Source organism: Microcoleus sp. FACHB-672 (assembly GCF_014695725.1).
GTDB lineage: Bacteria > Cyanobacteriota > Cyanobacteriia > Cyanobacteriales > Oscillatoriaceae > FACHB-68.
Genome location: NZ_JACJOU010000002.1, coordinates 1 through 184,690, shown reverse-complemented (window position 1 = coordinate 184,690; position 184,690 = coordinate 1). Strand labels below are relative to the sequence as shown.

The 184,690-nt window shown below is 46.1% G+C and carries 171 protein-coding genes, 28 tRNA genes and 2 pseudogenes; 110 read left to right on the top strand and 91 right to left on the bottom strand.

Going from position 1 to position 184,690, the window contains the following annotated elements:
- Positions 1–62 precede the first annotated feature (62 nt).
- The 3 genes from H6F56_RS01050 to H6F56_RS01040 all read left to right on the top strand — a co-directional run bounded on the left by H6F56_RS01050 (position 63) and on the right by H6F56_RS01040 (position 1,598).
- Positions 63–776 (top strand): pentapeptide repeat-containing protein, encoded by a 714-nt coding sequence (locus H6F56_RS01050; RefSeq protein ID WP_309236412.1) that lies wholly within the window; start codon positions 63–65, stop codon positions 774–776.
- Positions 777–825: 49 nt separating this feature from the next.
- Positions 826–1,185: a hypothetical protein gene (locus H6F56_RS01045; RefSeq protein ID WP_190664942.1), complete on the top strand. Its 360-nt coding sequence runs from the start codon at positions 826–828 to the stop codon at positions 1,183–1,185.
- Positions 1,186–1,304: 119 nt separating this feature from the next.
- Positions 1,305–1,598 carry a hypothetical protein gene (locus H6F56_RS01040; RefSeq protein WP_190664941.1) on the top strand — a complete coding sequence of 98 codons (294 nt, stop codon included), beginning with the start codon at positions 1,305–1,307 and terminating at the stop codon, positions 1,596–1,598.
- Positions 1,599–1,637: 39 nt separating this feature from the next.
- Here H6F56_RS01040 and H6F56_RS01035 read toward each other — a convergent pair whose 3' ends face one another.
- The 3 genes from H6F56_RS01035 to H6F56_RS01025 form a co-directional block, all read right to left on the bottom strand.
- Positions 1,638–1,814 carry a hypothetical protein gene (locus H6F56_RS01035; RefSeq protein WP_190664940.1) on the bottom strand — a complete coding sequence of 59 codons (177 nt, stop codon included), beginning with the start codon at positions 1,812–1,814 and terminating at the stop codon, positions 1,638–1,640.
- Between the two features lie 95 nt (positions 1,815–1,909).
- The gene (locus H6F56_RS01030) at positions 1,910–2,761 is read right to left on the bottom strand and encodes a hypothetical protein (protein ID WP_190664939.1); all 852 of its coding nucleotides are present in this window, start codon (positions 2,759–2,761) and stop codon (positions 1,910–1,912) included.
- A gap of 74 nt (positions 2,762–2,835) precedes the next feature.
- On the bottom strand, positions 2,836–3,198 hold the full coding sequence (locus H6F56_RS01025; RefSeq protein WP_190664938.1) for a thermonuclease family protein: 363 nt from the start codon (positions 3,196–3,198) through the stop codon (positions 2,836–2,838).
- 114 nt (positions 3,199–3,312) lie between these two features.
- Here H6F56_RS01025 and H6F56_RS01020 point away from each other — a divergent pair, with 114 nt between their 5' ends.
- Complete coding sequence (locus H6F56_RS01020) at positions 3,313–3,762, top strand: hypothetical protein (protein WP_190664937.1); 450 nt, start codon at positions 3,313–3,315, stop codon at positions 3,760–3,762.
- Positions 3,763–3,818: 56 nt separating this feature from the next.
- Here H6F56_RS01020 and H6F56_RS01015 read toward each other — a convergent pair whose 3' ends face one another.
- The 6 genes from H6F56_RS01015 to H6F56_RS00990 all read right to left on the bottom strand — a co-directional run bounded on the left by H6F56_RS01015 (position 3,819) and on the right by H6F56_RS00990 (position 12,056).
- Positions 3,819–4,130, bottom strand: coding sequence for a hypothetical protein (locus H6F56_RS01015; RefSeq protein ID WP_190664936.1), 312 nt, complete (start codon positions 4,128–4,130; stop codon positions 3,819–3,821).
- Between the two features lie 489 nt (positions 4,131–4,619).
- Entirely contained in the window at positions 4,620–7,568 is a 2,949-nt protein-coding gene (locus H6F56_RS01010; protein WP_199312507.1) for an NACHT domain-containing protein, read from the bottom strand.
- On the bottom strand, positions 7,561–8,856 hold the full coding sequence (locus H6F56_RS01005) for a CHAT domain-containing protein (protein WP_190664935.1): 1,296 nt from the start codon (positions 8,854–8,856) through the stop codon (positions 7,561–7,563). The genes H6F56_RS01010 and H6F56_RS01005 overlap by 8 nt, the downstream gene beginning before the upstream one ends.
- Positions 8,853–10,742, bottom strand: a complete 1,890-nt coding sequence (locus tag H6F56_RS01000; protein WP_190664934.1) for a hypothetical protein — start codon at positions 10,740–10,742, stop codon at positions 8,853–8,855. Before H6F56_RS01000 ends, H6F56_RS01005 begins: the two co-directional genes overlap by 4 nt.
- On the bottom strand, positions 10,735–11,721 hold the full coding sequence (locus tag H6F56_RS00995; RefSeq protein ID WP_190664933.1) for an AAA family ATPase: 987 nt from the start codon (positions 11,719–11,721) through the stop codon (positions 10,735–10,737). The genes H6F56_RS01000 and H6F56_RS00995 overlap by 8 nt, the downstream gene beginning before the upstream one ends.
- The gene (locus tag H6F56_RS00990) at positions 11,688–12,056 is read right to left on the bottom strand and encodes a CU044_2847 family protein (protein WP_206753383.1); all 369 of its coding nucleotides are present in this window, start codon (positions 12,054–12,056) and stop codon (positions 11,688–11,690) included. Before H6F56_RS00990 ends, H6F56_RS00995 begins: the two co-directional genes overlap by 34 nt.
- Positions 12,057–12,338: 282 nt before the next feature.
- On the opposite strand from H6F56_RS00990, the gene H6F56_RS00985 reads away from it, so the two are divergent.
- A complete protein-coding gene (locus H6F56_RS00985) occupies positions 12,339–12,506 on the top strand; it encodes a transposase (protein WP_190664931.1) in 168 nt (55 codons plus the stop codon).
- A gap of 134 nt (positions 12,507–12,640) precedes the next feature.
- On the opposite strand, the gene H6F56_RS00980 is transcribed toward H6F56_RS00985, so the two are convergent.
- The gene (locus tag H6F56_RS00980; RefSeq protein ID WP_190664930.1) at positions 12,641–12,835 is read right to left on the bottom strand and encodes a hypothetical protein; all 195 of its coding nucleotides are present in this window, start codon (positions 12,833–12,835) and stop codon (positions 12,641–12,643) included.
- Positions 12,836–12,921: 86 nt separating this feature from the next.
- Between H6F56_RS00980 and msrA the strand changes: the two genes are divergently transcribed.
- Positions 12,922–13,383, top strand: coding sequence for a peptide-methionine (S)-S-oxide reductase MsrA (gene msrA / locus H6F56_RS00975; protein ID WP_190664959.1), 462 nt, complete (start codon positions 12,922–12,924; stop codon positions 13,381–13,383).
- A 120-nt stretch (positions 13,384–13,503) separates the two neighbouring features.
- On the opposite strand, the gene H6F56_RS00970 is transcribed toward msrA, so the two are convergent.
- The 13 genes from H6F56_RS00970 to H6F56_RS00915 all read right to left on the bottom strand — a co-directional run bounded on the left by H6F56_RS00970 (position 13,504) and on the right by H6F56_RS00915 (position 20,217).
- Positions 13,504–14,172 carry a DNA cytosine methyltransferase gene (locus H6F56_RS00970; protein ID WP_190664929.1) on the bottom strand — a complete coding sequence of 223 codons (669 nt, stop codon included), beginning with the start codon at positions 14,170–14,172 and terminating at the stop codon, positions 13,504–13,506.
- Complete coding sequence (locus tag H6F56_RS00965) at positions 14,169–15,011, bottom strand: phage Gp37/Gp68 family protein (RefSeq protein WP_190664928.1); 843 nt, start codon at positions 15,009–15,011, stop codon at positions 14,169–14,171. Before H6F56_RS00965 ends, H6F56_RS00970 begins: the two co-directional genes overlap by 4 nt.
- A 58-nt stretch (positions 15,012–15,069) precedes the next feature.
- Complete coding sequence (locus tag H6F56_RS00960) at positions 15,070–15,807, bottom strand: hypothetical protein (RefSeq protein ID WP_190664927.1); 738 nt, start codon at positions 15,805–15,807, stop codon at positions 15,070–15,072.
- 77 nt (positions 15,808–15,884) lie between these two features.
- Positions 15,885–16,346, bottom strand: a complete 462-nt coding sequence (locus H6F56_RS00955; RefSeq protein WP_190664926.1) for a hypothetical protein — start codon at positions 16,344–16,346, stop codon at positions 15,885–15,887.
- A 63-nt stretch (positions 16,347–16,409) separates the two neighbouring features.
- A complete protein-coding gene (locus tag H6F56_RS00950) occupies positions 16,410–16,685 on the bottom strand; it encodes a hypothetical protein (RefSeq protein WP_190664925.1) in 276 nt (91 codons plus the stop codon).
- A 119-nt stretch (positions 16,686–16,804) separates the two neighbouring features.
- Entirely contained in the window at positions 16,805–17,002 is a 198-nt protein-coding gene (locus H6F56_RS00945) for a hypothetical protein (RefSeq protein ID WP_190664924.1), read from the bottom strand.
- 3 nt (positions 17,003–17,005) lie between these two features.
- Entirely contained in the window at positions 17,006–17,332 is a 327-nt protein-coding gene (locus H6F56_RS00940) for a hypothetical protein (protein WP_190664923.1), read from the bottom strand.
- 62 nt (positions 17,333–17,394) lie between these two features.
- Entirely contained in the window at positions 17,395–17,904 is a 510-nt protein-coding gene (locus H6F56_RS00935; protein ID WP_190664922.1) for an SLOG family protein, read from the bottom strand.
- A 2-nt stretch (positions 17,905–17,906) separates the two neighbouring features.
- Entirely contained in the window at positions 17,907–18,068 is a 162-nt protein-coding gene (locus tag H6F56_RS00930) for a hypothetical protein (protein WP_190664921.1), read from the bottom strand.
- A gap of 66 nt (positions 18,069–18,134) precedes the next feature.
- Entirely contained in the window at positions 18,135–18,263 is a 129-nt protein-coding gene (locus tag H6F56_RS26680) for a hypothetical protein (RefSeq protein WP_255513657.1), read from the bottom strand.
- 170 nt (positions 18,264–18,433) lie between these two features.
- Positions 18,434–19,225 (bottom strand): hypothetical protein, encoded by a 792-nt coding sequence (locus H6F56_RS00925; protein ID WP_190664920.1) that lies wholly within the window; start codon positions 19,223–19,225, stop codon positions 18,434–18,436.
- Between the two features lie 231 nt (positions 19,226–19,456).
- The gene (locus tag H6F56_RS00920; protein WP_190664919.1) at positions 19,457–19,795 is read right to left on the bottom strand and encodes a hypothetical protein; all 339 of its coding nucleotides are present in this window, start codon (positions 19,793–19,795) and stop codon (positions 19,457–19,459) included.
- 50 nt (positions 19,796–19,845) lie between these two features.
- Positions 19,846–20,217, bottom strand: a complete 372-nt coding sequence (locus H6F56_RS00915) for a hypothetical protein (protein WP_190664918.1) — start codon at positions 20,215–20,217, stop codon at positions 19,846–19,848.
- Positions 20,218–20,317: 100 nt separating this feature from the next.
- On the opposite strand from H6F56_RS00915, the pseudogene H6F56_RS00910 reads away from it, so the two are divergent.
- The 4 genes and pseudogenes from H6F56_RS00910 to H6F56_RS00895 all read left to right on the top strand — a co-directional run.
- Positions 20,318–20,827, top strand: a pseudogene (locus H6F56_RS00910) (C39 family peptidase); the annotation flags it as partial.
- Positions 20,824–22,260, top strand: coding sequence for a hypothetical protein (locus H6F56_RS00905; RefSeq protein WP_190664916.1), 1,437 nt, complete (start codon positions 20,824–20,826; stop codon positions 22,258–22,260). The pseudogene H6F56_RS00910 and the gene H6F56_RS00905, both read left to right, overlap by 4 nt.
- Before the next feature lie 4 nt (positions 22,261–22,264).
- A complete protein-coding gene (locus tag H6F56_RS00900) occupies positions 22,265–24,847 on the top strand; it encodes a hypothetical protein (protein WP_190664915.1) in 2,583 nt (860 codons plus the stop codon).
- Between the two features lie 30 nt (positions 24,848–24,877).
- Positions 24,878–25,399 carry an HU family DNA-binding protein gene (locus H6F56_RS00895; protein ID WP_190664914.1) on the top strand — a complete coding sequence of 174 codons (522 nt, stop codon included), beginning with the start codon at positions 24,878–24,880 and terminating at the stop codon, positions 25,397–25,399.
- Between the two features lie 98 nt (positions 25,400–25,497).
- Here the strand turns inward: H6F56_RS00895 and H6F56_RS00890 are convergent, their stop codons facing one another.
- From H6F56_RS00890 to H6F56_RS00830, 14 genes are all read right to left on the bottom strand, one after another.
- Positions 25,498–26,010 (bottom strand): hypothetical protein, encoded by a 513-nt coding sequence (locus H6F56_RS00890; RefSeq protein ID WP_190664913.1) that lies wholly within the window; start codon positions 26,008–26,010, stop codon positions 25,498–25,500.
- Between the two features lie 89 nt (positions 26,011–26,099).
- A complete protein-coding gene (locus H6F56_RS00885; RefSeq protein WP_190664912.1) occupies positions 26,100–26,513 on the bottom strand; it encodes a DUF1257 domain-containing protein in 414 nt (137 codons plus the stop codon).
- Positions 26,510–26,806: a hypothetical protein gene (locus tag H6F56_RS00880; RefSeq protein ID WP_190664911.1), complete on the bottom strand. Its 297-nt coding sequence runs from the start codon at positions 26,804–26,806 to the stop codon at positions 26,510–26,512. The genes H6F56_RS00885 and H6F56_RS00880 overlap by 4 nt, the downstream gene beginning before the upstream one ends.
- Complete coding sequence (locus H6F56_RS00875) at positions 26,787–27,038, bottom strand: hypothetical protein (RefSeq protein ID WP_190664910.1); 252 nt, start codon at positions 27,036–27,038, stop codon at positions 26,787–26,789. The genes H6F56_RS00880 and H6F56_RS00875 overlap by 20 nt, the downstream gene beginning before the upstream one ends.
- Positions 27,019–27,195, bottom strand: coding sequence for a hypothetical protein (locus tag H6F56_RS00870; RefSeq protein ID WP_190664909.1), 177 nt, complete (start codon positions 27,193–27,195; stop codon positions 27,019–27,021). Before H6F56_RS00870 ends, H6F56_RS00875 begins: the two co-directional genes overlap by 20 nt.
- Positions 27,180–27,383: a DUF2997 domain-containing protein gene (locus tag H6F56_RS00865; protein ID WP_190664908.1), complete on the bottom strand. Its 204-nt coding sequence runs from the start codon at positions 27,381–27,383 to the stop codon at positions 27,180–27,182. The genes H6F56_RS00870 and H6F56_RS00865 overlap by 16 nt, the downstream gene beginning before the upstream one ends.
- 85 nt (positions 27,384–27,468) lie before the next feature.
- Positions 27,469–27,840: a hypothetical protein gene (locus tag H6F56_RS00860; protein ID WP_190664907.1), complete on the bottom strand. Its 372-nt coding sequence runs from the start codon at positions 27,838–27,840 to the stop codon at positions 27,469–27,471.
- A 4-nt stretch (positions 27,841–27,844) separates the two neighbouring features.
- A complete protein-coding gene (locus H6F56_RS00855; RefSeq protein WP_190664906.1) occupies positions 27,845–28,021 on the bottom strand; it encodes a hypothetical protein in 177 nt (58 codons plus the stop codon).
- 251 nt (positions 28,022–28,272) lie between these two features.
- Positions 28,273–28,674: a DUF6876 family protein gene (locus tag H6F56_RS00850; RefSeq protein WP_190664905.1), complete on the bottom strand. Its 402-nt coding sequence runs from the start codon at positions 28,672–28,674 to the stop codon at positions 28,273–28,275.
- Positions 28,675–28,878: 204 nt separating this feature from the next.
- Positions 28,879–29,298 carry a hypothetical protein gene (locus H6F56_RS00845; RefSeq protein ID WP_190664904.1) on the bottom strand — a complete coding sequence of 140 codons (420 nt, stop codon included), beginning with the start codon at positions 29,296–29,298 and terminating at the stop codon, positions 28,879–28,881.
- Between the two features lie 44 nt (positions 29,299–29,342).
- Entirely contained in the window at positions 29,343–30,917 is a 1,575-nt protein-coding gene (locus H6F56_RS00840; protein WP_190664903.1) for an AAA family ATPase, read from the bottom strand.
- A gap of 75 nt (positions 30,918–30,992) precedes the next feature.
- Positions 30,993–31,601, bottom strand: a complete 609-nt coding sequence (locus tag H6F56_RS25670) for a hypothetical protein (RefSeq protein ID WP_199312505.1) — start codon at positions 31,599–31,601, stop codon at positions 30,993–30,995.
- A complete protein-coding gene (locus H6F56_RS25665) occupies positions 31,598–32,023 on the bottom strand; it encodes a hypothetical protein (protein ID WP_199312504.1) in 426 nt (141 codons plus the stop codon). The genes H6F56_RS25670 and H6F56_RS25665 overlap by 4 nt, the downstream gene beginning before the upstream one ends.
- Positions 32,024–32,108: 85 nt before the next feature.
- On the bottom strand, positions 32,109–32,447 hold the full coding sequence (locus H6F56_RS00830; protein ID WP_190664902.1) for a helix-turn-helix domain-containing protein: 339 nt from the start codon (positions 32,445–32,447) through the stop codon (positions 32,109–32,111).
- Between the two features lie 103 nt (positions 32,448–32,550).
- On the opposite strand from H6F56_RS00830, the gene H6F56_RS00825 reads away from it, so the two are divergent.
- The 5 genes from H6F56_RS00825 (at position 32,551) to H6F56_RS00805 (ending at position 35,207) form a co-directional block, all read left to right on the top strand.
- Positions 32,551–32,736 (top strand): hypothetical protein, encoded by a 186-nt coding sequence (locus tag H6F56_RS00825; protein WP_190664901.1) that lies wholly within the window; start codon positions 32,551–32,553, stop codon positions 32,734–32,736.
- Between the two features lie 52 nt (positions 32,737–32,788).
- Positions 32,789–33,421, top strand: a complete 633-nt coding sequence (locus H6F56_RS00820; protein ID WP_190664900.1) for a helix-turn-helix transcriptional regulator — start codon at positions 32,789–32,791, stop codon at positions 33,419–33,421.
- Positions 33,399–34,262 (top strand): hypothetical protein, encoded by an 864-nt coding sequence (locus H6F56_RS00815; RefSeq protein WP_190664899.1) that lies wholly within the window; start codon positions 33,399–33,401, stop codon positions 34,260–34,262. Before H6F56_RS00820 ends, H6F56_RS00815 begins: the two co-directional genes overlap by 23 nt.
- On the top strand, positions 34,243–34,692 hold the full coding sequence (locus H6F56_RS00810) for a hypothetical protein (RefSeq protein WP_190664898.1): 450 nt from the start codon (positions 34,243–34,245) through the stop codon (positions 34,690–34,692). The genes H6F56_RS00815 and H6F56_RS00810 overlap by 20 nt, the downstream gene beginning before the upstream one ends.
- 245 nt (positions 34,693–34,937) lie before the next feature.
- The gene (locus H6F56_RS00805; RefSeq protein WP_190664897.1) at positions 34,938–35,207 is read left to right on the top strand and encodes a hypothetical protein; all 270 of its coding nucleotides are present in this window, start codon (positions 34,938–34,940) and stop codon (positions 35,205–35,207) included.
- Here the strand turns inward: H6F56_RS00805 and H6F56_RS00800 are convergent.
- The 4 genes from H6F56_RS00800 to H6F56_RS00785 form a co-directional block, all read right to left on the bottom strand.
- Positions 35,173–36,291, bottom strand: coding sequence for a tyrosine-type recombinase/integrase (locus tag H6F56_RS00800; RefSeq protein WP_190664896.1), 1,119 nt, complete (start codon positions 36,289–36,291; stop codon positions 35,173–35,175). The two genes, H6F56_RS00805 and H6F56_RS00800, sit on opposite strands and share 35 nt — an antisense overlap.
- Positions 36,292–36,439: 148 nt before the next feature.
- Positions 36,440–36,513 (bottom strand) — tRNA-Val (locus H6F56_RS00795).
- A gap of 71 nt (positions 36,514–36,584) precedes the next feature.
- Positions 36,585–38,549, bottom strand: a complete 1,965-nt coding sequence (locus H6F56_RS00790; protein WP_190664895.1) for a serine/threonine-protein kinase — start codon at positions 38,547–38,549, stop codon at positions 36,585–36,587.
- 916 nt (positions 38,550–39,465) lie between these two features.
- Positions 39,466–40,785: a hypothetical protein gene (locus H6F56_RS00785; RefSeq protein ID WP_190664894.1), complete on the bottom strand. Its 1,320-nt coding sequence runs from the start codon at positions 40,783–40,785 to the stop codon at positions 39,466–39,468.
- Between the two features lie 372 nt (positions 40,786–41,157).
- Between H6F56_RS00785 and H6F56_RS00780 the strand changes: the two genes are divergently transcribed.
- The 3 genes from H6F56_RS00780 (at position 41,158) to cysC (ending at position 43,767) form a co-directional block, all read left to right on the top strand.
- The gene (locus tag H6F56_RS00780) at positions 41,158–42,600 is read left to right on the top strand and encodes an SLC13 family permease (RefSeq protein WP_190664893.1); all 1,443 of its coding nucleotides are present in this window, start codon (positions 41,158–41,160) and stop codon (positions 42,598–42,600) included.
- 2 nt (positions 42,601–42,602) lie between these two features.
- On the top strand, positions 42,603–43,034 hold the full coding sequence (locus H6F56_RS00775; RefSeq protein ID WP_190664892.1) for a hypothetical protein: 432 nt from the start codon (positions 42,603–42,605) through the stop codon (positions 43,032–43,034).
- A 199-nt stretch (positions 43,035–43,233) separates the two neighbouring features.
- Positions 43,234–43,767 (top strand): adenylyl-sulfate kinase, encoded by a 534-nt coding sequence (gene cysC, locus H6F56_RS00770; protein ID WP_190664891.1) that lies wholly within the window; start codon positions 43,234–43,236, stop codon positions 43,765–43,767.
- Between the two features lie 324 nt (positions 43,768–44,091).
- Here cysC and H6F56_RS00765 read toward each other — a convergent pair whose 3' ends face one another.
- Positions 44,092–45,159, bottom strand: coding sequence for a RuBisCO accumulation factor 1 (locus H6F56_RS00765; protein WP_190664890.1), 1,068 nt, complete (start codon positions 45,157–45,159; stop codon positions 44,092–44,094).
- A 199-nt stretch (positions 45,160–45,358) separates the two neighbouring features.
- On the opposite strand from H6F56_RS00765, the gene H6F56_RS00760 reads away from it, so the two are divergent.
- Complete coding sequence (locus H6F56_RS00760) at positions 45,359–46,207, top strand: alpha/beta fold hydrolase (protein WP_190664889.1); 849 nt, start codon at positions 45,359–45,361, stop codon at positions 46,205–46,207.
- Positions 46,208–46,226: 19 nt separating this feature from the next.
- On the opposite strand, the gene H6F56_RS00755 is transcribed toward H6F56_RS00760, so the two are convergent.
- Positions 46,227–46,802, bottom strand: a complete 576-nt coding sequence (locus H6F56_RS00755) for a thioredoxin family protein (protein ID WP_190664888.1) — start codon at positions 46,800–46,802, stop codon at positions 46,227–46,229.
- Between the two features lie 234 nt (positions 46,803–47,036).
- On the opposite strand from H6F56_RS00755, the gene H6F56_RS00750 reads away from it, so the two are divergent.
- From H6F56_RS00750 to prmC, 5 genes are all read left to right on the top strand, one after another.
- On the top strand, positions 47,037–47,555 hold the full coding sequence (locus tag H6F56_RS00750) for a hypothetical protein (RefSeq protein ID WP_190664887.1): 519 nt from the start codon (positions 47,037–47,039) through the stop codon (positions 47,553–47,555).
- Positions 47,556–47,743: 188 nt separating this feature from the next.
- Positions 47,744–48,784, top strand: coding sequence for a pentapeptide repeat-containing protein (locus H6F56_RS00745; protein WP_190664886.1), 1,041 nt, complete (start codon positions 47,744–47,746; stop codon positions 48,782–48,784).
- A gap of 792 nt (positions 48,785–49,576) precedes the next feature.
- Positions 49,577–49,650: transfer RNA gene (locus H6F56_RS00740), tRNA-Pro, on the top strand.
- 892 nt (positions 49,651–50,542) lie between these two features.
- Positions 50,543–51,325: a Tic22 family protein gene (locus tag H6F56_RS00735; RefSeq protein ID WP_190664885.1), complete on the top strand. Its 783-nt coding sequence runs from the start codon at positions 50,543–50,545 to the stop codon at positions 51,323–51,325.
- 52 nt (positions 51,326–51,377) lie between these two features.
- Positions 51,378–52,262, top strand: a complete 885-nt coding sequence (prmC, locus tag H6F56_RS00730) for a peptide chain release factor N(5)-glutamine methyltransferase (RefSeq protein WP_190664884.1) — start codon at positions 51,378–51,380, stop codon at positions 52,260–52,262.
- A gap of 356 nt (positions 52,263–52,618) precedes the next feature.
- On the opposite strand, the gene H6F56_RS25660 is transcribed toward prmC, so the two are convergent.
- The gene (locus tag H6F56_RS25660; protein ID WP_199312503.1) at positions 52,619–55,054 is read right to left on the bottom strand and encodes a beta strand repeat-containing protein; all 2,436 of its coding nucleotides are present in this window, start codon (positions 55,052–55,054) and stop codon (positions 52,619–52,621) included.
- Between the two features lie 189 nt (positions 55,055–55,243).
- Between H6F56_RS25660 and H6F56_RS00720 the strand changes: the two genes are divergently transcribed.
- Positions 55,244–55,831 carry an L-threonylcarbamoyladenylate synthase gene (locus H6F56_RS00720; protein WP_190664883.1) on the top strand — a complete coding sequence of 196 codons (588 nt, stop codon included), beginning with the start codon at positions 55,244–55,246 and terminating at the stop codon, positions 55,829–55,831.
- Positions 55,832–55,928: 97 nt separating this feature from the next.
- Entirely contained in the window at positions 55,929–56,879 is a 951-nt protein-coding gene (locus H6F56_RS00715; protein WP_190664882.1) for a sensor histidine kinase, read from the top strand.
- On the opposite strand, the gene H6F56_RS00710 is transcribed toward H6F56_RS00715, so the two are convergent.
- From H6F56_RS00710 to H6F56_RS00690, 5 genes are all read right to left on the bottom strand, one after another.
- Positions 56,827–57,297 carry a GNAT family N-acetyltransferase gene (locus tag H6F56_RS00710; protein ID WP_190664881.1) on the bottom strand — a complete coding sequence of 157 codons (471 nt, stop codon included), beginning with the start codon at positions 57,295–57,297 and terminating at the stop codon, positions 56,827–56,829. The two genes, H6F56_RS00715 and H6F56_RS00710, sit on opposite strands and share 53 nt — an antisense overlap.
- Before the next feature lie 730 nt (positions 57,298–58,027).
- On the bottom strand, positions 58,028–59,008 hold the full coding sequence (gene hemB, locus H6F56_RS00705; RefSeq protein ID WP_190664880.1) for a porphobilinogen synthase: 981 nt from the start codon (positions 59,006–59,008) through the stop codon (positions 58,028–58,030).
- 156 nt (positions 59,009–59,164) lie between these two features.
- On the bottom strand, positions 59,165–59,455 hold the full coding sequence (rpmA, locus tag H6F56_RS00700) for a 50S ribosomal protein L27 (RefSeq protein WP_190664879.1): 291 nt from the start codon (positions 59,453–59,455) through the stop codon (positions 59,165–59,167).
- 133 nt (positions 59,456–59,588) lie between these two features.
- Positions 59,589–59,987, bottom strand: a complete 399-nt coding sequence (gene rplU / locus H6F56_RS00695; protein ID WP_190664878.1) for a 50S ribosomal protein L21 — start codon at positions 59,985–59,987, stop codon at positions 59,589–59,591.
- Between the two features lie 325 nt (positions 59,988–60,312).
- Positions 60,313–60,630: a DUF6464 family protein gene (locus H6F56_RS00690; RefSeq protein WP_190664877.1), complete on the bottom strand. Its 318-nt coding sequence runs from the start codon at positions 60,628–60,630 to the stop codon at positions 60,313–60,315.
- 571 nt (positions 60,631–61,201) lie between these two features.
- Between H6F56_RS00690 and yidD the strand changes: the two genes are divergently transcribed.
- The 35 genes from yidD (at position 61,202) to H6F56_RS00515 (ending at position 72,233) form a co-directional block, all read left to right on the top strand.
- The gene (gene yidD, locus H6F56_RS00685) at positions 61,202–61,663 is read left to right on the top strand and encodes a membrane protein insertion efficiency factor YidD (protein WP_190664876.1); all 462 of its coding nucleotides are present in this window, start codon (positions 61,202–61,204) and stop codon (positions 61,661–61,663) included.
- Positions 61,664–61,705: 42 nt separating this feature from the next.
- A complete protein-coding gene (locus tag H6F56_RS00680; RefSeq protein ID WP_190664875.1) occupies positions 61,706–62,896 on the top strand; it encodes an FAD-dependent oxidoreductase in 1,191 nt (396 codons plus the stop codon).
- Positions 62,897–63,398: 502 nt separating this feature from the next.
- Positions 63,399–63,471: transfer RNA gene (locus H6F56_RS00675), tRNA-Asp, on the top strand.
- Between the two features lie 35 nt (positions 63,472–63,506).
- A tRNA-Glu gene (locus H6F56_RS00670) sits at positions 63,507–63,584 on the top strand.
- 3 nt (positions 63,585–63,587) lie between these two features.
- A tRNA-Cys gene (locus H6F56_RS00665) sits at positions 63,588–63,663 on the top strand.
- Positions 63,664–63,670: 7 nt separating this feature from the next.
- Positions 63,671–63,746 (top strand) — tRNA-Met (locus H6F56_RS00660).
- A 3-nt stretch (positions 63,747–63,749) separates the two neighbouring features.
- A tRNA-Trp gene (locus H6F56_RS00655) sits at positions 63,750–63,822 on the top strand.
- A 6-nt stretch (positions 63,823–63,828) separates the two neighbouring features.
- A tRNA-Glu gene (locus tag H6F56_RS00650) sits at positions 63,829–63,901 on the top strand.
- 125 nt (positions 63,902–64,026) lie between these two features.
- Positions 64,027–64,113 (top strand) — tRNA-Ser (locus tag H6F56_RS00645).
- Positions 64,114–64,118: 5 nt separating this feature from the next.
- Positions 64,119–64,192: transfer RNA gene (locus H6F56_RS00640), tRNA-Phe, on the top strand.
- A gap of 7 nt (positions 64,193–64,199) precedes the next feature.
- A tRNA-Asn gene (locus H6F56_RS00635) sits at positions 64,200–64,271 on the top strand.
- Between the two features lie 12 nt (positions 64,272–64,283).
- Positions 64,284–64,383, top strand: a tRNA-Gln gene (locus H6F56_RS00630).
- Positions 64,384–64,388: 5 nt separating this feature from the next.
- Positions 64,389–64,464, top strand: a tRNA-Gln gene (locus H6F56_RS00625).
- Between the two features lie 6 nt (positions 64,465–64,470).
- Positions 64,471–64,547: transfer RNA gene (locus tag H6F56_RS00620), tRNA-Leu, on the top strand.
- Positions 64,548–64,558: 11 nt separating this feature from the next.
- Positions 64,559–64,637, top strand: a tRNA-Leu gene (locus H6F56_RS00615).
- A gap of 4 nt (positions 64,638–64,641) precedes the next feature.
- Positions 64,642–64,714: transfer RNA gene (locus H6F56_RS00610), tRNA-Pro, on the top strand.
- Between the two features lie 114 nt (positions 64,715–64,828).
- Positions 64,829–64,902, top strand: a tRNA-Leu gene (locus tag H6F56_RS00605).
- A gap of 51 nt (positions 64,903–64,953) precedes the next feature.
- Positions 64,954–65,307 carry an HNH endonuclease gene (locus H6F56_RS00600; RefSeq protein WP_309236410.1) on the top strand — a complete coding sequence of 118 codons (354 nt, stop codon included), beginning with the start codon at positions 64,954–64,956 and terminating at the stop codon, positions 65,305–65,307.
- Positions 65,308–65,332: 25 nt separating this feature from the next.
- A tRNA-Leu gene (locus H6F56_RS00595) sits at positions 65,333–65,406 on the top strand.
- A gap of 11 nt (positions 65,407–65,417) precedes the next feature.
- A tRNA-Met gene (locus H6F56_RS00590) sits at positions 65,418–65,495 on the top strand.
- 8 nt (positions 65,496–65,503) lie between these two features.
- Positions 65,504–65,576 (top strand) — tRNA-Thr (locus tag H6F56_RS00585).
- A 53-nt stretch (positions 65,577–65,629) separates the two neighbouring features.
- Positions 65,630–65,701: transfer RNA gene (locus H6F56_RS00580), tRNA-Gly, on the top strand.
- Between the two features lie 5 nt (positions 65,702–65,706).
- Positions 65,707–65,782 (top strand) — tRNA-Val (locus H6F56_RS00575).
- Between the two features lie 6 nt (positions 65,783–65,788).
- Positions 65,789–65,861: transfer RNA gene (locus H6F56_RS00570), tRNA-Arg, on the top strand.
- A gap of 354 nt (positions 65,862–66,215) precedes the next feature.
- Positions 66,216–66,286: transfer RNA gene (locus tag H6F56_RS00565), tRNA-Ala, on the top strand.
- 55 nt (positions 66,287–66,341) lie between these two features.
- Positions 66,342–66,415 (top strand) — tRNA-His (locus H6F56_RS00560).
- Positions 66,416–66,569: 154 nt separating this feature from the next.
- On the top strand, positions 66,570–66,734 hold the full coding sequence (locus H6F56_RS00555; protein ID WP_190664874.1) for a hypothetical protein: 165 nt from the start codon (positions 66,570–66,572) through the stop codon (positions 66,732–66,734).
- Between the two features lie 35 nt (positions 66,735–66,769).
- Positions 66,770–66,842 (top strand) — tRNA-Lys (locus tag H6F56_RS00550).
- Between the two features lie 672 nt (positions 66,843–67,514).
- The gene (locus tag H6F56_RS00545) at positions 67,515–67,715 is read left to right on the top strand and encodes a hypothetical protein (protein WP_190664873.1); all 201 of its coding nucleotides are present in this window, start codon (positions 67,515–67,517) and stop codon (positions 67,713–67,715) included.
- Positions 67,716–68,342: 627 nt separating this feature from the next.
- Positions 68,343–68,418, top strand: a tRNA-Ile gene (locus tag H6F56_RS00540).
- A 122-nt stretch (positions 68,419–68,540) separates the two neighbouring features.
- Positions 68,541–68,930, top strand: coding sequence for a 50S ribosomal protein L7/L12 (gene rplL / locus H6F56_RS00535; RefSeq protein WP_190664872.1), 390 nt, complete (start codon positions 68,541–68,543; stop codon positions 68,928–68,930).
- A 222-nt stretch (positions 68,931–69,152) separates the two neighbouring features.
- The gene (locus tag H6F56_RS00530; RefSeq protein ID WP_190664871.1) at positions 69,153–69,590 is read left to right on the top strand and encodes a hypothetical protein; all 438 of its coding nucleotides are present in this window, start codon (positions 69,153–69,155) and stop codon (positions 69,588–69,590) included.
- A 169-nt stretch (positions 69,591–69,759) separates the two neighbouring features.
- The gene (locus H6F56_RS00525) at positions 69,760–71,193 is read left to right on the top strand and encodes a vWA domain-containing protein (protein ID WP_190664870.1); all 1,434 of its coding nucleotides are present in this window, start codon (positions 69,760–69,762) and stop codon (positions 71,191–71,193) included.
- Between the two features lie 58 nt (positions 71,194–71,251).
- Positions 71,252–71,653, top strand: a complete 402-nt coding sequence (locus H6F56_RS00520; protein WP_190664869.1) for an ADP-ribosylation/crystallin J1 — start codon at positions 71,252–71,254, stop codon at positions 71,651–71,653.
- 121 nt (positions 71,654–71,774) lie between these two features.
- Positions 71,775–72,233, top strand: coding sequence for a DIP1984 family protein (locus H6F56_RS00515; RefSeq protein WP_190664868.1), 459 nt, complete (start codon positions 71,775–71,777; stop codon positions 72,231–72,233).
- A gap of 431 nt (positions 72,234–72,664) precedes the next feature.
- Here H6F56_RS00515 and H6F56_RS00510 read toward each other — a convergent pair whose 3' ends face one another.
- Positions 72,665–73,045 (bottom strand): hypothetical protein, encoded by a 381-nt coding sequence (locus H6F56_RS00510; RefSeq protein WP_190664867.1) that lies wholly within the window; start codon positions 73,043–73,045, stop codon positions 72,665–72,667.
- A 384-nt stretch (positions 73,046–73,429) separates the two neighbouring features.
- Positions 73,430–73,777, bottom strand: a complete 348-nt coding sequence (locus H6F56_RS00505) for a hypothetical protein (protein WP_199312502.1) — start codon at positions 73,775–73,777, stop codon at positions 73,430–73,432.
- Positions 73,778–74,105: 328 nt separating this feature from the next.
- Between H6F56_RS00505 and H6F56_RS00500 the strand changes: the two genes are divergently transcribed.
- The 9 genes from H6F56_RS00500 (at position 74,106) to H6F56_RS00460 (ending at position 84,453) form a co-directional block, all read left to right on the top strand.
- A complete protein-coding gene (locus H6F56_RS00500) occupies positions 74,106–74,954 on the top strand; it encodes a hypothetical protein (protein ID WP_190664866.1) in 849 nt (282 codons plus the stop codon).
- Positions 74,955–75,420: 466 nt separating this feature from the next.
- Positions 75,421–76,101, top strand: a complete 681-nt coding sequence (locus H6F56_RS00495) for a class I SAM-dependent methyltransferase (RefSeq protein WP_190664865.1) — start codon at positions 75,421–75,423, stop codon at positions 76,099–76,101.
- 63 nt (positions 76,102–76,164) lie between these two features.
- Entirely contained in the window at positions 76,165–76,713 is a 549-nt protein-coding gene (locus H6F56_RS00490) for an RNA 2'-phosphotransferase (RefSeq protein ID WP_199312501.1), read from the top strand.
- Between the two features lie 97 nt (positions 76,714–76,810).
- Positions 76,811–78,019: an ATP-binding protein gene (locus tag H6F56_RS00485; protein ID WP_190664864.1), complete on the top strand. Its 1,209-nt coding sequence runs from the start codon at positions 76,811–76,813 to the stop codon at positions 78,017–78,019.
- 387 nt (positions 78,020–78,406) lie between these two features.
- Positions 78,407–79,108 carry a hypothetical protein gene (locus H6F56_RS00480; protein WP_242031821.1) on the top strand — a complete coding sequence of 234 codons (702 nt, stop codon included), beginning with the start codon at positions 78,407–78,409 and terminating at the stop codon, positions 79,106–79,108.
- A 123-nt stretch (positions 79,109–79,231) separates the two neighbouring features.
- The gene (locus H6F56_RS00475; protein ID WP_190664863.1) at positions 79,232–80,068 is read left to right on the top strand and encodes a hypothetical protein; all 837 of its coding nucleotides are present in this window, start codon (positions 79,232–79,234) and stop codon (positions 80,066–80,068) included.
- A 239-nt stretch (positions 80,069–80,307) separates the two neighbouring features.
- Positions 80,308–80,946 carry a ThiF family adenylyltransferase gene (locus H6F56_RS00470; RefSeq protein ID WP_309236414.1) on the top strand — a complete coding sequence of 213 codons (639 nt, stop codon included), beginning with the start codon at positions 80,308–80,310 and terminating at the stop codon, positions 80,944–80,946.
- Positions 80,947–80,985: 39 nt separating this feature from the next.
- Positions 80,986–81,570 carry a DUF924 family protein gene (locus H6F56_RS00465; protein ID WP_190664861.1) on the top strand — a complete coding sequence of 195 codons (585 nt, stop codon included), beginning with the start codon at positions 80,986–80,988 and terminating at the stop codon, positions 81,568–81,570.
- Positions 81,571–81,648: 78 nt separating this feature from the next.
- On the top strand, positions 81,649–84,453 hold the full coding sequence (locus tag H6F56_RS00460; protein WP_190664860.1) for a CHAT domain-containing protein: 2,805 nt from the start codon (positions 81,649–81,651) through the stop codon (positions 84,451–84,453).
- A 31-nt stretch (positions 84,454–84,484) separates the two neighbouring features.
- Here H6F56_RS00460 and H6F56_RS00455 read toward each other — a convergent pair whose 3' ends face one another.
- The 3 genes from H6F56_RS00455 to purE form a co-directional block, all read right to left on the bottom strand.
- Entirely contained in the window at positions 84,485–85,333 is an 849-nt protein-coding gene (locus H6F56_RS00455; protein WP_190664953.1) for a GDSL-type esterase/lipase family protein, read from the bottom strand.
- A 227-nt stretch (positions 85,334–85,560) separates the two neighbouring features.
- Positions 85,561–87,147: an ammonium transporter gene (locus tag H6F56_RS00450; RefSeq protein ID WP_190664859.1), complete on the bottom strand. Its 1,587-nt coding sequence runs from the start codon at positions 87,145–87,147 to the stop codon at positions 85,561–85,563.
- A gap of 1,070 nt (positions 87,148–88,217) precedes the next feature.
- Positions 88,218–88,739, bottom strand: coding sequence for a 5-(carboxyamino)imidazole ribonucleotide mutase (gene purE, locus H6F56_RS00445; protein ID WP_190664858.1), 522 nt, complete (start codon positions 88,737–88,739; stop codon positions 88,218–88,220).
- 86 nt (positions 88,740–88,825) lie between these two features.
- Here purE and nagA point away from each other — a divergent pair, with 86 nt between their 5' ends.
- Complete coding sequence (gene nagA / locus H6F56_RS00440) at positions 88,826–90,028, top strand: N-acetylglucosamine-6-phosphate deacetylase (RefSeq protein WP_190664857.1); 1,203 nt, start codon at positions 88,826–88,828, stop codon at positions 90,026–90,028.
- 115 nt (positions 90,029–90,143) lie between these two features.
- On the opposite strand, the gene H6F56_RS00435 is transcribed toward nagA, so the two are convergent.
- Positions 90,144–91,922 (bottom strand): hypothetical protein, encoded by a 1,779-nt coding sequence (locus H6F56_RS00435; protein ID WP_190664856.1) that lies wholly within the window; start codon positions 91,920–91,922, stop codon positions 90,144–90,146.
- A 308-nt stretch (positions 91,923–92,230) separates the two neighbouring features.
- Between H6F56_RS00435 and bchM the strand changes: the two genes are divergently transcribed.
- From bchM to H6F56_RS00420, 3 genes are all read left to right on the top strand, one after another.
- The gene (gene bchM / locus H6F56_RS00430) at positions 92,231–92,917 is read left to right on the top strand and encodes a magnesium protoporphyrin IX methyltransferase (protein ID WP_190664855.1); all 687 of its coding nucleotides are present in this window, start codon (positions 92,231–92,233) and stop codon (positions 92,915–92,917) included.
- Positions 92,918–93,114: 197 nt separating this feature from the next.
- Entirely contained in the window at positions 93,115–93,492 is a 378-nt protein-coding gene (locus tag H6F56_RS00425) for a DUF423 domain-containing protein (RefSeq protein WP_309236413.1), read from the top strand.
- 284 nt (positions 93,493–93,776) lie between these two features.
- The gene (locus H6F56_RS00420) at positions 93,777–93,926 is read left to right on the top strand and encodes a hypothetical protein (RefSeq protein ID WP_190664854.1); all 150 of its coding nucleotides are present in this window, start codon (positions 93,777–93,779) and stop codon (positions 93,924–93,926) included.
- Between the two features lie 145 nt (positions 93,927–94,071).
- Here H6F56_RS00420 and H6F56_RS00415 read toward each other — a convergent pair whose 3' ends face one another.
- Positions 94,072–94,734, bottom strand: coding sequence for a diacylglycerol/polyprenol kinase family protein (locus tag H6F56_RS00415; protein ID WP_190664951.1), 663 nt, complete (start codon positions 94,732–94,734; stop codon positions 94,072–94,074).
- Positions 94,735–95,047: 313 nt separating this feature from the next.
- Complete coding sequence (locus H6F56_RS00410) at positions 95,048–96,694, bottom strand: ATP-dependent nuclease (RefSeq protein WP_190664853.1); 1,647 nt, start codon at positions 96,692–96,694, stop codon at positions 95,048–95,050.
- Between the two features lie 445 nt (positions 96,695–97,139).
- Between H6F56_RS00410 and H6F56_RS00405 the strand changes: the two genes are divergently transcribed.
- From H6F56_RS00405 to H6F56_RS00395, 3 genes are all read left to right on the top strand, one after another.
- Entirely contained in the window at positions 97,140–99,452 is a 2,313-nt protein-coding gene (locus H6F56_RS00405) for a 6-phosphofructokinase (protein WP_190664852.1), read from the top strand.
- A gap of 729 nt (positions 99,453–100,181) precedes the next feature.
- A complete protein-coding gene (locus H6F56_RS00400; RefSeq protein WP_190664851.1) occupies positions 100,182–101,201 on the top strand; it encodes a PEP-CTERM sorting domain-containing protein in 1,020 nt (339 codons plus the stop codon).
- Positions 101,202–101,692: 491 nt separating this feature from the next.
- Entirely contained in the window at positions 101,693–103,936 is a 2,244-nt protein-coding gene (locus H6F56_RS00395) for a Calx-beta domain-containing protein (protein ID WP_190664850.1), read from the top strand.
- Between the two features lie 105 nt (positions 103,937–104,041).
- On the opposite strand, the gene H6F56_RS00390 is transcribed toward H6F56_RS00395, so the two are convergent.
- Both H6F56_RS00390 and rimO read right to left on the bottom strand, forming a co-directional pair.
- A complete protein-coding gene (locus tag H6F56_RS00390; RefSeq protein ID WP_190664849.1) occupies positions 104,042–105,427 on the bottom strand; it encodes a DEAD/DEAH box helicase in 1,386 nt (461 codons plus the stop codon).
- A 307-nt stretch (positions 105,428–105,734) separates the two neighbouring features.
- Entirely contained in the window at positions 105,735–107,090 is a 1,356-nt protein-coding gene (gene rimO, locus H6F56_RS00385; RefSeq protein ID WP_190664848.1) for a 30S ribosomal protein S12 methylthiotransferase RimO, read from the bottom strand.
- Positions 107,091–107,267: 177 nt separating this feature from the next.
- Between rimO and H6F56_RS00380 the strand changes: the two genes are divergently transcribed.
- Together H6F56_RS00380 and H6F56_RS00375 are read left to right on the top strand one after the other, a co-directional pair.
- Positions 107,268–107,408 (top strand): hypothetical protein, encoded by a 141-nt coding sequence (locus H6F56_RS00380; protein WP_190664847.1) that lies wholly within the window; start codon positions 107,268–107,270, stop codon positions 107,406–107,408.
- 400 nt (positions 107,409–107,808) lie between these two features.
- Positions 107,809–109,653, top strand: coding sequence for an ABC transporter ATP-binding protein (locus H6F56_RS00375; protein ID WP_190664846.1), 1,845 nt, complete (start codon positions 107,809–107,811; stop codon positions 109,651–109,653).
- A 216-nt stretch (positions 109,654–109,869) separates the two neighbouring features.
- Here H6F56_RS00375 and H6F56_RS00370 read toward each other — a convergent pair whose 3' ends face one another.
- Positions 109,870–110,082, bottom strand: coding sequence for a hypothetical protein (locus H6F56_RS00370; protein WP_190664845.1), 213 nt, complete (start codon positions 110,080–110,082; stop codon positions 109,870–109,872).
- Between the two features lie 103 nt (positions 110,083–110,185).
- Between H6F56_RS00370 and H6F56_RS00365 the strand changes: the two genes are divergently transcribed.
- The gene (locus H6F56_RS00365) at positions 110,186–112,243 is read left to right on the top strand and encodes a DICT sensory domain-containing protein (protein ID WP_190664844.1); all 2,058 of its coding nucleotides are present in this window, start codon (positions 110,186–110,188) and stop codon (positions 112,241–112,243) included.
- A gap of 137 nt (positions 112,244–112,380) precedes the next feature.
- Here the strand turns inward: H6F56_RS00365 and H6F56_RS00360 are convergent, their stop codons facing one another.
- Both H6F56_RS00360 and ebsA read right to left on the bottom strand, forming a co-directional pair.
- The gene (locus tag H6F56_RS00360) at positions 112,381–113,472 is read right to left on the bottom strand and encodes a phosphotransacetylase family protein (RefSeq protein WP_190664843.1); all 1,092 of its coding nucleotides are present in this window, start codon (positions 113,470–113,472) and stop codon (positions 112,381–112,383) included.
- 415 nt (positions 113,473–113,887) lie between these two features.
- The gene (gene ebsA, locus H6F56_RS00355) at positions 113,888–114,286 is read right to left on the bottom strand and encodes a type IV pilus biogenesis protein EbsA (RefSeq protein ID WP_190664842.1); all 399 of its coding nucleotides are present in this window, start codon (positions 114,284–114,286) and stop codon (positions 113,888–113,890) included.
- 44 nt (positions 114,287–114,330) lie between these two features.
- On the opposite strand from ebsA, the gene H6F56_RS00350 reads away from it, so the two are divergent.
- The 3 genes from H6F56_RS00350 to H6F56_RS00340 all read left to right on the top strand — a co-directional run bounded on the left by H6F56_RS00350 (position 114,331) and on the right by H6F56_RS00340 (position 117,627).
- Entirely contained in the window at positions 114,331–114,588 is a 258-nt protein-coding gene (locus H6F56_RS00350) for a hypothetical protein (protein ID WP_190664841.1), read from the top strand.
- A gap of 560 nt (positions 114,589–115,148) precedes the next feature.
- The gene (locus H6F56_RS00345; protein WP_190664840.1) at positions 115,149–116,129 is read left to right on the top strand and encodes a radical SAM protein; all 981 of its coding nucleotides are present in this window, start codon (positions 115,149–115,151) and stop codon (positions 116,127–116,129) included.
- On the top strand, positions 116,077–117,627 hold the full coding sequence (locus H6F56_RS00340; RefSeq protein ID WP_190664839.1) for a glycosyltransferase: 1,551 nt from the start codon (positions 116,077–116,079) through the stop codon (positions 117,625–117,627). The genes H6F56_RS00345 and H6F56_RS00340 overlap by 53 nt, the downstream gene beginning before the upstream one ends.
- Positions 117,628–117,855: 228 nt before the next feature.
- Here H6F56_RS00340 and H6F56_RS00335 read toward each other — a convergent pair whose 3' ends face one another.
- The 7 genes from H6F56_RS00335 to psb27 form a co-directional block, all read right to left on the bottom strand.
- Positions 117,856–118,992: a glycosyltransferase family 2 protein gene (locus H6F56_RS00335; protein WP_190664838.1), complete on the bottom strand. Its 1,137-nt coding sequence runs from the start codon at positions 118,990–118,992 to the stop codon at positions 117,856–117,858.
- 205 nt (positions 118,993–119,197) lie between these two features.
- Complete coding sequence (locus H6F56_RS00330; protein WP_190664837.1) at positions 119,198–120,430, bottom strand: WecB/TagA/CpsF family glycosyltransferase; 1,233 nt, start codon at positions 120,428–120,430, stop codon at positions 119,198–119,200.
- A 432-nt stretch (positions 120,431–120,862) separates the two neighbouring features.
- The gene (locus H6F56_RS00325) at positions 120,863–121,021 is read right to left on the bottom strand and encodes a hypothetical protein (protein ID WP_190664836.1); all 159 of its coding nucleotides are present in this window, start codon (positions 121,019–121,021) and stop codon (positions 120,863–120,865) included.
- Between the two features lie 198 nt (positions 121,022–121,219).
- Positions 121,220–123,463 carry a GumC family protein gene (locus H6F56_RS00320; RefSeq protein ID WP_190664835.1) on the bottom strand — a complete coding sequence of 748 codons (2,244 nt, stop codon included), beginning with the start codon at positions 123,461–123,463 and terminating at the stop codon, positions 121,220–121,222.
- Between the two features lie 100 nt (positions 123,464–123,563).
- Positions 123,564–124,244: a hypothetical protein gene (locus H6F56_RS00315; protein WP_190664834.1), complete on the bottom strand. Its 681-nt coding sequence runs from the start codon at positions 124,242–124,244 to the stop codon at positions 123,564–123,566.
- Between the two features lie 555 nt (positions 124,245–124,799).
- Complete coding sequence (locus H6F56_RS00310; protein ID WP_309236407.1) at positions 124,800–126,416, bottom strand: family 10 glycosylhydrolase; 1,617 nt, start codon at positions 126,414–126,416, stop codon at positions 124,800–124,802.
- Between the two features lie 352 nt (positions 126,417–126,768).
- On the bottom strand, positions 126,769–127,167 hold the full coding sequence (psb27, locus tag H6F56_RS00305) for a photosystem II protein Psb27 (protein ID WP_190664833.1): 399 nt from the start codon (positions 127,165–127,167) through the stop codon (positions 126,769–126,771).
- 159 nt (positions 127,168–127,326) lie between these two features.
- Between psb27 and H6F56_RS26675 the strand changes: the two genes are divergently transcribed.
- The 3 genes from H6F56_RS26675 to H6F56_RS00295 all read left to right on the top strand — a co-directional run bounded on the left by H6F56_RS26675 (position 127,327) and on the right by H6F56_RS00295 (position 129,069).
- Complete coding sequence (locus tag H6F56_RS26675) at positions 127,327–127,458, top strand: hypothetical protein (protein ID WP_255513656.1); 132 nt, start codon at positions 127,327–127,329, stop codon at positions 127,456–127,458.
- A gap of 37 nt (positions 127,459–127,495) precedes the next feature.
- Complete coding sequence (locus H6F56_RS00300) at positions 127,496–128,551, top strand: YheT family hydrolase (protein ID WP_190664832.1); 1,056 nt, start codon at positions 127,496–127,498, stop codon at positions 128,549–128,551.
- Positions 128,552–128,802: 251 nt separating this feature from the next.
- Complete coding sequence (locus H6F56_RS00295; RefSeq protein WP_190664831.1) at positions 128,803–129,069, top strand: hypothetical protein; 267 nt, start codon at positions 128,803–128,805, stop codon at positions 129,067–129,069.
- 63 nt (positions 129,070–129,132) lie between these two features.
- Here H6F56_RS00295 and H6F56_RS00290 read toward each other — a convergent pair whose 3' ends face one another.
- Complete coding sequence (locus tag H6F56_RS00290) at positions 129,133–129,279, bottom strand: hypothetical protein (RefSeq protein ID WP_190664830.1); 147 nt, start codon at positions 129,277–129,279, stop codon at positions 129,133–129,135.
- 262 nt (positions 129,280–129,541) lie between these two features.
- Between H6F56_RS00290 and H6F56_RS00285 the strand changes: the two genes are divergently transcribed.
- The 4 genes from H6F56_RS00285 (at position 129,542) to cobT (ending at position 133,305) form a co-directional block, all read left to right on the top strand.
- On the top strand, positions 129,542–130,249 hold the full coding sequence (locus H6F56_RS00285) for a Crp/Fnr family transcriptional regulator (protein WP_190664829.1): 708 nt from the start codon (positions 129,542–129,544) through the stop codon (positions 130,247–130,249).
- A 337-nt stretch (positions 130,250–130,586) separates the two neighbouring features.
- Positions 130,587–131,093 carry a universal stress protein gene (locus tag H6F56_RS00280; protein WP_190664828.1) on the top strand — a complete coding sequence of 169 codons (507 nt, stop codon included), beginning with the start codon at positions 130,587–130,589 and terminating at the stop codon, positions 131,091–131,093.
- A gap of 193 nt (positions 131,094–131,286) precedes the next feature.
- Positions 131,287–132,084, top strand: coding sequence for a DUF2232 domain-containing protein (locus tag H6F56_RS00275; protein ID WP_190664827.1), 798 nt, complete (start codon positions 131,287–131,289; stop codon positions 132,082–132,084).
- 114 nt (positions 132,085–132,198) lie between these two features.
- Complete coding sequence (cobT, locus tag H6F56_RS00270; protein ID WP_190664826.1) at positions 132,199–133,305, top strand: nicotinate mononucleotide-dependent phosphoribosyltransferase CobT; 1,107 nt, start codon at positions 132,199–132,201, stop codon at positions 133,303–133,305.
- A gap of 131 nt (positions 133,306–133,436) precedes the next feature.
- Here the strand turns inward: cobT and H6F56_RS00265 are convergent, their stop codons facing one another.
- Positions 133,437–133,805: a hypothetical protein gene (locus tag H6F56_RS00265; protein WP_190664825.1), complete on the bottom strand. Its 369-nt coding sequence runs from the start codon at positions 133,803–133,805 to the stop codon at positions 133,437–133,439.
- A 575-nt stretch (positions 133,806–134,380) separates the two neighbouring features.
- Here H6F56_RS00265 and H6F56_RS00260 point away from each other — a divergent pair.
- Entirely contained in the window at positions 134,381–134,920 is a 540-nt protein-coding gene (locus H6F56_RS00260; protein ID WP_190664824.1) for a phycobiliprotein lyase, read from the top strand.
- Positions 134,921–134,923: 3 nt separating this feature from the next.
- Positions 134,924–136,120, top strand: coding sequence for an extracellular solute-binding protein (locus tag H6F56_RS00255; protein ID WP_190664823.1), 1,197 nt, complete (start codon positions 134,924–134,926; stop codon positions 136,118–136,120).
- Positions 136,121–136,415: 295 nt separating this feature from the next.
- On the opposite strand, the gene H6F56_RS00250 is transcribed toward H6F56_RS00255, so the two are convergent.
- From H6F56_RS00250 to H6F56_RS00240, 3 genes are all read right to left on the bottom strand, one after another.
- Complete coding sequence (locus tag H6F56_RS00250; protein ID WP_190664822.1) at positions 136,416–136,934, bottom strand: hypothetical protein; 519 nt, start codon at positions 136,932–136,934, stop codon at positions 136,416–136,418.
- A gap of 260 nt (positions 136,935–137,194) precedes the next feature.
- Positions 137,195–138,322 (bottom strand): aldo/keto reductase, encoded by a 1,128-nt coding sequence (locus H6F56_RS00245; RefSeq protein ID WP_190664821.1) that lies wholly within the window; start codon positions 138,320–138,322, stop codon positions 137,195–137,197.
- Between the two features lie 116 nt (positions 138,323–138,438).
- Positions 138,439–138,945 (bottom strand): bifunctional nuclease family protein, encoded by a 507-nt coding sequence (locus H6F56_RS00240; protein WP_190664820.1) that lies wholly within the window; start codon positions 138,943–138,945, stop codon positions 138,439–138,441.
- Positions 138,946–139,311: 366 nt separating this feature from the next.
- On the opposite strand from H6F56_RS00240, the gene H6F56_RS00235 reads away from it, so the two are divergent.
- Positions 139,312–140,019 carry a riboflavin synthase gene (locus tag H6F56_RS00235; protein ID WP_190664819.1) on the top strand — a complete coding sequence of 236 codons (708 nt, stop codon included), beginning with the start codon at positions 139,312–139,314 and terminating at the stop codon, positions 140,017–140,019.
- A 114-nt stretch (positions 140,020–140,133) separates the two neighbouring features.
- Here H6F56_RS00235 and H6F56_RS00230 read toward each other — a convergent pair whose 3' ends face one another.
- Together H6F56_RS00230 and H6F56_RS00225 are read right to left on the bottom strand one after the other, a co-directional pair.
- Positions 140,134–141,807 carry a M23 family metallopeptidase gene (locus tag H6F56_RS00230; protein ID WP_242031820.1) on the bottom strand — a complete coding sequence of 558 codons (1,674 nt, stop codon included), beginning with the start codon at positions 141,805–141,807 and terminating at the stop codon, positions 140,134–140,136.
- A 277-nt stretch (positions 141,808–142,084) separates the two neighbouring features.
- Positions 142,085–142,900 (bottom strand): biotin--[acetyl-CoA-carboxylase] ligase, encoded by an 816-nt coding sequence (locus H6F56_RS00225; RefSeq protein ID WP_199312499.1) that lies wholly within the window; start codon positions 142,898–142,900, stop codon positions 142,085–142,087.
- Between the two features lie 107 nt (positions 142,901–143,007).
- Here H6F56_RS00225 and pgeF point away from each other — a divergent pair, with 107 nt between their 5' ends.
- Together pgeF and H6F56_RS00215 are read left to right on the top strand one after the other, a co-directional pair.
- A complete protein-coding gene (gene pgeF, locus H6F56_RS00220; RefSeq protein ID WP_190664817.1) occupies positions 143,008–143,844 on the top strand; it encodes a peptidoglycan editing factor PgeF in 837 nt (278 codons plus the stop codon).
- A 604-nt stretch (positions 143,845–144,448) separates the two neighbouring features.
- Positions 144,449–145,057, top strand: a complete 609-nt coding sequence (locus tag H6F56_RS00215) for a CPP1-like family protein (protein WP_190664816.1) — start codon at positions 144,449–144,451, stop codon at positions 145,055–145,057.
- Between the two features lie 248 nt (positions 145,058–145,305).
- On the opposite strand, the gene hppD is transcribed toward H6F56_RS00215, so the two are convergent.
- From hppD to H6F56_RS00200, 3 genes are all read right to left on the bottom strand, one after another.
- On the bottom strand, positions 145,306–146,454 hold the full coding sequence (gene hppD, locus H6F56_RS00210; protein ID WP_190664815.1) for a 4-hydroxyphenylpyruvate dioxygenase: 1,149 nt from the start codon (positions 146,452–146,454) through the stop codon (positions 145,306–145,308).
- A 163-nt stretch (positions 146,455–146,617) separates the two neighbouring features.
- Positions 146,618–147,328, bottom strand: coding sequence for an SDR family oxidoreductase (locus H6F56_RS00205; RefSeq protein WP_190664814.1), 711 nt, complete (start codon positions 147,326–147,328; stop codon positions 146,618–146,620).
- Positions 147,329–147,639: 311 nt separating this feature from the next.
- Entirely contained in the window at positions 147,640–149,046 is a 1,407-nt protein-coding gene (locus H6F56_RS00200; RefSeq protein ID WP_190664813.1) for an NYN domain-containing protein, read from the bottom strand.
- A 65-nt stretch (positions 149,047–149,111) separates the two neighbouring features.
- Between H6F56_RS00200 and H6F56_RS00195 the strand changes: the two genes are divergently transcribed.
- On the top strand, positions 149,112–150,620 hold the full coding sequence (locus tag H6F56_RS00195; RefSeq protein ID WP_190664812.1) for a UbiD family decarboxylase: 1,509 nt from the start codon (positions 149,112–149,114) through the stop codon (positions 150,618–150,620).
- 125 nt (positions 150,621–150,745) lie between these two features.
- On the opposite strand, the gene H6F56_RS00190 is transcribed toward H6F56_RS00195, so the two are convergent.
- Together H6F56_RS00190 and H6F56_RS00185 are read right to left on the bottom strand one after the other, a co-directional pair.
- Positions 150,746–151,189 (bottom strand): GAF domain-containing protein, encoded by a 444-nt coding sequence (locus H6F56_RS00190; protein ID WP_190664811.1) that lies wholly within the window; start codon positions 151,187–151,189, stop codon positions 150,746–150,748.
- A 227-nt stretch (positions 151,190–151,416) separates the two neighbouring features.
- Positions 151,417–152,241, bottom strand: coding sequence for an SDR family NAD(P)-dependent oxidoreductase (locus tag H6F56_RS00185; RefSeq protein WP_190664810.1), 825 nt, complete (start codon positions 152,239–152,241; stop codon positions 151,417–151,419).
- Between the two features lie 810 nt (positions 152,242–153,051).
- Between H6F56_RS00185 and H6F56_RS00180 the strand changes: the two genes are divergently transcribed.
- Together H6F56_RS00180 and H6F56_RS00175 are read left to right on the top strand one after the other, a co-directional pair.
- Positions 153,052–153,321, top strand: a complete 270-nt coding sequence (locus H6F56_RS00180) for a hypothetical protein (RefSeq protein WP_190664809.1) — start codon at positions 153,052–153,054, stop codon at positions 153,319–153,321.
- A 582-nt stretch (positions 153,322–153,903) separates the two neighbouring features.
- Positions 153,904–155,406 carry a WD40 repeat domain-containing protein gene (locus H6F56_RS00175; protein ID WP_190664808.1) on the top strand — a complete coding sequence of 501 codons (1,503 nt, stop codon included), beginning with the start codon at positions 153,904–153,906 and terminating at the stop codon, positions 155,404–155,406.
- A 12-nt stretch (positions 155,407–155,418) separates the two neighbouring features.
- Here H6F56_RS00175 and H6F56_RS00170 read toward each other — a convergent pair whose 3' ends face one another.
- Positions 155,419–155,898 carry a GNAT family N-acetyltransferase gene (locus H6F56_RS00170; RefSeq protein WP_190664807.1) on the bottom strand — a complete coding sequence of 160 codons (480 nt, stop codon included), beginning with the start codon at positions 155,896–155,898 and terminating at the stop codon, positions 155,419–155,421.
- A gap of 245 nt (positions 155,899–156,143) precedes the next feature.
- Between H6F56_RS00170 and H6F56_RS00165 the strand changes: the two genes are divergently transcribed.
- From H6F56_RS00165 to H6F56_RS00155, 3 genes are all read left to right on the top strand, one after another.
- The gene (locus H6F56_RS00165; RefSeq protein WP_190664806.1) at positions 156,144–156,695 is read left to right on the top strand and encodes an NYN domain-containing protein; all 552 of its coding nucleotides are present in this window, start codon (positions 156,144–156,146) and stop codon (positions 156,693–156,695) included.
- Positions 156,696–156,784: 89 nt separating this feature from the next.
- Positions 156,785–156,856 (top strand) — tRNA-Asn (locus tag H6F56_RS00160).
- Positions 156,857–156,945: 89 nt separating this feature from the next.
- Complete coding sequence (locus H6F56_RS00155; RefSeq protein ID WP_190664805.1) at positions 156,946–158,130, top strand: aminotransferase class V-fold PLP-dependent enzyme; 1,185 nt, start codon at positions 156,946–156,948, stop codon at positions 158,128–158,130.
- A 315-nt stretch (positions 158,131–158,445) separates the two neighbouring features.
- Here the strand turns inward: H6F56_RS00155 and petA are convergent, their stop codons facing one another.
- Together petA and petC are read right to left on the bottom strand one after the other, a co-directional pair.
- Positions 158,446–159,411 carry a cytochrome f gene (gene petA, locus H6F56_RS00150; protein ID WP_416360979.1) on the bottom strand — a complete coding sequence of 322 codons (966 nt, stop codon included), beginning with the start codon at positions 159,409–159,411 and terminating at the stop codon, positions 158,446–158,448.
- 155 nt (positions 159,412–159,566) lie between these two features.
- A complete protein-coding gene (gene petC, locus H6F56_RS00145) occupies positions 159,567–160,106 on the bottom strand; it encodes a cytochrome b6-f complex iron-sulfur subunit (protein ID WP_190664804.1) in 540 nt (179 codons plus the stop codon).
- 350 nt (positions 160,107–160,456) lie between these two features.
- On the opposite strand from petC, the gene H6F56_RS00140 reads away from it, so the two are divergent.
- A complete protein-coding gene (locus H6F56_RS00140) occupies positions 160,457–160,774 on the top strand; it encodes a DUF3067 family protein (RefSeq protein ID WP_190664947.1) in 318 nt (105 codons plus the stop codon).
- Positions 160,775–160,850: 76 nt separating this feature from the next.
- Here the strand turns inward: H6F56_RS00140 and H6F56_RS00135 are convergent, their stop codons facing one another.
- The 3 genes and pseudogenes from H6F56_RS00135 to H6F56_RS26035 all read right to left on the bottom strand — a co-directional run.
- Entirely contained in the window at positions 160,851–162,038 is a 1,188-nt protein-coding gene (locus H6F56_RS00135) for a PAS domain-containing sensor histidine kinase (RefSeq protein WP_206753382.1), read from the bottom strand.
- 606 nt (positions 162,039–162,644) lie between these two features.
- Positions 162,645–163,388, bottom strand: a complete 744-nt coding sequence (tatC, locus tag H6F56_RS00130; RefSeq protein ID WP_190664946.1) for a twin-arginine translocase subunit TatC — start codon at positions 163,386–163,388, stop codon at positions 162,645–162,647.
- A 336-nt stretch (positions 163,389–163,724) separates the two neighbouring features.
- A pseudogene (locus H6F56_RS26035) lies at positions 163,725–164,381 on the bottom strand (HMA2 domain-containing protein); the annotation flags it as partial.
- Positions 164,382–164,416: 35 nt separating this feature from the next.
- On the opposite strand from H6F56_RS26035, the gene H6F56_RS00125 reads away from it, so the two are divergent.
- The 5 genes from H6F56_RS00125 to H6F56_RS00105 all read left to right on the top strand — a co-directional run bounded on the left by H6F56_RS00125 (position 164,417) and on the right by H6F56_RS00105 (position 178,174).
- Complete coding sequence (locus H6F56_RS00125; RefSeq protein WP_190664802.1) at positions 164,417–164,644, top strand: hypothetical protein; 228 nt, start codon at positions 164,417–164,419, stop codon at positions 164,642–164,644.
- 564 nt (positions 164,645–165,208) lie between these two features.
- The gene (locus H6F56_RS26030; protein ID WP_242031819.1) at positions 165,209–169,252 is read left to right on the top strand and encodes a GAF domain-containing protein; all 4,044 of its coding nucleotides are present in this window, start codon (positions 165,209–165,211) and stop codon (positions 169,250–169,252) included.
- Positions 169,253–169,487: 235 nt separating this feature from the next.
- Positions 169,488–174,536, top strand: coding sequence for an MHYT domain-containing protein (locus tag H6F56_RS00115; RefSeq protein ID WP_190664801.1), 5,049 nt, complete (start codon positions 169,488–169,490; stop codon positions 174,534–174,536).
- Between the two features lie 88 nt (positions 174,537–174,624).
- Positions 174,625–176,460: a GGDEF domain-containing response regulator gene (locus H6F56_RS00110; RefSeq protein ID WP_190664800.1), complete on the top strand. Its 1,836-nt coding sequence runs from the start codon at positions 174,625–174,627 to the stop codon at positions 176,458–176,460.
- 406 nt (positions 176,461–176,866) lie between these two features.
- Positions 176,867–178,174 carry a sensor histidine kinase gene (locus tag H6F56_RS00105; protein WP_190664799.1) on the top strand — a complete coding sequence of 436 codons (1,308 nt, stop codon included), beginning with the start codon at positions 176,867–176,869 and terminating at the stop codon, positions 178,172–178,174.
- 88 nt (positions 178,175–178,262) lie between these two features.
- On the opposite strand, the gene H6F56_RS00100 is transcribed toward H6F56_RS00105, so the two are convergent.
- The 3 genes from H6F56_RS00100 to rpmI all read right to left on the bottom strand — a co-directional run bounded on the left by H6F56_RS00100 (position 178,263) and on the right by rpmI (position 179,826).
- Positions 178,263–179,087 carry a transporter substrate-binding domain-containing protein gene (locus H6F56_RS00100; protein WP_199312498.1) on the bottom strand — a complete coding sequence of 275 codons (825 nt, stop codon included), beginning with the start codon at positions 179,085–179,087 and terminating at the stop codon, positions 178,263–178,265.
- Between the two features lie 76 nt (positions 179,088–179,163).
- Positions 179,164–179,517, bottom strand: a complete 354-nt coding sequence (gene rplT, locus H6F56_RS00095; protein ID WP_190664798.1) for a 50S ribosomal protein L20 — start codon at positions 179,515–179,517, stop codon at positions 179,164–179,166.
- 111 nt (positions 179,518–179,628) lie between these two features.
- A complete protein-coding gene (gene rpmI / locus H6F56_RS00090; RefSeq protein WP_190664797.1) occupies positions 179,629–179,826 on the bottom strand; it encodes a 50S ribosomal protein L35 in 198 nt (65 codons plus the stop codon).
- Positions 179,827–179,870: 44 nt separating this feature from the next.
- Between rpmI and H6F56_RS26670 the strand changes: the two genes are divergently transcribed.
- From H6F56_RS26670 to H6F56_RS00080, 3 genes are all read left to right on the top strand, one after another.
- Positions 179,871–179,993 (top strand): hypothetical protein, encoded by a 123-nt coding sequence (locus H6F56_RS26670; protein ID WP_255513655.1) that lies wholly within the window; start codon positions 179,871–179,873, stop codon positions 179,991–179,993.
- Between the two features lie 86 nt (positions 179,994–180,079).
- Entirely contained in the window at positions 180,080–181,786 is a 1,707-nt protein-coding gene (locus H6F56_RS00085) for an ABC-F family ATP-binding cassette domain-containing protein (RefSeq protein ID WP_190664796.1), read from the top strand.
- A gap of 181 nt (positions 181,787–181,967) precedes the next feature.
- Positions 181,968–182,813 carry a RusA family crossover junction endodeoxyribonuclease gene (locus H6F56_RS00080; protein ID WP_190664795.1) on the top strand — a complete coding sequence of 282 codons (846 nt, stop codon included), beginning with the start codon at positions 181,968–181,970 and terminating at the stop codon, positions 182,811–182,813.
- Positions 182,814–182,904: 91 nt separating this feature from the next.
- Here H6F56_RS00080 and H6F56_RS00075 read toward each other — a convergent pair whose 3' ends face one another.
- Positions 182,905–184,353 (bottom strand): bifunctional orotidine-5'-phosphate decarboxylase/orotate phosphoribosyltransferase, encoded by a 1,449-nt coding sequence (locus tag H6F56_RS00075; protein ID WP_190664794.1) that lies wholly within the window; start codon positions 184,351–184,353, stop codon positions 182,905–182,907.
- Between the last annotated feature and the right edge of the window lie 337 nt (positions 184,354–184,690).

Below are 184,690 nucleotides of genomic sequence, written 5' to 3'. Positions count from 1 at the left end.
TCTGGAGTTGATGGTTTAATTAAACTAGCACTTCAATTAATGAATCTCGAACATCTCAAAAATTGGTTTACACATTGCTGCTACTGTACCTCATAGACTTCGAATTTGCTGTAAGATGTGCAAAGTTAAAATATTTTAATTTTAGTGGTAATTTCTCAAGAGCTAATTTTTATAAAGCTCAGATGGAAGGTTCTACTTTAACAGGAGCAGTTTTTGAAAGTTCCTTATTTAAAGAGGCAAATCTTGATAAAGCTGATCTTAGTTATTCTAATTTTCAAAAAGCTAATTTTACAGACGCCAATCTTAGTCACGCTAATCTTAATCGAGCTAATTTTCAAGAAGCTAATTTTACAGATGCTAACTTAGACTCTGCTAATGCTACTGATGGAGATTTCGCTTTTGCAAAATTTAATGGAGCTTTTCTTTACCTCGCTGACTTTACTAGATCTAGACTTCAAGAAATTAATTTGAGCAATGCTCACATAAAAGCAGCGATATTTATGGAGACTGATCTTGCACGCTCAAACTTCTCAGGGACTATTTTCTGGGATTTTAAGAAATGGGAGGAGCGCCATACAAAACCACAAAAATCTTATGAAGATGATTATTTTTTCAATCGTGATTTAACGTATGATGATTATAAAAGGCATTCTAAACCTAATTTTAGGCTAGCTAAAAATTTAACTATAGACCAGATTCGAGTTGCGGATAATTATAAAAAAGCTATCTACAATGACGATTTATGTCAACTATTAAACATAGATAATACGAACTAAATGATATAAGAAATTCACCTCTTAAAAGGAGGTTAAGGAGTCTACAGTAATGCCTAGCCCATTGATTCAGTTTAGGCTCAAAGTTGATGCCAGACAAGCATTAGAAGCTTTAGCGCTACCTGGCGAAAGCTTAAGTATTTGCGCTCAACGGCTGGTAATAGAAGCTTTGCAAATGTCTACAGATGTAGACAGAGCAAATAAAAAAGCTACAAGTGTAGACAAGAATGTAGACAATAGAAGAAAGGTAGTAGACAGCGCTGTAGACGAAGAATCTTTAATTGAACGGCTGATACCGGCGATTGCCGAGAGCGTGAGGGCAGAGATTGAATCGCGCCTGGGGGACTTGGTAAACAATCTCATTGATAAAAACCTGCCGGCAGCGCTAGATGAACGCCTGGGAAAAGAGTAAGCCCGGAACAGTCCGGGCAAGAAATCAATGACTTACAAGAGCAACTCGCAGCCATCCAACGGGAACGAGACGAGCTAGACCGAGAATGCAACGAAATCCAAGAAAAGCACCGTATAGCAGTGCTGAATATTCAAAAGCTGGAAGAGAAAATCGAGCTGTTGGAGGAGCAAACTGCGATTTTCCCCAGCGAACAAGCACTTGCGACTTCTGAGTTTTTGGAGGAAATCGAAGGGCTTCGCCGGCAGGTGGCGGACTTGCAGCAAGAACCGGCACACCGACCAAGCGCACCGGCACCGGCAATCGGCGATCTACCAGAGCCGGCAATCCTTCTCAACCAGCTCAAGGACAAGCATCCAAAATCCAAGGTCAGCCTGAAGGATGTTGAAGCAATCTTAAAGCTACTGGAAGGCTAAGCTCACGGAGTTTCGTGAAACTTTGAAATTGATTGTCTGTTATCTAAGGATGGCATTGAGGAAGGTTGTGAAAGCCTTATGTATCAGCAGGAAGTAATAGATACCAAAAGCAGCCCGGCTTGCCAACCACAGCAGTGGATCTTTTAGATAGTCAGCTATACCAATGAACGTACCCAGGATGATTGAGCCAATGATAATGGTGTGGATGTCGAGCATAAGACAGACCCCCATGAAGGTTGAAACATTTGCAATACCAACATAGAGGGGCTGCTCAAGCGTCGGATGAAGCGCGATCCAGATTTGAAGTTTTGTTAAGGTTTGAGGTAAATACCACCTGCCCCAGTCTCAAGCAACTCGCCTTTTTGCCATGCCCAGCCGCGCATTCTGTAGCTAGCGGTCACGGCTAAACTCAGCGCTTCTTGCTGAGCTTTGTTGTACTCCACCAATTTCTTCATCAGCAGTGGATCATTTTCTGCCTCAAATTGACACGTACACAAAACCATCCCGATCCAAGAAAAACCGACTTTATTCCAGACCAAATTTGTTTTTAGTGCCTGCTCTTCTTTTTTGCTAAGTTCTGGGTAAATGCCATTTGGCCCAGCTTTCTCAAAAATTTCAGTGTATTGCTTAGCTGCCTTTCTCCACTTTTTTATCGGAACCTCATAGTAAGATTCCAAGCAAACACAGAAAGTATCGTCAACTTGTTCCTTTAAAGTCTTTACAAGTAAATCATAAGCTGAATTAAAAGGATACTGTTTTAAGCTAGCGTCATGAAAAAACTTGTACCATGATTGGACAAAAGGTTTGGGTAAAGTCTTCACAAAATCTGTTGAATCTTGAAGAAATTGGTAGAGTTCTTTGACAGATTTTTCGGCGACCTTGCAAAGTTCCCACAAAGCTTTGTACTCATTAACACAGCAGTTAATTAAGTCAGCTTTTCGCTGACAAATTTCTTGCCGATCTAAAGCCTCATCTACTGGGTAATATCCCTTTTTTAAATATTTAGCTCTCCAGCACTCAGCTACAAGAAGCTGGGTTTTTCGCTGCTTCTCCCATTCTTCTATCTGAGCCGGCGTCTTAGCCTGCTGTCGGAGGCTATCGCTAGGCAAGCTGGCTATAAGTTGGGCAATTTTTTCCTTTGTTTTAGGAGTTTTTCGGCTCATTGGGTAACTCGATATGAATGGACAAAACTTAGGGCAGCCTTGATCGCTCTCTGATGGACAATTTATCTGACGTTCTAATTTTGAGTTTTTCTATAGTCCCAAGGCTTTACCGCGCCGGCAGTTCTCCACACGCCAAACCGGCCTGTTCGCGCAACTTCTTCGGCTGCTTCTATCGCTGCTTTATTTGGACAATTACCTGAATATTTCGCGTAATGGTAGGCCATGCCGAGGCTGACCATCTTTTCATTCACGAAGATTTCTTTGGGGTCGCCGGTCGTCACTGCAAGCTCCGCGATTGTGCGCCCGTAGCGGTCTTGCTCAATTGCATAGAATTCTACTTTTCCGTTCTTCAATAATTCTCTTAGTTTATCGCGTGATTTTATGCCGAGTGGCTGATCCGTTTCCGGTGCATCTACACCGCACATTGCCGCTGCCATCAAAGACATTTACAAACAAAATATTACAGCATATTGCATCCGAGTTTGAGTGTAAGTCGTGCCGGTTAAAGTAAAACTGCTGCATAACTAACAGTGGAGTTGATAAGCACGACCATGAATCTTGCAAAAACTGGTTTGCCGGCTGTTCTCGGAATCGGGTTGTGTCTCAGTGCCTTAATAGTTCTGCCAACTCACTTAGCCGTTGCTCAGGAACGGCGCTTGGTGGAAGATGAAAATGGTGATTACTACATTGAAGGAGGACGCGGCCCCCTTCCCTACGAGTGGGAAGTCGTAGACCCTGATCCCAACGGGTTAAACTGCCGGCTTGCAGACCGCCTCAGTCCTCAAGGCCAGGATTTTTATAACTTTCCGCTGGGCAACAACACATTCAAGCAAGGAGAACTGATTCGCGGCCCTCTTATTGCTCTAGATGACCGGGGGATGCCTTGGATTTGGATCGGTACATCTGTGAGCCGATACCACTGCTGGGTTAGGGCAAATAGCCGATTCGTGCGTCCCGTAAGGCAGCTAAAACAGGGATGTATTGATTCGGGAAGGTGTTAAAACTCAACAAAAGTAGCAAACAAATCAGTAGACCTGATTGATGGTGCTTTTTGCTGTTAGTCTGCCAACTCTTTAAAAGCCACGTATGACGAATAAAAGGGTTTGCGCCCTGTTGGATGCTTGCCGCATCCACCCGAAACTGACCAATATTGCAGCAGGCAGTAATGGCCATGCCGGCAAGTTGTGCTAGTGACCACCAAAGGTTTCCGTTCTGCTTGACTGACAAAACTAGGAAGGTGGAATGCGTCTGAGGACAGTGAATTCACGATTAAAGAGCAATCAAATTGTCCTTTGGAAACAATCGCAGGTTGGGGGTCAGGCAGACTGGATAGAAACCGATAAACCGGAATGTTCCACTGCTGGGTCATGGCAAGATGAACCCAATTCTAACCAAGTTTGGGGGAACTTATCCTCCGCATCTAATGAGCATCGGCTAAACGACACTTACTGGACGCGACGACTTGCCCCACTGGAATACCAAAAACAACATCCTCAACACAATCACCCCACACAACTGAGTGAGGGCAAACAGATCTCACAAGTGGGAAGCCTCCAGGTTTTAACCATTAGACTTACTGGTTGTCACATTGAGGCAGAAAATCATTCAACGCATCATAGAGTCGAGAGTTGGAATCATTGTTTCTGCTGATTGGTGTGGTAACTTCTCAGCTTAAACGATACTCCTCTTCCCGCCTACTTACATTTCAGAATCTATCACTCTTATCAACCAAGCAGCCTAAAGCCAAATATTACCTCTGTAAAAGCTTGATTTTTGTCTCTTTTATCAATCTTTAAAAATAAATTAAAATTTTAATTATAGTAAAATAAAAAAAGCAATCCTTAATAAAAATATCGATTTAGTGATACTCATTTTCAAGGCTTTCTGGCTCAATAAGAATGGGTTCCTTAGAGTTCTTGGAATAAAAATCAATATAGTCTATTTCGCCAAAACACAAATTGTATGAACTATCTCTAAAGAAAATAAGCTCAACTTCTACAAGACGTATAACTTGCTGGTGAACTTCCTCTTTAATAAATTCGGTATTATAATACAATTGATCTTCTTTGTCAAAAATAGCCGATTCTAAACTCTCGTAACTAATATTTGCTGTATAAGAAATATTAACTTTCAATTCAAATGTGACTAGGTGATTTTCAGGTTCCCAATCATCAGCACTTACGATAAGTTTGTCAATTATTTCAACGGAATCTACTCTAACTTCTTCTATATTGTCACTATCAAAATCCATATTAAAATCAGCACTCACAATAAACTCTAAATGACCAAAATTGCTTATAATTACTTGTTTTATTTCCTCACTAGCTTCTTCTAAACCTTCATAAAATTGGGTGTACGAAGAAGAAAATTCACCTAGAGGCAGCAAGAGCGTATCCTCTATTTCTTGTTGCACTTTTTGGCTGACATAGCAATCGCTATTTAAACAATCTACTAGCAAATTATTAGCATCGTAATATTCCTTGAGCAATCCTTTTTGTTGTTCATCAAATTGCCAATCATACCCAATGCCGTGATATTTAATTATCACAGCTTTTAATCTGTCAGCCCAAGCTTGCCCCTGAGCTTTCCGCCATACATTGAATCTTTCCTTGTCTTTATAAGGATCAGGTAGTTGCCCTTTGAGTTCTTGGAGCGATTGCTTCAGTTCAGGAGCAATGTCACTGCTGCCGTCAGCTTCAAAGGCAGAGGCATCAACAAGTTCGGGAGCAAGGGCACGGGCAAGGACAAGGACGTTGTAAAAAGCATGGTCAAGATCAAATGTAGGCGTTATAGCAAAAGCGCGATCCAGAGTATAAGCCAATTTAAAAACCCTAGAGACACGGGCACTAACTGTGTTGTGAGCGCGATCAAGCTCAAAGTGAAAGTACAAAGCCCGGACAGCTACAGATTTAAAGGGAACTTCAACTGAAGCGGATTTCTGGCTGACCCATTCTAAAAACTGCTGTAACCTGTTATCGGAAGCTACAAGCATATCAATCTGCTGCTTCATTAGTAGCAAAAGCCGGTCTGCACTTGGCAACATCCCAACTGCCAGTAAAAAGACTTCGCGCCAGCGTGCTTTGGTGATGTGGCTGACTAGATTTTGCAATGCTTCGTCTGATGATTGTTTGCCGACAATAATCTCTCTAGCAGTGAAATACTCATGAAAAGCTAGGTGGTGGAATGAATAAATTCCTTTAGCCCTTTCTACTAATAGCCCATGTTGAGCTTCAATCGATTGTAAAACTTTCTCGCTGTCTAGTTCCAAGGCTTTCAAATCAGAATTAACATCAGGTAGAGTACGAAGGTAATCAGCAATATATTGCTCTACTACTCTCTGTTTAAAGAAATAATCCCCTTGTACAAACGTAGTTAGAGCTATTTTACTGAGTAAATCTTCCTTGCGCTGAACTGATAGCTTTTTGTAAATCTGATGGCGCTCAATTCCGCGCTTGGCATCCCATTTTTTCAGCAGCGCATCCAGTCCTTCTTTGTACAGTTCAGACCGATTCGCTGGAAAATCTCCGGATTCTTCAAATACCAAACATAACAGAGTCAGCCATAGCGGATCTCTGGCAAGCTCTGTGACCCGTCGATTGTATTGAATACGTTCAAGAAAAATTTCCGGTTTTATCGCTTTATCCTTAAACCAGTTGTTCGCAAAAGTGGCAATTTGCTCATTGTCAAAATCAGCTAGTTCCACCTCTGTAAATTTATCAAAAGTATATTCTTGCGCTGCGATGCGGCAAGCTATTACAAAATGACTATCACGATACTCGTCAGAGAAATCACGAATTTCGTTTAAAACACGTTTGCTGTCCTCTTCTCTAACTTCATCTAAGCCATCAAGTAAAATTAACGTTCTGCCGTGGGTGATCACCTCTTGCATAGACGCAAAATTTTGTGTTTCTGCACCGGCGTTAGAAAGTTGCTGGCAGATGTATTCCAGTAATCCTGGTTTATTTCGAGCTTCCGCAAAGTCGTAGAGGGTGACAAAAACCGGCACCCGCTCAGCCTGAAAATTTCCTGCAATACACTGCATCGCTACATACTTCAGAAACGTGGTTTTTCCCGCTCCCGGCTTTCCCAAGATCATCAGCTTGGTATATTTCTCGACGGCTTTCAGTCCTGACACTCGTTTTTCAGCGATTTTACCAAGTCCAAAACGCTCAAAATCCGCTGAGTTACACTCTTGCAGTAATTCAGCAATTTCTTTGCGCCGGCGTCCTGTGATTTTCTCCAGAATATTGACGTTGGTGTAGATATGATTCAACTCGATAGGCTGAGTCATATCCAGCACCTGCATTGTTCCACAATGTTCTTGGATGCTGCTTTTTACCTTTTGGCGTAGCTCCTTTACTAAGGAATTAATGTCAATCTTGTTATCTTGTTCTTGTTGGATCTCAAACTCTGCTACCTTGTTGTTTGGCAGACGAGTCAACTCCTGTTTAACTTGTAGATCAACCAGATTAAGCACTTTAACTGGTACACCCCAAGCATTAACCAACGTTACCCTAATCTCTCCCTCCATCTCTTCCTGGGCTGCTGTCAGCAAAAACTTAGCAGCTCCATAACTACCGCCAAAACGATGCAGCACTACTGCTGGCTCTCCCACAGGCTTGCTGCTGAACAAAGGCGAAGTGTCCAACATACAGTAGATGGGATACTCCTCCTCTTCATAAAGCCACTTACCATCCCCAGACGGTTGCAGGTCAATTGTCATCAGGTAAGTCTTACCAACCTGCGCTTCACGCGGGTAGCTAATTACTGGTTGAACAGATAGGGGTAGCTGCTGAGTATCAGACATTGAGCTGTCCTCCTGATGGGGTGAGCCGGAGTACCGTCATTGGATTGCCGTAGTAGACATACATAAATGTATAAATAAAAGATTCCCACTCTTCGTTAGTTGGCTTATCGGGAAAATTGGCAACCATCTTAAACCGCAGTTCTTGCAGCAGTGCTGCTACTGAAAGGTTAGGCGATCGCAAAGACTCCTGAATCAAGTCATAGGCAAACTTAGCCGCATAGGAATCTCCTACAGTACCCAGCGTACCAATCACACCCCGCGCCCCACTTGCTAAAAAAAGCTCAATAAACCCCATGCGATAACTATGAGGGATAGAAGAATGAGCTTGCTCACGACCCGAATGACAAGCATTAATAAAGACAATTCCCTGAGAATTTTTAACCAAATTAAGCTGACAGTTGCGTAAAGCCAGTAACTTTAACTGTTGCTGTTCATCCTTACCTGAACCGAGAGTAAATTTCCGAAAATCACTTCCATAAGTTCCATGACAAGAAATATAAACAAAACCACAATTAGCATCATTCCGCTGTAAATGAGCCTGGAATAATTTGATATTATGCTTACTACTCCGGTATATGGATGCCTGCAATTGCTCTAAAATATCAAGCTCTGGTCCCACTCCATTTAGCTCTGTATCAAGTACATAGGCAACAGCATTACCACAGCACTCATCTGCTTTAAACTCCAACACTACATAATCATCCCCACTAATAATTTGTCGCCAGCGCACCGTTGTAATCAAAGCGCCCAGATACTCATTCGGCGACTCGTAGGGTGATAGTTCAAACATTTCCCAAGGAATTTCAAAATCTGTGTGATCGGCAATCACTAGACAAAGCTGCTTACCCAACCTGCGTCGCAACGTCTTCAACCACTTGCGAATCTCCAGATTTACATGGGAAAAATACCTTATATCAACCTGAACATCTTCGGGAAGCTTGTCTTTTTCCATTAGTTGCCCTAAACAAAGATCGGGCTTTTTATTTGGCTTAGTTTGTTGTAGCTCATTTTCAACATTACCACCCCATACAGAATATTCATCCGTCCCATTCTGATAAATATGCAGAATAGCAACCTCTTGCGGTAGCTTCATCGTGATGTAAAGCTCATTGGGTGGGAAGAGTTTTTTTTCTGTTGCAGTTTCTAAATCCTCTGGTAGAGGTGGTGCAGTTTGTTTCGGTGCTGCTGCCTCTGAAGCTTTAAAGGGTAGCTCTTTGGTTCGACTTAAACCTGTTGGTGAAGTTATTGCCCGTTGCGTGATTGAAAGCTTTGATTTATCAGCCATCATTCCACCTCGACTGCCTCCAGAGGTGGTATCAAAACCACAGTTGCCCCAATAGCCTCAGCCAGTTCCAGGGGTAAATCCGCATATTGCTTTGGTTGTGGATTCAGGAGAACTGCCTTCACTCCATCCAAACCCCGGATGCGTTCAGCCACCTGCAACGCATCTTCAAACCCTTTTCGTCCAACAGGCGGCGCAATCCTACCCAAGAGGCTGGCTTCCAGTGGCACATTCCCCCGCCCATCACTAATCACCACCAGCACGGCTTGCTGCACTGTGCTAAGTCCATGTTGCAACGCATGGCGTAGAGTCTGCAATGCCAAATCCAAACCATGAGCTAGAGGTGTAGCCTTACCCCGTCCTGCCTCAATTCCAGCACTGATGCGAGGCACCAAAATGCTTTGCGCCATGACCCGTTCAGCTCGTAACTCATGCTGCGCATCCACCGCACCCACTTGGATTAGGCAAACGCTAGCCCGTTCCACATACGCCCAACTCAGGTAGGGCAACAATTCCTCCTGCCAATTACAATCCCGTAGACAAGTGTGATCGAGTACCAGCATCAGCATTTGTTCTGCTACAGGCGCTCGGCGATAGCAATGCAAATCTGTAGGCGACAGCACCAGTCGCCGATTACCATTAGCTGTTGACTGTTGGCGAATCGACTGAAATTTTGCCGCTTCCAGTAACGTCCTCACCAACGCTAAATCCTGAAAAGTCGCCGCCTTCTCCACCCCGACAATGGGGCCACGAGCAGCCGCAGATGTCCGAAACCGACGAGGCGGCAACCGTAGCGAAGCCGCTTCCCGCTCAACAGGTGCTTCATCTTCTGGGTAAGGATTGAGTGGTACTGTTAGTTGCGTGGTTGGTTGCGGCTCAGGTTTATCCGACTCATAAACAGGCTCCCTAACTGTAGATGGCTCAGGCTTGTCTGTTAAAGGAGATGTTGAAGTCGGTGTTGCCTCTGTAGGTTTGGGGAGATCGGGCTGTGGGGTTACAGGCTCAGAACCCACCTTTGATGAGTCTTCTGTCTGCTTGGCAACTGGTTTTAACCCAATCATTCGGGCGGCAGCATCAACGTGTGCTGCCATCATCTCGGCTGCACCCTCCAGTCGCGCATTTGCCTGAGCCAGTCGTCCTAAAGCAATCTCTCGACGAGGACTGTACACCTCCAGCGTTGATGTGTAATCTAGTATCCGGGCTGTGGCTTGGACTGTAATTGCGGAACAAAGTAGGAGAGCTTTTTGGAGGTGATCACGAATCTCAATTGGCAAAGACTCAAGCTCCGTTTCCTTCCCTAATTCCCGCTCATCAATCAATTCCAGAATTTCCGCTACTCTGTCTGTAGTTTTTGTACTCTGTTCACTCAACCGCAGGGCAAAGCGGTCTAGCAGGTGAGGAGAAACCACGCCCACTTCATCACTGGCACAGCCAGCCAACCAGCAGAGATTGGGTTGCCAATTCGCCTGCTGCCCGTGACGCTCCAGATGTGCTACATCTGCCCCCATCAACACTACACAAGCGCGTGCTGCTGCTAAACTCAGCTTAGTCAAATCTGGAATCACTACTAGCCGCAATTGGGAATTATTCTGCCCTGCTGCCAGCAAACCCTGTTTCCATTGAAAGGGCTGTTCTCCTGGCTTACCGCACAACCCCAAACTTCCCCACAATTCATCCTCAGCTTCAAAGGTTCCCAACGTCACCGACACAACTGGATACCCAGTGATAACTTCCAGCATCTGGGTTGCGGTTTGAGCAGCCAGCCGCAGTGTCTCAGGAGAGGCATCGAACACCAGAATATTTCGCAGTCCTGGACTGATAGCAGCACAAGCTAGCGATCTTGTAAATGCATCGGTCAAACTCAGTTGGGATGATTTAGCCGAATCACTCACCGCTCAAAATCTCGGTCACGCGCTTATAATCCTCTTTACTCCACGGCATCTGGTTGCTATGGAGGACTTCAGGGCGACGATGCTGAAGTGCCAATCGAGCTACTTTTGCCACATGGTTGTTTGTTACCTGTTCCGCCCCCTCAAGCGCAGCGTAGGCACGAGCCGCCAACGCGATAATGTAGTCACCCCGATTCCCTTCTGCATGGAAACCCGCCGCCAACCCCACGCAGTTTCTAACGATGTTCGCTGGCACCTTGACGCTGTAAAAATTCTGCTGCGCTTTCTCTAGTAAAGTCTTGCATTTGCTATCTTTTTCTAAGGCTTCATTGATATAGGCTGACGGTTCATCTGCTTTGAGCCGAGATACCGCTTCATCAAACTCCAAAACGGTTTGTAAAATCATCGTGCGCTCAGCTTCATTCGTTTCAGCCGTCACACTCACCATTAAACCAAAGCGATCAAGCAACTGCGGTCGCAGTCCCCCCTCTTCTGGGTTCATGGTTCCAACGAGGGTAAAGGAAACAGGCTTTTGGTTGCTTTGCCCTTCCCGCTGCACTACCAGTACCCCAGTCGAGGTCACATCAAGAATGATATTAACGATATGGTCATCGAGCAGGTTAACCTCATCGATATAAAGTAACCTACCATTCGCTTGTTCCAGCAATCCTTCCTGGGGAACTGCCTTACTCTTCATCAATTCATCTATCTGCCAGCCCCCCACCACCCGGTCTTCCGTTGCGTTAATCGGCAGAGTAACCGGAAGGCAACCATACATCATCTGAGCAAAAGCCCGTGCTGCGGTAGACTTGCCCGTTCCCCGTTGCCCACTGAGCAATACCCCACCAATGCGCGGAGCAATGTAAGCCAGTTCCAGTGCCAGCTTAATTTGCTGCTGACCGACAATCAGCGTGTAGGGCAATATCGGAATTGCCAATTTTCCAGTCACTAGGGTTGTCTGGGCGTTTCTTTCACTGTCCATTTCATTGTGACCTGCATCTGTGCTTCGGAACTAGCTTTAACAATTGCTGCACCGATTTCAGAATCCAATTTGATTGCTAGTTGAATCTCAAACTCATTCGGTCTTGTACCATCATCCATTTGCTTGACACTCTCTACAACTTTAACCGCGCATTTACGAGTGAGGTCTAAGCCATTTCCAAATAAGTCGCCCACTGCTTTAACAGTTTTTTGAGCAGGGCTGTCTCGCGTATCCCGATAGAAACCTTCTGTCTTAGAGACGTCCGGAACTTTATCTACTTCAATGTAAATCTCGACTTCTTCGCCACCAACCTGACTCATACTATTGATAATCACCACGGATAGCTCTCCACTTAAGAATTTGATTATTTTCCTTATAGTAGTTACACATTAGTCTTAGAGTACATTTCTACATAAAAGTTAAGCGAACGGAGGTGGTAGACGAATTAGAACAAGATCACAAAGTATTGTATCTAGCTCTTGGGACAATGGTAACAACCTTTAAGCCTCGTTGTTTTAGTTAGCCCAGTGAACGTGCTGCCAAACGCTCTAGTAGCGGATTAAGTGAGCGAGAGTGGGAAATAATTCATCCGCTACTGCTACTGCCGCCACCCTCTAATGGCCGAGGCCGCAAGCGATGCGGTCAATGAACGGGAAATTCTCAATGCTATTTTCTACAAAATTCACAAGGGCTGTATCTGGAGTGATCTGCCCAAAGACCTGCCGGCATGGCAAACAGTATATAAATACTTGCGATGCTGGCAACGTAAAGGCTTCTGGGAATAGATACATGAGCAATTACGCCGTCAAGTGCGTGTATCAGTGGGCAAACAGCCCAATGCAACTGCTGGCAGTCTCGATAACCAATCCGTCAAGAGGACGGAAAGAAGGGGAAGTCTATGGCTAAGAGTAGGGACAAATTAATCAAAGGATGCAAACGGTTCATTCTGGTACATACGCTCTAATTTATTTTGTGCAATCGTAGCAATAGCCGCACCAACAGAAGTTTCTGTTGTAGGGTTAGCCGGTGGTGAGGATTGCTCGTTTACAGGCGTTTCAGAGTTTGTGCCGGCTGTAGCAAGCAGTAGCAATGCAGTAATTAACTGATATTTCATCAAAATTCTCTTCCTAATGCCGTCGTACCCAGCATTCTCAATTCAATCAAACTATGACCAGCCTCTATAAAGGAAACGAAGAACAAATGGAACAAGCAACTTTTGCAGCCGGCTGTTTCTGGGGTGTTGAGAACACTTTTCGTCAAGTCAAGGGTGTCACCTCCACCACAGCCGGTTATACGGGTGGTCATTTTCCGAATCCTTGCTATCTCGATGTCTGTGCCAGGATAACAGGTCACGCCGAAGCAGTTCGGGTAGACTATGACCCGGCCCTGATTAGTTATGAGAAGTTGCTAAAAGTTTTTTGGAATTGCCATGACCCCACCCAGTTCAACCGGCAGGGGCCAGATCGCGGCGAACAATACAGGTCTGTCATCTTCTACCACAGCCCAGAGCAAGAACAAATGGCAAGGGCATCCAAGCAGAAGTTACAAATAGCCGACAACTACGACAAAGATATCGTCACCGAGATCAAGCCGGCTGGTGAATTCTATTTAGCAGAGGAATATCACCAGCAGTATATAGAGAAAAAGCGCAGAAAGTCTTGATAGTTAGCAATCAAGGATTTGAAACGCTGGTTTAGCCTTGCTAAAAAAATTCAGTCTCCAGCAATTATCTCATCTGAAAAGTGAGCAATCTCAACCAATCAATATAAATAATACTTTTATTCATAAACGATTGTAAATATCACAATTGCTCAATTGATTTAACATTTGACCGGCAATCCAGCGTGTGAATGCCGGTGGAATACATTGAGCTATTTCACTCTGGCTCATCCAAGGAACCCCCATCGCTTGCCGATAGATTGCTAATCCTGCGAAGTGACCAGCCGGCCTAGCCAAAAGTCTTGTTTCCTCTGGCTTCCTGCCACACTTCTGAGTTTTTAAATTTGTCTGACACCGTGGCGGCGAGAGAATAATAGGCCGGCATTCAAACAATCGATGTCCGTGCATGGGAATTCCAAAGTTTAACCCGCACAACGTAATAGGAAATTCCAGAGGCGCACCGACAACATTTTCAATGCAGTAAGGCTTTCCTGAAGCCTTAAACCGGCCTCTCGTTGCTTCGATAAAACAAGGGTATTCTTTCCCCGCGACTGCCTTGAGTACGCTGTGCTTCTGGCAGGGCGGACTCGCATGAAGAAAGTTAAATTCATGCCCGTGTCTATCGAAGAATTCTAACGCGTCTCCCTGACAGCAGTTGAAGGGATAGCGGGGCTGGTGATTAATGTCAACCCCAGTAATGTCTACACTGAAACCGGCCTCAGAGAAGCCTTGAAAATAGCCGGCAGCTGCGCCACCGGCCCCACAAAAAAGGTCAAGAATCTTTAGATTCATTGAGGAAATTCTCTAATTTTCAAGTCTTCAGGAAATTCCTCCATATTTCCTCCCTTACGGTCTTTTGTCTTGAAGTGATAATACGTTGAAGCCACCCCATCAATATAAAGATTAGAAGCAATAGATCGGCGACCCAGTTGCTTGACAAACATCGGCACACCGGCAGCCTTGCACTGGTGAACAATTGAGCGAATCCAATCAATATGGCAAACTCGTGCCTTATCTCCAGACTCACCACCGACAATTACCCAATCAATGCCGGTTAAATCTAGTTTCACTTCCTCTAATAAAGGCTCACAGCTCAGAAATCGCAGGGCTGCCGGTGCTTCCCTTAAAAGTGGAATGCGCTCATTAGCGGCTTCTTGATTCTCAACACTGACTCCGAACCAAACATTTGATAGCGGCATTTTGCGACGCAAATTAATGGCACATCTTAATTGATTGAATTGAACCCAATTCACAAACTCCTGCTGATAGTCAAAGTACATCAGCATTTGGTGAAGGCGCTTAGTTAATACTTGGAAAGTGTGCCGTTCAGAAAGTGCCATAATTCCAAGTATTTGATCAATCCAATTAAACTGATTATTTTCGTGAAACAAGTCGCTCATGCTGCAAGTAAATATTTTCTGAGGCTGCTTCCAGCTAAGAGGCTTTAACAATTGGGATTCTACGAATGTAGTTTTTCCGTTCCACTCCTTGACTTCTTGATACTGAGGAAACTGCTGCAATCTCGCAGACTTTGCCGCATCTGCCGCATAGCAGTTACGGCAACCGGCAGAAATCCTGCTACATCCAACAATTGAATTCCAGGTTCTATCTGTCCACTCAATGTTAGTCATGTTATTTGTCTCCTGTAGGTAAAAAAATGAGCCGGGATTGCTCCCGACTCTGTGAAAATTAAGCTTTTGGCTTTAACAACTTGGCAGGTTTGGCTGCCGGCAGTTGTGCGGTTGCTTCATCTGGAGAAGCCAATGCTGCCTGACAAGAAGCCTGATTATCTTCCAAACGCGGATCTGTACAGTAACCTAATCCCGCAATTTGTCCTTCATAAATTTGCTTGGCTGCTTTGAGCGCAGCTTGCTCAAATTCATTGTCACTTGCCTTGCGATAAGTCGCTTGGACATAGAAATAAGCCCCGTAACCGCCTTCCGTCTGTACCATTTCAAAGCGGAAAATGTTACTGAAATAAATCTCAGCGGCTTTCTGAATGGCATAGTCATGAGCATCACCTTTCATGCCTTCAGAAACCCACTGATTGAAGGCTTCTCGCCCAAACACTTCAATCAATCCGTTCATCTTGTCTTTCGATTGCCGGTGAATCAGAAATGTTGAAAGCTCTGAACATTTCTCATGAAAGTTGCTTTTCATTTCACCGGCAACCGGAATTCCCCAAATTTCCGTGAATGATTCGTTGATGTAATGCGGCTCAAATGTTAGAACCTTATTATCAACCCAGCAAAGTGCCATCTCGACAAAATTGCCGCGAGTGAAACCGGCTTTCTCTGCTTGAGAACAAGTCATCTTACTGGTTTCGCCGGTGACAAAGCAGCCCCATTCTTTAGAACAATTTGCTCGATAGCGTGCGGGAATTTCAGGAATGCGGAATGCAAACCAATCTTGAGTAATTACGTTCATCTTTCGTTTTGGTTTGAGGTTAAAGTTTCAGATTTTGTTGAGAATCAAAGTCTTGAAGCGAAAGCATTAATTACATTTTACTCCAAGAAAACTGACAGACTTGGCGTGAAAAGAATGCTCTCTTCATTCGCTATTTTTAGCTCTCTTCTCAGTCGAGAAAGATAGCGAGAGGATAGCAAGTTATCGCGTTTTGCTTCTAGACTTTCAATCTCTTCCTTGAGTTTTGCTATTGTGCTATTCAGTTCAGAAATTTGTTCAGCATTCTCTTCGGCAAGTCGTTGAGTTTCGACAAGAATATCCTGCTTAATTCGCTCAAGCTTTGGCGTTTCCGAGAATTGCCGGCGAAACACCAGAACAATTCTAGAGTCAGCATCTCGGAAAACTACCTTGTTAGATTTGCTGGGATTAGAGCAAATATCTAAGGCTTCACAAATTGCTTCTGGCATAATTTCTTCAGCCTTAGAATGCCACCTGTCCATTTGCCTTCTGTACAATGAAAGCTTCTTGAGCGCTTGGAATTGTTGTCGCTGTTGTATCATGAGAAAATATCCTGTAGGTTGCCCGTTGGGGGAATGAACACAGACATCCCCCCAATTTTTTGCTTATTCGTCAAGTTCTTCTAAGTCGAAAGGCTCTGGAAGATGCTGGATGAATTGCTTAGAACAATGAGCATTGATGAACCAATCCGGATCGGCTTCAATGCTATCAACCAATGATTTGAACCATTGGGCTAGAGCATATTTGACTTCATGAGTGGGCATTCGGTCACAATCACAGAATTGCTTCTTTTGCAAAATTTCTATGATGGCTTCAGTATCTAAAACACAGAATTTTTGTAACCATTCTGGAATTTCTTTGGTCTTGACTTTGAGTTGCATGGTAAAATTAGTAAGGTAAGAAAAGGTTGACCCGACATCACAAAGCGACAGCATGGATAGCAAAAGTAGCGCTATTCATGCTGTTTCTATTTGGGAGTAGCGCTATGGTTGCTATGCTTCTAGACTCGACCCAGAAGTTGAAGGAAAATAGCCCCGGCAGCAACGGTAGAAACTTTGCGCTCAACGAGTTCTCCTTGCTTGCGAATAACATAAGAATCTTCATCTTTTATGTATTCACACTCAGCCAAATTAGCTTTTGTAACTTCCTTAGCTAGTTCAGCAACGCGTGAATGAATGATTGAGATTTTCTTTTTCATCAATTACCTCAGTTGGATATGTTGTTTTGCTTCTCGATGTTGACGAGATATGTCTTTGAAAACATCTTTCACATCAGAGATTCTGAGATTAGTAAGATTGGTGCTGCCTACGCCTAACCTTCTCCACACACCAATAGAGTGGAAATAAAGGCACAGATAATAACCGTAGTCAGGAAGAATGAGTGCTGGGCATTTCAAGCCGGTGTAATAAGGTTGAAACTCTTTGATAGGCTGGCCCAAACTTTCCAAACTGCCTTTATTGATCAGCCAGAAATCCGCTTCAGGAAAGTTGGTTTTAATCATCCAATCAAAGTGTGATGAATTTTGCATATCGCCTCTTGGGAAAAGCAAAACCCAGAGGCGATAGCGTCAGAACAAACTCAATTGATTAATTATTCGTAAAAATCAAACTCAAACAGACTTAGCTGCTGATACCGGCTTTGAAACAAGCAGAAATCATGATTTAGCGGATTAATGTTGACAACTGGAATGCCTCGCGCAGCAGCAGTTTGCACAGTCATTGCTGTCCCGCCAGATTGCTTGCCGGTATAAATTGAAAGACACAAATCTGAACGTTTTATCATCCATAGATTTCTCGCTTGCATCACACCAGGACTGTAATAGTCATAGAGAATGATTTGTTTAGGATTCGTCTTGAGAACTCTGGCATATCGGTTGCGCTCTTTCAGTTTCCAAAGTTCATCTTGATTGCGACAAGGAATCACCGCTGTCCAGTCTAGATTTCTTCGGATTAAACACTCTGCTGCTAGCAAATCAGTACCAAGCGCCATGCCTGAATAAAAGTGTTTAACACCTCGGCTTAGCGCATAGTCAATCAATTTGTTAATTTCTTTCCGCCAGTTATCATCAATCCATCGGTGGCCAGTGAAGAATGCTTTCATGATTAATCCTCCAAGAATGTTTCAATCGCGTGTACAGCTTCTTGCAACTTATCCATTGCTTCTTGAGTGAGAAAATTATTCATGTCGGCATCCATGAGAATTTCCTCAATTTCTGCTTTGAGATTTTCCAGTCTTTCTGTCATTTCTTCAATGAGTTCAAGCATTTTCGTTTTTGGTTAAGTTCATGGAGATGAGCAATTTATTGACTTGCTCATCTCTTGGTTAGCTAGTTAAAATTCTTCAGATTCATCTATGGAATATGCCGTTTCTTGCTCGATATTCTCTGCATATTCTGGTTCCCAAGCATATTCGGGACAGGGAACACCGGCAACTTCAACCCATTGTCTGATGTAGTACATAAGCCTCGTGAAAAAACACCAAGCTCAATAAGCGATAGCATCCGTGCCGATTAGAAAAGACTCTAAGTTTTGTTAGAGAACTTCCTAGATTTTGTTAGCAAGTCCCTAGCTTTTGCTTAATCTTGAATTCAAAGCGAAAAAAGATCCTAGAAACCTAGGATCTTCTCGACTTACCTAATTCTTTTCACAAACTCATTGACTTCGATTTCATCTTCACCATATTCGCTGATGCCGGTGATGCTGAATTTGTGAACGACTCGCTTTGTTATATGGCGATAGATTTTCTTGACTTCAAACTCGTCACAGAAAGTCGTCTGATAAACGCCTTTATCGATGGGATCGCCATTCTGACAGACTGGCAATTCACAGCTAAATGGCTCCCAACCGTCGCTTCCACTCATGCTGATTATGCCTTCGCTAAAGCTCAATCCTTCTAGAGTTGGATCGATATCAAACTTTGCACACCAATCGCTCTTGAAATTGTCACTGAATTTCCAGAAGATTAAACTAAATCTTTCTTTGCTTAGAATTTGCTCAACACTATGAAGCTCTTTACAATTGAATTTGATGATGTCTCCATCTTCGAGTTGATATTGTTTATCGCCATAGCCAAAAATGCACCGGCCAAGATTTACTAACACAGCGCGAGGGCTTGCATACGCATGATCTCGATGTTTACCGATTAAGCCGGTGCTACGAATCCCATTGACTTTGCCGCCAAAAGTTAACAACCCAACTTCACAGCCGGGATAGACTCTTTGGCTAAACTGATAAATTCTGCTATCGAAATAACCGGCTTTGACATCACCGTTCGCTAAGTTTATTTCGTTGAATAGCCAGAGTCTACGCCGGCCTGGTGCGTAGCGACTGACATCAAGAGTCATGTCATTTACGCGATTCCTACACCAATTTCTCAATTCTTCGAGATTATTTCCGCTGACTTTACTAATCTTCCTAATCATTTTGAACATGATTTTGATCCTAACTAACTAATTTCTTCCCGTGATAGCGCTATCTATGAGTCCCAACGAAAGCTCAAACTCAAACTCTCTTCGCGGTAGCGCTATCTATGAGTCACCACAGAAAACCTCTCAGATTCGCTTGCGAGGGTGAGAGGTTTGTTTAGATGTCGGTGTAATAAAAAAAGCCCCAATCTCTAAAGAGACTGAAGCTTTATATTTACTTGGCTAAAACTAGAATTCTGGTTCGTCTGTTGGTGCCGGCGGAGACATGGTTTGTGAAGAAGAAACTGGAATGCTAGCTAATCCTTCAGCTTGATTTCGCTGCTTGTAATATTCACTTCGGATTTGAAGCAACTCAGATGTTGTGTACTCTAAGCTCTTAATTAGCTTTGTGAGTCCTTTCATATCCATGTCTTGAATCTCATGAGCGTTCCACTCTTCAGCGAATAGCTCATAAGCTTCTAAACCTTTGACTTGATTATCAATCTTGTACTGTTGCCAAGCGAGAATTCGGACTGCGTCTTTGAGCTGAGAGAGTTGTTTATCAGATTTGGAAGGAATGCTAATCATAAGAAAAGGTTAAACTCATCACTTTCCTTATGCGATAGCATTCCTAGAGACTAACTCAAGCAATCTGGGGCCTTTGCTAGTTTGGCAACAGATTTAGCCGGCAATCCCCTCACTTTAATCTCAAGCGGAAAATGCCGAACTCGCTTAGATGGGCGTGGCTTCTCACCACTTTTATCGAAATATCCACCGGCTTTGATTACCCAGGCTTTGATTTTGTCGAACTCTGCCGACGAATTCAAACCGATGTAGGTAATAAAACTTTCAAAGCCAGACTGTTCTTCTGGTGATATCTCCCAATCGAATTGATTGCTGTAAGTTCCGCAAATTGTGATGCGCTTGCTAAGCTCAACAACCAGATAATTACCATGTGGAGAGGATTCTAGGATAGTGCCGGTGATGCCAACAAAAGAAATGGTATTCATAACAAAAGTTAAAAACATCATTGCCAATCGGCGACAGCCGCTATAATTAAACTCTGTTTTTGTGGTAGCCAATATGACAACACTCGCCTCTTTTTACCACCTAAATGTTCCTTATAAATCTCAACTCGACAACTGGCATAATCCCAGCGGTTCATGCAATGTTACATCGCTGGCTATGTGTCTAGAATTCCTGAAAGCCGAGCGCAATTCCCGATACTTTCGGTTTGAGCAATTCGAGGACGAACTGTATCAATATGCCCTTGATAACAATTTAAGCCGGCATGATCCCCAGGATTTAGCAAAGATTGTTCGCGCTTATGGGTGCTGCGATAACTTCAAAGACAATGGCAATATCGAGGAAGTGAAAGAATGGTTAGCCGGTGGCAATCCCTGCGTCACACATGGCTATTTCACCTCTTTTGGTCATATCATTGTCATCGTTGGTTATGACGATGGTGGGTTCATTGTGCATGATCCCTATGGAGAATGGTTTGCCAGCGGATACCGTACCGACTTAACCGGCGCTTTTCTCCACTACTCCTATAACTTGATTTGGGAAACCTGCATTCCTGACGGCAAGTTCTGGGTTCATTTTATTAACAAGCAATGAACAGCCTGACTTACGAAATTCTCAAAAGTCGAATTTCTAATAACTGCTGGCTGGGAAAAGAATTATTTTCTATCTCTGAGCAAGTCAGCCGAGCAATCCAATCTCCAGTTGATTGGTTTCAATCATTGACGCCCATTCAATCTGTGAAATCTCAGACTGACTCGGCTTTTTCTCCTATCCATCAGGTTATTGATTCCATTAAAGAAAGTTCTGACATTGTTACAAGTGTCGGCCTACTTTTCCTTGAATCCAGTTATTCAATTAACAAAAGCTTCAATTCTAGAACTCATTCCTTTCTAAGCTCTAAAGGAAGTGAGATTTTAGCCAATCTTAAAATTCGAGAAGCTGATAAAAGATTTTATGGATTAGCACTTGAAGCTCACAATGAAACTCTAAATTTACCGGCACTCAGCACCAAGCTTGAGGAAGTTGAACTACAAATTCAATCAGTGCAGAATTCAGGGCAGCAGGTTTTGGATGAATATCGAGATAGAGCAACAAGCCGGTTGAATGAAATTAAATCTGATGTAGAGGCGCAAATCCAATATTTAACAGGTGAAGCTAAATTAAAAGCACAGAGAATTTTATATCGCATCAATTCAATTTTTAAAAGAATTCAATCTTGGGGCGGTGCAAGTAGTGGCGGCAGTAATTCATCAACCGCACCTTACATTTTTAGCAGCCGGTTTAGCCGAGGCATTACTTCAATCAGAAGATATCCAGATATTCAGATGAGTCTGGCACCGATTGCTGGGGGTGCGATTGCAACGATTCCGACAATTATCTCAGTGATTAAATCAATCTCAGATTGGCTTTTGGGAAGTTTTCTTCTGAAAGCGGTGGCTGGGTTTCAGCAAGTTTTACTCCCGGCATTAACCCATACAGTTACATCAATCGTTGTTAAATTCTTCAGCATTTCTGGGGCAGAAGCTTGTCGATATTTAGCTGCCGGCGTGCTGAAACAAAATATTGCCTTACTGCCGGCTATATTCGCTACAACCGGCACCGCAGGCAATGCTTGGGCATTCCTAACCGCTTATGCCCCCTACATCCTGATTGCCGCAATCATCATTATTGCTGCTATTAAACTAAGCCGATCTACACAGCTTGGAAATCTTCTCTATGTGTTCGCAATTGCTTCACCCATTGCCAGCTTTTCTAAAAACAATACTAGCTTTGCATTCGGGCAAGCTAGAGTTTCCGGGGAGCCTGAATCGGTAATTCGTCAAGAGTTGAAGACTGTCGCAGAACGAATCTTGGTTGATAGTACCTCTTCTTATGTTGAAATTTATGGTTTTGCTCTAGAGGATGATAAGACGGTAACTCTAGGATTGAATCTAACAAATTTAAATCTTCCCATTCCTATCCCAGAAGGAGAAAGAGACGGAATTTTTATGAAACTTAATGATGCCATTGAAAACTTTTGGGAGTAAAGAAATGCCAACAGATTTCCGAAAGATTGTTTACTGTGAAACCAGTGGTGAAATTAGAACAATTACAGATTTATCGGTCTGGCTTTGTAACAGTAAAAAATGGGCGTCGGTTCCGCCTGTCGTTATTAGGAACGCTTTGTTATTTGCGCTGCATCCAACCTTAGAGTTCTGCATTGGAGAAATTCCCAAAACTGAAACGAATCCGAAAACGCTTGACCCGTTTAAATCAGCAACCGGCAATCCCTATTTTCTAGACTTGGCTAGCAACAGCCGAACTCATGGGCGCTTCACATTCTGTCAGACGCCGGTGGGCAAGTTTTATTGTGGTGAAGACTGGAAGCGGATTATTTATGGATCGATTCTGCACACCGGCTGCAAGAAAATGGTTTACAAGCCGATCAAATATGTTGTGGTTGATGACGAGAACCGCGACAGTGACGGCAATCCACTGGATGATCCAACTAATAATCGACACTGGCAAACCGGCGACTCTCATGCCAAAGCCAGCCGTAGTTTGATGATGCTTTTGGGACTGCCAACTGACTTAGAGCAAGGAACCGGAGAACCAGATCCAGATAAGCCGGTGCAATTCAGAATGGCAGAGTGGAAGAAGTGGATCGGCAAAGGCACGATCGCTCATAACCCAGAACTTGATAACTCTGGTTTTGATTTGGTAATCCCGCAGTCTTCACTCAAGGGCATCAAACCGGCACTGGGCAACTATGAAGGCAAGCTATTGATGGGCTTGGTTTTCGAGGCTGAGGAGCGACGGGCTAAACCGGGTTGGATGCTGTTCCAATGGTTTGACTTTGCCACGCTGGAAGCCGATAACATTATCAGCCGGCTCAAAGAAAAGTGTCAGCGCCTTTCACGGGCTTATAACAGCATCACGGAACTCGCCGAAATCCTCAGAATTGACCAATCCATTGCTGAGGCTGAACTAGAAGAAGGCAGCGACAAACTCCAGTCTGAAGCTGAGTACGAAAACACGATGATGCGGATCATTCAGGCAGATCAGCGGGGGTTACTTCTCCTACACCCGTATGTCGTACGCCGTGTGAAGGAACGCCTGCAAGCCTTATGGCTGAACTTGGCTAAGGCTGCCGGTGTTAGATTCTACTCCCTGATGGCCCAACCCGATGAAAGTTTGGCACATTATCACTCTGTCTTGCCGGATGGCAGAATTATCGGGCGGCGCGTGTTCTGTGCTCCAGACTTTGAACCGGGTGAATATATCGTGTTTTGTAACCCGATGCGACACTGGGGCGATTGCCAGCTTTGGGAAAACCGGCACGAGGGAATCTACACCAACTCGACCGGCATTATGGCTGCACCCCGGTTGCTGTTGCTCAACCTTGGGCGGGACACTGACGGGGATTTTGTACAGCTGATCAAGAGCAACGCTTACCCAAATATGCGGGAGGCGATCGCCAATTTTAGCCAGTCTCCAATTGTCGATAAACTCCCCAAAGTTGCGCTACAGGGGAACTTACAGCAGATCGCGATCCGCTCAATGAACGACTTAACCGGCGTGGTTGCCTCCCTGTTGGGCAGAGCCAGGGCTGCCGGTGCGGAACAAATTGTTCTTCTCATTCCACCTGGCGGCGAGCAAAAAGAAACCAAGGAGATGAAAATTATTGACTTCCTTTCACAGGAGTTGCAAATTGCCGTCGATAGCTTGAAGTCTGCCTATCCCAATAATGTGGCCGGTTTGGATGCCGTCAAGAAATTTTTGGATGAACTGGGTGCAGAGTCGCCTTGGTTGAAAGACTTCAAAGACCCAGCCTGTTATCGTGACAGGCCCTGTGCGGTTGATACGGGTGCCGGTGATACAATCTCTCGTCTCGTTCAGACTGTGAACCAATACTGGAAAGCACCAGACCTCAAGATTGAAAGCAGCCCGCGCACCTATGAAAATGTCCTGTTTGGCGACGTGCCACATTCAGCCGAACAGTTTCAATACGCTATGGATCATCGGACGCGATACCGAGCTGACATGGCAAAAGCGATTGCTTGGAAAGATGAAAATGAGGGCGATACTCGGCTGATTCGAGAAGTTGCTGAAGCAACCAAAGCCAGCAGTCAAAGTATTCTTGAAACTCCCAAACCAGATGGTAGTCTTTATGACCCGATTAGTTGGGTTAGTGCTTATTGGAAAGCCGCACATCAAGCAGAAACAGGTGATGCCGGTTTGGTATTTATGATTTTTGGTAATGAAGTAATTGCTTATCTCAAAGAGATGAAACCGCAAGAAGCTAAGGTTATTGTTTGCTATGGATGTCAATATTCCCAATGGTCGCCACAGGGGTGGTATTGGTCTGGGCAGGAAGTACAGACACGCGCTTATCTCAATACCAGCCGACAAAAACTTGCAATCGAGATGAAATTGGAATCAGCGAAGCGGTTGCTCGGATTTCATCATCTTGGTTTAGTTGCTGAGAAATCAGTTCCTTACTTAAAAGCCGGTGAAACCCGCACGATGAAAATTTACTCGACTAGGGCTAAAAATAATCAAACAACTGAAGTGACTCTATTCGATCCCACCCTATCTCAAGAAGAAATTAACAATTTTCTAAATTTCAGATAATAATGAAATTGTAGCTTCGCTTTTCTTTTTATGAGTCAGTCTCTTTTCGAGTATCTTGAACAATCTACCGGCTACACACAGCCCGTTGTTTCTAGCATCCTTAATGGATTTTCCAACTTTGTCGAACTTTCCCTACGTCAGGGTTCAGAAGTCAGGCTAGAGAATTTTGGCAGTTTCGCCTACAAAGATATCCCTGAACGTCAGGCTCGAAACCCACGTACGGGTGAACCCATTATCGTTCCGCCCAAGCGCAAGCCAACATTTAAGTTTTCTAAGAACTTTGCCCAAAAAATCGTTAACAGTTTTGAGGAATCACCACCCCAAAACGATGAGCCGGTCACTTCTTTGGAGCCGCAGTCGCCAGCTACCCCACCTCCGATTCCAGCCAATCTGATAGCGCAGTCTAAACCGACGTGGTTCATGGGCAAACCAGATGGAACGATCAATCAAATCTCTGAATCTGAGATGACTGCGGTGAGTCCGGATACGCCAATCTGGAGCGAAAAGACCGGCTGGAAACTTGCCAGAGACATTCCTGAATTCAAATTCTAAGAGCCTAAATAGCTAAAACAAAAGGATGGGATTGCTGCTAACCCCATCCTTATTTTTTTTGCAACCGGCTCGTGACTAGATTTGAAGTAATTACTTACCTAAGTTTGAACTAACAAGGCTCTAGCGTAAACCGTTTCCCCATCTTCACCCGTTCCAATGATAAACAAGCCGGTGTAAGGATCGTTATTGCCGGTGGCGTCCGCTTTATCAGAAACGTAACAAACTCTAGCATCTGGCAGTAGTTTGAAGGCAGCGTAAAGCTGAATATAGTATTCAACGGCTTCTGCCGGCACCTCCAGGTCTTCCATCTTTCTGCTGCTATCGCGGACTGCACCCGCAACCGATTGCAGTTCTAATAAGCTGTTAGCAACGATGGGTTTGAATACCTCATCCAGAGTTTTAGTTTGTACAGTCCTTTCAGGAGCTACATACTTATCGATCCCTTTTGCTTTGGCTCTCATTGATTTGTCAAAGCTTAGAATCTTTGCCTCATCTACTAGCCCTTTAGTTCGCTTAATTTCTAAGGGGGTATCAGACTCGCTCTCTGCCCAATAATTGAAGTCCTTGACCGCTTCTCGCAGAATCTTTGCGACGGTTGCTGCTGTTGCCATATTTAACCTCGAAATGATTTGTTGTAGTCTATCATGTCTAAAAAAATCTCTCTAATGTTAGAGAGATCTTGCACAAGGTCATTACAATTTTAAGCCCATTTTCCGGCCACTATCTTAATAACTCCATCCGCTTCAAATTGAGATTCAATTTCAAATCCCTGATCCGCTAGTGCAGCAATGGTATTTGCCCGTGCATATTGAGGCATGAGTGCTTCCATGAACTTTTGAGCAGCTCGCTTACTGCCATCCCGTGTTAAGAATTCAAACTCTCCTAAATCAGTCAATTTGAAGCCAAAATCATATCCTCCCTGATAGTTTTGTTTTCTCCTAATAACAAATTCTGCTATCTTGCTATTCCCGAACGGATCATGGATAGCGCTATTGGTTTCGAGATATGCGCCGGCCAGAATCCCATCTAGGCCGGTGGCAATCATGTCATTCAGAACTTTCTCCAGTACCGTTGCATTCTTGATTTGAGTCTTGATGTGAGTTAAATGGCTCATTTCCCTAATTTCCTCATTACTTCATCAACAGCAGCGTTAAATGCCTCATCAGTCGGTTCATTCAAAGCACCAATAAGACACAGCCACCTCAGTTGAATTTCGCGTCCACCCCGGCAGATTTTCTGGTTATCAACACTATGACAAAGATGCTGACCCTGCCCGAATAGATTGGCCAGAAAATGTTGATATCTTTCTGGTAACAGTTCTATTGGGTTTCTGCCGGCAAACGGACAGGTACGGCAGGGCTTTGGCTGCACAGGATAAGTCCGTAAATCAGTCGGGTTTAGAGTCATGTAATTTATCCTGAATTAATTTCTGGATTGATTGCTGCCATTGCTGGTGATTTGCTAATTCAATTAAGTCCTCTGCCGTCGTCTCTCTCTGCAACAGTCGAATCCAAGGTTTCTTTGAATTCATAGCGCCTCTTTCACCATCCTTAACTTCCTTTTCTGCCAGCATAAAAGCCCCAGAACCAAATCGTTCGTCAGCTAACTTTTTAAGCTGTTCAAGCTTCAATTTGTTCATCTGTGTCATTGTCCAGTCTGTCTTTGATCAGGGATTGTGCAATTTCCATTTTTTCTGTTTCTGGCAGGTCACTAAACAGATAAAAGCTTAGTCCATCCATGAAAGCATCTAATTCTTGGGGTGAAAGAGATTTGGGGTTATTTACATTTGATTCCATAATTCCTCAGATCCCGTACTTTCAATGTCAGGCTGATTGTATTGGGGCAAAAACTCTTGTGATTGCACTTCACCAATTGCTGCCTCTATCCCTTCGGTTACTGCTGTACAATTCGGGCCGGTGGCGATAACTTTCTCGGTGACAATCCCATCTGCGTTAATCGTGAATTCGATTCTGTAATATTTCATGGGTTTATTCCAGTATTGGGGCAATGTACAGGCTGGGCCGTCGTCGATAACACGTTCTATGACCTTGCTATCAAACTTTCCATTCTCAATCGTGAATTCGATTTTGTAATATCTCATCCCACTTAATCAAAACTCTCTGTCTTTTAGTCTCAGCTTTAAAGAACTTTAAAAAATCTGAGAAACTTTCAAATCCATCGTCTTTCGCAAACTTTGTTTTCTCTTCTAAACTGTCAATCAGGTTGCCGTCAACAGTTAGAGAAGAACCGAGAATTTCAACCGGCAACACTTCAGTGCAAATTGCTTCCCCTAAAAACTCACGTTCTGGAGTGCGAGATTTCCACCAAAGATATAAAGTATCTCCCGGTTTAATCGGGTATTTCCGCAATTCTCGGATTGTCTGTAATTTTTCACCTGACAGGATTTTGTCTTTGAAGACTGAAAAGCTAATTAATGGCATATACTTAGATTGGGAGAAATCCAAAAGTGTGATAAAGCGTTTCTGCGGCTAACCAGCCGGCCTCAAAGCTAACTGTGTAAGATGTGGGCATATCTTCTCCCCATCTGTAATGCTCATATCCTTCTACAAACTCAAAGATGTCTAGGTTCTGGTTCTGTTTGTTGGCGAATTGTCTCAACATATTCCCTATCCAATTTAAAGAATTCAACCAGGAAATCTATTAAAAAGTCGTAATCACTGCCTCGAATTTCAATCCGGTCATTCTCAATTTTCGATAACAGGATGTAATCAATTGTTTTTATCTCTGCTGCTAACTCTCTTTGAGAGAGTCCCAGATTACGCCGGCCTATCCAAATCAATCTTCCCAAAGTTATTTTGCAACACTGCATGATGAATTAAGGCGGAAGCGACCCGCCATTACGCTAACTTGGCTTATCTTTCACTTGGCAGCATCAAAACAGAATTTTCTAAATAAAATTTGATGACTGGCAAGGGGAAATCAGTAAATTCAATCTGCTGGGTAATAGGTGGCTTGACTCCCAAAACAGGTGTATCTTCCCAGCACGTTAGAATGGCGTTATTTCCTGGGCTAGGTTTGATGAACTCATGGCTGTCACCAACCGCTAATATCCAAAGTTGAAAGTCTTTCAATCTTGGATTCTTTAATGCCTTGATTTGGTGAGAAGCAATCGCATCAATCAACCAATAACATTCAGCATTTTCTGCTAGGAATTTAAGGCCATCTGTATAGCTCAATCCCAAGATGTGCTTGAAGTAAGTGTTTGTGCCATTGAATTGCGGCAATGCGGCTTCGAGTTTTTCTGCTTCCAGCATGATTTTCATGGATTTTCACAACATCAAAATCTGGAAGCGATAGCATTACTCCTCATCCTCTTCATCTTCGCTTTCATCATTTTCTGGGGGAGTAATCCACTCATAACCAGGCATATAGTCAATTAGTTCTTGCATTGACATTTTCTTGGATTCAGTCATTGTTTAATTCTCGACAACATCAAAATCAGCAAGCGAAAGCATTCCCTAAAACAAAGGCATAGAAAGCTGCTTATACTTTCGCTTTACAGAATCCTTACACTGTTTAACAAAGATGCGTGAGCGTTGGTTGCAATTATTTTGCCAATTAATCAAGCTAGCGGCAATACCAAACTTATTTAAGTGGCAAAAAACTCCCACTTTTTTAGCCATTGCGACTAAGTTCTTCTTTTTGTGAAGGCTTGCTATAACTGCCGGCTCATAAGAACCACAGTCATAAAGAAACTTTCTGACCTCACAAGTTGCTTTCAACCGTTCGATTTTCTTTGCTTTGGTGCCGCTGTGAGGAATGCCCACAAGCTGGCACAGTCCTGATAGATCATCTCCATCAAATTGACCAATCTCTTCCCACTTCCAATCCCACATCGGGTTTTTGATACATTCACAAAGAGTGTAGTAATTCTTCATCGATTGAATTTAAAGTATCAAAATCGGCAAGCGAAAGCATTAATTCAATCAACTTCCAAAGACCTAAGTTTGCAGTTTTGAATCTCTATTTCTTGAAAACTGGAAGATTTAGCTCCGCTTCTCACTGCCCACGCTTTGAGTGCTTCAATCTGAGGTTGGGCAATTCGCGCTAGAGGAATACAACCGGCAATCGCATCTAGCAAATCGCCTTGGGTAAATTCTTCTTGCCGGCTGAATCCCTGGTGCATGGCCTCGTAGATAACTTGCTCAATCTCAGCCCCAGAGAAGTCTTTAGAACGTGCAGCGAGCAGTTGCAAATCAAATTTCTGTAGTCGGTTTGGACGTAACCGGGATAGGTGAACTTGAAAGATTTGTGAGCGCTCTACTTCGGTGGGTAATCCAATCCAAAAAATCTCATCCAGCCGGCCTTTGCGAATCAATTCTGCCGGCAAAACTTCGGTATTGTTGGCAGTCGCAATGATGAACACCGGAGCCGTTTTCTCTTGCATCCATGTCAGTAATGTCCCAAAGACGCGCCTGGATGTACCAGAGTCCCCGTCAGTGCCGCTGGTGATATTGCCAAATGCTTTATCAATTTCATCTAGCATCAAACAACACGGTGAAACGGCTTCTGCCAACTTAATCACCTGCCTGATCCGCGATTCAGACTCACCAACAATTCCACCGAACAATCGACCGACATCCAGACGCAACAAAGGTAGTTTCCATTGGGCCGCGATGGTTTTCGCTGACAAACTTTTGCCGGTGCCTTGAATCCCTGCCAGCAAGACGCCCTTGGGTGCGGGTAAACCATAGGCACGGGCGGCGTTGCTGAAACTATGTGCCCGGACTTGAACCCACTGCTTGAGATTTTCCAATCCTCCAACGGATTCTAGGCCGGCAGCGGCAGGGATAAATTCTAAGATGCCGGTTTCTCGGATGGTTTGCCGTTTCTCATTGATGACAGCATCCAATGCCCTGGAATCAACTTTTCCAGATTGGGCGAGACACTTCGCTAGCACACGGGCGATGCGACACCGGCTCAATCCCTGGCAGGCTTTGACTAACTGCTCTCGCCCCTCATCTGATAGCTTGAGTTTCTTGCCTACCAGTTCATCGATGAGTTTAGAAATCTCTCGCGGTGCCGGCAGGGAGAAGTCCACAATTGTTGTTTCTTCCCGCAGTTCCACCGGCAGGCGCAACTGATCTGACAGAATCACCAACGTCCGCCGATCCCGCGCCATCTCCCGCGCTAGATTCTTGATCTCCCTCACCAACGGCAATTGAGCTGGTGTTATCTGCCTATTGCTACCGGCTGCTATCAGGGTTGCCAAATCTTTCAGAACAAACAGTGCCGGTTGTTCCCCTGGCATTTTTCCCACACGGGCCAAAGCATTCATCGGGTTGCCTTTGTCTGCACCGTCTTTGTCACTCCAACCTCTGGCAAAATCCCAGAAATAAATCTGTGACTTCCTCGCCTGACAGGCGGCTAACAATTCTTCCTCTGCGATCTCTTCCTCTGGCGTCACGACGTAGAGCAACGGATATCGAGCCGCCAGCATCAATTCCAATTCTGATTTACTCTGGGCTACCTGATAAAGCCCTTTCTTTTCTGTCATGATTACCACCCTGATTCTCATTCCCCATAGCAACTCTCTCGCTCTGCTATGGGGGATAACATTCTCTGCAATCTGCTATTTGCTATCTGCTAGGACAACAGCTTTTCCATTTTTCTTGGAAAGTTTAGATTGAAGTTCGGAAATGAGGGCATCTTTTTCAGCAATCAAAGCATCCACATCTACATCCACTTCTAACGCTGAGGTAGATTTTTGCTGTGCTTGCAATCGGGTCACGGTTTCACTGGCCTCTTTTAACTGATTCTGCAAAACTGAAACTTGAGACTCCAGAACTTGCTTTTCTCCCACTTGAGTTTGTAGGGATTGAATCTGAGAATGCAAGCTGGAAATTTCCCGCTCTCGTGCTTCAATCTGACCATTCAAACGGGAGATTTCCCCATGACGCTCCCGCTCTCTGGCTTCTAAATCAGCTACCTCCGCTAAGCGTTTTTCAGCCTCAGATAGTTGGCCGGCTAAATCATTTCTCTCTTGATACAGCGAATCTAACTGTTTGCGGAATTCCTCAGCCTCAGCCAACTGCTGTTTATTCAGATTCATGTAGGCTTCCCGCAGTTCGTTACGCTGGCGTTCGTACTCTGATTTGTAAAAATTTAACTCAAGCTGCAACTGTGGGAAATCTTTAAGCTGCTGGCGCATCAAATCGTTCTCAGCCGCCAGAATTTTCATCCGATCCCCACTGACTGATGTATCCGCTTTTGGTAAGCCAATTTGTAGCCGGCAACTGCCATCTGACGCATCACAGTCAGATAATCCTCTGGAATATCCGTCTCCTCCAAAAGACCATCATCCGTCGCTTCAAGGATTGCTGAAGCGATATCTTTCTCACCTCTGCCCTGCTTTAACGCCGCTAGGTTCTCCGACCGCCACTGTTTGAGCAGTTGGCAAATTGTATCTGCACTGCCGCCAATGCCATAAATATGCTTCAGCGCCGCCTGCACTGAGCGCGTCACAATGCCGAGCCGGTTTTTCTGCAAGACCGCACAGGCCACATCCACCATCTCACGGTTAATTGTGGTGTACTGGCGAGACCCGTCTATCTCAAATCCTTGCAAGTCAAGGGTTGTAAATGCTGTTGGTAGTTTTGCCATTGTTGCTTGGTAATCTACTTGCCACCTGTAGTTACCAAATTACCATGTTTACCATTTTTGGAAAATACGCAAATGCAAACTTTTATTAAGTATTCTCAATCCTATCGGCAATCGCTCGAAGCACTTGAGCCAAATCATTCATAGGAATCCCTTGAATTTGCTGGATCAGCCGCTGTAGAGAAGTTGGCTGCCTTGTGCCGGCAAGAAATTCCCTAAACTCAGAGAGCGTCTCCCCTCTCAATGCTGCGATTCGCTCAAAGCTTTGCACATCTGGCACGACCTCTAAGTTTTCCCAAGCTTTGATTGTCGGGTGTGACACGCCGAGAATCTTGGCGAAGGATCTATAAGAACGATTGCCTCTAAGCTCCGTTACTACTTGAGCGAATCTTTGTCGAGCTTCTGAATCCACTGAGCGAACAACCATAGTAGATGCACAGTTAATTTACAAAACTTTGTGAAATTAGTAGTTTCCACAAGTGGTAAATAAGATGATATGGAAACTTAGTTGCCAGTCATGGAAGTTGGAAATGGAAGAGCCAAGAACTAAAAGAACTTTGACGCTACCAGAATCTCTAGATAAACAGTTAAGGCTTGAAGCGGCAAGTAAAAGAATTTCAGTTGGAAAAATTGTTGAAGAAGCGGTTGCCGCTCACTTTCAAAGAGTTCCCCAAGAAAAAGAAGAACCGCAAATATTGAAGGGGATCGCATCTTAGCACGGTGAGCAAAAACCTACTACTGAAGTCAAGGATTTTTCTTGGATCAGCCATGAGCGGATTAACTGTTCACTCAGCTAAAGACCTGCCCAATGGACTGCGGCCAGGTTTGGCTCACGGATGGTGCTTAGCCTGCCGCGACCGCACCGGCACTCGCAAGTTCCGTCAGTTAGTCAACGGCATCTGTGCGGAATGTCAACGGAAGGCAGGGATCTTGCCGGTTGAAACGCCACCAGAGGAACCTCATCCCCAACCCCCTAAACCCCAGCCCTCTCAGTGTTCTCAACCCCTCAACAGCACAGAAGAGAAACGGCTACTTGAGGAACAGCAGCTTGCCTGTGCGCTTCCACAAGTTCACGTTGGCCACCGCCAGTGGATCAGTGAGATGGCCGCACTCCTGGGTTGGACAAAAGAACGTACCCGCACAGTTGGCAGGCGGCTGAGGAGGAAAGGAATCATCATTCCTCCGGTAAACCCCTCTGACTCGATATTGCAAGCACTACAGAAATCTCACAAACCCCTATCCGTCTCTCAGCTAGCTGAGGTTTTGCCCTGTGATGCAACTGGCATAACCCAAGCCTTGACCAAACTCGAACAAGCGGGACAAGTTGCAGTTATCCGCAGAGTTGGATTTCCCAACTTGTACTTTGCTCATCAAAACCATGACCCACACACCAAAGCCTAAGCAGCATTACCGCTTATCGCTGGATCAGGCGATTCGAGATTACGAAGATGGCATCATCACAGCCACTGGACTCGTTTTTTACGCGGTCGGGATTTATCGAAAACCTGGTCAAAAACTGAGAGTTCGAGACATTGAGCGCTTCTGCAAAGAGATAGGAATTAACCGTGCCACCTTCTACCGAGCAATCAGCAAACTCAAGCTTAAGGGGCGCTTGGAATGGGAAACAATTGCCGGTCTTGACTTGTGGATTCCTACTTCAAATGTGGTCGAACTCCAGTCAGAGCAAGAAGTTTCGCCAAGCTGCGAAAGTTTGTCGCCACCTTGCGAAATCCAGTCGCCAACCTGCGAAAGTTCGTCGCCATCAGGCGAAACCCAGTCGCCAACCGGCAACAAAGAAACCCCAAAACTCTTGCCGACAAAAGCTTCCAGCGACCTCTCAAATATCTTTCAATCTTCTTATCAAATATTTTTCAACTCTCTCTCAGAAAGCGAGAGAGAGTGTTTTGAAAACTTCTGCCGGAATGAAGTTGCCGGTCTACCTCGACCTGTTGTGAGCCTTCAGGATTATCTCGCCGCCGGCGACGCATCAGGTCAGCCCAGATACCTAGATTTTTATCGGCGGTTCGCCGGCACCGCAGCTGCTGCCCAAATCCGAACGCAGCAAGCCGCCGACGAACTGACCGAGGAACTGTACCAGCAGTTTGACCGAGAGTTTCGGGCGATTAATTGCGAATACATCGACTTCGTCAAAGATTGTGATCCAGGAAGCCTAGAGCGGGATATCAGGGTGAAATTTCTAGAGGAATGGGATCGAAGAAATAATGCTGTGTCCGTATTGTAAAGACGAGGGTGGTGGGCATCTACCGTGCATCCAAACGCTGCTACCGACCCCCCAGCGGCTTGATAGAGTTCTAGTTCGCACCGGCCAATGGGAATGCGACTGCTGCGGATTCACTAAGGCTATCTACGCCAAGCAGCCGGTTAACACAGACCCGAATGAAATTTTTAAGAGCATCAGTTGTTTTTGCTGTAACGACACCGGAGCGATTCACCACCAATTCATCCAATCCAGTATCATGCCGGATTACCTCAGCACCGACCCGCCCATTCCCTGCCGCCGGTGTAATGCCGGACTCAAAGTTCAAGGCTGGGATATCGCCACAAAAGCTGACTGTGAACAAATCCACCGCGCTCAACTATCCAAAGTGAAATTTTCCCCCACACAAGAAGATGTTTCTACTCTCATTCGCTCTGCTATCAAATCAATATGAAGTACGGACTTTGCAGCCGATGTCAATCTCCGATAGAAATCCCCGGTTTAGATGCTTACAAATGCCCGTTGTGTGGATGGACTAGATATGGATGTAAACCAACTATCAAGGCGAGAGAGAGACAAAATACTTCTAGAGTGTCAGGCACTTCTACTCAAAATTTCCAAACATCGCTATTCTCTCAAGCTTCTGATTAATGCCAAAAAAGCTTTAGAAATCATTGCTGATTACAAAAGGAGAAGATAATGTTTATTGACAAGAAGCAAGCCGGAGAAATTCTTTCAAAGAGTCCGAGAACTCTAAATCGATATCGTAATCGTGGGATTCTCATTGAAGGCATTCACTGTGCTTATGTAGGCAACGAGTGGCTTTACAACGAAGAATTACTTAAGGATTTGATTACCTGCGGCATGAATCCCAATCATCCTGACCATCAGAGAGCAATCGCTTACTACCAATCCCAGAAACTCGGTAATCAACTTAAGGGGCGTCAGAAAAAATATCAGGCAACCTAGTTTTGCTAACACTGCCGGCATAATGTTGATAAAGAGTCCTCACGTTATGACCCGTCAGTTCAGCCACATTCACCGGGTTCATCCCTTTTTCAAGCGCATGGGAAACTAAAGTGTGTCGGGTTGTGTAAGGTTTTCTATAGGGAATTCCCAGGCTATTTAGCACAGGTTTCCATGCCCGGTTGCGGAAATTATGATCATCAATTGCTCCTCCCTGTGGAGCTGGGAAAACTAAATCTTCCATACTAAACTGCTCTCTCACCCTCGCAACCGACTGACGAGCTAAAAGCATCTGTTGAAGATGAGAAGTCAGCGGAAGATAACGATCACTTCCCGTTTTAGTTTCCTTCCGCCGGCCTCGACTCACACTTTCTCCAATCCAGGCAATTGAGCAGTCATCATTAAGGTGTTTCCATTGCAAGCCAATTGCTTCGCCCGTTCGAGTGCCGGTGCCAAATAAAAACTCTACAAAATCAGCATAGTTGGGGAATTGCTCACGAAAGGCAATGAGAATTTTCTGAATTTCACTTTTAGTGAAAGGTTTAGATTTTTGCTTAACCGGCACCCGAACTTTGATATCAGCCCAAGGATTCTCTACAACTAGCTTTTTTTTTATTCCCCAATTCCAGCAAGCTTTGAGCAACGCAATTCGTTCCCGCAGGGTAATAGGAGCTATCACAGTTGCTAAATTTTCCTTAAACTTCTCAGCCTCAGTTTCAGAAATAATAATGGCTGGTTTGTTGGCAAAAAACTCTCGCAGTTTTGTTAACAGCCCTTTGTATTTTTCCAGCGTCCGGTCATAGACTTGTTTTGACCTAGACTCCATAAATCGCTCAAATAGCGCAGCAACAGAAATCTGATTTTGACGCTCTGGCTTGTACTTAGCGAGAGACGGGTCAAAGTTCCCTGTCGCTAAGTCGCCTTCTATGACCTTAGCTTTGCCCTCGGCCACAATTCGATTTAGGGGGGTATCAGCCAGCCCACAGTAGAGATAATGCTGTTTCCCCCCATACGACCAAACCAATCTCAAAACGCCCTTAAAACTCTGAACAGTAACCGTTCCCTTTCGATTCCGTTGTCCAGCCATCCCTCAAACCCTTGAAAGCTCGTATCTTAAACTTATCCTTTAAAGTGGCTGAAACTGGCATTCTTTGTCATACCCATCAATGCTATGTACCAGCCAGCGGAACTGAGGTCAAAACGATAGATTCCTTTCCCTGACGGCTTCTATTTAATGGACACAACTGGACTCGAACCAGTGACCCCTACGATGTCAACGTAGTGCTCTAACCAACTGAGCTATGCGTCCCAACGGTTCATAACCATAACATACCCTTAGACACCGGCGCAATACTTTACTACTTAAAATTTTTCTTCACCTTACCCTTCCACCACCGGCGACATCCGCCAAATCTTAATCGTCTTATCTTCACTGCCACTCACCAGGGTTTGACCATCCGGACTGAAGGCGACTGAATTCACTGAATAAGATTCTCCAGAAAGCGTGTGCAACAGCTTGCCGGTGGGCAAATGCCAAATTTTAATCGTCTTATCCCGACTGCCGCTTGCGAGGATCTGGGCACGGGAACTCATGGCGAGGGTATTCACCCAGTTGGAATGACCGGCAAGGGTGCGGAGGGATGTTTGTTGCAATTGCCCACCATTCCCCAACTGCCACAGTTTAATCGTCTTATCCTCACTGCCACTGGCAAGGGTGAGGGAACGGGGACTAATTGCAATGGAACTTACCGGATCGGTATGACCGGCTAACGTGTGCAGCAGTTGCCCATTCGCCAAATTCCATAAGTTAAGGGTTCTATCCCAACTACCACTAGCAAGAATCTTCCCATCGGGGCTAAAGGCGATCGCTCTCACGCCGTCAGAATGCCCCGTCAGGGTGTAGATCAGCTTTCCAGTCGCCAGATGCAAAACTTTAATCGTCTTATCCCAACTCCCACTCGCCAGCGTCTTGCCATCCGGACTGAAAGCAACTGACAGCACCCAATCTGAATGACCGGCTAGCGTACATAATAGTTTGCCGGTATAAAGCTGCCACAGTTTAATCGTTCTATCCAAACTGCCACTGGCGATCGTCTGCCCATCTGGACTGAAGCAAACCGAGGTGACATCATCTGAATGACCTGTGAATGTACCTAGATGCTCGCCGGTTGCTAGCTTCCACACTTGAATCGTTTTGTCAGAACTGCCACTAACAAGAATCTCACCATCTGGACTAATGGCAACCGAATTAACAAAGCGTGAGTGTCCCGTGAGAATCTGAACCCGTTTCCACGTCGTCGGTGCGTTGAAAGGAAGGAAGCTATCTGCGGTACTGGTAATCAGGGGTTGGGATGCCGGCCTAACAGTGAGGGGTGGAGTTGGCGGCATTTGAATGCCTCTCACCGGCAAGGTGGTCGGCACATAGGGTGAAGTTGCCGGTTTCAAGGGTTCTGCTTTCAAATCTTTCAGCACTTCCGATGCCGACTGATAGCGATCATTCACCCACTCTTTCAGCATTTTGTCTAAAACTTGCGCGAGTTGAGCGCTGACATCTTTCCCTTTTAGCCTCAGCACCGAGCGCCACAGCCACCGCCCCGTCATTGGATCAAATAGTTCATCTAGAGCTGTATGAGTCAGCAAATGAATGCAAGTCACGCCTAAACTATAAAGGTCGCTGGCTGGATAGGCTTTGCCACTGCGAAGCTGTTCGATGGGTGCATAACCTTCTGTGCCGGCTCGCGTTCCCGTGCCGGCAAAACCCGTACTGCTCAACTGTTTGGAGATGCCAAAATCAATCACTACTAGCTGGCCATCTCTGCGGCGTCTGACAATATTCGTGGGTTTGATGTCGCGATGGATAATTTGGTTTTCATGGACAAACTCCAACACCGGCAGCAAATCATTTAATAGCAGCCGGATCTGTTCTTCACTAAACGCCCCTTGTTCTTCCAACTCCTGCCACAAATCTTGCCCTTCAATTAGCTGCTGCACCAAATACAAGCTTTTGTCTTGTTCAAAATACGCCAGCAACCCCGGAATTTGCGAGTGCTGTTCCCCCAGTTCCAGCAAGCGTCTGGCTTCTTGCTCAAACAGCCCGACAGCCTTGGCCATTGCATTAGAATTGCCTTGAATTTCCGGTGCCGGTAAAAATTGCTTAATCACGCAACGAGCACGCAGCCGGTGTTCATCGACCGCCAAAAAGGTTCGCCCCATACCCCCCTGACCAATGGGCTGAATGGCACGGTAACGATCTTTGAGGAGTAATTTTGTCCCACAACTCAGACAAAACTTAACCGTAACCGGATTCTGCGGCTGCGGGCAGCTCGGATTGAGGCAGTAGCTCATATTGGCAAGGAATCAGCAGATTGAATCTATGTTAAGTTTTTCCGTACCCCAGGTGAGCGTATCGCCGGTGCGCGGTTTGAGTAACGCCCTTGGGCTGTGTTGGGATGTTAGCGCTTGATGGTTATTTGTTGGGGGATGTTCCAGCTTGATGCCGGCAGCAAATTTTAGGTCTTGGCAGTGCAGTATTAAATCCTACTGCATCTTTTCAAAATATTTGCCCCTTTGATGCCGGTGTCCATAACTCGATGTTTTCATCACTTAACCGCTTAAAAATATTCGATTTTACGCTATTAGGTAAAAGTACCCCAACTGCTTTGGGGCTGTGTTGTAACTTCTGCAACAAATTCTGCTCCTTCTTACACTGCTGCACCCAGCCTAAATGCTGTGATCAATTAAAGTATGGTATTTTAGCGCGAATATGCAGATGTTGCATCCCCTTCCAATGTCGAATTTTACAGTTTAGATTGCCAATTTTATAGGAAAAGTCTTGGTTGCTAAAAAAAATGAGTATATATTTCTCTTTAAATGGGGTGAGGAATCATATACCGTTTTAGTTTAAATATTATTTTGCCAGATATAGCAATCCTAAATAGGTAGTCAGATTTCTAGTCGGCAGCTTGCCGGCTCATATTATGACAATTAATTGAGAAAAGTGATAGCTCGCTACTCAACCAGGGAGCCAGATGTTTGCGCTGACGCGCACGCTACGCGAAAGCACTCCCTAAAAAATTGTCTGAATAATTTTATTTAAAATATCTTGTAGTTAAACATATTTTAAATAAAATTCTTGAATGTTGTAGTTTAAATCTCTATCAGGTTTTTCATATATAAAATTGTTTAAGAAAAAAAAGCCGACTTACTGGAATTGTAACAAGCCGGCTTTGCTTTCAAGTAACTAAATTACTTTAAATTAAAGCTACTTAAGTTTTGCTCGTGCAAATTTCAACAAATCTTGGGCTTCTGAATAAGCGGTGGTGCCGGTTTTAACATTTTCTAAATCAGTGATAATTTCCTGTATTTGGCCGGCTATAGCGCCACTCTCAGTTTCAGCATTGGCTAATCGTTGCAAGTTTGGAATCTGGCGTTTTGCCTGTTGTAATGCTTCCACAGATTCTTGCTCAGCTTTCTGGCGCGTTGTGACAATTCCCAAGTTTTTCTGATACTGAGCAATTTTTGAAACAGCATCAGTGTAGCCAGAATCTTGTAATGGCACGAGCTTGAGTTGATTAATTGCTTGCTCCCATAAATCAGCAATCTGGCCCCACTCATCTGCACTATGGGGCGGATTTTGGGAAGATTCGGCTGCTGCCATCGCAAATGTTTTGGCAGCTTCAATTAATGTATTTGTACGCTGACGCCCATCTGTATCACCCACAACTTCTGCAAAATCGCGTTGAGCAGCTTGCAGTTTTTTCCGCGCCATTAGATTTGCTAAAGTAGATTCTGGAATCTCTCCCATTTGGTCGATACTGACTTGCCAAGCCGCAATCGCTTTTTGTTGATCTGCCCCTGGTTTAGCCTGCTGATATTGCTGTTTGGCTGCGTTCAGTCCTTCTTCTGCTTGAGATAACAAAGTTTGAGCATTCTTTTCTTGGAAGATTGTTGCTTCCATGCGCCCGATCTGTTTACGGGCTATTTCAAATTCATCATAGGTAAACTTCCAACTACAGCCAAAGAAACTGCAATAAAACTTCGGTTCATAGCCCAAAAACCACACCGGCAGTCCGTTCAGGTGTTTTTGTGCTTTCGTAACTTTTTCTGCGCCTAAATTAATATCAGCCGGCCCGCTTGCTTTGTTAACCAGTTGGTCGGCTTGTTCCACCAAAGAGATGGCTTGCCGGTAGTCGTTATCCATCTTAATGTAGCTTGGCAGCAAGATCAGAGGTGCCACCGAAGCCACCGGCTTACGAATCATCGGAAACGGTAGATTTGCCACCCAGATAAACCCAGCAGCAGCGGCAACGGAAGCGGTTGCAAACATGAGTAAACCGAACATTCCCTTCGGCTTATTAGCATTTGCCGCCTCTTTCAGCACTTTCTCATTGAAATTCGGCAAAATATCGCTGACTGTCTGACGCAGTTCTGCAAATGTAGCCGGCGATCCATTTTGCATCCGCAGTTTTTCTAACCGCTTCAGGGCAATATCCCGCTGTACTTTGCCGGCTATATCATTTCCAGAGCATTTAAAGACTTCGACACGCAAAATTTCAAAAGCGCGATTATTGAGGCGAGACATAACGACACAACCTTACTTTGATTGCTTTTAGAGTGCCCGCCAGAAGGCCGCTAAGCTACAGCAATCTAGCGTGAGCTAAAGAAATGCTTTTTACTGTATAACTCTGATTAAACAATTTACCCCTATTGGTTAAATTTTCTTAATATAAAATGAGCCGGTTTAAAGTCGTGCTTCACTCTGTTAGTATTCTCAAGCTGCCACACCGGCCAAGTTTGCGTGCCAGAGGCAATCGAGATTTAAGAAAAATCTTGGAATGCTGATAGTAAATAACGCGAGTTCTAAGCGAATAAAAAGCCGAATTTCCATAACAAACTTCGCCCATCACTTCAAAAGTGAAGCGACAGAATGGCTCAGTAAATTTTCAAAACAGGCATGGACAGCAAACCGATTTCTTCGTTGATATTGGAGCGTCTGCGCTCTTTTGGGCGCTTTTGTCGCTCTGAAGAGGGCCGCTGGCTCTGGTACATAATGGCAGCGGCAATTTACGCAGCCATCCTGGTGTTACCGCTTCCAGGTTTTTCAATTGAGGCTAGGCGCTCCTTAGCTGTGTTTGGCGTCGCTGTTTTCTTGTGGGCGACCAATACCCTACCGCTTGCCGTCACCGGCTTGTTGATTCTGTTCTTATTACCCTTTAGCGGTGCGATTTCCACGAAAAGTACCTACGTTTACTTTGGCGATCAAGCGGTGTTTTTCGTGTTGGGCGCACTGATCCTCACCAGCCCGATCATGCGATCCGGACTCAGCACTCGTTTAGCCTTAGCCGTGGTGAGCCGGTTTGGCCGTAATCAAAGTGCGCTGATATTGTCTATTTTGGGTTTGGCGGCGGTGATGTCTTGTTTTATTAACGCCCACGCAGTTGCCGCGATGCTGTTCCCAATCGTGCTTGAGGTCGTCCGTGCTGCCGGTGGCAAGCCGGGAGGGAGTTTTGGTTTTGCGGCTTTTTTGGCGATGGCGTGGGGTGCGGTGATTGGCTCTAATACAACATTACTAGGTGGCGCAAGAGGGCCGCTAGCTTTGGGGATCTTGCAGAATGCCACCGGCGAGACGATTAGCTTCGTACAGTGGACACTGTGGTCAATTCCAGTAGTGCTGGTACTGTTGCTGGCAGCCGGCATCGTGCTGCTGATCGCGGGGCGAGGCGAAGAGGTCTCTCTACCGGCAGCACAGCAGTTTCTAGAAGCCCGCAATAACAAGCTGGGTCCCATTTCTCAGCGGGAAATTTATACTGCCGGTGTGATGCTGCTGACGATTGTTTTATGGATCTTTCAAGGAGATCGTTTAGGACTGGCAACAGTAGGATTTTTAGGGGTGTCCTTGGCATTTGTGCTGGGCATTGCCGATTGGCGCGAGGTAGAGGAGGATGTCAATTGGGGAATTTTCGTGATGTATGGCAGTGCGATCGCCCTGAGTGCTGCATTGCGAGATACCGGCGCAGCGGAAGCGCTGACAAAGCAACTGCTTGCTTTGGGAATTGAATCACCCCTAGTAATTTTTGCTGCGGTTGTACTCATCGCGCTTGGCCTGACAGAGTTTATGAGCAATGCGGCAACGGTGGCAATGCTGATGCCGGTGGCGCTATCTTTGGCATCTAACTACGGCATCGATCCCCATGCGATTACACTAGGTGTTGTTGTGCCTGCCGGCTTGGGCTTCATGTTTCCCGTTAGCACGCCGGCGATTGCGATCGCAGTCGGCAGCGGGTTTGTTCGCCCCCTAGCCGTCTTGCGCTTGGGAATTTGGCTAGATATTCTCACTTTTTTGTTTTTTTTAGCGATGAGTAAACTGTACTGGCCTCTCGTGGGTTTGAGGTGGTAGGAATGGCAACCCAGGTGCTCGTGTTGACGAACCTCTATGCTTACGAAAAAGGACTGAATCGGGCGCTGGAGGCAGCTAAGCTTGCCGATGCCGGCATGAATGTGGTGTTTTTAATCGATCCGGGTTCTGTCGCTGATATAGTGCGCGGCTTGGGCCAGCAAGGTTGGCTAGGTTCTGGGGCGTTGCGAAATCTAGAAACTTCGATGTTAGAAGGCTATCGCGCATTGGCTACAGACATTCTACAGGAAGCGCAAAGCCGGTTTTCTCAAGCGGGGATTGCTGTGGAAACGAATGTTAAAGAGATGTCGCCTCAAAAATACATTCAAGAGCTTTTAAATCAGAAACCCACAACGGTTATGGTGAGCGGTTCCTCGTCGCTTGCCGGCAAATTAGAGAAGATGTTAGGACAAATTGAATGGATTGAGGAAGAGTAATTGACACTGGATGCCAGTACGATTGCCCAAACGCGCAGTGATGGAAAGGTGGATTTTTAAGCCATGTCCGAAAGTGACCGGCCACCTAATCCGCACTTTTTGTACCGGCTTGCAGTATATTTTGGATTTTGGACTGCACGCAAGGCTAAAATCTAAAGTCTAAAATCTAAAATCGCAAAAAGTCGAGAGTTGAGCAAAGATGGAACAACGTGGGGTGACAGTGTGGTTTACAGGACTCAGTGGTGCCGGTAAGACCACGATTAGTCGCGCAGTGGAGAAGAAACTGCGAGAGCGCGGGTACTTAGTAGAAGTTCTCGACGGCGACATTGTGCGTGAGAACTTGACCAAAGGGTTAGGTTTCAGTAAAGAAGACCGTGATGAGAATATCCGCCGCATCGGCTTTGTAGCGCATCTGTTGACGCGTAATGGAGTGATTGTCTTAGTTTCTGCGATCTCGCCCTATCGTGAGATTCGAGATGAGGTGCGCGGACGGATTGGGGATTTTGTTCAGGTTTATGTCAATGCGCCCCTGCAAGTGTGTGAAGATCGCGACGTGAAAGGGCTTTACAAAAAGGCGCGGGCGGGACAAATTAAGAACTTCACCGGCATTGATGACCCTTATGAGTCACCCACTGACCCGGATGTGGAATGTCACACCGATCAGGAGAGTGAGGAAGAAAGTGCGATGAAAGTTTTGCAGAAGTTGGAAGCCGCCGGCTATCTTCCTAAGTGAAATGTGAAATCGGGCCGGCAACTGTCTAGCAATGATGCCGGTTATCTCTTCAAATGCGAAGGGTGCGGCAGGAGAATTCTCTATAAATTCTGACTGATCAGTTCTCAGTTTTGAGTTGATTTTCTTCTCACCCTTTGCTTTTTTAAGCATGATCCTAAAGGTGAATGCTGTGGAAAAACAGTTGAAGCGATAGAGAGGGATTGAGGAAGTATCAAGAAAACTTTTTACTTCCTCAATCCCTGTCCCCTGCTTTATTCCTCAGTTAGGGTAAAGGACGACAACAAAAGCTATCCCTCTTGGTGGGCGTAGTTTTGCCCCATACCTTTATTCATCAATTTGCCAAGGATCTTTTGTAAACTCTTCATCCAAAACTTTTTTCGGACGCATGATTAAAATCACTCGCCCGATAATGGGGATGTCTGGGCTTTCTGGAAACCAATGCAATTGCAACTGGCCGGCAGTTTCTACTAAAAAGTAGTTGTTGGCATCCCATTCTTGCTGGGTTCTGTCTACAACGATTAACACTTCTTCGGGTTTGCCCGGAAGTGGACTGGGCAGTTGTTCGCTGTCACACAAAATGACGATGGGATCTTCGGCTTGGCGCAGCACTTGCCAGCCAGGAATCGGAACCCAGGCTTGGTTTGCGACTGAATGAATGATTTTAAATGGCCCAGTTTCCTGCACCGGCGTCACAGCTTGCAATTCTGCGGATGTCAGGGGCATCTTCCCGACAATTGGCAAAACGCGGGGCAGTTCATCGGAGGTTTCCAGACGGTAAACCGGCAAGCGAGGGGCCGGTTGTGATGACACTACGCTAAAGTCTGTCAGCAGTTTCTCTACTTGTTGCCTAGCTGTCTGCGTGTGTGCAAACCTCAAGCCTTGAGCAATGAAACGTGATCGCTCTTGTAAATCGGCTTTTTGTTTGGCGAGTTTCCAAAAGTAATAAGCAGTGGCATCACCCGGATGGTTGGTAAAGCCTTCTGGTAACTTCCCAAGCCGGGAGAAGTCTTTAATTGCTTTAGCAACGTCACGGGAGGCTTCGATATCTAGCGATTGGGCAACGATTAATTCGGCGGCGGCGGCACGTTCCGGCTGCGTCAGAATGCGTAATTCATACAGGATCTCGCTGCCGCGACGCTCAAAGTATTCTCGCGCTGCCTCTGAAACGCCGGTACTCACCATTGAGCTGTAGACTTGAGCACCGACGATTACTTGATTTTGCTGGATCGGTTCAAAGCCGGTTTCTTCAAATATTTCCTGGGGGTTGTAACCGGCTTTTTGCAGGGTTTGGCAGGCTTGTCCCCATTCTACCCAGGTGCCTTCTTTGCGCCGTAGGGAGAATATTAAGTCTTTATGTTCGGGATTTGGGCTGTCTTGTGGTGTTTCAGTCATCGTAGGAGCCAGCAAACAAAGGTTTTATCACTTAGCAATTTGCAATGCGTTTGCCAAAAGCTAACGACTAAGGGATTTATTCAATTTAGCGCGATTGCGTTCCCCTGCCTTGGTTTATCTGACTAACAAGCGGCTTGCTCAGCAATCCCGTTGGGCGGTAAGCTCGAACAGTTAGCGAGCACCGGCATGGGGAGACATCGTGGCAATTGACGAACAATTGATTGAGGTAGGGAAGCTGAAGTGGTTTTACCGGCAAGCTAAGCCCATTGGCAAGAGTGATAAGCTGCCGGTGCTGTTGCTGCACGGTTTACCCTCCCAGAGTTACAGCTGGAATGAAGTTTTGCCGGCTTTGGCAGAGCAAGGTTTTCGCGCAATTGCTCCAGACTGGATCGGGTTTGGCTTATCGTCTAAACCAGACCGGCGCGACTTTGCCTATACCCCAGATGCGTTTATTGACGCCCTTGCCGGCTTTATTGCAGCTTTGGAAATTGAGCGATTTTATTTAGTGGTTCAGGGATTTTTGGGTTCTGCCGGTTTGCAATATGCGCTGCGTCATTCAGAGCAAATTGAGCGCTTAGTGATTCTCAATACGCCAGTGACGACAGATGCCAAGTTGCCTTGGAAGATTAAGCAATTGGGTTTGCCGCTTGTGGGAGATATGATGACGCAAGACCCGCTACTGGTTGACCGAACGCTGGAAGGCGGTAGCGGCTACCAAATATCTGATAAAGATTTAGATGTGTACCGGCGTCCATTTCTCAAGAGTTCCGACGCCGGACGCAGTTTGCTCTACACCGTCAGAAATATACAGATGGTTCCGGCAATGGCAGAAATTGCCGCCGGCTTTCCTGCATGGCAGCAACCCACGTTGATGATCTGGGGAATGAATGATCCTTGGCTGCCTTTCTCCCAGGCACAAAGCTTCGCTAACAGCCTTCAAAATGCAGAAGTTGTCAAACTAGAAGAAGGCCGACATTACCCACAAGAACATTGGTCTGAAAAGGTGTCTAATGCACTAATTCCATTTTTGCGCCGGCAAGAAATTTAGCCCAGTCTTTTCCATTTTGCTAATACCCCGGTTCATTCCCTGGTTTCCACTTAATATTGCAGCCGATGCTAGGCTTTTGTTCTGGGTTGACTGGCTGATCGGCTAGCACCGCATCAAGCGCAGATCGCAAATCTTTGCCGGTGACAGGCAGCCCGTTGCTGGGCCGGCTGTCGTCCAATTGGCCCCGATACACCAGTTGCCGGTTGGCATCAAATACGAAAAAGTCTGGTGTGCAAGCGGCTGTGTAAGCTTTGGCTGTTTCTTGGCTGGGGTCATAACCGTAGCGGAAGGTGAAGCCAAGTTCTTGCGCCATTGTTTTAAGTTTATCGGGGGCATCCTCCGGATGGGTTGCCGCATTGTTGGCGCTGATCGCCAGGATGCCAACATTTTCGCCGGCATAGTCTTTGCCAATTTGCGCGAGTTCTGTCTGTATGTGCTTGACGAAAGGGCAGTGCCGGCAAATAAACATCACCAGCAGCGCTTTTTTGCCGGCAAATGTGGCCAGAGATATTGTTTGACCGGAAACGACATCTGGCAGATGAAAATCCGGCGCTTGAGTTTTTAGCGCCAACATTGTTGACGGGGTTAATGCCATAACATTCGCTGCTCAATCTTTAATTTATTTCATCAGTTTAAAGGCAGGCGATCTAGGCACACAAGTGAAAGTTTGCTTTGCTATCAGTTGAAAGGAAAAAATAAATTTAAACGCTGAAAATTACTTTTCAAAAATATCTGCAAATCTATCTTTAGGAGGATTTAGAGACCACACCCGCACCCTTAGATGTAGAGCATCAGATAAATAAGGGCGCACTCCCAGTTAAAAACAACAATGATAAATTTTTTAAAGCCGAACTCCTCAGCAGTTCCAGAGGGGTTCATCACTCCTGCTAGCTTGATTATTCAAGCCACCACAGACACAGAACGCATTCATCTATCGGGTTATTGTATGTCTGCTAGTGGGGTGCTTATGGCGATTTCTCAAACCTTGCAGGAACACGGCGGTAGCATTACCCACTGCACGATGCAAACGGACACACTCAACCGGCAGATTGTAATGGAGCTAGAGATGCCGGCGCTTTCAACACTGGAAGTTATTCGCCGCGCTATCCACTCAGCCGATGGCATTATTCAACGGCTTCAGATCGACTACGGTATCCGGCCAATGATGCCGACTTCGGCGGAGGGCAGCGATCAGGGAGAACACCGCAATGGCCGGTTGAAGGCTTCGCCTAAGCCTTGTTTAGGCTGCCGCTATTATCATGGTCAGCACTATGGGGGCCACTACTTAATTTGTGCCATTCATCCTTATGGCCCAGAGGAAAAAGAGTGCCGGGATCGGCAAGAATAAAACGCTGGAAGTATGCAGAAAATCCCTGAAATTTTAACGTAATGTTAATTTTTATTAAAAAAATAAATAATTTGAGACGTTTAAATAGATTTTAATGAAAGTTCAGGGAATTTGCGGTTTATACTGAGTTGTAATTTTCAATACAATTTGAATAGAACCATAAACAAATTTAACAAAGTGTACTTATTATGATAGCTAACGTGATTACTGGGCCAAGACAGAGCTTCACCCGTGATGAACTGCTCCAACGCTACGCATCAGGGGCGAGAGATTTTAGTCGGGCTAGCTTAAGTAAAGCGGATCTCAGTGAGACAGATTTGAGTGGGGCGTATCTCAGTGGAGCCGGTTTAAGCAAAGCCGATTTGAGGGGAGCCAAACTCATTAAAGCTAACCTGCATGGAGCAAGTCTCAGCGGGGCGAATCTGAGTGGAGCCGACTTGAGTGGAGCGGATCTGAGCGGCGCACACTTAAACTGGGCTGATTTGAGCGGAGCCAACTTGACTGGAGCGATCCTGACGGGCGCAGATGTGAGCGGCGCTAGCCTCAGCGGAGCCAATCTCAGCAAGAGCCACCTTAGTCACACCTACTTGATTGGCACCAATCTCAGCAAAGCCGATTTGAGCGGAGCCAATCTCACCCAAGCCAGTTTGAACAAGGCAGACTTGAGTAAGGCTAACCTGAGCAAGGCAAACCTCCGTGGGGCAAAGCTACGGCAAGCAAACCTGAGCGAGGCTGATTTATCTCAGGCAAACTTGGCAGGCGCGAACCTAAACTCAGCGAATCTAAACAACGCGCATTTAAATGGGGCGAATCTCAGCGAAGCCGATTTAAGTGAAGCAATGTTAGGACGTGCCAATTTGAGTAAGACAAACTTGAGTAAGACAGACTTAAGAAATACTTGTTTAAAGCAGGCTAATCTGAGTGGGGTTAATCTGAGTGGGGCAGAATTGAGTGGCGCTGATTTAAGTGGAAAACTGCTAACCGGCGCGAACTTGAGTGGTGCCGGCTTGAGCTTAGCAAATCTCACTGGCGCTTATTTGATTCAAGCGAACTTGAGCGGTGCTAATCTTGCCGGCGCGAACCTGAGTGGCGCACATCTAATTGGCACCAATTTGTCTGAGGCAGATTTGACGAGAGCGAACTTGCGAAATGCGAATGTAGCGGACGCAAATCGTCAGGGAATCAAGCTCAAGGGAGCCATCTTACCCAATGGCAAAATATATCAATAGCAGATTTTAACAAGAAAAATTGCGAGTTTACCTGAATATAAATACTCGATTTAACAGTTCAATTTTAAAATTGGGCTAACTTTTTGATGCGGTTTTTCAGTAATTCTTTAATTCAAGTGGGTGCCGGCGTAATTGTTCAAGTGTCTATTCATTCGCTTCTGATTCCGTTTCTTCCTTGCTTATCGCCCGATTGACGCTACGGATATAGCAATCCTAAATTGCTTGTAAGATTTCTAGCGAGCAAGATGCCGGTACTCCGAGCTTTTGGTGGTCATGAGCATTAACCAATCACAGAGTAGGGCTATAGCTGCTTCATTTAGTTCTCTTCCTATGTGGTTACCCGCGCCAAATTTTCCGCAGCCGGGAATTTATTTACATCTCTCGCTTGCTCTTGAGGGCAAAGTGTACTATAATATAAGACTACTGGAATATAGCGCGGCTTGGTAACTGGCTTGGCAAGTTCTATGAAACTTTGCAAATCCTGTAAGACCGAGCAACCTGAAGAAAACTTCGGGTTCTCTGCTACCGTTAACGGCAAAACTTACAGGCGTCATCAGTGCCACTCTTACCAACAAGCACGGCAAAACAAGCGAAGACAAGAAACATCCACTTGGGTTGCTGAGTTTAACAAAACCTTGTATCGTGTGAGATGCGGGTCTGCTGATTATCGCGCCTTGAAGCTTCGTCACCTTGACCCTAGGGAAGCGGTGCGTCGTTAGCTAAAATCAGAAGAAAGATAAAAAAGTGTATCATTCTGTGGGCAAACTGCCATAGAATAGAACAAGAGAAAAACGGGATGTAGCGCAGCTTGGTAGCGCGCCTGCTTTGGGAGCAGGATGCCGCAGGTTCAAATCCTGTCATCCCGATTTAATTTTTAGACTGACTAGCCTTCACCGGCACTTCTGTTGCCGGCTTGAAAGCTATTGTTTAAACAACTTAGTAATTCCCTCATCCTAAAGATAGATATTTTTAGATCATCGGTTAGGAAAATTGCCGACTCTCCCAAAGAGGGAGATGATAATTTATTAATGATTCCGTTTAAGTAGTGTTTGATGATTAAACGGCCAATATCTGTTTATTCTGCTAAGGACAGGATAAAAAGGATATTTATTCGCATATTTTAAATAAAGTGATAGCACTAAGGCATGATTGATTAACCATAAGTTTAAACATTCAGAGAGAAAATAGAACGATCCGGTAAAATTTCCTCTCAGAAAAACTAAATAGAGGCAATCCTCTGAAAGGAGTATGATTTCCAGCAATCAAAGAGCGGCGTTTGTGTTAACATCCTACCAGCAAGACCCAGCCAGTTACCGAGGGATAAAGATAATTCTTATGCCTTGAAAGGCAATTGGGTTCAACTTCTAAGTGGAACTCTTTCCTAAAGGGCTGAGTCAAGTACGGTTGAGTCCTCCAAGCCGGCAGCACTGTATAGATTCGGGAAAAATTAACGGATCTGAACGATTCTGTAGTGGATAACAATTTTGTGTTAGCCTGAGCGGGTTGTTTTATCAGGCAAGGGGTGGCATCATTAACGCTCAGAGCAGTTACAGCAAGCGGCAGAGGTTATAAACCAGTAGCAGGAGTATGGAATAAATTAAACGCTTGACGATGAGTGAGCAACCTGAAAATATATTAAGGAAAATTTGCAACTCAGTCGTTCAGCCAGATAAATCTGAGAAAAAAATAAAGATGTTTTGATCGTACAAAAGTTCCGCTTTTTCTTACACAGTTGCAATATCAAGACTAGGAGAAATTATGAAATCACTGATTCGGTGGAGCGCTACGTTGGGTTTAATTGGCACTGTTTTGCTAGCTCCGCTAACCGGCAGCATCAAAGCGCTGGCATTGCCCGAAGATCAAATTATGGAAAAGCTGAAACTGGTGCCGGTCTTTACCATTACTGACGCACAGGGAGCACCCCTAACAGCAACCGTTCCCAATGGAGACAAGCAAACTTCAGTTGCCGGCATTTTTATTAGTCAGCTGGATGCTCAGGCATTCATTGATAAGCTAAAAGCCAAAGATCCTCAACTGGCTGGAACGGTGAAAGTCGTGCCGGTGTCCCTAGCTGAAGTTTACCAGATGGGTCAAGACAGCGAAGACAAGCCAGATGAGCTGGAAATTGCTTATGTGCCGATGAAGCAGCAAGTAGATGCTGCCGTGGCATTGCTAAAGCAACAGGGGCAGGACGTTAGCCAATTTAACGGGGTGCCAATGTTTGTGGCGACAGGTGGGCCAGATAAAGGCTACCTGACGATTCAACAGGGTGAGCAAAGCGTGATCCCTATCTTCTTTAACAAAGATGACTTGCAGACGATGGTTGCCCGCTTTGAGCAACAACAGCCTGATTTAGCCGGCAAAGTGCAAATTAAGGTTGTGGATCTCGAAGGCGTCATTGAGACGCTGCAAAAAAGTGATGATCCCCAACTGAACCAACTGGTGCTGATCCCACCCCGCGAGACAATTGAGTATTTACGCGCCAACCAACCGGCAGCCCCAGCAGGTCAAGCTGCACCTGCGCCGGCTCCTCGACGATAGGAATTTTGGATTTTAGTTTTAGAATCATCTAAAATCTAAAATCTAAAATTGCATGGTTGTCTCAGGGTTAGAGCTTTGGCATTGGCGAGTTGAGGCGAAGGCGGGTGCAGTGGCGGCAGATATCCCACCGGCAGAAGTGGACTGGCTACTGCAAGAGGTAGCCGGTCTTGACCGCTTAGCGTTGCGGCTGGAATCTTTTAAGGAGCGTTCGCAAATTCTCCTGCAACTACCTTTGCCTGAACTCACCCAACTATGGAACCGGCGCTTATCTGAACGAGTGCCGGTTCAATATTTAGTAGGACGCGCACCCTGGCGAAATTTTTCCCTAACTGTTTCACCGGCAGTCCTGATCCCACGTCCAGAAACCGAGTGCCTTATCGATTTGACGGTTGCCTGTTCTACAACCGAGCTACAGCAAGGACATTGGGCAGATTTAGGCACCGGCAGCGGAGCAATCGCAATCGGGCTAGCAGAAGCATTGAGAAATACAACAATTCATGCTATAGATTTCAGCCCCGCTGCTTTGGCCATCGCGCAACAAAACGCCCAGCAGTTAGGGTTTGCAGACAGAATTCAGTTTTATCAAGGTTCTTGGTTTGAGCCTTTGGACGCTTTAAAAAACCGGCTCAGTGGCATGGTTTCTAACCCGCCCTATATTCCCGCCGGCATCATAGCGCAGTTGCAACCCGAAGTCACCAAACACGAACCACACCTGGCGCTTGCCGGTGGTGAGGATGGCTTGGACTGCATCCGGCATTTGGTAGAAACCGCGCCGACATATTTGCGTCCCGGTGGGATTTGGCTGATTGAAATGATGGCAGGACAGGCTGAGGCTGTGCTGGAATTATTAAGCCGGCAAGGGAGTTATGAGAAAATTCAAATATTCCCTGATTTAGCCGGTGTTGAGCGCTTTGCGATGGCCTTTGTCACCGATTAGTTAAGATTAGACGATATTTGCACAATTAGCAGCCACTTATAAGTTGAATATTCATACTAAGCATTCCATGTCCTATGAGCCTCGTAACTTAGTGCAGCAAAAAATATTGCTTCTTGCTTCGCTCTGCCCTATTTTATAAATTGGGATGTTAAGAAAGTAATTATTTGTTAGATTTAAACCTTCCATACCAATTGTGTGAATAAAAAAATCATTAATTAAGCTAAACCTGGATGTTTTATTGCCATTTAAATAGATATAGTGCAGCGCTTCTTATAAATTGTTGACCCTCAACAAAATTACTTTAAAGCGCTGGCACTATCGGTAATGGAAAATCGCTGGATTGTCAGAATCATTACCTAAATCTGAATCATGAAGTCTGTGCCGGCTAAGGCAGGAGCACCGCTTAAAGTGGCAAATAAAGCACCTGTTCCAAAGCCAGCCGCACTTCCATTCTGGTTGTAGAATAAGTTGCCATTGGCTGAGTTATAGACAATATCTGCTGTACTTGTGGCAGCAGCAGCATCACTTCCTACACGGGCAAACTCCGAAGCTAGGCTAAACCCAGTTCCCGCAGCACTGCTAATCGCTGTAAACGTTGTCCTGTCAAGAAGGATTTTGTCACCGGCAGCAGCGCCGGCAAAGTCTGTGAGAATATCTACACCGACACTGGCTGCTGTAAATGCAGCATTTGTGTTGTAGATAAACTGATCGCTACCACTTCCGCCTGTTAGGCTGTCATTGCCGGCCCCTCCGGAAAGCGAGTCATTACCGGCACTGCCATTGAGGCTATTATTGGCACTATTGCCATTAATTACGTTATTGAGTATGTTGCCGGTGCCATTGATCAGGGCGCTGCCGGTGAGGGTAAGATTTTCGACATTGGCTGCCAAGGTGTGTGTAACCGAGGAATTGACGATATCTGTGCCCGCGCTGGCTGCTTCGGTGACAATATCGCTGGCGCTGTCTACCACGTAGATGTCATTGCCTAGTCCACCAATCAAAGAGTCGATGCCAATACCGCCATTGAGAGAGTCGTTACCATCACCGCCATTGACGGTGTCGTTGCCACTATTGCCATTAAGAGAGTCATTACCGACACTGCCGCTGAGGCTATTATTAGCGCTGTTGCCATTAATTACGTTATTGAGTGTGTTGCCGGTGCCATTGATCAGGGCGCTGCCGGTGAGGGTAAGATTTTCTACATTGGCTGCCAAGGTGTGTGTAACTGAGGCGTTGACGCTATCTGTGCCAGCAGCGGCTGCTTCGATGATAATATCGCTGGCGCTGTCTACCCCATAGGTGTCGTTGCCCAGTCCACCAACTAGGGAGTCGATGCCAATGCCACCATCAACAGAGTCATTACCATCACCCCCATTGAGGCTATCGTTACCGGCATTGCCTAGAATGGTGTCGTTGCCGGCTAAACCTTCAATAACACTATTAGATGCGCTTCCCACAAGACTATCGTTGCCGGCTGTTCCAAGGGTTTGATTCAGGGCCAGTGAAATATTGCCTTCACTTGGATTAAATCCATCAACAGCAATTCGGTAAGTTGTGCCGGCGACTGCATTAAACGTGACTTGACTTTGAGTTCCAGCGTTAGTATCGTCGTTGCCAGCAATTGTCGTCAACGCTGATACGGAAGAGCCGGTGTATACTCCTAACATGGTGTCAAAGCTACTGCCAAACGTGTTGATGGTGGTCTCGCCGTTACCTGTCGCTGTCCATGTCCACCAAGCAGATTCGCCCCCTGTGAATCCTGCATGGTTGGGTTCACCGGCTTCTTTAGTCGCATTAATGTTATCTCCCGTTGCAGTGAGCCGGCGATTATCAGTCCCACTTAGCACAGCGCTATTAACAAAGTTGTCATTAGCCGGTTGATCAGCTTGATCTAGTGTTAGTGAAATATTTCCTTCATTTGTACTATACCCATCAACAGCAATTTGGTAAGTTGTGCCAGCAACTGCATTAAATGTGACTTGGCTTTGAGTTCCACCATTACTATCGTCAATGGCGGCAATTGTAGTCAAACCTGATACGGAAGAGCCAGTGTGTACTCCTAGGAGTGTGTCAAAGTTACTGCCAAACGTGTTGATAGTTGTCTGGCGGGTTAGGGGTGCTGTCCATGACCACCAAACGGATTGACCCTCTGTGTATCCTCCATGATTGGGTTCACCGGCTTCTTGAGTAGCCCCAAAGTTATCCCCCGTTGCGGTGATCGCTGCGGCAGTAGGACTTGCGATCAGCACAGAGCTATCAATAAAGTTGTCGTTGGTTGGTGCCTCAATCTGATAGTTCAGTACGATGTTTCCTTGGGTTGCACTAAAACCATCAACAGCAACTTGGTAAGTTGTGCCGGCGACTGGATTAAATGTGACTTGGCTTTGAAGCCCATTCGTATCATCATTACTAGCAATTGTCGTCAAGCCTGATACGGAAGAGCCGGTGTACACTCCTAAAAGTGTGTCAAAGTTACTGCCAAACGTGTCGATCGTTGCCGCGCGGTCTACTGGAGCTGTCCATGACCACCAAACAGATGTACCCCCTGTGAATCCTGCATGGTTGGGTTCGCCTGTTTCTTTCGTGGCATTAATGTTGTCACCTATCGTCGTTCCGTTACTTCCGTAAAGCCCAAAGCTATTAATAAAGTTGTCGTTGAGCGCCATGATCTTTTCCTCTTTCTTAGGACTTTCTTGTTGTATTTTTAAGGGAGTGAATGAGGTATCTTTTCCCATCAAGTCAGCGATTGCACTACAGCCTGCTTGAGCGAGATTGCAACGCTGTCGGGTCAAAACCTCATGTATTTAGAATCTTTTATTTGCCAAGATTTCACTAGCTCAGATTAAGATCAAAAAACACTCAGTAGTAAACTGATCTTGACAATACTCTAAAAATATGTATAAAACCTCAAAACCTTTAAGCAAGGACTCGCAAAAATTAAGGAAATTGGAATAGGACATTCTTGAATCTAAAATTGCTAAATGACACAAGTTTCCATAGAGCATCTCGTAACCGGCGCAAAATCTGGCAAATTAGTCAGCTTTCCTACGGATACAGTGCCGGCATTGGCTAGTCGGCCTGACTGTGCGGAATTGATTTTTGCCGCCAAGCGGCGCACACCGAACAAACCTTTGATTTTAATGGGGGCAAACGCAGCCGATCTGTGGCCTTATGTCACCGGCACCCCAGAAGAATTGCAAATTTGGCAACAAGTGGCGGATCAATACTGGCCCGGTGCCCTGACATTGGTGCTGCCGGCAAGCGAGCGCGTCCCCGCAGTAATGAACCCACTCGAACCCACAACGATTGGTGTGAGAGTGCCAAATTACGCCCTAGCACGGCAAATTCTAGCCCAAACCGGCCCGCTGGCCACGACTAGCACCAACCGCAGCGGTGAGCCGGCGTTGCAAACAATGGCAGAAATTGAAGCACACTTCCCTGAAGTTTTCACGCTGCGATTAGATAAAGCCGAGTTAATCTCACCAAACGCTGGTATTCCTTCCACCGTCGCCAAGTGGACTGGCAGCAGTTGGGAAATCTTGCGCCAGGGAGCGCTAAAGTTAATCTAAGCGTAATGAAGATCAGTTATGAGTTAGCGGCCAGCGATTCGCTAATTGCTAATTGTTAATACTAGTTATTAATTGCTAATCGCTTTAACTCAAAACTATGGACTGGAGTAACTGGGTATATCTACTTTTTGGGCTGGGGCTTGGGGTTGGCGGAAGTTGGCTGTTGCGCTCACAAAGCTCGATGCCGGAATCTAACGAGCCGGTTAGCCCGGAGGTTACAGCGGCTAATCAAGACGTGCCGGCGCTCCTGGAGGAGTTAAAACAAACGAAATTAGCTTATGCAATGGCATCAGAAATGAGCCGGTTTAAAGGGGGGTTTTTAGCCAGAACTTCTCATGAGCTGCGCTCGCCACTTAATGGCATAATCGGTGCCTATCAACTAATTTTGGCTGAGTTGTGTGACGACTTAGATGAAGAGCGAGAATTTTTAGCGCAAGCTCATGAATCAGCCTTAAAACTGTTAGGACTTTTAGATAGTATCCTTGTTGTTGCTAAAACTGAGCATGGCTCAGATAGGATGCAGATTCAGCCCCTTCAGTTAGTTGCAATTTTAAATGACGTTAAAGATTTGACTCATTTGCCGGCAGAAAATCGCAATCTGCGTCTGAAAGTCACACTGCCCGATCCTGACATTTACATTTTAGCCGATGCTCCTCGGCTCACCCAAGTGTTAGTTTATCTAGTAGACAACGCTATTACTGAAATGCAACACGGCAGCATTGGTATTTCAGCCCATGCGTCACCGGCATCAGGAGTCGCTCACATTTGGATTGATACTCCCCTGCCGGCAACTTCGGATAAAGGTGTTTGCTTGGGTTGGAACGAACCTTTAGACTCAGTGCCATTAGTGCCGGCGACAGAAGGTGACTTTAGCGCCAATTTTGATCTATCAACCGGCATGAAGCTGCTAATGAATCAGAATCTCCTGGAAATGATGAGTGGGCGCTTAGAAGTTGTAGCGCCACCGGAATCTTCTTCAGAAACTTCCAATCTTATCAGAATTCAATGCTCGCTTCCACTGGTAATTCCTGAGCCGGAATTTGACTAACGAGCAGAGGATTGTGCAGTACCATTGTTGTACTTTGGTTTTCCTCGAAACCAATGCGTTCGTAAAACTTTTGCTGGTGAGTTGTCATCAGGTAAACCCGCTCAACGCGACTCAGCCGAGGATGGCTCAACACAGTTTGCACTAACTTGCGTCCCAAGCCGGCACCTTGATAGCCTGGATGAATCACCACGTCCCAAATCGTCCCTCGATAGATTCCATCGGATGTGGCGCGAGCAAATCCAATCATGCGATCCCCATCCCAAACACTAATGGCGGGTTCGCTATTGGCAATTGCAATGGCTAAATCTTCGATTTGTCGTTCCTGTGCCCAAAAAGCCGCTAACTTAAACAGCTCTTGAAGTTGCTTGAGATCGATTTTTGACTTACGGTCGCAAAATTGAATATGACTGCAATCCATTGTTTTTAATTCCCTGTCACCTGGATTTGCTCTGATACTAACTATATCTTGCACAAACTCATTTTTCCGCACATCCCCCTGTAGAATAAATCTTTCAATAGAAATATTTTCTATATTTCGCATGGGAACTAGCAAGCGTGCGGCTATGAATGTTAGAAGATGCTCATAAATGCACGGTCAAAAATGTTTAAGTTTATGATTGCCCTGATGTCTCACTATAGAATGCTTAGCGCGGTTTGGAGAACCAAGGGTTGTCATTAGCTATTTTTACTCATTTAGTCTCGACAAGCTTTTTAATGACGGTATACTCGCCATGATTGCGCTGTGTAAGCCGTCTTTAAAACTTTAAATTGACATAGATAAATTTTGATTCTCTATCCAAAATAGTATTATTTTTTACAAAAACTTTCAACCTTAAGAAAGATTCTAGAGGAGATTTTTATTGAGATTTCCTGACATTTAATCATGCGCTTTAATTAGAAACTGTAAATATTAGCTTATAGATGAGAGAAGTTTTTTTAATGTGTTCAAAGATAAAAATAAAGACGCGGTTGATCGCGCCTTTACTAAATGAGATATTGGGAATGGGGCATGGGGCATGGGGCAAGGCTTCGCCAACCTAAAGGTATGGGCAGGGGGCATTTTCTTTTGTTCCTACTCTCCCACTCTCCCGCTCTCCCTCTCAGCACTCGGCACTCAGCACTCAGCACTCAAAAAAGCACTCAGCACTCTAACGTATCCAGCGGGCGGCGTCTTTGGCGTGGTATGTGAGAATCAAGTCAGCACCGGCACGTTTGAAGCCGGTTAAGGTTTCCATCACCACTCGCTCTTCATCAATCCAGCCATTGAGGGCAGCGGCTTTAACCATCGAATATTCGCCAGAAACGTTGTAAGCAGCCACCGGCAGGTTTGTTGCTTCCTTGACGCGCCAGATGATATCCATATAAGCCAATGCCGGTTTTACCATCAGCATATCTGCCCCTTCTGCGATATCTAGGGCAATTTCCTTCAGCGCTTCGCTTCCATTGCCTGGGTCCATCTGGTAAGTGCGACGATCGCCAAACTGCGGCGCAGAGTCGGCGGCATCGCGGAACGGCCCATAATAAGCCGAGGCGTACTTAGCAGCGTAGGACATAATCGGCGTGTCCTGGTAGCCGGCAGCATCCAATCCTTCCCGAATGGCTTGCACAAACCCATCCATCATCCCAGAAGGCGCAATAATATCTGCACCGGCTTTTGCTTGGGCTACAGCGGTCTTTTTCAGCAACTCTAGGGTGGGATCGTTCAAAACTCGACCTGTCAAGTCGCCGACTTCCAGATAGCCGCAGTGACCGTGGCTGGTATATTCACACAAGCAAGTATCCACAACCACAACCAGATCCGGCACCGCTTCTTTAACGGCTGTCGTGGCTTTTTGCACAATTCCACAATCGTGCCAAGCGCCGGTGGCGTCTATATCCTTATCTTCGGGAATGCCAAATAAAATAATAGCGGGGATGCCGAGGTCATAGACTTCCTTGGCTTCTTGTACGATTTTGTCTACCGAGAGTTGGTAAACTCCGGGCATGGATTTGACCTCTTTGGCAATCCCCTCTCCTGGCACGGCAAATAGAGGGTAAATCAGATCGCTTGTGGTCACTACATTTTCACGTACCATCCGACGCACCTGAGGATGGCTGCGAAGGCGGCGAGGGCGATGGATTGGAAACATGGCGTTTGTTAACGGTCAAAAAATATCAAAGATCCAGTCTAAAACTTGTCGCTGCCCTAACAAACCGTATTTAGGTAACGTTCTGTAACATTTCCATAAAAAGAGGGGCGCACAGCCATGCACCCCTCACGATTTATCTTAACTGGCCAATGACGTTTAGACTTGAGCCGCAACGGGTTCAGTCTCAGCAACTGCGTTGGCGTAGACGCTTACTTTCTTGCGGGTTTTTCCTTTGCGTTCAAAGGTGACAACGCCATCAATAAGGGCAAACAAGGTATCGTCACAACCAATGCCGACATTGTTGCCTGGGTGAAACTTGGTGCCGCGCTGGCGTACCAAAATATTGCCGGCTCGGACGGTTTGGCCACCGAAGCGCTTGACGCCTAGGCGCTGGGCATTAGAGTCGCGTCCGTTGCGTGTACTGCCGGTTCCTTTCTTATGAGCCATAGTTTCCTCCGAGTCTCTTTACAAATTGTTTTCGGGGCTAAAGGTTAGGAAAGAGGAAAAGAAAGACTTCTCAATGACCGTACCTTTAGGTTGGCGCAGCCATGCCCTATCCCCTATGCCCCATTCCCTTTACTTATTCTGCCGCAGTTTCATAGGCGTCTTCTGGCTGAGACGCTGGCACGGTAGATGCCGACTCGTCGGCGCTGAACACTGAGCCATTCAGACTGATGGAGTTAATCATCAGGCGAGTGATTTCTTGCCGGTGTCCCCGCTTATTACGGGTTTTCTTTTTGGGCTTCATCTTGTAGACGAGCACTTTCCGGCCCCGTCGGTGTTGTAGCACGGTGGCTTCGACGGTTGCGCCTTCGACGAAGGGCTGACCGATACTAACACCGCCGTCGTGCTGAACGAACAAGACTCTGTCGATGGTGAGGTCTACGTCTGGTTCTACAGGAAGCAGTTCGATATCATAGAAGCGACCCGGTTCTACCCGTAGTTGTTTGCCGCCGGTTTCGATAATTGCGTAAGTCATGGATTTGTTGAGTAAATTGCCGTACAGGTAGCTGAGCGATCCCGCTCATGGGGCGAGGGCCAGCTTTTGCTTTGCCAATTGGCGCAGCCTGACCGTAGGCCATACCTGATCCGAGCTTGAATAGACAGCCAACCTACAATTGTTATAAATTTTTACCGATTGTGTCAAGAAATTGGCTGGATTAAAAGAATGTGGCCAGCTTTGCCAGTAATAATTGTCTTGCACAGAGTGGTGCCGGTGGACAAATCGAGGCAAACACCGAGCTGCTAGTGCGGGTAAAAAATCCGGTTGATTAACCAATTTAAGTAGACTGGCCGGTTAAAAATTAAAGTCCAAAATTGATATCCTCTCGTGGTTGATACTGAGGACAATCCTGACATGGCCCTATAGGATTAACCGCACAGCGAATATAAGCCGATTTGGCATTAAATCGGCACGAAGGATCGCCAAGGAATTGGCCCATTCTTTCGGGATGATGTGTATCTGTGGAAAGTGCGAGGCTTCGCAGCCCCCTTGTTGCTGCTGCTTCCCTCGCCGCCCTCAACCGCGAGGTTGCCCGCGCTTCTGCCAGCCGCCGGCTCCATAAAGATAGCAAGGGCGGTGTTAAACCCAAGATAAAAATTAAGAAAATCTCTAACACCATAGGCTACCGTAAAAATTTTAAATTAAACCTTAAAACAAGGCTTTTATAGCTTGTTGACTTTCCACTTATATTTTTTATCTATTTTCAAGTGTTGTCAAGTCTAAAGATTAAAAGGACTGTAAAAAATTAATTTAGGCTTTTAATAAATAACTTAATTTAGCCGAATTTTCATAGTTGAAGTATAAAATTCCCACAAGAAAAATTGGCTGACTGCAAATCTGCCGACACATGACACTTAGGCTAGCTCGGCTTGGCTAGCCTTGAGCATTTCCTGATTGATTCCAGCTTTATTGAATTTATTCTATCTTAAGAACTCGCTACGTTTTATCCAACTCCCACTCTCAACTAGCATAGTCTTACTATGAACCGTAGTTCAGGAGAGGAAAATCATAAAACCCACACTTAAGAAAATAAAAGCAAAGGATAAAAAGCTCAGCGTCAAAATATAATACAAAGGTAGGAGGTTTACCCTCACCACCGGATAATGAATAAGTAAAGCTAAAGAGTGGATCTCAGCATTTGTTAAACGCTCCCAATTGTAGATTTTGGTATTAAGCTCAACATCTAATAGATGGTTATCACAACAGTTGACTCAGTCCCTCGTAGCTCAGTTGCTGCTTTGATTGGTGGGTATCAAAAGCATATTTCCCCAAAAAAGGGGTTTTCCTGTGCGTATCGGGTACTACATGGAAAAGAGTCTTGCTCGGAATTTATCAAACGTACCATTTTGGAGCAGGGTTTAATTGAGGCGATTCCTGCTGCTCGACACCGGCTACAAGCTTGCAAAGCTGCGAATCAAGTTCTGAGAGCCACGATTGAAACGCCAAATCCAAACAAAGAAGCACAACGCCGGCATCGCGGCAGGAATTGCGACACTCTAGCAAACAGTAGTTGTTCGGAGTGTATAGAGAGTAGCTGTTTAGCGATTGACACCGGCTTAGGAGATTCGGAGGGATGCGTCGGCTGCCATTCTGACCTTGACTATGGAATACTCAATTGTAGCGGTGCAGATTGTGGAAGTTGTGGTGGATAATCTTTTGATCGAAGTATTTAACGTTTCAGCACTGGCTCTTTAATGCAGGAAATCTCACAACCCATTGATCAAGAGTTAGTGCTGATTGGCGGCGGCCACAGTAATGCGATTGTACTGCAATTGCTGGGCGCAAAACCTCTTCCGGGAGTCCGTATAACGCTGATTGCCAATACGCCTCATGCGCCTTATTCGGGGATGCTCCCTGGTTATGTAGCCGGCTTTTATAAATTTGATGAGTGTCATATAAATTTACGAAAATTAGCACAGTTTGCCGGAGCTAAACTAATCATTGACGAGGCAATCGGTTTAGATTTAGCAAATAATAAAGTGTTGTGTGCGAATAGTTTGCCGGTGGCATTCGATGTAGTATCAGTTGATATTGGCAGCACTCCCGCCACAATATCAGTACCCGGTGCGACTGAATTTGCAATTCCAGCGAAGCCGGTGCCGCAGTTGCTAGAAAGTTGGCACCGGCTGCTTGAGGAAATTATAGTAACTCCCAAAAAACCCCACAGTCTTGGCATTGTCGGTGGGGGTGCCGGCGGTGTGGAACTGGCATTGGCTATGGATGCACGCTTACGGCAAATTTTTAAGAAGACTGAATTGCCGGCAGATATTCTACAAATTCATATCTTCCATCGCGACGGTGAAATTATGCCCAGCTATAACCGATGGGTACGCCGGCACTTACAGAAAATTCTGACGAAACGCGCTATTCAACTACATCTAGGGGAAACCGTCTGTGCGGTAGAAAAGCAGAATTCATCTTTAATGATTCATTCTGAGTCGGGTTTGAGTGTGGAGTGTGATCGCATTTTCTGGGTAACTCAGGCATCCGCACCGGCTTGGCTTCAAGATGCCGGTTTAGCGACGGATGAGCGCGGCTTTATCCAAGTGAACGAATTTCTGCAATCTGTCTCTCACCCCCAGGTTTTCGCTGCCGGTGATGTTGCCACCATAATACAGAATCCTTGCCCCAAGGCCGGGGTCTTTGCAGTGCGGCAAGGCAAACCTTTATATGAGAACCTGCGGCGAAGTTTGCTAGGAGAGTCCTTAAAGCCGTATCAGCCGCAGAAGCAATATCTCTCTTTAATTGGCACCGGCACAGGTTCGGCAATTGCATCCCGTGGCGCTTGGGGTTTTGGCCCTTCGCCATTGCTGTGGTGGTGGAAGGATTGGATTGATCGACGGTTTATGGCCCAGTTTAGTGAGCTGCCGGTGAAGCCGCAGTAATTTTTGGTGTTTCAAACTGAGGACTGTTCCTTCCTCAATCAGCGAAAGAGGAGTGAGCTGTCTTTATATATAGGCTGGGTTGCACGATGTCGGCTTTGTGATCTGCCGGTGTAGTACGGTGCTGGTGTAGTACGGAAGAAATTTTTCGCTTTTGTGCCTTTTTGCCGGAGAGTTTCGCTGCCATAAAACCGTATTATCCCCGATTTACAAGGCTTTCCGACTTTAGATAGCTGGCTAAAAAAACTTTTGCACAAACCCTTGACACTTTTTGTATTATGCTTGTAGTATATAAATGTAGGGCGAGAGAGAAAGAGCTGAAAAGCTTATCTCAAAAGCAATACAAGCTCTGAACCTTGAAAATTGAATAAGTAAAAGGCCATGTCATTAAAAATTGGACAACGGCGGTTCGTACTACAACCTTGAGGATAGCCCCCTTGGGTCATCTTCCACCGAGTCAACCGCCGAGATGTCCAAACACCAGAAGACAAACTGCTGATTTCATGGGGCTGTAGCTCAGTTGGAAGAGCATCTGTCTGTCGAACAGAAGGTCGCGGGATCGAGACCCGTCAGCCTCGTTCAGCAGTGATTCTGGGAAGGCAATTAAATTTAAAGTCCCGTGGGCGAATTCGTTTAAGCCGTCACCCTCTCAAGGTGGAGATTGCGAGTGCAAATTTCGTCGGGACTTCCAAATGGCTGAGTAGCCAAGTGGTTGAAGGCGTCAGTCTGCAAAACTGATTTTCTCGTGGGTTCAAATCCCACCTCAGCCTCTGGCATCGCATCGTAGCTTAATCGGTAAAGCGCCGGCCTCATAAGCCGGGTGATGCGGGTTCAAGTCCCGCCGGTGCTACCAAATGTGGGAGTGGTGTAACTGGCAACACGTCGGTCTCCAAAACCGAAGAATTCGGGTTCAACTCCCGCCTCCCGCGTCACATCGCCCTATCGTCTAGCGGTCAAGGATCTCTGAATTTCAACCAGAAGACACGGGTTCGAGTCCCGTTAGGGCGATTGTTTTGGGTCGGCTCCCTATTGGCGCAGGTAAAGGTCTGTAAAACCGGAGCTATCAGCACTGCTGGTTCAAATCCAGCCCGACCCTTTGCGGGAGAAGGAATTGTTCTCCCGCATCCAAACATGGAGAGGTGGCCGAGAGGCTTAAGGCGCTTTCCTGCTAAGAAAGAGCGGTTTAACGACCGTCGAGGGTTCAAATCCCTCTCTCTCCGCTTTTCCCCCGGTAGCTCAGTTGGTAGTAGCGCCTGTCTGAAGAACAGGAGGTCGTCGGATCGAAACCGACCTGGGGGGCTGGCATTGCCTCATAGCTCAATGGCAGAGCAAGCGGCTGTTAACCGCGAGGTTGTAGGTTCAAGTCCTACTGAGGCAGCCTTTCATTGATTGCCGGGTAGACGAATTGGTAAAGTCCTCTACCTCTGAAGTAGAAGTCATGCAGGTTCGTTAGCGAAGCGGTGCGAAGCACTTCCCTGCCCCGGCACCCACTCATTGCCCTGTGGTGTAATTCGGCAGCATATCTGATTTTGACTCAGACGATCCAGGTTCGATCCCTGGCGGGGCAGCCAAAACATACTTCTGTAGCCCAACTGGAAGAGGCGGCTGTCTCAAAAACAGTCTGTTGTGGGTTCAAATCCCACCAGGAGTACCAAATCTTACATTGCTCCTGTGGCGGAATTGGCAGACGCGGCAGACTTAAAATCTGTTTTCTTTGTTGTGGGTTCAACTCCCACCAGGAGTATCAACGGGATGTAATTCAGCGGCCAGAAGCCTTGGTTTGGGACCAAGGAGTCGTTGGTTCAAATCCAACCATCCCGACTTTACCACTGTGATGTCATTGGAAAACATCACTTGCTCAGAACGAGTGTTTTTTGCAAGTTCAACTCCTATCAGCCGGTAGGTTCTTGGGCCAAGCAAAATCGGTAAATTCCAGCTCTCGTGGCGGAACGGAAGACGCGCTAGGTCGAGAACCTAGTCTTTTACAGGTTCAAATCCTGTCGGGAGTATTAAACTACAAGAAAGAGAGGAGAAACTAATAGTGTCGAGGAAGAAAGTACGTGAAGCGCAGCTATCCCATAGCGAATTGCACGAAGTCAAAGTGCGAGAATTTCAGCAATTTTGAGCAGCCGGCTTTGATCTGTGAGTTATGCGAACGCGAGGTGAAGCGTTTAACAATTCATCACTTAATTCCACAACAGTACATTAAGCGAAAAAAGTTAGGCACAAGCCCTACCACTAATATTTGTTCTGCTTGCCATAGACAGATTCATGTTTTATTCGACAACAAGCGTCTAGCCGAAGAACTCAATACACTAGAACAGCTAAAAATTGAGCCGCAAATGCAAAAATTTTTAGCTTGGGTGAGCAAGCAAACCTCTAGTAAACGAGTTAAAGTCAATCGTCGCAGATAGCAAAGAGAATTCGCTGCAAAAAATTGCCCCAGTAGCCCAACGGGAAGAGGTGCCTCGCTTAGAACGAGGAGGTTGCTGGTTCAAATCCAGCCTGGGGTATCTGGTGACAACGCGGGGATGGAGCAATGGTTGGCTCATTAGGTTCATACCCTAAAAATCAGCAAGTTCAAATCTTGCCCCCGTCACCAAAATCAGTGCTGGTGTAGCTCAACTGGCAGAGCAACTGATTTGTAATCAGTCGGTTGCAGGTTCAACTCCTGTCACCAGCTTCAGAATGCGGATAGGGTATGCACAAATGCTTTACTTATCCGTTTTCCACAATGCGGGTGTGATGTAGCGGCTAGCATCTGAGTCTGCCAGTCTCAGCGCATGGGTTCAAATCCCATCACTCGCTTTTGTAGTCCTGTAACTCAGTTGGGAGAGTGCCTCTCTTACAAAGAGGATGTCACAGGTTCAAACCCTGTCAGGACTACCATTTGTTACCCCTATAGCTCAGTGCATAGAGCAGCGCCCTTCTAAGGCGAGTGTCCCAGGTTGGAATCCTGGTGGGGGTGCTTGATTCAGTTCAAAAAGGAGGTTGTCTTCTTCTGCTATTAATTACATGGGATGGAGCGATTGCACATTGCAGCGTGACCCAATCTTCAGAGCTTACATACTTTAGTACGAGAGGAAAAGTAACACTGTTCTAATACAGTGGGCGTTTGCGAACGAGGAGTGCAAAGAACCCGATAGGTGGGCTTAGAAGTAGCCATCCTTTAAAGAGTGTGTAATAACTCATCGGCGGAGTCCCTTTAGTAACTGAGAAAACGCAAAATGCTCTAATAACTTGCACGCTATCTTTCGGATGTGCAATCGCACATTATTCTCGGTTGTCTTTAAAAGTTGCTTGATTAACTAATCGTTTTCATGGGTACTTGGTGTAACGGTAACACACGACTCTTGCAAAGTTGAGATAGGGGTTCAACTCCCCTAGTTTCCATTGTTGTGGAGAGTATAAGGTTTACGCAAATTTTAGTCTCTCTACTAACAAAATGGTGTCTGAAGTCAAAGCGGTCGAGACGCTGGTTTGTGAAGCCAGTAAAAGCGGGTTCGATTCCCGTTAGACACCCTCAAGGAAGGTGCCGCCGAATGGCCGGCAAGCGGTCTTGAAAACCGTGGTACGGCTGATAACCGTAGGAGTTCGATTCTTCCACTTTCCATCAAGCGTTTCCTTTAGAAGGATCCTGCTTTTTTACCCACCAGAGGCCGAAAAGTGAGGCACCGTGCTGATAACGCGGCAACAGGAGGGGCAGTACCTCTCTGGTGGATTTCCCTCTGCCAATGGAAATGGCGCTGGTGCTACGAACGCCGGCTGTGATGGTTCGATTCCATCCAGAGGGGCTTTTGTTGCCGGCGGGAGGCTGACTTGTCCCTTTGGCTACAGATGAAGGAGTCCTCTAGCTTCCGTTGGCATCAACTTGATGGGTGGTTGGCAGAGCGGTTATTGCAACCGGCTTTTAACCGGTACTAGATAGGTTCAACTCCTATACCACCTACTCGATTCACCGGCATGACTGTTGGAGAAGGGGCACCTTCCCAGTAGTGTGCAGGTGTAACTGCTCTCGCGCTAGAGGATGCCGGTTGGGGCAAAGTCCACAGTCATGTTGCCTCAGTTAAAGATATGTAGTCTTTGAACTACATCGTTTTTGAGGCTCTGAAAACTTTTTTTCCCAATCCATTGACAAATTTGTAGTATAATTGTAGCATACAAACATGACGAACAAAAAAGAGGCACAAACTTCGATATTTAGTTCGACCAGTGAACCTTGACAATCAAATAACGAATTGGGATTTAATTGTTGTAGCTCAGGAAATCTCGTAACAGAGATTACAGTGTTATGTTGTTACTTTACACCAGATTGAGCAGTCGTGACGAGACTGATTCAGCGTCAAAACTTAGACTGTATCACTTTAATTTCAGTCAAAATGGGACCGATTTAACCCAAGAAAAATTTACTGTCTCTAATCAGAGCAAATGCGGGGAACAAATCCGGAGCATTCAGCAAGTCTATCATTTAGAGCGGCGGTTTCTGCTGTAAAATTTATCAGTATCTTGAATATTTTAAGTGCTGGCAAATTCATTAAACTGAGCGTACTCGTTCCAAGATAGACAGTTCAGTTGAAATCCCTTGAATTATTTAAAATCCAGTTTTTAAGGAGGTGCCGGCATGGTTCACATTCGTTTTGAAGGACGTTCTTATGATGTTACTGAAAGTCAGCTAGGCGTGGCTGCCGGCATGAACGACAACGCAATTAAAGAACGCCTCGCACAGCATTTTGATGTCAACCGCAATCGCTTTGATTCTTATGTCTTAGATCGGCGTCCCAGCGGTGACTTAATTGTACGTCCAGAAGCCGTTTACGGCTAAATCGATTTTAGATTTTAGACAGGTAATTTATCTCAAATCTAAAATATCAAAAGATTTCTTTCCCGTACCCTAACAGGTAAAGCTTACACACATCTGGTTTCGTAGCCAGAGGTTATAGGTTCGAGTCCTATCATCCCCTCTTTTTGGGGATGTAGCTCAACGGATAGAGCGCATATGTTCAAAGCTTTAGCAACTTGTGCGGGGGAGAAATCAGGTAGTTGAAAGTTCACTTCGCGCCCTAACTCAGGAAGCTTACATACTAGCTCAGTGGTAGAGCATTTCCCTCTTAAGGAAACTGTCACGGGTTCAACTCCCGTATATGTCACCAAGGCTTTCTTAACTTGCGCGAAGTGACTTTCTCTCATACAAAACTTGAAGTTTTTGAAATTTATGTAATTTTTTTCTGTTTTTAAAATTTCCACTTCGCGCCCTAACCGGCAAAGCTTACATACTCGCCCAAATGGATAAGGCACTTGATTGCAATTCAAGCACTTGCAGGTTCAACTCCTGCGTATGAACAAACGGCTTTGGCAACTTGCGCGAAGTGATATTTTATTCAAGTTTCATTCTCCTTCTCAGCTAGACGAATTTTCACTCTGCGCCCCAATCGGCAAAGCTTACATACTAACTAGCCGAATTGGTACAGGCGCTTGACTGATAATCAAGTCCCGCAAGGGATGTGGGTTCAATTCCCACGTTTTTAGCAAAGGCTTTGTTAACTTGCGCGGAGTGATTTTTTTATTTTAATCAAAAGGCTGTTTTGAGTGATGTCTGAATAGCGGCACGCTTTTAGGATGCCGCAAATAAGTTCGGTGGAGGGCAATTATGTCTATTAAAAATGTTGAAATTTTAGAACAATTAAAAACCCTAACCATGCTGGAGACGACTGAACTGGTGAAGCGTATTGAAGAAACCTTTAACGTTGATGCTTCAACACCTAAGCTAATCGTTCCAGTTTTACCAGGAAAGGATGATTTTATCACAGATGAACCACTAGAACAAACTGAGTTTACTGTGTTCTTGCAAGAAGTGCCGGCAGATAAAAAGATTGCGATTCTAAAGGCAGTTCGGGAAATACTGAGCTTGGATTTGAAGGGTGCAAAAGACTTTGTTGACTCGGCTCCACAGGTGGTTAAGTATGCGATCAATCTTCAGGATGCTGAAGAAATTAAGCAAAAGTTAGAAGCTGCCGGCGCGAAGGTTTCCATTTACTAGGAATCAACTGTTCTTGGCAAATCTAATTTGCATAATTCGGTGGTTATCACCGCGTCCCGACAGAGAGAGCTTACATACCCTACCAAAACAAAAAAAGGTGCGTACAAGGGTTGTACGCTGCAAGCCGGAACCGATAGCCGGCATTAAAAAAGCTCCCTTAACTTGCGCGGCGATGTCCTCATCTTGAAGTTTACACATGGCAAGAGAGGCGAGTACCCAACAATGAGTAATAATACCTTAATATTTCAAACGTTTAGTGAGATAGAAAGTCTAATTCGGAATTTCGAGAGCTGTACGCTTCCTCGATGCGAATGGACTCATCATGCACATTTAATTGTGGCGTTGTGGTATCTCACTCGTTATCCAGAGCAAAAGGCAATAAATCGCATTCGTGAGAACATTCAACGGCTTAATCGAGCCAATGGAGTTCTAACTACAAAAGACAATGGTTATCACGAAACAATCACCCTCTTTTGGATACAAATAGTGAGCCGGCATCTCTTGAGTGAAGGTGAAAACCAAACATTTGTAAATCTGGCTAACAGTCTAATTCACAATTGTGGGAATCCCTCTCTGCCGCTTGAATATTACAGCCGTGATCGACTGATGTCTTGGAAAGCTCGGATCACCTGGGTGGAACCAGAGTTGAAATCTCTGTAATGAGATAAAAGTTTTTTGTAGTAATTTAGGTAGCTGTCGCTGCGCCCCAACTGAGAAAGCTTACATACCTTGTAACGGTAAAACAAAAAGCTTTCTAAACTTGCGCGGCGTCTTTAAGACGTGCGACATCTATCTCCTCAACACTCTTCATTTTAAGGAGGTAGTTCCGATGAATAAGGATGAGCGCGATCTGCGTTTAGAAATGCTAAATAGTCTGCTAACTACACCTCACCGGCAGCTCGAAAAAGTTGCAGAAATTCACAAATTAATTGTTGAACTTGACCCGCTTTTTTACGGTCATTTAGCGGTTTGGTATCAGCGAAACGGTGATGTGCGCGATCACAAGGAAGTCTTTATTGGCAACTTGCTAACTTCTCCGGTGATTGAACACCGAGATGCCGGCTTTGTGATGCTGCAAGAGTTCCCGCCTTACCAAGTGTCTCGGATTGTGGACTTTATGAAGCAGCACCAGAACAAGCTGCCACGTTCCGCACGCACGGCTGTAACACGCTATCTGAAGGCGCGGGAAAAGAACCCGCAGTTCTTTGATCGCGCTGCTGCACGGGGACGCAAGGCGATGAAGCACCTGTATGCCGGCTTGCACATCAAGCCTGGTGCGCGTGCGGATGCAGTGCTGTTCAAGGAAAAGCCACCAGAAGACAGCCTTGCTTTTATGCTGAAGCGGCTTGCCAAGGCAGAGTCGCCGGCAGAACAAGCGGCGATTATTGTCGAGCACAATATCCCTTACACCGTGGCAGTGGGCGCTGTCAAACAGCTAACACCGGCTGTACTGGTGGCGCTGATTAATTCAATGTCACCGCAGGAAATCATCAACAACCTCAAGTCTCTCCAGACTCGTGGTGCGATGGATCACCCGGATGTGAAGGCGCTGATCGATGAGAAGCTTGACAAGGCGGCAAAGAGCGATCGCGTGTCTGCATTCAAGGCGCGGGTTGCGGCTGACGTTACCGAGTTGGATGAAGCGACGGCTGCAAAGCTAGAACGAGTCACCAATGAGCAGGTAAAGAAGCGGGGAGCGATCGCAAAGGCAACGGCGCTGTTAATTGACAAGTCGGGTTCGATGGAAAATGCGATAGAAGTTGGTAAGCGTCTCGCTTCGCTGATTTCTGGTATTTCCCAAGCGGATCTGTTTGTCTACGCCTTTGACACGATGCCTTACCCAGTGAAGGCTGAAGGTAAAGATTTAACTGACTGGGAGAAGGCGTTTAAGCTAATTCGTGCCGGCGGCGGTACAAGTTGCGGTTGCGCTGTGGAGGCAATGCGGCTCAAAAAGCAGGCAGTTGAGCAAATCATTCTGGTGACAGATGAAGGCGAAAACGCTGCGCCTTACTTCGCGGATGCTTACACAACTTATTGCCGCGACTTGGCGGTGATGCCAAATGTGGTGCTGATTAAAGTCGGACACATCAGTGGTTATGTGGAGGCTCAGTTAAAGGCGAAACAGGTGCCGGTGGAGACGTTTACCTTTGCCGGCGACTATTACTCGCTGCCAAATTTGGTGCCGCTGCTGTCTCGTCCATCACGTTTAGAATTGCTGATGGAAATTATGGAGACATCGCTCCCGGTGCGCGATGATAAATAACCGTTGTAGGGTGTGTTTTGCACACCCTACTTCAATACGATAGGAGGCTAGGAAGGCGATGAAACTCTACCGGCCTGTTGGTTTAAGAGAACTTGAACTCATTGCTAAAGCTGACTTTAAGGCATTTCCCCCTCGACTGCCCGAACAGCCTATTTTTTATCCTGTTCTCAATTTTGAGTATGCCGAGCAGATTGCACGGGATTGGAATACCAAAAGCAATCCTTTTGCCGGCTTTGTTACAAGGTTTCAGGTTGAAGATAAATATGTGAAGAAGTTTGAGGCTCATGTAGTAGGCAGCCGGATTCATCAAGAATTGTGGGTGCCGGCTGAAGAACTGGCAGAATTTAACCGCCATATCATTGGTAAAATCCACATTGAAACAGCTTACTACGGCGAGAATTTCAAGGAGGAGATCGATCCAGAAACCAACCTGCCAACAATCCTCAAAACATTCTTGTAGCCTAAGCCTAAGTTGCCTATAGCAGCCCAGCCGTCGGCACTTTATCAAATCTTTTGGCAAATTAGATATTGCTAATTGTTTGCCAAAATTTCACCGTTCCATTATTATCAGGTAAAAACTGATGAAATTATCTGAAGCTTTAATTTTAAGAGTTGATTGCCAAAAGCGGATTGAACAACTGCGGCAACGACTGATCCGAAGTGCCCAAGTGCAAGAGGGAGATCAACCGCCAGAAAATCCGCAAGCATTAATTGCAGAATTAGAGGCGACAGTGAATGAACTCGCAGATTTGATTAAGAGAATTAACAAAACCAACTCTCTGACAAATTTGCAAGAAGGGAGCACCATTTCAGATGCGTTAGCTGCTAGAGATACACTTTTACTAAAGCGAAGTGTGTATGATTCTTTAGTGAATGCAGCCGCTGTTAATCAAAGCCGGTATAGTCAAGCTGAAATCAAGTCCTTCAGTACCGTCAATATTGCGGAACTGCAAAGCTACATGGATCGGCTTGCTAGAGACTATCGGGAGTTGGATACTAGAATCCAAGAAGCAAACTGGAATACTGAATTATTAGATTGAGCAAGTCGGTAGCCAATACAGCAGAAGTGAGTACAACCCGCCGACTGGGTTAAGTTGGACTGTGGCCTGAAAAGCTACCTAATTGGCATGATGGGCCATGCCGCAAACTAACAAGTTAAGCCCAGTATTGTTACAAACGTACAGGGCATTGTTAAAGTTACTACCGCGTACTGATCTGTTGCAATTGGTGAGGGTGGGTTAGGGGATGCTCAATTTTGATGCCGGCAGCTAAAAATACTGGATTCTTCAGGGGGTGCCGGTTCATGCATTTACACAACAAAAAGACTGGAGTCAGAGCAAACTCCAGTCTTTTGAAATGCCAACTCAGCGTTTTAAATCACTTTTCCGTTCATGATGCAGAAGAAATTTTCTATGACTTTGCTGCGCCACAACTTAGATAGATGCTTGTATTTATCTAACTAGCACAAAAGCTAATTACCTCCAGAATATCCGTAAGTTCCGCCATCACAAACTTCAACTGCGGACTCAATCAATTCTCCAGAACCAACTGTGCCGTCTTCTGAAGGACCAAGACGGCCTTTGAAGTCATATTTGCAGTCTTCGCGTCCGTCGTTAATGGTTATCTTGACGGATTCTCCAGGAGCCAGGACGTCCACCCCTAAGATATCTTCTTCCCAATCGTCTGTAGAGGGAGGCGAGGCATAAAATGCTTCGAGAACACGAGTGCTGTTGTTAGTAAGGGTAAAGGTAACAGCTTCAGTTTCAGCTAAAACACTTTGGATGCTCAATGCAACGAGTGGTAGTGCTAGGAGGGCAGATGCTGTAATGAAGCGGAAAGATTTATGAATCATTATTTTATTGTTATGTCTCAACTAAGGCTGTACTAATGCTGTCGTTACATCCATATCAGAACATAATTTTTTGGTTTCAGAATCCGTAGATTCACGGAGCTTAGTACAGCTAATGAAAAGATTGTTAATTCATTTTTTTAGAGAAAAACTTTATCAAATTAAATAAGTACATTTCGACAATCGGCACTTACAGGCATTTATAAAAACCGCTTTTATTAAATAAATTAACTGGAACGCCTGCTAATTATAACTTGGCTTTCCGCAAGTTTAGCAAGACATATCCTGTTAGATTTTATTACAGTGTTATTTAGACACTTTCGAGGCGCAGTCGTGCCTAAAAAGAATAGATTGAAATAATTTAAAATGACTGGTTCAACTAGATGACTATTCAGTATAAGTGTAGGAGCCTAATTCGCAAAGATTTAGTTTGTAGTCTTCCGTCCTTGACCCATCCGCCCAAACGCCGAGGATGTCATAAACACAAGTCGTTTTGCCATCGGCAATTGTTACCACCCCCGATTCTCCAGGTTTTATATTCTGGCCTACAAGAAGATTAGAACCCCAGCTATCTTGATCGGAAGGCTCCACATAAAACTCTACTAGCGTCCCAGAAGTTTTGTTTTTTAGTGTAAAGTTCAGATCCTCTGCTTGGGCGGGTTGGACGCTCAAGGAAACAATAGGTAGCGAGAGAACTGTAGCTACGATAACGTGACGAAAAGAACAGTGAAACATGGTGTAACGTTCTTTTAAGGATTAACCAGCAATGAACTTTTCTTATTAAAGCATCAAAAATTTATGGAGTAAATAAAATGCCGATTTTCTTAAGTTAACCTTTTTTCAAGAGAATAAGCCATTTCGATCTAGATTTAATAAAACCTTGGTGATGCCTTATGAATCATAAAAAATTGCCATGACCAGGCGGTTATCGGCTTTTTTGAACCGGCTTGTCTTCTAAACTTCAGTGTTACATCCTGCTCTGGTTTATAGCTTCTCAGAGAGTTTGGTGTCAATCAGCCGGTAAATACTAAATTTCAGCTAGATATATTGTGGAGATAAGGTCATGAACGATATGCAAATTGCTTATAAAGTTGCAGCCATAGCGGTGCGCCAGCGCTTTGCAGAGCAGCATCCAGAGGATTTGGCTGTTCTAAACCGGCTCCTCCTTGGCGATGTAGCCGTGTTCTGTGGTAGCTTTGATCGCGTTGAGGATATTTTGAGTTGCCTTAAAGTGCCGGTGGTGATGAACCCCAAGCTCAAGAAAATATCCGCGCAGATCATTTTTGTCAACTGTTCTAGTTCCTATGAAGAGGCGAAGGTTGTCTGGTTGAGAGATTACGTTAAAAATGGCAAGTGGCTGGTATCTTCTGACTGGGCGCTGGGTCATTTTATTGCGAGGGCATTTCCCAACACAGTCGGCTGGAATCACCGATTAACCGGCGATGAGGTGATCTCTGTTGAGCCAAGTTTAGACAGTTTATGGTCGGAAGTGGTTGTGCTGGGCGCAGAACCGCAGTGGTGGCTGGAAGCAAGCAGCCATGCCATTGAGGTACTCGATCCTCAGAAAGTGCGGATCGAAGCAGTCAGCCATGAGCTACTGGTGAAGTATAATGCGCCGGTGGTCGCGGTGAGCTTTAATTGGGGTAAAGGCCATGTGTTCCACGTCATTAGCCATTTTTGGTGCAAACGCAGCCGTTCGCCGAGTGCGCGACACCAAGGTTCTTGCACGGATTTTCTCAAAGCAGGGATGCGCTTGAGTGATGAGGGTGTGGAAAAAGTGCTGCGCGATGCTGGCATCGAGGCAAACACGCTCAACTTCGCGCAGTTACAGAGTGCGGCAACCTCAACCGAGTTAGTTGCCCAACTGTGTGTGCGTGCAATTTCGCGCCGGCATACCCCAGTGAGTGCATAAATGCCGGCTCCAAAGATAGCCAGTAAACTTGTAATGTAGTACGATATAATACGAATACCTGCGTACCCCAACCGGCAGAGCTTACATACTTAGTACGAGAGGAAGAGTAACGACACCATAGTTGTCGGGCGTGAAGCGAGGAAGGCACAAGGAACCCGGTAGGTTGGCTTAAAAGTAGCCATCCTTTAATAAGTGTGTAATAACAAGCCAGTGGAGTTCCTTCTGAGTGAAGAAACCGCATTGCTCTAGCAACTTGTACGCAGGTTATTTACTAAACGATTGAAGCTGTTTCATTCTCCGAAAAGAGAAGTCGTTGTAGGGGTGAGTTTTGAGAAAAAATTGTCTTTCCTAGCAATCAATTATCAACTAAGCCCGACCTTACACCAGCACTGTTATAGCTCTGATAGTGATAAATGGGTTTGATGCTTTTCTCTCACGGTTGCGAAAGTTTCAGGAGGATTAGTCTGTGCATCTAGACGTAGTACGTGCCCACTTTGAGGCAGAAGCATTTGATTATGATGGCCTGATTCCCCGGCTAATTCCGCACTATCACGAGCAACATGGCTTGATGCTAGAGCTGATTCCGTTCGAGCGCGATGCTAGCTTAAAGGTGCTTGATTTAGGAGCCGGGACAGGGGTTTTATCCTGCCTAATTCTTCAGGCATTTCCGAATTCAACGGTCGTGGCATTTGACATTGCTGAAAATATGCTCGCAGCTTGCAAGAAAAATCTTTCAGCGTATCAAGAACGGGTGAAATTGCATCAGGGAAATTTTGCGGAAGATGATGTAGGTTCTGAGTACGATTTAGTAATATCGGGGTTAGCCATACATCACCTCGACGAGCCGGAAAAACAAAAGCTGTACCAGGATCTTTTTCATGCTGTAAATCCTGGCGGTTTACTGCTGATTCGAGATACCGTTACAGGTGCGACTCCCCAGCTAACGCAGCAGTATGAGCGATTGTGGCGTCACTATATGAAAGCGAATGGGGAAGATGATGAAAAGTGGTTTCAGAATTACCTTAAAGAAGATAGGCCATCTTCAGTTGAAGATCAACTTCAGTGGTTAAAGTCAGCCGGTTTTGAAGAGGTCGGTTGTCATTGGCGTTATCTCAATTTTGCAATTTTTGGAGGAAGAAAGCGGTGAATTTAAAATAGAATTGATTTAATAAAATTTAGATGTGTTTAAGTTTTTAGGGTAAAAAATCTCATGATAAACGAATCTCGCGCCATTAAAATTAGCAAATTCTTGAGTTATCATCTACGACATCGGCCTGATAAAATTGGACTTGAACTTGCGCCTGGTGGCTGGGTGTCAGTGGATGAACTCTTAGCTGCATCTAAAAAACATTCGTTTGATATTGAGCGTGATGAACTTGATGAAGTCGTTGCTTCTAATGATAAAAAACGATTCTCATTCAACTCCACCGGCAGCCTAATTCGCGCCAACCAAGGGCACAGCCTCGAAGTTGATTTACAGTTAGAGGAAGCTGTTCCGCCAAAGGTGTTATATCACGGAACAGGACAGGGTGCAGTTGAGTCAATTATGCAAATGGGTTTGAGCAAAATGTCGCGGCACCACGTTCATTTATCGGTCAATATGGCAACTGCCATAAAAGTTGGTAAACGTCACGGACGGCCCGTTGTATTTGCGGTGAATGCTGCTGCCATGCATCAGGCCGGTCATAAGTTTTACTGTTCTACTAATGGAGTTTGGCTGGTGGATCATGTTCCTTCTAAATATTTGCAAATAACGTGATCTAAAAAATAGAAACATCTAGTTAAAAAAAACAAGAAAAAGTGAGTTTTTATCTTGAATTGAAGATTTGCCAGTCATTAGCGGATATACAAGATTTATGGCATCAGGAAACTTTGGACATGAGGACGCCTCCGGATATAACAACCCTCAAAGCCGAGGCTTATTAGGGGCCGGCTGGCGACCGCTAAATCGAGATATTGATTGGGGATTTTTGTGGCATATTGTGTCTACAGACACATGGGAACTGAGCCGAAAAGCCTTGGATATCGCCAGTGATATTGCAGATGCTTTGGGGCGCAATGAGTTTACTTGGTGGGCAAATATTTTAAACGTTTTTTCTGAGCATACGCGCTACGAACTTGATGAGTTTTGGAATTACATTACTCCAGAACCCCCAGCGCCAGATTATCGGTTTAAAGACGTTTTAAATATTGAAACGCCGGTCGCTCAACTTGTCAGCCGCACAAGTATTCCTATCGATTATGTGCTGAATAAGCTACAGGAAATTACCATTCTCAAAATTTTGGAATTATTGGGAAAACCAGATATTATTACTCAATACTATTTGGAGCGGTATTTTTACTATCCTGTTGAACGCTTTGTTAATTGGGAACGTTTGGAAACCATCGGCACGGTTTTTGCCTATTGGTCTAAATACGGGGTTTGGCTACAAATTGACAGATTCGATAGAGGTCGCAAACAGTACACACTCATCGCTCAAAATTTAGCCCCGTTAATTAATAAAGCGACTTATAATTTAGCGGTTATTCTCAGTGGTTACAAAAGCCGTGTGGGACAAGTTCACAGCCAATTTCCAATTCGTACTTTCCCGGCAGACATTCAAAGCTTTACCGACACTGTACAACAGGCAATTCTTGACCAAAATCAGCTAGCTGTACTGGTTTATGGAGATCCTGGCACAGGTAAAACTGCCTGGACGCAAGCGGTGGCGAAAGAAATTCTCGTACCTCTAGGATATGTCATTTTTATTCTAGACCACGATGCTGTGGAAAACTTTGTTCCACCCAGTTACTTAGAGCGGATTTGTATCATTATTAATGAAGCTGATAATCTAGCTCAAAATCGAGCCAGCTTAGCCGCTCAAGGTAATACTAAAACTGAACATATTCTCAGTTTGCTGGATGGAACTTTGTATCAAAGCGTGGTTGAAGAATCGGGAATTCAATCACAGCAAAAGCTGGTAATCTTGATGACTTGTAATACAACTGAAAGGCTCGATCCTGCCGTTTTACGCAAAGGAAGAGTTGATTTAATGTATGAATTTCATCACCGATTTGTAGAATAGCTCATTTCACCGGCTCTTGAAATTTTGAGGTGAGACAAAGGCAAAACCGGCAATTGCACGGGTGTTTCATTCTGTTAAAATTGATACGATTGTCAGGGTGAGTTTAGCCGGCTGATAAGGTTGAGCGCAAAACCCACCCTAACTTGCTGCTTGTTGAGTTTAGCAACGATGGCTGTCCTTGCTGAATGGACAGAGAAACAGGTGGCAACAGCCGAACTGATTTTCAACCCCCTACATTAAATTATTATTTTTTTTTCCTTTACCGGCTTAGATCGATTTACCATTTTAATACTCCCTTTCCGAACCTTCCTGGTAAAGCCTGAGAATTTAGGAAAGTGAGCAATTCCGCAACCCACCGAAATAGAAAGGGTTTATTGGGGGTTTTGTATGAATAAAGATTTTTCTAACAGACGATTAGATAGATTTGGTGTTATCCCTTATTCATTTTTAGAAGAATTTCGGAGTAAAGATGCCAGCACTCGGCGTTATTTATTAAATTCCATGACTTTGTTTGCCAGTATTTCCCCTGAGCAACAACATCAAATCTTAAATGATTTAATTCAATCGGAATTAATGAATTTAGCCGAGCAATCTAAAAAATACTTACATCAAAATGTAAAAGTTGTATTAAAAAGGATGTTTATTGAAAAACCTTTGTCAGAAAAAGAAATTGCAGAATATTATTATAAATATTATACAATCACAGGCGTAATTCCTGAAGAAGTAACTAATGAATACTTAAATATTTTAGTTAACTTTATTTTAGGAATTGAAATGTCAAAGCTATTATTTCTTATGAGTTTTGTAGAACAACAACGATTTTTTGAATTGCAAGAAAATTATTCAGCTCAAGTTGTATTATTTTATCGTTACATTAAACCAATTCGTTCTAAACTGATTAAAGAAAAAATTGTCAATCGAGATATTATTGGTAATTATTATTATAATCGTCCTTGGGTTAATGAACATGAGTTACTAGATTATATTTTTGATTTATTTGATCTCGATAAAATTATATATCTTGGTAACTGTGCTAAAGTTTTTACTTTTGAAAAAGAATACATTTATAAAGCTCCCGATTTTGAGTAGATTTTATAATATTTTTATCAATAAGAGAGTTAAATTTTTACAAATGCGGCAACTTTTAAATATTTGTTTTGAAACAAATAGAGCTAATTCTATATACATTAATTCAACAATGAGGTAAAAGCTATGACAGATATTCGCAAACTTCTTAAGCAAATTTCCGCGCAGGAAGATCAACTGCGCGACACTCAATTTTTGGCACCCTGCGTACACAGAGGACGGGTGCGGACAAAAGTAGCGGGAATCGTGTATACCTTCACCCCTGATCCGCGAAATTTTGAAGGTTGGGGCATTTTTCAACCGGCTACCAGTAAAGTCGCCAAAGTCGTTGAAGAAGCCGAGTTACAGCAGGTGACAGAATATCTACAGCAGATGCCGGCGGTGCGCTTGTCGCTAGCGTATCAGTTGCAAAAACAAACGTGGTTGGCTTACCCCGTCAATGAATCAGATGTCCGTCAGCGCATAGGTTGTGTCAAGCCGGTGCCGGTGTATTTGGTCAGTGAGGGTGCGACATTTGAGCCAATTATCGCTCGATGGGATGGATGCAGTTGGTGGTTTGAAGAAATTGATCGCCGCGCCGATCCAATCCCGGCTGAAGCGTTAAGAGAAGCGCTGAAGCAGGTGACACCGCCGGCAGAGGTACGCTTTAAAGGCATGACTCCCGAAATGCGGACTGTTTATCAATTGGTGGCGCAACAAACCAAAGAATTTGAAGCTCAAATGCAACAGCAATGGGATGAAAAGCGCCTGCAAAAAGCCCTAAAAATGGGTGGGGGTCAGTTGCAAAAATTCCATGATCGTGATGATTACTGGATCGTTGAGTGGACAACCGGCAATGGCGAACAACATACCAGTGCGATTTCCAAAAACGATCTCACCGCCATTAGTGCCGGCATTTGCCTCAGCGGATTTGATCGTAATTTTGATCTGCAATCTCTCGTTGGAGTTGTTGAAGATCGGTAAAGATAGTATTAGCACGTTAAATATAAAAACGGCTAACCTATCTAATCTAAGTAGTTTGAAAGGATTGCGACAACTCATCATTGTTGTTTTTTCTGTAATTATAAATAAATAATCATGAGTTATAAATTATATGTTTGCAATCCTTTCAGTTACTTTAGTGCTATTTTTTATAATTTTTATAAATGTGCAGTTATTTAATAAAAAAATATCAATTTTTTGTTAACAAGTAGGAGGTAATGGTGTCTATTTTTTTTCACGAACAACTTCACAGAACACCGGCAGTCATGGCAAAAATCCGTGACTTGCCTGTAACCGTATGCGGTGCCGGCGCATTAGGTGCCAATATTACTGAAAATTTAGCTCGTGCCGGCTTCGCTCAACTCAAAGTCATTGATCGTGATCGCATTGAGGAACGCAACCTTTCCACTCAACCTTACTATCGCTCAGATGTAGGAGCTTTTAAAGCCAAAATTCTGGCAAATACGCTTTACCGTGCTTTGGGCGTAAAAGTAGAGGCACAATGCAAGGAATTAACCGATCACAACACTACTCAACTATTAGGAGAACCCGCTATTGTTATCGATACGTTTGACAATAGCACAAGCAGAAATGCCGTAAAAAATTACTGTGCCGGCGCATCTGTTCCCTGCCTGCACGTTGGGTTAGCGTCAGATTATGCCGAAATCATTTGGAATGAAAAATACCGCGTTCCTTCCCCTGCCAATGATGACATCTGCGACTACCCACTCGCCAGAAATTTAGTTATGCTAACCGTAGCAGTCGCTTGTGAAGTGATTATTACCTTCGCCGGCACCGGCACCCAACAAAATTACACCCTCACCCTCGGAGATTTCGCCATCAAATCTTACATTCCCTAAATCCTGGCATCATTTTCTCACCTCTACCTAACAAATACTATGAATCTACATCCACAAGTGAATGAAATCTTGAACTTCTGGTTCGGCTATCCTGAAGATGCAGAATATGGCAACACTCGGAACGTCTGGTATACCAAAAATCCAGCATTTGATGAAGAAATTCGTTCGCGTTTTTTCACGGAATACGAATTAGCAGCAGCCGGCAAATATGATTCTTGGCAAGAAGTGCCCCAAAGCTGTCTGGCGTTAATTATTGTGCTTGATCAATTTCCCCGCAATATGTTTCGCGGTCAACCACAAGCCTTTGCGACGGATTACAAAGCGTTAGCAGCCGCTCAGTATGCCGTTGACCACAAGTTTGATCAACAATTGCTGCCGGTGCAGCGACAGTTCATTTATTTGCCATTTGAACACAGCGAAAACTTAGAACATCAACGCCGGTGTGTTGAACTTTTTCAACAGTTAAAAGATTCTCCCGACAGTGCATTAAGTCTTGATTATGCAATTCGGCATCTAAAAATCATTGAGCAATTTGGGCGCTTTCCCCACCGCAACGAAATTCTGGGACGGGAATCTACAGCAGAAGAAGTGGAATTTCTCAAACAAGCCGGTTCATCTTTCTAGTGTCCGTAACCGAACAGGGGCAAGTGGTAGATAAGATGAGATCACCCGTTTATGACCTGTTGCAGGAGGCATCTACCTATGCGCCGGCCTTTCTTTTCTCTCAGTTCACTCACCCTTATTCTGCTAACGAATGCCGGCATTCCCCTGCTGCCGATCAGTTTAGGACAGCCGACAATTGCTGTGCCGGTGCCAACCACGCAAGACCGAAAAAACGAAGCGATTCGGCTTAACCAGATAGGGCTTCAGCAGTTAAATCAAGGTCAGTTTCGAGAAGCGTTAGAGACATTTGAGCGAGCTTTAGCCATTGTTAAAGAAGTTGGCGATCAAGCGCAATACGGCACGATTCTCAACAATATTGGGAGAGTTTACGACAATCTAGGACAGTATGCTAAAGCTTTGGAATTTTACACCCAAGCTTTAGCCATTAAAAAAGAAATTGGCAATCAATCGGAATACGGGGCGGCTCTCAAGAATATTGGGGAAGTTTACAATAATCTGGGACAGTATGCCAAAGCTTTGGAATTCTTCAACCAAGCTTTAAGCATTGCCAAAGAAATTGGCGAGCAAGAGGGCTACGCGAACACTCTCACTGGTATTGGGTTAGTTTACAGCCGCCTGGGACAGTATGCCAAAGCTTTAGAATCTTTCAACCAAGCTTTAGCCATTGCCAAAGAAATTGGCGATCAAGAGGGATACGGGACGATTGTGGGCAATATTGGGTTAGTTCACAATAATCTGGGACAGTATGCCAAAGCTTTGGAATTCTTCAACCAAGCTTTAGCTATTGCTAAAGAAATTGGCAATCAATGGGGATACGGGGCGGCTCTCAACAATATTGGGGAAGTTTACAATAATCTGGGACAGTATGCCAAAGCTTTGGAATTCTTCAACCAAGCTTTAGTTATTGCCAAAGAAATTGGTGAACACCAAGGATACGCGACAACTCTCAACAATATTGGGACTGTTTACCGAAGCCTAGGACAGTATGCCAAAGCTTTGGAATTCTACAACCAAGCTTTAAGCATTGCTAAAGAAATTGGCAATCAAGCTACATACGGGACTACTCTCAACTATATAGGGTTAGTTTACGAAAATCTGGGACAGTATGCCAAAGCTTTGGAATTCTACAACCAAGCTTTAGCCATTGCTAAAGAAGTTGGTAATCGGGCGGGATACGGGACGACTCTTAACAATATTGGTTTAGTTTACAGCAGCCTACAACAGTATGCCAAAGCTTTGGAATTCTACAACCAAGCTTTAAGCATTGCTAAAGAAATTGGCAATCAAGCGGGATACGCAGCAACTTTTAACAATATTGGTTTAGTTTACAGCAGCCTACAACAGTATGCCAAAGCTTTGGAATTCTACAACCAAGCTTTAAGCATTGCTAAAGAAGTTGGCGAGCAAGCGGGATACGGGACGACTCTCAACAATATTGCGAGAGTTTACTACAATTTGGGACAATATGCCGAAGCTGAAATCAACTTCTTGGCTGCTCTTGAAGTTCGGGAGTCTCTGCGCCCCAATTTAACTGATGCTCAGAAAATTTCCCTTTTTGAAACGCAGCAGGCAACTTACGCATTTTTGCAACAAGCGTTAGTCGCCCAAAATAAAATTCATTCGGCTTTAGAAGTTGCGGAACGAGGACGCGCTAGAGCTTTTGTTGAATTATTATCTCAAAAACTCTCTAATACTCGCAACAATTTACCAGCTATCAAACCCACTCTCACCCAAATTCAGCAAATTGCCAAAGCGCAAAATGCCACCTTGGTGCAATATTCAATTGTTCGCGAAGAGTTCAAAATTGGGGACAAACAAGAATGGCGAGACTCAGAACTTTATATTTGGGTTGTTAACCCGGCAGGTGTTGTCACCTTCCGCAAAGTCGATCTCAAACCCCTGTGGCAGCAAAAAAATACTAACTTAGCTAAACTTGTTACTGTTACCCGCCAATCTATTGGTGTAAGAGGATTGGGAATTATTAGTGTTGAACCCAGCCCGGAAGCGATTCAAAAACAGCAAGCCAATCAAACTCAATCCTTGCAAAAACTCTATCAACTGCTGATTGCACCGATTGCGGATCTCTTGCCCTCTGACTCAAATTCCCCAGTGGTTTTTATTCCCCAACAAGCCTTATTTCTTGTTCCTTTCCCGGCTTTACAAGATGAAAAAGGCACTTATTTAATTGATAAGCATACGATTTTAACCGCTCCATCTATTCAAGTTTTGGAACTTACCCGAAAGCAGCGGCAAACTGTATCAGGTAAAGAAATGCTTATTGTGGGAAATCCGACGATGCCAAGCATTTCCCCGCAAGTTGGAGAGGAGCCGATTAAATTGTCAAACTTACAGGGTGCGGAAGCAGAAGCTCAGGAAATCGCTAAACTTTTTAATACACAACCACTCATCGGAAGTCAGGCGACAGAAACGGCGATAAAAGAGCAAATTTCTGGGGCTAAAATCGTTCATTTAGCAACACATGGATTAATTGACAATTTCGGCTTTGATGTTTCCGGTGCAGTTGCCCTTGCTCCTAGTGGAAAGGAGGATGGATTGCTGACTTCTGGGGAAATTCTGGATTTAAAGATTAATGCGGAATTAGTGGTTTTAAGTGCCTGCGACACCGGCAGGGGAGAAATCACCGGCGATGGGGTAATCGGCTTATCTCGCTCATTAATTAGCGCCGGCACCCCAACGGTGATTGTGTCTTTGTGGGCAGTTCCAGATGCACCCACAGCAGATTTAATGAGTCAATTTTATCGAAATTTACAGCAAGAGCCGAATAAAGCCCAGGCATTGCGGCAAGCAATGTTAACAACCAAGCAGCAACATCCCAACCCCAGAGATTGGGCAGCATTCACTGTGATTGGGGAAGCTCAGTAAAGCGCCAATGCCCCATGCCCCATTTTGAGATTTAATACTGTGCCGGCGGTTGCCGATCTAGTTCCAGTTGGGTAAACAACTGTAATGCAGAGCGCCAAACTAAGTAGCCTTGCTCATTCAAATGCAACCCATCGCTACTGAGTTCAAGACGCAGATTTCCCTGAGTATCTGTAAATAACTGGTACAAATCAAGAAATTTCACGCCTTCTTCTTGGGCGAGTAAAGCCAATTGCCGGTTAAGTTCGCGAATGCGGCTATTCGGAATTGCTAGCAAGCGATCGCGTCCCTCCCAAGTTGCCTTAGCTCCACTGTGGGGCAAAATCGACTGGATAATAATTTCTACATTGGGATGAACCCACCGAAGATCCTGAATAATCAATCGCTGATTATCTAAAATTGCTTCATCGCTTACTCCTCGAATCAAATCATTAATGCCGATCATCACGAAAACCGTTTCCGGCTGAGTGCGATCTAGCAGTGTCAAACGCCTTAGCAAACCATTCGAGGTTTCTCCAGAAATACCCTGATTCAGCCAAGCGCGACCGGCAGGCAGTAGCTTAGCAGGAAACCACAGACTGAGGGAATCACCGGCTAGAACCGTTAAACGTTCGGGTTTATTTTGCGCTGCTGCTTGCGCTTCCCGTTCTAGTTGCGCCACCCACTGCGGGTAAGTCCAAAGGTGGCGAGGACCCAATTCAGGAGGCACCGGCTGTTGCTGTTTTTGCTCAAGCTTTGTTGGATTTTTCACCTCATTCGTTTGCAAGCTAGCTGACCGAATTTCATTTCGGAGCAGCAGCCCAAAGACAGCCAAGATTAATAGGCCGTTCGTTAGAAGAGATAGCAATGCCCATGCAGGAGCTTTTTTTAAGGCAATGGACACACGCTCAGGAATAGGGTTCGCAGCAGATTTTAATTGCAATGGCTCAACCCTCTCTTAACAAGAATCAGTACCGCGTCTCCCACTAGACTACGACACTCAACAAGAACCTTTCAACCAGCGCTTAAGTTAACTACACATAAAAAATGCGGTTAGGAGGGGCTACTAGCCTGAAAAACACTCCTACCGCAGATTTAATCGTTAAATAATGAAGAATTAAGCGCCGCTTACTACCCGCGATTATCCTTCAGGAATCCGCTGTAGGCTTCCATGCCATGTTCGCCGATATCCAAACCTTTCTTCTCTTCCTCTACAGACACCCGAATGCCGAGGGTTGACTTGAGTACCAGCCAGAAAATAGTTGATAGGAGAACGGTGAAACCACCTACGGATAGAATCCCGACGATTTGAGGGATGAGTTGGGTCAAACCGCCACCGAATAACAACCCTGCTGCCGGCCCTGCACCTTCAGCATAGAGTTCAAGTTCCCCGATCCGAGATCCTGGCCCTAAGGCAAACAGTCCGACGGCTAGAGTTCCCCAGACCCCATTAACCAGGTGGACTGAGATTGCACCGACGGGGTCATCAATACCCAACTTGTCGAAGAAGGGCACCGCGAACACAACTAAAACGCCGCCAATTGCACCAATGATGGCAGCGGAGGGAATGTTAATGAAGGCGCAAGATGCGGTAACAGAAACTAAGCCGGCGAGGACGCCGTTAATGATCATCGAAAGATCCGGTTTACCCAGATAGAGCCAAGCGACAATGGTCGCCGCAATACCGCCGGCTGCTCCTGCCATGTTGGTGGTGACTGCAATGTGAGCCATCGTCCAGCCCACACTCATTGTGGAACCTGGGTTAAAACCAAACCAGCCCAACCAGAGAATCAAACAGCCCAAGGTGGCGATACTCATGTTGTGCCCCGGCATCGCAACGGGTTGACCGTCTTGATATTTACCGATACGAGGGCCGAGGATGGCAGCCCCCATCAGCGCCGCCCAGCCCCCAACCGAGTGAATGACGGTTGAACCGGCAAAATCCCAGAATCCAGGTCTTCCAGCGGCAACGGACAGCCAGCCGCCGCCCCAAATCCAGTGGCCGGTGATGGCATAGGAAATCCCTACCAGCAGCAGGCTGAAGATTAAAAAGTCAATAAACTTAATCCGCTCAGCGACAGCCCCAGACACAATTGTGGCGGCGGTGCCGGCAAAGACGAGTTGGAAAAAGAATTTGGCGGCAAGCGGCACGCCCGTCCAATTGAGCGCGTCGAAAACGCCATTATAGGCGTCTGCTGTGGCGGGGCTGTTATCTGCGCCGGCTAAGAAAAATCCGCTGGTTCCAAAGAAGGGATTTCCATCACCAAACATCAAGCCAAACCCGATTGCCCAGTACGCTATCGTAGACAGCGCGAATACGATCAAGTTTTTGGCGAGTACGTTGACCGCATTTTTCTGCCGGCAGAAGCCGGTTTCTAGCATACAGAAGCCGGCGTTCATAAAGAACACCAACATCGCAGCCACCATCACCCACATGGTGTCTAGTCCTACCTTCAGGTCTGCTGTTGCTTGGGCCAAGTCTACCGGCGCGGGTGTGGTTGTGGTTGTCGTATCTTGGGCAACGGCTGCGTAACCCCAAATCAGCACGATTATTGCTGCTAAAGGGATACAAGCTTGCCAACTCGGAGATAGCCGTCCAATTGCTATTTTCAACTGATTAAACAGCTTGGCAGTTGCGGGAAACTGGGTATCCCAGCGGGCTGACTGCGGCCTGTTTCTAGTTTTTAACTTCTTTTTGTGCGTTAGTTTATACGTCATCAGTCAACGTTTCCCTCAAGCGGCAATAGACATAACAGTTTGATTGAGGAGACTGGCAATCAGGTGAAACTCAGCCAGAGCCGACATTTTCCTGAGTGCAGTTTTTCCGAGGCGAGGGGCGGGTGCTTCTGTGTGACACCCCAAAGGTCTGGTTATCTCTAAGTGGTCGTGTTACAAAAACAACTCAGTACAGCTCAACCCGCTACGAATCACAACGATTGCACCAATTCTCGACCTTTTGATTCTGTATCCTAGATCACATTTCCCAAACTACTTGCTCAAAACTTATCTGAGCGTTTCTCGTTTAGAGGGAATCGGGGGCTGCTGAACCTGATGGCTCATGATGAGTAATTAAGCGTACTTGATCCCAAACACGGTTAAGTCAGTTTACCTGAAACTGTGGAGTTTGATCGTTGTTGTTGGTTGCCAGTTGAGAGTAGATGGCTCAGCCGGCTCGAAATCAAGGCTGTGAGGAACGTGAGTGGAATTTGGAAATTGCCGGCACCAGCAATGCCTAAGCAAATACAATCTGTAGATAATACTCCTTTTTTTTCTAATTCAAGCTGGCTTCTACCTCCCAATTAAATGTTTCAATTTCACTCATATTTGGCACCACTATTCAATTGAAGTGAAGCTTTATTTTCTTGTCCCCAAAGTGCAACGCTGTTTCACATAATGTCCCGCGGCAGCAAATTTTTGGTTTAATCAATCACCCTTCATTTTTATTGCCGCAGAACCCCCAGTGATTCCAGCGTTTCAAACAACCTGTTAATTTGCATTCAAATTCTTCAATCGCCTGGGTTCTGGCTGCCTTTTCAAAAAAATGTTGCCTCCCTATCCAATACTATTTTTCTTGTCAGATCGAAAATTTCTCTCCAGCCACTCCGGACAAAAAAGCTCGTCTGTTGAAGCAAAATTTTACCCTGACTTTTTTCGAGTTATGGAAACAACCAATTAAATCAATTGCTAGCCGAGAAAATCTGTATTTTATAAAACATTTTTTGAATTTTCTGCCTGAGAATTTTAACTCAGACAGGGGTTGGAGATTTAGGCAGACAGCCGAAAAAATCTCAGCTCATTTGAGTGAGATATTCCTGATAGCCCACCTGATCCAGATGTTTTTGCTTGTCCATCACGGATTGGGCTAAGTTTTGCCGATATTGCTGCACGCGCTCTAATAAATCTGGCTGGTGGGCAGCTAAAATTTGTACGGCTAGTAAACCGGCATTTTTTGCATTGCCGATGGCGACGGTGGCAACGGGGATGCCAGCCGGCATTTGCACGATGGAATAGAGAGAATCAACACCCTGTAAGTGCCGGCTTGCTACAGGCACCCCAATCACCGGCAGTGGTGTTAGCGATGCTACCATTCCGGGTAGATGAGCCGCACCCCCAGCGCCGGCGATAATCACTTTTAAGCCGCGTATGTGAGCGGTTTCGGCGTATTCTACCATGCGTGCCGGTGTGCGGTGGGCGGAGACAATGGCAACTTCGCACGGGATGTTAAATTCTTCACAGACAGCGATCGCAGCCTGCATAGTGGGCAGATCGGAATCGCTGCCCATGATAATGCCGATTTGTGGTTGACTCATGGGATTTTCAATTTTAGAGTGTGGATTTTAGAGCACTGTGCTCCTGAAAAATCCTAGGACTGGTTTGTTATCCTCTCGCGAAAGTGATGACAGAAGCAACAAGGCAATTAACCTCAACCGCTAACACTGGCTTGGTAAATGTGGAGATTATTAACGCCCGACTGCCGGGATACGAAGGTTTACACCGGCTTGAAATCGATGCTAACAGTATTATTCGCTCAATTGAGCCGATGGGCGTGTCTGCCGGCACCTCCTCAGAATCTGATGTTTTGGATGCCGGTGGCGACTGGATTTCTTTAGGTGGTGTCGATCTTCAAATTAATGGGGCGCTAGGTTTAGCGTTTCCAGATTTGAACTCAGAAAATAGTCACCAACTGCCGGCGATATGTGAGTTTTTGTGGCAGCAGGGTGTTGATGGATTTTTACCGACGTTGGTTACAACTTCGGTAGAAAATTTTCAGCGATCACTGGCGACTTTGGCTGATTTTATAGAACGTTGTTCTCAAGATCATACGCCGGCGGCGAAGATTTTGGGGGTACACTTAGAAGGGCCATTTCTTAATTTTGAAAAGCGCGGTGCTCACCCGGCTGAATATTTATTGCCGCTGACGGTTGAAAATGTAAAACGTTTGTTTGGCGAGTTTGCCGGCATCGTTAAAGTTATCACTTTAGCGCCGGAATTAGATGCCACAGGCGAAGTGATTGCTTATTTACGATCTTTGGGAATTACTGTTAGTTTGGGGCACTCGCAAGCCACCGTAGCCCAAGCTGAGCAAGCTTTTGACTTGGGTGCTTCGATGGTGACTCATGCGTTTAATGCAATGCCGAGTTTACATCACCGGCAGCCAGGATTGTTGGGCGCGGCAATTGTTCATCCCGGTGTTTATTGTGGGTTAATTGCGGATGGGGAACACGTTTCACCAACGATGGTTGATTTATTATTGCGTGCCGGTGGTTATGAAAAAGGGATTTTTTTGGTGAGTGATGCTTTAGCGCCGGTGGGTTTGTCTGATGGGGTTTATCCTTGGGATACTCGGCAAATTGAGGTGAAAGGCGGCACTTGTCGTCTATCAGATGGTACGTTGGCAGGGACAACTTTGCCGTTGTTGGTGGGTGTGCAGAATGTGGTGAAGTGGGGAATTTGTGAGGTTGAAAAAGCAATTTTACTGGCAACTGAAGCACCTCGGAAGGCGATTGGGTTGCCGGGATTTTCTGTTGGGGTGCCGGCTTGTTTGTTACGTTGGCATCTGGATGAGGTGACGGGGGATGTTTGTTGGTGCCGGTTATGATTTGAGGTGAGGTTGGGTTGGAAGATTTTTAACCGCAGATAAACGCAGATAAACGCAGATGGGTTTAGGGTTGGGATGATAGGTTTGTTGATGATGGGGGATGTTTGGCGTAGCTTTAATGTTTGGGTACACAGTGGGCGAGGATGACTCGCACGATGCTGCTTGTGGCGTTACATCTGAGTGGGAGTTGTAGGACTTCTCCTTGCAATGCTCCTCTACTTTTTAAGCTACGGACGTGTTTATATATGCTATGGCTGACGCTGCCGTTGATTAAGATGATTAAGTTACAACTGGTTAATTTATCTTTGACTTTTTTTTCGGTCATGTTTGGATGTTCAATTTCACTATAATCTCGCAATCCATAGTTTTTAGATAATTCTGAAAGCACGCACTGTCGGATTTTTGGTTGTCCTCCGACTAATCCTAAATGGATGTGTGATAAATCGATAGCCGATGAATTTTCTACTACTTTATCAGCACAGTCGTGAAGTTGTTCTTCTAATTCTCCAATGGTTTTACAAGCTTCCTCATACTGGTGCTTGAGTTCTTCGCATTCAGTTTGTAAATCTTTATAATTGTTTTCTAATTTCTCATAATCTTTTTGATATTCTTGCCAAAAATATTCTTCTCTGGCTACTGCTTGGGCTTTTACTGATTCAGATTCAGCTAGTTGCTCCTCTAGCAACCAAGTTTCTTGTTCGGTTTCTTCTAATTTCTTAGATAAAGATTGAATAAGATAATTTTTTTCCTCTACTTGAGTCTCAAACGCTAAAGTTTTTATTTTGGTTTCTTGCAGTTCCTCTTCCAGCTTTTTTAAAGTTCGCAGTCTTTTGTGCTTTTCTGCTTCCCAGGCTACAAGTTGATTTTGAAGCTTTTTGAGCGCTTCTTCATACTCGTGTATTCCTTCTTGAGCTAGATTCTGAGACTGCCGCATCTCTATGAGTTCGGTTTGCAGTTTCTCTAAGGTACTGCTGCCTTGTTGCTGTTGTTGTTCTTTTTGCGTGAGTTGGTTTTCATAATCAGCAATTTCGGTTTCTAATTCCTGTATTGTCTGCTCTTGCTCTATTTGGCAACGCTTCATCTCAGCAAGAATTCGCTCTTTTTGAGCGATTAGTTTAGGCGCGATTAGGCTGACTAAGCGCATTCGCTGATTTTTTTCTTGTAACTCGCGCTGCACCCGGTTGAGTTCATCTTGTACTCGTTTTTGCTGTCGGCGCTTGCGGCAGAGAATTGTTTCAATAATTGCCCAGCAGGCAATCCCACTGGCTAGCAGTAAGCCGACTGTTAAGGAGTAATATTTATAAATACCGCTAAGATTCCACGGTTGAAATAACCAGCTTGTGTAGTTAGCAAAAAAGCTTGGGGGATTTTCTCGAAAATAGTACACGCGCCCGATAATTTCACCGATTTGTTCTCGACTACCGGCTTCTATATTTGCATCTTTTTTAGGGGCAGATTCTCTTCCCGCTAGCAGAGGTGTGGGGTTTCGCAGCAAAGCGTAAGGGTAACTGGATAAATCTGCGACTTCTATCGGCTTTTGGGTTACAAAATATGAAGGGGAAGCATAAATAATTTGTTGAGCGGGGCAATCTTTTCTTTCGAGTTTGCAGTTGGTTACTAGAATGCCTAGTTTTCCCTTATTGCTGTTGCCGGCTCCCCCAATCTCTGATTCATTTCTTGACAGTAAAGCAGCCCATAAATTAGCCGGAAGTTGACGCGCTAAAATCTTGAAATCTGTAGTCTGGCTTCGGTAATGGGTTCCATTCCAATAACCGTTATATCTTCCCCAGTTCAAGACGGTTGCCAAACCAAAAGTTGCTGATCCTATCAGCGCAAGTCTTGCCAACGTGCGAAGAATTATGCCTCGGTTTACATTAGCGAAGATGTGCTTCATGATAAGCCTGTGGCTGTGCTTTGATGCTTTAACTTATGCCAAGTTTTCTATCTCTACGGCTTGGCATGAGTTCGGGTTATTTCGCTCTATCGCTTTCTGTTTTAAACAAGTCGTTAGGGAAAATCCCACACCTAGATAGCTGTGATATATCATTTAGAATGTATCTTTGTCAAGAAGGGGTTCTCACTGCATAGGGAGGATACCCATTGATTTTGGCTTGGTTACAGATCTGCGCTGCCGGCTAGCTTCAAAGGGCAGTTAAGCAATAAGATTTAACGGGTGAGAGCTATTGGGAATCAAAAAAGTAGATGAACGCAGTGGATGATAAGACCGTTGTTAAAGAATATTTCAATGCCACCGGCTTTGATCGCTGGCGGCGAATCTATGGCGATGGCGAGGTTAATAAAGTCCAGCGTGACATCCGCGAGGGACATCAGCGCACAGTTGATACTGTGATTAGCTGGCTGAGTGCTGATGGCAATTTGCCTGGGTTGTCGGTGTGTGACGCCGGCTGCGGAGTAGGCAGTCTCAGCATTCCACTCGCACAAGCCGGCGCGAGGGTTTACGGCAGCGATATTTCTGAAAAAATGGTGAGAGAAGCTTATGAAAGAGCTGAGGCTGTAATGCCTCAAATGAATAATCTTGCCTTTACAGCGCAGGATTTAGAAAGTTTGAGTGGGCAATATCATACGGTTATTTGCTTGGATGTGTTGATTCACTATCCGCAAGAAAAGGCAGGGGAGATGATTGCTCACCTTTGTTCTTTGGCAGAATCTCGGTTGATTCTTAGTTTTGCGCCGAAAACTTTAGCGCTGACGATGCTAAAAAAAATTGGGGAGTTTTTTCCAGGACCGAGTAAAGCAACTCGCGCTTATCAGCATCGGGAAGCGGATGTTGTAAAAATTCTGGAAACTAACGGGTTTTCAATTCAGCGGCAAGGAATGACAAGTACAAGTTTTTACTTTTCGCGCATTCTGGAAGCGACTCGCCGGTAATCGATGATCGGGTGCTGCTGGGGGGATAGCCGTTCTTTAAAGAGCCGGTTAGAATCTCAGCAATACTAAGATGCCGGCAGCAATGATGAAGCGAATTAAAAAAGTGGCAACGGGTTAATTGGTACTATTTTAAATTCGCTTAACCCGATGTTTCTTTGCACTTTTAAATTAACAAGTTTTGAGGCGATAGTGACGTGATTGTTCGGCTTTTTATGGTGATTGCGGCGATTTTAGCCGGCTTGTCCGTGGCAATTGGGGCGTTTTCAGCTCATGCCTTGAAGGATAGACTTAGCGCTCAAGCGCTAACGATTTTTGAAACCGGCGCTCGCTACCAAATGTATCACGCCCTAGCCTTGCTGTTGGTGGCTGTGCTGTTGAGTCGTGCCGGTGAACCCCCAACGAGCTTAGTCGTTGCTGGATTTGCGTTTATTGCCGGCATTGCTTTGTTTTCAGGCAGCTTATATACCTTGAGTTTCACCGGCATTTCTTGGCTAGGTGCAATTGCGCCGATAGGGGGAGTTGCATTTATGATTGGTTGGGCTTGCTTAGCTGTTGCCGGTTGGAACTTTAAGTAGTAAATGGGCATGGGGCATAGGGCATGGGACTCAAAACTCATTCCTCAAAACTCAAAACTCCTCCCAGATTGTTGCAAAAAATTAAAATAGACACAGGTTTTTAAACTTTTACAACAAAACTTAATTAATAACAACAAAAATCAATAATTAATCATTGATCCGTTGTTAATTTACGAGAATCTTATCAAATTATTGAGAGTTTAACGCAGGGCTTCTCTAAACCCTTACACTACTATTTATAGACCAGTTGAAATGGTTAACTCATTGATCCCAGCGGAGGGTTTATGAATATTTCTCAATCGCTTTCTAGTGCCATGCAGTATATTTTTGCTGCGGTTGCTCGCATCTTCAGCCCCAGTGATGATGCGTATCCAATGGTCGGTGTTCAACCGTTTGATGGAGATCCTTACGAAGGTTCTCAGTGGATGGAGTAATAGGCGTTAAGGACAGATAATTTTGGCTTTAGGTATTAATCACTTGTGTTGTGGCGAACTCATGTCACCGCAATCGTTTGGTGGATTTCATAAAAATCGGTGGAGACAGTATTTGTCCCCACCGATTTTTATTGAGTTGATTCACTCACAAAAGAATTGACAGCAGGAATTGATTTAAGAAAAAGGCAACAGCGGCGCTGCCGATAGGAACAGTAAGGTTGTCAATGCCATATTTAGAGAAAGCTTCTAAGCTGGTAGCCGAGATCGCAATGACTGCCGGCACTAACCAAGTGGGCCATATAGCACCTTGAACTGCAAGCAAAATCAAGCAGCTAACCACATAGCTGACGAGTGCCATTGTCACAGATCCTTCCCAACTTTTTTGTATCCCCCAGAGTTTGTAAGGATGTTTGCCAAATTTCTGGCCAATAATGGCGGCTAATCCATCGCCATAGGTCATTACCAAAATCCCCAAAGCGGCATACTGGGGTTGTTGTAGCGGCCAGAACCACGCAACTAAAACGCCAATACTGATGGCGTAGAATAATGTGCCAAAGCTGAGCCGGCCAACGCTGTTGACGCCAGGGAGGATAGGAAGCCGGTAGGATAAAAGGGCGATCGCACTAGCTAAAACTGCTGCTGTAATCCCAACCCATGCCGGGATCTGCAACCACCACGCCAGTAAGATAACGTTGCCGGTGCCAATGTGAACAATTTTTCGGGTAATTTCTGAATCTACAGAGGCAAAGCGGTTTAACGACTCCGCCAACAACAACACCCCTCCCATCCAGACTCCAACGACGGTCATTTGAAGCCACAATTGAGGGTCAGATGCTAGCAAAGGAACTGTAGTAAGTAAGGACACGGTGAAGGTGATTGGGTAGAACGCTTCCTTTCACTTTATTAGATTTAGATCATTTAAAGTCTGTTTAAGCAATCTCTTCGATAAATTTTGATTGGGGGAGGCCGGCATTCGGGAATTGATGTCTGTTATGAGGAGGGCCGGTTGACTCGAATTAATGTGTCCGTTAAGGTTTCTAAGGAATGCCGATTTCTTCCAGCATGAATGAACAAGGGTAATTTAACCTGATCAAGGCGCGATTTTGGCATTCGTCCCGGTTTCAGTTTGTCGTTGACTCTATTCCACACAAATTTTTTATAAATTTACCCAGGTCGGTTGCTTCTAATTCCTCTTTGCTCATCTCTTGCGCTATCCGCCAATTCTCTGCTTTTTTCCAGCCATGTGGTGCGTTTTCCAGTTTATCGTAGGGACCCAGAACCCCATATTTCTCTCCTTTAACTTGCTTAATAGCCCTATCTGTAAAGTAGTTTTCAGTAGCTCGGCGCTCAAGCACATGGCAGTTAATTTCGATTTCTTGGCACATTTCCAAAAAATCTTGTCTTTTTAGTTCTAAGGGAGCGTCCATAGATTTTTTTTCACTATCAATTAGAACGAAAATATTTTCAGAAATACGTTTAACTTCCTCAAGTTCAGATTGAGAGTCCGGGGTAATAAAACTGCTTCCACCCAACGATAAAATTAAAATTTCATGATCTTTTCCATATTTGCGTAGGAACTGCTGCATTGTTTTAATCTCAGTTCGGCCTTCAACCATCAAAACTTTATCAAAACCAAACTCTCTATAAGTGGAGAAGCTAAGCTCTCCCAAGAACTCTACCAAGCTCGGACTTTTTTCGTACTCAATAACCTCGCTGCTCTCATCACCCTTACGAACTGTATAAATTCGCTCGGCACTAGCTCTGGCTAGCCCAATGCTGTGCGTCGCAAAGAAAACTCCTTGGCTAGCATATTGACCCAGAGTCGTTAGAAAGTCTAATTGGAGCGAGGGATGAAGATTAAGTTCAGGTTCATCGATAAGAATATAAGATGGCTCTTTTATAGCTGCATTAGCAAGAACCAAAAAGAATTGGGATAGTCCGGAGCCTAGCTCTGAAATTGTGTAGGGTTTTTCATCTATAAAAAATTTCAGTGTTTGATCATCATTAGATGCATTAATTTCTACTTTTTTATATTTAAAGAAATCTTGAAGAAAATTTGTAATTTCCATACTTATTGAATTGAATTTTCTGTCAGGTCCTGTTTTTAACCACCGCCACTGTTGAATAAAAGCTTGCCCTACTTTAATATCAAAATAATCTAAGTATCCTAAAGTAGTTTGAGAGCCGGCAATAAGACTAAGAACATTTCTAAAGGGGCCTATATAGAGAGTATTACCTAAATCTCTCAGACTTTTAATAAGATCGGATACATTTGCTAAAGGCGTATCCTCTGCTAAAGGCCTATTCTCTTCCATCCATACCATGTGATTTAATCTGTGCTTAGCTGAAGAAGGCAAAATTTTGTTGGCTGAATAAAGTTGGGCAGTGTAAGTATTATTTCTTGGAATGGTGAAGACTATTTTTTCAGCTATTGGTAGATTATCTTTCTCTACAGCACCATCTTCACTAAAAAAAATCACTTGAATTGTTAGTGGGCGCTCATTAACGTTACAGAAAACTTCTTGCATATCTAAAACTTCTCTAGGAAAAGAGAAGCTTTGCATGGTTCCGTATATGGCATTCTGAAAGCTGCTGGGGTCTGCAACAGAAGTAAAGAGAGAGCGAAACTCATAGAAAAACTTAAGTAGAGAAGACTTTCCTGAGTTGTTTACTCCTATAAAAGCCGTGAAACCTTTTTGAATAATAAAACGAGCCGGATTAGAATCAGAGAAGCACCGATAGTTCTTAATTGTTATCTCAAGTGGCATATCAACTTATGAGTTCAAGATGGCATTATAGTCAACATAGCATAAATGTCCAAGTTTTATTCAACCTGAACATTTCCAGAACTGTAAGAAGCTAGGTATTGCTCTCAGCAGTTCTGATGCTGACAATTTCTAGTGACTTGCAAACGCGAATTTATTTAATTAATGCTGGTTATCAATATCTCATAGTCGGCACTTGTTTTTAATAAAATTTTATTCACTTTTGATTTTTCAAACCATCAAATAATCCAAACATAAAAAAAGCCCACCGGCAGGTGAGCTTAACTATTGCAGAGGGACACTTTTCTTAGGAAGCCAGCAACTTACCAGTCCTATTGTAACTATCTATAAGCAGTCGCTAAGTTAGCTACCAACTAAATGAAGCTATTACGATATACTCCTGATTGAGTTCTGCGGTGCCTGTGCCGATTGTGCGGAGAGTCCTTATATGTCTATGCCTAAAAAGCGACTTGGTGTCTTAACGAGTGGTGGCGACTCGCCTGGAATGAACGCTGCCGTGCGGGCAGTGGTTCGTTCAGCACTGGCGAAAGGTGTTGAAGTATATGCAATCTACGAAGGCTACCAAGGCATGGTGGATGGGAGCGAATGCCGTATCTCTGAAACAGCCGCAAGCCCATCTCGTAACATTCGCCCCTGTATCCGTCAACTCAACTGGGACGACGTGGGCGGCATCTTGCATCGAGGCGGCACGATCATCGGCACAGCACGCTGCCTGGAATTTCGCAGCAGAGAAGGACGTCGGGTGGCGGCTCGAAATCTTTTACAAAACGGGATTGACAGCTTAGTCGTGATTGGAGGCGATGGCAGCCTCACCGGCGCAGATACGTTCCGAGCAGAATGGCCGGAATTACTGGCAGAATTGGTAGAGCTTGGCGAAATCGACCGGCAACTGGCGGATCAACATCCTTACTTAGCAATTGTCGGACTGCCGGCTTCTATCGATAACGATATGTATGGCAGCGATATGACGATCGGCACGGATACGGCGCTACACCGGCTCACCGAAGCCGTTGACGCCATTTCTTCAACAGCTGCCAGCCATCAGCGCACCTTTGTTGTGGAAGTGATGGGGCGTCACTGCGGTTATTTAGCACTAATGGGGGCACTGGCAACCGGCGCGGATTGGGTGTTGATTCCAGAATGTCCCCCAGAAACAGACAATTGGGAAGAGCAGATGTGCGCCGTGCTGAAAGCCGGTCGTGAATCCGGGCGTCGGGATAGCATTGTGATTGTGGCGGAAGGCGCAAAAGACCGGCAGGGCCACCCGATTCACTGCGATGATGTCAAACGGGTTCTAGAAGAACGACTCGATGAAGATACCCGCGTCACAATTTTAGGTCACGTACAGCGCGGCGGCTCTCCCAGCGCCTTTGATCGCAATTTAAGCACCTTATTAGGTCATGCAGCTGTTGAAGAACTGCTGTCTGCCACGCCGGCAAGTGAGCCGGTGTTGATTGGAATGCGAGGCAACCGCATCACCCGTCCGCCTTTAATGCACTGTGTCGAGCAAACCCACGCAGTTGCCGAGGCGATCGCAGCCGGCGACTACGAAAAAGCAATGGATCTGCGCGGCAGCAGCTTTAAAGAAGCTTTTCACACGCTGCACACTTTAATGCAGGCTTCGCCTTCCCAGGAAAGAAATACCGAAGAAAATAGCCTTTCCCATTCACCCTTGCGGATAGCCGTCCTCAACTGTGGCGCAGCAGCACCCGGAATGAACACCGCAGTTCGGGCTGCTGTCAGGTTGGGAATTGACAAAGGGCAAACCATGCTGGGAGTCGAACACGGCTTCCGAGGACTGATTGACGGCAGTATAAAAGAATTAGATTGGCTAAGCGTCCGGGGTTGGGCCACAACCGGCGGTTCTGAATTGGGAACCAGCCGAAAAATTCCTCAAACTAAAGATTTCTACGAGATCGCACGGCACATCGAAGCGCAAAATATTCAAGCATTATTGATCATCGGCGGCTGGAGCGGTTACGAGGCAGCTTACCAGCTTTACGCTCAGCGAGATACCTTTTCGGCGTTCAACATTCCTATTTTGTGCCTGCCGGCCGGCATCAATAATAATCTCCCCGGCTGCGAACTGAGCATTGGTGCAGATACGGCTTTGAACAATATTATTCAAGCGGTCGATAAAATTAAGCAGTCTGCCGTTGCTTCCAACCGTTGCTTTATCGTGAAAGTTATGGGGCGCTACTGCGGTTATTTAGCCCTAATGAGCGGTTTAGCCACCGGCGCTGAACGAATTTACCTTCACGAAGAGGGCGTGAGCCTGAGTAACTTGCAGCAAGACTTAACTAATCTAATAGACGGGTTTAAGCAAGGCAAACGGGTGGGATTAATTATCTGTAATGAAAATGCTCATACAGTGTACACCTCAGATTTTATCTGCGCCCTATTTGAAGAAGAAGGCCGGCAGCTCTTTCAAGTCCGTCAAGCGATTTTAGGACACCTGCAACAGGGTGGCGATCCCTCTCCATTTGATCGCATCCAAGCGACCCGCTTTGCCGCAAAAGGTCTTGATTTCCTGCTCGAACAAGCTCAAAAAGCATCGCCGATGAGTGCTTTCATCGGCTTACAGGCGGGGCAAATAAAGTTCTTTGACCTGGGCGATCTTCCCCGCATGGTGGACAAAGATCACCAGCGACCTAAAGAACAGTGGTGGCTAGAGTTGCATACCCTAGCGAGAACTCTGTCTCAACCGGCACCCCAGTCGGCAGACTCATCTCAAGTTTGAAAAGAGAAATCTGTACAACCGGCGACCTGTAACTGGGGTATTCAGCCGATTGGCCTGCCTCTGCCGTTGCCTTTACTTACGTGTTTGTCACAGGTCATTGTTAAGTTTCTAAATATTCTGGCACAACTCCTACTTCAGTTGGGCCGGCTTATTAATGCCTTGCCGGCAAAGCCTTTTAGCCTCTGCCGGCGCGGAGACTGTATAAGTAGCGGGGGGTTTCGCCCCCTAGGCTTTATCCAACCTACAAAATACCGAGTTTTTCTCCTGCCCTTTTCAAAGTTTTTTCAAACATTGATCCGTACAAATCAATAAATTAAACCTTAAACTTTTGCTTTATTGACTTTTAATTATTAGTTACCACAGTAATACTACGGATTTTTTTCTTTTTAAATCAATCTTCAATCAGATATCAAGAAATATATTGTTTGATTAAAGATGGCGATTAGCTCTTGTCAGTTCCCAACAACAAGTGTCAATATAAATTTAACAAGAGAAAGCAAAGGAACGCGACGCCCACAAGCTAAACAATCCTTTAAAAGACATCTAACCACCTTGTTTTAGGAATTCTTAAGAAAAGTCAGGACATCTACCCGCCTTGTTTAGAAACTGCTAGTAAAGTCAGAAAAAATATTTTCGACTTGCTTTTATTAACTCAAGCTCTTGCATCTACCGCTCTCAACCGCTCAGTTTTTGAAATTCCACCCTACTAAGTCACAGAGGTTCAATACAATGAAAGTCACTAAATTTTTTGCATCGAAGTCTAGCTTATTGGCCGTTGGTTTGTTGAGCGCCTCTGCTGGTTTAATGGCCCTGCCGGCATCTGCTGAGACTGTTACAGTCAACCTTACCGATAAGACAAATACTAATACTGCCGACTACCCCACAGTTAGCGTAACCCTAGACGATACCAGCAACCCTGGAAAAATTACCGCCACAGTCAACGTTGTATCTGGTAAAACCGGCTATACCGGCGACCTCCGGGGTGTTTATTTCAACCTCCCTGGGGTTAGCGGACTCGCAATTACACCTATTGCCGGTGGCCCACTCAGCCATATCTCTACAAATGGTGATTTCAGCGCCTTTGGCAACAGCGCTGGCTTGGAAGGCACAAAGCTAGACTTTAATGCCGGCGTAGAAGTTGGAAAGCAAGGAATCGCTAAGGGTGACGACTATCAAAGCACTAAATTTACGATTTCTGGTACTGGTTTGACCCTGAGTGCCTTTTCTTCTACAACCATTGGCGCTCGCCTGATGAGTGTGGGAATCGGCAAGAATCGCGATCTCAGCAGCAAAACTGCCGGTACAGCTCCAGTGATCGTAGCCGCCACTCCACCCAGTAGCCCCAGCGCTCCCGCAGCCCCGGCACCGGCGGCTGAAGCTCCTGTAGCCCCGACAGCCCCGGCACCTGTTGCTGAAACTCCTACAGCCCCGACAGCCCCGGCACCTGTTGCTGAAACTCCTGTAGCCCCGACAGCCCCGGCACCTGTTGCTGAAACTCCTACAGCCCCGACAGCCCCGGCACCTGTTGCTGAAACTCCTGCAGCCCCGACAGCCCCGGCACCTGTTGCTGAAACTCCTGCAGCACCTGTCGTACCTGGTGAGCCTTCCGGAACTCCCGCACCTTCCAACCCAGGACCGGGTGGAGAAGCTGAGCAAGTTCCCGAACCCGCCACAATGGCCGGTTCAGCATTAGGTTTGGCCGCTTTGATGAAATGGCGCAAAAACAGAAAGGCTAGCAAGAATAATTAGTTCTAACGCTTGCAGTCCAATTAGAATGAATTGAAAAAAGAGAGGGAAGTATAAAAGTGCTTCCCTCTCTTTTTTTGTGCTGCTTCACTCCTAATTGGCTATTGACCAAAATTATATTTTTTAGTGTCTAGACGCTAAATTCATTTTTTAAAGATAGAAATTTTAGGATTTTCAAATTTTCACTGAGAGAATCCTATTAAAAACTCACAACAATTCTACCTCTGAATCGTAGGATTCATTTGCGCTAACTAAGTTGAACTCAATAAAAGCAAAACCTTTCGATCCCATATCCTTACCGTTCTGGTTTCCTTAGCTTAGCGCCATGCCCCCTATCTGTTAATATCATCAAGTTGCCTCCAAACTTGCCACTTGAGAGGGCATCACAACAAAAAAAAATCGACCAGGAAACTTCAAGCCCACCCTAAATCCTGGCCCATACCCACACAATTAGACAGGTCGAATACATTCAGCAGTAGCGAGGAACTTCCATCATGGCCAACTTTACCGGCACTTTTGAGAGCGATCTGATTGTAGGATTGCCAGAAAACGACATTACCCTAGGCTTAGGTGGCAATGACACCTTGCGTGGATTAGCAGGAAATGATTATTTCGACGGCAATATCGGTGCCGATCTGATTGAAGCAGGTGACGGTGACGATCAGGTAGATGCCGGTGAAGATAATGACGGCGTGACAGGCGAAGCAGGAAATGACACCCTCTTTGGTAACGAAGGTAGTGACACCATTGATGGCGGGTTGGGCAACGATATTATCATCGGCAATGAAGATAATGACTGGCTCATCGGCAATGAAGGAAATGACTTGATATTTGGCAACATGGGCAGCGATACTCTCCAAGGCAGTGGAGGTAATGAAACCTTACTGGGAGGCAGAGACGAGGATCGGCTGTTTGGTGAAGATGGGGATGATTATCTCAATGGCAACTTGGGGAACGATACGGTTGAGGGCGCTTCAGGCAAAGATATCGTGCGAGGCGGGCAAGGCAATGACCGGCTATTTGGGGATGCCGATGACGATCTTTTGTTTGGCGATCTGGGCAGTGATACCTTAACCGGCGGGGATGGAACGGATTACTTTTTCCTGCGGCAAGGGGTTGGCGGGGCAACGATTGCTGAGGCGGATTTTATTACCGATTTTGTGAATGGGGTTGATTTTATTGGGTTAGAAGGAAATGTCAGATATGAGGATCTCAGCATCAGTCAAGGCATCGCTGAATATGCCGGCAGCACGGTTATACAAAATGTTTTCTCACAAGAGATATTAGCGGTATTACAAGGGGTTAGCAGTAACCAGATCAACAGTTCTGATTTTTCAAATCCTGGCACTTTAGCGTTTAGTAATGTCAGGTTCCAGGTTAATGAGAATGGAACCGCGATTGCTGCGGTGACGGTGACTCGCACCGGCGGCAGTAGTGGGGCAGCGAGTGCAGTTGTGACGCTAAGCGATGGAACTGCAACTGCGCCGGCAGATTATAATGCGACGCCGATAACGGTTAATTTTGCAGATGGGGACGCCGCACCTAAAACCGTGACGATTCCGATTGTTAATGATACCTTGCCCGAAATTACTGAAACGGTTAACTTGAGCTTAGACAGGCTAACCGGCAATGCGTTTGTTGAACAAAATACAGCGGTTCTGGAAATTGTGGATGATGAGGCAAAGTCTACTCCGAAAGTGACTTTCCAAAACCCTGACGGGGCTAAGAGTTTTGGTTCAACTGTTGTAGGTGCGGGCAACGAGGTGCTGATTGGATCGGCAAGTGATGCTGTTTATTTATTTGACAGTTTCACCGGCACTCTGCTGAGGAAGTTTAGTCTGCCGAACCAAAATCAGGGGCAATCTTTTTATAGAACGGATGCCATCGCGACACTTGGCAATAATGTTTTGATTGGGGCACCGTTTGATGACAGTGCCGGCACAGATGCTGGCGCAGTTTATTTGTTTGATAGGAATACTGGCGCAGTTCTGCGAACATTTCTCAACCCGACTCCAAATGCCGGTGATGGATTTGGTGCATCCATTACGACTGCCGGCAACAATGTTGTGATTAGCGCAGGGGGTGACGACACTGCCGGCGAGAATAAGGGGGCGGTTTACTTATTTGATGGCAACACCGGCGCACTCTTGCAAACATTCCTCAGTCCGAACCCAAGCCAGTCGCTGATTGGTTCTTCAATTGCCGGTATTGGTAATAATGTTTTAGTGGATGCAAGTAGTTTTGACCCAGTTACGGGTAATACGACTACCGGCATCCTTTATCTATTTGATGGTGCAACGGGTGAGGTTCTGAGAACGTTTGTGAATCCAGTTCCCTTAAAATCTGATAGGTTCGGCAATGAAGTTGACGTAATTGGCAATAATATTTTGACGATAGGAAGCGAATTCGTGGGGACTGCCGGCCAAGAAGTTGTTTATCAGATTGACAGCGCCGTGGGCAATTTTGTTCAAACCTACCGCAGTCCGCGTCCAGGTCAATTTATAGAGTTTGGGAATTCTATCACGCCTGTGGGCAATAATATTCTGTTGGGCGCACCCAGCGAGGACGTGGTGCGCTTTGATGCCGGTGCCGCTTACCTATATAACGGAACAACGGGCGCTTTAACTGACACGTTTATCAGCCCTAGACCTTCTGAGGATAATAATTTTGGGATGTCGGCTGCTGCCACTAACAATGGCATCGTTATTGGCAGTGACAATGGGGCTTATTTGTTCTAGAAATTTCTTAATCTCCCCGACATCATAAGAAGTCTGTCCGAGCAACAAAAACACAGAGGCGCGGCAATGCCGCGCCTCTGTAGGTGCCGATTAATTAATTGCTACTTAGTCAGCGTGTGCAGAAGTTTTCATCCGCTTGATCAACTTCGGCTTAGGAGCACCAGATTGGTCATCCACTGGCGCATCTGTACGCAGCCATGAAGGACGGGTTTGATCATAAGCCATTTGCAGGGCAGCCGCTGCGATCGCATGAGCATCATACTCTTCGCTTAGCTGGGCCACAATTGGTAAGAAGGAGGCAAGGCGTTCGCCGGTTAAAGCATCTAGCACCTTGTTTTTCAGTTTTTCCAACTGACGACCTTCGATTTGTGACCGGCTAGGCACCGTTTGAACTTTCAGCGCTTGACGCACATGGCGCTCAATTTGCTGCAATTTGCGGCGATCAAAGGGCTGAACCAGGGAAATTGCAGTTCCTGCTTTGCCAGCGCGCCCTGTACGACCGATCCGGTGTACATAGCTTTCCACACTGTCCGGCAAGTCATAGTTAATGACATGGGTTAAGTGTTCCACATCTAAACCCCGTGCCGCAATATCTGTAGCGACGATCCACCGCACTTGCTGCTGACGGAACCGATACAACAACCGCTCGCGCTGAGCTTGGTTGAGGTCGCCGTGATACTCATCTGCACTGTGGCCGGCTGCTTGCAATTCGCTCGTCAACTCGGCTGCAGCACGTCGTGTCCGCACAAAGATAATTGCTGTTTCCGGATCTTCCAATTCCAAGATTGGCTGTAAAGCTTTGGCTTTTGTCCAGCCACGAGGCACCATGTAAACAACCTGATTGATTTGCTTTGGTGTCGCTTTCGGTTGTTTGATGCTGACGTTAACCGGCGAACGCAGGTGCTTGCTGACCAGCGCCCGAATGGAGGGTTCCATTGTGGCGGAGAAAAAGGCCGTCTGCCGGGTTGCCGGTGCTTGGCTGAGAATTTTCTCTACATCATCAATAAAGCCCATGCTGAGCATTTCATCGGCTTCATCCAGCACCAGCCAGCTCAGCTGGCTGAGCTTGAGGTTGCCGCGATCAAGTAAATCAATTACCCGTCCAGGCGTACCCACAACAATTTGTGCGCCGCGCTGTAAGGTGCGGATTTGGCGATCAATCGCTTGACCTCCGTAAACGGCTAACACACCCATCCGACGATCTCCACCAATATCGCGGATGGCGTCAGATACTTGAATGGCTAACTCACGAGTGGGTGTCAGAATCAGCGCTTGAACCGCTGAATTACTGACATCAATTTGATCCAGCATTGGCAAAGAAAACGCTGCCGTCTTGCCTGTGCCGGTTTGTGCTTGTCCTACCACATCTCGACCCGCCAACAGATGGGGAATCGCTTCAGCTTGAATTGCGGTCGGGGTCGTGAAACCTAGGGTCTCTAGATGGCTAACACGCGAATCAGAAAGACCTAGATCCTTGAATGACAAATCCATTTAATCTCCGTTATAAACGTAATATTTCAATGCGGTTCCAGAAATCGCCAGACTTCGAGCTGAGCGTTGCAATCTGAAGGCAGGTATAAAGGAAGCGTTTAGATAACACTTTTGCTCACACCGGCAAAGGTTTTCGTCAGCTCATTGTTGAAGAGCGCAGTTTGAAATGGATCGGGATGGAGCGGCTGCTGAGTCTGGATAGTTGGGTTTCAAACCCTCTGTACTCTCTCCACTATTACCAGATCCTTGCGGAATATTAACCCAACAATAAACTTTTGTTAAGCAACGCGCAACAAATTGGCAAATCTTACCGCTTTACCAGCTGGGGAGCCGGCAAGAGGTCTGCCGCCGTGGCGACATAACCGTACAAATCGTAGATGTCCGCATCGGTGATCGCTACCGGAACCAGAGAACCCAGCCGTGCGGTTCCCTGAACGTAGACTAATCCATCCACCTCTGGAGAAAATCGAGCCGAACGACCTATCATCTCACCCGTTTCCGGATGCTCTTGCTCAATCAAAACGTCTACCACTTTCCCCACCTCAGCTTGATTTTTCTTCAGAGAGATGGGTTGCTGCGCTTCCATCAGGGCGTCCCGACGGGCGTCCATAACATCTTGAGGCAGCTGATTTGGCAAGCTGTAGGCAGGCGTTCCCTCCTCTGGGGAAAATGTAAAGACACCTACATGGTCAAATTCATGACGCTTTACAAATTGTAGCAAATTCTCGAAGTGTTCATCCGTCTCACCTGGAAAACCTACGATAAAGGTTGTCCTGAGAACGGCTTGAGGTAGCGCTGTTTGAATCCGCTTTATGATTGTATCATTAACCTGCCCCTGCCAAGGACGATTCATTGCTCGCAGAATTTCTGGGTGGGAATGCTGCAAGGGTAAATCCAGGTATGGCAAGACGTTGGGGGTTTCCTGAATTGCGGAAATAACTTTAGGAGTCAGGCCGGTTGGATAGGCATAGTGCATCCGAATCCAAGGCACATCCACTTTACCTAACGCCTGCAGCAATTCTGCAAGCTTAGGTTCGCCATAAAGATCGAGTCCGTAGTTAGTGGTGATTTGGGAAATTAAAATAATTTCCTGCACACCCTCAGCCGCCAATTTCTCGGCTTCTGCCACAATAGACTCTATCGAGCGCGACCGCTGAGCACCCCTGAGATGGGGAATGATACAGAAGGCGCAACGATAATCGCATCCTTCCGCCACGCGCAAATACGCCACCCCTTCAGATGTGGTGCGATAGCGCGGTGTGGTTTCATCCGCTATATAAGTCGGTTCAGCCGTAACTTCGCTGACGCGTTCGCCGGTTTCCACCCGTTGAATGACATTGACGATTTTGTTATAGTCGCCGGTGCCAACGAGGGCCACCGCTTCTGGCAATTCATCCAGTAGCTGGTCTTGGAAATGCTGCGCCATGCAGCCGGTGATAACAATTTTTTTATTGGCCTCTGCCAGTTCTACTAGAGTCCTAACCGACTCTTCCCGTGCGGCTTGAATAAAACTGCAAGTATTAACGATGACGTAATCGGCTAATTCTTCGTTGCTATCTACCTGGTAGCCTGCTTGCACTAGCAGGCCGAGCATATGCTCCGTATCGATGCGATTTTTTTCACAACCTAAGTGAGATACGGCAATGGTTGGCTTGTTGCCCATCTAGTATTTAAGAATCCGTCGTAGTTGCTTGGTGTTGGTATATTACACTACTGCCGGCCATTTGTCCCATCCTTGGGAGAATCAGGACTTGCTGAACGACGCAATGCCACACCAATTTATTTATAGTAACATAAATTAATGTAAAGTATCTCTTTTACAGAGGGAGAATCACGGGCTATGTCAGATTTAAACCGTGGAATCATGAAATTCAAGGGAGCCGATAACCCGATCATCATTACGATCTCGGCGATTCTGGTGTTGGGTGGCATTGCCTTTCTCATCGTTTGGGGTCTGCAATCGGCCTACGCGTTCAACTAAATCTCATTTCATTATCGGGCCGAAGAAAATTAAGGCAAGCGCCTGAGACACCTGGGTGCAGTGGGTAACATCAATTCTGCACCGGCAGCAAGAGCACCTATCACCAGCAAAACGCTGCTTTATGAGTTCCCAGTGTTAGTGTCCCATAAATCTAATGTGCAGGAGCGTGCCGATCAACAGAAAGGCAGGGGAAACAAGATATCCCCTGCTTTTCTCATTCAAATATGCAATTTAACCGCACAAAAGCTTAAACTTAACCCAATTTTTAACTTCTGTTAGGCAGAAAAAATCTTTTAAGGCAGGGTTTTAAATTACAATGTAGTACAAACACTACAAAAAGCGACTGCTTGTGAAGAATTTCCCCTCAAGTTCTGCATGAGCCGCTTTGAAAAGGAGGGCTATGGCAACATTTCGGGATATCCTTAACTACTATCGGCAGTATTCAAGAGGCGCAATTTTTAGCATCACGACCTCTAGCGCCTTTGAAATCATTGATTTGGTTGTCCCCTACACGATAGGCCAAATTCTCAACGTCCTTTCTGATGGCGAAGTAGATCGGATCACTCAAAACTTAATTGCAACCATTGGAAAAATTAGCGACTTACCGGCAGGGAAACCCCTGTCATTAGGCGTGTTGATGGGGTTAACTTTTTTGGTAACAGTGGTCAAAGCGCCGGTGCAACCTTGGGCAGGATCTTGGTTTCACTGGGATATTGCGCTGCGTACCCGCCGGGATCACTCTCAAAGTGTCCTGGCAAAAATCCTCACCCTGCCACTAGAATTTTACGACGAAAATAACCCCGGACGCATTGCCGGTCGGGTTGCCAGAGGTCTCGCCAACCACACCTGGGGGTATCCAGAAATTGCCGGCCAACTAATTCCCAAACTTTGCCGGCTGATAGGAATTTTTGCAATTATCTGGTTAATGCAGTGGCAGATCGCAGTATTTTTTCTGCTTTCCTTCATATTTGTCCTTAGCTTCACGATCAAAAATCTCAAACAACTCATTGAACGAGAGCAGATTTTAGATCGCTACATGGAAAATACCGAAAGCCGTACCTCAGAAATTGTCACCAACATCAAAACTGTTAAAGCCTTTGCCACTGAATCTGTCGAACTCAACCGGCAGCGCCAGCGTTTAAATCGCGAGTTCGCCGTTGTTGACTATCGCATCCACCGGGGTTACACCCAATTAAGCACTTGGCAAACCACCTTTGTGCAATTTTGTCTGTTTTCAGTTCTCGGCTTCACCCTCGTTGCCACACTTGGCGGACAAATGTCTCTGGGACACTTTGTTACCACCTTTACCTTAGCCAGCATGGCTTACTCAGAACTCAGTCCTCTCAGTCAACTGGCTGAAACCTTTGCGCGGCGCTATGCCTCGATGATGCGGTTTCATGAATTTATGCAGATGCCAGATGGAATTGATGCCGCTACCTTATCTAAACCGGCACCCCCAACCTTAGAAGGCAAAGTTAATCCTTCAGAATCGTTCTATCAGTTCACCGGCAAAGTAGAATTTTCCCATCTTACCTTTGGCTACGATCCCGCACGTCCCGTATTGCAGGATGTGAACCTGTTAATTGAACCTTATCAAACGGTTGCGTTAGTAGGGCGATCCGGTTCAGGTAAGTCCACCCTGGTAAAATTGCTGTTTCGGTATTTTGAACCGAATTCAGGCCGCATTTTGATGGATGGCGAGGATATTCGCACCCTTGATGTCAGCCGGTATCGGCGCAGATTAGCGATCGTTCACCAAGATGTGGATATCTTTAACGGAACTTTGCTCGATAACCTTACCTATGGCAACAAACAAGCAACGTTTGAGCAGGTGCAAGAAGCTTGCCGTATTGCCAGAGCAGATGAATTTATCAAGACCCTTGACAAAGGATATTACACAACGGTGGGTGAGCGAGGTGTTCGACTCTCAGGCGGTCAGAAACAGCGGCTGGGAATTGCACGAGCGTTGCTAGTTGAACCCGACGTGCTGATTTTTGATGAAGCGACTTCCAGCTTAGATTACGAATCAGAACGCTCGATTCAGCTGGCGATGGGTTCCATTCTCGGCACCCGCACCACAATTATTATCGCTCACCGACTTAGTACGGTAAGGGAAGCTGACAAAATTGTTGTACTCGATCAGGGGCGAATTGTGGAAGTTGGTAGCCATGAAGAGTTGCTGCGCCAAGAAGGCATTTACCAAAGACTTCACACCCTGCAAGAAACAGGGGAATTACTCGCTTAGAGATAGCTAGGTTCATGATGGGCAATTGCGCCCATCCTCAGCCTGACTCTACCGGCTCAAGCTAGAAAAATAGCGAGATATAAACATTTACCCGCGAACTGTAACGGTTCTTCAACATTGTTAACGAGCGTTAATAATTCAGACTGGGTAAGTAATTATTGCTCAAACGATTAAGTTTTAAGTACGGCAAACATCTTTCGTCGGCTCTTCTTTGGCTTATAACAGCTGTGCGATCCCGGAAAATGTATAGTTAGCTAATAGCCGATTGTTGCGCTTATCCACGGCAATTGCATCAACAGCGCTCCAATAACTAAAGGAGGCTTCGGGTTCATGCCAGCCAAATGCCCACCGCTGTCGGGCACTCACAGGTGGCCGGTGATGCCGAGCTTTACTGGCTGCCGTGGAGTGCCCAGATGTGTGAATGGCCAACGAGCAAGAGGGTAGCTGTATGTGGGGCTTGGGCGTCAGATACAGCCATCGCCGCGCCGCTGTGTCATGGATTTTGCCCAGATTGGATTGACATAGACGATCGATGAGCTTCTCTAATTCCTTGCTCGAAAACCTGCTGCAAGCCTTGCCCCAGCTGCGGTCACAGATTTATTTCAAGTCTTCCTTAACGGCGCTTTCTCATGCAATGGAAGACCAAGTTCTGGCCGGCTCAGAGCAGCCTTTGGTGATTGCGAGTTTCCAGCGAGAGCGCTTTTACCGGCAGGAGGCGCACCGTTATCGGCGCATCGCCCAAAAAACCGATCAGGTTTATGTGCTGGCGGCACCCGAAACCGATTTCACCAATGCCTCAGATGTCTATGAGACGGTGGCATTCAACCCGACTGATCGGTTGAGTCAGGAGTGGCATTTAATCGTGATTGCGCCGGCTTATGCCACCTGCTTGATCTGTCAAGAACGAGAGACGCCAGCCAGCAGCAACCTTAGCACTGGCCAGACTGGCAAGCTTCCCGATCTGGCGGAAATGGATCAAGCTCGTCGGTTTGAGGGGATTTGGACATTTGACCGGCAGGTAACTTCCACCGCCGCTGGGTTAATCCTGAGTCAAATTTTGAAATACCGGCCCGAACTTGCTGACAAAATAGAGCGGGCACGAAATTTTTATAATCTTGCAGCATCATCACAAATAGTAGGAGATCCGGGATTTCAAAACGTCGATCCTGGCCCATTCGCCCAGCGCTTAGTGACTTATCTGCAAGCAGGACAGCACAAGTTGCTCAAGACTTATGGCTCGATTGCCGCCCAAGAGCGGAAAGAGCGTATGGTTAACTCGATTACTGCGGCAATTCGGCAATCACTCAATCCAGCAGAAATATTTAAAGTCGCAGTACAAGAATTGGGACAGGCGCTGAATGCGTGCCGGTGTTTGATTTATCGGTGCAAGGCAACGGATGCCAATGCAACGATTTTGTACGAGTTTTTAGGCACCGACATCAAGCCCCTAGCCGGCCAAATCTGGCCAATTCAAAGTAATCCCCTATTTCAAGAAGCGGTGAGACACGGGGAGCGAGTTTATGTGGAGAATGCCAAGACAGACACTCGGTTAGCCGGCACAAAAATGCAAGCCCTTGTGCGTCAGTGGCAAATTGGTTCGTGGTTAATGGTGCCGGTGTTGCATCAAAGCCAGTTAGTCGGCATGGTGGAATTGCATCACTGTAGCTCAACCCCCCGCCTTTGGGAAGAAGAGGAATTGGCGCTGGTAGATGCCATTGCCGCCCAAGTCGGCGTTGCTTTGATTCAAGCAGAAGCCTACGCCAACCTAGAAGACCTCAACCAGCAGTTAGAAGCCCTTGACCGCACCCGCAGCAACTTAATTGCCATCACCGGCCACGAACTCCGCACGCCCCTGTCCACAATCCAGGTTTGCCTGGAAAGCATGGTCAGCGATCCAGATATGCCGATAGAAGTGCGACAGGTGATGCTGAGTTCGGCTGTAGCAGACGCTGATCGGCTCCGCAAACTGGTGCAAGACTTTCTCACCCTGTCCCGCTTAGAAAGCGGACGCGTAGAATGGCATCCAGAACCCTTGCCCTTACAAGAGTGTGTGGAACTCGCTCTCAGCAGTATCCGCGCCCGCCGTTCTGAGGAAGCGCCGATCCAGATTACAACGCAAGTGCCAGAAGATTTGCCTTTGGTGCAAGCTGATGGCGAGTGGCTGGTGGAGGTGCTGGCGAAACTACTTGATAATGCTTGCAAATTTAACCAATCTCAGGGTCAGGTGAGGATCGAAGCACACTCTAACGGCTCGCAACAGGTTGAAGTTCTGGTCGCAGATACCGGGCGCGGGATTGAACCCAATCGGCTGGATGCCATTTTCGACCGATTCTATCAAGAGGAAGGGGCTTTGCGGCGCACTGCCGGCGGCACCGGCTTAGGACTGGCGATTTGCCGGCAAATTGTTACGGGCTGGGGTGGCCAGATTTGGGCAATTTCTCCTGGAAAAGACCAGGGCAGTGAGTTTCACTTTACAATCCCAATTGCACAAGGGGGTCAGGAAACCGCGCCTAAACCCGAACCTCAACCGCGAGGGGGCCGCTCTCGGCGTAGTGCCGGTTCGGGTCGCCGTCGAACGACGCTGAGTTAATCTGCCGATGATGTGGGGAAGATTGGGGGGCGAGGGTGAGGGAAGTAATAGCGTCTTTTTTGCGACGATTCACCTTGGCCTCCCCCGCTATATTCGCTACTTTGGGTTAGCGGTGGGAGGATGTCAACTTCTGGGTTCTACTTCCTTGCCGCCACCGGCTCCAATCCCAGCCGCGCCAGCAAGCGGTCGATATCGAAATGCTCAGCCATCATTTGACGGATGTATTCTACCTTCACCGGCTCTTGAAGCCGCACCTGGCCCAAAGCGTGTTCAATAATTTCCACCGTTGTCAAAGTATCCAAATCAACCGACAGCACCGGCACTTCCATTTCTTCAGCCCGGTTCAAAACAATTTGAGATGGAGCCATCGAGCCGGTTAAAATCAAACATTGCGTGTAACTGTCTAGGGCCGCAATCTGAATATCACTGCGATCCCCACCCGTTACCACCGCCATATTTCTCCCTTCAGAAAAATACTTAATGGCGGAATTAACATTCATCGCCCCAATCTTGAGACTTTCTACCATCAAATCCAAGCGATCAGGCCGGCACAGCACCTCTGCTTTCAGCCGCTGTGTCAACTCAGTCACACTCACACTTCGCAACAGCGCACTCCTGGGCAGCATTCCTAACACCGGCACTCCCTGAGACTCCAGAAAAGGGCGCACCAGCGTTTCGGCAAACTCCATCTGTTGCGGAGGAATATCATTGAGCAACACCCCTACCAGCCGATCGCCCAACCGCTGTTTAGCCGCCAGAACAATTCCAGCAGTCAAGGCTGATCGGAAACGTGTCACCAATAGAACCGACGCGTCCAGTGTTTCCGACACTTGCAACAAAGACAAATTCAGCAAAATGCCTTCATCCATTGTGCCGGCACCTTCCAGCAAAACTAAAGATCCTGCTGGACCCTGCATCGATTGGGCCAGCGCTTCTGAATAATTTGTTCGATCTTCCCCTTGCAGGCGTTTAGTAATCGTCTCCTCATCCAGAAACACCAGAGGAGATAGCAGCCGGTTGCCGGAAAGGTTCAGAGTTTCCCCCACAAACCGCACATCCTCATCTATCTTATCTACCTGATTCTCACTAGGACAGGTTCCTAGGGGTTTGCCGTAAGCAATATCGACTCCTTTTTGCTGTAGCTGATGGGCGATACCCACAACCGTTGCTGACTTGCCGCTATAAGCTTCTGTCGAGCCAATCACTAGATACTTAGCAATTTTTGGCACATCCTAACTCCTTATTTCAAAATCTACACGTAGGCCGGTCTTTTACCCAATTTTAAAGACTCTTTATCAACTGCGCTCCAACCGGCACGGGATAAACCCAACTCAAAAGCTAGCATTGTCCCAGCAGCGCTTTATTTCAAGACTTTTAAAATCTTTCCCTCACAAAAGTGAAACCGAGAAAAAGGGGAATAGCAAGTATGGTGCTGTCAGAGTCTATTAAAAAACAACTGCCGGTGAGCATTCCCCTTCCCGGATCAGATTCCTGATGTCTCTACCTCTTTCAGCCCCTCTTGCCCTACCCTCACTAATGACCACAGGTTCGCTCAAGCGCCCCTATGCGTCTCCTTTGCTTTTCATCCCTAGGTTCTAGCCTCCCGCCGCCAGTCACCCCAACAAAGGTTCTTTGACCGAAAAATCATTCATCCCGGCGCAGAAGCTTACGGTAAAACGCTGTTGAAAAATCCACCAGCCGCGAATTTTTTTCAGAACGCTTGTAATTGACAATCATATCGATCAAAAAATCGATAAACTCAAAATTGGCCATTGTCACCACATAACTCAGCTGCTCCCCCTTGGTATCAAACTGCATCCGGCAATTTGTCAGATCTGCAGGAATGGTTGAAACATTCCAAGTCGCCACAAATGGAATATTCTCACCGCCCTCAATTTTTCGCGCCCCTTCCAAATTTCCCCGCATATACAGGCTAATTGCCAAGGGCAGAACATTGCGCTTGTTGCCTTGGTAGTAGGGCACATAAAGACTGTACTGCCGGTTATCTGCCGGCTGAAGTTGATCAATTACCGATATACTCATATTTTTCTGTTTTTCCTTTCCCTGAATTCTTTACAGTAGGGCAATTGTGCGAGTTTGCTGCCGGCGCTGATAGTGCCGGCAGGGTTAACGGATCACAACTGGGCAAGCGCACCGTTTTGTTTGCATTCAGCCTCAGTAGCCGCTACCCGTTCAGATCGGGTTGGTTGCGCCTCCGCCTCCCTCACCCTTACCGTCAACCGATCTTAGCCTTAGCTCAGGCGAAAAAGCCGACCATCGGCAACCAACCCGACTGCTTTTTCCCAATTAATATAAATGTTGACTGTTTTTCAACGCAGCCTTAATTTTTATGAAAAACTGTGAACGACCCGGATCACATACAATCCCGGCTTCTTTTCTCCTCTCCGTTTTTCAAAAAAGTTCTGCAAGCCGGTGTCAAGTTGAGTATGGTTGCTTGAAATATCTGACTGTAGCACTCGCGCCGGCATTTATACTTTCTCTTCAGCCCTGACAGCAATGGGTTGAGAGCAGATTGTCCAAGTCCCTTGCCGGTCTTCCTGCACACTTCTATGGACTCATTGATCGCAAATTTTACCACCAACGAACACAGCCAAAGCTCTGAGCTAATGTAGTGTTGTTACTCATTACGGTAAATGCGGCCTTTGACAACCTTCCTCGGCCTTAATAATTTTAGGGTTTATTGCTTAAGGCAGTAATCCCGATGAATAAAACAAACATATTGGATGAGTAGCGTAAGATATTGGCAGTGTTCGGGCACACTTACCCCTCACCTGGCCTTGAGGAGTTCATCTATCAAGGGCGTTCACTTTTTCGGGTAAGCGCGGGGGCGATTACTCCCCAAACCCTCATTGGTTAACACTAAGCAACAAAACGATAGGAACCTATGGCCCCACTCGTAGCCAATTACTACTTAACATATCGCTGCAACGCCCGTTGTCATTTTTGCAACATCTGGGCGCTAGAACCCAACAACGAAGCTGATTTTGCCACAATTCAACAAAATTTAAAAGATTTGCGGCGCTTAGGCGTTAAATATGTGGACTTCACCGGAGGCGAACCCCTGCTGCGCCAAGATGTTGGCCAGATTTACACGGAAGCCAAAAAACAGGGTTTCGTGACCAGCATGACCACGAACACCATCCTTTATCCCAAAAAAGCCAAAGAAATTCAGGGTTTAGTAGACTTCTTGAATTTCTCTTTAGATGGTGGGGATGCAGAAACGCACGACCAATCAAGGGGCGTCAAGATTTTTGACACTTTAGTAGAATCGGTCAAAATCGCCATTTCTCTGGGTGAGTATCCCGTGCTCAACCATACCGTTACTGCCCAAAACTACAACCGTCTGGCTGAAGTTGCAGAACTCGGCCAGCAGTTGAATGTTCGGGTGTGGCTCAACCCTGCTTTTACTGCTTACGACAACTATAACTCCAAGAAAAACCCGACTCCAGAGATGGTGGCAGCAATAGAAGCAGCAGCTAAGAAGTACAGCAATCTTGGCTACAATAAGGCTGCATTAGCTTTCATTGAAGCTGGGGGCAACGACACCAACAATCCTCGCTGCAAAGCGGTGGAAGCTGTAATTGCGATTTCGCCAGATAACAAACTGTTGCTACCCTGCTACCACTTTGCCCAAACCGGCGTTCCCATTGATGGAAAGCTTTATGAACTCTACCGCGAGTCAGAAGAAGTGGAAAAATTCCGCGTTTCTCAAGGGAAGTTATCCGTGTGCGAAGGTTGTACGGTATGGTGTTACTTGATCCCCAGTTTCTTTAAGGGTGTTGATAAATATTGGTTTTTGAATCAAATAACCTATGCCGGCGAATTCGTGGCCCGAAAACGATTCTTACAGCGAGCTGTGGTCTGATCTTGCTGATCCAGCTGAGGCAGAACTCTTGCGTAGGGAAGCAGAGGAGCGAGTGAGTACAGGAGCGGGAAATTTTTCACCTGTGTCAGAATCCTCCTCTGCTGCTGAACCCACACAAGACTCAGAACTCAAAACAGGGCAGTTCTCTGAGGGTCGCAGACGCAAGGCGGCTGTTGTCTTAACGATTGTCTGGAGCGGTACAATCGCTCTCCATTTACTGTCTTGGGGCACCTGGCTTGTGCTGGGTTTTACAGGGGCGATGGTGATTCATGGGGTGCGTGTCTTGCGAACCAAGCCCGGTGAAACCCCTGAACCGCTATCAGATGACAGCCGCGATAATTGGCCCTCCGTCTCTTTATTAGTTGCGGCCAAAAATGAGGAGGCGGTCATTGCCCAGTTAGTGAAGACACTGTGTGATCTCGACTACCCAGCAGATCGTTACGAGCTTTGGGTTATTGATGATCACAGCACAGATCGTACACCAGAGCTGTTAGATCGACTGGAAACTGAATATGAACAGCTTAAAGTGTTCCATCGGGCTGCCGGTGCCGGCGGGGGGAAATCTGGGGCTTTAAATCAAGTCTTACCGCTTACCCGTGGCGAAATTTTGGCCGTGTTTGATGCTGACGCCCACGTTAGTCCCGATATACTGCGTCGGGTGCTGCCACTGTTTGAACGCGAAGAAGTGGGGGCGGTGCAGATGCAAAAAGCCATTGCCAACACGGATGTTAATTTCTGGACTCGTGGCCAAGCGGCTGAGATGGCTTTAGACTCTTACTTTCAGCAGCAGCGCATAGCTATCGGTGGTGTTGGAGAACTTCGGGGTAATGGCCAGTTTATTCGCCGGTCTGCTTTAGAAGGCTGCGGCGGCTTTAATGAACTGACGATCACGGATGATCTGGATTTAACCGTGCGCCTGCACCTGGAAGGGTGGGACATTGAATTTACCTTGGTGCCGGTGGATGAGGAAGGTGTTACCCATCCCTGGGCGCTATGGCATCAGCGTAACCGCTGGGCAGAAGGGGGTTACCAGCGCTATCTCGACTATTGGCCGCTGATTTTCCGCAACCGCCTGGGTTTTCGGAAAACTTGGGATATGTTTATGTTCTGGATTATCCAGTATTTCTTGCCGATGGCGGCGGTGCCAGACAGTTTGATGGCCCTCGCGCTTAAACGGATGCCGGTGTACAGTCCGATTAGTGCTGTGATGTTGGTGATGTCTGTAGTGGCAATGTTTACCGGCATCAAGCGCATCCGTCTACGGCGAGATCAATTAGGAACAAAGAAGGATGAGTCTCAACTTCACTCTCCTTCTTTGCTTTCTCGGAAGAATTTATCGCTTCATTCTTCTTCCTTTTTTGTCACGCTGTTGCAAACGCTGCGTGGGATGTTATATATGTTCCACTGGATCGTTGTGATGGTGAGTGTCACGGCTCGGATTTCGGTGCGTCCCAAGCGCTTGAAATGGGTGAAGACGCTGCATCAGGGCAAGGTGTGAGTTTAACTTTTGAAGTGAAGAGTGGGCTGGCTTTTAGTTCACTCTTCACTTTTGTTTTTGTTGCGTTTGAGAGAGAAGAGGTTTATTTTTAATCGCAAATAATAGCGTAGCGTGCCGAGAATATAAGCAGAGGCATACGCACGTGGGTTAAGCGTAGGAATCAGGTATTTGCTGATAGTTGGAAATTTGGGTGAGAGGTTTAGTTAGGGGCTGACGGTGCAAAGGTGTTTAAGGTTTTGGTGCGTTTGCTGAATCTCGTTCTGTACGAACCCATTTTGTTTGAGGTCGAATGAGAAAAGCGAAATAAAGTGGGATTTTCCAAAGAATGTAAAACGGGACGGCTAAAAGTGTCTGGATAGGTAAGTCTGCACGCCCGAATTTTGCCCATGCCCCGAATATTGAGGTAAAAATGAGCAGCCCTTGTGAGGCTAAAATAATTGCTGGAAGCCATGATGATAATCCCAAGCTTCCGGTTAGTAAGGTGGCTACCGTAGCAGCAGCCCACAGCATGACTAGCAGGGAAAGCGGGGGGACAAATAAGTCTAAGGCGATTGCTAAAAGATCGAAACGCATTTGCTTAACTGAGGCTTTTAGCAGTCGGGGAACTTGTGTTAGAAGCGTCTGCAAATGACCGTGTTCCCATCTCGTTCTCTGACTTGTGGCTGCTTGCTCTTGCTGCGGTAGAAGCCCTGTAACTTTCGCTTCGCCACAAAATACTGCTGGGTGGCCGGCTATTGCTAAATCTAAAGCAAGTTGCATATCCTCAACGATATTGCCACTTGCTAAAGGGGCTTCGCGAATGATTGACCACGGGAACGCCATCCCTGTACCTGTTAGCAAGCAAGGCAGTTCTAGCCGGCTCAGTCCACTCGGACGAACTAAGTTTTTGACTGTAAATGCTAGCGCTGAAACTGCATCTTTGGGTTTTGGGTTAGCCGGCTGTTCCATCAGGTAAGTTGCTTGCACCGGCTGCCCCTTTGCAGCAGCTAGTCGGGCAATTTTATCAATTGTGCCGGTATGAACGATACAATCGGCATCGACCAAAATAACAACTTCAGGCGGATCTTGCTCAATAAACCGCAAGCCATAATCTAAGGCGTATCCTTTGCCTCTTCGTTCAGCATCCTTTCTGTCTAGGACAGTTGCACCAAAGGTGCGAGCAATGACCGCTGTTTCATCATTACAATTATCGGCAATAACGATTAAGCGGTCACGCTCGGTTAACTGTGGCAAGATCGTCTTTAAAGTTGTGCCAATTCCAGCGGCTTCATTGTGCGCGGGGATCAAAACGGCAATGCTTGGCCTAGGAATTTCAACACTATTTGATTTTGAGCGAGCCGGTAATAAGGCTGCACAGCATTCCATAAAAAGAACTGCGACCGGGACGAGAAGTCCGAGCGCAATTACTAACAAAACGATGTCAAGAAATAAGCTCACTGATTAATGGGTGACAAAACTTTGCTACGTTGATTTGACTTGGCTCACGTTCGCTCTTTACGAACAGTTAAGCAAATAATGTTTCTGTTAAGTTCAGACTCTCAATATTTGCTTTCAACGTTCAAAGATGTGTTTAATAACTTTGCACCACTTGACGCTGATTTGAATTTCCAGATACCTCTACCGGCACTAACATTTGGTTAGGAGAAATGTAATGCAGTAAAAAATTGATGGTTTCTTCTTTAACCCACCCTTGACTCACTGCAATTTCTCCAAAACGCAACCCTGTTTGGGCTTGGTAGTTGAGGATGGTGTTAATTTGAGCGTCATTTAACAAGCCGGCAGATTTGAGATACTGACCCAACGGCTGTCTGTAGCTAGTTGTCGTCAACTTTGGCAATTCTTCTGCAAAAAAGTCAACCGTTTTTGGGTTAAGCCATCCTAGGCGCACCAGAATTTCCCCAAACCGTTGGTGGTGTTTCTGCTTAGCTTGCTCTTGGAGAACTGTTGCCACCTGATCTGGTGATAGCAAGTTTGCCTGTTGCAAAAGCTGACCGATGGGTTTTAAGTTTTGAGCTTTTGGTGTTGCTTGCTTTACACCCGCATCATGCGTTGCTAGGGGAGAGCTGTAAAGATTAAGCTTCTGCTTTAAAATCAGCCAGAAGAAAGCGGTATCTTCTAATAGGTATCTTTTCCAGAGCCGCTGTGGCTCAGACTGAAGTCTAAACAGCCACTCTACTCCCAACTCACTCATCCATTTTGGCGCTCTGGGTTTGTGGCCGGCTTCAAAGTCAATCGTTGCCCCGATCGCCAAGAAGATTTTGATGTTTTTTAATTTTTCCTTATATTGTAGAAGCCATTTTTCCTGTTTTGGCGCACCGACTCCGATTGCCAGGACTGTTGCTCCCGATTCATTAATCCGCTCAATTATATTCAGAGCTTCTTGTTCATCTTTTTCAAATCCAAAAGGCGGAGAGTACGAATCAACTACAATTTCTCTCCCAACTTTCCGATTAATTTTCTCTTGGGCTTTCCGCGCTACACCTTCAGCAGCCCCTAACAAGAATATTTTAATGCTTTCATTGTTTTTGTGATAGTCATAGAAAGCCGGGAACAAATCTGAACCGGAAATTTTTTCTTTAAGGGGACGTCCTAAAAATTTTGAAGCATACATTAAGACTTTGCTATCGCAAACTTTGTAGTTAGCGATACTGTAAGCCTTGTTAAAGTCATAATTTTTTTGTAATTTCATCAAGTGATCGACATTAGGCGTGAATACAACCCCTCCAGATAAATCGAGTGCTTTTAGTAGCTCGGACATTGATAGGTTATCAATGGAAACATTTAGGATATTTACTTTTCTCATTTGTGACCTCTCTTTGATTAACTGACGCAACTTCTAAAAAATCAATCACAGCGAGCCGACCAAGTATTTCTAGCTTTCAGAAACTAAAAACCGCGAACCCTAACAGTACATCCGCGAACAGGCTATCTTTGGAGCGCATAGCCACTTTCATTATCATAAGTTTTTATCAATTAACCCTCCCCCACTCAAATCTTGGGTACAAACCCTAGTTCAATCTGAATTTAGCAAAGAAATGTGAAGACCGCGTGAAAAATTCAAGAAATATGCTTTTCGGTAGAGAAAACTTTAGTACCCTTGATCACACTCAGCTAAGGTGAAATAGAACCTTAAAGAGTGCTAAATCTTTAATGGGTAAAGCTTTCACAAGTTGGCCTCCTCAAGCACTCGGAACCTTAGTTTGCCGCAGCCTTGTCCCCTGTTTCAGCCAGTTAATCAGGCCAGTTCCCCTAGAGTAAGAGTTTGTTTTAGGTGAATCGGCACTTCCTCAGTATATTCTCGCTTGACAAGACAATTGTATGTTGCCAAATTGGCAGAATACTTTGCCGAACGCATCCGCTCCTGTAAAAACACCAGGAATGAAGCAACTGTCATGAAGACCGCTGCCTAGTTATGAATGATTGATATCCCCTCAATGTCTAGCACGTCAGCCAGTTCCTTGGATCTTGTCCTTAACTTGTGCCGACATCACCGTTGCAAGATCGGCATCAGCTAAGCCACGAGTTTTTAAAACCCTGAAATGCTGATTACCACTGCAATCAACCCAATATTGTCAATAAAATAGCTCTGATTTTACTGAGCCGGCGCGTGATTCACAACAGTACCTAAGGTTGGCAACCCAAAAACGCTTATTTGATCTAAAACTTCCTTAACTGCAGACTGCTTGGTTTTGCGAAGGGCCACAACCATCAAAATTCCATCAGTATGGGAGGCTAGGAAATTAGCGTCCATAAGGTTAAGAAGATGGGGGGTATCGTAGACTACTAAATCAAATGTTGTTTGAAATTCCTTCATTAGATATTGCATTTGAGCGGATGCCAGCAGTCTGGTAGATTCTGGTAACGGTTGGCCGGCAGTCAACACAAAAAGATTCTCTGCTATGGTTGAGTGCTGGACACAGCTGTTCGGAGCAAGTTCACTGTCAAGCAGTTCACTAAGTCCCTTGCTGTTAGGTAAATTCAACCACTCATGAAGCTGAGGTTGGTGTAGATTAGCATCTACCAAGAGGACTCGCTGACCCATTGCTGCTGCTGTCTGAGCCAACTGTAAAGCAATCATAGACTTACCATCCCCAACTTCAGCCGAGCAAACAGCCAAAGAACGGACTGGTTGATCGTCAAACAGAAAACGGATACTGGCATAGAGAGAATCAAAAGCTTCCGAAAATTCAGAACTACCACTATGAGTGTCCTTGATTTGTCTTGCTAAGCCGTGTATTGCTTTTGAGTTCGAGCCTTTTCTCTTTCCTTGGTCGAGGGGAATCTCACCTAAGATAGGTAAGGGAATGGCATCTTTAATATCCTTGGCGCTGTAGAAAATATTCCGGAATTTCTCTAGGAAGACAGCAGCCCCCATACCTAGCACCAGCCCTGCTATTACGCCGATGATCAGCTTCTTGCTAGCGTCGCTGGGAATTGCGGCTAGATTGCCGGTAGCATCTTTAGGAACTTCCGGCTTAGAAACTAGCTCCCAAGGCACTTCATTTTGAGCCTCTTCGACTTCCAATTTTTGCCGGTGACTCAACAGCTGATCAAGCGTCCGAGTCGCAATATCTAACTGCCGCTGTAGTTCACTGTACTGGCTTGCAATTGCTGGGAATTGTTGGGCTTGCATTTGCAAGGTCGCTTTAGTCTGTGCGATCCCTTGATCACGAACCTCTAGCACCTGAAGTTGGTTAGCAGTCGCAACCAGTTGCTTGATCAGCTCTAACCGAGTCGAGTTTTGGAAGTTCATTATTTCAGAAGTGTTGACCGAATCTGTCAAATTCGATCCAAGAATTCGCTGGGCCTCCTGATTCAACAAATCTACGAGCTGTTGCCGTTGAGCCATTAGAGCTTGAATATAAGGGTTCCCTGGCTGAAACCGGGCAGATTCAACAGCAATCTGACTTTCCGTTTCTTTCAACTTTGTCAGCAACCCTTGATAGTTAGGGTTCTCGCTTAAAGTTGATGCAGCAAGGGCTTCTTGAGGGGTTAGGTCTAATTGTTGCTGTAAGGTTGTGTACAGTGCCCGTAGTTCTTGTATCTGTCTTTGCGTGTCTGATTGCTGTACTGAAATTTCCCGAACTTGTGTAAATAATTCATCGCTTTTCTGTTTCGGATCAGTCAGGGCATATTTTTCTTGCAGCTTCTGTATCTGCGACTGAACCGTATTGACTCGCGTCTGTAAATCGGGGAGTCGAGCGTCAATAAACTTGACCCCTTCACCAATGCGGCTTTTCCGTTCTTCAAGGCTATATTTTAAATACTTTTCAGCAGTTTTTTCTAATACAAGTTGAACAACTTTTGGATCAGATCCTTGATAGCTAACTTGGAGAATTTTGGTTTGATTAAGTCGCGTTTTACCAATGCGTTCAATCGTTAAGTTGGCGTAAAGATTACCGATGCTAAAGCCGGGATGCTTGGCGCGAATGTCTTCCACAATCTTTGACAGCATCCCAGGCCCTTTTAAAATCTCAACCTGAGTCGGGTAATCTAGGCTAAACAATTTTTCATTTGGCGCGTCTCCCTCAGTCCGAGCAAGAGCAGAGGGTTCACTCATTTTTGCTTCAGAGGAGACAGGTTCAACTAAAAGCTGAAAACTTCCTTTATAGGTTGGGGGGGCTTTTTTGTTTAAATACCAAGCCGCACCGGCTACTAAACCTGTAATTCCTATAACGATTAGAGCTTGTCGCTGCACAGTTCTTAGCAGCGGACGCAGATTTAATCCTTTTTGAGGTGGAGGGGTAAACTCAGCGTTATCAACGGGTGCTACTTGCTGCAATTGTCTGCCCTGCTTGGTAATTGATAATATTTGCGGAATTTGTTCTGTTTCCATGTTAATTTATGTTGTTTTTTTGAGTTGTCAGCCCACCATCGCTGAAAGCAACAAGGCGGTTGTTTGCTAAAGAGACTCCAGCTGATTAATGAGTCGGTGATTAGAGAGTTGATAGACGGCTGCACCACCCAGCCAACACGCCGACTCGCTTTCTGTTAAATATTCGCTTCCCACAGCAGACTGCTCTATCGCTTCTGGTTCCTTTATTAAGTTTGCGATATCTCGCTAAAAGACGCAAAGTGTCTTTCGGATGATTCTTGGGATCACGGTTCACTTCGGGTTGATTAAAAAAAGCTATTGTGCCGCATTCCAAAAGCGTTTGAGCCGGCTGGCTAATGGTAGATTCCCGGACTCTTTGCCTCGGTGACAATTGCCCGTAACTCTTTTCCATTAAGATTTGAGTGCCACTTGCGGTTCGAGTGCCGGCAGGGTTAATTAAGCACCGTAAGAGCCGGTTTAAAACTTGGCAAATTGCCGACACAATCTGAATGATCTGTGCTAAAAGTTCTTGATTTTTAGCAAGCCGAGAAATTGCTAAAGCTTTTAAATTTCCCTTTACACCAACCCACCATTTGTGTTGTAATGCTGCCGACTGAAGATCCTCAATAGAAAAACAGTCGCTACAGGGAGCGCTTTGACAAGAGTGGGTAAATAAGTGCTGTTCAATCTTCTTTTGCAAAGCCTTGACGCTACATCCAACCAAAACAACTGCCTGCGCCATCCCTGAGACAAGACCGGCGGGCTGAAGTTGCTGGAGCGAAGGCAGGATAGATGAGGTCATGTTTGCTAGGTTAGACCATTCTCAGGAGCTAAACTCTATTGCAGTTAGCAGCAGTCTTGCCCAAAATTGTAGAGGAAATTGGACAGCCACCTCCTCCGTAGAACTTAGAAATTTGCTACTGAAGGGATGACAACTGGCTTAAAACGTTGCTGTATCCTGATTTAAACGATTTTTCCTTAAAAAAGTTAGTTGGCTAAGGGCGAGAAAACTTAACCGACTCCGTAAAAATACTACCTAAATTCTATCAAGCCTTTTTTCAAAGTCAACTGTTCGCCACTTAATCGATCAACCCAGTTTACCTCAGATGATGGCTAAAACTCCTCTCGCCATGTTTGATACGTTTGTTTAATGCCAACATCCCTGGCGGACTTTATATAAATTTTTAGCAATTCTTTTTATTATTCTGAATTGATTAAACAATTTAATTGAATCGTTTAATTATTTAGGTTTTTACAAAAAATGGATGCCGGGAGCATTTTATTTAGTTCCCACTCAGTAATTGTTCATTACTCGAAGGTCGAAAGTCACCAACGGGCAACGAACAATTACTGAAAACTACTGTTGCTGGCAGTATTTGCGGTCGCGGTCAGCCTCTGGTTCTTGCCAAGAATAAGCAAAATGACTTACCCCATTAATTTGGGGGAACGCTCGACGAATGGCCAGCATTTGAGCTTCTAGGGAAGGACGACTTTTAATAGAAGCGCCCCAAGTGCCGGCCAAGGCTGGGATCACCTGGGTTCCTTTCGGTGCCATATTCAACACCCGCTGAATTTCCTCAATAATGCAGTTGGCATTCTTGTCCCCACAATTGGCATAGGCCATTGGGTGCCACTCCATCGAACCGGGAAACCGATCCCAAGCTTGCAAGCGAGAATCAAACCCGCCTTGACCCACCGCTTTATTCGCGCCGGGGAAGAATACCGCCCCTGCGGGAATGCCTTGGCGTTGCACCGGCTGCCCCGCAAGTGTGAGAAAATCAACAACACCCTGCACAGCATGGGCAACACTGAGATACCAAAGCTCCGATTGCAGTTGCGCCACCGACTGCAAAGCCTTACTAGAGTTAGGATTACGACCCTGCCACATCGGTTCTGATTCCTTGGGGTAAAGAGCATTAATCTCATCAACATCCCCGCCCGAAATAAACCCTTTCGTAACATATCGCCGGATCAATTCCCGACCTTTCTGGTTAAGGGCACGTTGATAGAGTGTTTGTTGGGCAGCTTCCCCATAAATCCACAAATCCTGAACCTTGCTAACCACCGAAGCCGCCCCTGTGCTGCGAGGATAGCGAATGTAGTCGAATAACACCCCATCCGGTTTGCGCTGCAGGATGGCGTTGAGCACCAACATATAATCTCGTCGCACTTGTGGGTGGTAAGGATCGATAAAAACCTTACTCACATCACCCTCAGCCGCCTTAATGTCGGTTTCAGTATCTTTAGAAGATTCAGAGATACTGGTTTGGCCATTAGCCCGACGCGCTAGCGTTTGCTGCCGGTCTGAACGTTGGGAGTAGACATAGCCAAAATTCATCGAAAACATCCAGGCGTAAACCTTCAGGCCGCGTTCATGGCCTTTTTTAATCGCCTCTGCTAGCAGATCGACCTTTTCTGAGCCTGGAATTCGTACAGCCGAGGGCCAAGGACTCTTGTTTTCTGCCTCCGGCAGCAGCACTTGGCCATCATAAAACGCTTCAACATAAACTTGGTTATAGCCCCGCGCCACAATTCGATCAAGGACAGCCTCTAAAACCCCCTCTTGGATATCGCAGGGATATAAGCGCAGCCAAATCGCCTGATTTTGGGGCCAAGTCCGGCTGCGGCACTGCCGCAAGCGGTCTGCATATTCAGCTAGACGCTCTTTGTAGCGCTTTTGGGCATCTTGGCCCCCTTTAAAAGCAGCTTGGCGCAGGTTATCAGTTTCACTAACTTCCTCTACAGATAGCTGGCAATAGGCGGTGGCTTCAGCTAGGGCGGGTTTGATTGGCAGCTGGGGATAAACAAGTCCACCAGTCACCATAGCGGTCACTAAAGCGCGATACCCTGACCGCCAGAGTCGCAAAGCTAACAGAGGTCGGTAAAATTTTATAAGACAGTTACTCATGCCGGCGTGCAGAACAAAAGGAAAGCTACGTTGCGATGATTCAGTCCCAACGGACTGGTTCAGCATGATTGCACAACAAAATGCCAGGGAAACCCCTGCGGTTGCAGATGATGTACCTCATACTCCACAAATGCACCCCGACATCAGGAAACTCGGTCGCGGTCGTCTGAGCAGCTAATAAAGCCACTTGGGTATCAATATCCAAAGACAGCAACACCCTGCCGCGTCGAAATTATCCTTTTTTTATAGTCATGCTGAAGTCATGGCTGCATGGGCAAAGCCTACCAAACACAAATCACGGAAAACTCAGAAGCCTTCTGGAATCTGTGAAAGCCAACTTTGTGCCAAGCGCCATGACTCTAACAGCTGGGCACTAGAGGTTTCAATAGGTGCTCTGCCCCTCGCATCAATGGATCAGTTAAGCGCCTCGCTTGAGCGCTACTTCTACTTGATTTAATTCCTGCTTAACTCGTTCCTTCAATTTTTCAGGCAGAGGCCGGTTGGGGTAGGAATTGTAATGACCGGCTAACGAGTTTAGCGCTGTCCGCATGGTGGTGAAGGATGCCAGCTTCGTGTACTGATCCCGACGATAGCGAGCGGCAAAATCATTAATTTGCTGACGAGCTTGCGCTTGCGCGGCTGCTTTTTCAGGAGCATCGTCTGGCAACTCAATGGCGCTTTTGAGGCTGTTCACAAGGGCTAAAGTGTCTTGGCTGTAGTCACCTGTAAAACCAGACACATCGCCTCCAGAACAACCCATCAAGCCGATTGTGACAGCTAAAACCAGAGCCAGTAGACGTGATAAATAGTGCTTCATGAGCTTCCGTAGAAAAAATTTGCAATCAAAATTAACGTTTATCCTATCTTGGATTGATGCCTAGGGATCGCACAAATTAGATAAGAAATGCATAAACTCTGGCATAAGTAGAAATACATTATTTTAGGAGATGAGCGGGAGAAAACAGGCAAAATAACAATGGGACGCAGGCGCTCGCTCAATGCCCAACAGCCGCTAGACGAGCCACGGCAGAACGCTTTCAAGGCTAGCCCCAACCGGCACCCCCAGCAGAAAAAATTGAGCCGGTGCCGGCACTGTTTGGCTGCTTAATGCGTGCTTTTAATTTTTTTGATGAAATTGCTGATTTATGACTTATCCTCCCTACATCCCGCCTTTTCTGCTGAGAAACGGCTTAGCAATGACCATCTACGCGGCTCGCAGGGCTAGCCTTGAGTGGGAAAAAACCACGCCACACCCAGAACCGCCTTACCGAGAAACTGTTTTTTCTGGTGCCGGCAACGTTCCGATTTTTGGACTTGTTGCCATCCCAGACAACCCCCACAGCACAATTGTGGGCACTTATGGAATCACCGGCGATTTGGAAAATCAATGGTTTCTGAAACTGTTAAGACGAAAAGCATTTGCCCAAGGCTTTGCAGTGGTTTTATTTGACTGGCGGGCACATGGAAAAACCGGCTTGCTGTCCCCCACCTTGACGTCTGATGGTTTGTACGAGGGAGAAGATTTTGTCCGTATTGCCGCACAAGCTAAAGCAATGGGCTGCCCCGCCCCCTTCTGGTTCACCGGCTTCTCTCTGGGAGGACAATTAGCGTTATGGGCTGTCAAAGCTTCACAGGATCTAACGCTGTGTCAAGAGCTAGGCTTAGGCTCAAATGACATTAGAGGCGGTGCGGTGATTTGTCCGAGCCTCGATTCCAACCGTTCTTTATCCTATTTAATCCAACATCCTTGGGGGAAGTATTTAGAACGGGCAATCGCGGGAGAACTGAAAAAACTGGCTTGGCAGCTGCATGAGGTTCATCCCCAGGCAATCGATCCAGCCGCTATTGAGCGGGCGAATAGCATTTGGGGATTTGACCACGAACTGGTAATCGAACGATTGGGTTTCCCTTCAGTGGAGGCATATTATGATGCCAGTAGCGCCCTGCCGCTATTGCCTCACCTCAACAAATCGACTTTGATTCTCTACGCCGCAGATGATCCGATGTTTGAACCGGCGATCATTCCAGACTTACAAGCGGTTTGTGCCGGCAATCCGGCGATTGATTTAATTTTGACCCAGTACGGCGGCCATGTGGGCTATATCAGTAGCAAAACGAGTCAACGCTTGGCCGGCGATCCTGATTCCTGGTGGGCGTGGAATCGAGTCTTAGAATGGTTTCACCAGCAGAGCCAGGTGTGAGCCGCCCTACAGATAACTGAGATAGAATGCCGATTATTAAGCTCTGGCTGGTAATTTCGCCCACCGCGCGCATTTTACCGGCGTTGGAGCTATCAATGATATGGATCACACAGCGAGGAGCGTACTGTCACCTTTGATAAAGATATTGCATCACCATGTTGGTTGGCTTAGTCATTCATGCTTATAAAAATCAAAAGGCAATGCCTCAAATCCCACATTTCCCAGCTAAGAATTCATAAAAGGTTTCTAAAATGCGTGTTTTTGAAGCAACTCACAAACTTGTATCTCCAGCCGGCGAACAAATTCCAGTGATGCTACTTTCCCAAAAAGATAGTGTGAGATATCTGGTGATGACTCCAGAAAATTTTGAAGACCAAAGCTTCCCAATCTATGAGTGGCACCCTTCAGAGGGAGTGACTTATCAAGGTTTTTATTTAGACGGCCTCAAGATTATGGAGTTGAGCTGCGAGTCATTGCCAAGCTCAGCCTCTCAACCGGGCACTCGTGTAAGCTTATAAAGCTTATAAGTGAATATATTTTAATGATATAAGTGCTAGGGTGAGAGCCACCGCAAAACTCGCTTAGAGAGAAAACAGGCATCCGTCAATCGCTGTATTGCCGGCATAGGCAACTTCGCTGATGTAGTTTCCAAGCATCCTGTTAAATTTCATCAGCACAAAAAGATTTACCTTCACCCCAGCATCTAGGGGTTGAGCCAGTGAACTCATCAATCAATTCCAATACCTTTGACCGTAGGATAGGGTATTGTAGTTGACGAGCGTCAGTGTTGCTCCTGGCGAACTCAAAAATCAGAAGTGTGTGTATTGTTAGCAACTATTATAGATAGGCTTGTTGGATAATACGGGTATTAGAGAAAACTTCAAAACCCAGATGTGGTGCCGGTTTGAAACGCAATCAGCCTTTCCCCTCCCGCCAGCCGCCCTCTATAACTGAATACATCCTCAAGAGCCTTTATGACACAATGGCCACATGGAAGACCGATACAGCCAGCGCGACTCCAACCATAATGTGGAGCAATTGATTCGCTCTACTCCTTTTTTTGGAGGTCTCCCAGAAGAGATCGTTGACAGAGCCACCGCTCATATTGTTAGCCGCAGTCATCCACCGAACCAAGTGATTTTGCTGGAGAATGACTGGGGCAGTTCTGTGTACTTTATTTTGGATGGTTGGGTCAAAATTCGTACCTACAATCTTGATGGTAAGGAAGTGACCTTAAATATTCTGGGTAAAGGAGAACTCTTTGGCGAGATGGCAGCGCTTGATGAAGTGCCGCGCTCAACAGATGTCATTACACTTGCGCCTACAACCATTGGTAATTTACCGGCTCAAGATTTTGTCAAGCTGCTCAACACAGAACCCCTAGCTGGTATTCGGCTAGCCCAGCTGATGGCGCGGCGTCTAAGGCAAGTTAACCGCCGCCTGCGGCTGCGTGAGTCGGACAGTACCTCACGCGTGGCGGATATTTTACTGTTTTTAGCGGAGGGACAAGGCAAACTATCCGCTGAAGGAACCGAGATCCCAAATTTACCGCATCGAGAATTGAGCAGTCTCAGTGGACTGGCGCGGGAAACAGTGACACGGGTGCTGAGCAAGTTAGAAAAAAAAGGGCTAATCTTGCGCGAACGTGATGTTCTTTGCATTCCTGATATGCACGCTCTAGAGCGTCTTCTGGTTTAACAATACCGGCAAAGATCGGCAAGTTTAGCCTTGAAGCAAACAGCCGGTATTGAATTGTCAAGGAATACTGCAAAAACGTAGGAAAAGCCCTCAATTGCGCTAAGTTGAGGGTGGGAAATCAACCGACCTAACGATTATTGCAAGCGCTCAGCCTAGAGCAGTTCTATCATCTTACGAATGTGGCATCCAGTTAGAAAACACATCGACTAAGCCTTCACTGAACTTTTACCCAACGCTCAACTAGAATGGCCGATCAGCTGAATGCCATTTGAGTCACAACTGCTTAATCATCCGGCGTTTGACCCTGAAACACCCTTCATGTCCAGGAGAGAAAGCCATGAGTTTTCAAAAAATTCTCGTTGCCCTAGATGACTCTCAATTAAGCAAGGTTGTCTTTAACCGTGCTCTAGAGATGGCTCAGGCGAATCATGCCCGGATGATGCTGTTTCACTGTGTCAGCCAGGAAATGAGCGGTGAGTCTTTAGCCGTGCTGCCGGTCGAGCTGGGTTTGTATCCAGAACTGATGGATAATGCCTACCAAACCGAACATCTGCGCGTTGAACAGCGCATCGAGCAAGTCCAGGGAATGCTTGCTGAGTATTCCAAAACTGCAACCGTGTTGGAAGTCCCTACAGAATTTGATTACAAGATCGGTGATGCGGGAGAATGTCTTTGCCAAGTCGCAAAGAATTGGGGATCGGATGTGATTGTGCTAGGACGTCGGGGGCGAACAGGATGGGCAGAAGCTTTGTTGGGAAGTGTCAGCAATTATGTCGGACACCGTGCTCCCTGTTCTGTGCTGGTGATTCAGCAGGTGGAGATGCTAGAATCGATGGCTTTGTAATTCGCCCATCGCCGCCGGCACCGTCTCTAGCCTCCAGTCTGCAAATAAAGTTTAAAGTAAATGAGGTGGCTGAACAGCCACCAATATTTTTGTCCTGAGTTCTGGGTATAATCTCCCTCTCAGGCTTACTAGCAGCAACCGGCTTTTCTGAAAACAGTTTGGGCGGACGGCTGACCATTTTTTTGTGACTGGCATGAGCAATCCTTTTAGCGATAGCAACTCTTCTCATCCAAACAACTCCGGTGAAACTGAAAACAAGAACGATCTGGAAAAATTCCTTCACCCTGAATCTGGGGTTGAGCCGATAAGCGACACGTCAGAGTCCCTTCCGCATACTGAAATTGACAAAGCTCTTTCCCAACCAAAATTGGGAAACCCAGCCCCCTTAATCATGGTGGAAACGGCTTTTTTGGCTAGTACCGCCAGCCTGATTTGGCTAATCAATTACTATTTTCCCTTAGGGCCGATTTTACGGATCTTCTTTCCCGTGCCGATCGCATTAGTCTATTTGCGCTGGGGCAACCGGGCAGCGTGGATGGCTGCGTTAGTGTCCGGGTTGCTGTTATCCGTGCTAATGGGTCCGATGCGTAGCATTCAATTTGTGATCCCCTTTGGAGTGTTAGGGGTTGTGCTGGGGTTGCTGTGGCGGCGTGGTGCCGGCTGGAGTGTTTCAATTTTCATTGGAATGCTAATTGCTTCTTTTGGCTTCTTCTTCCGCATTTGGTTGGTCTCAATTCTTCTGGGTGAAGACCTCTGGGCTTACATAACTATCCAAATTACAGAGTTCACTCAATGGGGATTTGAAAGGCTGGGATTGCTACAGCAGCCAAGTTTGCCGGTGGTTCAGGTCGTTGCCTTGTTAATGGTGATGCTCAATAACATTGTTTACTTGTTTGCAGTACATCTAGCAGCTTGTCTGCTGCTGGAACGCTTGGGCAACCCAATTCCCCCGCCTCCACCTTGGGTGCAAGTATTGCTGGATGAAGAATAAAAAAGGTTAAATTTCTCATTCAAAATTTTCAATTGCCCCGACTGTAAATTTTTCTGTGAAGCACCGGCTACACCCAAATCGCAAAAATTTACAGGCAGAAATCACTCTATTTTAATGATTCATACTTACACGCAAATACAACAAGGCCGGCGATGGCTGGAACGGTATCGGGGACGATCACCGGCTTTTGCTTGCGTGTTAGGCTTTACCGAAACCGGCCTGATTCCGGGTATTTCTGCTGCCGGTGCAACACCAGATGACCGACGCTACACAGCAGTGGCGGATGCTGAATTTTTATATAACGGCCCTGTAGCGCAACCTGATTATCCTTTACCGCCTCTGACTGCCGGTGCATCGCCAGTGTTCATTTCTCGTGCGGTTGTGGAAGCGTTGGACATTCCCATTTATTTATTGAATGCCGGTTTGTCGGTTAAGCTTACGGTGCCGGCAATTGATTTAGGCGGCACACCGGCACGTTGTCTCACCACCGGCAGCGCCTTAGAACTTTCTACCGTAAAACTGCTACTAGAGCAGGGGCTAGAGTGGGGGCAGCGATTAGCCAAAGACTTTGACTATTTAATCATCGGCGAGTGCGTGGTTGGGGGAACGACAACCGCCCTAGCTGTTTTAACCGGCTTGGGCATTCAGGCAGCCGGTAAGGTCAACAGTAGCCATCCCAACTGTAATCATGGACAAAAAGCAGCTGTCGTACAAGCGGGTTTGCAACGAGCCGGTTTTTGGCCCGAAGATTCCCTGACTTCTATACATTCCTCCCTTGATCCCCTACAACTCGTTGCGGCGGTAGGAGATCCTATGCAGATAGCGGTCGCTGGAATGGCGATTGCAGCCAGTCGCACTGCTGGCGTCTTACTAGCCGGCGGCACGCAAATGCTGGCCGTCTATGCCCTCATAGAATCCATCGCCCGCCAATACGCCCTAAAGTGGCGTTCAGAGGAAATTGTTGTGGGAACGACCCGGTGGGTGGCAGAAGATCCCACCGGCGACACTGTGGGACTCGCCAAAGCCATTGGATCGGTGCCTCTGCTCGCGACTGGGCTAACGTTTGCGGCCTCTGGCTATGGGGTGCTACAAGCTTATGAACAGGGCTACGTCAAGGAGGGGATGGGTGCCGGTGGCTGTGCAATTGCGGCTCACCTTTACCAGGGCTGGAATCAAACCCAACTTCTCAATGCTATTGAAGCGTTAGTCGGGCGTTGTTGAAGCTTTCAGCGTTTAAAAAGTTTTGAGTTTTTTTTACACAGGGGTTTTCTCTGTGCACCCTTACAGAGTTTTAGATCCAATCTCAGCAATTAGGGTTCGCCCCGCTTAAAACTTGACAGTTTTTTGCTAGTTTAGTGAATTCTCTGAGCTAGTAACTGTTCTTCCAAGGCTGCGATTCGATTATAAGCAGCAGTCAGCTGTGCAGTTAGTCGTTGGATTTGAATTTCTGGGCTTAATTCTTGCTCTGAACTATGACCGTTTCTGTCTAAGCGGTTGACATCAACCAGGACATCTTTATGTTCCATAGACATATCCAGACTGCTATAGCTTGAATAATGGTATCGCCCAACACTTAATGCAACAGATGGCACGGGCTTGCCGGCAGTTAACTCTGGCTCTGACAATACTTGGGCTATCTTACTACTGAGCTGCTCAATCACTTGGTGCAGCCCCTCGACTTTTTGGTTCAACGCACTTACTTGGATTTGCAGTGACTCCATTTGACGCCCTCTTGCCCTTAAATTATTACTTTTTAATCTTAGGTAACACTTGGTAAAAATTGGATTAATTTCTAGATTATTTAACTTTTGAGAACAAATATTCAAAAAAGTAGAACTTGATGTGAGTTGCCGCCGATTCAATCAGGGAAATTTATTGAGTAAAAATGCGTGCTTTCATTGCCCCCCATTCATAACTGATTCGGGAGGGCTTAAAAGCGGGCTGCCTGCACCGCTGCTACATTCACCTTCAGTTTTTGCGAGCAATTTTTCTAAGGGTGCTTTGTTCGTCACAGCCCTTGCCGCCCGGGAACGCAGGTTTGAAGGCAGAAGTCTTTTTATAGAAGAGGCTGCACGATAACAGAGGAACATTCTCTACTTTTTCACTAATTTTGCAAGTGATTATCACTCCTGAAATCTATCGCTCACCCTCCCAGCATCATTCCTTAGACAGTGGCCACTCAGGTAAATTCTAGATAATGTAGATATTATTATGAAGAAAAGTAACAAACTTGACGCCACGCCTGGGCGATAGGTTGATACGCTGTCAAACGTAGTTCAAACAAAAAAGGGGCCGCATGACATCCATAGCACAACTGTCTCAATCAACCGCCGAATCACTGATTGCAGACTTTTTCCGCGAATCAGAGGGAGAATGGCGATCAGAGCGACGTTATTACACACTCCCAGAGGGAGAAATCCAAGAACTCGTCAGTTTCATCAAAGTTAGGTTTCTGGCACCCGGAAGTCCAGAACTGCTGAAATTGGCACAAATGCACGAGCTTAGTGACGAAACTGCCCTAACTTGTGGTACACAGGTTAGCTGGGAGAGCAGAGAATCCGTCTCTAATCGCAAAAAGTCTGCCGGTTCCACCTTGTTTGGAGTATTGGGTGAGGTTTTGTATCGAGATCGCGGTTTTGCTACTCCCAAGCCGGTGACAGCCCAGTTTTATATGCCCAATCCTCAAACCTTGTGCTTGCGGACAGAGTACAATGGGTCTGTGTTTGAAGAAGAATTAAAACAAATCGGCCACAGCTATCGCACAAGACAAACTATTATTTCAAATGCCGGCGAACAGGTGATGATCGGGCAGTATTTAGAAAAGCGCATTAAATAAAGAGTGAATCGACGGTTTTTTATCGCGGGTGCCGGCACCTTAACGCTCACCAATCTGCTAGCGGGATGTGGTGATCAGAGCCGGCAAACCTTGAGAGTGCAATTGCTAAAAAATTCTCTGCCGGCCCTTGTGTTGAGCTTATTTCGCAAGGAAATCGGGCAAGGTTTTGCTTTGGACTTTAAGCCACAGTCCCAGATGAGAGTGTTATTTGAGCAGCTGCAACTCCCGCACCGGCTGCCGGTAGCCAATGAGCAAAAGCCCTCTAGCTTCCCGCTGCCAATTCCTTTTATGGCTTCCAAAGCCCCCCAAATTCCCGATCTGGTGACTTTGGGGGATTACTGGTTGGCAAAGGCGATCCAGCAGAAATTAATTCAACCCCTCGATCCAGCACAGCTGAAAAACTGGAAGAATCTGCCCCAGGCGTGGCAAACACTTGTGCGCCGTAATGCAGAGGGGCAAATTGATCCAGCCGGCAAAGTTTGGGCGGCCCCCTATCGGTGGGGTACAGTTTTAATCGCCTATAACCGCAAAAAATTTAAATCCTTAGGCTTAAAACCTCCCCAAGATTGGAGTGATCTCTGGCGAGAGGATCTGCGAGAACGGATTTCTCTGCTCGATCAGCCTCGTGAAGTCATCGGCTTAACGTTAAAAAAACTTGGCAAATCTTACAACACCCAAGAAGATCTCAGGAAAGTTACAAATCTGAAAGAGGAATTGAGCCGATTACATCGGCAAGCCAAGCTTTACAGTTCTAATGCCTATTTGCAACCCCTGATTTTAGGGGATACTTTGGTTGCCGTAGGTTGGTCGAACGATATATTGCCGGCAATCGCCCAATATCAAGAAATTGCAGCAGTTGTACCCAAGTCTGGGACTTCTCTATGGGCGGATTTGTGGGTGAAGCCGGCACAAGTCAGTGGCAATAGCAGCAGCGAACTTGCTTACAAGTGGATCGACTTTTGCTGGCAGCCCGATATAGCCAGTTTGCTATCTTCCCAGAGTAAAGCCGCCTCACCAGTGCTTGCACAGACAAAACGAACCGAGTTGTCTAAAGAGTTACAGAAAGCAACCTTGCTACTGCCTGATCCTGAAATTATCAGCAAGAGTGAATTTCTGAACCCTTTGCCGGCTACTGCCCTTGAGCAGTACAACTCCTTGTGGTTAGAGATGCGACGGGGTCCTGGGGCAACAAGCGCTTAATACTTTATTCCACTAGATCCGGGTAAAGGATAGCGCATTTCTCTCTCAAATTTATCTTGTATATATACAAGCAATGCTTAGATTCCCTACAGCGAAATAAAACGTATGGCATCAAAAGCTGAGCTTTCTATACATAGGAGCAAGACTAAAGAGTAGAGCAAGTGAGGCTTTTTCACCTCACCTCTGCTTTTCCTATTTCCTTAGTTGAGCTTTCTATACATAGAAACAATACTAAAGAGTAGGGCAAGTGAGGCTTTTTCACCTCACTTCTGCTTCTCCTATTTCCTTCTCTAATTTAATTTCCCCCTGCCCTGACGGTAGAATCGAGACAGATCCGGCAAACCGACGAAGCCGGATCGCCGATACAGGTGTAAGCGGCTAAAAATGCGCCTTGTGGGTTAAAGACGCGGATATTGTAGCGATGATCTTGAGCAACAAGGCCAAACTCGTTGAGAAATTGGTAGCGTTCCAAATAGTTGAGTAAACTCCAGAATTGGCGGTTAACAACGAGATCCACTCGTCCTCCACTGCCACCGGCACTAGGATACGCCAGCCAATTATCCAGCAACTTGCCCCCAAATTGTTCTGCCGCCCACCACAAGCTAGGGTTTGTGATCCCTTCTTGAGAAATGGTATTGCGGGTGATGATGGGCGCGGGTGGATTAGCTGCGGCATCTAAAAGATTTAAATCCAGAGGTTCAGTCGCCGGTAGCGGTGCAGCACATTGTTTTTGGATAATTTGTGCCAGAGGTATCTCTTCACCCTCGGTGACGGCTGTTTGAGTGAGTGCTGCCGGCGTAACGCTTGCACTCATACACAAGATCAGTAACGACAATAACCCATTTGCGGGTTGCGATTTGGGCTTAACAATTTTCATAAAAATCAAAAATCCGTAGTTTCCCAAGAATCTCCACAGACTATGACGAGTAAACTGCTTGTGAAAATCCCCAAATACCAATTTTTATAACCCCCAGTCTTTAACCCATCTATGTTTATCTGTGGTTAAAAAAAACTTCCAACAATTCCAAGGTCAAACAGCCTAACCCGAACAAAATTTGATTAAACTAAATCTCCCTAACCCCAAAGCCGGCGGCCCTCCGGCCCTTTAAGGCGCTGATGAGTATCTTGCAGCAAGGCTGGAATGTCTAGCTCTTCTGGACAGCGCGGCAAACAGTCGCCACACTCAGTACACCGGCTGCCCTTCATACCGGGAAACCAGTGGCCGGCATTTTCAAACATTCCGTAGCGATACTTCCCATACTCGCTCATCTTGTATGCAACTGCCAAATTCCGCAGTCTCAACACTTCTGGAATATTAATATTTTCCGGACAAGGTAAGCAGGCATAGCACTGACTACACTTGTCTATACCCAAAGCAGTTACCGCGTGACTTTCCAGACGCTTAAATACTTCTATTTCCGCCGGCATTAAGGGTTCATCTCGGTCAGCAACGCTCAGTGGCCATTCCAATTCCTCTGGATTGGCGGCACCTAGACTGAGAGTGGTGACGCGGGGATCGCTCAATAAAAATCGATAATTTAACTCTAACGGCGAAAAGGGATGGCACAACTGCTCTAAGGCTGCCGGGGGCGTATAAAGTTGGCCGCCCTTATCTGCCGGCGAAATAATCAACACACCCATGTCTTTTTGATAAGCCAATTCCACTGCGGGTGCGTTGCGCTGGAAAAAATAGTAATAATGCAGATTGACGAATTCAAATAAATCTGAATTAATGGCAGCTAAAATTACTTCAAGTGGGCCATGCGTCGAAAAGCCAACGTGTCGCACTTTGCCGGCTGCAACTGCCTGCTGCACTGCTTGCATACAGCCGGCGGCAGCTAGCACCCACTCCAAATGCTGGGGCGTATTGATCCCATGAATCGCCAAACAATCCACCCACTCTACACCCAGCCGGTCTAAGGATTCATCAATACACCGGCACATCTCACCGGCATCCTGGGTGGGAGGGATTTTAGTGGTGATATACAAATGCTCACGTTTTGCCGGCATCTCCGCTAATGCCGCCCCCAGATACTCCTCACTTTTGCCATATCCCCTGGCGGTTTCTAAGTGATTAATTCCCAAGGCAACCGCTTGTCGCACTGTCGCTACAGCGTTTTCTGGGGAAGCCAAATAGCGCATGGTTCCTAAAGAAAACACTGACAGGTACAGATTTGTTTTACCAAGCCGGTGATAGTGCATCGTCAGTGCTGAGTCTTGAGTGCTGAGTGCTGAGTTAAACGCAGCCCGGAGGGCGAAGCATGAGCGGATAAGTATTTGCCTTCAGCCCAGAGACTTTGTGCGCTGATGCTATGCCCCTAGGAGGTTTCGCCACTGCTAAAAGGCCCGCGTTGGATAAAATCTTCTGGACTTAAGTTAGAAATAAACGCTCGGAAAGCTTGCCGTTCTGCTTCGTCTGCGTCTCGATCAACGGGAATAGAGGCGTCAGCAATTACTTCTTCCATCACCCAAATCGGGGTATTAGTCCGCAAAGCCAGAGCGATCGCATCACTAGGACGTGCATCAATTTCTTTTTTGACTTCCCCGTGGCGAACCGTCAGCACTGCATAGAATGTATTGTCCTGTAGCGAATGGATGATCACCCGCTCTAATGTCAAATTCCATTCTTCTAGAATATTGGCCATCAGGTCATGGGTTAGGGGCCGGGGAGGCGTTTGGTTTTCCAGCGCACTGATAATTGCCTTTGCCTGGTCTTGACCAATATAAATCGGAAGCGCACGTCGCTCCGCAGCATCTCTCAGCAGCACTATTGGGCTGCGGGTTGCTGCATCCAGTGCAATTCCAGCGACTTTCATCTCAATCATCTGCTCAGCCTCTTAGAACACTGTCGGCAAAGGATAGGAACGAGCTAGGCGTAAATCAACGGGCTTTTTATGCCACAAAATCAACCGCTTGAACATCCAATCAATAATAAAAAGTAACTGATTTAAGGTCGATATAGTTAAACAAGAATAAAGGGGTAACTCCATCAAAAAGATGGGCACCGGCATTAGCCGCTTAGCCGCTCGATAGACTCCCTGCTTTCCAGTATGCCCTGATCTTTACCCCAATCGACAATCACTGCTCCCAGAATTTGCCAAAAAAGTTGACACTGGAAGGAGGCGGGATCGCTGCCGGCATTTTATCATTCGGTTAAAAACGCACGTTAAACTCAAATTTTCTTAAAAACCGTGTTTACAGGACTCATTCAAGCATTAGGCACGATTAATTACCTGGGTTCCCAGCAATTGCAAGTTTTATGCGCCTCTGCTGGTTCCAGCGTAATTTTGCAAGATTTGGCCCTTGGAGACAGCGTTGCTGTTGATGGCGTTTGTTTGACAGTGGTGGAAATTTTACAGCGAGGTTTTGTGGCGATGGCGTCGCCTGAAACCCTTCGCCGCACCACGCTAGGACATCAGCAGCTCAGTAACGCTTTTGTTAATTTAGAAACGTCACTGCGGGTAGGAAGCAAGCTAGGGGGCCATTTCGTCACCGGCCATGTGGATGGCACCGGCTGTCTGCAAGAGTCGGTGCAAACTGCGACTTCTTGGGAAATGAGTTTTACCGTGCCGGCAGGACAAATTGCTCGTTACATTGTCCCGAAAGGGAGTATCGCCGTTAATGGTGTCAGCTTAACCGTGGCAGATTGTGACCGTGCCGGCAGCTGGTTTAAAGTTGCCGTCATTCCCCACAGCTTTGCCGAAACCAACCTGCAATACCTCAAACCCGGTAGCTTGGTGAATTTAGAGGGGGATATTTTAGGCAAATACGTGGAAAAGTTTCTTGGTTCTGGCTCAAATCAATCTTCAGCCGAAATGCCGGCGCTAGAGTCACCCGCTACAGATAATGGCTGGGATGAAATCTCACCGGCATTTTTAGCTGAGCATGGATTTCTTTAATTGACCCCGCTCCTTTGCTTTGCAAGTTGACAAATAACCTAACTTGTAGTTCAGGACGTGATTTTAGAAAAGCCTCCCAGGCTGAACCTGGGAGCGAGAATTCTCTCTTAACCTTTAGCTAGCTCCCGGTTGAGGAGCGGATGGAGCCGTTGGTTTGGGAGCTACTTGCGCCGTTGGCTTGGGAGCGGATTGAGCCGTTTCTACGGCTTTAACGAGCCGAGCCAAGGCGTACTCTAGCTGAGCGCCGGGGTCAAGGGTCTCCCAACCCTTTGCCGTTAGCTGGCGGAATTCAAAGTGGAGGTGCGGGCCGGTCGAGTTGCCGGTGCTGCCGACTTGGCCGATCACCGATCCCTGCTCCACCACATCTCCTGGTTTGACTAAAATTTGTGAGAGGTGGCCGTAGAGGGTTTCTTCTGTGCCCTGATTGTGTTTTAAGATCACCGCTAAACCGTAGCCGCCCAGATAGTCTGCGATTTCTACTTTACCTGTCAGCGCCGCTAAAACCGGCGCTCCCATTGGGGCTCCGATATCCGTGCCGGCGTGGAAACTACTCCCGCCAGAAATCGGATGAATTCGCCATCCAAACGCTGAAGTAATTGGAGCCGGCATACTCAGCGGGAAGAGCAGGCTGGTATTGCCATTACCCGGTAAGCCGAGAAGGCGCGGCGATGAGGGATTGTAGTAGTACCCACCCGCGCTGGGAGGCGCGACATTGCCAACACTAACGCCACTGGACGTAACCTCAAAGACTCCAACCGAGACCGGCTGAAGCTCTTCCACTGGCGCTTGTTCAATCTCTGCATAGCGTTGCGCCGGCACAGGTTGAGCATAGCGTTGCGCCGGCACAGGTTGAGCATAGCGTTGCGCCGGCTGTGAGGGAGCATAAGGCTGCGTCGCCACAGGCTGAATATACTCTGGCACCGGGACAGTCTGCGCGTAAGGCTGCACCGGCTGCGGGGGAACGTAAGGCTGCGCCTCCAGACTCGGTAAAGTCCCCCCATTTATGGCAGCCGGCAAATCTGCAACGGGAGGCGGTGGCGGTGGAAGAATCAAAGAATCAGTTGTCGGTGGAGACTGTGCTTGAGTGGCGTTGTCACACAAGTTGCCCGACACCCCTTGCCCTTTCCCTAAAACCGCTTCACAGCCGGTCGAGCGTTCAGACAAAACCACTGAATTGGGTTCTTCGTAAGTTTTTGTTGCCCCAAGGCTGTAGCTGGTGGGGTCAATATAAACATTACTGTAATCAATAGGAGCTTGAGTTTTTGTAGGCGCAGAAGCGGGCGAAGTTTCTGGCAGGGCAATTGAATTTGGCAAAGGGATGGGTTCCGTTGCCACCTGAGGCTGTTCTTTTGGCATTAACAGCTCTGAAGCCGTTGGCGTTTGCGCCTCCACCGGCACTGGAGGGGGTTCTATTTCCACCGCCAGGGGTGCTGGTTCCGGGGCAGCAGGCGGTGGCACGGGATCGGCAGCAAGGGGTGCCGGTTCGGGTGCCATCGCCTCTACAGGAACGGGTTCTGGGGCGGCTGGAGCCGGTTGCACCCACTGAGGAATTGTTTCAGGAACTTCTATAGAGGGAGCGGTTTCAAGCGCCACAGGTGCCGGCTCCACCGGCGCGATTTCCAAACTGACGGGCGTTTCATAAGCAGTTTTATCAATTGCCGCATCCGGTACTGTCTGGCCTTGCGCCCACACCATGCCGCTGCTGAGCATTCCAATACTGCTAATCCAACTCATTACCCGTACTAGCGGGGTATGATTAGAACCCGGCTTTGCTGAACGTTGCTGCATAACATCCCCACACGAATCTGAGAAACACTGTTTGTGTAATGAACTGGTTTTATTTGCCCTAACTCATCTGTCACTTAGACAAGCGGACAAATTGCTGATAGATAGATAATTCACTGATAACTGGTGTGAGTAGATCGCTTTTTGGTGTTTTTGGTGCCTTAGTGATTGGCCATGACACCCTTAATGCGGCCCACCCTGATACTTCTTCCTTCCCTGTAAAAGAATATCTGTCGGAAGCAGGAAGAGGGGCATCGATAATTTTATCCTGATAAGGGAGTTATACACTTAATTTGTAGCCCAAAGCGATTGTTCCAGGCTGGAGACAAATTTCTGAGCCGACTGGATCGGCATGGAAGCGGACTTGTAGTTCACCCTGAGAAGAGACCCCCACGACAACTCCCTGACGCCCCTCTACGACAACCGGCTCGCCCAGGCTTGTCAAAAGTGCACAGTAAGCCGGCACCAACTCTGCTATCCCCTTCTCGGCTAAAAACTGGTATCCGGACGCCAACCCTCGCAGGGTGATAGCGGCCAGCATTTCCAGCGATGCAATGGAAGGGAACACTTTCTCAGTACAGAAAGATTGTAGATTAATGCCGGTTTCAGGAACTTCGTTGGCCCAGTTAATCCCCACACCCACAACCGCTTTCGCAATTTTCCCCTGATGCACGCGAGTTTCGGTCAGGATGCCCCCTAATTTGCGTTCCGCCAGGATTAAGTCATTGGGCCATTTGAGCGAGACGGGAATGCCCCATTCTCTTAAAGCGGCTGCAATGCCCCAAGCACTGCATAGGGTTAGCTGAGCGCTATGGGAAGCCGGCAACCTTGGCTCAATCGCCAGAGATAGATACAATCCCCCCGGTTGAGACTGCCACTGCCGGCCCCATTGACCGCGTCCAGCGGTTTGCTGACTAGCAATTGCAACAGTTCCCGCACCGGCACCCTGATCAATTAACTCCCAGAGCGTCTGGTTTGTTGAGACCAGCTGGTTAAAAATATGGACGGTAAACGGTGTCTGCTCACATCCAAGTCTTAAAGTTGACTCGAGGGCTGTCTCCAAGCGCTCTTGACTAAATCCCACAGTAGCTGTCAAGTTGATAGACTGAGGGCTAAGTTAGCACAAAAATCGATTAGCTGGCGGATCAATTTTGGATTTTGAGATAAGTTTAAAATCTAAAATCTAAATCGCTAAAAATTCTTATGTATAGTTGGAATTGGCGCACTTGGAACGGACGGTCTTATCTAACCTGTAGCCTTTTGGAGCAATGGCCACACGGTTTTTTTACCCACCAGTTTTGGCCACAATCGCCAGAGGAACTGGTGGCAGCGCTGCGGCCATCCGCTGAGGTTTACCGGGTGAAACAGGTACATGGCAACACTATTTTGAAAACGGGTGAAGTGATGCCGGTGTCTGTTGTTAGAGTAGAATCTCTTGAGGGGGAAAGCGCTGCAACGCAAGCGGAAACTGAACCCCAGAATTTTTTCGAGGCGGATGGATTAGCGACGCAAAACTCGCAGCAGGCGGTGTGGGTTTGTAGTGCGGATTGCACGCCGCTGCTGATTGCTGACTCGCAAACAGGTCAAGTGGCGGCTGTTCATGCCGGCTGGCGCGGGACGGCGGCTAAAATTGTGCCGCAAGCGATTGCCAGACTTCAGGAGGAAGGCAGCCAATTGCATCAGTTGCGTGTGGCGATGGGTCCTGCGATCGCCGGTGAGGTTTACCAAGTTTCTGAGGAGGTAGCGACTGAGGTGGGAGCCACAGTTGTCCCAAGTGAGGGTGTAAGCTCCGTGCTGTCTACCCTACACCGGCTGCCAAATCCGCCGATTTTAGAAGATCCTGAGCCAGGACGGGTGCGCTTGGATGTGCGGCGGACGATTTCACTGCAACTGGAGCAGTTGGGAATTACCGCTGAGCAAGTGGCGATCGCACCTTATTGCACTTACCAATTCCCCGAATACTTTTTTTCCTATCGGCGGGACAACTTGAAAAAGGTGCAGTGGTCGGGGATTGTCAGCATTGAGCCGACAAACAAATAGGCCGGTTCAATCTCAGCGATCCTGAACCTCGCCTAAACGTGTTGTATTCAAACAATATAAGTGCCATCAAGATTAACAGCAGTAACCAGAAAGCTGTGCGGAGTGTGGTGTGTAACTCAAATCGGGATGTGACTTTTACTGAGCCGGCGGGTTTCTTCTCAATTAGGACAACTTCCTGATTGGCCTGCCGGTTTTTCATTGCTGCCGGCCACCCGATTAAGCGTTATCTATAGCGCTTCATTCCCTCTCAGACTCATTCTTAGCAGTATCGCGATTCTCAATTTGGTGCGCCACATCTTTTGAAACGCTGTAGAGAAGCAATACGCAATCATCTATTGATCCCCTCCTGTGGCGGATGAATGGGAGTGAGAACCGCTATATTTAAGCAAGCGGTATAATACAGGGCTGTCAAGTGGGGAAGTGGCTAATTCCTAGCAGCGACTTCCAATCGCGATAGTAAAGGAGAAAGAATTCTATTAATTTAAATTAAAAAATTACAGCGTCTTGTAACAATAACGTCATTTAAAGAGTCTTTGCTGAATGCAAAACTTGTAGGCAGATATCAGGCTAAGCTAAGTTGAAGGGGAGGGAGGTCTATTGGATAATGAGTGAGCAAAGTCACTACGAAACGCTAGGGGTTACAGAAAACGCGACGTTTGACGAAATCCAAGAAGCACGCAATCAACTGGTACAGCAGTGCGGCGGGGATCGTAAGCGTGTGGAAATGATTGAAGCGGCTTATGATGCCATCCTGATGGATCGGTTGCGGCAGCGTCAAGAAGGCAAAATCAAGGTTCCGGAAGGCATTCGTTTTCCAGAAAAATTAGCCCAAGCGCCACCTAAGCCCGCGCCGGCACCCGCGAAGCAGGGTCCTGCTTGGTTGCAAAAGTTCATTGATACGCCCAGCCGAAAAGATATTTTATGGCCGGCTGGGTTGTTTGCCGCGTTGAGTGTCCTCAGCGTCACCGCAGCAGCCAGTGCATCTTTACTGCAACTTGCTCTGGCTTTGGGTGTGGGGGCAACGCTCTATTTTCTTAATCGTAAGGAAAACCGATTCGGTCGCGCTGTATTGCTGACGATCACCGGCTTGGTTTTTGGTTTGGTCTTAGGGGGACTGCTTTCGCAAATTGGTGCAATTGGTTTGACAGAGGAGAAGTTCATCACCTTGGTGACGTTTATCGTCCTCTGGTTAGTCAGCAGCTTTTTGCGCTAGCTTTGAACACCGCTCACTTCTTTATATGGGGGCGGTTCCCATACATTCGTGTCAAGTTAAGCATTTGGGCGAATAAAATATTGCTTTGCAACGCCACCCTAATGCGGCTAGACAAGCAAAGTATCCAGCCCTGGGTTTAGATTGTCTAGCTGTGGTTTTAACCGGCAAAAACGAACGAGAAAAGTGGGGTGCACGACTATCAAGCACCCTACTTGCATCTCAGCAATTTGAAAAGCATAAATTCTAGCTCAGTTTTGCTGTTGGGTGTGGTGAAGGAATTTCTCATTTCGGCTGCTTCGTTTGAGCTGTTCTTGTTCGATCGCTTCAAATAAGGCCCGAAAGTTGCCTTCCCCAAACCCTCTGGCGTGTAACCGGCGCTCAATCAGCTCAAAAAAGAACGTGGGTTGACCAAAAATGGGCTGGGTGAATATCTGTAATAGCAGGGCGTCGGGTGTCTCTTCATGCCAGTCCACTAAAACTCGGCTGCGCTCAATTTCCTCCCATTCCGCTTCCGCCAGATGAACTTTATGCCGGCATCGCAATTGGGTGTAGTAAGTTGGCGGAACTTGGATAAATGGCAAACCCTTGTGGCGCAACTGCTCGACTAAAGGGACAATATTGCCGGTGCGTAAGGCGATGTGCTGGATTCCTGAACCTCGATTAATGTCCAGAAATTCTTGAATTTGGGAATTGGGTGAAGTCGGTTCATTAATCGGCAACTGTACGACTCCATCGGCGTGAACCATTACCTGAGAGTGCAATCCCGAACGTTCTGTTTGTATTGCAAATGCCTGCTGCGGCTGAAATCCCAAAGTTTTCTCATACCAGGCAACGGCACGCTTTAAGTCACCGGCAGCCACGTTAAGCACCACATGATCGATGCCGGTGAGTTGAAGTGCTAAGTCTTGAGTTTTGACTTTTGAGTGGGCGTGAAGGGTGAATTCGACATTCCCCATAGCCGCCGCACTCTTTCGCCCCAAAAAGTTACAAACATCGTCTTCCTGTAGATCTGTCGCTTCGATTAAAGTATGTTTTAGGTCGCCCCAACCGGCAATTTGACTCCACTTCAGATGCCCTCGATTTAGCGGCTGCTGCCGCATCGGCTGCAGGACTTGAGCGCCGGCAGCGATAGCTTTCCTCATCACCGAGTCAATGTTTTGCACGCGAAACGCGACATCGGCGATACCGTCTGGATGTTGTTGAAGAAATTGGCCGGCTGGACTGGACGCTGTCAAGGGTGAAGATAGAAAAAAGTAAACTGGCCCATTTTTAACAATTTCGGTGCGGGTGTGGCTGCCGGTGAAACTGGCGACGGCTTGAAAACCCAGCTGGTTTACAAACCAGTCTTGTGACGCTGCTGCATCTTCAACGTAGAAGTGAACGTGGTCAATCTGCATGAAGATAAACTGAATTCGCTGGAACGGTGAAATAAATTTGTTGAACTTTGCTATTTGCTAATTTAAGCTGCACTCAAAAGTCAACATTTAGCCATCAGCTAAGTGGCTTTCTAGAAGTTTAGGGCACTCATCGTCAGCCAAGGCTGATATCAGTCAATACTGTTTAAAAGAATAGGTGACTTTCTGGCTGAATATTAATCTCCATTGGCACCGCTTGCGGCTCAGCAGACAGCGCATAAACAATCGCACCGGCAGCCGTTTCAGCACTCAGCATTTTTTTCCGGTCTACTTTTAAGGTAATGTCATCCCAGAAAGGAGTATCGACGCCGCCAAAGTACAGCAGTGTGAATTTGATGCCAAAGCGCTTGAGTTCATCTGCCATGCACTTGCTGAACCCAACAACCCCAAATTTGGAAGCGCAGTAAGCCGATGCCATTGCCATCGAATGCTTGCCTAAAATTCCCACCACATTGCAAATATGACCCGACTGCCGTTCTTTCATGTGCTGTGCGGCTGCTTGAGTAGTGTAGAAACTGCCTTTGAGGTTAACATCTATCATTGCGTTGAGTTCTGCCGGCTCAATTTGGTGGCCCGGTTTTAAGATGCCGGCACCAGCTGCATTAACCAAAGCGTCTATGTGACCGAATTGGCCCACTGCTTTTTTCATCACTCTATCAACTTGCAGGGGATCGGTAATGTCACAAGGCACTGGCATCACTTGCATCGGCGAGAGTAATTCCGCTGCCAACGCATCTAAGCGCGAACTATTTCTGGCGGCGAGTACAAGCTGTGCGCCGGCTTTGGCTAGCTGGCGCGTGACTGCTGAACCGATGCCGCCGGTGGCTCCAACAACGACAACGACTTTGTCTTGCATAGCTTTTTATATTTGTTTATGACTGTAGCCATAATACACAGAAAAAAGTATTTTTGTGGCTCTTTAAGGTTATTTGAAATGATAAACTGCAAGCCGACTATAAATCATTCCGTTGATAGATGCAAGGCTAAAAACAAGCAGTTAAAGTGGTATTTAGGGCTAATTTAAATTGACCTTATATTTTATTATTTTGTCATAATAAATTTATAACACTAATCAAGAAACTGATAAATTACTTGCGTCCATCTGTGATTTATATAAAAAAATAACTTTATAAAAAATAAATCTAAATTGTATTATTTAAATTTAAATTAAATTTGCGAAAGGCTAACTAAATACTGCTTTCCCGCATTTTTTAATTTAAAACTATTACACGAGAGCAAAAATTTAGGGAGTTTACTGCCTAATTGTAAGCTTGCCATTACCTGAGTAATCGGTTGACCGTATTGCTTATGAAATTCACTGCCTACATTTGAGATCGAAACGTCACTTCCCGGAGATTTAGCGGTTAAGGCGATGACAATTTTTACGAGTGCTTGTTCCAGGTCTGCTTTGGAAGTAATATTTGAGGGGAGTTGAGGCTGAACTTTCCCCGTAAGCTGGATAGATGTTTGAGTTTCAAGCACAGCAGGCAAAGGAGGCGGCTGAAATAAAGTTACATAGAATTCCGATTTTTCTGCCGGCTGATGCAGTACAAAATCAGTGGGATAATTCATAAAAAAATCTTGGACTTTTTTCCCAGGTAAGTGGCCGGCCACCACTTGACTAATTTCAGTTTTATATTTAACTTGATAAAGTTGTGAGATTCGCGAAAGTTTCACCCATTGATTAGAAGTATTTTTTTGCTCTTCTCCGAGTAAATCCTTAATTTGGTTAATAAATTGATCGATTGCCGGGATCGGTTTGATTGTGTGGGTTTGCGTGTGGCCGGTTATACTGTTGACAAAAGTGATAGTTTCTCCCTGTTTGCGAACGAGATAAACGGTTAATCCTTGGGCTTGTAATGTGTTGCGAAGATGCAGTAATGCCTTATCTGAAGAACAAATTAATACTTCCTTTGCAGTTGGATAATGCAAGAAAATTGAGGCCCCCACAGTCGCCATTTTTATATCAGCGCTATCTTTAGAAGCTGGGACGTGAATGAGTTCATAACTACGTCCGTGATATTCAGTATCTTGCTTACCCATACTACGCCAATTTGCAAAGGCAATTTTAATCCGGATCGGATAAGTACAGCAGCCGGCTAGGAAAGTTTCTGTTTCAACATTTAGCGATAAATTCTCGGCATCAAGTAGCAGAATCGCCATTGCAGAGTTGCTTGATTCAGTCGCAACTCTGACGGAATTTCCTGCCGGCTTCGATCCATCTACTCGATTCCCGGAACTAGCGCTTTCTGTCTGGGTAATGTGACGAAGATTATCCATGACTTGACTAAAATTTGAAGACACAAAAAAGCCAGGAAGCAGAAAATTATGAAAAATTTTAATCGTTTTGACAATTAATTCATCTTTGTTTTCTGTACCACTGAATTTTTCAACTAATTTTGTGATTAATTTATCTTGAAACTTTTGATTGTGCCAGGGCTGATCCCTAAATTTTTCATTCAGCCATTCAGGATGATTCTGATAGGTGGAAAAAATGACCTGGTAGACATAGCGGCTGATGGATTGGATAACAGCAGAACGGTTCACCGGCTTTAAACGCGAGTCATCTAGCATAGCTATTACAACATGGAGTGGAGTCTCAGCCCATAATAAGAGACGGAGATTTACACATCTTAATCATGGCAAGAGATTTACGTGGGTTCATCAAAATTTTAGAAGAACGGGGACAACTGCGGCGAATTAATGCCTTAGTTGACCCTAATTTAGAAATTGCAGAGATTTCTAACCGGATGTTGCAAGCAGGCGGGCCGGCGCTGCTGTTTGAGAATGTTAAAGGCGCAGCGTATCCGGTGGCGATCAACCTGCTGGGAACCGAGGAACGGGTTTGCTGGGCAATGAATATGGAAAAACCGGCAGAATTGGAGGAATTGGGCAAAAAGCTGGCGCTGCTACAGCAGCCGAAACCGCCGAAGAAAATTTCCCAAGCAGTCGAGTTTGGCAAGGTGCTATTTGATGTACTCAAGGCGAAACCGGGGCGCGATTTTTTCCCGCCGTGTCATCAGGTAGTGCTTGAAGGGGAAGCCGTAGATTTGACGAAAATTCCGATGATTCGCCCTTATATGGGGGATGCCGGCAAGATTGTCACGCTGGGACTGGTGATTACTAAAGATTGCGAGACGGGAACGCCTAATGTGGGGGTTTACCGGCTGCAGCTGCAATCTCGCAATACGATGACGGTACACTGGCTGTCGGTTCGGGGTGGGGCGCGACATTTGCGGAAAGCGGCGGAACGGGGGAAGAAATTGGAGGTGGCAATTGCCTTGGGTGTTGACCCCATGATTATCATGGCGGCTGCAACCCCGATTCCAGTAGACCTCTCAGAATGGCTGTTTGCGGGGCTTTACGGCGGTTCTGGGGTGAATCTGGCGAAGTGTAAGACGGTGGATTTGGAGGTGCCGGCAGACTCGGAATTTGTCTTAGAAGGGACGATTACGCCTGGGGAGGTGCTGCCCGATGGGCCTTTTGGGGATCACATGGGTTATTACGGCGGCGTAGAAGATTCGCCGGTGATTCACTTCCACTGCATGACGCATCGCAAAAATCCGATTTATCTAACGACGTTTAGTGGGCGTCCCCCGAAAGAAGAGGCGATGATGGCAATTGCGCTGAATCGAATTTATACACCTATTTTGCGGCAGCAAGTGTCAGAAATTGTTGACTTTTTCTTACCAATGGAAGCACTGAGTTATAAAGCAGCAATTATCTCCATTGATAAGGCATATCCGGGTCAAGCTCGGCGGGCAGCTTTGGCATTTTGGAGTGCTTTACCGCAATTTACTTACACGAAGTTTGTAATTGTTGTCGATAAAGATATCAACATTCGTGATCCGCGTCAAGTGGTGTGGGCAATTAGTTCAAAAGTTGACCCGGTGCGAGATGTTTTTATTCTGCCAGAGACGCCATTTGATACCTTGGATTTTGCTAGTGAAAAGATTGGATTAGGGGGACGGATGGGAATTGATGCAACGACGAAGATTCCGCCGGAAACTCAGCATGAATGGGGCGAACCTTTAGAGTCCGATCCGGATGTGGCGGCGATGGTTGAGCGCCGGTGGGCTGAATATGGTTTAGCGGATTTAAAGCTAGATGAAGTTAATCCAAATTTGTTTGGTTATGACGTGAGATAAGGAAACGTCAAGAAAGCGGAAAAAGGGCGGCTGTAAATGCGCTGGCAATTGCGGTCGCTCTGAACTATGCCGGCTTCTTCTTCAAAAACTATTGACCCCGTAAAATTGTAGCCGACATTCTATTTTCAACTAATGCAAAATTGCAAAACCACAGGACCCACTTCAGCAGCGTAGCCGGCTAAAACTTTCTCTGCCTCTTCATCAAATTCACTGCCATCCGTGCGATTTAACGCCATCAGCGCACCCAAAAGTTTATCCTCATAAATAACCGGCACTGCTAAAGCAGTTTTAATCCCCATCGCTTTCGCATAATCCTGCCGAACTCGGCTATCCCCCTCAGTTTTGCAAACTAAAACCGGCACCTTACCCTGAAACGCAACGCCACACAAACCCGAATTTGCAGACGTATTTCTTTTGTCCACTATCGCCTCAGCATATTTGCCTACTGCCGCCGCAAAATAAACAAATTCTCCCTCAGACTCCGCCAGCACTACGACGGCTGTTTCAGCATTGACGATTTCCTGAACGAACTTAGCAATATCATCTAATATTTGACGATTCTGACTCACTGTTAATATTTCCTTATTCGCAATTCATCTTAACTTGAAATCTGAAAAGGAAAGTCTGCTCATCCTAACTTGATGAGACTAATTTAAGTTCACTCGGATCGATTAACAGTTTTTGTAACTATCGGCAGTGCCGGCTCAGAAAATTCATCCAAAATCTAATAATAGGGAGGTGGAAAAGCAATAAGCAACGCTCAAACCCCTCCACACTCCCTATTTATTAAACGATTCTAACGTGAAATCGCGTCAGCCTCTCGGAGTTTGTGATAGCGCTTTCGGCTATCTCTAGACATCGGTGCAGCCATCAATAAAACCCTTTCCAAGAACCAAGGCGCAATGCGATTGCCCAAGACAGCTAAATGACTTTGCCAACCAACTAGAATTTCGGGGGAATTCTTTCGCAAGCCGGTAATCAATGCTTGGGCTACCTTTTGGGGAGTTGTTGGCACCACCCAGCGAAACCACTGCAAATCTCGCGCCATATCCGTATCCGTTAAAGAGGGTAGCAAAGCAATGACCCGGATATTATATTGCGCTAACTCGCCGCGTAATGCTTGCGTAAACCCTAAAATTGCAAACTTTGTCGCAGAATAAGTTGTCATCGTCGGTGCTGCCACCTTACCCATCAAACTGGAAACATTCACAATTGTGCCTTCCCGTTGCGTTGCCATGCGCCGCGCAACCAGACGCGTCATCGTATACATTCCCATCAAATTAATCGCAATTTCTTGCTGCACATTTGGCAACTTAGTTTTCAAGAAAGGCGCTTGATGGGCGACACCGGCACAGTTCACTAAAAGTTGAATAGGACCGTGATTCCGCCAAGCTTTGGCAATGGCAATATTCACCTCCACCGGCTGTGCTAAATCCAAAGCCAAAATAATCGCTTCTGCACCCAATGCCTTAATTTCATTGGCGACTTCAGCTAATCTTTCGTGATCCCGCGCCACTAATAACAACCGCTTCGTTCCTTGTTGCGCTAATTCTAGAGCGATCTCTCGCCCTATTCCACGGGAAGCGCCTGTAATTAGAGCTGTTTTTCCATGAACGTTCATAATTAAAATCTCCAGAGTTGAGAAGTCACTGTTGCAATTTTCATGCTTGCTCAGGGTCAAAATTTCGCATCCAAAACCCTCGGCAATCAAAGACACAAACAATGACCAGTCATTGCATGATTCGTGGAACTAAACCTTTCAGAACCTGATATTTCTCAGAAACTCACAGTAGAACCGGATTTTCTAGACGAATCTGAAAAATTGTTATCAGGAATACTCCAGAAAAGCCTGGATTGAGCCGGCAAAACGCAAAGGATATGATTTAGTAACGGCACAGCGTATCCTCCAGCGTTTTTAAAGCTATTAAGATATTTCTCTAACGTTCTTGAAGAACGTTGAAGCAGAGTGTTTGGAGAAACATCTTTCAGTCATACCAGGAATTAATTCCTTACTAAGTGGGCAGGGTTGATGTAGAGCATAAATAGCACATCTCCTCGATACAAGTATCTACCAGAATCAGCCCTATGCACACCCTAACAAGTAAATCAAGACTGTGCAATATATTTTTATAAAAACTCTGTTACATTTCTTTACATAAGCTACAAGCCTTCTCATTCAAGGGTTTACATTTTCTTATCTATCTTGCGATCACGATCACAGACACCCAACATAGCCAGCTAAATTCCGCTTCTGGGGCAATAATACTTCCCCCGACTGGGTGAACCTGCCGGCAGGAAGTCATCTTTAGTATCTAGCCAGCAAAATAAAAAATGAGAGCAATTAGAGAAGCAGAAATTTATATCTAAACAATGGAAAAAAGACTCAAACAACTTCAAAAATGTATGAGTCTCAGCGACTTCAATAACTTGGATGCTTCCCACTAAAATACTAGGAATTTGTATTCCGCTTCCAGCGGTTATTAACGGTGAGGCGGTTTTACCCATTGGCGTCATCACAAATAGGGCTGCCGGCACTGCCGTTTTATGGCATTGTGATAAAAAATCTCATAATACTTTGCCGGAAAATCAGTTACAGCAGCCCGAAGAACGCCTTACTAATTTAGAAACCATTGCCGGCACTGATGATTCGGATTTGTGCTTGAGGCTGAAACAAGCGGAATCAACTATTCACAACCTATAACACAAATTATTAAACTGCCGATGCCCATATTGGCACCCTGAATCACGAAAAAGCAACTGCTGCCTGAAAAAAAAGCAGTCGCTCATCTTCACAGGTTTTATTAGCAAGGAAGCTCAGGATAAACCCTTGGATAAAATTTAACCATCGGTTAACCTTTGAATCTGTAATATTCAAAATTGACACAGAATACAGCCTTACTTTACTGCTTCTTGCTAGAAGAGAAATGTTAATATTCTCGAGCGTTGCAACTCACTAACTTTTAGCAATCTCACGCGCACGGCAATAAACTTGATTTCAACCCGAAATAAACATAGATATGAGTCGGCGGAATATCTGTGTTTATCTGTGAGGTGGACATCTTGCCGGCTTTATCTCCCCTAAATTGATAATTTTTTGTGGAGATCTGTTCCTAAACTCATCTCTGCTGAAGAAGGTGCAAAGGTGGGAAGCTCCCTATAATTCAGAAAGCTATAAGATATCAGATTAGTAGAAAAGTCCAGAATTCAGCACTCTCCCTGGAAACAAGCTACGCTGATTCGCTTCTAGCTATGTAGAATCATGGGAGATTCATAGAAGCTGGACATGGACTGGACAACTCCCCTGAAATTCCAACAAGCTGATTTTATTAAAAGGCTGAAGTCAGATGCGGCAAATCTATTGCACTCTCAAACCAGAGGGTGCCACAGTGAATTGATGGTTCTCTCAGGCGAGAAGTTGACAAAAATTCGAGACTTTTGCCGGCAGACAGCCGTAAATATCGAGCAGCACTCTCCAGTTTCTGATATAATACATAGCTTTTTAAAAAGACAGTTGGGTCAAGCAGTAGTTGCTACCTATTTAGAAGGTTTGGCACTCGAAATAGATCCACTAAAATACCAAAAAACGAAAGATTCTGTCGATTTTACGCTGCTTTTTGACTCAAACCTTGGCATCCAGGTCAAAACGGAATACGGCAACATAGATTCTGTTCGATGGCCTATCTACGTTGAAGAAATTAAGCAAAATGTTGCCATAGTCTGCATTTTGCTTCAAGAAGAAGTCAGTGAAGACCGGCAAATCTATCACGCAATTGTGGCCGGTTTTGCCCCCACAAATACCATTGCAATTCGGCAGGGCCAAGCCAACCTGGGAATCGCCGACCTGCTTTATGCAGGAGGCTTACGCAGCTATTTAGAATCTTTCAAAACAGAACCAAGCTTCAGCGACGGGTTACATATTCTCACCGGCAGCTCCAACTATGTCTATCCCTTTGCGATTAGCGCAGATGGAGAAATCCTTGCTAGTAGCAATTATGACGGCAGCATTAAGCTGTGGCAGTTGAATAACAAAGAATTGCAAGCAGCGCTCTCTGGGCAGTCTTGGTCATTTTATCCGCTCGCTACTGGCGGAGGCGGGCAAATCCTCGCCAGTGGCAGCACAGACAAAAAGCTTTATCAATGTCATGCGGGAACAGGATCGCTGCGTCATTCCCTTGCCGGCCATAGTAGCGGCGTAAGTGCCATTACCATCAGCGCAGACCGGCAAATCCTGATTAGTGGCGGTTACGACGGGTCACTAAAAATTTGGAATTTAGAAACCGGCAAGCTACAGCGCAGGATAGCAGCACACGCCGGCACAGTTAGACCGATAGCCATTAGTTATGATCGCAAAATCCTCGCCACCGGCAGTATTGACAAAACACTGAAAGTCTGGTCGTTAGACACCGGCGAAGTGCTGCGAATATTGCCGGTGCGAACAGATCCAGTCGTTTCCATCGCAATTAGTCCCGACGATCAAACCCTTGTCAGTGGCTCCCAAGACGGAACAATTGACATTTGGCATCTAGACACCGGCGAACTAAAAAGCACCCTTCCAGGGCATTCCGGCACAGTCAGAGCAATTGCCATTAGCCCTGATGGTCAAACCCTTGCCACCGGCAGTACAGAAAAAACGATAAAACTGTGGGATGTGCAGACTGGGGAATTGAAATCCACCCTCACAGGTCATTCAGACCCCATCATTAACGTCGCCCCCAACCCAAACGGCAAAAGTCTAGAGCTGAGTTTACTGCGTCACCAAAATCCCGGATGGGTGGAGCTTTGTTAGGGGAGAGCAAGCTCACTGCCCCTGAGCAACCAGTGCTTTACGGTAAACAATCTTGTCATCGCCCGCTCTGTAGAAGTCGCGAATCCGCGCTTCTTCGTCATAACCACACTTGCGATAGAACGCCCGTGTGCCCTCGAAGCTCGCCAGCCCTGACGTTTCCACCAGCAGTATGCGCTCGCCACGCGCCGTCAACGTTTCTTCAACGTAACGCAGCAGTGCCGTACCGTGTCCTTGCCCCTGGCGGTCGGGTCGTACGGCGATCAAGTACACGTACCACGTCCCATCGGTCATCGGGGCCGGCGCGTAGTACGCGACCCCTACCGGCCCACCGTCGTCGTCGGTAATCCAGCAGTGATCGCTGTCAATGTTGCCGCCGAAGTAGTCGCCCAGTATTTCTCCCAGCTCCTCAAGTTCATTCGGACGGAACAAGCCGGTCGCATCGGCCAGGGCAATCAGCGCAGCCGTGTCATCGGGCGTGGTCGGTCGAATCATCGCGAACTCCGTGTACGTGTAAAAGCAGTAGCAGGAGATATCGAAGTGTCATCGGGCGTCGTCGGTCAAATCATCGCGAACTCCAGCGCACGCCCGGTACGAAGCCGCCTCACAATTTATTGTACACAGCTTAATTCTAGCCCCTGAACCCTAGGCCCTTTTTAGTCCCTCTTAGCAAAAAATTCAAGATTAGGATATAAAAAAAAGGTAAATATGCCCAACTAAAAAATTGCACCCCTAAAAAAATGGCTCCCCCATCACTGCCGACAGTCCTGCTCGTGGACGGCTACAACATCATTGGAATTTGGCCCGACCTGACAAAGACACGCGATCGTGATGGCATGGAGTCAGCACGGAGGGAATTAATTGAAGCTCTAGTGAATTACAGCGCCTTCCAGGGATTTGAGACTCGCCTTGTGTTCGACGCCCAATATCAAGACACTGGCAGCACACGCGAAGAAATCACGCGCCACGTATCAGTCCACTACACCGGCTTTGGGCAAACCGCAGATACCTACATTGAAAAAATCTGTGCCAACTGTCGCCACGAATTTACTAAATTGAAACAGCGGGTAATTGTGGCCACATCAGACCGGGCGCAGCAACTCACTGTTGTAGGTTACGGGGCAGAATGGATGTCAGCGCCACAACTAGCGTATGATATTGAAGCGATAGGCAATCAAGTGCGACGCAAACAGCAATCCTCGAAGCCTTCGGCTCGTCGTCTGTTAGCGAGTTCTTTAGACCCTGTAGCTCAGCAGCGTTTAGCACAGCTGCGGATGGGTCGGCGACCGTGATCCAGATACTGCTCACGACCTCCCCCAAAAAAAAGTTGATAAAGGTACTTGCCAAATCCCCTAAAGTATCGTTATTATAAAAAACGCGTTCCTCGGTAGCTCAGTGGTAGAGCGGTCGGCTGTTAACCGATTGGTCGCTGGTTCGAATCCGGCCCGGGGAGTTAAAAAATTTTGGATTTTAGATGCGAGGATTTTGGATTTAGCAATTAATCTAAAATCTGGATCCTAAGATTTGAAATTTGATCAATTCATGTCCCAATCTGCAAATTTGCAATGTGAGCCATCTAGCTGGGCTAAGTTATGGTCGCTTGACGCGGCGGTGACTTATCTCAATCACGGTTCATTCGGAGCTTGTCCCATAAGCGTGCTGGCTGCTCAAAAAACGCTACGGGAGCAACTGGAACGAGAGCCGGTGCGGTTTTTTGTCCGGGAGTTAGAGCCGTTGCTAGATGAAGCTCGCAACCGGCTGGCAAATTTTGTGGGTGCCGGCACTGATGAGTTGGCATTTATCCCCAATGCGACAACCGGCGTCAATGCGGTGCTGCGTTCGCTGCATTTTGAGCCTGGGGATGAGCTGCTCACCACCGATCATGAATACAACGCCTGCCGTAACGCCCTGAATTTTATCGCAGAGCGTGCCGGTGCCCGCATTGTCGTCGCGCCGGTGCCGTTTCCCATCGAATCACCGGCACAGGTGGTTGAAGCGGTGTTAGAGCGCGTTTCACCCAAAACCCGGCTAGTGCTGCTGGATCATGTGTGCAGTCAAACCGCCTTGATTTTCCCAATTCAGGAATTAGTGCGCCGGCTGGCAGAACTTGGCGTGGATACACTTGTCGATGGTGCTCATGCGCCAGGGATGGTTCCGCTCAATTTGCGCGAAATTGGGGTGGCTTACTACACCGGCAACTGCCATAAATGGCTGTGTGCGCCTAAAGGGGCGGCTTTTCTGTATGTGCGATCCGACCGACAGCCAGGAATTCGCCCCCTGACTATCAGCCACGGTGCCAACTCCCCACGCCAGGATCGTTCCCGTTTCCAGCTCGAATTTGACTGGATGGGAACAGATGATCCAACGGCGTCCCTATGCGTGCCGGTGGCGATCGCGTTCATGGGTTCGCTGCTAGACGGCGGCTGGCCGGAATTAATGGCAAAAAATAAAACCCTGGTATTAGCGGCGCGGCAGATACTCCTAGAGCGCTTGGGGATACCGGCACCCTGCCCGGATGAAATGATCGGGTCGATGGCGGCGCTGCCGGTGTCTGACGGCAACTTTGTCGCATTGCACGATACGTTGTTTGACCAGTTTGGCATAGAGGTGCCGGTGATTCCTTGGCCGGCTCCTCCCCACCGGCTGATCCGCATTTCGGCACAGATTTATAATTCTCTTGAGCAGTATGAATATTTGGCTGAGGTGTTGGGGAAGGTGTTGGATTAAATATTTTTATTCGAGTAAGAAATTGAGCCGGCAGCGTGGGGAACAGGAGATTTTTCAACTGAAAGAAACCTGTTAGATTTCTTGCAAAAGTCGGAGTTTTTAATACAAATCACAGATTCAGGAATTTTGACTTTTGCGAGAGGCTTATTGAAAACCGGCTTTTTTGCTTGACTTATTTTTAATTAAAAAAAAGCGTTCCTTTTTGAAGAAACGCTTTTGAAATTTAGTTTGCTGGCTTGCCGGTTTTTAAGAGCAAGCCGGTGTTGTAATGTTTGAGATGTTTTTTGAGGGCTGAAATGCTGAGCTAAGCAATCTCTAGAAATTCATCTCGGCGGCTTGAACTTTCTCAACCTGTTTTTTCTTCAGGACGAGCAGAATTTGAGACAAGGTGGCAATCCCAAAGAAGGCCATTAATCCTTTGATTCGGGTTGCACTTTGTAAGACGATTTCAACGTCTCTCTGACCGAAACCGCCAACATTGGGGTTAGAAGTTAAGAGTTCACCGGCTGCAACTTCTTGTCCTTCAGAAACGATCAATTCCGGGCCGGCTGGCACAGTGTCAACCACTGTTTTGCCATCTGCGGTTTGGATGGTTACTTCATAACCACCATCTTCGGGTTTATTAATTTTGGCAACGGTGCCGGCAGCAGAAGCGTTAAAAACGGCATTATTGCTCTTGTCGCCGGTAGGGTAAATCTGGCCGCGACCACGATTGGCTCCGACATGAACGGAGTATTTCCCAAAGTGGACATTTTTATCCGTTTCCGGATTGGGAGAAAGTACGGGGAAGATAATCTCTTGATATTGCTCACCCGGTAAGGGGCCAACGATCACAACGTTGTCTTGACCCTCTTTATAAGTTTGGAAATAGACGCCCTCGACTTTTTCCTTCATTTCTTCGGGAATTCTGTCTTCTGGAGCGATTTTGAAGCCTTCTGGCAACATCACGACGGCACCTACATTCAGTCCGCCTTTGCTGCCATCGCCCAAGACTTGCTGCACGCTAGTGTCGTAGGGAATTTTTACCACTGCCTCAAACACGCTGTCTGGCAGAACTGATTGAGGGATTTCTACTAGGGTAGGTTTTGCAGCCAAGTGACAGTTGGCACAAACAATTCGACCCGTGGCTTCACGGGGAGTTTCAGGGGCAGTTTGCTGCGCCCAGAAGGGATAGGCAGCAGCAGACTGGGGCAAGGCTAGATCGCCGGCCAAAAAAATGGCCATCGTTGCGATTGCAATCAGCACACTTTTGGCAACAACCCGGTAGCTGCCAAGCAACATCACCGACAAGTCAAATTTCTTCATCTGGAATTGGAAGATTTCAGCAACAAAGGTCAATCAATTGTCATTGGTCGTTGGTCGTTTGTCATCGTCATTTCTCAAAAGCTTGCAGACAAAAGACAAAAGACAAAGAACAATCTAAAAGTTAAACGCGATTAGGCCCACCACGGATCGTCGCCGGTGCGGAAGTCTGTTTCCGTCCAGGGCGTGAAGGTAATTTTATCATCGGCTACTGTGGCGTGAGCGAGTGCCAAAGACAAGGGTGCCGGCCCGCGAACGACTTTGCCGGTGTTGTCATACTGAGAACCGTGGCAAGGACAAATAAATTTGTTCTCGCTGGCGTTCCAAGGGACAACGCAACCCAGGTGGGTACAGACAGCATTGATACCGTAATTGGAGATCGCTTGGTTCGTGTCTACCACAACGTAGGTGGGGTCGCCTTTAAGACCCTGCGCTAAGGCACGCTCACCGGCATTATGGCTGGCCAAAAAGTTAGTAACGCTGATATCGTTACCCAGCGCATCTTTGGCAGTCACACCACCACCGGCAGCGCCGCTAGAGGGCGGAATAAAATACTTGACCACTGGATACAGGGCACCCAGCGCTGTGCCGGTGACTGCACCAAAGGTTAGAAAATTCATAAATTGACGACGCCCCATGTTGGGCACGTCTGCAGATCCAGAAGCTTGAGCCATGACCTATGCTGATGTATGTGTTAAGTTATTTGTCTAATCCAACCATAAGACAATTGGTTTAGGCAGACTACTTTTGTGATTTTTGTCAGTCTGCACCAACCGGCCAGGATACTACAATTCCTTTCAGAATGCACGTTACAGGCTTTGTGAGAGTATTATTGCATTTTTTGAAGTTAGTATCGAATTCTTAATAAATGTAAAGCCCCTAGCATATTCTTCCACGATATGCTAGCGTTAAAAGCTTATTATCAAATTACGTTTCTCAGCAGCCATACATCTGGCGCTCGCTTTTGTTAAAGCGTTTGCTTCGTTAGCTTTACAGCCAAAATCAAAAATCGGTATTGCAATCAATGACCGGCAACGATCTGCGCCAACTGTTGCTGAATAAATGGGGACGCTCATACGATATTCAACTGCGGCGGACTCGAGGTAAAATTTTTGTTCAGGTGATGTGGAAGTACCTGGAACAAGCCTCTTTTCCTATGGATGAGGGAGATTATTTAGCGCATCTCGATGCGATCGCCAGTTATCTTCATGCTTGGGATAGCGTGGCACAAGTGGAAAAGTATATTCAGCAAACACGTGAAAACCCCCGCCTTGGCAAAGCGGTCAGCATCCCCTTAGACTTGGGTGAACGAGCGTCTGAATGGCTGCTGGAACAGTTTTAAGGTTAGGCTATTGGGTGTCGTTAATCGATAAGATTTGCCGATTAAGTTGGTTTTTTGTGCTGGAAACAACATTGAACTAACAATTTGAATCGGGTAGCACCGGCAGCGTTACGGTAAACGTTGTGCCAACTCCCACTTCACTTTCAACCGAGATGTTGCCGCCATGCAGTTCCACCGCTTGTTTAACAATGGCCAGTCCTAACCCTGTGCCGGCGCAGGCAGACGCATTTTGAGCGCGATGAAAAAGCTCAAACAGGTGTTCCCGATCCTCCAAGGGAATCCCCAAGCCCTGATCTTTGATGCGAATCACAATCTTATCCTTAATGCCGGCAAGTTCTAAGTTAATTGAACTGGCTTCGGGTGAATATTTTACCGCATTTAAGAATAGATTAAGGAGGATTTGGCGCAGCAGCGTTTTGTCAGCAATGACTGTATCCCACGGGCAATTGTTAGAAAAGATGAGCCGATGGTTTGTTTCAGTGATGATTTGAACATCTTGCCAAACATCTTTGCAAAGTTTTGATAAAAGAAGAGGCGATTTGTTGATTTTTAAAGTTCCAACTTCAGCCTTGCTGATGGTGATAAATCCTTCAATTAACTCGACTGTGCTCTTGATAACTTCGGCAATTTTATTGAAATATTTCAGCCTCAGCTCCGAGGTCATTTTTTGACTGTGAAGCTTGAGGAGGCTGCTAGCCGCTGCGATCAGTGTTAAAGATGCCCGAAACTCATGAGACACCATTGAAACAAAATGATTTTTGAGTGCTTTTTCTTTTTGCAGTGCGGCTTGCAGTGCGGCTTCTGCCTGTTTTCGCTCGGTAATATCTTCGACTGTCCCTTCATAAGCGAGCATTTGGCCGTTAGCATCAAAAATAGCGCGGAGGTTTTCACAAATCCAAATTTTACTGCCATCTAGGCGATAAATCTGAGATTCAAATTTGTAGGCCTTTGCCTGTTGCTGCAACAAATTGATTAATTCTGTATGCCGGCCTGAAGCGACGTACAATAGCGCTTTAAGATTGATAGTACAAGCTGTCAGTTCTGCCGGCATCTGATAACCGCAGATGCGAGTTAATGCCTGATTTGCCATTAAAAAACGCCCGCTCGTTGTTGCTTGAAACATCCCCACAACCGCGTTTTCCACAAAGCTGCGGTACATGAGTTCAGTTGGCGTTGGCATTTGCTCCGTTAGCTCTCTGCTGGAGTGGAGTCTAGATTCAAACTCTGTTACGTGAGGCTCTAGAAGTTCGACTTTCAAAGACATTGTTCAGCACGCTCGATAAGTCACAAACGCTGTAAGGTTCCAGTCAACGGATCTTCTCTTTTAACCTAACGTATGCGGCCACCAGGGGGCGACATTTTAGTTAAGATTGCAAGCAATTAGGGTTAAACACTACTGAGCGGTAGATGCCATCGAATCCTTGTAGCAGAGGTAAGAAATTTTAGAGATTTAGGGTGATGCTTTTCATCAACGGTATAGATAGGGGTTTTTGGGTTTCCATTTTTAATCATAAAAAGCTGCTATAAACTAGGGTACAAAAATTTAGTTGTTGAATGGGTATCTGTAATTACAAAATATTTTATAGAATGTATTGATTACATCTATGCAATCCTACTTTGGGATATTCTACACGCTCCCTGGCTCCAAATGTGGCAGGGCCTTATACCTAAAATTATGACACGCTACAGGACGGGGCGTGGTTGAACCTCGCCAAAATCGGCCTGTTCGCGGGTCAATTCATTTACATCTAATTTGCTTCGGCTGGCAACCCGCAGCATTCGATAACGGCTATTTTTTAAGTCTTTTTCGATAAATCAGGAAATCTGAATTGATAGATTAACTGCACCGAAACTTCTAATCGGCTCGATTTCAGCGTCCCAAAAGCATCACTAAACCCGTGCCTCCAAAGTAGAGGGTGACGACAGCACCACCCAACAGGCATTGGGTTAAAGGATCGGTGGAAGGCGTGAGAACCGCGCCTAAAATAGCTGCACCCAGGAACACATAACGCCAGCCAGACAGCATTTGTTTTGAGGAAACAATCCCTAGCAAACCGAGTAGCATCTGGATGACGGGAATTTGAAAGGCGATGCCGGTGCTAAACAACAGCAGCAAAATAAATTCAAAATAGCGATCAATTGACAGCAATTGCTCTACGACATCAGCACCGTAGCTGATTAAGAATTGCAAGGCTGCAGGGATTAATGCAAAATAAGCAAACGCCAAACCGCCTACAAATAGAAAGCTAGAACCTAGCACAATAGGACCCAAAAAGCGACGTTCGCGCTTTGTTAGTCCAGGTAAAACAAATTGAATAATTTGGTAGAGAATAAAAGGCGTGGCTACCAGCAAACCGCTGTAACCGGCAGTTTTCATGGAAACAAAGAAATATTCTCCCGGAGCAATTTGAATAAATTTGACGCTTTGAGCCGGCACTTCTAATATCTGGACAATTGGCTTGACAAAGACGAAACAGCCAACGATACCAAAGAATACAGCGATCAGCGAATAAAAAATCCGTTGTCGCAATTCTTCCAAATGATCGAACAAAGACATCTCAATATCATCGGGAAATTCTTCAAGATCGTCATCTTGATCAACGGATGCCGGCATGATACTACTATCAGTTGGTGCCGGCAGCAAAGCTAAATCAGTCGAACGGTTTTCTATAGTTTCGATTTCAAGTTGAGTGTCAAAGGATTGACTTTCAACCGGCAAGCTTTGAGGTGTCGGTAATAGCTCACTGGGTGCTAATTTATCAAGTCGTTGAGATTCTACGACCTCATCCAAGCTTAGCTCAGATATTTCAGGCTCGATGCTTGAAACCAAGGCTGGCTCATCTATTGGCGGATCTATTTGAGGCTCAATATCTGAAGTGAGGGGTGGAAATTTCGGCGATAAATCAATAACTTTTTCTGACGCAATCTCTGCCTCTGTTTCCGAAGTTGGCGCAGGTTCAGTTGAAATTTGCAGATTGCCGGCAGATTGAATTAACTCGGCAACATGGGAACGCATCTGAGGATCAGAAACCGCACCGGCATTATAACTAATAACAATTGATGCGGCTACAGGGTTCACGCGAACATCTGTAACACCGGCTGCGGCTGCACTCAACTGCTCTAGGCGTGAGGCATATTCCGGATCAGTGGCGAGGCGAGGTACCCCAAACCGCACCCGTCCGCGAATTGCATGGAGAAGGCGATATTCAATTTTAGAGTTGGAATTTTCGAGTGAATGCTGTGCTTGGTTCACTTCCTTACTGCCATTTTTAATATTGCTTTCTGGACTGTTAAAAGGTTGCATAATTGGTTTTTTCGATTGATTTGCTGCCGATATCTGAGAGTTTAAACCGGCAACCCCATACTCCTCAAGTTCTTCTAACAACACCGGCAACGGCAGCATCGTTGAATTAAAGGAAATCAGTACACTGCCAGTTTCAGGATTTTTACAAACTTCATAAATGCCATCGTGCAACCGTAACTCCTGCGCCAAGGCATCCAATGCCGGCTCAAAGGTTTTGTCCGTAATTCGCAGGCGCACACGTCCCGGTATTGCGTGCGCTACTTGAATGACGCGCTTTTCCTGTGGCGCTGTCTCATCAGCCATTCCCTTTCTCCACTCCAACTTAGTAAGATTTCAAAGTGATCGAGCAAATTTTTCTTAAGGGCACTCAGCCGTTTCAACATCAAGCGCACCATAACAGTGCCGGTTTTTGGCTCACTGATTTTGAAGTCTCCAGTTTTGGCGAAGGCGTCATCTGGCCTACCGTTCCATATCTGTTAACTATTGTATCTGGCTTAGCAGTTCTGCGAACGACTCCTCACTTTGCCGGCGCGCCACTACAGAAACGTACATCTAATTTGCACTAGCCGGCAACCCGCTAAGCGAAGGTGCCTCTCATTTGGCTTGTAAACGAGTCGGCTAAACTCCGTGCATTCCTCACCCCATCTCCCCTTCACCCTATTTCCCCCTCTATTTCATCTGACCCTCTGGGCTAAAATCCATCTGACAGTACATTTTCTAATTGACATAAATTATAAAATATGTAGAGCTTTCTAAATAAGAGACTCCTAGTAAGCATTAATGATGAAATTATCGGCTTTAAGTAACACAAGATACTATTTATGCAGACTATAGAAATCATAGATTATGAAAAACAATCCATTATTAAAAAAAGATATTTTTGTGTTAAGCAGTTAAGCTACCTATTTCCTTCGACCGAGTTCGGCTGTAGTTGCTCAGACTGGACAAGCCGGCAGAAAGAAAATATCATAAGTATATGAAGATTTGCAAAAAAGATGGGCGTTCATTGATAGCGTCGCTTTTAATTAATTTTAATGGGTGCATTTATATAAAGAAATAATTTATTTTTGCTACTTCAAAGTTTTAAATAAAGCACAATTAACCTTAGAGAGATTTTAGAGCTTTGGCCAATGTGGGAAATATTTAAAAACTTCGTTTCACCCAGCCAATTCATGCCTCACGGTCACTGCTATTTGTGGAAAACCCCACTGTTAGCGTTACATCTTGTCAGTGACTTACTAATTGCCCTCGCCTATTTTTCAATCCCGGCAATGCTCATCTATTTCGTGTATAAGCGAAAGGATATGCCGTTTCTAGGGATATTTGTCTTATTTGGAGCGTTTATTATCCTGTGTGGTACAGGACACTTACTTGAGATTTGGACGCTGTGGCACCCAGCTTACTGGTTAACAGGAATCGAGCAAGCTTTAACCGCCTTAGTTTCCTGTTACACAGCCTTACAAATGGTAACGCTGTTGCCTCAATTTTTAGCGCTTCAAACTCCAGACAGACTGGAAGCAATCAATCGGCAACTACAGCAAGAAATTCTGGAACGCCAGCAGACAGAGCAAACCTTACAGAGTATTCTGACAGGGACAGCCTCTGTCACAGGAGAAGAATTTTTCCCAGCCTTAGTGCAGAATTTAGCAACGGCTTTAAACGTTAACTCCGCCTTTGTTGCAGAAGTGGGGAGCGAACAGCCTCAAAGTTTAAAAAGCCTTGCATTCTGGGCCGGCAGCAAAGCAGAGACGAACTTTGAATATAACCTGGCTGGCACTCCCTGCGAGCAGGTTATAGAGCAAGCTAGCTTATGCTACTACCCAGACAAAGTAGGGGAACTCTTCCCCAATGCTGCGGGGTTGAAAGACATGGGAGCAGTATGTTACCTGGGAACGCCCCTGTTAGATGGAAAGCAGCGGGTAATCGGCACACTATGTATTAACAATGACCTGCCCTTAGCAAATGAAGAAAACGCCAAGACGATTATGAAGGTGTTCGCTGCCAGAGCTGCAGCCGAACTCCAGCGAGAGAAAGCAGAACAGGCGCTGCGTCGTGCTTACGAGGAATCAGAAATTCGGGTCAACGAGGCGACCCAAGGACTGCGCCAACGCACCGCTGAGTTAGTACAAGCAAACGCTGTCTTGGAAACACAAATTAACGTAAGAATTGCCGCCGAATCTGCTTTGCGAGAAAGCGGAATTCGCCTGCGAAAGCAACAAGCCGGATTGCTTGAACTCGCAAAAAGTAAGAGCTTATATGCCGGCAATCTTAGTGCCGCTTTAGAAGCCATTACCCAACTGGCAACCCAAATTCTCAACGTCGAACGAGGCAGTGTTTGGCTTTATGAGCAAGATAAATCCTGTTTGTCTTGTGCTGATTTATATGAATTGACACCTAACCGGCATAGCAAGGGGATGATGCTTGCTATGACTGACTATCCCCATTATTTCCAAGCTTTAAAGACAGACCGAGTCATTGCAGCAAGAAACGCTCATACTGATCCTAGAACGCGCGAGTTTAGCACTGCCTATCTAACTCCTTTATCAATTGCCTCCATGTTGGATGTCCCGATTCATTTCAAAGGGCAAATGGTGGGAGTCATTTGTTTAGAACATACGGGAACCGCTCGACACTGGCCAATTGAGGAACAAAATTTTGCCAGTTATTTGGCCTATATGGCTGCCTTAGCGATGGAATCACGAGATCGCAAGCAAGCAGAAGAAATACTGCGTCAAAGCGAAGCCACCAATCGCGCCCTTTTGAATGCGATACCAGACATGATTTTCCGCAGCAGCGCTGATGGCACTTGTATTGATTTCAAGCCGGCCAAAGACATCAAAACTTTTCTCCCTGCCGGCCAATTTCAGGGCAAAACGTTACAAGAAATCTTCCCACCAAATCTTGCTCAGAATCTACGCTCCGCCTGCGATCAAGTGCTTGAAACTGGCGAGATTCAACGCTTAGAGTATGAATTACCCATTGATGACCAACTTCACGATTATGAGGCTCGGATTGTAGCCTGCGGCAGCTCTGAAGTGATCTCTATCGTGCGCGACATCACAGAGCGCAAGCAGGCGGAGTTAGCCTTGCAAGAGAGCGCAGAACGAGAAAAAGCCATCGCCTTCGTGATCCAGCGAATGCGGCAAACCTTAGAAATTGAGACAATCTTTAGCGCCACCACCCAAGAATTACGCCAAGCATTAAACTGCGAACGCGTCGGAGTCTATCGCTTCAACCCAGACTGGAGTGGGGAATTCGTATCAGAATCGGTGGCAGCCGGCTGGAAAGTGCTTGTAGAAGAACAAACTGAACAAAGTGAGCTGACACAAATCGCAGTCAACGGCAGCAATTGCATAGCGAAAACTCTACAAAGCAGCCCTAAATTAATCCAAGACACCTACCTGCAAGAAACTGCCGGCGGAATCTACCAACAAGGAAGCAGCTACAAAAGCATCCCAGACATCTACAAAGCCGGTTTCAATCAATGTTACCTAAAACTGCTAGAGCGATTCCAAGCACGAGCCTACATCATCGTACCTATCTTCTGTAGTAACCAGTTATGGGGATTACTGGCCACCTACCAAAATAGCGGCCCTCGCCACTGGCAATCGGCGGAAATTAAAATGGTCGTTCAGATCGGCGCACAATTGGGAGTGGCTATCCAGCAAGCACAACTGCTTGCCCAAACTCAACAACAATCGGTGGAACTGATGAAAGCTAAAGTTGCCGCCGATAGTGCGAACCGCGCTAAAAGTGAATTCCTGGCCAATATGAGCCACGAATTGAGAACTCCACTCAACGCGATTCTCGGCTTTACTCAACTGATGAACCGAGACTCCAGCTTAAATACAGAACACCGGCAGTCGGTAGGGATTATTTCGCGCAGTGGGGAACATCTGCTGGAATTGATTAACGATGTTTTGGAGATGTCAAAAATTGAGGCAGGGCGAACCACACTGCATGAAAATGAATTTGACCTCTATCGCCTGCTAGACAATCTGTTTGAGTTACTACAAATTAAAGCCAGAGACAAAGGGTTAAACCTAAGTTTTGAACACGCTCAAGACGTGCCGCAATATGTTAAAACCGACGAAAGTAAATTGCGTCAAGTTTTAATTAATTTGCTGGGCAATGCGATTAAATTCACGGAAAAAGGCAGTGTAACCCTGCGTGTTAGCGTTGAATCCATTGTTTCCTCAAAGCTGCCGGTGAGGCTGCGATTTGAAGTGGTCGATACAGGAGTGGGTATTGACCCGAAGGAGTTTGATAAGTTGTTTGAAGCTTTTGGACAAACCAGTTCCGGACTCAAGTCAAGTGCCGGCACGGGTTTGGGTTTACCCATCTCGCAAAAGTTTGTGCAACTAATGGGGGGAAATCTTAGCCTGAGCAGTACGGTTGGGGTGGGCAGTGTGTTTGAGTTTGATATTCAGGTGGTGCCGGTTTTGGGTTCTAATATTGCCCCCACTAAACCAGCTACTGAGAAGATCGTAGGATTAGCCCCCAATCAACCAACCTACCGACTATTGATTGTTGAGGATAAACCAACCAATCGGCTGTTCTTATTCAAAATGTTAACTTCCCTCGGTTTTGAGGTGAAAGAGGCTGAGAACGGCTCTCAAGGTATAACACTGTGGCAAAGCTGGCAACCCCACCTAATCTGGATGGATATGCAGATGCCGGTGATGGATGGCTATGAAGCTACCAAACGCATCAAAGCCACTGAATTGGGTAAATCGACGGTGATTATTGCCTTAACTGCTAGCGCCTTTGAAGAAGATCGCCAAGTAATTTTGGATGCCGGTTGTGATGACTTCATTCGCAAACCGTTCCGAGAACAAGAACTGTTGCTGAAAATCAGCGAACATTTAGGGGTGCAATATATTTACGAAGCTAACAACGTCCCACAGAGCCAACAAGCCGATGCCATCCAGGATGAATTGCTTGGTTGTGCGTTTAAGCTGTCTGCTTCATCGTTACAAGTGATGCCGGCTCATTGGGCGGAACAGCTCTATCATGCCGGCTCTCAAGGCAGCGATTTTTTGATGTTACAACTCATTGAGCAGATTCCACCACAACATTCCTCTCTAGCTATCGCTTTAACTGATTTAGTGGAGAATTTTCGTTTTGATAAAATTATGGAATTATCTCAATCTCCTTTCGTTGAGAAAGCTTAAAAACTAAATAGATAGATTCAAAAATAATCTTATTAAGATTTAACAATAAATTTATCTTTCTTGTTGTTAACAATATAAGCCTCAAAAACTAATTTTTTTTCGAATGGGAGATTAAAAAATTAGGTTAGCATTAAATCAATAAATAAATGGGAGGAAAGGGAAGCTATCATCAAAAAAGTGTCTTCCAGAACTTGATACTAATTAGTTTTTAGCAATCTGTAACTTTAAAAAAAATATGCATATCGGAATGGCCGGCACTTACAACTTAGGTTTAGCAATATTTTCCTTTGCGATCTCGGTCATTGCCTCTTACACCGCCTTAGACTTAGCCGCACGCGTGCGCTCTGCTGTCGAACGGGGACGCCTCTTTTGGCTCCTTGGTGGCGCGGTGGCAATGGGAACCGGCATTTGGTCAATGCACTTCATTGCCATGCTCGCTTTCCAATTACCTGAGTCTGTCAGCTACGATGTTGGGATCACCCTGTTCTCGCTGATGTGCGGGATTCTTGCCTCTAGCATTGCTTTGTGGCTATTGAGTCGCTCTGTTTCAATACCGCTTTTAACCGGCGGTGGTGTATGCATGGGAATAGCTATCGCTTGGATGCACTACACCGGCATGGCAGCAATGCGACTCCAGGCAAGGATAGAGTATGACTGGAGGTTCGTCAGCCTATCCGTTGCCATCGCCATCACCGCCTCTTTTGCCGCCCTTTGGCTAGCTTTTAGGCTACAGAATAAATCCTCAAAAGGACTGATCTGGCAGAAATTCGGCAGCGCCTTGATTATGGGAATAGCCATCAGCGGGATGCACTACACCGGCATGGTGGCGACTCATTTTATTCCCTACAAGCATTTGCCGGTAGAGCAGCCATCAGCAATGAATCAGTCCTGGCTGGCGATGGCCATTGGGATTGCGACTTTATTTATTTTAAGCTTGGCCCTCTTAACGTCTCTGTTCGACCAGCGTTTAGCAGCTTACTTAGTACGGCAGCAAGCCTTGCAAGAAAGTGAAAAACGCTTTCGGATGCTGATCAGCGAAATGGAAGTCGGTGTTTTGCTGCTCAATTCCAATGCCGAAATTGTGATTTGTAATCAGGCCGCGATTAATCTTCTCAAGCTCAAGTCAGAAAATTTAGAACAACAAGTATTTGGTGCAAATAGGCTTTTCCTGCGTGAAGATCTTACACCTTTCTCACTGACAGAACTCCCCGTGCAACAGGCGATTGCTCTGCACCAACCGATTAACAACATAGTCATGGCAATCCAAATAAATTATGAAGAGGAAAAGATAAACGAGGAAAAAAATTCGGCTTCTACCCCTTATCCTTCATGCCCGGTTCGGCAAACATGGCTGTTAGTGAATGCCAGACCGCAACTTGCTGAAGATGGGAGCGTCGAGCGAGTTATTTGCACCCTCAGCGAGATCACAAATCAGAAACAAGCTGAAGCCGCCCTCAGGGAAAGTGAAGAGCGGTTTGCCTTAGCTGTCGAAGGAGTTAACGACGGGATTTGGGACTGGAATCTTCACACCGGCTATGCCTATCTTTCCCCCCGATGGAAAAGTATGTTGGGCTATGAAGATTCAGAAATTGCCAACAACATAGAGTCCTTCAAAAAAGTTTTGCTCCCAGAAGATTCAGATCGAGTGTTTGCAGTGCTGCTTGCCTATTTAGCCAAAAAAATTCCCAACTACGAGGTGGAGTTCCGAGCATTACATAAAGATGGCAGCTATCGTTGGATTCTCACCCGTGGATTAGGCTTGTGGGATGTAACCGGCCAACCCTACCGTGTAGCCGGTTCCCATACCGATATTACCGAACGCAAGCAGAGAGAAGCGGCACTGCAATTAATTGCTGAGGGGACAGCTTCTGCAGCCGGTAATGAGTTCTTTCGCTCTTGTGTCCGCTATCTCGCCCAAATTTTGGGAGTTCGTTACGCCTTAGTCTCCCAATTTGCCGATCATACCCACACTAAATTGCGAACCTTAGCATTCTGGATGGGCGAAGACTTTGGCGAAAATTTCGACTACGAGTTAGCCGGCACCCCTTGCGAAAATGTCGTGGAAGGAATCGTTCGCTTTTACCCGTCAGGACTGCAACAACTTTTTCCAACTCACCAAGCTTTGGTTCAATTAGGCGCACAAAGCTACTGGGGAATTCCGCTCCGAGATTCTGACGGCAATACAATCGGCAATTTAGCTGTTCTCGACGTGCAGCCAATGGCTCACGAGCCAGGCAAAGAAATGATTTTACAAATTTTTGTTGCCAGAGCAGGAGTAGAACTAGAGCGTAAATTAGCAGACGACTTGCTGACAAAAAGAGCCGAAATGGACAGTTTGCTCAGCCGTATTTCCCGGATCTTCATTGACGAAAACCTAGACAATGCCATAGATTTTACCCTGCAAGCCGTGGGTGAGTTCCTGGGGAGCGAGCGCACCTATCTTTTCCGTTACTGCGACAACCAGCGCTACTTAATGATGACCCACGAGTGGTGCGACAAAGAAATTAAGCCATTGATTAATAAGTTCCAACTGTGGCCGATTGAGACTGATGTGTGGGGTCACAGCCAGCTATTGAGTGGCAAAACTGTTCAAATCCCCGCCGAGTTCTTACTCACAAATGCCGCAGCAGCCGATCAAGAAGTTATATCCTTTCAGTCTCGGCTTGCCGTTCCCACGCTTTACTCTGACAAGGTTTTAGGCTTTATGGGTCTCGATGCGGTTCACGCCTCAAAGCTGTGGAGCCAAGAAGAGATTAATTTGTTGAAATTAGTCAACGAGTTCATCGCCATCAGTCAGGCACGTCAAGAAGCACAAGCGGCACTGCAACACACCAATAGCCGATATAAGAATTTGGCAGAGAACGTACCGGGGATGATTTATCAATTTATTCTCTACCCCGATGGTTCAAGAGCTTTTCTATATGCCAGCGCCGGCAGCCGCGAAATCTTTGGGCTAGAACCAGAGGCGGTGGTAGAGAATGCTAGCGCGTCTTGGAAGCTGACGCATCCGGATGATATTGACAGTCTCAATCGCTCAATTGCAATTTCAGCACAGACGCTTAAACCTTGGGATTGCATCTGGCGAGTTTTCGTTGCCGGCGAACTCAAATGGCTACGAGGCAACGCTCGGCCTGACCCGCAACCGAATGGCAGTATTATCTGGGATGGTTTAGTGATTGACATCACAGACCGCAAGCAGGCGGAGTTAGCCCTACAAGAGAGCGCAGAACGAGAAAAAGCCATTGCCTTCGTGATTCAGCGAATGCGGCAAACCTTAGAAATCGATTCAATATTTAGCGCCACTACCCAAGAGTTGCGCCAAGCATTAAACTGCGAACGCGTCGCAGTCTATCGGTTCAACCCAGACTGGAGTGGGGAATTCGTATCAGAATCGGTGGCAGCCGGCTGGAAAGTGCTTGTAGAAGAACAAAAGCAGCAATCTGATCTCAAGAAAGTCGCGGTTGATAAAGCCGATTGTGTCGCTCCAATCTTGGGGAGGGAAGATAGCACAGTAAACGACACTTACCTACAAGAAACTGCCGGCGGAATCTATAAACAAGGACGCAGTTACACGTGCGTACCAGACATCTACAAAGCCGGCTTCGATCAATGTTACCTGGAACTCTTAGAACGATTCCAAGCACGAGCCTACATCATCGTGCCCATCTTCTGTAGTAACCAGTTATGGGGATTACTGGCCACCTACCAAAATAGCGGCCCTCGCCACTGGCAATCGGCGGAAATTAAAATGGTCGTTCAGATCGGCGCACAATTGGGAGTGGCTATCCAGCAAGCACAACTGCTTGCCCAAACTCAACAACAATCGGTGGAACTGATGAAAGCTAAAGTTGCCGCCGATAGTGCGAACCGCGCCAAAAGTGAATTCTTGGCTAATATGAGCCACGAATTGAGAACTCCACTCAATGCGATTCTCGGCTTTACTCAACTGATGAACCGAGACTCCAGCTTAAATACAGAACACCGGCAGTCGGTAGGGATTATTTCGCGCAGTGGGGAACATCTGCTGGAATTGATTAACGATGTTTTGGAGATGTCAAAAATTGAGGCAGGGCGAACCACACTGCATGAAAATGAATTTGACCTCTATCGCCTGCTAGACAATCTGTTTGAGTTACTACAAATTAAAGCCAGAGACAAAGGGTTAAACCTAAGTTTTGAACACGCTCAAGACGTGCCGCAATATGTTAAAACCGACGAAAGTAAATTGCGTCAAGTTTTAATTAATTTGCTGGGCAATGCGATTAAATTCACGGAAAAAGGCAGTGTAACCCTGCGTGTTAGCGTTGAATCCATTGTTTCCTCAAAGCTGCCGGTGAGGCTGCGATTTGAAGTGGTCGATACAGGAGTGGGTATTGACCCGAAGGAGTTTGATAAGTTGTTTGAAGCTTTTGGACAAACCAGTTCCGGACTCAAGTCAAGTGCCGGCACGGGTTTGGGTTTACCCATCTCGCAAAAGTTTGTGCAACTAATGGGGGGAAATCTTAGCCTGAGCAGTACAGTTGGGGTGGGCAGTGTGTTTGAGTTTAATATTCAGGTGGTGCCGGTTTTGAGTTGTGAACTCAATTCTACAGAATCGGCCACTGAGAAGATCGTGGGGTTAGCCCCCAACCAACCTACCTACCGACTATTGATTGTTGAGGATAAACCAACCAATCGGCTGTTCTTATTCAAAATGTTAACTTCCCTCGGTTTTGAGGTGAAAGAGGCTGAGAACGGTTCTCAAGGTATAACACTGTGGCAAAGCTGGCAACCCCACCTAATCTGGATGGATATGCAGATGCCGGTGATGGATGGCTATGAAGCTACCAAACGCATCAAAGCCACTGAATTAGGTAAATCGACTGTGATTATTGCCTTAACTGCTAGCGCCTTTGAAGAAGATCGCCAAGTAATTTTGGATGCCGGTTGTGATGACTTCGTTCGCAAACCGTTCCGAGAACAGGAAATGCTGCTAAAAATCAGCCAACATTTAGGGGTGCGCTATCTCTATGAAACTCCAGCCAACGAGTGTTCTAGAGCCGGTTTTACCCCAGAAGGGCGCCCCATTTCAACACGGTTGGAGCCGTCTGGTTTGCAAGTGATGCCGGCACATTGGGTGCAACAGCTCTATCATGCTGCTTCTCAAGGTAGCGATTTGTTGCTGTTGGAACTGATTGAGCAAATTCCTAAAGAAAATGCCGCGCTGGCTATCGCTTTAACTGACTTAGTGGACAATTTTCGTTTTGATAAAATTATGCAATTATCTCAACCGGCTTTGGGCTAGAATCGGGAGATTGAGAGGGACGGTGGGATTTTTTACCATTTACCACATCAATGAGCAGCATTAAATCAATAATTTCAACAAACTTGAGATGAATTCTTATCAGGTTGACCTTACCCAAAAAGACATCCTCATTGTTGACGACACCCCTGAAAACTTACGTCTTCTCTCTACCATGCTCAATGGTCAGGGGTATAACGTTCGCAAAGCGTTAAGTGGGCAGATGGCGTTGACTGCTGTGCAAACGCTTGTACCCGATCTGATTTTGCTCGATATTAAGATGCCGGTGATGGATGGCTATGAAGTCTGTGAAAAGCTCAAAGCAGAGTTGGAGACCTCCAAAATTCCGGTAATTTTCCTGAGTGCTTCTAATGAGGCTATTAATAAAGTCCAAGCTTTTGCAGTCGGAGGTGCAGACTATATTACCAAGCCTTTTCAAATAGAAGAAGTATTAGTCCGTGTTCAAAATCAACTAGCGCTAAGAGCAGCAGAAATCCAAAATCAACAACTTAACATCTTACTCGAAGAGCGAGTGAGAGAGCGCACCCATCAGCTAGAAGTCACTAATCAAGAACTGAAACGGGAGATTATCGAGCGCAAGCTCCTCGAAGATAAACTGCTGAAGATGGCACATTATGACGCTCTCACGAGTTTGCCTAACCGCGTTTTATTTATGGAGCGTTTAGAACAGACGCTCAACTATGCTAAACAATATTCACACTATCAGTTTGCTGTCTTGTTTCTTGATTGCGACCGTTTTAAAGTCGTCAATGATTCTCTTGGTCATTTAGCCGGCGATGAACTGTTGGTTGCTCTTGCACGTCGCGTAGAAGGATTACTGAGCAAAAACGATACGATCGCTCGGTTGGGTGGTGATGAGTTTGCGTTCCTCCTAACAGAAGTTGAAGCACTCAATTGTGCTACTCAAGTAGCTGGGCGAATACTTAAAGCGTTCTCTTTACCCTTTCCACTGAAACGACAAGAAGTGTTTATTAATGCCAGTATAGGCATCGCTTTGGGAAATTGTAGTTACGAGCAGCCTGAACATTTGTTGCGGGATGCAGATACAGCAATGTACCGCGCGAAGACTTCCGGAAAAGGTCAATATCGCGTTTTTGAGCCGGCAATGCACGATGCAGCCGTCGAAAGTTTGCATCTCGAAACGGATCTTCGCAGAGCTGTTAATCAACAAGAACTGATCCTCCACTATCAGCCAATTATTGCGCTCAACACCGGCACCATTGTTGGGTTTGAAGCTTTAGTGCGCTGGCATCACCGGCAGCGGGGGCTGATTCCTCCCGGAGCATTTATTCCTCTAGCAGAAGAAACAGGTTTAATTAATCCGATTGGCACTTGGGTTTTACGCGAAGCTTGCCGTCAGCTTCACCTCTGGAATCAGGCAAGACTCACAAAATATCCCCTGACGATGAGTGTCAATCTTTCGGTGCGCCAGTTTGCTCAACCAGACTTAATTGAACAAATCGATCAAATTCTAAAGGAAACGCAACTTGATCCCCACACCATCAAACTAGAAATTACCGAAAGTGTAATTATGGATAATGCTAAATCCGCCGCTAATGTTCTCCAAAAACTAAGAGAACGGCACATCGAGTTGAGTATTGACGACTTCGGAACGGGTTACTCTTCTCTGAGTTACCTCCATTCCTTTCCCGTTGATAACCTCAAAATTGACCGCGCCTTCGTGCGCCACATGGATGGAAACCCAGATAATTTAGGACTTGTCCCAGCCATTATGAGCATTGCCGAGGCATTTAAAATGAATGTAATTGCAGAAGGCATTGAAACAGGGGAACAGTTAGCTCAATTAAGGAATCTTAACTGTAGCTTTGGTCAAGGTTACTTATTTTCTAAACCTTTGGCAGAAAAACAAGCAACTGACCTGATTATATCAGCACCTCACTGGTGAAAGATGTTTGAAGGTTTAGTGGCTGGTGCCGGTGTAGAAGAGTTGGGTACAGTTTTACTGGCTACAGACGTTCAAAATGCTGTGTGTGGAGCTAAACCTATACAACCAGAGGGGTAACCATTTTAAATTGTTCGCGCCAAATCAAATGCCAGCAATTTTTTGACCTCAGCATGGGCATTGCCAATCTAATACGCAAACATGGAATTTTCCCAGCAGAAGCCCTGCTAGTGACTGCGGGTAAGGCGCTTGATCAAGCTAAAGAAATAAGTCATAACACTTAGTTATATAAGTTAATTATTTTTTGTCAAACTGCTAATCATAGCAATTCTTTAGTTAATGATATCAGATAAAATAAACTCTGAAAACAGTTTTTTATGAACTCTAAATTTTCTTAATTCACCTTTCTATGTTAAGCCAAATGATTCACCATCCGCACAGTCTTCAAAAACCTGATATTTTGATTGTTGACGACACACCGGATAATATTCGCTTTTTATCTTCTATTTTGGTAGAACAGGGCTATAGTGTTCGTAAAGCAATTAATGGCAAAATGGCATTAACTGCCGCAAAAACCGTTACGCCTGATCTAATTTTATTAGATATTAATATGCCGGAAATGAACGGCTATGAAGTTTGTGAGGTTTTAAAAAAAGACGATGAAACTCGCACAATTCCAGTGATTTTTTTAAGTGCATTGGATGATGTTTTAGATAAAGTAAAAGCGTTTCAGGTTGGAGGCGTAGATTATATTACTAAGCCTTTTCATCTTGAAGAAATTTTAGTTCGGATTCAAAATCAACTAACTATCCAAACTCTGCAAAATAAGCTTCAAACTCAAAACACACAGCTTAAAAACGCTTTAACGGAACTCAAAACAACTCAAGCTCAACTAATTCATAAAGAAAAAATGCTCAGCTTGAGCCAGTTGGTTGCTGGAATTGCTCACGAAATTAATAACCCGATTAGCTTTATTGCCGGTAATCTTACTCCTGCCCGTCAATATATTAAAGAATTGCTAAAATTGCTCGATCTTTATCAGCAAGAATATCCCAATCCTTCAGTTTCTATCCAAGAGGCTATTCAACAAATTGACCTGACTTTCCTAGTTGTCGATCTTGAAAAACTAATCAGTTCAATGCAAACGGGAGTTGATCGCGTCCACACAATCATCCTAGCATTACGCATTTTTTCCCGCTTGGGTGAATCGGATATTAAAGCTGTAGATATTCATGAGGGAATTGATAGTGCTTTAGTTCTGTTGCAGCCGCAACTCAGGCAGGAAGGAAGCCGAGCTGAAATTAAAGTGATCAAAAACTATGGAAATTTACCTTTAATTACCTGTTATGCTAGCCAGATGAATCAAGTATTTCTAAATCTTTTAAAGAATGCCGTAGACGCTCTAGAGCTAGGTATAGGAAAAGATTTTCCAGAATCTTCTCCTCCAACGATTTGGATTAGCACTGAGTTAACCGGCTTAGAGAGTATTACGATTAGAGTTAAAGATAATGGTGCCGGGATTAGCGAAGAAGTGCAATCTCGTTTGTTTGATCCCTTTTTTACAACGAAGGAGGTGGGGAAAGGAAGTGGATTAGGGTTATCAACAAGCTATCAAATTGTGGTGGAAAAGCATAAAGGGAAATTAACCTGTAATTCATTTCCAGAAAAGGGTGCGGAGTTTGTGGTAGAAATTCCTGTATATCTTATCAAAAAATAAAAGTTTGATGAGATCTAGTAAATTAGACGCTCGATTAAGTTCGTGTCGCAGCTTTTTGATTATTTAAAAGTTTATTTTTTTAACCGGCCTATTCTTGAGGCACCGGCAAGCCCCAGTATGCTGCCCGTTCTCGCAACCAACCTTCTGCTGTCCACTGGCGAATTGCATTATGCACTCGCACGCGAAGCGGGGAATATTGCAATCCTTTTGGCATCACGATAGATAGCGGTTCAGCAGATAGGAGAAACGGTAAAATCTGGTAATCTGGATACTCTTGCACCCAGCCGGCAAGGACGCTGGCATCGCCGGCAAAGACACTGGCTTCACCGCTTTCTATTAGCATTCGCCCTGCTTCATAAGAATCTACGCCAATGAGTTTGGCATTGGGGAGAAAATACAGAACATTGGCAATTGAGTCAGAGTTATCTAACATAACAATGGTCTGTTTTCCCACGTCCTCTAACCGGCTTACCGAAGCATTTTTCGTGACAAAGCCGGTGCCATCCATATAGTAGGGAACGCTAAAATCAACCACCCGGCCCCGCGTTTCGGTTGCAGTCACGCCGGCAATGGTAATATCGACTTGGCCATTTAACACAACAGAAAGCCGATCCTGATTGGCTACCGGCTGCAATTCCACCGCATCAGGGCTTCCTAACACCTCTGCCGCCAGTCGGCGGGCAATATCAATTTCCAGCCCTTGCAAGTTGCCGGCGCTGTCTCTAAAGCCCAAGGGCGGCAAATTATCCTTCACGGCAACAATGAACCGGCCCCGCTTTTTGATAGCTTTCATTTCTGCTGCCGCTACGGGTGCCGGTGGTGTAAAGACTGCCGGCATTACACTCAAGCACAATGCCAGAGCGATTAAAAATAAGAAATTAAAACTTAAAAATTGAAGAGACTTTTTCCTCATTTTTATTTCTCAATCGTTTCCAGTAGAGACAGTTCGCTGACGCACCTCTACTGGAAACGGGGTAAGGGAGAAATTTTTACTTGACCTGGCTGGCCATTTCCACCACTTTGGTGAAGCTTTCAGCATCAAGAACTGCCAATTGAGCCAACATTTTGCGGTTGATTTGAATATTTGCTTTCTTCAAATTCCCCATAAACTGGCTGTAGCTCATGCCATGTTGACGCGTTGCTGCGTTGATGCGGGCGATCCACAGACGCCGGAAATCCCGCTTGCGCTTTTTGCGATCACGGTAGGCGCTACGCAACGCCTTCATTACCTGCTGATTAGCTGTGCGGAAGAGTTTCGAGTGAGACCCCCGAAATCCTTTGGCTATTTTGAGAATTTTTTTGCGGCGTTTGCGGGCTACATTACCGCGTTTAACTCGTGTCATGGCTAGTTGGTTACGTGTTAGTTGCTAGAGTTCAGGGTTCAGTTGCCAGCTCTCCGTTGTCAGTTGTAAGCTCAAGCCTCAAAGCCGGCTGACAACTGAGCGCTGACTGACTTATAAATAGGGGAGCATCAAGCGCACATTGTCTGCGTCACGTTCATCCACCACAGCCATTTTGGAAAGAGTATTCTTGCGCGTTGTACTCTTGTGCTGTAGCAAGTGACTTTTGAAAGCTTTGCGGCGCATAATTTTGCCGCTGCCGGTCGCTCTAAAACGCTTGGCGGCTGCTTTGCGAGTTTTTAGTTTAGGCATTGTCTAGAGTTGATTAGACACAATCGACAAGCATATCACTTATTTTGAATTTTTGCACAAATCGCAGCCGGGGTCAGGATGAGCCGGCATTTGAGGAGGCGCAGCCTAGGCAGAAAAATGAGAAAGTTTTAAGTTCGGCAGCCGAGGAAACTTTCTGGCAAGATTAAGTGGGTAGCTGATAACTTTTAAGAGATAGCCAAGCGCTCACTCAGAAATTTGATTTCCCGTTACCTCATTGATTCTGGAGACTCTGATGCTGCGATTAGAACATATTAGTAAAATCTATCCCACGGGCGAAGTTCTGAAAGACGTGAGCTGGGAGGTTAAACCAGGCGATCGGATCGGGTTGGTTGGGGTCAACGGTGCCGGCAAGTCCACCCAACTGAAAATCATTGCCGGTGAAATTGAACCGAGTGCCGGTGAAATCGTTCGTCCTGCGAGTTTACACATCGCCTATTTAACTCAAGAATTTGAAGTTGAACCCACACGCACAGTACGCGAAGAGTTTTGGACGGTGTTTAAGGAAGCAAATGACGTGCAGCACGCGCTCGCGCAGGTACACCATGAAATGCAAACAGCCAATCCCGAAAGACTGGATAAACTGATTCATCAAATGGATCGCCTGCAACGTCAATTTGAAGGCTTAGACGGATATGGACTCGACGCTCGAATTGAGAAAATATTGCCAGAAATGGGATTTGAACCCGAAGATGGCGAGCGTTTAGTTAGTGCCTTCAGTGGCGGCTGGCAGATGCGGATGAGTTTAGGAAAAATCCTGCTGCAAAGTCCCGATCTTCTGCTGCTAGATGAACCGACGAACCACCTAGATTTAGAAACCATTGAATGGTTGGAAACCTATCTCAAAGGGTTAACGATTCCAATGGTAATCGTCGCTCATGACCGAGCCTTTTTAGACCGGCTGTGTACCCAAATTGTCGAAACCGAGCGCGGCGTTTCTACCACCTACTCGGGCAATTATACGGCTTATTTAAACCAAAAAGCAGAGCTAAAAGAAGCCCAACTCAGCGCTTACGAGCGCCAGCAAAAAGAACTCGAACAGCAGCAAGCTTTCGTGGATCGGTTCCGTGCCAGCGCCACTCGCAGCACGCAAGCCAAAAGCCGCGAGAAACAACTGGATAAAATTGAGCGCATCGACGCACCTGTTGCAGATGTCCGCAGCTTGCGCTTCCAATTTCCTAACCCCCCGCGCAGTGGTCGTGAAGTCGTCATTATCAAAGATTTAGTTCATACTTATGGCGAAAAAATCTTGTTTTTAGGCGCAGATTTGCTGATTGAGCGGGGAGATCGCGTGGCTTTCTTGGGGCCAAATGGATCAGGAAAATCCACCTTGCTGCATCTGATCATGGAGATGGAAAAACCCAGCGAAGGCACGGTGACACTCGGCGAGCATAACGTTATTCCCAGTTACTTTGAGCAAAATCAAGCGGAAGCTTTAGATTTGAATCGAACCGTCATGGAAACGATTCATGATGAAGTTCCAGACTGGAAAAATGAAGAAGTCCGTACCCTTTTAGGGCGCTTTCTATTCACCGGCGATACGGTTTTCAAAAAAGTAGCGGCGCTTAGTGGGGGAGAAAAAGCTCGGCTAGCTTTAGCAAAAATGCTGCTACGACCGGCTAATTTACTGATTTTGGATGAGCCGACAAATCACTTAGATATTCCAGCCAAAGAAATGCTGGAGGAAGCCCTGCAAAATTATGAGGGAACAGTGATTCTCGTTTCCCACGACCGATATTTTATCTCCAAAGTTGCTAACAAAATTGTTGAGATTCGCGAAGGCGAATTGCGCGAGTACCTGGGAGACTATCAGTATTATTTGAACAAGATTGAAGAGGAAAAGGAGAAAGTTCGTCAAGAGAAGATAGCCGCAGAAAAAGCAGCAAAGGATGCGGCAAAGCGAGAAAAGCAGAAGACGAAAAAGGATGGGGCGAAAAAGTAAGTGGGCGTTTAATGGGATGTTAATTTTTGGGTTGACTTTTGCCTAAAAGTGTGGGTGTAGGGGCGTGAACCCGTAAGGGAGCCGGGGGGGTTTAACCCTACATTCATTGGGCAACCGGCTAATTGTATTTGCCCAGTAGGTTGGCTGTGGTAGCTTGAAAGCGGCGAGTTTAAAAAAATCCTTGACACAAACAACCCAATTGCTACCCCCGTTCCTAGAACGGCTCGTGCAGAAATCCCCGGCCATTCTCCCACAAGCGGAGCTGGCAGCACGCATTAATAGCTCCCATCAGCAGTGCGTGGCATTTCCCACAATAGGGCTGCTACACGCCCGCAACGCCGGAGAATGGCTTTTACAAGCTCAGGAGCAACTGACTCCTGAAGGGTGGCTTTCCTGGCTGAAGGAATGTTGCACCGTCTCGGAACGAACTGCCCAAACCTATATGCAAATAGCTAGAGGCTGGCCAAAATTAGTGCCATCTCCCGCCATTCTGCCGGCAAGCGAAACGAGTGCCTTGGCGCTGAGAGATCGTGAGCGAGCTGAGCTTTCTTCTAATGTTGAGGAACCCATTCAAATTGCTGCTACTTTAGAGCCGGCACCCCCCATTTCTCCCAAAGAAACCTTGTTGCCGGCAACCGATACTCTCACCTTTTTTATTCCAGGTGGTGTAGTTCCCAAAGCCCGCCCTAGAGTCACGGCTAACGGTACATTTTTACCCCCCCGTTATCGGGCGTGGCGAAATCATGCGGAAGTTGAAATTTTTAAGCAGTTGGGCGAAAAAAGTTCGCTGCCGGTGCTTCCCCTTCAGCGGGCAGCCGTCAAAGTTCGTTTAATTGGAAAACATCGAATGAACGCAGATGGAGACAATATTGTTGGCAGTTGTCTTGATTCTCTGGTTGCTGCCGGCGTCATCAAAAATGACAATCTTTCCTACATTCCTGAAATTTATTTTAAATTAATTCCTCAAGGAACCCAAGGCGTTCAAATTACCTTACTTCCACTTCCCAGCCCAGAAAGTGCCAAGTAAGCTGGAGCAAGAAACTTTGCCGGCTAAAAACCCCTCTTTGCACTCCTTTATGTTGAAAAAGCACCTGTGAATAGAAGCTCATGAGCGACAATCAGTGTGCATCTGCAAACATCCGGAATTGCTCACTATCAATTCGGCCTGCTTGATGTAAAGTTTCAGCGATTTCAGAAATGCCTAAAACAGAATGAGCGCGATATCCTTTCTCGTGTAACCGATCTTTTACGCCCTTTTCATGATCGATAAACACCACAATATCTTCCACCTTCAAACCGGCAGACTGAAGTTTCTCCGCACCTTCCATCGCACTTTTTCCACTAATCAGAATGTCATCCACTACCACAATCTTTTCCCCTGGATGGAAATTCCCCTCAATCACCCGTCCACTTCCATAAGCTTTCGCCTCTTTGCGAGGAAAAATCATCGGACGCTTCAAGCGCAGTGCTAAGCCGGTTGCAGTAGGTAAGGAACCATAAGGAATGCCGGCGATTCTGTCAAATTCAAGGTGTTGAATAATTTCAGCGTAAGCGCTTAAAATTTGATGGAAAATTTGCGGCTGGGAAATAATTTTTCGCAAATCAATGTAATAGGGAAATATTGCTCCAGAGGCTTGGACGTGCTCGCCAAACGTAATGCAGCCAATGTCATAAAGTTGCAAGATCAAATCCCGGTGGGCAGAATGCTGTAAAAAACAAACATCTGGCAGCCATAAGTCACAGGTGGGGCTTCCCTCCATAACTTTAAACCGCTCCTCATTAATTGTGTCGCGTAACGCCCTCAGTTCCTCAGCCGGCTGTTCGCTTGCCAACAAATGTGGAGGTGCCGGCAGCAACAAGCCGTCCCCATAAGCATTCAAACCGGCACCCAGCATCTTCGCCAGATCCCGATCATCTCGCCAGCCTCCCTCCAGTAAAATTGGGCGTTCCGGGACTTCCCCACGGATGCGGGCCAAAATTTCCGGTGTCGCTGCACCCACTTCTAAGCCTAGTTGTTCAGGAGTCCCCCAGGTTTTCGCTGCCTGCACCAAGTGTAAATAAAAGGGCAATTCTTGACCTGGATATTCCTGCAACTCTGCCGCCGAAGAATTGGCGGTGGCACAAAGAACAAACACTGCTTTGCCGGGATAAACCAAAAAGGGGGCAACCTGATCAAGGCCGGCATAAGGGCTTAAGGTGCAAGCATCCACACCCCACTCTTGAAACACTGTTCGAGCAAAAACTGTGCTGGTGTTGAGGTCGCTGTGCTTGGCATCTAAAATTACTGGAATCAGCGCTGGAATAGCGGCTAAGGTTTGCTGGAGCAATTCTAATCCCGGAACACCAAGCGCCTGGTAAAAGCCGAGGGTGAGTTTGTAAGCGCAAACGAAACCTGCGGTTTGGGCGATGGAGTCTTGTAACCAGTCCCGCAGACCTGTCAGGAGATGGTCGCTGTCGGTGCCGGTGTGATATCGCTGAGGCAAAGTCTCTGGATCGGGGTCAAGTCCTGCGTACAGTAAGCTTTGATTGCGTTCAATAGCATAAAGCAATTTGTCGAAGAAGTTCATGGGGTTTTCCTCTACGGGAGTTGCCGGCCTCTTTAACGCAACACGCTACAGGAACGCGATGGGGCACAGCTTACAGCAAACTTATATTCTTTCGATCTATTGAATCTTAGATAAGTTAATCAAAACACAGGTACAAGTAAAAATAATGTTTAAAATGTTGCTAAATGTAAAGAAAGATGAGTAATATAATATTCAAGCAGGCAAACACCTGCCCAACATCATAAGCACCTCGAAAAATCAATAGCAATCATAAACAAATGACCACAACTCTCCAACGCCGCGAAAGCGCCAACGTTTGGGAACGGTTCTGCGAGTGGGTCACATCAACCGAAAACCG

Bases quoted from the DNA above. Each gene is read 5' to 3' on its own strand.
- H6F56_RS01025 (WP_190664938.1), bottom strand. From the start codon at position 3,198: ATGGCAGCGGCAATGTGCGGTGTAGATGCACCGGAAACGGATCAGCCA.
- rplL (WP_190664872.1), top strand. From the start codon at position 68,541: ATGTCTATTAAAAATGTTGAAATTTTAGAACAATTAAAAACCCTAACC.
- H6F56_RS00180 (WP_190664809.1), top strand. From the start codon at position 153,052: ATGCTTCCCACTAAAATACTAGGAATTTGTATTCCGCTTCCAGCGGTT.
- H6F56_RS00205 (WP_190664814.1), bottom strand. From the start codon at position 147,328: ATGCAAGACAAAGTCGTTGTCGTTGTTGGAGCCACCGGCGGCATCGGT.
- H6F56_RS00320 (WP_190664835.1), bottom strand. From the start codon at position 123,463: ATGGAAACAGAACAAATTCCGCAAATATTATCAATTACCAAGCAGGGC.
- petC (WP_190664804.1), bottom strand. From the start codon at position 160,106: ATGGCTCAAGCTTCTGGATCTGCAGACGTGCCCAACATGGGGCGTCGT.
- H6F56_RS00280 (WP_190664828.1), top strand. From the start codon at position 130,587: ATGAGTTTTCAAAAAATTCTCGTTGCCCTAGATGACTCTCAATTAAGC.
- H6F56_RS00520 (WP_190664869.1), top strand. From the start codon at position 71,252: ATGAAACTCTACCGGCCTGTTGGTTTAAGAGAACTTGAACTCATTGCT.
- H6F56_RS00905 (WP_190664916.1), top strand. From the start codon at position 20,824: ATGAACAGCCTGACTTACGAAATTCTCAAAAGTCGAATTTCTAATAAC.
- H6F56_RS26680 (WP_255513657.1), bottom strand. From the start codon at position 18,263: ATGTACTACATCAGACAATGGGTTGAAGTTGCCGGTGTTCCCTGTCCC.
- H6F56_RS00155 (WP_190664805.1), top strand. From the start codon at position 156,946: ATGTCCCAATCTGCAAATTTGCAATGTGAGCCATCTAGCTGGGCTAAG.
- H6F56_RS00485 (WP_190664864.1), top strand. From the start codon at position 76,811: ATGGCATCAGGAAACTTTGGACATGAGGACGCCTCCGGATATAACAAC.
- H6F56_RS00885 (WP_190664912.1), bottom strand. From the start codon at position 26,513: ATGAGCCATTTAACTCACATCAAGACTCAAATCAAGAATGCAACGGTA.
- H6F56_RS00515 (WP_190664868.1), top strand. From the start codon at position 71,775: ATGAAATTATCTGAAGCTTTAATTTTAAGAGTTGATTGCCAAAAGCGG.
- H6F56_RS00315 (WP_190664834.1), bottom strand. From the start codon at position 124,244: ATGACCTCATCTATCCTGCCTTCGCTCCAGCAACTTCAGCCCGCCGGT.
- H6F56_RS00345 (WP_190664840.1), top strand. From the start codon at position 115,149: ATGGCCCCACTCGTAGCCAATTACTACTTAACATATCGCTGCAACGCC.
- pgeF (WP_190664817.1), top strand. From the start codon at position 143,008: ATGTATAGTTGGAATTGGCGCACTTGGAACGGACGGTCTTATCTAACC.
- H6F56_RS00805 (WP_190664897.1), top strand. From the start codon at position 34,938: ATGTTTATTGACAAGAAGCAAGCCGGAGAAATTCTTTCAAAGAGTCCG.
- H6F56_RS00410 (WP_190664853.1), bottom strand. From the start codon at position 96,694: ATGCCACTTGAGATAACAATTAAGAACTATCGGTGCTTCTCTGATTCT.
- H6F56_RS00930 (WP_190664921.1), bottom strand. From the start codon at position 18,068: ATGCTTGAACTCATTGAAGAAATGACAGAAAGACTGGAAAATCTCAAA.
- cysC (WP_190664891.1), top strand. From the start codon at position 43,234: ATGGAACAACGTGGGGTGACAGTGTGGTTTACAGGACTCAGTGGTGCC.
- H6F56_RS00945 (WP_190664924.1), bottom strand. From the start codon at position 17,002: ATGAAAAAGAAAATCTCAATCATTCATTCACGCGTTGCTGAACTAGCT.
- H6F56_RS00860 (WP_190664907.1), bottom strand. From the start codon at position 27,840: ATGCCATTAATTAGCTTTTCAGTCTTCAAAGACAAAATCCTGTCAGGT.
- H6F56_RS00940 (WP_190664923.1), bottom strand. From the start codon at position 17,332: ATGCAAAATTCATCACACTTTGATTGGATGATTAAAACCAACTTTCCT.
- H6F56_RS00785 (WP_190664894.1), bottom strand. From the start codon at position 40,785: ATGTCTCGCCTCAATAATCGCGCTTTTGAAATTTTGCGTGTCGAAGTC.
- H6F56_RS00475 (WP_190664863.1), top strand. From the start codon at position 79,232: ATGACAGATATTCGCAAACTTCTTAAGCAAATTTCCGCGCAGGAAGAT.
- psb27 (WP_190664833.1), bottom strand. From the start codon at position 127,167: ATGAAGCACTATTTATCACGTCTACTGGCTCTGGTTTTAGCTGTCACA.
- H6F56_RS00710 (WP_190664881.1), bottom strand. From the start codon at position 57,297: ATGGATTGCAGTCATATTCAATTTTGCGACCGTAAGTCAAAAATCGAT.
- H6F56_RS00380 (WP_190664847.1), top strand. From the start codon at position 107,268: ATGTCAGATTTAAACCGTGGAATCATGAAATTCAAGGGAGCCGATAAC.
- H6F56_RS00085 (WP_190664796.1), top strand. From the start codon at position 180,080: ATGCTGCGATTAGAACATATTAGTAAAATCTATCCCACGGGCGAAGTT.
- rplT (WP_190664798.1), bottom strand. From the start codon at position 179,517: ATGACACGAGTTAAACGCGGTAATGTAGCCCGCAAACGCCGCAAAAAA.
- H6F56_RS00240 (WP_190664820.1), bottom strand. From the start codon at position 138,945: ATGATTGAGATGAAAGTCGCTGGAATTGCACTGGATGCAGCAACCCGC.
- prmC (WP_190664884.1), top strand. From the start codon at position 51,378: ATGGTTGTCTCAGGGTTAGAGCTTTGGCATTGGCGAGTTGAGGCGAAG.
- H6F56_RS01030 (WP_190664939.1), bottom strand. From the start codon at position 2,761: ATGAGCCGAAAAACTCCTAAAACAAAGGAAAAAATTGCCCAACTTATA.
- H6F56_RS00310 (WP_309236407.1), bottom strand. From the start codon at position 126,416: ATGCTGAACCAGTCCGTTGGGACTGAATCATCGCAACGTAGCTTTCCT.
- H6F56_RS00275 (WP_190664827.1), top strand. From the start codon at position 131,287: ATGAGCAATCCTTTTAGCGATAGCAACTCTTCTCATCCAAACAACTCC.
- H6F56_RS00780 (WP_190664893.1), top strand. From the start codon at position 41,158: ATGGACAGCAAACCGATTTCTTCGTTGATATTGGAGCGTCTGCGCTCT.
- H6F56_RS00855 (WP_190664906.1), bottom strand. From the start codon at position 28,021: ATGTTGAGACAATTCGCCAACAAACAGAACCAGAACCTAGACATCTTT.
- H6F56_RS00325 (WP_190664836.1), bottom strand. From the start codon at position 121,021: ATGACAGTTGCTTCATTCCTGGTGTTTTTACAGGAGCGGATGCGTTCG.
- H6F56_RS00100 (WP_199312498.1), bottom strand. From the start codon at position 179,087: ATGAGGAAAAAGTCTCTTCAATTTTTAAGTTTTAATTTCTTATTTTTA.
- H6F56_RS00715 (WP_190664882.1), top strand. From the start codon at position 55,929: ATGGACTGGAGTAACTGGGTATATCTACTTTTTGGGCTGGGGCTTGGG.
- H6F56_RS00200 (WP_190664813.1), bottom strand. From the start codon at position 149,046: ATGCTAGATGACTCGCGTTTAAAGCCGGTGAACCGTTCTGCTGTTATC.
- H6F56_RS00405 (WP_190664852.1), top strand. From the start codon at position 97,140: ATGTCTATGCCTAAAAAGCGACTTGGTGTCTTAACGAGTGGTGGCGAC.
- yidD (WP_190664876.1), top strand. From the start codon at position 61,202: ATGGTTATCACAACAGTTGACTCAGTCCCTCGTAGCTCAGTTGCTGCT.
- H6F56_RS00185 (WP_190664810.1), bottom strand. From the start codon at position 152,241: ATGAACGTTCATGGAAAAACAGCTCTAATTACAGGCGCTTCCCGTGGA.
- H6F56_RS00935 (WP_190664922.1), bottom strand. From the start codon at position 17,904: ATGAAAGCATTCTTCACTGGCCACCGATGGATTGATGATAACTGGCGG.
- H6F56_RS00075 (WP_190664794.1), bottom strand. From the start codon at position 184,353: ATGAACTTCTTCGACAAATTGCTTTATGCTATTGAACGCAATCAAAGC.
- H6F56_RS00365 (WP_190664844.1), top strand. From the start codon at position 110,186: ATGAGCTTCTCTAATTCCTTGCTCGAAAACCTGCTGCAAGCCTTGCCC.
- H6F56_RS01045 (WP_190664942.1), top strand. From the start codon at position 826: ATGCCTAGCCCATTGATTCAGTTTAGGCTCAAAGTTGATGCCAGACAA.
- H6F56_RS00750 (WP_190664887.1), top strand. From the start codon at position 47,037: ATGATAAATTTTTTAAAGCCGAACTCCTCAGCAGTTCCAGAGGGGTTC.
- H6F56_RS00840 (WP_190664903.1), bottom strand. From the start codon at position 30,917: ATGACAGAAAAGAAAGGGCTTTATCAGGTAGCCCAGAGTAAATCAGAA.
- H6F56_RS00110 (WP_190664800.1), top strand. From the start codon at position 174,625: ATGAATTCTTATCAGGTTGACCTTACCCAAAAAGACATCCTCATTGTT.
- H6F56_RS00985 (WP_190664931.1), top strand. From the start codon at position 12,339: ATGGCCGAGGCCGCAAGCGATGCGGTCAATGAACGGGAAATTCTCAAT.
- nagA (WP_190664857.1), top strand. From the start codon at position 88,826: ATGACAGAAGCAACAAGGCAATTAACCTCAACCGCTAACACTGGCTTG.
- rpmI (WP_190664797.1), bottom strand. From the start codon at position 179,826: ATGCCTAAACTAAAAACTCGCAAAGCAGCCGCCAAGCGTTTTAGAGCG.
- H6F56_RS01015 (WP_190664936.1), bottom strand. From the start codon at position 4,130: ATGACCCAGCAGTGGAACATTCCGGTTTATCGGTTTCTATCCAGTCTG.
- H6F56_RS00525 (WP_190664870.1), top strand. From the start codon at position 69,760: ATGAATAAGGATGAGCGCGATCTGCGTTTAGAAATGCTAAATAGTCTG.
- H6F56_RS00105 (WP_190664799.1), top strand. From the start codon at position 176,867: ATGTTAAGCCAAATGATTCACCATCCGCACAGTCTTCAAAAACCTGAT.
- H6F56_RS00420 (WP_190664854.1), top strand. From the start codon at position 93,777: ATGAATATTTCTCAATCGCTTTCTAGTGCCATGCAGTATATTTTTGCT.
- H6F56_RS01035 (WP_190664940.1), bottom strand. From the start codon at position 1,814: ATGCTCGACATCCACACCATTATCATTGGCTCAATCATCCTGGGTACG.
- H6F56_RS00545 (WP_190664873.1), top strand. From the start codon at position 67,515: ATGGTTCACATTCGTTTTGAAGGACGTTCTTATGATGTTACTGAAAGT.
- H6F56_RS00300 (WP_190664832.1), top strand. From the start codon at position 127,496: ATGACTTATCCTCCCTACATCCCGCCTTTTCTGCTGAGAAACGGCTTA.
- H6F56_RS00900 (WP_190664915.1), top strand. From the start codon at position 22,265: ATGCCAACAGATTTCCGAAAGATTGTTTACTGTGAAACCAGTGGTGAA.
- bchM (WP_190664855.1), top strand. From the start codon at position 92,231: ATGAACGCAGTGGATGATAAGACCGTTGTTAAAGAATATTTCAATGCC.
- H6F56_RS00460 (WP_190664860.1), top strand. From the start codon at position 81,649: ATGCGCCGGCCTTTCTTTTCTCTCAGTTCACTCACCCTTATTCTGCTA.
- H6F56_RS00850 (WP_190664905.1), bottom strand. From the start codon at position 28,674: ATGCTGGAAGCAGAAAAACTCGAAGCCGCATTGCCGCAATTCAATGGC.
- H6F56_RS26675 (WP_255513656.1), top strand. From the start codon at position 127,327: ATGGGACGCAGGCGCTCGCTCAATGCCCAACAGCCGCTAGACGAGCCA.
- H6F56_RS00995 (WP_190664933.1), bottom strand. From the start codon at position 11,721: ATGGACAGTGAAAGAAACGCCCAGACAACCCTAGTGACTGGAAAATTG.
- H6F56_RS00845 (WP_190664904.1), bottom strand. From the start codon at position 29,298: ATGAAGAATTACTACACTCTTTGTGAATGTATCAAAAACCCGATGTGG.
- H6F56_RS00140 (WP_190664947.1), top strand. From the start codon at position 160,457: ATGACCGGCAACGATCTGCGCCAACTGTTGCTGAATAAATGGGGACGC.
- H6F56_RS26030 (WP_242031819.1), top strand. From the start codon at position 165,209: ATGTGGGAAATATTTAAAAACTTCGTTTCACCCAGCCAATTCATGCCT.
- H6F56_RS00810 (WP_190664898.1), top strand. From the start codon at position 34,243: ATGCTGTGTCCGTATTGTAAAGACGAGGGTGGTGGGCATCTACCGTGC.
- H6F56_RS00875 (WP_190664910.1), bottom strand. From the start codon at position 27,038: ATGAACAAATTGAAGCTTGAACAGCTTAAAAAGTTAGCTGACGAACGA.
- H6F56_RS00395 (WP_190664850.1), top strand. From the start codon at position 101,693: ATGGCCAACTTTACCGGCACTTTTGAGAGCGATCTGATTGTAGGATTG.
- H6F56_RS00820 (WP_190664900.1), top strand. From the start codon at position 32,789: ATGAGCGGATTAACTGTTCACTCAGCTAAAGACCTGCCCAATGGACTG.
- H6F56_RS00530 (WP_190664871.1), top strand. From the start codon at position 69,153: ATGAGTAATAATACCTTAATATTTCAAACGTTTAGTGAGATAGAAAGT.
- H6F56_RS00175 (WP_190664808.1), top strand. From the start codon at position 153,904: ATGGACTGGACAACTCCCCTGAAATTCCAACAAGCTGATTTTATTAAA.
- H6F56_RS00335 (WP_190664838.1), bottom strand. From the start codon at position 118,992: ATGGAATGCTGTGCAGCCTTATTACCGGCTCGCTCAAAATCAAATAGT.
- tatC (WP_190664946.1), bottom strand. From the start codon at position 163,388: ATGCCGGCATCCGTTGATCAAGATGACGATCTTGAAGAATTTCCCGAT.
- H6F56_RS00285 (WP_190664829.1), top strand. From the start codon at position 129,542: ATGGAAGACCGATACAGCCAGCGCGACTCCAACCATAATGTGGAGCAA.
- H6F56_RS00890 (WP_190664913.1), bottom strand. From the start codon at position 26,010: ATGGCAACAGCAGCAACCGTCGCAAAGATTCTGCGAGAAGCGGTCAAG.
- H6F56_RS00165 (WP_190664806.1), top strand. From the start codon at position 156,144: ATGGCTCCCCCATCACTGCCGACAGTCCTGCTCGTGGACGGCTACAAC.
- H6F56_RS00215 (WP_190664816.1), top strand. From the start codon at position 144,449: ATGAGTGAGCAAAGTCACTACGAAACGCTAGGGGTTACAGAAAACGCG.
- H6F56_RS00950 (WP_190664925.1), bottom strand. From the start codon at position 16,685: ATGCAACTCAAAGTCAAGACCAAAGAAATTCCAGAATGGTTACAAAAA.
- H6F56_RS00400 (WP_190664851.1), top strand. From the start codon at position 100,182: ATGAAAGTCACTAAATTTTTTGCATCGAAGTCTAGCTTATTGGCCGTT.
- H6F56_RS00290 (WP_190664830.1), bottom strand. From the start codon at position 129,279: ATGAGTTCACTGGCTCAACCCCTAGATGCTGGGGTGAAGGTAAATCTT.
- H6F56_RS00755 (WP_190664888.1), bottom strand. From the start codon at position 46,802: ATGGCATTAACCCCGTCAACAATGTTGGCGCTAAAAACTCAAGCGCCG.
- msrA (WP_190664959.1), top strand. From the start codon at position 12,922: ATGGAACAAGCAACTTTTGCAGCCGGCTGTTTCTGGGGTGTTGAGAAC.
- H6F56_RS00765 (WP_190664890.1), bottom strand. From the start codon at position 45,159: ATGACTGAAACACCACAAGACAGCCCAAATCCCGAACATAAAGACTTA.
- H6F56_RS00735 (WP_190664885.1), top strand. From the start codon at position 50,543: ATGAAATCACTGATTCGGTGGAGCGCTACGTTGGGTTTAATTGGCACT.
- H6F56_RS00230 (WP_242031820.1), bottom strand. From the start codon at position 141,807: ATGCAGCAACGTTCAGCAAAGCCGGGTTCTAATCATACCCCGCTAGTA.
- H6F56_RS00920 (WP_190664919.1), bottom strand. From the start codon at position 19,795: ATGATTAGCATTCCTTCCAAATCTGATAAACAACTCTCTCAGCTCAAA.
- H6F56_RS00895 (WP_190664914.1), top strand. From the start codon at position 24,878: ATGAGTCAGTCTCTTTTCGAGTATCTTGAACAATCTACCGGCTACACA.
- rimO (WP_190664848.1), bottom strand. From the start codon at position 107,090: ATGGGCAACAAGCCAACCATTGCCGTATCTCACTTAGGTTGTGAAAAA.
- H6F56_RS00825 (WP_190664901.1), top strand. From the start codon at position 32,551: ATGGAAGAGCCAAGAACTAAAAGAACTTTGACGCTACCAGAATCTCTA.
- H6F56_RS00690 (WP_190664877.1), bottom strand. From the start codon at position 60,630: ATGGTGTTAGAGATTTTCTTAATTTTTATCTTGGGTTTAACACCGCCC.
- H6F56_RS00500 (WP_190664866.1), top strand. From the start codon at position 74,106: ATGAACGATATGCAAATTGCTTATAAAGTTGCAGCCATAGCGGTGCGC.
- H6F56_RS00465 (WP_190664861.1), top strand. From the start codon at position 80,986: ATGAATCTACATCCACAAGTGAATGAAATCTTGAACTTCTGGTTCGGC.
- H6F56_RS00745 (WP_190664886.1), top strand. From the start codon at position 47,744: ATGATAGCTAACGTGATTACTGGGCCAAGACAGAGCTTCACCCGTGAT.
- H6F56_RS01020 (WP_190664937.1), top strand. From the start codon at position 3,313: ATGAATCTTGCAAAAACTGGTTTGCCGGCTGTTCTCGGAATCGGGTTG.
- H6F56_RS00870 (WP_190664909.1), bottom strand. From the start codon at position 27,195: ATGGAATCAAATGTAAATAACCCCAAATCTCTTTCACCCCAAGAATTA.
- H6F56_RS00170 (WP_190664807.1), bottom strand. From the start codon at position 155,898: ATGATTCGACCGACCACGCCCGATGACACGGCTGCGCTGATTGCCCTG.
- H6F56_RS00970 (WP_190664929.1), bottom strand. From the start codon at position 14,172: ATGAATCTAAAGATTCTTGACCTTTTTTGTGGGGCCGGTGGCGCAGCT.
- H6F56_RS01010 (WP_199312507.1), bottom strand. From the start codon at position 7,568: ATGTCTGATACTCAGCAGCTACCCCTATCTGTTCAACCAGTAATTAGC.
- cobT (WP_190664826.1), top strand. From the start codon at position 132,199: ATGATTCATACTTACACGCAAATACAACAAGGCCGGCGATGGCTGGAA.
- H6F56_RS00390 (WP_190664849.1), bottom strand. From the start codon at position 105,427: ATGGATTTGTCATTCAAGGATCTAGGTCTTTCTGATTCGCGTGTTAGC.
- H6F56_RS01005 (WP_190664935.1), bottom strand. From the start codon at position 8,856: ATGATGGCTGATAAATCAAAGCTTTCAATCACGCAACGGGCAATAACT.
- H6F56_RS00480 (WP_242031821.1), top strand. From the start codon at position 78,407: ATGAATAAAGATTTTTCTAACAGACGATTAGATAGATTTGGTGTTATC.
- H6F56_RS00115 (WP_190664801.1), top strand. From the start codon at position 169,488: ATGCATATCGGAATGGCCGGCACTTACAACTTAGGTTTAGCAATATTT.
- H6F56_RS00510 (WP_190664867.1), bottom strand. From the start codon at position 73,045: ATGATTCATAAATCTTTCCGCTTCATTACAGCATCTGCCCTCCTAGCA.
- H6F56_RS00415 (WP_190664951.1), bottom strand. From the start codon at position 94,734: ATGACCGTCGTTGGAGTCTGGATGGGAGGGGTGTTGTTGTTGGCGGAG.
- H6F56_RS00965 (WP_190664928.1), bottom strand. From the start codon at position 15,011: ATGACTAACATTGAGTGGACAGATAGAACCTGGAATTCAATTGTTGGA.
- H6F56_RS00915 (WP_190664918.1), bottom strand. From the start codon at position 20,217: ATGAATACCATTTCTTTTGTTGGCATCACCGGCACTATCCTAGAATCC.
- hppD (WP_190664815.1), bottom strand. From the start codon at position 146,454: ATGCAGATTGACCACGTTCACTTCTACGTTGAAGATGCAGCAGCGTCA.
- H6F56_RS00880 (WP_190664911.1), bottom strand. From the start codon at position 26,806: ATGACTCTAAACCCGACTGATTTACGGACTTATCCTGTGCAGCCAAAG.
- H6F56_RS00720 (WP_190664883.1), top strand. From the start codon at position 55,244: ATGACACAAGTTTCCATAGAGCATCTCGTAACCGGCGCAAAATCTGGC.
- H6F56_RS00790 (WP_190664895.1), bottom strand. From the start codon at position 38,549: ATGAGCTACTGCCTCAATCCGAGCTGCCCGCAGCCGCAGAATCCGGTT.
- H6F56_RS00195 (WP_190664812.1), top strand. From the start codon at position 149,112: ATGGCAAGAGATTTACGTGGGTTCATCAAAATTTTAGAAGAACGGGGA.
- H6F56_RS00450 (WP_190664859.1), bottom strand. From the start codon at position 87,147: ATGACGTATAAACTAACGCACAAAAAGAAGTTAAAAACTAGAAACAGG.
- H6F56_RS00800 (WP_190664896.1), bottom strand. From the start codon at position 36,291: ATGGCTGGACAACGGAATCGAAAGGGAACGGTTACTGTTCAGAGTTTT.
- H6F56_RS00375 (WP_190664846.1), top strand. From the start codon at position 107,809: ATGGCAACATTTCGGGATATCCTTAACTACTATCGGCAGTATTCAAGA.
- hemB (WP_190664880.1), bottom strand. From the start codon at position 59,008: ATGTTTCCAATCCATCGCCCTCGCCGCCTTCGCAGCCATCCTCAGGTG.
- rplU (WP_190664878.1), bottom strand. From the start codon at position 59,987: ATGACTTACGCAATTATCGAAACCGGCGGCAAACAACTACGGGTAGAA.
- H6F56_RS00135 (WP_206753382.1), bottom strand. From the start codon at position 162,038: ATGTCTTTGAAAGTCGAACTTCTAGAGCCTCACGTAACAGAGTTTGAA.
- H6F56_RS00865 (WP_190664908.1), bottom strand. From the start codon at position 27,383: ATGAAATATTACAGAATCGAATTCACGATTAACGCAGATGGGATTGTC.
- H6F56_RS00490 (WP_199312501.1), top strand. From the start codon at position 76,165: ATGATAAACGAATCTCGCGCCATTAAAATTAGCAAATTCTTGAGTTAT.
- H6F56_RS00435 (WP_190664856.1), bottom strand. From the start codon at position 91,922: ATGAAGCACATCTTCGCTAATGTAAACCGAGGCATAATTCTTCGCACG.
- H6F56_RS25670 (WP_199312505.1), bottom strand. From the start codon at position 31,601: ATGAAAATTCTGGCGGCTGAGAACGATTTGATGCGCCAGCAGCTTAAA.
- H6F56_RS00925 (WP_190664920.1), bottom strand. From the start codon at position 19,225: ATGATTAGGAAGATTAGTAAAGTCAGCGGAAATAATCTCGAAGAATTG.
- ebsA (WP_190664842.1), bottom strand. From the start codon at position 114,286: ATGAGTATATCGGTAATTGATCAACTTCAGCCGGCAGATAACCGGCAG.
- H6F56_RS25665 (WP_199312504.1), bottom strand. From the start codon at position 32,023: ATGGCAAAACTACCAACAGCATTTACAACCCTTGACTTGCAAGGATTT.
- H6F56_RS00340 (WP_190664839.1), top strand. From the start codon at position 116,077: ATGCCGGCGAATTCGTGGCCCGAAAACGATTCTTACAGCGAGCTGTGG.
- H6F56_RS00980 (WP_190664930.1), bottom strand. From the start codon at position 12,835: ATGAAATATCAGTTAATTACTGCATTGCTACTGCTTGCTACAGCCGGC.
- H6F56_RS00815 (WP_190664899.1), top strand. From the start codon at position 33,399: ATGACCCACACACCAAAGCCTAAGCAGCATTACCGCTTATCGCTGGAT.
- H6F56_RS00260 (WP_190664824.1), top strand. From the start codon at position 134,381: ATGACATCCATAGCACAACTGTCTCAATCAACCGCCGAATCACTGATT.
- purE (WP_190664858.1), bottom strand. From the start codon at position 88,739: ATGAGTCAACCACAAATCGGCATTATCATGGGCAGCGATTCCGATCTG.
- H6F56_RS00330 (WP_190664837.1), bottom strand. From the start codon at position 120,430: ATGAGAAAAGTAAATATCCTAAATGTTTCCATTGATAACCTATCAATG.
- petA (WP_416360979.1), bottom strand. From the start codon at position 159,411: ATGTTGCTTGGCAGCTACCGGGTTGTTGCCAAAAGTGTGCTGATTGCA.
- rpmA (WP_190664879.1), bottom strand. From the start codon at position 59,455: ATGGCTCATAAGAAAGGAACCGGCAGTACACGCAACGGACGCGACTCT.
- H6F56_RS00830 (WP_190664902.1), bottom strand. From the start codon at position 32,447: ATGGTTGTTCGCTCAGTGGATTCAGAAGCTCGACAAAGATTCGCTCAA.
- H6F56_RS00680 (WP_190664875.1), top strand. From the start codon at position 61,706: ATGCAGGAAATCTCACAACCCATTGATCAAGAGTTAGTGCTGATTGGC.
- H6F56_RS00250 (WP_190664822.1), bottom strand. From the start codon at position 136,934: ATGAGTGCAAGCGTTACGCCGGCAGCACTCACTCAAACAGCCGTCACC.
- H6F56_RS00955 (WP_190664926.1), bottom strand. From the start codon at position 16,346: ATGATACAACAGCGACAACAATTCCAAGCGCTCAAGAAGCTTTCATTG.
- H6F56_RS00245 (WP_190664821.1), bottom strand. From the start codon at position 138,322: ATGCACTATCACCGGCTTGGTAAAACAAATCTGTACCTGTCAGTGTTT.
- H6F56_RS00265 (WP_190664825.1), bottom strand. From the start codon at position 133,805: ATGGAGTCACTGCAAATCCAAGTAAGTGCGTTGAACCAAAAAGTCGAG.
- H6F56_RS00775 (WP_190664892.1), top strand. From the start codon at position 42,603: ATGGCAACCCAGGTGCTCGTGTTGACGAACCTCTATGCTTACGAAAAA.
- H6F56_RS00505 (WP_199312502.1), bottom strand. From the start codon at position 73,777: ATGTTTCACTGTTCTTTTCGTCACGTTATCGTAGCTACAGTTCTCTCG.
- H6F56_RS00295 (WP_190664831.1), top strand. From the start codon at position 128,803: ATGCGTGTTTTTGAAGCAACTCACAAACTTGTATCTCCAGCCGGCGAA.
- H6F56_RS00960 (WP_190664927.1), bottom strand. From the start codon at position 15,807: ATGAACGTAATTACTCAAGATTGGTTTGCATTCCGCATTCCTGAAATT.